Origin of the sequence: Micromonospora sp. NPDC005298, from assembly GCF_040607375.1 — a bacterium.
In the GTDB taxonomy this organism is placed as follows: domain Bacteria; phylum Actinomycetota; class Actinomycetes; order Mycobacteriales; family Micromonosporaceae; genus Micromonospora.
The window spans coordinates 115,848-342,445 of the sequence record NZ_JBEXGP010000003.1 but is presented as its reverse complement, the minus strand read 5'-3'; the positions used below and the strand labels follow the sequence as shown (position 1 = coordinate 342,445).

Sequence of the window (226,598 nt, the reverse complement as noted above, 5' to 3'; positions counted from 1 at the left end):
CCAGCAGGAGGGTCGACTTGCCCACGCCGGGCTCGCCGGCGAGCAGCACCACCGCCCCCGGGACCAGGCCACCGCCGAGCACCCGGTCCAGTTCGCTGACGCCGGTGGGCCGGGCGCGGGCCGGAGCGGCGCTGATGGTGGCGATCGGTCGGGCCGGCTCGGACGGCATCCGGGAACTGACCACCCGGCCGGAGACGGTCGGCCCGGTCACCGTCGACTCGACCACCGAGCCCCACTCGCCGCACTCCGGGCAGCGGCCCACCCACTTGGGCGGCTGGTGCCCGCAGGCGTCGCACTCGTACGCCGGCCGTGGCTCACGCGCGGCGGACCGAGCGCGGGGGGCACCGGCCGTGCCGCCGCGCGCAGGGGTCGATCGGGAGGTGGTCACATCAGGACGCTAGCCCTCGCGTACGACGAAAACACCCCGGCGTGGTGGTCACCACGCCGGGGCGTTCGTCGATGTCGTGTGCGGGTCAGTCGTGGGTCGTGCCGCCCTCGTCGCCCTCGTAGCCACCCTCGCGCTCGATGATCGGCGACGGGGGTGCGGCCGGGGTGAGCGGCACCGCGATCGGCGCCGGGCCGGTGACCGTGTTGCCGTTTCCGAAGTCGAAGGTCACGAAGACGTTCTGGCCGGAGCGCAGCGCCTCGTTCAGGCCGATCAGTCGGAGCTGCGTGGTCGCCTCGGAGTTGAGCTGGAGGTAGCTCAGCGGGGCCAGCTCGATGCGGGCCGGCTGACCCGGCGCGGCGGGACTGGCCGAACCCGACGCCCGCGCCGACTCCGGAGCGGACGGGGTGGCCGAGGACGAACCGGTCTCGGAGGGGGTCGCGGACGGGCTGGCCGATTCGGACGTCGACGTCGACGGGCTGGCCGAGCCGGACGGGGACGGGCTGGCGGAGGTCGACTCCGAGGCGGACGCCGACGGGCTCGCCGAACCGCCGCCGATCACCACCTCGCGGGCGCTGTCGGTGGTGACGGTGACCGTCACCGTCTCCTTCGAGTCGTTGTAGATCACGGCGTTGAGCAGGGCGTCCTGACCGGCCCGGTAGCCCTCGGGGCCCGGGTAGTCGACCAGCAGGCCGCGCACCGAGAACGAGCCGTTGCCGGTCGTGAGGCTGACGCCCTGGACCGAAGCCTCCTTCTCGGCGGTCTCGGCGATCTGACCGGTGCCGCAGCCGGACGCCAGCAGGCTGGCCGCCGCGACCCCGGACAGCAGCAGGGCCGCCCGCCGGGATCCCCTGATCGAGCGCGTCACGTCGGTCCTCCTCGTCACAATCCCCACCCGGCCTCCACGCCGGGCACGGTGGCCATACCCGCGCAGACCGCGCTCCAGGGTAGTTGGAGCTGATCGAGGCCCGCACACGGACCCGGCAATGCCACCTGCCCGGGTGCCGGTCAGACGACCCGACCGCTCGCCACCAGCAGGACCACGTCGACGAGGGCGATCAGCATGACTCCCCGGAAGGCGGCCACCGGCCGCCGGCCGGCCCGGAGCGCGGAGCGTCCGGCGTACCAGCTCAGGGGTGGTACCACGGCGGCCGCGCCGACCGCCGCGACGCCGACCGCCGACGGCGGCCCGGGCGGACCGACGACCAGGGCCGCGGTCGCCGCGAGCAGGAGCACGGCGGCGGCGATCCGGCTGCCGGCCGCACCGAGGCGGTGCGGCAGGCCACGTACGCCGGTGCGGGCGTCGTCGGCGAGGTCGGGGAGCACGTTGGCGAAGTGCGCGCCGGCGCCCAGGCACGCCGCCGCGACAAGCAGCCACGCCGGCGGGGTGGGCTCGCCGGGCAGTGCCAGCACGATGAAGGCGGGCAGAGCCCCGAAGGAGACCGCGTAGGGCAGCACCGAGAACGCGGTGGCCTTGAGCGGCCAGTCGTAGAGCAGCGCGGAGACCAGGGCGACGGTGAGCCAGAACGCCGCCGTCGGGTTGGTGGTCAGCGCCAGCAACGGGCAGGCCACCGCGGCCGCCGCGGCGGCCCAGGCCGTGGTGCGCCGGCCGACCGCGCCGGCGGCGACCGGCTTGTCGGTACGCCCCACCGTGGCGTCCCGCTCGGCGTCCAGCGCGTCGTTGGTCCAGCCGACCGCGAGTTGGCTGGCCAGCACGGCGAGCACCACCGAGGCGATTCCGGACGGTCGGTGTCCCACCCCCCACGACAGCAGGCCGGCCACCGCGGTCACCGCGGCGGCCGGTTCCGGATGGCTCGCCCTGACCAGCCCTAACACCCTCGACGACATAAGGGAAGTCTGGTCGTTACCGAGCAGTCGTGCCACGCTCGTGCCATGCGAGACGTGGCTGCGGCCCCGGCGTCCACCGGCACCCGGGTACTGCCGCGCAACGATCCACGCCAGTACGACGACCTGGCCGGTGAGTGGTGGCGGCCGGATGGCGCGTTCGCGATGCTGCACTGGCTGGCCGAGGCCCGGGCGGCGATGGTGCCCCCGGCGGCCCGTCCCGACGCGCTCCTGGTCGACCTTGGCTGCGGCGCCGGCCTGCTCGCGCCGCACCTGGCCGGTAAGGGTTACCGGCACGTCGGGGTCGACCTGACCCGTTCGGCGCTCGTCCAGGCCGCCGAGCACGGGATACGCGTCATCCAGGCCGACGTCACCGCCGTCCCGCTGCCGGACGGCTGCGCCGACGTGGTCTCCGCGGGTGAGCTGCTGGAGCATGTGCCGGACTGGCCGCGTGCCGTGGCCGAGGCGTGTCGGCTGCTGCGCCCCGGCGGTCTGCTGGTGCTGGACACCCTGAACGACACGGCGCTGGCGCGGCTGGTCGCGGTACGGATCGCCGAGCGTCTGCCGACGGTGCCGCGCGGCATCCACGATCCACGGTTGTTCGTGGACGCCCGCGAGCTGGTGGCCGAGTGCGCCCGGCACGGCGTCGACCTGCGGCTGCGGGGCATCCGACCGCAGGTCGGTGGTCTGCTGGCCTGGCTGCTGCGGCGGGTCCGCGCGTCCGGGTCCGCCGGTGCGACGTCCACCGGCCGGGCGCCGCGCATCGTGCCGACCCGATCCACGGCCGTGCTCTACCAGGGCCGGGGGGTCCGAAACGGATAGTGCGGCCGTGGCGGGGGTAAGGACGCCGAGGAGGGGGCGATATGACGGTGCATGCGCTTGAGGCGGCTCGCCGGTTGGCGCCGCGGTTCGCCGCGCGGGCGGCGGAGCACGACCGGGACGGCTCCTTCCCGGTGGAGGACTTTCGTGACCTGCGGGAGGCGGGGCTGTTCGGGCTGATGGTGCCCCGGGCGCTGGGCGGTCTGGGTGCGAGCTTCGCCGAGTACGCCGCAGTCGCCACCGAACTCGCCCGGGGCAACGGCGCGACGGCCCTGGTGTTCAACATGCACGCGTCGGTGACCGGCGCGCTGGGCGCGGTCACCGAGGAGTTGGCCGAGGCGCTCGGTGTGCCGGACGATGCGTTGGTCGCGCGGGACCGGCTGCTGACCGCTGCCGCGCAGGGCTCGTGGTACGCGGTGGCCATGAGCGAACGTGGCGCCGGTGCCCGGCTCTCGCAGTTGAGCACGGTCTACGAGGCGACCGACGGCGGTTGGCACCTCAAGGGCAGCAAGACCTTCTGCTCGGGGGCGGGGCACGCCGACGGCTATCTGGTGGCCGCCCGCAGTGCCGCCGACCAGTCGGTGGTGTCCCAGTTCCTGGTGCCAGCCGGGGACGGGTTGACAGTGGAGCCGACCTGGGACGCGCTCGGCATGCGGGCGACCTCCTCGCACGACCTGCACCTGGATGTGACGGTGCCGGCCGACCGGCTGCTCGGCGGGGTGGAGGGGCTGGCCCTGGTGGTCGCCCAGCTGATGCCGCACTGGCTGGTGGCGAGCTACGCGGCGGTGTACGTGGGGGTGGCCCAGGCGGCGATCGACGCGGCGGCCGAGCACCTCAACGCCCGCAACCTGGCCGGTCTGCCCGCGGTGCGGGCGCGGCTGGGACGGGCGGACGCGGCGACCGCGGCGGCCCGACTGGTGGTGGCCGAGGCGGCCCGCCGGGTGGACGAGGAGCCGGGTGAGGCGGAGACCAACCGGTGGGTGTGGCGGGCCAAGTTGCTGGCCGGCACCACGGCGGCCGAGGTGGCGGCCTCGGTGCTGGAGGCGGCGGGCACCTCGGCGACGCGGCGTGGCCATCCGTTGGAGCGGCTCTACCGGGATGCCCGTTGTGGGTCGTTGCACCCGGCGACCTCGGATGTCTCCGCCGACTGGCTCGGCATCGCCGCTCTGGGCGGCGACCCGGACCGCGACGGATCGGTTCCGCGTTGGTGAGCCGGCGCGGCTCGACTGAGGTGGGGGAACGGCCGGGCACGATGGTCGGCGGGACGGACCGGGGGAGGACAGCTTCGGACGAGAGGTGGGGATCGTGCCCGTACCAGTGATCGCGGGGCTCGGGGCGGCGCAGCCGCCGTCGGCCTCGCAGGACGAGTTGTGGGAGGGCTTCTTCTCCCGGCACTTCTCCGGCACCACCCGGTCGTTGGCCGAGCGGATCTTCACGCATTCGGGGGTGACCCGCCGTCAGGCTGCCGTCAATCCGCTGCTGGAGGACGTGTCGGAGTGGCCGACCGAACGCCGGATGCGCCGCTACCAGGTGGAGGCGCTGCCGCTGGGCAAGGAGGCGGTGGGGCGCGCGTTGACGGCGGCCGGGTTGGACGCGGGCGACGTGGGGTTGTTCATCGTCTGCTCCTGCACCGGGTACGCCACTCCAGGGCTGGACATCCTGCTCGCCCGGGACCTCGGCATGGCCCCGGACACGCAGCGGATGTTCGTCGGTCACATGGGCTGCTACGCGGCGCTGCCGGGGCTGGGTGCGGCGAGTGACTTCGTCACGGCCCGGGGTCGTCCGGCGCTGCTGCTCTGCGCCGAGCTGACCAGTCTGCACATCCAGCCGTCGAGTGCCCGGGTGGACACCCAGCAGATCGTCTCGCACGCGCTCTTCTCGGACGCGGCGGTCGCGGCGGTGGTGGTGCCGGACGGCCGGGGGTACGCGCTGAGCGAGGTCACCTCGGTCACGGACACCTCCACGGCGGACCACATGACCTGGGACGTGACCGACGCCGGCTTCCGGATGGGGTTGTCGCCGAAGGTGCCGCAGGTGCTGTCCCGGCACGTCCGCGCCCTGGTCGACGACCTGCTGGCCCGGCATGGCACGTCCCGTTCCGAGGTGGACGGTTGGGCGGTGCACCCGGGTGGGCCGCGGATCCTCAACGTGGTGGAGCGGGAGCTGGCGTTGCCGCCGGAGGCGCTGGCGGCGTCCCGGGCGACGCTCGACGAGCACGGCAACTGTTCCTCGCCGACGGTGTTGCTGATCGTGGACCGGCTGGCCCGAGCGGCTCCCCGCCGGATCGTGATGCTGGCGTTCGGGCCCGGTCTCACCCTGTACGCCGCGCTGCTCGATCGACAGGAGTGATCGCCGGCCACCCCGGCGGGTACGCTCGGCACCGTGGACACGGCGGAGGACCGGCTGCGGTCGGCGGTGCTGGTCGGGGCGACCCTGGCCGCCCTGGCGATGGGCGGCTGGTGGTGGCGGGCGGCCGCGCCGGCCCCGATGGCCGGGCCGGTCGGTCCGCCGTCGGCCGGGCCGAGTGTCAGCACCGAGTTGGAGCGTGTCCTGGCGTCCGCCGCCCCCGGTGAGCGGGTGACCGTGGCGGTCGACCCCCAGACGGGCGAGGCCGCGAGGGTGCGGAGCGGTTCCACAGTGATCATCGACTCGGCGACCGGCGCGGTCACCGACATCGAGGGCGACGCGGGGGTGTTCTCGCCGGGGAGTGACCTGCCGTCGTTCCGCGAGACGGTCTGGCGGGAGGACCGGGAGATCGCGCCCGGTGAGGGGGTGACCCGGCAGTCCGCCGACGACGGTGCCCGCTATCTGCTCCAGTACCGGTGCACCCGGCCGGGCACGATGGCGGTGACGAGCACCGGGGCCGAGATCGTCGGCCCGCCGCGTATCGACTGCGACGGCCTGGTCGCCTCGGCCGAGGTGCTGCCCGGCGGTGGGCCGATCCGGGTGTCGCTGTCGGCTGTCGGCGATCGACCCGTAGACGTCCAGGCACAGCTCGTCGCCCTGCCGCCCCGGTAGGCGGGCCGGTCAGGCGGCGAGGGCGCTGAGGTCGTCCCGGTACGCGTCGATCGGCCCCAGCTCGGGCAGCACCCGGGTGACCACGCCGGCGCGGTCGACGAGCAGCGCCGTCGCGGTGCCGGGGTGGGCCGGTTGGCCGAGGAACGAGCGCAGCCCGCCGGCGGGGTCGGCGAGCGCCTGGATGCCGTGCACCGGCGGTGGTGCGACCGTCCGCCCTCCGGTCACGGTGATCACGGTGACGCCGGCGGGCGCCGTCGCCGCGGCCTCGGTGACGACGGCCGGGCACGGGCAGCCGTCCACGAGGATGATCATGGCGGGCAGCAGGCCGCGCAGCGGCACCGGCGCCTGCCCGGAGTCGACCAGGTCCAGTGCGGGCAGCGCCCGACCGGTGAGGGCCACGGGCGGGCTGGAGGGCGTCGGGGCCGGCCGGTCGGCGCCGCGGGTGGCGCGTGGCCAGGTGACGGCGAGCAGGCCGGCCAGCGTGGTGAGCAGCGCGACCAGCAGGACCAGCATGGGCAGGGCCAGGGCGCGGTACGGGCTGCGCGCCCCGGCGGCCCGGCGCAGCTCACGGCGGACCTGGGCGGCCTCGCCGGCGAGCGCCGAGGCGTCGTCGGGGATCACCACCCGACCCCATTCGGGGGGCAGGTCGGGCAGACCGTCGGACGGCCCGTGGCCCTCTGCGTCCGGCTTGCCCATCGGACCCCCTGAAGCGTCTCGAGAGCGGACTGTCGTGCGACCCCAAGCGTCCCGCACAGGGGGCACCTCTCGCCACACCTGGGCGCGATCGCGCACGGCGGGATACCATCAGGTGAGCGCATAGCCCTTGATCTCGACGTTCTGTTCACCCGTACCGGGCAGTCATCCGTACGTTACGGAGCGTGTTCGAACCATTGGTTTGACCGCCTGTCAAGCTGAAGAAAGACCTCTCACAGGGCCCCTGAGCTGCGCCAACAGTCAGGACATCGGTGAGACATCGGTGCCTGGCCGTGTTACCCTAGACACAGCGAAAGGGGTTTCGAACCTATGGTTTTCAGTGTCGGCGAGACCGTTGTTTACCCCCACCACGGGGCCGCACTCATCGAGGCAATCGAGACTCGGGTCATCAAGGGCGAGCCCAAGCAATACCTCGTCCTGAGGGTCGCGCAGGGTGACCTGACGGTCCGGGTGCCCGCCGAGAACGCCGAGATCGTGGGCGTACGCGAGGTGGTCGGCGAAGAGGGCCTCGGCAAGGTCTTCGACGTTCTCCGGGCTCCGCACACCGAGGAGCCGACCAACTGGTCGCGGCGTTACAAGGCCAACCTGGAAAAGCTGGCTTCCGGCAACCCGCTGAAGGTCGCCGAGGTCGTGCGTGACCTGTGGCGCCGGGAGCGGGAGCGGGGCCTTTCGGCGGGTGAGAAGCGGATGCTCGCCAAGGCCCGCGACATCCTCGTCGGCGAGGTCGCGCTGGCGGAGAAGAGCACCAAGGACGAGGCGGAGACGCTGCTCGACAAGGTTCTCACCGAGGCCTAGTCCGCACAGCATCGTCGTACCCGATTAGTAGCGAACAAACCACCGAGGACCGCGACGTGACCGCGCAGCTCAACCCGCGCGGTGACGTCGCGGTCCTCGTGCCTGCGGCGGGTGCTGGCGTACGGCTCGGTCCCGGCCGACCCAAGGCGCTGCGCCTGCTCGCCGGCGAGCCGCTGTTGGTGCACGCCGTGCGCCGGTTGGCGGCGGCACCCTCGGTGCACACGATCGTGGTGGCCGCGCCGGCCGCCGAGGTGACGACCGTCCGCGAGCTGCTCGCCCCGGTGGCGCCGGTGACCGTGGTGCCTGGCGGCGCGGAACGGCAGGCCTCGGTCGCCGCCGCGTTGGCCGCGGTGCCCGACGGGCCGACGATCATCCTGGTGCACGACGCCGCCCGCGCGCTCACCCCGCCCGAGCTGGTGGAGTCCGTCGCGGCGGCGGTCCGCGACGGGTGCTCCGCGGTGATCCCGGTGCTGCCGGTCGTCGACACGATCAAGGAGGTCGACGCGGGCGAGGTCGTGCTCGGCACCGTCGACCGGTCCGCCCTGCGCGCGGTGCAGACCCCACAGGGGTTCCGCCGGGCGGTGCTCACCGCCGCGCACGCCGCGGCCGGTGACCCGCTCACCGACGACGCCGGGCTCGTCGAGAAGCAGGGCGTCCCGGTGAGCTGCGTGCCCGGCTCGGAGTACGCGCTGAAAATCACCCGACCGTTCGACCTGGCACTGGCGGAGCATCTGCTCGCCGCCGGCGGTTGACGCGTACCCTCTGATCATGATCGTTCCCCGGGTGGCCATCGGCACCGACGTGCACGCGTTCGAGCCGGGCCGGCCCTGCTGGGTGGCGGGCCTGCTCTGGCCCGACCAGGACGGCCTGGCCGGGCACTCGGACGCCGACGTGGCCGCGCACGCCGCCTGCAACGCGCTGCTCTCCGCCGCCGGTCTCGGTGATCTCGGGTCGGTCTTCGGGGTGGGTCAACCGGAGTGGGCCGGGGCGTCCGGGGTGGCCCTGCTGACCGAGACGGCCCGCCGGGTACGGGCCGCTGGCCTGGAGATCGGCAACGTCTCCGTGCAGGTCGTCGGCAACCGGCCCAAGATCAGCCGTCGTCGGGACGAGGCCCAGCAGGTGCTCTCCGCCGCCGTCGGCGCCCCGGTGACCCTCTCCGCCGCGACCACCGACGGTCTCGGTTTCACCGGCCGTGAGGAAGGGTTGGCCGGCATTGCGGTGGCGTTGGTGTACGACGCCCCGGCCGCCTAGGCTCGCCGCGATGTCCAGCGACCCCACCCCCGAGCAGTCCGCCGCCGACGGCTACGTGCAGCGCGCCCAGCTCCTCGCCGAGCTCGGCCGCCACGACGAGGCGGCGGGGGAGTTGACCTACGGGCTGGCCCTCCAACCGCACGACGTCGCCGCCCTCACCATGCTGGCCCGGGTGCACCTCGCCGCCGGCCGACCGGCGGACGCGCTCACCGCCGCCGACACGGCCCTCGCCACCGCACCGGACGCCCTTCCGTCGCTTGTCACGCGTGCCATGGCGCTGGCCGACCTGGAGCGGTACCCGGAGGCCGCCGCCACCGCCGACCGGCTCCTCACCCTCGGCCCCGCCGACGCGTACGCCCAGCGCAGCGCGGCGGCGATCCTCGCCGACTCGCGCAACGGCCAGCCGGCGCTGAACGCGGCCTGGCGGGGGGTCGAGCTGGCGCCTGACGAACCGCAGGCGCACCTCGTGCTCGGCCTGGTCGCCGCCCGGCTCGAGTTGTTCGACCTGGCCGAGCGGGCCTACGGGGAGGCGTTGCGGCTCGACCCGCGCCTCGCCGACGTCTCCCACGACGTGGGTGTCATCCGCCTGGAGCAGCGCCGCTGGTCGCAGGCGTTGGCGCAGGTCGCCGAGACGGTCACGATCGGCCCGAGTCGGATGGACTCCGGGCGGACCATCGCGTACGGCCTGCACCGGCTGGTGCTGTACGGCGCGGGCTGGTCGTTGATCGCGGCGGTGCTGGTGGCGTTCGCGGCGGCGGCCAACGGCGGGCTCTCCCGCGTCGTCGCGGTGCTGGCCGCGCTGACCGGTGGGGTCGTGGTCTGGCGTCTCGCCGCGCGCCTGCCGGGACTGACCCGGACCGTCCTGCCCGCCCTGCTGCACTCGGACCGGGCGATGGCCCTGGCGGTCTACGCGGCGGCCGCCGCGCCGGTGCTGCTCCTGGTGTACGCGGTGGTCGGTTCGCCGTGGCCGCTGGTGCTCGCCATCGCCGCGACAGCGGTGGCCGAGTTCGCCATCTTCACCAGAACCACCTTCCGCTGACCGTCAGGTCGCCGACCGCGCCCACGTCCAGGCGTACCCGTCGTCCTCGCAGGTGCGGGCCGCGTCGCAGAGGTCCAGCGGGCGGAACGTGTCGACCATGACGGCCAGCTCGTCGAAGTGCTCCGCGCCGATGGAGCGCTCGGCGGCACCGGGCTGCGGGCCGTGGGTGAAGCCGGACGGATGCAGGGAGATCGACCCCTGCTCGATGCCGGAGCCGCGCCGGGCCTCGTAGTTGCCGCCGGTGTAGAAGAGCATCTCGTCGGAGTCGACGTTGTGGTGGTTGTACGGCACCGGGATCGCGTCGGGGTGGTAGTCGACCTTGCGGGGCACGAAGGAGCAGATGACGAAGTTGGGGCCCTGGAAGGTCTGGTGCACCGGCGGGGGCTGGTGGATGCGGCCGGTGATCGGCTCGAAGTCGTGGATGGAGAACGCCCACGGGTAGAGGTGCCCGTCCCAGCCCACCACGTCGAACGGGTGGTTCGCGTAGACGTACCGCGTCCACCCGCGCCGGTGGCGGACCAGCACCTCGACCTCCTCGCCGTCGACGAGCAGCGGGGCGTCCGGACCGCGGACGTCGCGTTCGCAGTACGGGGAGTGCTCCAGGAACTGGCCGCGGACGGAGAGGTACCGCTTGGGTGGGCCGATGTGCCCGGCCGCCTCGACGGTGAGCAGTCGGACGGGCTGGTCGCCGGTGGGCACGAGCCGGTGGATGGTCGAGGTGGGGATGACGACGTAGTCGCCGGCGACCGCGTCCAGCGCGCCGAACGGCGACTCGACCCGCATCGTGCCGGCCTCGACGTAGAGGCAGTGGTCGCCCGTGGCGTCGCGGAACAGTGGCGACGGCCGGTCGGCGAGCACGTAGCTGATGCGCACGTCGTCGTTGGCGAGGAGGTACTGCCGGCCGAGGATCGGGTCGGCGCCGCCGGTGTCGAGCTTGTGGGTGCGCAGGTGGCGGGGTTTGAGCGGCAGGTTCGGTGCCCGGGTGAACGTGGGCGGGGTGAACTCGTCGGCGGCGAGGATCGCGGTGGGCGCGTACCGGTGGTAGAGCAGGGACGAGTCGGAGGAGAAGCCCTCCTGGCCCATCAGCTCCTCGGCGTAGAGGCTGCCGTCGGGTTGGCGGAACTGGGTGTGGCGCTTGCGGGGCACCTCGCCGACGCTGCGGTAGTACGGCATCTCGCCTCCCGATATGTCCCGTTCACCGGTCGAAGACGTCCGATAATCGGACGCTGTTGTCCGTTCCTTGTAGCGTCCCGTAGATTCTTGTTCCGTGTCAACGCAGGTGCCCGCACTCCTCGACGGCCTGGTGGACGACGCCGCCGTCTTCCCGCCGGGCAGCGCCGCGCTCCCCGACGCGCTGACCGCCCACCGTCGACACCGCGCCGCCTGGTACGCCGACCTGGTCGGCCCGCTGCTCGTCCCCGCCTCGACCGTGGTGGCCGGCAAGCTGAGCGGCCTCGTCGACCCGGCCGAACGCCTGGTGGTCGGGCTGATCGGGGACACCGGCATCGCCGGCCTGCCGGCCGCGCTCCCGCTCCTGGCACCCGACGGTGTCGCCGTCCGGCAGATCGAGGTCGCCGTCGCCAAGCGGGGCGAGGACCCGCTGCCCGGCATCACCCACCTGTTACGGACGACCGCCACGACGCCCGACGTCGAGGCCGTCTACGCCGAGCTGCCACTGACCTTCGGGCTGATCGGCGCGCTCGACGCGCTCGCCGCCGCCCGCGCCGACGGGGTGCCGATCGCGGCGAAGTTCCGCACCGGCGGTCTGGCCGCCGAGCTGTTCCCCACCCCGGCCGAACTGGCCGCCGTGATCTGCGCCTGCCGGGACCGGGACCTGCCGTTCAAGCTCACCGCCGGGCTGCACGAGGCGGTCCGGCACCTCGACCCGGAGACCGGCTTCACCCACCACGGGTACGCCAACGTGCTGGCCGCCACGCTCGCCGCCGCCGGCGGCGCCGGGGTACGCGCCGTCGCCGAGCTGCTGACCGTGGTCGATCCGCGCCCGCTGCTGGAACACCTGAACGGGCGGCTCGACGCGCCCCGCCCCCTGTGGGTGGGCTTCGGCTCGTGCAGCATCCTGGAACCACTTACCGATCTGATCCGGCTGGGGCTGGTGAACGGGGGCTACGACACATGACCTGGGTGACCGGCGCTGACGGTTCGCCGTACGGGGTGACGAACCTGCCGTACGGGGTGTTCCGGACCGACGGGGGGCAGCCCCGGATCGGCGTACGGATCGGGTCGTGGGTGCTCGACCTGGCCGGCGCGGAGACCGCGGATCTCGTCCTGGCGGCCGGGTCGTTGTGCCGCCCCACCCTGAACGAGTTCATGGCGCTGGGCCGTCCGCAGTGGACGTCGGTGCGGCAGCGGATCACCGAGTTGCTGACCGACCCGACGCACCGCCCCGCCGTGGAGCCGCTGCTGGTGCCGCTGGACGAGGTGGAGCTGCTGCTGCCGTTCGAGGTGGCCGACTACGTCGACTTCTACTCCTCCGAGCACCACGCGTCGAACGTCGGGCAGATCTTCCGCCCGGGTCAGCCGCCGCTGCTGCCGAACTGGAAGCACCTGCCGATCGGCTACCACGGGCGGGCCGGGACTGTCGTCGTCTCCGGTACGCCGGTGATCCGGCCGACCGGCCAGCGCGCCTCGGCCGAGGGCCCGGTCACCGGCCCGTCGGTACGCCTCGACATCGAGGCCGAGGTCGGTTTCGTGGTGGGCGTGCCGAGCGGGCTGGGCGACCGGGTGGGTGTCGACGACTTCGCCGACCACGTCTTCGGCGTGGTGCTGGTCAACGACTGGTCGGCCCGGGACATCCAGGCCTGGGAGTACCAGCCCCTCGGCCCCTTCCTGGGCAAGTCCTTCGCCACCTCGGTCTCGGCCTGGGTGACGCCGCTGGACGCGCTCGCCGACGCGTTCGTGCCCGCCCCCGACCAGGACCCGCCGGTGGTCGACTACCTGCGCGACGTGCCGCACCTCGGCCTCGACCTGCGCCTCGCGGTCGAGTGGAACGGCGAACGGGTCAGCGAGCCACCCTTCGCCACCATGTACTGGACGCCGGCCCAGCAGTTGGCGCACCTCACCGTCAACGGCGCGTCGCTGCGCACCGGCGACATGTACGCCTCGGGCACCGTCTCCGGCCCGGAGCGGTCGCAGGTCGGCTCGTTCCTGGAACTGACCTGGGGCGGGGCGGAGCCGGTGAAGCTCGGCGACGACGCCCGCACCTTCCTCGCCGACGGCGACACGGTGACCGTCACCGCGACCGCGCCCGGCCCGGACGGCACCACCATCGCCCTCGGCGAGGTCACCGGGACGGTTCGACCGGCGCGCTGAGCGTCGGGCCGGGCAGGGTCGGTCTTCTGTCTCGTCGGCGGGACTGATGATCGCACCGACTGTGCGATAACCAGGGCAGGTTGCCGCGTTGATCGTCGCGGATTCCGTCGCTCCACCGCGCGGTACGGGCCGGGCCCCCGCCCGGACGCCGGCGGTGGGGCAACCCATCGCACACGGAGGTAGACGACGATGCACGATCTCGCGCGCGCGGTCTGGCGTACCAGTAGCCGCTCCAACGACCAGGGGCTCTGCGTGGAGGTGGCCGACAACCTGGTCGACGTTCTCGGCGTGGTCGCGGTCCGCGACTCCAAGGACCAGACCGGTCCCACACTGGCCGTCAGCCCGCCGGGGTGGACAGCGTTCATCGGAGCGATCCAGGCCGGTCGCTTCGAACGCTGAGCGGCGGCGTCGCACCGGTCGACCGGTACGACGCGGCCGCCTGAACGGACAGCGGGGCCTCCGGGTGGTGGAAATTCCGTCCCGGGGGCCCCGTCCGGCGTTCACCCCGCGTACCGTCGACGACACGGGAGGTGGCATGTCGACGGTGGCGGTAACCGGGTTCATCGAGGCGCACGCCGTCGATGTCTGGCGTCTGCTGACCGACCTTCCCGGCCGGGCGGCCCGCATGACCGCCGCCGGCCCGACCGAGCTGCTCACCCCCGGTCCGTTCGGGCCGGGCACCGCCTGGCGGGAGGAGCGCGCCCAGCCCGGTGGCGGCACGCTGACCGAGGAGTTCCTGGTGGTGGAGGCGCTCGCCCCGCATCGGCTGGTGCTCTGTTCGTCGGGCGCCGACGTGGACTACCGGATCACCTGGACCCTGCGGCCGGTCCGCCGCCGTCGTCGAGGCTGCACGGCGGTGACCGTCACGCAGGAGGCGGTGCCGACCGCTCCGTACCCCCGGGTGGTGGCCCTGCTGCTCGGCGGGCTCGCCGCCCGCGCGGTCGAGGTGGCGTTGCGGCGTGATCTCGCCGACCTGACCGTCGCGGCATCGCCCTCCGGCGCTGTCGAAGCGGCCTGACCCGCCCCGCCGGGCGGCGCGACCTGACCGGGCTCCGGCGGGCTCCGCTGGGTAGGGTGCCGGGCGGAGGTGCGGCATGGGGTTCCCGAAGGGCCGGCGACGGCTGATGGTGGCGGTCGCGGCGTTGCTCGCCGTCGCGGTCGTCGCGGTCGTCGTCCACCGGGTGCTCGCGCCGGCCGAGGTGAGCACGGTGGCCCGGGGTGACTACCCGGCCGCACCCCGACCCGCCCCCGGCGTGATCGGCCGGCTGCCCGCCGCCCCGCTGATCGTGGAGGACCGGCTGCGGGTGTACGCGGCGCACCGTCAGGTCTACGCCGACCGGCCCGTCGACGGGCGGTACCGCACCTCGCCGTTCTGGTCGTTCCGGCGCTGGCCGGCGGAGCTGAGCGGGGTCGTGGCCAGCGGCCGTACCGTGGTGAGTCGTTGGTCCGACGGCCGGTTGGTGGCGCTCGACGCGTCGTCCGGTCGGGTGTTGTGGCGGTCCGGGGGGCCGCCGCCGGCCGAGGGCGGCGCGGTGGTGCGACGGACCGGCGCGGCCACCGTCTGGGATCCGCCCGGGCTCTACGTCACCGACCTCGCGGACGGCCGGACGGTGCTCGTGGTCACCAGCGCTACCGAGGCCCGGGGGGTGGAGGTGGCCGGCGGCCGGGAGTTGTGGCGGGCCGACCTGCCCGGCTCCTGCCGCCGTGACGTCGGCACCACCGGCGCCGGGGAGTTGATCGGCCTGGACACCTGTGCCGGATCCGCCGCTGTCGAGTTCCGGGACGCGGCAACCGGACTGGTACGCGAGCGCTGGCGGCCGCCGGGGGTGGCGGCGGACGGGCTGGTGGTGTCCCCGCTCGGCTGCCGTACCGGTCGATCGGGTTGTCCGGCGGTGCGGACGGCCGGGCCGGGCGACGCCGCCGGACGCGGCTGGCTGTTGACCGGTGGCGAGCCGGTGCCCGCGCCCGCACTGGACCTGGCCGGCGCCACCGTCGTCGGTGACCAGGCGGTCGCCGTGGTGGACGGGGTGGCGGTGGGTCGGGCGGCGCGTTCGGGCGCCGAGCTGTGGCGCTTCGGCGGTCTGGGCGCGGCGCGGGTGCTCGCTGTGCAGCCCGGTCGGGTGCACGTGCTGACCGAGGCGAACGAGTTGGTGACGCTCGACCCGGTGACCGGCGCCCAGCTATCGCGCTTCACCCTCAACGTCGGCTCGGACGGTACGGGTTGGGCGCCGGGGGCGGTGGCCGCGCAGGACGGGTACGTCGCGGTGGAACGGCTCCGTGAGCCGGTCGACCCGGACGGGGACGACCAGCGGTACTACCTCACCGCGGAGGCCGTGATCCTCGCCGCCACCTGATCGGGGCGTTGAGCTGCGAACCTTTCATCACATCTGACCGGAAACGGTACGTTTTTCACGGTTCAGGTTTCCGGTGAAAAGGGGTTGGCGCATGGGTGCAACGGCAGCCAGATGGCTCGTCGGCGGGATGCTCGCCGTCAGCGCGAGCCTCGCGGTGACGGTGCCGCCGGCACTCGCGTCGGACCCGGCGCGGGCGACCGCGTTCGCCGCCGCACGGGCCGAGCCGTCGGACGACACCAGGGTCACCTTCGAGGTGGTCCCCGCCTCGCCGACCGCCACCCCGACCACGCCGACCCCGCATCCGTCCACCCCGACGCCCAGTCACGGTGGTCAGCTGCCGGTCACCGGCCCGGGTGGACCGGTCCTGCCGCTCGCCGCGCTGGGCATGACCCTGCTGGCCCTCGGGTGGCTGGCCGTACGCCGCCGCCGGCCGAGCTGACGCGCGGTCGCCAACGGTCTCAGCCGTCGACCGGGACGCGCTCCCGGGGTGGGACGGCGGGGACGCGCCGGGACCGGCGCAGGAGCACCCCGAGAGTGGTGAGCAGCAGCAGCGCCGCCACGGCCGCACCCCCGGTCCAGCCGGTGAGCAGTCCGGAGACGACGCTGCCCCTCCTGCCAGCCTGACCGGGATCGGGGAAGGCGATCCGCACGGTCGCGCCGCGCTTCACCGTTCCGCTCTCCAGGGTCACCTCGGCCTTCCACGGTCCGTTCGGCAACTCGGTGGGGAGCCGGGCGACGACCTGCCCGGAGCCGCCCGGGGGCAGCGTGACGCCCTGCCCGACGGGGAACGGTCCGGCCCGGCTTCCGGCCGGTCCCTCGCTCAGCGCGATCGCGCCGGTCAGGTCCACGGCCCGGCCGCCGGTGTTGGTGACCTGGACGGTCACCGACGGCACGCCCTCGGGGCTGCGGGCCGGCCGCAGCTCGCCGATCGCGAAGTCGGAGGCCGGCTCGCCGCCGGGGCCGACGTCGAGATACATCCGGACGCCGACCCGGTGAATCTGGTTGATCTCGCCGCTGGGTCGGGCTGCCGATCGGGTGGCCGCCCAGACCACCCCGTACCGCTCGCCGCGCGGGGTGGTCGGCGGCACCGTGATGGTGGCCCGGACCCGGGTCTCGCCCCACGGCTCCAACTCCACCGAGCTGCGATCGAGGGTGGTCCACGAGGTCAGCTCGTTGGCCGCTCGGCCCTCGCCGAACCGGAACGCCGAGCCGTCCAGGGTCGCCGCCGCCGGGTACACGTCGACCCGGCGGGGCTCGGCCGTGCGGTTGACGATCAACAGTTGTCGCTTGATGGTGGTGCCCGGGGGCAGGTGGTCGACGATGTAGCGCAGAGCCCGGGGGTCGGCGCGGCGGTCGGTCGGAGCCTCCAGCAACCGGATCCCGATGCTGCCCTCGTCCGGCTCGGCCGCGCCGGCCCGGGTCGGCAGACCCGGACCGGCGAGGCAGAACAGGGCGAGCGCGACCGCGAGGGCCGACCGCCCGCGGCGGCTACGCCACCGAATGTGTCACCGTGCCGGTGTAGACGCCCGCGATGCTGTCCAGCGGCACGTTGACCACCAGGGTGGGGTTCCAGGCGGCGGTGTTGCCGCCGGTGCCGCCACCGTGGGTGAACGCGGTGAGCGGTGTGGTGCTGGACAGCGGCGCGGCATCGCCGGCGGTGAGCTGTCCCGGGGTGAAGGAGCCGGTGCCGGCGGTCGAAGTTGCCGGACCCGACCAGTAGTTGATCTCCTCGGGGAGGACCGTCTCGGGCGGGGAGCTGGTGCCGGTCTGGAAGACGGTCGCCGTCACCGAGGCGGTCCAGGACGCGTCGGAGCCGGCCCGGGAGTCGGTGACGGTCACCGCGCCGAGTTGGCCGGTGATGGTGCCACCGGGAGCGCCGGAGCCGAGGTCGGCGGTGGCCGGCGCGTCGATGTCGAGGGTGCCGGCCAGCACCTCGAACGTGGTGGTCGTGGTGTCGGTGGGCGCGGCGGCGGCCGGCGCGGCGAGAACGCCGACCATCGCGGCGGCGACCGCCCCGGCGAGACAGATCCTGGCAGTACGCACTGTTCGTTTACCCCGTCTTCTCGAAGTGAGCCGACGTGGGTCCTCGCCACGTCGGCTACTTCGGAAGATAGGGCAGATAGTGTGTCAAACAGGACAAACCGGTCTTATGTCACCGGATGGTCACAGTGTGCGCCCTCAGATCAGCGCAGCCTCCGCCGCGACCAGGAACGCGTCGTTCTCGGCCGGGGTGCCGATCGTGACCCGCACCCCGTCCCCGGCGAACGGCCGCACGATCACGCCGCGCGCCTCGCACGCCCTGCCGAACGCCACGGCCCGATCGCCAAGCGGCAGCCAGACGAAGTTCGCCTGACTGGTCGGCACGTCCGGCACGAACTTGCGCAGCGCCTCGGTGACCCGGTCCCGCTCGGCGACGACGAGCGCGCACCGGCGTTCCATCTCGGCGGCCTGGGTCAGCGCCGCGAGGGCGCCGGCCTGGGCAGCCGTGCTCGTCGAGAACGGCGTCACCACCTTGCGGATCGCCGCCGCCACCACAGGCTGCGCGACGAGCCAGCCGATCCGCAGCCCGGCCAGACCCCACGCCTTGGACAGGGTGCGCAGCACCGCCACGTTCGGCCGGTCCAGGTAGTCGAGGCCGTCCGGCACCTCCGGATCGGTGACGAACTCCCGGTACGCCTCGTCGATGACCACCAGCACGTCGTCGGGCACCGCGTCGAGGAAGCGGTCCAGCTCGGCGCGGCGTACCGCGGTGCCGGTCGGGTTGTTCGGGTTGCAGACCAGGATCATCCTGGTCCGGTCGGTCACCGCCGCGGCCATCGCCGCCAGGTCGTGCCCGTGCCCGGCGTCATTGGGCACCCGCACGCTCGTCGCGCCGCTGGTCGCCGCGATGATCGGGTACGCCTCGAAGGACCGCCACGAGTAGAGCAGCTCGTCACCGGGCAGGCAGGTGGCCCGTACCAGGTGCTCGGCGAGCGCCACCGACCCGCAGCCGGTGGCGATCCGGTCGGCGTCCACGCCGTACCGCTCGGCCAGCGCGTCGCGCAGTGCCACCACGCCCATGTCCGGGTAGCGGTGCGAGGCGCTGACCGCCTCGGTGACCGCCTCGACCACGCCGGGCAGGGGGCCGTACGGCACCTCGTTGCTGGCCAGCTTGATCGCCTCGGACAGGCCCAGCTCGCGGGCCAGGTCGGCGGGACTGCGCCCCGGCACGTAGCTGGGCAGCGCGTCCAGGTCGGCGCGGGTCAGCCGTAGCGCCGGCTGGTGACGTCCGGAGTCGGTCATGGGGTGTCTCCCGGGGGCTGCTCGTCGTTCGAGGGGGCGGAGGCGGTGCTGGCGGGGACCTCGACCACGACCGTCTGCACGCGCTTGTCGTGCAGCGCCTGGCGCAGCGGGTGGTCGAAGAGGGGGGAGAGGGCGTCGACCAGTTGCAGCACCAGGCCGAGGCCGGCGCAGTACCAGAGCAGGGTGGGCAGACCCATCGTGGTCCACCGGCCGAACGCCCGGGCGAAGCCCAGCGGCTGGTCGGCGGCGAGGGGCACGGCACGGATCCGCATCACCCGCTTGCCGAAGGTCTGCCCGTGGGACGCCATGGCGGGCACCTCGTACGCCAGCCAGAGCGCCGTGGCGATCAGCAGGATCACCACCTGGAGCAGCCCCGCCTGCTCACCGATCTGCGGCAGGTCGTCGGTGGAGGTGTCGCCGGCGAACGCCCGCCGGATCACCTCCCGCCAGTACGGCAGCATCTCCTCGATCAGCCGCCAGACGAACCAGCCGTTCACCAGGGCGTTCAGGGCGAAGACGATCGTGAAGTCGATCAGCCGGGCGGCGAAGCGGCGGCCGTAGCCGGCCAGCCTCAGCCCGTGCGGGCGGGGCTCCGGCGGACGGCCCGGCCAGCCGGGTGGCACGCCCTGCGGCGACCAGCCGGGAGGGGCGCCCTGCGGCGACCAGCCGGGAGGGGCGCCCTGCGGCGACCATCCGGGCGGACCGGCCTGCGGTGCCCAACCCGGCCCCTGCCCCGGCTGAGCACCGTACGGCGGGTGGGTGCCGTGGCCCGGCTGGCCGCCGTGGCTCGGCGCGCTGTGCGGCGGTCGGCCCGGGGCGGTCGCCGCCGGTTCGAGGGCCGGCGGGGCGACCGGTACGGGCGGCGGCTCGGGCGGTGGCGGCCCGTCCGGCGGGGTGGCGTCGACCGGAATGGGCGCGCCGAGCCAACCCTCGCCGTCCCAGTACCGTCGGGTCTCAGGGTCGGCGGGGTCGACGTACCAACCCGGTTGCACACTCACGAAGCCACCTTAACGACGACCGTCCCGGCGAACTTGTCGTGGAGGCACTGCTGCCAGGGCTTGTCCCAGAGCTGCCACAACCCGTCGGCGTAGCTCATGCCCGGAACCAGGGAGCACGCCAGGTACTGCACGAGCCACCGCCGGCCGGCCATCCGCCGGTCGAGCGTGCCGGCCGGGTCGAGCGGCACCACCCGCAGCTTCATGACCTTCTTGCCGAGCGTCTGGCCGCCGCGCTTGAGGTACTCCACGTGATACAGCCAGTAGAGGCCGAGCAGCACGACGAACAGGCCGGCCTGGAACAGCAGGATCGGCAGGAAGAACTCCGTCAGGAAGGTGCCCGGATCGGGCTCCACCAGGGTGCCGTCCGGGTTGGTCCGGGTCATCTCGGTGAGCATCCGCCACCACAGGACCAGGAAGACCGGCATGAACAGCACCAACGACACGACGCTCGCCACTGCCGTGTCGATCAGCCAGGCCAGCAGCCGGTCGCCGAAGCTGGCCAGCGGCTGCCCGGCCGGGCTCACCGTCGGCGGCACGGCGAACTGCGGCGGCACCGGGTAGTGCGGCGGCATCGGGTAGTGCGGCGGCGGAGCGTACCCGGGTGGGGCGTACTGCGGCGGCACGGCGTACCCCTGGGGGTGTGGTCCGGGCGGCGGCGCGAAGCCGCCGGCGGCGGGCTGAGGCCCACCGGCCGGCGGCGTCGGGTACGACGGAGGCTGCGTCACGCTCGCAAGTGTTACAGGTTGCCGCGCGCTTCCTGCTCCCGCTCGATCGCCTCGAACAGCGCCTTGAAGTTGCCCTTGCCGAAGCCCAGCGAGCCGTGTCGCTCGATCAGCTCGAAGAAGACGGTGGGGCGGTCCTGCACCGGCTTGGTGAAGATCTGGAGCAGGTAGCCGTCCTCGTCCCGGTCGACCAGGATCTTGCGGGCCTTCAGTTCCTCGATCGGCACCCGCACGTTGCCGATCCGGCCGCGCAGCTCCGGGTCGTCGTAGTACGAGTCGGGGGTGTCCAGGAACTCGACGCCGGCGGCCCGCATCGCGTCGACGCTGGCCACGATGTCGTTGGTGGCGACCGCGATGTGCTGGGCGCCCGGGCCCTGGTAGAACTCCAGGTACTCGTCGATCTGCGACTTCTTGCGGGCCACCGCCGGCTCGTTGAGCGGGAACTTCACCTTGCGGGTGCCGTTCGCCACGACCTTGCTCATCAGCGCCGAGTAGTCGGTGGCGATGTCGTCGCCGATGAACTCCGCCATGTTGGAGAAGCCCATCACCCGCTTGTAGAACTCGACCCACTCGTCCATCCGGCCCAGCTCCACGTTGCCGACCACGTGGTCGACGGCCTGGAAGAAGCGCTTCGGCTGGATGCCGGCGTCGATCATGGGCTGCCGGTCCACGATCGGGCCGCGGGCCACGAAGCCGGGCAGGAACGGGCCGGTGTAGCGGGACCGGTCGACCAGCGTGTGCCGGGTGTCGCCGTACGCGGCGATGGCGGCCATCCGGACCGTGCCGTTCTCGTCGCTCACCTCGTGCGGCTCGACGACGCTCCGGGCGCCCTGCGCGACGGCGTGCGCGTACGCGGCGTCGACGTCCGGAACCTCCAGCGCGATGTCGCTGACCCCGTCGCTGTGCCGGGCCACGTGCTCGGCGCCGTCGGCGTCCGGGCGCACCGCGCCGGTCAGGACGAACCGGGCCGAGCCGCTGGTCAGCACGTACTGGGCGTGGTCGCGGTAGCCCTGCTCGGGGCCGCGGTACGCCACGCAGGTCATGCCGAACGCGGTGGAGTAGTAGTGCGCGGCCTGCTTGGCGTTGCCGACCAGGAAGTGCACGTGGTCGAGGCCCCGGACCGGGAACGGGTCGTGGCTGATGTCGTGGTCGACAGCGCCGACGAGCCGGTCGACGTCGACGTCCTCGGTCGACTGGGGTCGGTCGATCGCCTGGGTCATGGTGGCCTCCCTCGCGTACCGGCCGGCCTCGTGGGCCGGTTGTTGACCGAAGGATCGCCGCGCCGGCATCAGGTGGGCAACTGTCGGCGTAAACGCTGGTCAGGTTGTGCATTCGGTATGGTCTGAACCCATGGAGGGTGAGCAGACTGTACAGCTCGACGCGCTCGACGTCCGCTTGATCGAACTACTCGCCGAGGAGCCGCGGATCGGGGTGCTGGAGTGCTCCCGGCGGCTCGGCGTGGCCCGGGGCACCGTGCAGGCCCGCCTCGACAAGCTGGTCGACAGGGGCGTCATCGGCGGCTTCGGCCCGGAGATCTCACCGGCCGCGATCGGGTTCGGGGTGACCAGCTTCGTCACCCTGGAGATCAGCCAGCGGCACGGCCACGACCCGGTCACCGCCCACCTCGCCGCGATCCCCGAGGTGCTGGAGGCGCACACCATCACCGGCTCCAGCGACCTGCTCTGCCGGATCGTGGCCCGCTCCAACACCGACCTGCAACGCGTCATCGACCAGATCGTCTCGTCCGCCGGCATCACCCGGGCGTCCACGATCATCGCGCTGGCCGAGCAGATCCCGTACCGCACATTGCCGTTGGTCCGCAGCGCCGTTCGCACCGAAGGAAGGGCACCTTCCTAACGCTTCCAGTAGAGGAAGGGCCCCCCGTTAACACCTTCGGGCCCAGAAAGCGTGGCGACACGGCGGCGCGGGCGTACGGAAGATCCCTGAACCTGGCTACGGTGTGCGGTGTGGCGAAGGGGAGCGTGCGCGGTGGGCTGCTGCTCGGTCTCGCCGTGGTCGTCGCCCTCGCCGCCACCGGCGTCTGGAACCCGTTCCCCGGCCTGTGGGACTGGGTCGACCGCAGCGATCCGATCTCCGAGCCGGACGTGGTCTGGCAACAGCGCATCGGCGGCACCCCGCGCAGCGTGACGATCGCCGGCGACACCGTCGTGGTGGAGCAGCGTACCCGGGTCGAGGCCCGCAGCCTGGCCACCGGCGCCCAGCTCTGGGAGCGCAAGGCGGACTGGTCGGCGGTCGCCGGCGGTGACCGGGACCCGGTCGTCGCCGTGGGCAAGCTGCTGGTCAAGGGGTACGAGCTGCTCGACCCGGCCACCGGGGCGACACGGCGGCGCGACAACGACGCGGTGGCCGTCTGGACGTACCGCAACCTGCTGCTGGACGCCAGCTGCACGGACGCCACCGACTGCACCCTGAGCGCCTGGGACCCGCGCGGCACCACGCCACTGTGGACGGCGTTCCTGCCCGGCGTGCACAGCGGCCTGCTCGCCGACAACCCGGGGCTGCGCGGCACCCGCCGGCTCACCGCCCCCCGCGTCGACGACGGTGTCGCCGGCCCCGAGTCGGTGCCGCCGCTGCTCGGCTTCCCCGTCGACGGTCGGGTGCACGTCGTCGACACCGCCACGGGCCGCGTCCTGCAGAACGTGGAGCCCGGCCAGGACGAGCGGCTCTCGGTGGTGGGCGGCCGGATGCTGCGGATCGCCGCCCGCTCGCAGGACGGGTCCTGCTACTTCGCGATCTCCGCCCGCGACCCGGCCACCGGGGAGGAGGCCTGGCAGCGGGCCGGCGTCAACCTGCGGACCGCCGACAACGCCGGCTGCGCGCAGCGCGAGGACCCGCAGGGCGCGCGGAACGTGCTGATCGGCGTCGGCGCGGACGGCCGCGAGGCGGTCCTCGACGGGTACGACGGGCGGCTGCTGTGGGTCGGCGAACCGGGCACCCGACTCGTCGCCGTCGACGACCGGTACGCGGTGTTCCGGGCCGCCGACAAGCGGTCGGTGGTGACCCGTGAACTCGGCACCGACCGGGTGCTGTGGACCCGCCCCGCCAGCGGCAAGGCCGGTGCTGCGCTCACGCCGTACGCGGCGCTGATCGCCGACGAGAAGCCGTCCCGGTTGACCGCGCTGGACCCGCGCACGGGTCGGGAGCTGGCCGTCGTGCGGACCTCGGCGAACGCCCTCGCCGTCGGGCCACGAGGCATGATCATCGGGGAGGGGCGGGAGATCGGCTACATCCGCTTCGGCGCCTCCGCGGGCACCCCCGGGCGTCCCGGCGACGGCGGTGTCCCGCGCCCCGGCGGCACCGGCCCCGGCGGACCGGACGGCGGCGACGACTGCGGACCCAAACGGGAACTCTGCCCCGACCCGGGCGGCGGCAAGGACGGCTGATGAGAGCGGCGTCCCAGACGCAGCCCGGCGGGTGGGAATGATCGGCCGGTCTGCCCTAGGCTTGCCGCTCATGAGCAGTGCCGCCGCATTCTCGTACGCCCCCCTCCTGCCGACCGGCCCCGACCAGACGGAATACCGCCTGGTCACCGACGAGGGCGTGGACGTCGTACACGGCCCCGGGGGCCGCCGGTTCCTCACCGTGGAGCCGGCCGCGCTCACCGCGCTGACCGCCGAGGCGATGCACGACATCGCGCACTTCCTGCGCCCGGCGCACCTGGCCCAGCTCCGGTCGATCATCGACGACCCGGCCGCCTCGCCGAACGACCGGTTCGTCGCACTGGACCTGCTGCGCAACGCCAACATCGCCGCCGGCGGGGTACTGCCCATGTGCCAGGACACCGGCACCGCGATCGTGATGGGCAAGCGTGGCCGGCACGTACTGACCGACGGGGCCGACGCCGAGGCCATCTCGCGGGGCGTCTACCAGGCATACACGCGACTGAACCTGCGCTACTCGCAGCTCGCCCCGCTGACCATGTGGGACGAGCGGAACACCGGCAGCAACCTGCCCGCCCAGGTGGACCTGTACGCCGAGGACCCGGACGGGCACCCCGACGCGTACAAGTTCCTGTTCATGGCCAAGGGCGGCGGTTCGGCCAACAAGTCGTACCTCTACCAGGAGACCAAGGCGCTGCTCAACCCGACGCGGATGATGCAGTTCCTGGAGGAGAAGCTCCGGCTGATCGGCACCGCCGCCTGCCCGCCGTACCACCTGGCCATCGTCATCGGCGGCACCTCCGCCGAGTACGCGCTGAAGACCGCGAAGTACGCGAGCGCGAAGTACCTCGACGCGCTGCCCACCGCCGGCTCGATGAGCGCGCACGGCTTCCGGGACCTGGAGCTGGAGGCGCAGGTGCTGGAGCTGACCCGCAACTTCGGCATCGGCGCCCAGTTCGGTGGCCGGTACTTCTGCCACGACGTACGGGTGGTCCGGCTGCCCCGGCACGGCGCTTCCTGCCCGGTGGCGATCGCCGTCTCCTGCTCCGCCGACCGGCAGGCCGTCGCCAAGATCACCCCGTCGGGTGTGTGGCTGGAACGCCTCGAAACCGACCCGGCGCGGTTCCTGCCCGACGTCACCGACGACTCCCTCGACGGTGAGATGGTCGTCCGGGTCGACCTGAACCGGCCGATGGACGAGATCCGCGCCGAACTGTCGAAGTACCCGGTCAAGACCCGGCTGTCCCTGTCCGGCCCGCTGGTCGTCGCCCGGGACATCGCCCACGCCAAGATCGCCGAGCGGTTGGACGCCGGCGAACCCATGCCGCAGTACCTCCGCGACCACGCCGTCTACTACGCCGGCCCCGCAAAGACCCCCGAGGGGTACGCGTCCGGCTCCTTCGGCCCCACCACCGCCGGCCGGATGGACGCCTACGTGGAGAAGTTCCAGGCCGCCGGCGGCTCGCAGGTGATGCTGGCCAAGGGCAACCGCTCCGGTCAGGTGACCCGCTCCTGCCAGCAGCACGGCGGCTTCTACCTCGGTTCCATCGGCGGCCCCGCTGCCCGCCTCGCCCAGGACTGCATCAAGCACGTCGAGGTGCTCGAATACGCCGAGCTGGGCATGGAGGCCGTCTGGAAGATCGAGGTGGAGGACTTCCCCGCCTTCATCGTGGTCGACGACAAGGGCAACGACTTCTTCGCCGAGGTCACCAAGCCGGTGCTCACCGTCGGCCGTCGCTGACGCGACCCGTACGGCGAAGGGGCACCGGGCGGTCGCCCGGTGCCCCTTCCTGTCATCTGTGCTGAACCGACATCGGTGCGCCCACCCCGCTGGGGTGGGGCGGGCGCACCGCCCCCGTCGGATGCCGTCACCGACAACCCGGAGCGAGTGTGCTGCGCACCGCTGTCGATCCGCTCTCAGATCACTCTCGCCTGACTGCGCTGATCTGTGATCGCCGGACTACTCTGCTGAAGTTGCACCACTGATGCGGGGGAGTTCATGCGGTTCGGGATCCTGGGGCCTCTGCGGGTCGGCGGTGGCGAGTCCACTGTCACCGCCGGCCGCGACCGGATCGTCCTCGCCATGCTGCTGCTGCGGGCCGGCCGGCTGGTACCCGTCGAGGAACTGATCGACGCGGTGTGGGAGGAGCACCCGCCGGCCACCGCCCGGGCCCAGTTGCAGACCTGCGTGTCGCGGTTGCGTCGCAGGTTCACCGAGCTGGGCCTCACCCCGGAAACCATCATCACCGACCCGGCCGGGTACGGCATCCGTACCGGCCCCGACGACCTGGACGCCGAGGTCTTCGCCCGCACGGTGGAGGCGGCCCGGGTCGCCGTCACGGCCGGCCGGCTGGCCGAGGCCGGTGAGCGGTTCCGCGCCGCCCTCGCGCTCTGGCGCGGGCCGGCCCTCAGCGGCATCCCGAGCGGCAGCATCCGCCGACGCGCCCAGGCGCTCGACGAGCAGCGCCTCACCGTCCTGGAGGAGTGCGTCGACGTCGAACTGCGCCTCGGGCGGGCCGCCGAGCTGATCGAGGATCTGGCCGAGAGCGTCGACCAGCACCCGCTGCGCGAGCGTCTGCGCGGCCAGTTGATGCTGGCGCTGTCCTCGGTCGGCCGGCAGGCGGACGCGCTGGCGGTCTACCGGGAGGGCCGGCGGTTCTACGCCGACGAGTTGGGCATCGAACCGGGCACCGGGTTGCAGGAGCTGCACCAGCGCGTACTCGCCGGCGATCTGGCGCTGGCCGGACAGGAAACCCGCTCGGTCGCGTCGGTCCGCTCACTGCCCCGGGCGATCGGCGACTTCACCGGTCGGCAGGAGACGCTGGCGCGCCTCATGAAGGAGGTGCAGGACGGCGCGCGGATCCAACTGGTCGACGGCATGGCCGGCAGCGGCAAGACCGCCCTCGCCGTGCACGTCGCCACAGCGCTCGCGGACGACTACCCCGACGCGCAGCTCTTCATCGACCTGCACGGGCACAGCGAGCGCACCCCGTTGACGCCGGCCGCGGCGGTCGCCACGCTGCTACGGCAACTCGGTGTACCCGCCGAGCAGGTGCCCACGAACCCGGAAGACCGGTTGGCGCTCTGGCGGACCGAACTGGCCGGCCGGCGAGCCCTCGTGGTCCTGGACAACGCGGCCACCGCCGACCAGGTGACACCGCTGCTGCCCAACGGTTCGCAGTGCCTGATCCTGATCACCAGCCGGCGACGGCTGGTCGGCGTGGACGAGGGACGCCCGTCGTCTTTGCCCGTGCTCGACACCGACGAGGCGGTCGAGCTGCTCGGACGGGTGGCCGGCGTGGACCGGGTGGCGGCGGAGCCGGAGGCGGCCACCGAGGTCGTCCGGCGCTGCGGCCACCTGCCTCTCGCGATCCGGCTGGCCGGTGCCCGGCTGGCGCACCGGCCCCGGTGGCGCATCGCCGACCTGGCGGAACGGCTGATCTCCCGACGTGATCCGTTGGCCGAGTTCGAGGCGGGCGAGCGGTCCGTCGGCCGCGCGTTCGCCCTGTCGTACGCCCAGGTGTCGCCGGCCGCGCAGCGCGCGTTCCGGCTCCTGGGCCTGCACCCGGGGGTACGGTTCGACAGCGCGGTCGCCGCGGCTCTCACCGAGCAGCCGCTCCCCGAGGCGCAGGACCTGCTTGATGAGCTGGTCGACGCGAACCTGGTGGAGGAGACGGCGCCGGACCGGTACCGGCTGCACGACCTGGTCCGGGAGTACGCGCGTTCGCTCGTGGCCGAGCCGGAGCGGGCGGTGGAGCGGCGGCTCGGCATCGAGCGTCTGCTCGACCATCACCTGCACGTCGCCGTGGTGATCGCCCGCCGGAGGGAACTCTCCTCCGGCGACACCCTGGCGCTGCTGCCCGAGCCCGCCCGTCCGGAGCTGGTCCTGCCCGTCGCCGAACAGGGCGGCGGGTGGTTCGACGAGAACCTGGCCGTGCTGACCGCCCTGGTACGCCTCGCGGACGAGGAGGGTTTTCTCCAGCGGTGCTGGCAGTTGGCGCGCGCCTGCTGGCACGCCCAGTTCGACAGCGGGCACCTGGACGAGCTGATCGAGACGCACACGGTCGCGCTGAGCGCCGCCGAGGCGCTGGGCGACGACACGGCGGTGGGTACGACCCTCAACTACCTCGCCTCGGCCCACTACCGGCTCGGTCGGTTCACCGAGTCGACCCGACTGATGGAGAGGTCGGTCGGCCTGTACCGCGAGCTCGGGTTGTGGAGGGAGGTGCGCAACAGCCTGGGGAACCTGGGTACGTCGTACGCGGCGAACGGCGACTACCGCAGAGGCATCGAGTGCTACGACGCCGGGGTGGCCCTCGCGCGGCAGATGCGGGAGCGGGTGCCACTCGCGAACGGGCTGAACAATCTGGCGATCGCCCTGTTTCTCTGCGGCCGGTACGACGAGGCGCTGCACACGTGTCGACGGCACCTGGCGCTGGCCCGGGAGATCGGCGATCCGCGACAGCTCGGCAACGCCATGGGTCACCTGGGGATGATCCGGCACCGGATGGGTGACGTGGGGCCGGCACGTCGACTGCTGCGGTCCGCTCTGCGCCTCAAGCGGCAGGTCGGTGCCCGGTTCGGTGAGGGTGAGGTGCTCAACGAGATCGGGGCGATGGACCGGGAGGCCGGGCATCCGGAACGGGCCGCCGACCTGCACCGCGCGGCGCTCGTCGCGATGACCCAGGTGGGTGACCGCATCGGCCAGTGCGCCTCGCGCAATCTGCTGGCGCGGGCGATCCTGGAGCAGGGCGATGTGACCAGCGCGCTCGACCTGTATCGCCGGGTGCTCGCCGACGCCTCGCAACTGGATGCCCGCTACGAGCAGGCCCGGGCGTTGGAGGGCATCGCCCGTTGTCTGCTGGGCAGCGACCCGGTCGCGGCGCGTGCGGACCTGAACCGGGCGCTGGGGTTGTACCGGCAGGTCGAGTCGCCGGATCGGTACGAGGTGGAACGGCTGCTCGCCGAGTTGGGCTGACGGATCATCTGCGAGTCGGCCACGGGCGCGGCAGGATGGTACGCGTGACGACTCCAGAGGCGACCGGATACCGGATCGAACGCGACTCGATGGGCGAGGTGGAGGTGCCCGCCGAGGCGTTGTGGCGGGCGCAGACCCAGCGTGCGGTGCAGAACTTCCCGATCTCCGGGCGGGGCATCGAGCCGGCCCAGATCAAGGCGCTCGCGCAGATCAAGGGCGCGGCGGCGGAGGTCAACGGCGAGCTGGGCGTGATCGACGCGAACATCGCCGCGGCCATCGCCGCAGCGGCGGCGCACGTGGCCGACGGCGGTTACGACGACCAGTTCCCGGTGGACGTGTTCCAGACCGGCTCGGGCACCTCGTCGAACATGAACACCAACGAGGTGATCGCCACCCTGGCGGGCCGTGAGCTGGGCTCGCCGGTGCACCCCAACGACCACGTCAACGCGTCCCAGTCGAGCAACGACGTGTTCCCGTCGTCGATCCATCTGGCCGCCACGCAGTTCATCGTGGAGGATCTGCTGCCGTCGCTGAACCACCTCGCCGCCGCGTTGGAGGAGAAGGCGGCGGAGTTCGAGACGGTGGTCAAGGCGGGGCGTACCCACCTGATGGACGCCACCCCGGTCACCCTCGGCCAGGAGTTCGGCGGGTACGCCGCGCAGGTCCGCTACGGCGTGGAGCGGCTGGAGGGTTCGCTGCCCAGGCTGGCGGAGCTGCCGCTGGGCGGGACCGCCGTGGGCACCGGGATCAACACCCCGCTGGGCTTCGCCGCGGCGGTGATCGAGAAGCTGCGCGCGTCCACGGGGTTGCCGCTGTCCGAGGCCCGCAACCACTTCGAGGCGCAGGGCGCCCGGGACGCACTCGTGGAGACGTCGGGGCAGTTGCGGACCGTGGCGGTCGGCCTCTACAAGGTCGCCAACGACATCCGCTGGATGGGCTCCGGCCCCCGCGCCGGCCTCCGTGAGCTGCGCATCCCCGACCTCCAGCCCGGTTCGTCGATCATGCCCGGCAAGGTCAACCCGGTGGTCGCCGAGGCGATGCGGCAGGTGTGCGCCCAGGTGATCGGCAACGACGCGACGGTCGCCTTCGCCGGCTCCCAGGGCGACTTCGAGCTGAACGTCATGCTCCCTGTGATGGGCCGCAACCTGCTGGAGTCGATCCGGCTGCTGGCCGCCGTGAGCCGCCTGTTCGCCGACCGCCTGGTGGCCGGCCTGGTCGCGGACGCCGAGGTCTGCCTGGCGTACGCCGAGGGCTCGCCGTCGATCGTCACCCCACTGAACCGCTACCTGGGGTACGACGAGGCCGCCTCGATCGCCAAGGAGGCGCTGGCCAAGCAGACCTCCATCCGCGAGGTGGTGATCTCCCGGGGTCACGTCGACTCCGGCAAGCTCACCGAGACCCAGCTCGACGAGACCCTGGACCTGCTCCGCATGACCCACCCCTGAGGCGGGGTCGCCGCGCCACGATCGTGCTCGATCCCGGAAACAGTGATTTCGGCCCGTCAGGAGGCCACTACTTCCACGATCGAGCACGATCTTGCACGGCGGTCGGGGTGCACTGTCGGTCGGCGGCGATGTCGTCGACGCGTACTCCTGGCGGCTCTTCGCGGTCGCGCCCGCGCTGCCGCGACCGCCTCGCCCGCGACGGCGGTCGCGGCGCCCTGGGTAAATGGTTCGACGGGTCGGCGGGCGGGCGGGATGATCCGGTCATGGGTGGAGTGCCTGAGGCGACCGAGCGGTTGCTGCTGCGGCGGTTGACGATGGCCGACGTGGACGTGCTCGTGGAGCTGGACAGCGACCCGGAGGTGATGCGGTTCCTCACCGGTGGCGTCGCCACGCCGCTGGTCACCGTCCGGGATGAGCAGTTGCCGAAGCTGCTCGCCCAGTACGACAGGTATCCCGGGCTGGGTCGCTGGGCGGCGCTCGACCGGGGGACCGGCGATTTCCTGGGCTGGTTCGCGCTCGACCCGTCGGAGGACGGCACGGAGGCCGAGCTGGGTTACCGGCTGCGCCGCTCGGCGTGGGGGCGTGGCCTGGCCACCGAGGGGTCCCGGGCGCTGGTCAGGTACGCCTTCGACCGGGTGGGCGTGCGTCGGGTCTGGGCCGAGACGATGGCGGTCAACGAGCGGTCCCGGCGGGTGCTGGCGAAGGCGGGTCTGCGGCACGTACGCACCTTCCACCTCCAGTGGGACGACCCGATCCCGGGCACGGAGCACGGCGAGGTGGAGTACGAGGCGTGGGCCGACGCCGATCAGGAACGGCCGGCGGCCCTGCGCGCCCGGTAGGCGGTCACCGCCGCGCGGTTGCCGCAGCCGGCCTCGCAGAAGCGCCGCGACCGGTTGCGGGACAGGTCGACGACCACGTTGTCGCAGTCCGGGAATTCGCAGATCCGCAGCCGACGCAGCTCACCGGCGCGGACCAGGTCGGCCACGGCCATCGCCGCCTCCACCGCGATGCGGGTCGCCAGCGGGGCGTCCCGGGGTACGGCGTGCAGATGGTACGGCTCGTCGTCGTGCTCGATGAGCTGCGGCAGCGCCCTGTGTTCCAGCAGCAGACCGTTGACCAGGGTGACGATCTCGGGTGGGTCGGCGTGCCAGATGCGGCGTAGCCGGGGCCGCAGCTCCCGAACGGCGTGCAACTCGGCTTCGGTGTGCTCGTGCCGTCCGGTGTAGGCGTGCCGGGCGAAGAACGCGTCCAGGGCGGCGACGTCGGGGAGCAGGTCACCGTCGCGGCCCGCCGTGTTCACGAGTGCGGCGGCGGCGATCAGAGAACATTCGGTGTCATGAGCGAACAGCAACTTGACTCCTGTCACAGGCTCCGCCTAGCGTCATCGGCACAAGGATAGTTTGCTCATGACACCCGTGCCGTTCCGAGGAGCGCGAGATGCACCGACGACCCGCCGCCGGCGCCGCCCTGGCGCTGCTCTCCGCGGTCACCTTCGCCACCTCGGGCACCTTCGCGCGCTCCCTCATCGACGCCGGCTGGTCCGCCGAGGCCGTCGTCATCGTCCGGGTCGGCATCGCCGCCCTGGTCCTGGCGATCCCCGCCCTGCTGTCGCTGCGTGGCAGATGGGACGTGCTGCGGCGGAACACCACGGCCATCGCCCTGTTCGGGCTGCTCGGGGTCGCGGTGGCCCAGGCCTGCTTCTTCAACGCCGTTCGCTACCTGCCGGTCGGCGTCGCCCTGCTGCTCGAATACCTCGGCATCATCCTCGTCGTCGGCTGGATGTGGCTCCGACACGGTCAGCGTCCCCGCCGACTCACCGTGATCGGCTCGGTGGCAGCCCTGGCCGGACTGGCGTTCGTGCTGGACCTCGCCGGCAACGCCGACTTCCACCCGGTGGGCGTGCTCTGGGGGCTGGGCGCCGCGTTCGGCCTGGCCGGCTACTTCGTACTCGCCGGCCGCGTCGACCCCCGGCTGCCCTCGGTCGCCATGGCCAGCGGCGGAATGGCCGTCGGCGCCGCCGTGCTGCTCCTGATCGGGCTGACCGGGCTGCTGCCGCTGCGCGCCACCTTCGGCGAGGTCACCTTCGCCGGGCAGCGCACCAGCTGGCTCCTGCCCATCGCCGGACTCTCCCTGGTCGCCGCCGTCGTCGCGTACCTGGCCGGGATCGCCGGCACCCGCATCCTCGGCCCCCGGCTGTCGTCGTTCGTGGGGCTGACCGAGGTGCTCTTCGCGGTGCTCATCGCCTGGCTGCTCCTGGACGAACTGCCCACCGCCTGGCAGCTGTTCGGAGGCGCCCTGATCGTCGCCGGAGTCGCCCTCGTACGCCTCGACGAACTGCGCACCCCGCCCACACCCGCCACGCCCGAGCCCGCGCTGACCGTCAACGCCTGAGACAGCGTCCGGCGTTTGATCCACTCGGGTTTTCCGGAGCCCGGGGTATCGGTCTTGACGGTCGGATCGGTTGCCTACCGACGCCAGCCCCGGGTGATCAGCGCGGCGCGTACCTCGCGGAACACCGCCGGGAAGTCGTCGTGCAGCCGTCGGCTGGTCACGTGCAGCACCAGCCAACCCGCACCGGCGAGCAGGTCGGGCCGACGGCGATCGCGGTGTGGTCGCTCGGGATCGGAGTGCCGCCGACCGTCGTACCCGACGGCCACCCGGAACTCGGGCCAGGCCAGGTCGGGGTGCAGTACGAGCCCGTCGGCCACGCGGATCGGGTGCCGGGTCACCGGCCGGGGAAGCCCGCCCAACACCAGACGTACCCGTAGCTGTGACTCGGGTGGTGACTGCGCGCCCGGATCGGCCAGGCCGAAGATCCATCTCGCCCGCCGGCCACCCGGCCGGTCCGCGTTGGCGGTGCCGAGGGCGGACAGGGCCGCCCGGGTGGTCAGGCCGCCTGCGAGGAGCGAGTCGACGATCGGGACCGCGCGCAGCGGATCCAACCAGGCAGCCGTCTCCCACGCGGCCGAGGTGGGATCGGTGCGGCGCGGTTCGACGGTGTCTCCGAGGGGGAACACAGGGGCGTCGGCGTCGAGCAGGTGCACGCGGAGCCGGCGTTGGGAGTCGACCCGGCGGGTCCTCGGCACCAGGACGTGTACGTCGTCGTCGAACCCCGCGGCGTGCTCGACGCCGTGCAGGTAGGCCGACGACGGGCCGGCGATCACCGCCTCGGGCGGCAGCCGCAGTGCCGCCGCCCGGCAGGCCAGCGCGTGGTCGCGGTCGAGGCGCGCGTCGGCGTACACGTCGTGCCGCAGGCGGATCCAGGACGAGCCACGGAGCTGGTGTCTGGTGGCCAGTCCCTGTCGGATCACGTCCGAGCCGCGGAAGACCTGCCAGGCGAGGGCCGGGGGTCGGTGGGGGCGAGGAGGCATGTGCCCAGACTCGGACCCCCGCCCCGGCACTCGACACCCCTGTGGACAGCGCCGGGGAGGCCGCCCGGGGGTGCCTGTGGATGACTGCCGAACACCTGGTTCGGAGTGCTATACGGCGAGATCAACACCAGATCGGCGTGGTGGCGGTATCGATTGGCGGGTCAGCGTCAGCGCAGGGCGGCGGCGACAGCCGTGGCGGCGGCCCGTACCTGCGGACCGACCAGCCCGACGTCGAGCGGGGCGAGGGCCACCACGCCCACGCTCGCCTCCAACCCGGGTACGTCGAGCACCGGCGCGGCCACCCCGTACGCCCCGGACTGCAACTCCCCGCTGCTGCTCACCGGCTCCGCCACACCGGCCCGGCCGGCCAGGATGGCCCGCCCCGCCGCCCCCCTGTCCAGTGGATGCCGCGCCCCCGTCCGGTACGCCACGTGAAACGACGTCCAGCTCGGCTCGACCACGACCAGCGCGACGCCCTCGCCGCCCTCGACCACGGTCAGGTGCGCGGTCGCGCCGGCCTGCTCCGCGAGCCGACGCAGGGCGGGCAGCGCCCCCTCGGCGAGCAGTGGTTGGGCCCGGCGGGCCAGGTGCAGCACCCCGGCGCCGAGGCGTAGCCGCCCGTCGGCGTCGCGGCGCAGCATCCCGTGCCCGGTCAGCGGGCTCACCAGCCGGTAGACGGCGGCCCGGCCGATCCCCAGCCGGGTCGCGGCCTCGGTGACGGTCAGCCCGCCCGGCGCGTCGGCGACCAGGTGCAGCAGTCGCAGCCCCCGGTCCAGCGTCTGCGCCGTCTCCCCACCCCGCCCGGCGACCGCGTCGGCCGAAGCCGCGGCAGCCTCGGAGCTGACGGGCGGCTCACCGGAGCGTGCGGTCGCATCCACGCCTGGCAGCGTACGACCCGGCACCGGCGGATCCGGACAGGCGTGGACGGCTACCCTTGTACGGTGACGCTACGCATGTATGACACCGCCACTCGAACGGTGCGGGACTTCGTCCCGCGGGAAGCCGGCAAGGTGGGGGTCTACCTGTGTGGTCTCACCCTCCAGGCGCCGCCGCACATCGGCCATCTTCGCTCCGGCGTCAACTACGACGTGTTGCGCCGCTGGCTGCTGGCCGCCGGTTACGAGGTCACCTTCATCCGCAACCTGACCGACATCGACGACAAGATCCTGGTGAAGGCGGGCGAGCAGGGTCGACCGTTCTGGTCGATCGCGTACGCCAACGAGTTGATCCTCGCCGAGTCGTACCGGGCGTTGAACGTACTGCCACCCACCTACGAGCCCCGCGCCACCGGGCACATCCCGGAGATGCACGAGCTGATCACCAAGCTGATCGGTGACGGGCACGCCTACCCGGCCACCGACGGCTCCGGCGACGTCTACTTCGACGTGGCGTCGTGGCCGGCGTACGGGTCGCTGTCGGGTCAGTCCCCGGACGCGATGCAGTCGGCCGGCGACGCCCCCGACCGGGGCAAGCGGGACCCGCGCGACTTCGCCCTCTGGAAGGGCGCGAAGCCGGACGAGCCGGCGGACGCCTACTGGGCGTCGCCGTGGGGGCTGGGCCGCCCGGGCTGGCACATCGAGTGCTCGGCGATGTGCTGGCGGTACCTCGGCCCGGAGTTCGACATCCACGGTGGTGGCCTGGACCTGACGTTCCCGCACCACGAGAACGAGATCGCCCAGTCCCAGGCGGCCGGGCTGCCGTTCGCCCGCTACTGGGTGCACCACGGGCTGCTCAGCATCGGCGGGGCCAAGATGGGCAAGTCGGCGGGCAACGCGCTGGGCCTGGCGTACGTGGACTCGCTGGGTGTGCGGCCGGTGGAGCTGCGCTACTACTACGCCGCCGCCCACTACCGCTCGGTGATCGACTACTCGGAGGATTCGCTGCGCGACGCGGCCACCGCGTACCGGCGGATCGAGGGGTTCGTGCAGCGTGCCGCCGAGCGGGTAGGCGCCGGGCAGCTCGGCGAGCTTCCGGCCGGTTTCGTCGCCGCCATGGACGACGACCTCAACACGTCCGCCGCCCTGGCGGTGCTGCAACAGCACATCAGGGACGGCAACACCGCGCTCAGCGTCGGTGACGATGTGACCGTCCGCACCACCCTGGCCGCGGCGCGGGCGATGCTGGATATCCTCGGCATCGACCCCCTCGACCCGGCGTGGACCGGTGGCGGCCGCTCGGATGATCTGCGTGCCGTGGTGGACTCCCTGATCGCGCTGGCCCTGGAGCAGCGCGCGCAGGCCCGGGGCCGCAAGGACTGGACCGCCGCGGACGCCGTACGCGACCAGCTCAAGCTGGCCGGTGTGGTGGTCGAGGACACCCCCCAGGGCCCCCGTTGGACTATTGGAGAGCAGGACTGATGGCCGGCAACTCGCAGCGCCGTGGCCGGCGACTGACGCCGAAGGCAGGTGCCCCCAAGGGCTCCGGCGGCAAGAACAAGGACTCCCTCACCGGTCGGGGGCGTACGCTGCCCGCCGACGAGCGACCGTGGCACAAGGGCTACTCGGGCACCGAGAAGCTGCCCCAGCGCACCGCCTGGAAGCAGGACAAGGAGCGCCGGGCGGCGGCCGAGGAGGGGCGTGCCCCGAAGATCGGTCAGCCGGGCAGCAAGGACACCACCTGGGGCAAGGGTGGCGGTCGGGGCGTACCGGGCGGTCGGGGTAGCGTGGGCGGCCGCGGTGGCGCCGCCGGACGGGGCGGTAAGCCCGTCGGCCGTGGTGGCCCGCGGGTCGCGCCGGGACGCAAGTCCAACCCCTCCAGGGACACCCCGGAGCTGCTGGTCGGGCGCAACCCGGTGCTGGAGGCGCTGCGCGCCCAGGTGCCGGCGACGGCGCTCTACACCGCGCAGGGCATCGACATGGACGACCGGATCAACGAGATCATCCGGACGGCCGCCGACCGGGGCATCGCCAACCTGGAGATCAGCCGTGCCGAACTGGACCGGATGACCGGTGGGGTGCTGCACCAGGGCGTCGGGTTGCAGGTGCCGCCCTTCGCGTACCAGCCGTTCGACGACATGGTCGCCGCCTCCCTGGAGCAGCAGGCGCCACTGCTTGTCGCACTGGACGGGGTCACCGACCCGCGCAACCTGGGTGCGGTTATCCGTTCGGCCGCCGCTTTCGGTGCGCAGGGTGTCTTCGTACCCGAGCGGCGTGCCGCCGGGATCACCGCGACCGCCTGGCGGACCAGCGCCGGCGCGGCCGCGCGGGTGCCGGTGGCGCAGGTGACGAACCTGACCCGGTCGCTGAAGGCGTGCCGGGACGCCGGCTTCATGGTGGTCGGCCTGGACGCCGACGGCGACACCGACCTGTACGACCTGGAGGCCGCTGTCGGTCCGCTGGTGGTCGTGGTCGGCTCGGAGGGGCGCGGGCTGTCCCGGCTGGTCGGCGAGACCTGCGACCTGACCGTCAGCATTCCGATGATCTCCGAGGTGGAGTCGCTCAACGCCAGCGTGGCCGCCGCCGTCACCCTGGCCGAGGTCGCCCGCCGCCGCTCAATCGAGCTGTAGTCACGTCGACGCGGCCCCTCCCCGACTCCGGGGAGGGGCCGCGTCGTGTGTCTAGATCTGGTGGGTCCAGGCGACGAAGAGCAGCGCACCGGCGAACGCGGTCAGCAGCGTGGTCGGGATCAGCCAGCGCGGGCGCGGCTCCCCGTCGAGGCCGGCGGTCAGCCGCTGGTGGACGGCGGCGATGCCGATCAGCGCGGCCAGCCCGGCGACGGACAGCGGCAGGCCGACCAGGAAGTGCGCCAGCCACGCGCCGGCCCGGGTCGGACCACCCCAGGAACTGTCGTACGGGCCGCGGTCGACCAGCCCGTACAGCACGCCGCGCAACACCATCAGCAGTTCGACGCCGAGCGGCAGCAGGGCGACCGCGCCGAGGAGCAGGCTGAGCACCGCGTGGCCGAGCACCGCGACCGGTCCGGGTCGTCGGCCGGTCACGGCCGCCGGTGGCATCCCGAGCAGTCGGGTACGCAGGGAGCGCCAGCGTGCGACGGCCCCGCCCGTCGGGGCGGTGACGAGCGTGAGCAGGGCGACCGGGATGAGCGTCGCGCAGTAGGCGAGGCTACGGCCGGCCAGCCGGGCGAGCCGGTACGGCCGGGAAGGCGTGATCGGGTGTGCGGTGGCGGACACGGCGTCTCCTCGGGTGCGGCGTTGCCGTGACGCTACGAACCCGACCCGCCCTGCCGAGTCACCCTGTGGAGCCATCCCCGTGCTGGCCCCACAGGGTGAGGTGAAGCCGCCCGGTACGACGGGAGGGGCGGCCCGCCGAAGCGGACCGCCCCTCCCGGTACGGCGTTACGTCAGATCCGGCTGCCCGTGGTGGCGTGGAAGACGTGGCTGCGGCCGGTGCGCGGCTTGACGAACACGGTGTCGCCCATGTTCGGCATGGTGCGCCGGTCGGTGCGGACGACGAAGCGCTCCGAGTTGCCACCAAGCGCGGCGTGACCGTAGACGTTCGCGTCCGAGCCGAGGTCCTCGACGAGCTCGACGACGACCGGCATGCCGCCCTCGGTCGGGCTGACCAGGTCGCAGTCCTCCGGACGGAAGCCGACGGTCACCTTGCCGTCGCCGCCCTCGGCGCGGGCCGCGGCGACCTGCTCGCGGGTCAGCGGGATGTGCAGCTCGGCGAACTCGGCGCCCTGCTCGTTGAGCGAGACGGTCTTGATGTTCATGGCGGGGGAGCCCATGAAGCCGGCGACGAAGACGTTGGCCGGAGTGTCGTAGAGCGCCCGCGGGGTGTCCACCTGCTGGAGGACACCGTCGAGCAGAACGGCCACCCGGTGGCCCATGGTCATGGCCTCGACCTGGTCGTGCGTGACGTACACGGTGGTGACGCCCAGCTTGGCCTGGAGCGACGCGATCTGCGTACGGGTCTGCACACGCAGCTTGGCGTCGAGGTTCGACAGCGGCTCGTCCATGAGGAAGACCTGCGGCTCGCGGACGATCGCCCGGCCCATCGCGACACGCTGACGCTGACCACCGGAGAGCGCCTTCGGCTTGCGGCTGAGGTACTCCTCCAGCTGGAGCAGCCCGGCCGCCTCCTTGACCCGCCGGTCGATCTCCGACTTGGAGGTCTTGCGCAGCTTCAGGGCGAACGCCATGTTCTCGTACACCGTCATGTGCGGGTAGAGGGCGTAGTTCTGGAAGACCATCGCGATGTCGCGGGCCTTCGGGGGCAGGTGGGTGACGTCACGCTGGTCGATGTAGATCGAACCGGCGTCGACGTCCTCCAGGCCGGCGAGCATCCGCAGGCTCGTGGACTTGCCACAACCGGAGGGGCCGACGAGGACGAGGAACTCGCCGTCGCCGATCTCGAGGTCCAGCTCGTTGACGGCGGGACGCTCGGTGCCCGGGTAGATCCGGGACGCCTTGGAATAGGTGACCGTAGCCATGGTGAAGCGCTTCCTTTCACCGGCAGGAACGTGCCGGACGATCCGAGTGAAGGAGCGACAGGCACGTGTCCGTGCCGGTCAGCGGACGGCGATCCGGTCGCCGGGGGCGGTCGGGCTGTCGTCCGTGTCACTGCACCGTAAACGGCTTTCCCCGCGCTGCCAAGGCGGGGAGGGCCGAAGGTGGCCCACCACCTACGCATTCCGGTCACTCGGGCACGGTCAGACATCAATCGACGTGTCGTCATACCGGTGCGCGTCGGGTTGTTGACGTTTCCCGTGCTCGGGAGCCCTCGCGAGCGGGATATCCGGACGTCAGTCGCTATGCTGACCACGACGCACGCGCCCCTGTAGCTCAGCTGGCCAGAGCACTCGCCTTGTAAGCGAGATGTCGCCGGTTCGATCCCGGCCGGGGGCTCCAATTCCATCAGGCATTTCGGACCGACACCGGCGCGGAGTGCGCCGGTTGACAACAACGCCGACGCCTCGCCGTTCCGATTGCGAAGGGCGGCGGATTGCCGGGTGTTGCCCGGGTTCAGTAGAGGGCGCTCACCGCCTCGCGCGGACGCGCCGCGCGGCGACGTAGCGGCGCATCTTCTCGGCAGTTCCGCAATCGTCCATGCTGCACCAGCGGCGACTGCGGTTCTTGCTCTCGTCGACGAAGAGGAAGCGGCAGCCTCCGCAACCCTTGACGCGGTCCAGCGCACCTGCGGTGAGCAGCTGGACCGCCGCGTGCACCACAGGCCGTAGCGGCCGGGCAAGCGTGCGGTCGGCTCGCCAGACCCACGCGTACGTGCTCCCGCCTTCGAGCTGTGCGTGGCCGAGCGCGTCGGCTTCGTCGTCCCGCAGCCGGGCCAGCGCGGACGTGCTCGGTGCGCCTCCGGCAGCCAGCGGTCGGAATATCTCGTCGAGGTGGTCGCGGGTACGCAGTGCTCGCGAGAGGGTGGCGTCAGCGCCGTCCGGATCGTCGCGCGACAGTCGGCGTAGCGCTGCCGCCTCCGACGTGGTGAGGACGCCGGCGTACGCGCCCCACGCGACCAACTCCGGATAGCCCGTGAGCACGTCGTCGTCCGAGGGGCCGACGGGCGGACCGGTGCGGGTGTTGACGAAGTCCAGGGCGAGGTTGCCGCCCACCAGGTGCATCCGCGTGACGTCCTCGACTGTTTCCATCAAAACAAACTTTACCAGTTGACCCTGGTCGGGAACGTCGCTAGCTTGTTTCTGGCGTAGCTGGTTTAACCGGTAACGGTTGGAGGTTGATGGATGGGCCACGGGCGAGCAGTGGGAGCGCTGATCGGCTTGTCCGGCGGAACGTTCCTCTACACCACCGCCGAGGCGCTGCCGATCGGCCTGCTGCTCCCGATGGCCGCGGACCTCGCCGTTCCGCCGTCGCAGGTGGGCATGCTCGTCACCGCGTACGGCGCGGTGGTCGTGGTCGCCTCGATTCCGTTGACGGCCCTGGCCAGGCGGATTCCGCGCCGGCGACTGCTGTCGGCGCTCCTCGCCGGCTTCGTCGTCAGCACCGCGACCACGGTGTTCGCGAGCACGTTCGCGCTGCTCCTGGTGGCCAGGATGGCAACCGCGGCGACGCACGCGCTGTTCTGGGCCGTCGTGGTGCCGGCCGCGGCCGAGTTGTTCCGACCCGAGCTACGCGGGCGGGTGGTGGCGACCGTGTTCGCCGGAGGCAGCGTCGCTCTGGTGCTGGGGGTGCCCGCGGGCACCTGGCTGGGCGAACGCGCGGGCTGGCGGGTGTCGTTCCTGGCGGTGGCCGGCCTCGGCGCGATCGTCCTCGTCGCGGTGGCCTCGCTCCTGCCCTCCACGCCGCCCGATCAGGGCCACGCCGCCCGGGGCGCGACACCCGACGTCCACCGCTTCTGGCTGCTGGTCGCGGTGGCCATCCTGACGACCGCGGGGGCTATCGCGGCGTACACCTATGTCGCTCTCTTCGTCACCGAGGTCAGCGGGCTTCCCGCCTCGTCGGTCGGGGTCATCCTGCTGGCGCGCGGTGTCGCCAGCGTGCTCGGGATCCTCGCTGTCGGAGCGGTCGTGGACCGCAACCCGTGGCTCGCCCTGGTCGCGACCGTCGCGTTGCAGTCGGTGGCACTGCTCGGGCTGTACGCGATGGGCCACCGGCCGGCGGCCGCCGTGGGGCTGCTCGCGCTGGCCGGACTGGCGTTCGCGGCGTTCACCGCAGTGCTGGGTGGCGTCGTGCTCCAGGTGGCGCCCGGGCGCTCCGACCTCGCCGCCGCCACCGTCTCTGCCGCTGTCAACGTCGGCATCACCGGTGGTGCCCTGGTCGCTGGCGTCGCGCTGCCGGACCACGGCGTGCAGAGCACGGTGCTGCTCGGCGCCCTGCTCGGCGTCGCCGCTCTGATGATCATCGCCGCTGGCTTCACCGGGGCGGATCGCCGCCGTAAACGCGCGGCAGCGCTGACCGCCGCAGCCACTGTGCACCGCATTTCAGCGGGCCGCCGCGCTGTCCGGGCCTGGCGGTAACCTGGGGCCGGCAACGTGCCGAGCGGGACGGGGGCCGCGATGAGCCGCGCGGTGGAGGAGTCGAACCGGGCGATGCTGCGTGCCCGGGACGCGATGGACCGGGCGTACGCCGAGGCGCTGGACATTCCGGCGTTGGCGCGGATCGCGCACGTCTCGCAGGCCCACTTCATCCGGACCTTCCGAGCCACGTTCGGCGAGACGCCGCACCGCTACCTGCAACGCCGACGGGTGGAGCGGGCGATGTCGTTGCTTGTGGAGACCGAGCAGGACGTGACCGACATCTGTTTCGCGGTCGGCTTCAGCAGCCTCGGCACCTTCAGCCGGACGTTCCGTCAGATCGTGGGGGAGTCACCGACGGGCTTCCGACGGCGGGCAACACCGACGAACGCGCCGTCCTGCTTCACCAAGGCTTGGACCAGACCGATCAGTTTTGGATAAGCAGCAGGTCAGGGGCGACGTCTAGCGTCTTGGGCATGACGATGAACGCGATCAGCCGCTCTCAGATCTACGTCCTGGACCAGGACGAGGCGCTCGACTTCTACGTGAACAAGCTGGGCATGGAGGTCAACACCGACCAGGACCTCGGGTTCATGCGGTGGTTGACAGTCAACCTGCCCGGCGACCCGGAGCGCGAGATCCTGCTGGAGAAGCCGGGTCCGCCGGCGCTCGATCCGGCCACCGCCGAGCAGGTCCGGGAGCTGCTCACCAAGGGCGCCCTGGGTGGCTACCTCTTCATGACCACCGACGACGCCCGCAAGACGCACGAGGATCTCGTGGCGAAGGGCGTCGACATCACCGATGAGCCGACCGAGCGCCCGTACGGGATCGACTTCGGCATCCGGGACCCGTTCGGTAACCGGATCCGCATCGGCCAGATGTTCCCGCGGGCGTAGTCGGGTACGTCCGGACCCTCAGCGGAACCTCGACGGCCAGCGTGTCCACGACCTGCTGGCCCAGAGGTCCGCTGCGGTGACGGCGGTCGCCACTCTGATCCCCCAGGTGGCCATCCTCCCGGCCCTCTTCGCTGAAGCTCTCCGGTCCGACGGCGTTGAAGGCGAAGGGTGTTCAAGGCTGCCCCTGGATCCTTCATGTTCCGCTGCGATGTCTGCTCGATCCCTTGTGGCCCCAGGGACGTTGGTCGAGAAATCCTGAACGCGAAGGCTCGGAGCGAAGTCTTTTCCTGTTTGGGTATTTCCAATAAGTGTTGTATGTCGCTTTTGCGTACCTAGGCTACGAGTGCGCAGAACAAGGAGTCTGCGGTGTCGATCATTCTTGGTGGGGGCCATGGGGCGACGGAAGCCGGTACGCGGGCTCAATCAGGTCAAGGCAGCTTCCAGCCTGAGTTCCATCATGTTGATGGCCGGCATGACGACCGGGGCCACTCCCGCGTCGGCGGTCGAGGTCGTCCACAAGACACACTCCGAGCGCGTCGAGGCAGGGACACCCGGGCCGGTCGGGAACGAGCATGCCTGGGTTTCCGTCGGCTCCTTCTTCAGGGACGGCGGAGCCGCCGACGACTTCGACGGTCCGGTCAACGGCCCGCAGGGCTGGCAGTGGCAGGAGCAGAGGCCGGGTTGGCACGGACCCGGCCCGGGTGGGATCCAAGGCCCGCAGGGCGCCCAAGGAGCCCAGGGGGTGCCGGGCCCTGCGGGTCCTTCCGGCCCTCAGGGCCCACAGGGCTCTCAAGGCGATACGGGTATCCCGGGTGCGCAGGGTTTCCAGGGCGTACAGGGTGAGGTCGGCGCTCAGGGCGCTACTGGCGCTCAGGGCGACGCCGGTGCGCAAGGCGTGCCGGGCGCTGAGGGTGCGCAAGGCGCGACCGGGTCTCAGGGCGCGCAGGGTTTCCAGGGCACGCAGGGCACGCAGGGCACGCAGGGTGCGACGGGTGCTCAGGGCGCGCAGGGTTTCCAGGGTGCGGAGGGTCCGCAGGGCGCGACGGGTGCTCAGGGTGATGCCGGCGCGCAAGGTGCCACTGGGTCTCAGGGGTCGCAGGGCTTCCAGGGCGCGACGGGTGCGCAGGGCGCGACCGGTGCTCAAGGCGCGCAGGGTTTTCAGGGTGCGGAGGGTCCGCAGGGCGCTGCCGGCGCTCAGGGTGATGCGGGCGCGCAGGGCGCGACCGGTGCTCAAGGCGCGCAGGGTTTTCAGGGTGCGGAGGGTCCGCAGGGCGCTACCGGCCCTCAGGGCGATGCGGGCGCGCAGGGCGCGACCGGGGCTCAGGGGTCGCAGGGCTTCCAGGGCGCGACCGGTGCGCAGGGCGCGACCGGTGCTCAAGGCGCGCAGGGTTTCCAGGGTGCGGAGGGTCCGCAGGGCGCTACCGGCCCTCAGGGCGATGCGGGCGCGCAGGGAGCGACCGGGGCTCAGGGGTCGCAGGGCTTCCAGGGCGCGACCGGTGCGCAGGGCGCGACCGGTGCTCAAGGCGCGCAGGGTTTCCAGGGTGCGGAGGGTCCGCAGGGCGCTGCCGGCGCTCAGGGCGATGCGGGCGCGCAGGGCGCGACCGGGGCTCAGGGGTCGCAGGGCTTCCAGGGCGCGACGGGTGCGCAGGGCGCGACCGGTGCTCAAGGCGCGCAGGGTTTCCAGGGTGCGGAGGGTCCGCAGGGCGCTACCGGCCCTCAGGGCGACGCGGGCGCGCAGGGCGCGACCGGGGCTCAGGGCGATGCGGGCGCGCAGGGCGCGACCGGCGCTCAGGGCGCGCAGGGTTTCCAGGGTGCGGAGGGTCCGCAGGGCGCTACCGGCCCTCAGGGCGACGCCGGCGCTCAGGGCGCGACCGGCGCTCAGGGCGCGCAGGGTTTCCAGGGTGCGGAGGGTCCGCAGGGCGATACCGGGGCTCAGGGTGATGCCGGCGCGCAGGGCGCGGCCGGCGCTCAGGGTCCGCAGGGTTTCCAAGGCGCGACGGGTGCGCAGGGTGCGACGGGTGCCCAGGGCGATGCCGGTGCTCAAGGTGCGCAGGGTTTTCAGGGTGAGCAGGGTCCGCAGGGTGTGACCGGCGCGCAGGGTCCACAGGGCGCCCAGGGTCCACAGGGGCCTCAGGGTCTCCTATCGGCCATTGATGTCGTTACCTCTGATCCGAATACCGGCCTCATAACCGTCCGCTGCCCCACCGGCGAAGTGGCGTTGAGCGGCGGCTACACCAGCAACGGGCTCGTGAACGTGGATAGACCGATCGTGGAAGGAGGGACTCCGGTCGGATGGCAAGTCAACATCCTGGGGGATGAGATCGGCGAGGCCTACGTCCTCTGCACGCCTGGCACGCCGTGATCTGCGAAGCACACCTTGAATGATCGACAGACGAGGAAAACAATGAGAATGCGACAGGTGCTCGGCGCACTTGCCTGCGGCTCCGTGCTACTGGCTGGGGCGGGTGCGTGCAGTGACGATAAGACACCCATGGCCAAGGAATCCGGCGGGACCGTCGCTCCAGGGGCCGGGCAGGGGGACCCGGGGGTCCTGCTCCAGCAGGGTATCGAGCAGGGGCAGGCAGGTAAGGCCGACGAGGCGAAGGCAACCTTCGAGAAGGTGGTCGCGCTTCAGGGGGACAACAAGTTCGCCTGGTTCAACCTGGGCTATCTCGCACAGTCCCGTGGTCTGGCGTCTGAGGCGGTCGCCAGCTACGACAAGGTCCTGGAGATCGACGGCTCGTACCGGCCGGCCATGTTCAACAAGGCCATTCTGCTTGAGGGGGAGAAGCCGGAGGAGGCGCTCGCGCTGTACCGGAAGATCGTCGACGCCGACAAGGCTGCCTCCACGGCTTACCTGCGGCTCGGTCTGATGCTCGACAAGCGGAATGACCAGCAAGGCGCGCGGACGGCATTCACATCCGCGGTCGCCGTCGACGGGAGCCTGGCCTCGTCAGTGCCCGCGAAATACCGGCCGCGGAAGCCGGCGAGGTGATCCGTTGGCGAAGACACCGCACGTAACTGTTTTCACGGGTAGCTACCGGACCCGTTTCCTGGACGAATGCCTGCGGTCGTTGCTGGCACAGACGTACACGGACTGGGAATGGGTGGTCCTTCTCAACCAGGGCAACCGGTGGCGCCCCGAGGTCGACGATCCGCGGATCCGCCTCGTGGTGCGGGACGGACTGACCGGCGTCGGTGCCGTGAAGCGGCATGCGTGCGCCGAGGCGTACGGGGACATCCTCGTCGAGTTCGACGACGACGATGTGCTCAGCAGCGACTGCCTTGCGGAGATCGTCGCGGCTTTCGAGGCGTACCCGGAAGTGGGTTTCGTCTACAGCGACACCGCCCAGATCGGTGAGGACGGTGGCCGGGACGACTCGCGCTTCGCCGCCGCGCACGGCTGGCGCTACCGGGACGAGCGGGTCGACGGCCGCGAGGTGCAGGTGTGCCATGCGCTGGCGCCGACTCCGCACAACGTCAGCTACATCTGGTACGCGCCGAACCACGTCCGTGCGTTCCGCCGGGACGTGTACGAGAAGGTCGGCGGGTACGACGAGTCACTCGACGTGGCCGACGATCTCGATCTGATGTGCCGGCTGTATCAGGTGGCTGATTTCCACCACATTCCGAGGTGTCTCTATCTGCAACGGATGCACTCTCGGAACACCCAGCGCGATCCGGAGGTCAACGCTCGCATTCAGCGCCGGTCGGTCGAGATCTACGACCGGAACATCCAGTTCAACGCGTTGGCCTGGGCCAAGCGGCGGGGGCTGCTGGCCCTGGACATGGGTGCGGCGCACAACAAGTCGGAGGGTTTCCTCGGGTTGGACCGTCGTGCCGGGGACGGCGTGGACATCGTTTGCGATGTCACCAACGGGATCGACCTGCCGGACAGTAGCGTCGGTGTGATCCGGGCGGTGGACTTCCTGGAGCATGTCCCGGACAAGATCGCTGTCTTCAACGAGTTGTACCGGGTCCTCGCCCCGAACGGAATGCTGCTTTCCCTGACGCCGAGCACCGACGGTCGGGGTGCGTTCCAGGACCCGACGCACGTCGCGTTCTACAACGAGAACTCCTTCTGGTACTTCACCGATCAGCAGTACGCGCGCTTCGTCCCGGAGATCGGGTGTCGCTTCCAGGTGTCCCGCCTCGGCACGTACTTCCCGACCGATTTCCACCGGTCGCACAACATCCCCTACGTGGTGGCGAACCTGATCGCGATCAAGGACGAGACCCGCAACGGGGGACTGTTGACGATCTGAGCCGAGGCGGAGGACGCAGAGGACCCGGGCGTCAGTCGGTGGCCCGCAGGATCAGCTCGACCAGGGCGCGGGTGGCCGGTGGAGGGGCGGCCTCGCTGGGGCAGTCGACGTACCCGGTCTCGATGGTGCCGACGGTCAACCGGTAGCTGAACGCGTCGGCGCATTCGCTCGGGGCGGCCGTCCGGCGTGCCTCGGCGGCGAGGCGGGGGTCGGCGGCGAGGCCACCCAGCCGACCGAGGGTGGCGGTGTCGAGGCGGCCGGTACGCCGGCTGCCGGCCCGGTCGACGGCCGTCCACCGGCCGTCCGGCTCGACGGTGACCGCGTCGCCGCGCCCGGCGAAGCCGCCGGAGCGTTGCAGCATGACGCGCTGGGCGACGCCGCTGGCCGTGGGGGCGCCGGTGGGGGTGATCGTCGGTGAGGGGCCGGTGGCGGCGACGGTCGGGGACGGTCCGGTGCTGGCGGGCGGCTGGTCCGGGGGGTTGCCGCCCTGGTCGGCGCTGGTGCAGCCGGCCAGGAGGGCGACCAGGAGCGCGACGGTGACGCCGGTCGTCGAGGCGGGTCTCATGTCCGTCGGACGCGCGGCCCCGATCGGCGGTTCCCTGTCACATCCCTCATCCGTTCGGCCATTGTCGATGTCTGGGACCGGTCCAGCCCTTCTCTTTTGCTCGTCACATAGCTATATCTACATGCGTGACTACCCCCGTCACACTCTTCTCCTTCCTGGAGGGCACGTGAAACGACCCCTCGCCGCCGTCAGTGCAGTGCTGCTCACCAGCGGCATGCTGACCGGTGTCGCCACCGCGGCGCACGCGGCTCCACCCACCGCTCCCGCGCCGGACGCCTCCGCCGCGGCCCGAGCGGCAACCGTCCTACGGACGAACCCCGGCGCCGTTCAGGGCTCGAGCGCCGAGTCCTATCAGGTGCGCAGCACCAAGCTGGACGCCACGGGTGCCGCGCACACCCGCTACACCCGGACCTACCAGGGCCTGCGGGTGTACGGCGGTGACTTCGTCATCCACACCGCGCCGAACGGCACGTACGCCGGCAGTTCGGTCGGGTTGGCCGCGCCGCTGACCCTCGCCACCTCGGCCCGGGTCCCGGCGGCCGCCGCGCAGAAGGCCGCCCGCGCCGGGTTCGTCGGCAAGGCGGAGGCCGTCGGCACCCCGGAGCTGTTCGTCGACGCCACCTCCGGCACGGGTCGACTGGCCTGGGAGACGGTGGTGAGCGGCTGGCAGCCCGACGGGCAGACCCCGTCCCGGCTGCATGTGATCAGCGATGCCGTCACCGGCGCGACCGTCGGGTCGTACGACGAGATCGAGTCGGTGGTCGGCAGCGGCCAGGGCATCTACACCGGCACGGTCAGCATCGACACGACGCTCTCCGGCAGCACGTACCAGATGATCGATCCGTCGCACGGCAACGGCCGTACCTGCGACATGAACAACGGCACGTCGACCTGCACCACCTTCACCGACGCGGACAACGCGTGGGGCACCGGGGCCAACTCCAACCGGCAGTCCGCCGGCGTGGACGCTCACTTCGGCGCGGCGAAGACGTTCGACTACTTCAAGAACACGCACGGCCGTAACGGCATCTTCGGCAACGGCACCGGCGTGCCGAGCCGGGTGCACTACGGCAGCAACTACGTCAACGCCTTCTGGGACGGCGCCCAGATGACCTACGGTGACGGCTCCGGCAACTCCCGCCCCCTCGTGTCGCTGGACGTGGCCGGGCACGAGATGAGCCACGGTGTCACCGAGGCGCTGGCCGGCCTGGTCTACTCCGGCGAGTCCGGCGGCCTCAACGAGGCCACCAGTGACATCTTCGGCAACATGGTGGAGTTCTACTCCGCCGCGCCGAGCGACCCGGGCGACTACCAGGTCGGTGAGAAGATCAACATCAACAACAACGGTACGCCGCTGCGCTACATGTACAACCCGTCGCTGGACGGCTCGTCCGACAGCTGCTGGTCCACCAGCACCAAGAGCAAGGACGTGCACTACTCCTCGGGCGTGGCCAACCACTTCTTCTTCAACCTCGCCGAGGGCACCGGCGCCACCTCGTACGGCACCTCCCCGGTCTGCGGTTCCGCCCCGGCGGTGACCGGCATCGGCCGCGCCAAGGCCGAGAAGATCTGGTACCGGGCGCTCGACGTCTACTTCACCTCCAACACGTCGTACGTCAACACCAGCAACCCGGCGAACACCGCGCGGGCGTACAGCCTGCGGGCGGCCACCGACCTGTACGGCAGCTGCTCCACCGAGTACAAGGCCGTGCAGGCCGCCTGGACCGCGGTGAACGTGGCCGGCAGCGACTCGAACTGCTCGACCGGTAACGACTTCTCCGTGTCGCTGTCGCCGACGGCCGGCTCGGTGAACCCGGGCAGCTCGGCCTCCACCACCGTGGCCACCGCCACCACCAGTGGCTCGGCGCAGACCGTGACGCTCTCCGCGTCCGGCCTGCCCAGCGGGGCGAGCGCCTCGTTCAGCCCCGCCTCGGTGACCTCGGGCGCCTCGTCCACCCTCACCATCAGCACCTCGGCGAGCACCCCGCCCGGCACGTACTCGGTGACCGTCAACGGCGCGGGTTCGGTCACCCGCAGCGCGACCTACACCCTGACCGTGAACGGCACCGGGGGCGGCTGCACCTCGGCGGGCCAGAAGCTGGCCAACCCGGGCTTCGAGTCCGGCGCGACCGGCTGGACGGCCAGCTCCGGCGTCATCACCAACTCCACCGGCCAGGCCGCCCGCACCGGGTCGTACAAGGCGTGGCTGAACGGGTACGGCAGCACCCGCACCGAGACGCTCGCCCAGTCGGTGAGCCTGCCGGCCGGCTGCTCGTCGTACGCGCTCAGCTTCTGGCTGCACATCGACTCCGCCGAGACCACCACAAGCGTCGCTTACGACAAGCTCAACGTGCAGGTGCTCAACTCGAGCGGAACCGTTCTGGCCACCCTGGCGACCTACTCGAACCTGAACAAGGCCACCGGCTACAGCCAGAAGTCCTTCTCCCTGGCGGCGTACGCCGGCCAGACCGTCAGCCTGAAGTTCACCGGCACCGAGGACTCCTCGCTCCAGACGTCCTTCGTGGTGGACGACACGGCGCTCAACGTCTCCTGACCTGACCGTCGTACGGGCCCGGCGACCACCCTCACCGGTGGTCGCCGGGTCCGCGCCGTTATGGTCACCGAACCGCCGCCCGTCGGCGGCTCGCAAGTGGTGTCGGACGGCTGACGCGGAGAGGGGCGCACGTGTCGGACGCGGAGTTGACCGTCGAGGTGACCGGACCGGTGGCGACCGTGGTGATCCACAACCCGGCTCGTCGCAACGCGATGACGGCTGTCATGTGGCGGCAGCTCCCCCACCTGCTGGACCGGTTGGAGCCCGACCCCGCCGTACGGGCGGTGGTGCTCACCGGCGCTGGTGACGCCTTCTGCGCGGGTGCCGACCTGGGCGACCTGGCCGAGCTGCTGGACGCCGGTGACGCCAGCATCGCGGTGGCCGCCGAGGAACGGCTGGCGGATTTCGCCAAGCCCACGGTGGCCATGATCCGGGGTGCCTGCGTCGGGGGTGGCGCCCAACTCGCGGTCGCCTGCGACCTGCGCGTCGCCGGCGACGACGCCCGCTTCGGCGTACCCCCGGCCCGGCTCGGGCTGGTCTACCCGGCGCCGACCACCCGCCGGCTGTCCCGGCTGGTCGGCCCGTCCGCGGCGAAACACCTGCTGTTCACCGCCGAGCTGATCGACGCGGAACGCGCCCTGCGGATCGGTCTGGTCGACGAGGTGCTGCCCGTCGACCGGCTCGCCGCGCGGGTGGACGACCTGACCGCCACGATCGCCCAGCGCTCGCCGCTGAGCGTCGCCGCCGCCAAGGAGATCATCGACGACCGGGCGGGACCGGCGCGGATCGCCTGGTGGCACCGGAAGGTGGCCACCACCGGAGAGGCCCGCGAAGGGGTGGCGGCGATGGCCGAGCGCCGACAGCCGCGCTTCGCCTGGCGCGCGCCGGCCGGCGACTGAGCACGTCCGCCCCACCGCCGTCGACTGGTGTCCGGAAGCGACGGGGGTCGGTCGTCGTCCCGGTTTCACCCATTGCGAAACCTCGATCCCGGGTGGTGCCGGGTCGGGTTGGTACGGCAGGCTGTCGGTCGTGCAGCGTGATGAGTTGCTTGCAGGCCGCTACCGTCTGCTGGAGCGTCTCGGCAGCGGCGGCATGTCCGCGGTGCACCGGGCGTACGACGAGGTGCTCGAACGGGACGTCGCCGTTAAGGTGCTCGTCGGCTCCGACGCCAACGCCCGGAAGCGCATCCGCGCCGAGGCCCTGGCGGCTGCCCGACTCTCGCATCCGCACGTCACAAGCGTCTACGACTACGGGGAGTCGCCTCTCGACGGTGCGCGGGTGCCGTTCGTGGTGTTGGAACTGCTCAGCGGGGCCACCCTCGAACAACGGCTGGCGGCCGGGCCGCTGCCACCCCGGGCCGGGCTGCGGGTCTGCGCCGAGGTCGCGTCGGCGCTCGCGGCCGCACACGCCCAGGGGCTGGTGCACCGCGACATCAAACCGGACAACGTCATGCTCACCCCCACCGGCGCCAAGGTGCTCGACTTCGGCATCGCGGCCGTCGCCGGCGATCCGGAGATCGACTTCGAGGGGCGGCTGCTCGGCACGCCCGCCTACCTCGCGCCGGAGCGGCTGGCGGCCGGCGAGGTGCTACCGGCCTGCGACGTGTACGCCCTCGGCCTGCTCCTGCACCGGGTACTCACCGGCCGGCTGCCCTCGGGCGCCGAGGGGCGGCGTGCCCACGTCCACGTCGAGCCGGACCCACTGCCCGAGATCGTCGGGGTGCCGGCCGAGGTCCACCGCCTCTACCGCTGGTGTCTCGCCCGCGACCCGGCCGACCGGCCACCGGCCGCCGAGGCGGCCCGAATCCTGCGCGCCGCCGCCGGCGAAGGCACCACCCTGGGCGGGGCAGTCGCGGCGGACATCGACAGCGGACCCACCCAGGAAGCACCGGACGAAACGCGGGCCCAGGTCGCACCGGACGAGATGCCGGCCCAGGCCGCACCGGGCGGGACGCCGGCTCAGGGCGCACCGCCCGCGCCGCCGGCCCAGGCCGCACCGGGCGGGACGCCGGCGGCCGTACCCGTAGTGGCGCCGGTCGAGCCGTCGAGCGGCCCGGCGGCGCAACCGCACGGATCGTTCCGGCGGTGGGCATGGCGTCGGCGTCGGGCGGTGCTGGCGGTCGGCGGCGCGGTGGTCGCCGCGTTGGGGGTGGCCGGGGCGCTCGGTGACTCCGACGCGCGGCACAACGCCCTCACCCCGCGAACCGCCATCGGGTCGGGTGGCACCACCACCGTCGGGCTGCCGCAGACCGTGGTGCCGCCCGACCCGGCCGACACCCGGCCACCTGCCACGCCGCCGCCCGGACGCGCCTCGGCCGCCACCCGGACCGGCCCCCCGACCGGTCCGGGTGGCGCACCCACCGTGCGCCCGTCCGACAATGTCCCGGGACCGGCCCCGTCCGAGGCCGCTCCCACGCCCACCGCGTCCGCGAGCGTGCCGGTGGACGCGCAGGGCGGCACCGTCACCGTCCGCTGCCTCGCCGGGTCGGTCCAGGTGCTCGCGGTGACGCCCGCCCCCGGTTACGCGGCCGAGGCGTACGACCCGGGCCCGGCGAAGCGGGTCCACGTCGAGCTGACCTCGGCCGGGCACGACAGCGAGATCCGGGTGCACTGCGCCAACGGCCGCCCGAGGCCGAAGGTCAAGGAGCGCTCCGACTGACCGGGGGGGCCGGCGGGTGCCGCGCCCGGGACGTACCCCGGACGCGGCCCCCCGTTCCCGCCGGCCCGGTTCCGTCACCGCCCGGCCAGCGCCGTCCAGCCCGGGTTCACCGGCACCCGGCGCAGCGGCATGCCCGCCTCCGCCGGTGTCCGGTCGCCCTTGCGCTGGTTGCAGCCGTAGCAGGCGGCGGTGGTGTTTCGCCAGGTGTTCCGGCCGCCGCGCGAGCGGGGCAGGATGTGGTCGATGGTCGACGCGGGGCCGCCGCAGTACGCGCAGCACCGCTCGTCGCGGCGCAGCACCCCGGCGCGGGACCAGGCCGGCCCGGCGCTGAACCGCCACCGGGTGACGACGTAGCGGACGAGCCGCACGACCCGGGGCATCGGGAAGACGCCGATCACCCGGTCCGGCTCCGCCTCGTGGATCTCGGCCACCCGACGGCAGAGCATCCGGACGGCGTGTTGGACGGTGACCCGGTGCAGCGGGCCGAGGTCGGCGTTGACGACGAGGACGGCGTCCACCGGGACTCCTTTCGACGCGTGGTGACGGACAGCGAAGAGCCGCCCGGTCCGGGTGGGGGACGGGCGGCTCGGCGCGTGCGGGTACGCGTCAGTCGGGCCGGCCCGCCCGGGGACCTTCCGCTCGGCAACCCTCGCCAGGGAGCATCGACGGCACGGCGTTGACGTGCGACATCGTCATGAGTTGCTCCCGCTGCGGTGGTTGACCTTGCGCGATCACGGTAGGTCCGGGCGGGACAGGGGGGCAACGTATTTCGATCGGACGTCCTCCTGCGGGGGGCGGCGCTGGTGCCGGGCGGTGGCTCCTGCCGTGGCCCGGACGGCGGTCAGTGGCCGGTCCAGCCGCAGGGCCATCCGTGCGATGAGTTCGCTGTCGAGCAGCGGCCGGTTGACCTCACCGGCGACGGACAGCGCCGGACCGGAGAGGGATCGCCAGATGGCGGCGAGCCCGGCGCCGAGGCCGAGCAGGGCGACGGTGGCGCGGGCGGTCGGTGAGCCGGCCGCGGCGGCGGCGCTCGCGGCGACCACGGCGAAGAGCACCACCAGCAGGGGTGCCAGTACCGGCCAGAAGATGCCCCGGGCGGCCTGCGCCACCAGCCTCCGGTCCCGGATGATCAGGTTCCGGGCGACCACCGCGTAGTCCTCCTCGTCGAGGAGGTCGCGCGGATGCAGGCCGCCGGTGAGCACGCCGCGCCACAGGTCACCCTGGTTGCGTAGCTCGCGGCTCAGCGCGGCGGGCTCGGGTTCGGTGGGGTCGCCCCGGCCGGAGCGTTCCACCGCGACGGCCCACTCGGCCAGCGAGCGGCGGACGACCGCTGCCGAGTACGGCGGCAGCACGGTGGCCAGCTCGTCCAGCCATCGGCTGAGCTGGACCTGCCGGCCGTTGAAGCGCCGGAGCAGTTCGGTGGCGTCGCCGGGCCGGACCGTGTCGGCCAGTGACCGCCCCAGCCGGTAGGCCAACCCGATGCGCAGGTTGGTGGCCATCGTCCACCTGAGCACGTCCACGTTCAGGTCGTCGAGGGCCAGCAGCAGCGGTTCGGTGTCGGCGGTGTCGGGCGGTCGCAGGTCGGGCAGCCGGTCCAGGTCGGGCAGCCGGGCACGGGCGGCGGCCGTGTCGGGCAGGGGGCCGTTGTGCCGGGTGAGCGCGGCGATCTGGGCCAGCGCCACGTCGACCCCGTCGAGGTACATCCGCATCCGGCGGGGTGGGGACATCTCGGTCAGGTTGGAGAGCTTGGCGGGTGGGCGGGGTGCGACGGCTCGAGCGGGCTGCGTGTCGCGCCCGTGGTGGTACGCGTCGGCCATCCACCAGCCCAGGCGCAGGGCGGTGACGACGCAGGCGCGCTCGTCACGGATCAGCGGGTACGCGTCGTCCCGGCCGGTCTCTCCGGCCAGCGGCCCGCTGTCCGCGCCGGCGCGGTGCAGTGGTGACATTCCCGCTGCCCTCCCGCCCGGCCGATCGACAGATGATCAACCGAGCGTACGGCAGCGTACAGTCGCTTATAGAGCGTTTTGTCGGTTTCGCTTGTCCCGCCCGGCGAGCAGCCCCCGCGGCCGGATCGAGCGCACCGGCTCGGCCGCGCCGCCCTCCGCGCGCAGGATGTGGTTCGCGGCCAGGATCCCGGTCGCCGCGGAACGCTCCATCAACGCGCTCGGGAAGTCCGTGCCGATGCCGTCCCCGGCGAGGTAGAGGCCGGGTGCGTCGGTGCGTACCCCCGGTCGCCAGGCGTGGCTGCCCGGCGTGAACGCCGGCGCCTGCGCCTCCACCCGGGCCCGCAGCTCGCGGACCCGCAGTCTGGCGACCTCCGGCCAGAGCGCGACCAGCTCGCGGCGCATCCGCTCGGCCAGTTCCTCGGCCGGCACGTCGGGCTCGCAGGCGTACGCGTGCAGCTCGATGATCGACCCGCCGGTCTGCCGCGCCCAGCGCCGCGACTCGTTCTCCAGCCGGTGGTAGAGCGTCACCGAGTCCAGGGTGGGCTGCCGGGACACCCCGTTGAACACCGCGCGCCCGGCGTCGACGTCCCCGTCGCACCAGTACCGCGCCACCGCGTACGGCGGGCCGGGCGTGCCGAACGCGGGCATCCGCGCCACCAGCTCCGGCGCGTGCGTGACCAGGTCGGGGGAGGCCGCGACGAGCGCGGCGAGCGCCGGCGGGTCGACCGCCAGCACGACGTGGCCGGCCGGGTGGTCACCACCGTCAGTGGTCGTCACCCGCCACCCGTCGGCGTCGCGGTGCACCCCGGTCGCGGCGGCGCCGGTGCACACCCGGCCGCCGTGCTTCTCCACGTGCCGGGTCAGCGGCTCCCAGATCGCGGTCGCGTAATCCTCGTCCGGGCAGTCGAAGGCCAGCCCCTCCGGATTGCCGAGCAGGTAGAAGTGGAACTGGGCGACCATCTCGGCGGCCGACATCTCCGCCTCGTGGTTGAAGAACGAGTGCGAGAAGACCTCGAACAGCATGGCCCGCGCCCGGTCCGGCAGTCGCAGCGACGACAGCAGCTCGTCAGCCGTCCGGTCGTCCAGTTCGGCGTAGGTGCGCACCGGATCGTAGGTGAGCAGCGGCAGCGCGGCGTCCCGGTCCATCTGCCGCAGGTCGGCCAGGCGCAGGCTGGGACTGCGCAGCAGCAGCGCGAGCAGGTTCGCCGGCGGCGCGGGCGGCAACTTGCCGAACTCCTCGGTCGGCCACTGCTCACTGAGGATCGGATAACCCGGGATCGGCTTGAGGAACCCCAGGTCGGGGTCGATCCTGCGGAGAATCGACCGCCAGTTGTAGTACTGCCGGAAGAACGCGTGGAAGCCGTGCTCGTTCTGCTGGCTGCCGTCGGCCAGCGCCTCCGGCCAGGCGCCCAACCGGCCGCCAAGGGTGGGCGCGGCCTCCAGCACCGTCACCGCCACACCCCGTTCGGCCAGCACCACCGCCGCCGACATGCCGGCGATGCCGCCACCCACCACCACCGCCGTGACCGGTCGCGGCACGCGGTCCGCGCCGCCGCCGCCCGGGTCCACCTCGTGCTGGCGTACGCCGATGACCCGACCCACCACCTGCGACACTGCCACGCGCACCTCCGTCGTCGGCCCCCAGTGTCCCCTACCCGAGGCAGCGCCGCGCGCGGTCGGAGCCGGGCCAGACGTACTCCAGGTCCTCCGGCACGTCGGCACCGAAGATCGGCCGGTAGTGCGCGGGATCCTTGCGGACCAGCGACGAGCGGTGGCTCAGGTGCAGATCCTCGCGGCCCAGCCAGGGCGGCAGCTCACCGGCCGAGGCCAGCTCCTCCTGGGTACGCACCACGCCGGCCCCACAGGCGGCGGCCAGGTCGACGGTCATCGTGGCGGCGCAGGTGTCGGCCCGCCCCGGCTCGGTCCAGACGGCACACATGTCCAGCCCGTACCGGGTCAGCGCCTCCTCGTACCCGGCCCACATCTTCACCGCCGGATGGTTGCGCCAGCCGTACCCGGGGCGGGTGAGCCCGCGCAGCACCTGGATGGCCTCCACCCGCTGCTTGCCCAGCCGCCGCTGGTCCAGCGCGCGGGCGCTGGCCAGGAAGTCCGGGTACGGCAGGAAGGTCTGCATGGCGCTGCTCTACCCGCCGACGGCCCCGACATGCGCGGCCGGGGAGGATCCGGACGGGGTCGCCCAGTGTGGTGGTGCTGACTACCATCCGGGCATGGCGGAGCCGTGGCGGGACCGGGCGCGACGGGCGGTCGAGTGGAACTGGCGGCTGCGGTCCGTCGGTGACCCCCGACCGCACTACGTGATCTGCGGGAGGGACGCGCTCGCCTACTACGTGGCCCGCGCGTTGCTCGAATCCGAGCTGCCGGCCGGCGGTGCCCGGGTGACGGTCGTGGTGCCGGAGCGCTACCGCAGCAACGGGCCGGACGTGGCGGGGTTGCGTGGGGTGCGGGTGGTCCGTTCGGAACGGCTGGACGTGGCCACGTTCGAGGCGGCCGGGCTGGCCGGGGCGGCCGGGCTGGCCCTGCTGCACCAGGACGACGTGGGCAACCTGCACGCCGCGCTCTGTGCCCAGGCCGTGGACCAACGGGTCCGCCAGGTGCTGCGGATGTTCAACGGCACCCTCGCCGACGGCGTACGCAAGCTGCTCAAGGCGCCGGTCGAAGTGCTCTCCGACGCCGAGATGGCGGCGCCGGCGTTCGTGGCGGCAGCGCTCGGTGAGGTCGACCCGAGTTCCTTCCAGCACCGGGACAAGACCTTCCGGGTCGCCCGCCGGGCCGATGTGCGTCCGCAGGACGTCGTCTGCGCGTTGGCGCACGGCGGTGACGAGCAGGGGGTAGACCTGCTGCCCGCCGAGCAGGCCGGCGCGGACCTGGTGCTGGCCGAGGCGACCGGCCAGCCACCGGGGACCGAGGTGGCGGCCCGTCGGCTGGTCCGGGCGCGGCGGCGGCGCCGCCCGGTCACGATGGTGCTGGGCGCGGTACGCGGGTTCGCCACCCGCAAGATCGGCATCGCGGTGATGCTGGTGCTCGCGGTGATCGCGGTGCTCGGTGCGCTGATCTCCCGGGCCGAGGGTGTCTCCCCGGCCGAGGCGCTCTATCTGACCCTGGTCACGACCCTCAGCGGCGCCGACCCGGACACCGGGAAGACCGCGAGCGCGCAGGTCATGCAGGTGGTGCTCAACCTGGCCGGGCTGGCGCTGATCCCGCTGATCACCGCCGTCGTGGTGGACGGCATCGTCAACGCGCGGCTGGCCCTGCACACCGGCCGGGTGCAGCCCGCGCGGGTGGGGCACGTCGTGGTGATCGGCCTGGGCAACGTCGGCACCCGGGTGATGGCGCAACTGCGCGAGTACGACGTCGAGGTGGTGGCGATCGACAAGAACCCGGAGCCGCGCGGCGGTGCGCTGGCCCGGCAGTTGGAAGTGCCGCTTATCGTCGGGGACGCCGCGCTGCCGGAGACCCTGGCCGCCGCCTCGGTGGCCGACTGTCAGGCGCTCGTGGTGGCGTCCACCGACGACGTGGCCAACCTGGAGGCGGCGCTCGCCGCCCGGGACCTCCGCGGCGACCTGCGGGTGGTGCTGCGGCTCTTCGACGGCGACTTCGCCGAGCGGGTCGAGGAGACCTTCGCCCTCGGCGTCTCCCGATCGGTCTCCTACCTGGCCGCGCCGGCCTTCATCGGCGCGCTCACCGAACGCGCGGTGATCACCACGATCCCGGTCGACCGGCACGCGCTGCCGGTCGCCGAGGTGCCGGTCGCCGCGGGCTCCGATCTCGACGGCCGGCCTCTGGACACGGTCAACCGGGACGGGCAGGTCCGGTTGATCGCCCGTACTCCGGCCGGCGGGGCGAAGACGATCTGGTGGAAGGATCTCGACCCCCGACAGGTGATCTTCGCCGGTGACCGGCTCACCGTGGTCGCCCGCCGCCGTGGCCTGGACTGGCTGACCAGGCACTGCGCACCGCCGCCCGCCGGTGCCGACCCGGTTCCCCGGCCTGCCGGTGAGCAGCCGACGGCCCGTTCGACGCCGGGCCGGGAGGCATGGCACGTCCCCCCGACGGGCGCGGCGCAGACCGTTCCGATGTCACCCCCGGTCGGCGCGGCACCGGCGGCGGACGGCGACTCGACCGGCGAGGTGGTCCACCAACCCGACGGGCCGGGTGCGGCGGGCTGACCAGCCCTCGCGCGAGGCCCGTCGGTGGGGTCACCGCCGTCGACGGCGGCCGAGTAGGGTGCGCCAGTGCTTGGTGGTGGGGTGGGCCGAGGAGCCCGGGACGCGCGACGACCGCAGCGCGGCGCGAAGGTCGTCCGATGGATGCTGACCCGGCCGCTGTGGTGGCCGGTGGCGGCTCTCGGCCTGGTCGTGGCGGTGGTCGTGGCCTGGGCGCTGTGGCCCGAGGACGAGCCGGAGCCGCGCCAGCGGGAGTACCGGGCGGAAACCGCGTGTCTGCTCACCGGCTCGGAGGGAGTGGCCGCCCCCGAGGCCCGTCCGGTGTGGACGGGCATGCAGGAGGCGTCCCTCGCGACCCGGGTCAAGGTGCAGTTCCTCGAGGTGGACGGCCCGCAGACGGGCGGGAACGCCGAGACGTTCCTCGCGAGCCTCGTGCAGAGCCGCTGTGGCGTGATCCTGGCCGTCGGCGAGGCGCCCGTGCAGGCGGTCCGTCCGACCGCGGCACGGTTTCCGTCGGTGAAATTTATCGCCTTCGGTGTCGCGACACCCGGCCCCAATGTGGTCGTCGAGCAGGCCACCGACCCGGAAACCGTGCAGCGTAAGGCCGTCGAGGTGGTCTCGGCGCTGGCGTCGGGTCGGGACTGACGCTCCAAGGTTCCTCTCAGGATCATCCGTTCGGCCAGCTTGTGCCCATGATCGACGGGCCCTCACACTCCGCGTTGATATTTTCACTTCACGGGGGAGGGGACCGGCCATGCGCCGATCCGTTACCAGTGGCACACGCCGTGCCGCGTTCATGGTGGCTGTCGTCTTCGGTCTGACCGTCGCCGTGCCGGCCGACGTGGTCCGGCCCGGCGGGGAGTTCCCGCTGACCTGGCTCACCTGGTTCGCGCAGCGTCCCGCCTGGTCGGCGACGGCGGCGTTCGTGGGGCTCCCCGTGCAGCAGAAGGGGAAGCCGGTCACGGTCGACCCGCACGTGCCGGCGTCGGCGACCGACGCCGGTCGGGGCGCCGGGCGGGCACCGGAACCCGCGCCGGGCACCCTCGAGGCGTACCAGCCGCACCAGATCCCCACCACCCCCGAGGTGACCGGGGTGGCCGAGACCGGCTTCGACGCCCGCACCAGTACGCGGGACGCCCGCAAGTCGAGCGCGCGCTCGGACATCTTCGCGAACGCGGACGGCTCCTTCACCAAGCGCACCTACAACCGCCCGGTCAACTACCGCGCGTCCGACGGCAGCTGGCAGAAGATCAACTCCAACCTCGCCCGCCGCTCCGACGGTCGGCTGCACGTCACCGCGAACCGGCTCGGCGTGTCGGTCGCCGGCGGTCCCTCGAACGCCCGCGCCACGAACGCGGCCGGGGCCGGCGCGCCCACTGCGGACGGTGACCTCGCGCAGCTCACCCTGCCCGGCGGTGAGAGCGTCGGTTACCGGCTCGACGGTGGCACCATCACCGCCCCCGAGGTGACCGGGCCGACCGCCCGCTACCGGGACGTGCTCCCGCACACCGACCTGGAGCTGACCACCTTCGACGCCGGCGTCAAGGAGACCCTGGTGCTGCGCTCGCCGGAGGCGGCGTCGACCTGGGTGTTCCCGCTCCGGCTCACCGGCCTGACCCCCCGGCTCACCGCCGCGGGTTCGGTGGAGCTGCTCAACGCGGACGGCAAGGCCGTGGCCTGGTTCCCGCACGGCTCGATGCAGGACTCGAAGGTCGACCGGCGCTCCGGCGCCCCGGCCGAGTCCGACGCCGTCACATTCGAGATCATCACCGTCGACGGCGCTCCCGCGCTGCGGGTCGTGGCCGACCCGACCTGGCTGCGCGACCCGGCCCGCCAGTACCCGGTGCGGGTTGACCCGACCGCCACCACCGGCACCACCGGCGACGTGTACGTCGACAACGACAGCGAGACGACGAACCACAACGGCGACAACCTGCCCGTCGGCACGTACAACAGCGGCGGGATCAAGGCGCGCTCGTTCATCCACTTCGACGAGTTCGCAAGCGACGGGCTCGCCGGCAAGCGGTTCAGCGCCGCGAAGCTGCGCCTCTTCCACACCTGGTCGTACGACTGCACCTCGCACAAGGCGTTCAACGTGAACCGGGTGACGCAGGCGTGGACGGTCGCCGGCCTGACCACCGGCGCGTACCCCGGCCCGGCCATCTCGTCGTCGATCGGCTCGCTGACCATTGCCGACAACTACCCGGCCTGCACCAACGACCCGCCCAACCGGAGCACCGGCAAGTGGGTGACCGTTCCGCTGGCCGTCGACACGTTCAACGACTGGTCGACCGGTGGCCTGAACGAGGGTCTGGCGCTGACCGCCTCGGAGACGGACTCGACGGCGTGGAAGCGGTTCACCGCCGCCAACTACTCCGACGGCAGCTACAAGCCGTACCTGGAGCTGACGTACACCAACAACGTCGCCCCGCAGGTCAACGTCCGCTACCCGACGAACAACGCGGTGGTGCAGACCCTCACGCCCGAGCTGCACTCGCGGGCCGTCGACCCGGACAACTGGCCGGCGAAGGGTTTCACCTACAACTACGTGGTCGCCGACGCCGGTACCGGCGCGGTGGTGGCCAACTCGGGTTGGGTGGGCACGGCGAGCTGGACCGTCCCGGCGGGCAAGCTCACCTGGAACAAGCGCTACCTCTACACCGTCCAGGTCAACGACAAGGCCGGCTCCAGCGCGGTCTACCCGGCGTACGCGTTCAGCACGTCGGTGCCGCAGCCGCTGCTGACCGGGAGCCTGACGCAGAACTCCGGCAAGGGGTACGACCCCGGCATCGGCAACTACACCACCTCGGCGACCGACGCGAGCGTCGCCACTGTCGGCCCGTCCCTGTCGATCACCCGGAGCTACAACAGCCTGGACACCCGGCGCGGCAACGCCTTCGGGGCCGGCTGGGCGAGCATGCTCGACACCCGGGCCACCCAGGTCCGCGACATCGCGGGTCAGGTCCAGTCGGTTCTCATCACCTATCCGACCGGCCAGGACGTGGCGCTGGGGCGCAACGCCGACGGCACGTTCACCCCGGCGTCCGGCCGGTTCTCCGTCCTGAAGGAGAACAAGGACGTCAGCGGTGCGGTGACCGGTTACACGCTCACCGACAAGGACGCCTCCCTCTACGTCTTCGCGCAACCCGCCGGCAGCGACGTCTTCAAGATCACGAGCATCACCGACGCCAACGGTCGGGCGATGACGTTCACGTACGACGGCAGCTCGAACGCCACGAAGGTCACCTCCGCCTCCGGCCGGTCCCTGTACGTCACCTGGTCCACCCCGACCGGCTCGGCGTACGCCCACCCGGCGACGGTGTCCACCGACCCGGCGGTCCCCGGTGACCCGAGCACCGCGACGACCTGGCAGTACAGCTACGGCACCAGCGACCAGCTCGCCAGGGTCTGCCCGCCGACGAGTTCCACGGCGTGCACCACCTACCAGCACGACAGCACCTCGCAGTACGCCAACGCGACACTGAACGCGGGGCCGTACTCGTACTGGCGGCTGACCGAGGCCTCCGGCGCCACGACGGCGGCGAGTTCGGTGCTCGGCAACGCGGGCGTGGACAACGCGAGCTTCAACAACGTCGCGCTGGGTCAGCCGGCGGCGCTGCCCGGGTCCACGGCGACGACGGCCGGGTTCAACGGCACCAGCTCGTTCGTGCAGCTGCCGGGCAACCTGGTCAGCGACGGCCAGTACCAGTCGGTCAGCATGTGGTTCAAGACGACCACCCCGAACGGTGTGCTGTTCAGCTACCAGGCCGACCCGATCACGAAGGGCACCACGGCTGCCAACTACACGCCGTCGATCTACATCGGCAACGACGGCAAGCTGCGCGGCTCGTTCTGGAACGGCAACCCGTCCCCGATCAACACGAACGTGACGGTCACCGACGGCGCCTGGCACCACGTGGTGCTCGCCGGTGCCGGCGACACCCAGAAGCTCTACCTCGACGGGGTCGACCGGGGCACCCTCGCCGGCACCGTCGCCCAGATTCCCGGCGGTTCGGCGAACGTGCTTGTCGGCGCGGGTTTCGTGGGTGGCGGCTGGCCCAGCCACGTCAACAGCGGTGTCACCCCGGCGAGGGCCACCTACTTCACCGGCTCGATCGGCGAGGTGTCGTTCTTCAACCAGGCGCTGACCGGCACCACGGTGTCGGCGCTGCACGGCGCTGGTCGGACGGCCCACCCGGTGCTCAGCACTGTCGTCCGCCCCTCGGGCGGGATCACCGCCCAGGTCGGCTACGACAAGAACACCGGTCGGGTGTCGACCGTCACCGACGAGAACGGCGGTGTCTGGACGATGGGCACCCCCACCGTCTCGGGCAGCAGCGATGTCTACGCCGCCTCCGTGCTGGGCGCCAAGCCGGCCGACTACTGGCGACTCGGTGACGTCGAGGCGACGGACGCCGCGAACGAGGTGCAGGGCGGTGTCGCCACCTACAGCTCCGCCACACTCGGGGTCGCCGGCCCGTTCAGCGACAGCAAGGCCGCATCGTTCAACGGAACGACCTCCTACCTGCAACTTCCGTCCGACGACGCCCCGGTCACCGGGCCGAACTCGGTCGAGATGTGGTTCAAGATGCCGGCGGGCAACACCGCGGGCGGTGTCCTCTACGGATACCAGGCCAGCCCGTTGTCGGACCCGACGGTGGTCGGCAACTGGACCCCGGCGCTGTACGTCGGGACGGACGGCAAGCTGCGGGGTGGTTTCTGGACCGCCGACGCCAACCGGATGATCACCAGCACGGCCCTGGTCAACGACAACAAGTGGCACCATGTCGTGCTCTCCGCCGCCAGCAACACGCAGTCGCTCTACCTGGACGGCGTCGCGGTCGGCAAGATCGACGCCGCGCTAGTCGCCGCCGCCAGGGACAACGTCTACGTCGGCGCGGGCAAGTGGGCCGGTGCCTGGGCGATGCACGGCACCCGCGACCTGGGCTACTTCAACGGGTCGATCGCCGAGGTCGCCTTCTACCGTTCGCAGCTCTCCGCCGACCAGGTCAGCGCGCACTTCCAGGCGTCGAAGCAGACCGCACCGGTCGCCGTCACCATGGTCAACGGTGCCGCCAGCGCGATCGCGATGCCGGTCTCCACGGTCACCGTGACCGGGCCGACCGGCGAGAAGATCAGCTACAGCTACGACCTGGTGAACGGCAGCCGGATGGTCGCCCAGACCGACGGCCTGGGCAACACCACCAAGTTCGGGTACGACGTGGGCGGCTACGGCAACCTGACGTACGACCCGAGGGGCGTGTGGACACAGGAACTCCAGGACGCCCGGGGCAACACGAAGCAGGTCATCACCTGTCAGGACCAGTCGGCCAACAAGTGCTCGTCGGTGTACTACACCTACTACGCCAACTCGGCCGACCCCCTGAACTGGGGGACCGCCTCGCTGCCGATGATGTTCGAGGACTTCAACGGCGACGGCGCACCTGACGTGGTCTACCGCGAGGCCGACAACACGATCCAGATGGTGCAGGGCAACGGCACGGGCGGCTGGCTCACCAGCCTGCCGGTGCAGATCGGCACCAGCATGGCCTCGGCCAACCTGGCGGTCGCCGCCAAGGACTTCACCGGCGACGGCAATCCGGACCTGATCTGGCGCAGCGCCTCCGACAGCAACCTCTACGTCCTGGCCGGCAACGGCAGGGGCGGCTGGTTGAGCAGCACCTCGACGAAGATCGGCCCGAGCGTCGGCGCCGCGGACCTGATGACCTTCTCGAAGGACTTCTCCGGTGACGGCAAGCCGGACGTCATCTTCCGCAGCTCGGTGGACAAGAACCTCTACCTGCTCAAGGGCAACGGCTCGGGCGGCTGGCTGAGCACCACCGCCACCCTGATCGGCCCGAACGTCAGCGCCGCCAACCTGCTCGTGTCGCCTGGTGACTTCGACGGCGACGGCAAGGCCGACGTGATCTACCGCAGCGGTGCGGACAACAACCTCTACCTGCTCAAGGGCAACGGGTCGGGCGGCTGGTTGAGCACCACCGCCACCAAGGTCGGCACCGGTTGGGGCAGCGCCAAGGCCCTGCTGTCCGCGGGTGACTTCGACGGCGACAAGAAGCCCGACATCGTCTACCTCAAGTCGACCGACAACGAGATGTACCTGGTGTCGGGCAACGGCACCGGTGGGTGGGCGACCGGCAGCTCCGTCAAGATCGGCGGTACGCCGGACCCGCGTAACGACGTCATCCTCACCATGCGCGACGGCCGGTCGTCGTCGGCCACCGACAACCGGTACCTGACCAGTTACGGCTACGACGGCAAGGGCAACCAGACCACCATCACCGACCCGCTGGGCCGCGTCACCCGTACCACCTTCACCGACGGCACGACCATGGCGGCGAAGGACGGCGGGTTCGCCCCGGCGGGCCTGCCGGCGGCCGTCACCACGGCCGGCGGGCAGACCCAGACGATCACCTACTACGCCAGTGGCGACGTCGCCGAGATGGTCGAGCCGAGCGGCAAGATCACCCGTTACACGTACGACGGACTGGGCCGGCTGCTCACCGAGACCGAGGTGACCGACAGTTTCCCGGCCGGGCTCACCACCAGCCGCACGTACGACCGGTTGAGTCGTGAGGCCACCGAGACCGAGCCGGGTGTCACGAACCGGGTCACCGGCGCGGTCCACACCGCCCGCACCTCCACCGTCTACGACGACGACGGCAACATCACCGAGGTGACGGTCAGCGACCTGACCGGCGGCGACGCGTCCCGCACCGAGCGGCACGCCTACAACTCGTACGGGCAGGAGTCGTCGACCACCAACGGCGTCAACCAGACCACCAGCTTCGAGTACGACAGGTACGGCCGCGTGGTCAAGGAGACCGAGGCCGACGGTGGGGTGACCACCAGCACCTACGACGTCGAGGGCAACCTGCTCACCTCGACGGTGAAGAACTTCACCGGCGACCCGAACAACCCCTCGGCGCCCCGCGACCTGGTGACGACCACCCGGGCGTACGACCCGGCGGGCCGGCTCGCGAGCGAGACCGACGCGATGGGCTGGACGACCAGCTGGACGTACACCGACAACGGTCTGGAAGCGAAGATCAGCCGGACCGACGGCACCCGGACGTTCGTGGTGGAGGAGAACGTCTACGACGCCGCCGGAAACGTGGTCAGCGAGATCAGCAACAACGGCCACACCACCACCGCCACCGAGTACGACGCGGCCGGCCGGACGACGGCCTCGGTCGTCGACCCGAACGGGTTGAAGCGCCGGACCGCGCTGACCTACGACGCCGACGACAATGTCATCTCCACGGTGTCCTCCGGGCCGGACGGGACCGTCACCAGCGTCTCCGACGCGCTCTACGACAGCGCCGGCCGGGCCGTCGCCGAGACCGAGTACCCGTCGGCGGCACTGACCCCGGTCGGTCGCTGGAAGCTCGACGAGACCACCGGCACGAAGGCCGCCGACTCCACAGGCAACAGCCCCGCCACCGCCGTCGGTAACGTCGCCTGGTCCACCGACCGGGGCGGTTCGGCCGTCTTCGACGACGCGGACGCCACCCGGATCGGCACCGGTCACCCGGTGCTGGACACCACCCGCTCGTACTCCGTCTCCGCCTGGGTCAACCTGAACAACGGAGGCTGGCACCAGGCCGCCGTGTCGCAGGACGGAGACGCTCGCAGCGCCTTCCTGCTCGGCTACGAGTCGGGGACGAACAAGTGGCGGATGCTCGTCTCCAAGTCCTCGACGACCTCGGTCACCGCGCTGTCCTCCGCCACCGCCTCGCTGAACACCTGGACCCACCTCACCGGCGTCTACGACGCCACGGCGAAGTCGGTGCGGCTGTACGTCAACGGCGTCCTGCAGGGCTCGACCCCGGTCGACCAGTCGATCCGCGCGGACGGTGAGCTGGTCATCGGCGGCGGCCGCTGGGATGGGCACGCCTCCGACTCGTGGCCGGGCGGCATCGACGACGTGCAGGTCTACCAGAAGGCGCTCACCGACGCGGAGGTTTCGCAGGTCAGGGCGGGGACCGCGCCGGCGGCCGACGGGTACGTCATCCGTACCTCGCAGGTCCTCGACTCCGACGACCTGCCCACCTCGGTCACCGACCCGAACGGCAACACGACCTTCTACGGGTACGACGAGGAGGGTCGGGCGGTGAAGACCACCGCCCCGGCGGCCACGGTCGAGCAGCCCGGTCAGATCCCCGCCCAGGCCAACGCGGTGAGCTGGGTCGGGTTCAACACCTTCGACGAGCCCACCGACACCCGGGACGCGAACGGCAACTGGTCGGTGGTGGAGTACGACGCGGTCGGCCGCGTCGTGTCGGAGAAGGCGCCCGCGTACACGCCGCCGGGGTCGTCGACGCCGATCGTGCCGGAGACGCGCTACAGCTTCGACACGGCCGGTCAGCTGAAGACGGTCACCGACCCGCTCGGCAAGATCACCCGCTACGAGTACGACCAGCTCGGTCGGACGTCGAAGGAGATCGCGCCGAACGACGGCGCCACCACCTACACCTACGACGACGCGGGCAACGTGCTCTCGTCGACCGACCCGACCGGCGCGGTGAGCACGGCGACCTACGACTACCTGGGTCGCACGGTCACCTCGACCGAGGTGGTGCGGCAGGAGGGCAAGAACCACACCACCAACTACACGTACAACGCGCAGGGGTGGCCGTCGCAGGTCACCTCGGCGGCGGGCGTGAACAACTCGATGACGTACAACGCGGTCGGTGACCCGCTGACGTCCACCGACGGCGCCAACAACGTGAGCCGCTTCGAGTACGACTCCGAGGGCCGGACCACGAAGACCATCCGCCCGGACGGTTCGTACGCCTCGGTCACCTACGACATGGCGGACCGGCCCACCCGCACCGCCGAGTACAGCCCGACCGGGACGCTGCTGTCCGAGCAGTCGGCCCGCTACGACCGGGCCGGCAACATGGTCGCCAGCACCGACGCCCGTAAGACGACCGTCACCTACGAGTACGACGCGACGGGCGTGGTCACCAAGGAGACCCAGCCGATCTCGGCGTCGGACTCCATCGTCACCACGTTCGGCTACGACCTGGAGGGCAACCGCACCCGGTTCACCGACGGTCGCGGCAACGCCTTCCTCACCAGGTACAACTCGTGGGGTCTGCCGGAGGCGATGATCGAGCCGGCGACCGCGGCCCACCCGAACGCGGCGGACCGCACCTTCACCGTGGAGTACGACAGGTCCGGCCGGCCGTCGAAGCAGTCCATGCCCGGTGGGGTGACCGTCACCAACGAGTACGACGACCTGGGTCAGATCGTGCGCCAGGCGGGCGCGGGCGCCGAGGTCGCCACCGAGGACCGGACCTTCGGCTACGACGTGGCCGGCCGGATGACCTCACTGTCCGGCTCGGGCGGCACGAACACCATCGCGTACGACGACCGGGGTCTGCCCCGGTCGGTGACCGGCCCGTCGGGCAACTCGACGTTCGGCTACGACCCGGACGGCCGGCTCGCCTCCCGGCAGGACGCGGCAGGCACGACTTCCTACGGGTACGACGGCGCGGGTCGCCTGTCGTCGCTGGCGAACCCGTCGGCCGGCGTGCAGATGGCCTACACCTACAACACGCTGTCCCAGGTCTCGAAGATCACGTACGGGTCGAACGGCAACACCCGCAACTTCACGTTCGACCCGCTGCGGCGGCTCACCGGCGACGAGTTGAAGTCGTCCGCCGGGGCGTCCCTCGCGAAGATCACGTACGGCTGGGATGCGAACAGCAACATCACCTCGAAGTCGACCACCGGATTCGCCGGTTCGGCGTCGAACACCTACACCTACGACCTGGCCGACCGGCTGACGTCGTGGAACAACGGCGCCGCCACCACGGTGTACGCGTACGACAAGGCCGGTAACCGGGTGCAGAACGGCTCCAAGCTGTTCAGCTACGACCAGCGGAACCGCCTGCTCACCGCCGACGGCGCGAACTACACGTACACGGCCCGGGGCACCCTTGCCGACGCCGGCGGCAACATCACCCGCACCGACGCCTTCGGGCAGGTGGTGTCGCAGCAGTCGGCCGGCGGCACGCAGACCTACACGTACGACGGACTGGGTCGGGCGATCCGGCCCGGCCACTCGTACACCGGTCTGGGCAACGACTTGGCGGCGGACTCCAGCGCGACCTACGTGCGGGGGCCGTCCGGCGAGGTGGTCGGCACCACCGGCGGCGGCAACCAGCGGATGGTCTGGACGGACCTGCACACCGACGTGGTCGGGCAGTTCACCCCGACCGGGGCGGCGCTGACCGGCTCGGTGACCTACGACCCGCTGGGCAAGGCGCTCACCACGAGCGGCCTGCTCGGTCAGCTCGGCTACCAGTCCGAGTGGACCGACGCGTTGACCAGCCGGGTCAACATGCACGCCCGCTGGTACAACACGGACACCGGGCAGTTCGACACCCGGGACACGGCGAGCAACAGCCCGCTGCCGGACTCGATCAACGCCAACCGCTACCAGTACGGCGACGCGAACCCGATGACCGTCACCGACCCGAGCGGGCACTTCGGCCTGGGCAGCCTGAAGAAGTCCTTCAACCGCGCGGTCAGCTCGGTCAGCTCCAGCTTCCGCTCGTACGCGTCGTCCGCCTACTCGTACGCCTCGTCGTACGCGTCGTCGGCCTACTCGTACGCCTCGTCGACCTACAGCGCCGCGAAGTCGACCGTGAAGAAGGCCGCCTCGCGGGCCAAGACGGCGGTGAAGAAGAAGTACCACCAGGTCAAGAGGAAGTACAACCAGGTCAAACAGAAGGTCAAGAAGAAGTACAACCAGGTCAAACAGAAGGTCAAGAAGAAGTACAACCAGGTCAAGAAGCGCGTCGCCAAGAAGGTGGCGGCGGTCAAGAAACGCGCCAAGCAGGCGGCGGCGAAACTCAAGCAGGCCGGTAAGAAGGTCGCCGCCAAGGCACAGCGGGTCGTCAAGAAGGCCACCACCGCCGTACGCGACGCCGCGAGCGCCACGACCAAGTGGGTCAAGGAACACAAGGACGTCCTGCTGGAGGTCGCCGCGATCGGCGGCGCGATCCTCGCCGGCATCGCCTGCACGGCGGTGACCGCAGGCGCGGGCGCCATCGCCTGCATGGTCGGTGCCGGGGCACTGATCAACCTGGCGAAGGACGCCGCGCAGGGCGACATCCACAGCATCGGTGACGCACTGGGCTCCCTGGGCACGGGCGCGGTCACCGGGCTGATCGGCGGTGCCGGCGGTGCCATCGCCGCGCGCGTCGGTGCCGCGGTGGCGAAGAAGGTCGGCACCGGCCTGGTGGGCCGCCTGGCCACCGAGGCCGCCGAGAACGGCGTCGAGGACGCGGTAAGCCAGCTGGCCACGTCCGGCACCTACAACCCGCGGTCGGCCGCGGAGAACATGGTGCCGGGGCTTGGGGCACTGAGCCGCAAGGGCGGCGGAGGCGCACGCTCCGGCGGTGGGGGTGGGTTCAACCCGCTCGGCCTCGCGGTCGGTGGCGGTGGTGGTGGCTGTAAGACCGGTCGCCGGCACAGCTTCGACCCGAAGACCCGGGTCCTGATGGCGGACGGCACGAGCCGGCCGATCGAGGACGTCAACGTCGGCGACAAGGTCATGACCACCGACCCGGTGGCCGGCAAGTCGGAGCCGAAGCAGGTCACCCAACTGCACCGGAACACCGACAAGGACTTGACCGACCTCACCGTCCGCGACCAGGACGGCAAGGTGACGAAGGTCGAGACAACCTGGCACCACCCGTTCTGGAACGCCTCGAAGGGCAAGTGGGACGACGCCAAGGACCTGAAGCCGGGCACCAAGCTGCTGGTCAAGGGCAAGGGTGCGGTCACCGTCGTCGCGGTGCTCAACAAGCTCGGCGCCGAGGAAATGCGCGACCTCACCGTCGCAGACATCCACACGTACTACGTGCTCGCTGACGATGAGCCGCTGCTCGTACACAACTGTGGAGGATCGGTCGACGGTCACCACGAGTCGTGTCGCTGTGCCGACAACGAGCAGCCTCGGATGGCCAACGGTCAGCGGGGATCAAACCGTGTGCGCGACCCGGATGCGGACGAGCCGGAGTGGGGGACGACGGAGCGGCGCGCCGAATGGAAGAAGCACTACAACGATCCCAATGCCCCGCTCACCCCGGCGGAGAAGGCGCAGATCAAGGCGAGGGGCTATGCTGGCCCGCAGCGAAATAATCCGTGGACCGGTGAGCAGGAGACCATGGAACTGTCTCATGAGCCAATTCCATTCCGGGAGGGCGGTGATGTGACGGTGCCCCGCTGGCCTGACGACCATGCGAGTATCGACCCGTACCGCAAGCTCAAGGGCAACCGCATTCCGTTCACCAACAAATATCCGGGCGATGACGACTAGGCGAGGGCTGGCCAATGACTGGTGAGTACCGGGTTCGCACGGAGTGGGACGACGATCTTTTTGATGGCGACCCGGACACTCTCTATCACACCTTGGACAGCCTCTCTGCTTCGGATGGAACCGGCGTCGCGATCCGGCCTGTCGGGGATGACGGCTCTTTCGCCGAAGCAGTGGTAAGCGAGGATGGGTCATTTCTCGTCCGCTTCAAAGACCGGGACGCTGGGCCGGTCGAGGAAGTCATGGGCGTGGACATCCTTGCTGCCCATCAGGCCCTGATGTCGTACGCGCGGAGCGACGGTGGCTGGACTGCGACGTTCAGGAACCTCGAAGGCAGCTTCGGGTCAGTAGGTGTCACGTCCGAAGTCGACTATCGCACCACTGGTCTATCGATCGCTACCGCGCTGATCGACTCCACCAATCGTCGACGAAGGCTTGGCATGCGCCAGGCCGTTCCACCCACAATTTCGTGGGGGCCGCACACGGTCATGGCTGGTGACCTGTGGACCGGCCTTCCGGTTACTGGACGCGTGACGATTCGCATTACTTCCTACAACGGCGTGAGAGAGGGTGGTGTAGCGGTCAACGCGCCCGGTGGATCGCTACGGGCGGTCGGCGAGACGGCTGCCTCCGAGGTGATCGTATGGCCGAGTCCGGAATCTCGTGAATTCGTAGTGGAATTTGATTCCCCGAGCGGCGTGCTTGGGGTCTGCAATGTCTATGTATCAGCCGGGCATAACTGGTCTCGCATCGATCGCTGGTCGGAGAACGCGGGCATGACTCGCGAGGTGCATTCTGACTACGAGCGTTCCTATGACTGCAACCATGCGCTCTCGGATCCTCCTACGTTCAGAGATCTGTCCTTCATCATGTCAGTGGAACCTGCGTGACCCGGGCTGAGGGCGGCATGCATCCGTCAGCGCCCCGCCCCACGGTTGAGCCGCTGACTCCGGCCGTCTGCCAGGGTCAGCGGCGAGCCCGCAGGGTATGGAAGGCGGCGCCGAGCGCGAGCACGCCGAAGCCGGCGAGGACGCTGCCCAGCGGCAGGTTGACCGCGAGCAGCAGGCACCCGGTCAGCCCGAGAACGGCGAGGACCCGGACCGGCAACCTCCGGTCCGGGTCGCGGCCCAGGGTGAGCGCGGCCGCGTTGGTGATCGCGTAGTAGACGAGCACCGTGCAGCTGGAGAAGCCGATCGCGCCGCGGACGTCGCCGAGCAGCACCACCACGATCACCACGGCGGCCACGGCCAGTTCGGCGCGGTGCGGCACCTGGTGGACCTGGTGCACGGCGGCCAGCGCACCCGGCAGGTCGCGGCGGCGGGCCATGGCGAGGGTGGTCCGGCCGACCCCGGCGACCAGGGAGAGCAGCACGCCGATGACGGCGATTGTGGCTCCGGCGCGGACCACCCAGGCCAGGCCGGGCAGCCCGGCGGCGGTCACCACGTCGACAAGGGGCGCGGCGGACCCGGCCAGCCGGTCGGCGCCGAGCACGCCGAGCGTGACCACTGCCAGCACCAGATAGATCGCGAGGACCGCGCCGAGCGCCAGCGGCACGGCGCGGGGGATGGTGCGCTGCGGGTCGCGCACCTCCTCGCCGAGTGTGGCGATCCGCGCGTACCCGGCGAACGCGAAGAACAGCAGCCCGGCGGCGGTGAGCACGCCCCGCGCCGAGCCGCCGGGGTCGGTCAGTCGATCCAGGTGCACCGGCCCGCCCGCCACGCCGACGACCGCGACCAGGGCCAACACCGCGAGCACCAACGCGACCAGAACCTTCGTGGCGGTGGCCGTCTTGCCGATGCCGCGCAGGTTCACGGCTGTCACCGCGAGCACCGCGACGACGGCGACGAGTCGGGCCTGCCCCGGCCACAGGTACGCCCCGATGGTCAACGCCATGGCCGCGCAGCTCGCCGTCTTGCCGACCACGAACCCCCAACCGGCCACGAAGCCGGCGAACGGCCCGAGGCGTTCTCGGCCGTAGACGTAGGTCCCGCCGGACTCCGGATAGCGGGCCGCCAGCCGCGCCGAGCTTGTCGCGTTGCAGAAGGCGATGAACCCGGCCAGCACCAACGCCGGCAGCAGGCCGGCGCCGCCGGCCGCCGCCGCGGCCGGCCCGAAGACCACGAAGACGCCCGCACCGAGCATCGAGCCCAACCCGATGACAACCGCATCGGGTACGCCGAGCCGCCGCGCCAGTCGATCCACGGACCGAAACCCTAGGGGTACGAGGTGAACGGCCGGTCCCATTCGCGTAACCGACCGGGGAGCGGCAGATCGTCCCACGGCACCCGGTGCAGCACCCGGTCCAGCAGCAGCCCGAGCAGCAGCCCGGCCACCGAGTCGGTCAGCCAGTGCCAGCCGAGGTACGTGGTGGTGGTGAGGACGACGAGCGGCGGCACCACGCGGATCACGGTGACCAACCGGGCCGGAAGCTGCCGGCCGAAGCTGCGTGCGAGCGGGGCGAGCAGCAGCGCGATGACGCCGTACCAGACGATGGCGTTGGCGACGTGGCCTGACGGGTAGGACTGGGCGAACCGGACCGGCAGGTCGTCGTGGAACAGCGGCAGCGTCTGCTCGGGCGGCAGGAACGGCTCCTTGACACTGGCGCTCGGCGCTGCCCGCGCGGTCCACACCTTCAGCGGACCGATCGTCAGGTAGGTCAGCACGAACCCGACCACCGGCGGCAGGATGGGCCGCACCGACCGCAGCCGGACGGCCAGCAGCACACCCAGCCCAGCCGCGATCAGGGTCAGTGGGGTGCCCTGGCCGAGCAGGTTGAACACCCGCGCCACCCAGTACGCCACGGTCGGCCGGTGCCCGTCGGCCCAGTCGGCGACTGCCCGGTCCAGCCCGAAGAGCTGGTCGGCGGCGAGCGCGACGGTCAGCCCGACCAGTCCGGCCAGCAGCAGCGCGTCGAACCACCAGCCGGCCGGGCAGACGGGACGCAACCGCAGCTCACGACGTACCCCAGTGGTTTTGAGCACGCGACCACGCTACCGGCCCCCGGCGAGGCCGGGGTGTCCGGCGCTGTGGGCCGAGCCACGATGTGAGGCGGAGGCGGGGTGCGAGGCGTCATGCTTGTGCCCGTGCGGATCACGTCTGCCCTCGTGGACCCGGCGCTGCTCGACCTGCCCTGGTCGACACCGCTGGAGGAGTGGCCTGCCCAGCACCTGGTCGCGCTGCCGCAGGGCATCTCCCGACACATCGTCCGGTTCGTCCGGTTGGGCGAGTACGTGTACGCCTTCAAGGAGACCCGCGAGCGGATCGCCGAGCGGGAGTACGACCTGCTGCGGGCGCTGGAGCGGATCGACTTCCCGTCGGTGGAGGCGGTGGCGGTCGTCGCCGACCGGCAGACCGAGGACGGGGAGCCCCTCGAATCGGTGCTGATCACCCGGCACCTCCAGTTCTCGCTGCCGTACCGGGCGCTCTTCTCGCACACGCTGCGCCCCGAGACGATGAGCCGGCTGCTCGACGCGCTCGCCGCCCTCATCGTGCGGATGCACCTGACCGGTTTCTTCTGGGGCGACTGCTCGCTGTCGAACACGCTGTTCCGCCGGGACGCGGGCGCCTTCGCCGCCTACCTGGTGGACGCGGAGACGGGTGCCCTGCACAACTCGCTCTCCAACGGGCAGCGCGGTGAGGACCTGGAGATCGCCCGGGTGAACATCTTCGGTGAGGCGTTGGACCTCCAGGCCGCCGGCCTGCTGCACGAGTCCATCGACCCGGAGGTGGTCTGCGAGGAGGTCGTGCAGCGCTACGAGCGGCTGTGGCACGAGATCACCTACGAGCAGGCGGTCGAGCGGGAGGCACGGCACGACATCGAGGGCCGGATCCGCCGCCTCAACGAGCTGGGCTTCGACGTGGCCGAGGTCGCCATGTCGACGATCGAGGACGGGCGCTACCTGGTCCGGCCGAAGGTCGTCGACGCCGGCTACCACACCAGGCGGCTGCTGCGGCTGACCGGCCTGGATGCCGAGGAGAACCAGGCCCGCAAGCTGCTCAACGACCTGGACGCCTACCGGGCGGAGAGCGACCTGACCGACGAGCAGCAGGCCGCGCACCGCTGGCTCACCGAGGTCTTCGAGCCGGTGGTCCGGGCCGTCCCCGCCCATCTGCGCCGCAAGCTGGAGCCGCAGGAGCTGTTCGCGCAGATCATCGAGCACAAGTGGTTGCTCTCCGAGAGTGCCGGCCGGGACGTGGGCATGCGCCACGCGGTCCAGTCGTACCTGTCCGACGTTCTCGTGCACCGTCCCGACGAGCAGGCCATCCTCGGCGTCGAGGTCCCCAGCCTGAGCTGAGCCCCAGCCTGGTTGTCCAGGCCCGGTTGTTTGCCTCGTCGTTGTTTGCCTCGTCGGGCTCGGCGACCGGACCAGCTCCAAAGGCACTCTGGGCGCACTGTTGAGCTGCCCCAGAGGTGGGGCAGGGATGCGCGGCCATGCACCCACACGGAGCGTGTGACGTTGCGCCCGCCCCGCCCACCTGTCGGCTGCCCGTTCCTGTCCGCCGGCATGTGCCGCCGCCCGCCTGGTCCACTCTCGCCCGCCGGCGGCTCGCCCGTCTGTCTGCCCCGCCCGCTGTCTGCCCCGCCCGCTGTCTGCCCCGCTCGCTGTCTGCCCCGCTCGCTGTCTGCCCCGCTCGCTGTCTGCCCCGCTCGCTGTCTGCCCCGCTCGCTGTCTGCCCCGCCCGCTGGCTGCCCCGCTCGCCGGCTGCTCGCTCGCCGGCTGCTCGCCCGTGTGTCTGCCCCGAATCTGGGGCAGCTCGACAGGCCGGACAACAGGCACGGTGATGTTGACGGCACCCGGCAGGTCGGCCACCTCACCGCCCGGGCACTCGTCGAAAGCTCTGGCGTCACTCCACCCAGGAGCCTCCGCGCAGCACGCGCACCACGTTCAGGTCGTCGTTCAGCACCACCAGGTCGGCGCGCAGGCCCACCTGGAGGGCGCCGACCCGGTCACCGAGGCCGATGGCCCGGGCCGGGGTGGTGGCCACCATCCGGGCGGCGTCGGCGATCGGGATCCCGGCGTCCACGGCGTGCCGCAGAGCGGCGTCCATGGTGAGGGTGCTGCCGGCGATCGCGCCGTCGCGGGCCAGGCGCGCCACCCCGTCGGTCACGGTGACGCCCTGGCCACCCAGTTCGTACTCGCCGTCGGCCATTCCGGCGGCGGCCATCGCGTCGGTGATCAGCGCGGCCCGGTCCGGGCCGGCGGTCGCGGTCACGAACGTCAACATCCCGTCGTGCAGGTGCACCCCGTCGGCGACGAGTTCGCAGATCACCGTGGGCGCGTCGAGCAGCGCCACCACCGGCCCCGGCTCGCGGTGGTGCACCGGCCGCATCCCGTTGAACAGATGGGTGGCGACGCTGGCGCCGGCGGCGACGGCGGCCCGGGTCTGCTCGTACGTCGCGTCGGTGTGCCCCACCGCGGCCACCACCCGCTGGGCGGTGAGCAGCTTGATGGCCTCCAGCGCACCGTCACGCTCGGGCGCGAGGGTGACCATCCGGACCGCGCCCCGGCCCAGCTCGATCAGCTCGGACAGCTCGTCGGTGGACGGGTCACGCAGGTACTCCGGGTTCTGTGCCCCGCAGCGGGCCGCCGACAGGTACGGCCCCTCGAAGTGGACTCCCGCCAGCACACCCTCGTCGACAAGCGGGGCGAACGCCTCGGTGGCCGCGCGCATCAGCGAGAAGGGCGCGCTCACCAGGCTGGCCAGCAGCGTGGTGGTGCCGTGCGCCAGGTGGAAGTCGGCAGCCGCCCGGGCCTCGCCGGCGTCCCCGGTGGTGAACGTGTGCCCGCCGCCTCCGTGTGTGTGCATGTCGACGAAGCCGGGCACGATCCAGTGCCCGTCCCGCACCGACGGGTACTCGGCGACAGCGGTGATCCGGTCGCCGTCCCACTCGACGCAGCCCTGCCGGATGACACCCGTCGGGGTCACCACTCGGCCGTTCACCCGTACGGTCATCGTCTCTCCTGAGGGTCACGGACACCCACGGCGTCCAGGGCGAGCAGGGCGGCACCGAGGCAACCGGCCTCGTCGCCGAGGGCCGCCGCGACCAGGCGCGGCTCCCGGTGGAAGGTCATCCGTTCACGCAGCGCCACGCGCAGGGGGTCGAGCAGTCGGTCCCCGGCCTGGGCCAGGCCGCCGCCGAGCACGATCGTCGCCACGTCGAACAACGCCTGCCCGGTGGCCAGGCCGTCGGCGAGGGCCTCGACGACCTCCTGCCAGACCCGGGCGGCGAGCGGTTCGCCGGCCGCGGCACGATCGGCCACCTGGGCCGCGGTCACCGCGCCGTCGGTCGACCCGCCGGCCAGTTCGGCGTAGCGGCGGCCCACGGCGGAGGCCGAGGCCACCGCCTCCAGACAGCCCGGCCGCCCGCAGCCGCAACGCGGACCGTCCGGCCGGACCATGATGTGGCCGATCTCCCCGGCCGCGCCGTGCGCACCGATGGCGGCGACACCGTCGACCACGTGCGCGGCGGCGATGCCGGTGCCGATCGCCACGAACAGCACATGTCCGGCGCCGCGCCCGGCGCCGAGCCGTGCTTCGGCGAGACCACCGACGCGCACGTCGTGGCCGAGCGCAGTGGGCAGGCCGAGCCGCGCCGTCGCCAGGTCCCGCAGGGGTACGTCCCGGAAGCCCACGTTCGCCGACCAGACCGCCACCCCGCGCGCCTCGTCCACCACCCCGGGCACGGCGATGCCCACCGCGACCGGGGTCGATCCGTCGGTGCGGGCCTTGTCGGCCAGACCTTCGGCGACGTCCAGGATGGTGCCGATCACGGCGGCCGGGCCGCGCGCCGCGTCGGTGGGATGCCGTTCGGTGTGTATCGCCACGCCGTCCGCGCGGACCAGGGCGCACTTCATGCCGGTGCCGCCGACGTCCAGCGCGACGACCACCCGGTCGGTGCCCGTGGTGTCGCCGTCGTTCACGGCGCGGTCTCGGTTCGCGACAGCGGGGTTCGCGAACCCGGCTCGCTCCGCACGCTCACGCCAGCACGACCGAGCGGGACAGGTGCCGGGGCGCGTCCGGGTCGAGGCCCCGGCTCGTCGCGAGCGCGACAGCGAAGCGCTGCGCGAGGATCAGGTCGGCCATCGGGTCGACCGGGGTACGGCCGGCCGACCAACTGCCCAGCACCGTGCGCCAGCCGTGCGTACGGCTGTGCACGAAGGCCGCGCCGGTGGCGGCGACGTCCTCGGGCAGCCCCTCGGGCAGTTCGCCGAACGCCCAGACGAGCCGGCCGGGTGCGCCGATCGAGATGGGGCCGTGCCGGTAGTCCATCGCCGGGTACGCCTCGGCCCAGAACGTCGCCGCCTCGCGGCACTTCAGTGCGGCCTCCTGGGCCAGGCCGATCGTCCACCCCCGACCGAGGAAGGTGGCCTGCCCGATGGTGGCCGGGTCGATCGGCAGCGGTGAACGCACCGCCACCTCGGCGTCGGCGGCGAGCGCGGTCACCGGGTCGCCGAGGTGTGCCCGCAGCAGCGCCAGCGCGGTGGTGGCGAAGCGGGTCTGCACCACCGACCGCTCGTCGGCGAAGGGCATGGTCACCGCGGCGGCGGCCAGGTCGACGGCCGGGGACGCCGGGTCGCCGACGATGACGGTGGTGGGCGTACGCCCGCGCAGCGCGGCCAGCAGCTCCAGTACCTCGGTGGTGGTGCCGGAGCGGGTGATGGCGATCAGCCGGTCGTAGTGGCGGCCGGCCGGGAACTCGGACGCCTGGAACGCGTCGGTCTCACCGTGGCCGGCCTGTTCGCGGCGGGCCGCGTACGCCATCGCCATGAACCACGACGTGCCGCAACCGACGACGGCGACCCGCTCGCCGGGGCGCGGCAGGTCACCGCGCACCACGCCGGCCAGTTCGGCGGCCTCCCGCCAGCAGTCGGGTTGGCTCGCGATCTCCGCGTCCACGTACGCCATGGAAAACTCCTCGCAGGGCCGATCGATGCGCAATACGGCTCGTAACACCCGCATTTCGCGCGTTATTCTGCGCGAAGTCGGGTGGTCGTGGCAACCGACCGGCCGATCGCGCAGACCGGTCTTTTGCGCCAGCCCAGTTTCGCGCACTAGTGTGCACGCAATCAATCACCGTCCGTGCAGTCTCTGGAGGGCCCCCGCGGTGGACCGGTACGCCAGATGGAACGCCCTGCTCGAGATGCTGACCGACAACGGCCGGGTCAGCGTCGAGGCGGCCGCCGAGCGGCTGGACGTCTCCCAGGCCACCATCCGGCGCGACTTCGACCAGCTCGCCCAGCAGCAGATGATCACGAGGACCCGCGGCGGCGCGGTCGCGAACGGCGTGTCGTACGACCTGCCGCTGCGCTACAAGACGGCCAAGCACTCGGCGGAGAAGCAGCGCATCGGTGCCGCCGCCGCCTCACTCGTCACCCCGGGGACCGTGGTCGGCCTGAACGGCGGCACCACCAGCACGGAGGTGGCCCGCGCGCTCGCCGTCCGGCCGGATCTCAACACCAGCGCCGAAGGCGCGCAGCTCACCGTGGTGACCAACGCGCTGAACATCGCGAACGAGCTGCTGGTCCGCTCCCGGATGAAGGTGGTGGTGGCCGGCGGGGTGGTGCGCCCGAAGTCGTTCGAGCTGGTCGGCCCGCTGGGTGGGGCGCTGCTGCGCGAGGTCACCCTGGACGTCGCGCTGCTCGGCGTCGACGCGATCGACCCGCAGCTCGGCGCGGCCGCCCACCACGAGGGGGAGGCGGCGATGAACAACCTGATGGTGGCCCGCGCCAAGCGGGTCGTGATAATCGCGGACTCGTCCAAGCTGGGCGGTCACGCCTTCGCCCGGATCTGCCCGGTCGACCGGGTCGAGACGCTGGTGACCGACAACGGTGCCGCGCCCGAGGTGGTGGAGGCGTTCCGGGCCGCCGGCGTACAGGTCATCTGCGCCTGAGCGGTCACGCTCCGTCTATCTGACAGCCCGTACGGCGCGTCGATGCATACCCGGTATTGCGCGCGCCTGCATACCGCGTATGGTGTCGGCTGTCACGCCCACCATCGGGGGAGGTGCAGCTTGCCAGCTGTCCTGGAGATCGAAGGTCTACGTAAGACGTACAAGAGTCGTCGACGCGGCACCCGCAACGCGCTCGACGGCTTCGACATGCGGGTCGACGCGGGGCAGGTGCACGGCTTCCTGGGCCCCAACGGATCCGGGAAGACCACCACGCTGCGTACGCTGCTCGGCCTGATCCGGCCCGACGGCGGTCGGATGACCCTGCTCGGGCACGAGGTGCCCGACGCGCTGCCCACCGTCGCCGGCCAGGTCGGCGCGATCGTGGAGAGCCCGCAGTTCTTCCCGCACTTCTCGGCACGGGACACGCTGTCCCTGCTAGCCGGTGCCGGTGAGGTCCCGATCAGCAGGGTCGACGAGGTGCTGGAACTCGTCGGGCTGCGGGACCGGGCCGGCGAGCGGGTCAAGACGTACTCGCTGGGCATGAAGCAGCGGCTCGCCGTCGCCTCCGCCCTGCTGAAGAACCCGAAGCTGCTCATCCTCGACGAGCCGGCGAACGGCCTCGACCCGGGCGGCATCCGGGAGATGCGCACGCTGATGCGGACCCTCGCCGAATCGGGGATGACAGTGGTGCTGTCCAGCCACATCCTCGGCGAGATCCAGCTGATCTGCGACTCGGTCACCATCATCTCGTTGGGCCGGCGGGTCGCCTTCGGCCCCGTCGACGAGGTGCTCGCCCAGCACTCCTCAGGCGCGGTCCGGGTCCGCCTGGAGGCCGTCAGCGACCTGCCCGCCGCCACCGAGGCGCTCACCCGGGCGGGGATCCGGGTCACCGGGCACCCCGACCACCTGATGCTGGCCGGCGTCGACAAGCCGGCCTCGGTGACGCGACTGCTCGCCGAGCAGCACCTCTACGTCAGCGAACTCGCTCCGATCGCCGTCGACCTGGAGAGCGTCTTCCTCGAACTGACCGCAACCGCACCCGTACCCGGCCAGCATCGGCAGGTCGACGAGTCGATGAAGATCGGTGGGACGGGTCAGCCCGGCGCCACCGCGGGAGGGTGGGGCGCGTGAGCCTCTTTCGTACCGAGCTGCGCCGGCTCACCAAGCGGCGTTTCACCCGATACATGACGCTGCTGGGCCTGCTCGTGCTGGCCGCGGTGGTGGTCGGGGTCTTCTTCACCAACCAGAAGATCGGCGCCGACCAGCTCGCCAAGGCCGAACGGCAGGCCGAGCAGCAGTACCAGGAGCAGGTGCGGTGGAGTGAGCAGGAGCGCTCGGCGTGCGAGCAGGCCAAGAAGGCCGGCACGGCGAGCGACGGCCGCTACCCCGACGACTGCTCGATGATCTCGGCCCCGTCCCGGGAGCAGATCGAGGCCGAGTGGTTCCTGCCGTCCACGTTCAACTTCCGGGAGACGTTCGACGAGACGCTGGTCCCGTTCGCGGCGATCCTCGCGCTCGTCGGCTTCGTGGTCGGCGCGTCCTTCGTGGGCGCCGAGTGGAGCACCGGCGGCATGATGAACCTGCTGCTCTGGCGGCCCAAGCGGCTCACCGTACTGCTCACCAAGCTGGCCGCGCTGCTCACCGGCATCCTGGCGGTGACGCTGCCCGCCGCGGTGCTGTGGTTCGCCGGGTTCTGGGCGGTCGCCAACTTCCGGGGCAGCACCGAGAAGATGACCTCGGGGGCCTGGCAGTCGTTCGCCCTGACCGGGTTGCGGGGCGTGGCACTCGTGCTCGTGCTCACCACCATCGGGTTCGCGCTGGCCTCCCTCGGTCGGCACACCGCGATGGCCCTGGGCGGCGTCGTGGCCCTGATGGTGGTCGGCCAGTTCGGCCTGGGCATCCTGCTGTCGATGGCGAGCGTGAAGTTCGCCGAGGCGTGGTTGCTGCCCACGTACGCGCTGGCCTGGATGACGAAGACGGTCACCCTCCAGAACTGGGACTCCTGCAACGCCACCTACTACGGCGAGTGCAAACCGGAGACGATGGACATCACCTGGCAGCAGTCGTCCGCCCTGTTCTCGATCGGTGTGGTGGTGATCCTCGGCGCGGCCCTGTGGGCCATGCGGCGACGCGACATCTCCTGACCGATCGGCTACGAAGGCCCCCGGCTCCCCCCGGGGGCCTTCGCGCATCACAGGGCGCCGCGCCGGCTGCTGCGACCCGGGTCCTCCCTGGCTAGGCTGAGCGAATGTCCGCCGACGCCAACCCGACCACTCCCGAGCCGTCCACCGACGCTCGTCCGGGTGACGTCGCCAGTGGCGTCGGGCCGACCGTCCCGACTCCGCGACCGGTACCGCCGATCGAGACCGCCGACGAACCGGCGCGGCCGGACGGGCCCGCCGACGAACCGGCGCCGGGCGACCCCGCCGACACGGCCCCCGGGCTGACCGAGCGCGAACGGGCCATCCTCGCGTTCGAGCAGCAGTGGTGGCGGCACGCCGGCGCGAAGGAGCAGGCCGTGCGGGACACCTTCGGCGTCTCCTCGACCCGGTACTACCAACTGCTCAACGGGCTGCTCGACAACCCCGCCGCGCTCGCCGCCGACCCGGTGCTCATCGGCCGGCTCCGCCGTCTCCGCTCGTCGCGCGCCCGCAACCGTCGCCGCTGACGCCCTGTTCCGCCGTTCGTCCCGTTGCGGCTCCGGTGCCGGTCTTCGCAGCCGGGGCCCACCGCATGGCGACCCGCCAGGCGGGTAGGCGGTAGGCGTTCCGGGGTCGCCAAGCGACCGAGCACCCAGGAGGGGAGCGGAGCATGACGACAACGAATCAGAGCGGACGCGGCCAGCAGGCCCGACAGGAGGCCTCCCGCGTCAGCCACCAGGCCACGCAGGCCGGCGGTCAGGTCGCCCAGACCGCCGCCGCGCAGGGCGGGCAGGTTGCCGCCGAGGCGCGACGACAGGCGCAGCAACTCACCGGTCAGGCCACCGGACAGCTGCGGGAACAGGCACAGACACAGCAGAAGCGGGCCGCCGAGGGCCTGCGGGACCTCGGCCGTGAACTGGGGTCGATGGCGGAACGGGACGGCGACTCCGGGCTTGCCGGTCACGCCGTACGCCGGGTGGGCGACGCCGCCCAGCAGGCCGCCGGCTGGCTCGACGAACGCGAACCCGGCGAGGTTCTCGACGAGGTACGCACGTACGCGCGCCGCCATCCGGGCACGTTCCTGGTGGGTGCGGCCGTCGCCGGACTGCTGGTCGGGCGGCTCACGCGTGGTCTGACCGGGTCGGCCTCCGGCAACGGTGGAATCGGGAGCGCGGGCGGCGGCGTTCAGCCCTCGCCGCAGGGCGCCCCGGTGGACACCGGTCAGCAGCCGTACGTCGGGACGGCGCGGGCGCAGAACGTGTCGCCCGCCGGCCGGCCCCAGTCGGATCTGCCCGGTGGGGTGGCGCCGTGAGCGCCCCGGAGAAGGAACGGACCCAGGCATCGGTCGGCGACCTGCTGGGCGACGTGACCCGGGACATGTCCACTCTGGTGCGCAAGGAGGTCGAGCTGGCCAAGGCCGAACTCCGCGAGGAGGTCAGCCAGGCGGGCAAGGCCGGCGGCATGTTCGGCGGTGCGGGGCTGGCCGGGTTCCTGGCCGTGCTCTTCGTGTCGTACGCCGTCTGGTGGGGGCTGTCCAACACGATGGACCAGGGATGGGCGGCGCTGATCGTCGCGATCATCTGGGCGGCCGTCGCCGGTGGCCTCTTCCTGAACGCCCGTACCCAGATGAAGCGGGCACGTGCCGTTCTGCCCCGGACGAAACAGACCGCCCGGGAGATGCCGGACGCCCTGCGGGGCCGCTGAACGAGTCGGAAGGGAACAGGTCATGTCCAGTGATCCGGATCGGATCCGGCGGGAGATCGAGACCACCCGCAACGAGTTGAGCAGTGACGTCGACGCCCTGGCCGACAAGGTCAACCCGCGTCGGATCGCCGGTGACAGCGTCGGGCAGGCTCGCGGCGCGCTCACCCGAGCGAAGGAGAAGATGATGGGCAGCTCCAACCACCTGGGGCAGGAAGCGGGCCAGCGGATGTCGCACGCCGCCGGTTCGGTCCGGGGCGAGACCCGGTCGCTCGGGCAGCAGTCGCTCGAGCAGGCCCAGGGCAACCCGCTGGCCGCGGGGATCGTCGCCTTCGGCGTCGGCCTGCTGGCCGCCTCGCTGATCCCGGCGAGCGGGCGGGAGCGGCAGCTCGCCGGCCGGGCCCGCACCATGGTCAGTGAGCATTCCGACGAGCTTCGCCAGCAGGCGAGCCAGGTCGGCCACCAGGTCCAGGACAACCTGCGGGAGCCGGCGCAGCAGGCGGCCCAGTCGGTGCGGTCCACCGCCCAGCAGGGGATGTCCGCGGTGCGCGACCAGGGCCGTTCGGCCGCCGGCCAGGTGCAGGGGGAGGCGCATGTGGCCGCCGACAACCTCCGGCAGCGCTGACCCGATCGGCGCGGCGGGGTCGGCGCCGGTGATGCGGGTACGCTCCGCGTCCGCGCCGGCCCCGGGCCGTGCCGTCAACGAGGACCTGGTCTTCCGGTTCGGTCCGCTGGTCGGTGTCCTGGACGGCGCGACGGTGCCGGAGGGCTTCGACACCGGATGCGTGCACGGGCCGGAGTGGTACGTCCGGCACCTGGCCGCCCGGCTGGGTGTGGCCGAGGCGGTCCGGCCGGCGGCCCGGCTGACCAGCAACCTGGCCGCGGCCATCCTCGCCGTGCGGGCGGACCACGGCGGGCAGTGCGACCTCGATCATCCGGGCACGCCGTCGAGCACCGTGTGCCTGCTGCGGGACTGCGGCGACCAGGTCGACTACCTGGTGCTCTGCGACAGTCCGCTGGTGCTTGACGCCGGTGGGCGGGTCAGCGTGGTGACCGACGACCGGCTGGAGACGGCGATGGCGGAGCTGCGCCGCACGGTCGCCACCGTGCCGGCGGGACCGGCCGACCCGGTCACCCGGTTCCGGCACGCGGTGGGTGTCCAGCGGGAACGGATGAACCGTACGCACGGCTACTGGGTCGCGGCGGCCGACCCGGACGCCGCGTTCCACGCGGTGACCGGCACGGTGCCCCGGCACGGGCCGGGGGCGGTACGCCGGGCGGCCCTGCTCAGCGACGGGGCGTCCAGCGTGGTGGAGCAGTTCGGCCTGACCGACTGGACCGGTCTGCTCGACCTGCTGAGCGCCGACGGGCCGGGAGCGTTGCTCGACCGGGTCCGTGACGCCGAGCGCGATCACCCGGACCGGCTGCGGCGACACAAGGCCACCGACGACGCCTCGGTGGTCTTCTGCGAGTTCTGAACCCCAGGTTCACCCCGACGGGTGACAACGGAGCGTGAGGAGGAACACCCAAGCCGCCCGACCGGCTGGGACCGTTGACCGGACCGCCACTGGATGTCCAATGGGGTGGACTTCGGCCGATGAGGGCGGCAGACTGCGGCACGTGGCGGGTGCGGTCCGGCTGGAGCCGGTGGACGAGCAGAACCTGGAGCCGTTGCTCTCCGTAGCGGCTGCCGAGGCCGAGCCGGATGACGTGATGCCTCCGGTGGAGGCTCCGGCAGGTTGGTCGCTCGCCCGCCGGGAGGCGTTCCGGGAGTTCCACAGGGCAAGCTTCGGTGGACTGGACGGCCCGACCGGTTCCCAGATGTACGCGATCCTCGTCGGCGGCGAGGTCGTCGGAATGATCCGGATGACCCGCTGTGACGAGCCGGGCACGGCGGAGACCGGGATGTGGCTGGGACGGTCGGCGCGGGGGCAGGGGATCGGTCCCGTCGCACTGCGCGAGTTGCTGAACGCCGCCGCGCGGGCCGGCATGCGGGCCGTGGTCGCCGAGACGACCCCGGACAACGTCGGCGCGGTGTCCGTACTCGAGAAGTGCGGTGCGAAACTGCGCGAGGACGGCGGCAAGGTGCACGCCGAGATCTGCCTGGACTCGACCCCTCCCGCCCTCTGAGCGCGGATCACCCGACGCCGTAGGCAACCCCCTGGGCGCGTCGGGAGGTCAGCCCCGCTCGGCGGCGTACGCGGCCAGCCAGGCGACCTGCGCCGGATCCAGCGATGGACGTACCCGTCGTAGGGCCGTCGCCACGTGTGCGGCGGTGACAGTCGCGGCGGTCAACGACTCGCGCATCGCGGCGAGCGCCGCCTCCCGGACCAGCGCCGCGCAGTCCGCAGCCGAGAACCCGACCAGGTCGTCGCCGAGGGCGGCCAGGTCGACGTCGGGTGCCAGCGGTACGTGCCGGGAGGTGGCCCGCAGGATGTCCGCCCGCGCGCCCGCATCCGGTGGCGGCACGTAGACCAGCCGCTCCATGCGCCCCGGCCGCAGCAGCGCCGGGTCGACCAGGTCCGGCCGGTTCGTCGCGCCGACCACCACCACGTTGCGCAGGGTCTCCACCCCGTCCAGCTCGGTGAGCAGCGCGGCGACGACCCGGTCGGTGGTGCCCCCGTCGGTGGCCTGGCCGCGTACCGGCGCGAGCGCGTCCACCTCGTCCAGGAAGATCAGCGTCGGGGCCGCCTCCCGGGCCCGACGGAACAGCTCGCGTACGGCGCGTTCGCTCTCGCCCACCCACTTGGAGAGCAGTTCCGCGCCCTTCACGGACAGCACGTTCGCCCGCCCCGACCCGGCCAGCGCGGTCACCAGGTACGTCTTGCCGCAGCCGGGCGGCCCGTAGAGCAGCACGCCGCGCGGCGGTTGCACGCCGAGCCGGGCGAACGTGTCCGGGTAGGTGAGCGGCCACAGCACCGACTCGGTCAACGTCTGCTTGACCTCGCCCAGGCCACCCACGTCGTCGAGGGTCACCGAGGCCACCTCCAGGGTGGACGCGGCCATCGTGGTCGGCCGGACCACCTCCAGGGCGGCGGTGAAGTCAGCCATCGCCACCGTCGGCGTCTCGGCCACCTTCTGCCGCAGCGCCGCGCGTACCCCGGCCTCACGGACCAGCGCGGCCAGGTCCGCCGCGACGAAACCGGGGGTACGCGACGCCACCTCGTCCAGCCGTACGTCGTCGGCCAGCGGCACCTGGCGGGTCAGCACGGTCAGCTGTTCGCGGCGCAGCGCCGGATCGGGCAGCGGGATGCTGATCCGCAGCGACAGCAGGTCCGGCGCGCGCAGGGCCGGGTCGACCGCCTCCGGTCGGCCGGTGGTGCACACCACTGCGGCGCCGGCCCGGATGGTCTCCGCGAGCACCTGCCGGAACACGGTCGCCACCGGGCCGGGCTCGTCCGCCGGGGCGAGCGCCTCCACGTCGGTGACCAGCAGCACCGCCGGCCCGTCGGCGCGTACCGCCGTCGCCGCGGCCCGCAGCCGGTCCGCGGCGGCCTGGTTCGTGAGCGCGGCCACCTCGGGCGCCCACAGCGGGTGCACGCGGGCGCCAACGCGGGCCGCGACCGCCCGGACCAGCGCCGACTTGCCGGATCCGGCCGGCCCGCCGAGCAGGACGCCCAGCGAGATCGTGGTGCCGAGCCGGCCCAGCACCTCGCGATGGTGGAAGCCGAGGTCGAGCAGTTCGGTCAGCTCCTCGGCCTGGGCGCGCAACCCGGGCAGCTCGTCCACGTCCGGCGTGTCGTCGTCCGGTGCGACCGTCGGGGCCCTGTCGGTCGCCCGGACCGGAGCGGCGGCGGACGGCACGGGCGTGTCGTGGGTGACCGGGCCGTGCTCCCAGCCAACAAGCGTGTCCATGGTGACTAGCGCACCCGCCGTCGGCTCCACGGCGACCACGGTGAGCAGGGTGCTCGTCCAGGCGAGGCCGACGGTGTTGGCGAGACTGCGCCGGGCCGCCTCGACCAGGCTTCGTACCGAGGCGTCCGGCAGCACGTCCTGCGGCAGCAGCGACACGTCGTCGCCCACGGTGACCACCTTGCCGAGCAGGGCGAGCCGCAGCATCTCCGGGCTGACCGCCGCCACCACACCGACCGGGCCGCGCAGGACGACCCGGCCCGCCGCCGCCAGCGGTGCCGGGCTCACCCGTACCTGCCCGCCGTCGCGCAGACCGAGGTTGCCCAGCGTCAGGTCGTCGGCGTACAGCAGGGCGGCGCTCGCGCCCGGGTCGGCGGCGGCGACGATCCCGGCCGTCTCCCGGCGACCGCTCAGCCGGACCGGATCACCGGGGCGCAGCCCCAGCGCGGTCAGCGCCTCCGGGTGCAGCCGCACGATGCCACGTCGAGCGTCCAGGGCGGCCGGTCGAAGGCTCGCCAGCAGGGTCAGGTCGGGTTGCGCCACCGCCCGACCGTAGCCGCCCGTGGCGAGTCCCGCGCCGGGTCAGCGCCGTGGGTCCAACTCGTCGAGCAGCGACGGGTCCCGCCGGATCAACTCGGCCAGGCGGGCCGCCGGGTCGGGGGACAGGCCGTCCGGGCCCGGTGCCCACGCCGGCACCGTCCGCCCCGACATCGGCCAGGCCGGCGGAGATTCCAGCGGCGCCGCCGCTGGCTCCGGGCCGACCGTGACGTGCGGGCCGTCCCAGGACACCCGCAGCGGGTACGTCCGCCCGGCGTGCTCCACCCGGACGGTCACCGCCAGCCCCGGGTGAGCGCCGACGATCTGGCGGACCGCCTCGGCGACCTCCTCGACCGGACCCCATCCGGCCGGCTCGTCGGGGACGTCCCGCCCCGCGTGCCGCCCCGGCCCGGTGTCGCGGGGTTCGGTGTGGCCGCTCGGGTGGTGGGTCGGGTCGCCGGCCGGTTCCGGCGGTGGTGTGCTGTCGACGCGGTCGTTGGCCCGCCGGCGCAGCGCCTCCTCGCGCCGAGCCAGTCGGGCCAGCGTCTCGTCCAGGTCGCCCCTCACCAGATCACCCCTTCCCGCCGCGGCCGGAGCCGGTCGGCTCAGGCCCTCCTGTCCCGGGTGGCCCGGTCCAGCGCGCGGTCCAGGACGACCAGCAGGGCGTCCCGCACCGAGAGCCGGTCCCGGGCGTCGAACTGCACCAGGGGTACATGCTCGCCGATGGCGAGCGCCCACCGGATCTCGTCGAGTTGCAGGGCCAGCCGGCCGTCGAAGGCGTTGACCCCGACCACGAACGGCAGCCCGGCCTGTTCGAAGAAGTCGACCGCCGGGAAGCAGTCGTCCAACCGGGCGCTGTCCACGACCACCAGCGCGCCGAGCGCGCCGCGGGCCAGGTCGTCCCACATGAAGCCGAACCTGGTCTGCCCGGGCGTGCCGAACAGGTACAGCTTCAGGCTGCGGTCGATCGTCACGCAACCGAAGTCCATCGCCACCGTGGTGGTGGTCTTGGTCGACCGGGTACCCGGGTCGTCCACGCCGATCCCGGCGGTGGTCATCTCCGCCTCGGTGGTCAGCGGCGCGATCTCGGAGATCGCCCCCACCGTGGTGGTCTTGCCCACCCCGAAACCACCCGCGACGAGGATCTTGACCGGCACCGGTGGAGCGGCCCGTCGCCCGCCCGGCGGCGGCGTCGTCCCGTCACCGCCGGCCGGCGGTCGGTACGGCGGCGGTGCGGCCGCCGGCTGGCCGGCGCGTCCGAGCAGGGGGCCGGTGGCCGGCGGCATGCCGTACCGGGCGGTGGCGCTGTTGCCGGCGGGACCCCCCAGCGGGGCGACCGGCCATTCAGGAGATCGCACGGAGTCCATCAATCACTCGCAGGATGAGGTCGGGGTCGTACGCTTCGTCGGAGTCGGTGACGTGTACGTCCAGGTGCCCGGCGGCCCGCAGGTCACCGACCAGGACCCGGGTCACACCGAAGTGCAGCCGGGTCCGGGCCGACAACTCCGCCACCGAGATCGGCTCGGCGCAGAGCGCGATGATCGCGTGGTGTTCCGGTGCCAACAGCGCATCCTGCGTGCCGGTCCACCAACCGCTCTCGGCGCGTACGGTCACCTGCGTCTCCAGGCCGATCGCCGGATCGGCGCCGGTGACCCGTCCGGAGGTGAGCACGAACGGCCGGGGGGCGGCCGGCCGGCCACCGGTGGGCTCGGGCTGCGTCGTCGCCGCCGGCGCGGCGTCCCCGGGCGGGGGCGTACGCAGGTAGGGGCGGATCCGTGCCCCGGGTTCCGGGTCCGGTTCCTCGCCAGCGACGTCGGGGGTCACTGCTGGACGGCGTTCTTCAGTTCGACGATCAGCCGCGGGGTGAGGGCGTTTCCGGCCCGCCCGGCGAAGAGGGTCATCTCGTACGCCACGGTGCCCAGGTTCGCCGACCGGTCGGCGACCACGCCGAGCACGGAACCGCTGCTGATCGCGCTGATCAACAGGTAGCCGTCGGCCATGTCGACGATCACCCGGTTCAGGCCGCCCAGCGCGTACCAGCTGGCCGCGCCGCCGGCGAGGCTGGTCATGCCGGAGACCACGGCGGCGAGTCGCTCCGCGTTGGACCGGTCCTTGATCGCCGACATGGCCATCAGCAGCCCGTCCGAGGAGACCGCGATCGCCTCGAGCACCCCGGCGGTGCTGGAGGTGAAGGAGTCCAGCAGCCAGTTGAAGGTGCGTGCCTCCGGGCTGAGATCACCGGCCGTGCCGGTGGGGTTCTGGTGGTCGACGTTGTCGTGCACAAAGGGGCTGGTCACCGTGATGATCCTTCTTCGTTCCGGTGGTCGGGGCTGACGTCGCGGAGAGCACGGGCGACGCCCTCCTCGAACTCGGTGATGAGCTGGCGCACCTCGGCCGGGTCGCCGAGGTGTGTGCTGGCCGGCGGACCGGGCGGGGTGACGGTCAGGTTCGCGCCGGGGACCCGTCGACTGAGCAGGGGCCGGTCGGGAGCGGTCGGACCGCCGCGTTCGGCCCGGCGTACGCCGGACTGGAAGGCCTCGACGAGCGCGCGGGCCGCCGCCGGGTCGGCGGTGGTGGCGTCCACCGGCTTCGTGGGGTTGGTGGTGGCGGTCAGGCTTGCCCCGGGGACCCGCTGTCGGATCCGGGGGTTGGCCGGCGCACCCGAGGGCTCGGGGCGCGGCGGCGTCGGCTCGGCGGGCTCCGCCTGGTCGGTGCTGGTGCCGAACGCGTCCCAGGACGGGCCGGACTCCAGGCTGCGGGTCGCCCGGCTGAGCAGGTCCGAGTCGAGATGGACGGCGGCGGTGGCCGCCACCGCGAGGGCCGGCGTGCCGCGCTCGGGGGGCGGCGTCGTACGCCGGTCGGGCACCGCGACCCGGGCCACGACGGCGCCGACCGGGTCCGCGCGTCGCAGCACCAGCGACACCGACGGGATGTCCACCTGGGCGCTCACCCCGCCGCCCGGCGTGGCGGTCAGGCTGACCTCCCAGCCGTGCCGGCGGGCCAACCGGCCCACCACGAACAGGCCGAGCACCTCGGTCGGCGCGAGGTCGAGGCGTTCGCGGCGGGTGAGCCGGGCGTTCTCCTCGGCCAGCCGCTGCTCGGACATGCCGATGCCGTGGTCCACGACGGTGATCCGGGCGCCCAGCCCGGACGTCTCACCGGTCACCAGCACCCGGGTGTGCGGCGGGGAGAAGACCGTGGCGTTCTCCATCAGCTCGGCAAGCGCCAGGACGAGGTCGCCGACCACCGCCGGCGCGGCCGACACCCCGGCCGGCACCCGCACCTCCACCCGGGTGTAGTCCTCAATCTCACCCAGCGCCAGCCGGACGACGTCGGCCAACGGCACCGGTGCGGTGTGCGCGTCCGCGCCGGCCGACCCGGAGAGCACCACGAGGCTTCCGGCGTTGCGCCGCAGCCGGCTGGAGATGTGGTCGAGCCGGTACAGGTGTTCCAGCCGACCTGGGTCGGCCTCCTGCTGCTCCAGCCGGTCGATCAGCGCGATCTGCCGGCCCACCAGGTTCTGGGTACGCCGCCCGACGTGGCCGAACATCTGCGCCACGTTGCGCCGGCCGACGACCTGCCGTTCGACGAGCTGGGCGGCGGTGCTCTGCACCCGGTCGAAGGCCCGGGCCAGGTCGCCGATCTCGTCGTTGGCCCGGATGTCCACCGGCTCCAACCGGACCTGCTGGGCGCTCTCGGTCTCGTCGTCGGTGACCCGTACCAGTTCCGCCTCGGCGACCCGGGCGACCCGGTCGGCGGAGCGGGTGAGCTGGGTCAACGGGCGGGCCACCGTACGCGCGACCGCCGCGCTGAGCAGCACCACCAACGCCAGGATCAGCGCCGCCGCCGCGCCGACCAGGTACGCGGCGGTCAGTGCCCGTCGCTGCTCGGCGGTGACCTCGGCGAGTACGTCGGCGACGAGCTTCTTCTCGACGAACTGGCCGAGCCGGATCATCGTGCGTACGGCGGGGAAGAGCGCGTCCATGGGTACGTCCCGGACCGCGCGGGCCGGGTCCCGGGCGCTGGTGACCAGGAAGTCGGGGCTGGTACGCGCGGCCACGGCGGCGTCGTTGAGCTGGGACACCTTGAGCTGTTCGGGGGTGATGAGGCTGCGGAAGCGCTGGTTGTCGACCTGGAGCGCGGCGATGCACGCCACGTAGCCGGCTGTGGTGTCCGGGGTGCCGACCGCCTTGACCAGCAGGCTGAGGGTGGCGCAGGCGGCCAGGCCCTCGTCGGCGCGCAGCAGGCCGTCCAGGGCGAGCACCTGACGGCCGGGCAACGTGTCGGTGTCCACGCCGACCATCAGCCGCAGCGACGCGATGATCCCCATGTTGACCGGGCCGTACGCGCTCACCACCTGGCCGGGGTTGGCGGCCCGGCCGAGCACGGCGGTGCGGATGTCGTCGAGGCTGGACACCGTGTTCAGGGCGCGGTCGACCTGGTCGGTCAGCGCCGCGCCACCGGCGGCCCGCAGGTCGGCCACCCGGTCGTCCACGTCGGCGGACTTGCGGATCACCTCGGCGCGTTCGACCCGGCCGAGCAGGAAGCCGACGGAGAGGATGCGTTCCTGCTGGAGGTCCTGGACGAGGCTGCCGACCCGGCTGGCGAGGCGTACCCGGTCGGTGATGTCGCCGGCGCGCTGCGCCGCGGTCACCCGTTCGAGCACCACGGGCACGGCGAGGCCGACCATGCTGAGCAGTGGGATCACCACGAGCAGCGCGAGCTTGCCGCGGATCCGGAGCCTAGCGAGCAGCATCGAACGGCCCCCACGGAGTGGCTTCCGGTTCGCGGGCGGCGCTGACCGGTTGCAGCGCCCGCTGGTCGCTGGGTCGTCCCACGCCGGTCGGTGGCTGCCAGCTGTCCGCCGCCGCTGGTTCGTCGGGGCCGGGGGCGCCGGCGGTGGGCGTGGCGGCGCGGCGGCGGGCCCGACGGTCTGCGGCGATCAGCAGCGCGGCCAGCCAGCCGGCCAGCAGCACGAAGACCACCACGGCGCCGACGATCAGCCAGCGGTCCCGGTCCAGGTCGTCGATCCGGTCGGCCAGCAGGGCGTCCAGCTCGGCGAGGATGACCGGCTGGAGCTGCCGGGCGGCGGTGTGCGCGTTGAGCCCGGCGGCACCGAGCCGACCCGCGTCCAGTGGCGCGGACTCGCCGGAGGGCAGGGAGTACGCGGCAAGCGCCTCCACCGAGCGCTGGTAGTTGTCGAGCGGGGTCAGCACGTTGGCGCCCAGGTCGGTGCTCTCCGAGCCGTCCACGGCGGACCTGAGGTTGTCGACGACGTCGGAGGCGGGGGCCAGGGCGGACACCCGTAGCGCGGTCAGTTCGAGCAGGCCGCGGGGCTGCTGGGCGGCCGGCCGGCGGGCCACGAGGGTGCCCAGGTCGGTGAGCCGGCCGGCGCCGACCACCGCCTCGGGCAGTTCCTGGCCGGCGCTGTCCTGAAGGAAGAACGAGTCCGCGACGGGGTCGCGCACCAGCCCGGAACTCTCCCGGACCTTGCGGTGCAGGGCCAGCAGCAGGTCGGTCGCCTCGCTGTACGCGGTGAAGGCGGCCTCCGGGTCGGCGGGACCGCGGACCCGCAGCGCCTCCAGTTTGGCCCGCAGCCCGGCCCAGCGTTCCTGGCTGCGGAGTTCGACGCCGATCCGGGCGTCCACCGCCGCGGCCTCGTCGACCGCCCGGGTGAGCGCGTCACGGGAGGCGGGGCGGCCACTGACCGCGCCGGACTGGGCGTCCACCAGCGCGTCGGTGACCGGGGCGAGGGCGCGCAGGTACTGCACGCCGAGTCGTTCCCGGGCGGCCAGGTCCCGGTCGTCGCCGGTGTGCTGCCAGGTCTGGGTGAGGAGCAGACCCACAGGTGCCAGCAGCGCCGCGACGAGAAGCAGCGGTAGCAGTCGGCCCAGTGTGGAGTGCCGTCGACGGGCCCGCGGTGCGGGGACTGCCATGGTGTGTCTCCTCCGGCGTCGGGCTGGGGGCGGCACGGTGGGTTTCGCCGATGGGTCCCGTGCACCGGACCGGAAAACTAATCGAACCTCGGTGGTCCGGACCGGTGTCGGCGAGTCGGCTTTGCGTCAGTAAGGGCGACGTGACGGTTCGTCCTGGTTGACAACACGCTGCGTTCTGTCGATGGGTGTGACATGAAGGGATCGAGGGGGATATCTGAGGAAGATCGGAATTCACAGGATCCGAACTCAACTCACTGGGCCGCGTCCGACGATGCGCGGTCGCACCGTTGCGGATCACCGATCGGAGCAACCGGACAGACGTACGGCGGATCTCAGCCAACGCTCAGGCTGCGCGCCGTACCGTGTGCCGCATGAGATCGCCGTCGCCGGCCGCGTGGATCCGGCGTGCCCTGCCCACCCGCCGCCGTGCGATCGCCGCGACAGTCGTCGTCGTGCTGCTCGCGGCCGCCGTGACCTGGGCGGTGTGGCCGCAGGGTTCGGGTGTACGCACCGAGAGCGCGATGCTCACCGTCCGGTCCGGGCCGGCCGGCGACCAGCCGGTGGACCTGGACACCACCTTCTACCTGCCGGACGACGCGTCGCCGGGGCGGAAGGTGCCGGCCGTGCTGTTGGCGCACGGGTTCGGTGGCACCAAGGAGTCGGTGCGCTCGGACGCGGAGGAGTTCGCCGGGCGCGGCTACGCGGTGCTGACCTGGACCGCGCGGGGCTTCGGCCGCAGCGGCGGCGAGATCCACCTGGACAACCCGGATTACGAGGTGCGCGACGCCGAGCGGCTGCTGGACTGGCTTGCCGCCCGGCCGGAGGTGCGCACCGATGCGGCCGGCGATCCGAAGGTCGGCGTGGTCGGTGGCTCGTACGGCGGCGGGCTCGCGTTGCTGCTGGCCGCCCAGGACCCGCGGGTCGACGCGATCGTCCCCATGATCACCTGGAACGACCTGTCCCGGGCGTTCCTGCCGGAGAGCACCGGTGGCGCGCCGACCGAGGGCGTGTTCAAGAAGGGCTGGGCCGGCCTCTTCTTCGGCGGGGGCGGCAACGTGGGCACCGGCCCGGCCGGACTGTCAGGTGTGACCGCCGCCCAGCCGGAGGGTGCGCCGGCGTCGGCCGGGCCGCCCAGCCCCGGCCCGGGTGCCGGCCCTGGCACCGGCCCCGGCGGCGCTCCCACGGGTGCCGCCGACCCGTCCTGCGGGCGGTTCGCCGCCGACGTGTGCGCCGCGTACCTGCGGATCGCCACCACCGGCCAGGCCGACCAGGCCGCCGTGGACCTGCTGCGCCGCTCCAGCCCGGCGGGCGTACTGAACAAGATCAAGGCTCCGACCCTGCTGGTGCAGGGCGAGGCGGACACCCTCTTCCCCCTCGGCGAGGCGGACACCAACGCGAAGGGCATCGCCGCCGCCGGCACCCCGGTACGGGTCGCCTGGTTCACCGGCGGGCACGACGGCGGCGCCGGCCCCCGCTCGGACTCGGACCGGGTGAAGTTCCTGACCGTCCAGTGGCTCGACCACTACGTCAAGGGCGAGGGCGACGCGCCCGGCGACGACTTCACCTGGTCGCGGATCGCCGGCTTCGACGCGCTCGACCGGGGGCTTGTCGCCACCGGCTTCCGGCGCGCCGACTATCCGGGTCTGGCCGGCACCAGCCGCCGGGAGGTGGCGGTCGCCGGTCCCGCGCAGTCGATCGCGAACCCACCGAACGGCAACCCGGCCGCCATCTCGTCCATCCCGTTCGCGGGCGGGCTCACCTCGCTGCTCGGCGGGGTGGCCGGGGACGTGCCCGGTCAGCACGCCCGCTTCGAGTCGACGCCGCTGACCGAGGCGGTGGACGTCGCCGGTGCGCCCACCGTTAGCCTGCGGGCCGCGTCGCCGACCGGCGAGGCGGTGCTCTTCGTCAAGCTCTACGACGTCGACAAGGACGGCGCTGCCACTCTGCCGAACGGCCTGGTCGCCCCGATCCGGCTCACCGGCCTGCCGCAGCGGGTGCAGGACGCCCGCCCGGTCACCGTGACGCTGCCCGGGATCGTCCGCCGGGTGGAGGCCGGGCACCGGCTGCGGCTGGTGGTGGCCACCTCGGACCAGGCGTACACCACGCCGGCCGCGCCCACCGTCTACACGGTGGCGGCGGACGGCGCGGTCAGTCTGCCCACGGTCGCCGGCGAGCCCATTCCCACCACGGCGACGGTCTGGCGCTGGGTGCTCGCCGGCCTGCTCGCCGCCATCGCGATCGGGCTCGTCGTGGTCGTCGCCGTGGTCCGCCGCCGGCACCGCCGCCAGGACCGCTCGGTGCATCCGGAGTACGCGGACACGCCGCTGGCCGTGCGCGCACTGCGCAAGGAGTACGCGGACGGCTTCGTCGCGGTGTCGAACGTGGACTTCGAGGTGCACCCCGGTCAGGTGGTGGGTCTGCTCGGGCCGAACGGCGCCGGCAAGACCACCACCCTGCGGGTGCTGATGGGGCTGACCCAGCCGACCGCCGGCGAGATCTACGTCTTCGGTCGGCGGCTGGTGCCCGGCTCGCCGGTGCTGTCCCGGATCGGTGCGCTGGTGGAGGGGCCGGGTTTCCTGCCGCACCTGTCGGGTCTGGACAACCTGAAGGCGTACTGGCGGGCCACCGGGCGGCCGTGGGAGGACGCGCACTTCGACGCGGCGCTGGAGATCGCCGGGCTGGGCGACTCGGTGCACCGGAAAATCAAGAACTACAGCCACGGCATGCGCCAACGCCTCGCCATCGCCCAGGCCATGCTCGGCCTTCCCGAGCTGCTGGTACTCGACGAGCCGACCGACGGGCTCGACCCGCCGCAGATCGCCGAGATGCGCCGGGTGCTCCAGCGCTACGCCACGGACGGCCGGGCGGTGCTGGTCTCCAGCCACCTGCTGGCCGAGGTGGAGCAGACCTGTACGCACGCGGTGGTGGTCAACAAGGGCCGGATCGTGGCGTCCGGGCCGGTGGAGGAGATCGTGGGCGAGTCGCCGAGCGTGCTGTTCGACGTCTCCGACCCGGTCGCCGCGCGGGCGGTGCTGGACCGGCTGCACGGCGTCCGGGTCCTGCCGGAGAGCGACGGCCAGCTGGTGGTCGACACCAACGGCACGGCCCGCAGCGAGGTGGTGGCCGAGCTGGTGCGCGCCGGCATCGGGGTGGACCGGGTGGTGCCCCGGCGGCGCCTGGAGGACGCGTTCCTCGCCCTGGTGGGCGAGAACTCTCGGGGAAGCGGTGACCGGTGATGGTTGTTACTGACGCGGGTGAGGCCCGTGGCTACCGGCCGTCGGCCACCATGCCGTTCAGCGCGGAGTTCCGCCGGCAGGCGTCCCGGCGGCGGACCCAGCTGGCGCTCGGTTTCATGGTGCTGCTGCCGCTGATCATCCTGATCGCGTTCCAGTTCAACTCCGGCGGCGACGACGACAACGGCAACAACGAGTTCTCCAGCCTGGTCGACCTGGCCACCTCCGGCGGCCTCAACTTCACCCTCTTCTCGATCTTCGTGTCGGCGTCGTTCCTGCTGGTGGTGGTCGTCGCGCTGTTCTGCGGCGACACGGTGGCGAGCGAGGCGAGCTGGGGGAGCCTGCGTTACCTGCTGGCCGTCCCGGTGCCCCGGGCCCGGCTGTTGACGGTGAAGCTGGTTGTCGCGCTCGCGTACTCGGGTCTGGCCCTGCTGCTGCTGGCCGGTACGGCACTTGTCGCCGGCACGCTGCGCTACGGCTGGTCGCCGCTGCGCAGCACTGTCGCCGCCGAACTGGAGCCGACCGAGGGGCTGCTCCGGTTGCTGGCGGTGCTGGGCTACCTGGCTGTCGTACTCCTGGTGGTGGCCGGGCTGGCCTTCCTGCTGTCGGTGACGACGGACGCCGCGCTCGGCGCGGTCGGCGGTGCCGTGCTCCTGTGGATCCTGTCGAGCATCCTCGACCAGATCACCGCCCTGGGCGCGCTGCGGGACTTCCTGCCCACCCACTTCAGCACCGCCTGGCTGGGGCTGCTCTCCACCCCGGTGCAGACCGACGACGTGGTACGCGGCTGCATCTCCGCGATCAGCTACGCCACGCTGTTCTGGGGGTTGGCGTTCTGGCGGTTCACCCGCAAGGACATCACGTCGTAGCCTTCCGCCAGGCGCTCACGCCGATCCGCCCGGTGTTGCCCACGTCGATCGGGCCGTCCGGGTCGACGTCCTGGGCCGGCTGGCCGGCGGCGGGCGCCACTGTCAGGTACGCCCCGTCGGTCGCCACCACCGTCGGATCGGTGACCAGGTTCCGCCACAGCACCACGGCGGTGGCCCGCTCACCGGCTTTCAACGTGACCTGCTGCGGTGGCTGGTCGAAGCCCGACGTGATCTCCTTCGCGCCGTTGAAGACCCGCAGAATGATCGGTTTGCGCTGCTCGTTCAGGACCCACACCACCGGGTACCCGTTGAGCTGGTAGAGGCGGTCACCGCAGTTGACCAGTTCCAGGCCGAGGGCGCGCAACCCCATCGCCGCATCCCCTCCGGTGGACCGGATCCGAACGCCGGACTCCGGGCATTCGGCCACCGGCTCGACGCTGGCCGACGGGGTGGGGCTCGGCGGTGTCGGCGGAGGGCCCGTGGGGTCCCCGCCCGCGTCCCGATGTTCGTCGACGGTGCAGGCGGCGAGCAGGAGAGCCGCCGCGACCGCTGCGCTGGCCCGTCGCAGTGCTCGCGTGATCATTTGCCGATCCTCGCCTACGGAGGCGTTCCACCGCTGCCCGGCCCCTCGCAGCTCGCCCGGGTGCCGACCTGCCGTCCGCTGCTCGGGACCTGTAGAGCTGCCCCAGATCCGGGGCGGCGCTGCCCCCGGCCGGCTGGCGGGACAACCTGGTGCGCCGGTGGAGCTGAATCGTTTGCGACATCGCTCGTGATCTGCGGCCGCAGCATCTCTTCGCGGCTCGACCAACTGCCCCACCTCCGGGGCAGCTCGACAGGCTGTACGGGCCGCGTGACAGGCTGTACCGTCATCCCGGGAGCGCTCCCACGGTGGCGGCCCGGGTGGCGCACCGCTGAGGCCGCTCGTCGCCCAGGGTCTGACCCTGACATGTTTCGACCGGGGATTTTCCCACCAGCAAAGAAGTTGTGACCGCTGCCGGTTCCATGCCCCATCATAGGTAGGCATCGATGTCCATCTATGGAGGTCTCCATGAACGTCTCTCGGCTCGGCGGGCCGATCCTGTCCCTGTTCCGCATCGTGATCGGACTGCTGTTCACACTGCACGGCCTGTCCTCGGTCTTCGGGTTGTTCGGCGGCAACCCGATGACCGGCAAGGCGGTACCGCTCGGCACCTGGCCGGGCTGGTGGGCCGCCCTCATCCAGCTCGTCTGCGGCGCGCTGGTGCTGGTCGGGCTCTTCACCCGACCCTCAGCGCTCCTCGCCTCCGGCTCGATGGCGTACGCCTACTTCGTCGTGCACCAGCCCGACGGCCTGCTCCCGCTGCGCAACGGCGGTGAGCAGGCAGCGCTCTTCTGCTGGTCGTTCCTGCTGGTCGCCGCACTCGGTTCGGGCCCGTGGGCGCTCGACGCGCTGCTCTTCCGCAGCCGCGGCGAGGCGTCCTCGCCGTCGGTGGCCGAGCCCAGCCCGGTGTCCGTCTGACCGCACCCCTGTCCGCGCGGCGTCGGAGCCTCGACGAGGCGGCTCCGGCGCCGCGCCCGGGCGGGAGCGACGCCCTCGTGGGGTCGTCGACGGCTCAGCCCCAGAGCCGAGGGTGCGACGTCAGGCCGGCGGGCGTGGGGTGAGGACCGCGTCCAGCAGGCCCGGGTAGAGCCTGTCCAGCTCGTCGCGGCGGAGCCGCACGTAGCGGCTGGTGCCGGCGGCCCGGGTGCGGGTCAGGCCCGCCTCGCGCAGCACCCTCAGGTGGTGGCTGCGGGTCGCCTTGGAGACGCCGAAGTCGAGGGTGCCGCAGGCGGCCTCGCCGCTCTCCGCGAGCGCCCGGACCATCTGCAACCGCACGTCGTCCGCGAGTGCGGCCAGCACGGCGGTGACCGGTACGGCTGTCAGGTCGGGTTCGTGCGGCTCCATGTGACCAGTGTAACCGTTGTTCGACAATTGTCGAACAAGCTCCTAGGGTCGGTTTCGTTGGTTCGACGATACTCGAACATTGGAGCTGACGATGCGATCCCGTGCCACCGCGTACCCGCTTCTCGCCGTGGTCGGCTGGGGAGTGATGTTCCCCGTCCTGGCCAGCGCGCTGACCCGGGTCGACCCCCTCAACCTCACCACCGCCCGCTACCTGCTGGCCGCCCTCGTCCTGGTCGGCGTGCTGCTGCTCCGCGAGGGTGCCGGCGCGCTGCGCCACGGCGGCCGAGCGGTCGAGGTGGTGGTGCTCGGCGTCGTCGGGTTCGCCGGGTTCAACCTGCTCACCAGCCTGGCCCTCGAACACGCCGCCCCGCAGCAGATCGCCCTGTTCGTGGCGACCACCCCGGTGATCACGCAACTGGTCCGCTGGGTCCGCGACGGCGTACGCCCCAAGCCCCTCCTGCTGGCACTCTCCCTGGTGGCGCTCCTCGGCGTCGGCCTGGTGATCACCCGCGGCAGCCTGGCCGGGCTCGGCCAGTTCGGCCTCGGCGGCCTGATGATGATCGGCGCGGTGCTCGGCTGGGGCATCTACACCCACGGGGCCAGCAGGTTCGGTGAGTGGTCGCCGCTGCGCTTCACGACGCTCACCGCGATCTCCGGCACCGCCGCCATGCTCGCCGCGAGCATCGGCGCCGACGCCGTCGGCTGGCAGCACGCGCCGGCCGCCGCCGACCTGGTGGCGGTCGCCCCGCAGTTGGCGTACGCCGTCGTCGTGGGCGCCGTGATCGCCGTCCTGGCCTGGAACACCGGTGTGCAGCGGCTCGGCGCCGCCAACGCCGCGCTGTTCATGAACCTGGTACCGGTGACCACGTTCGCCGTGCAGATCGCACGTGGCTACCGGCCCGATCCGGTCGAGCTGGTCGGTGCGGCGATCACCATCGCCGCGCTGATCGCCGCGAACCTCTCCACCAGGGCGCGGACCCGCCCGTCGACCCTGCCGCAACCGACCGCCGTCACCGACCCGATCGCGGTGGTCGACTCCATGGCGGTGAGCGCCCGCTGACCCACTCCCTGGGACGCCTGGTGGAGGCCACCGGCAACGTTGCCTAGACTCGACGGCACAACTGCATACCTCATCCAGAGGGGCTGAGGGATACGGCCCGACGACGCCCCGGCAACCACCCCGCGCGCTCACCGCTGAGCGACATGCGGGGCAGGTGCCAATTCCGTCCCCGCCGCACCGTGCGATGCGGGGAAAGATGAGAGGACCCTCGACATGACGTCGACGCTCGCCGCCCCCGGTATCGACACCTCCGCCAGCCCCGCCCGCGCCCTGGTCTGCCGCGCCTGTTCGGCCCGCTACCCGCTCGCCGCCCAGCACGCCTGCTACGAGTGTTTCGGCCCGCTGGAGGTCGACTACGACACCGCCGCCCTCGCCACGGTCACCCGGGAGCAGATCGAAGCCGGTCCGAACAACATCTGGCGTTACGCGGCACTGCTGCCCGCCGGCCAGGACCCGGCCACCCGGGTCACCCTCGACCCGGGGCTGACCCCGCTGGTGGCGGCCCCGCACCTCGCCGCCGACCTGGGCATCACCGCGCCGCTCTGGGTCAAGGACGACAGCGCCAACCCCACCCACTCGTTCAAGGACCGGGTCGTCTCGGTGGCGTTGACCGCCGCGAAGGCGCTCGGCTTCACCCGGTTCGCCTGCGCGTCGACCGGAAACCTGGCCAACTCGGTGGCCGCGCACGCCGCCCGCGCCGGGGTGCCGTCGGTGGTCTTCATCCCCAGTGACCTGGAGCAGGGCAAGGTCATCACCACCGCCGTCTACGGCGGCGAGCTGGTCGCCATCGACGGCTCGTACGACGACGTCAACCGGCTCTGCGGCGAGCTGGTGGAGACCGACGAGTTCGAGGACACCGCGTTCGTCAACGTCAACGTCCGTCCGTACTACGCGGAGGGTTCCAAGACCCTCGGCTACGAGGTGGCCGAGCAGCTCGGCTGGCGGATCCCCGCCCAGGTGGTCATCCCGATGGCCAGCGGCGAACTGCTCACCAAGATCGACAAGGCGTTCTCCGAGCTGGTCGAGATCGGCCTGGTCGAGGCGCCGGCCGGCGGCTGGAAGGTCTTCGGTGCGCAGTCGGCCGGCTGCAACCCGATCGCCACCGCCCTGCACGCCGACACCGACACGATCACCCCGGTCAAGCCCACAGGCATCGCCAAGTCGCTGAACATCGGGGACCCGGCGGCGGGCCTCTACGCCCTGGAGGCGGTCCGCCGCACCGGCGGCTGGATGGAGTACGTCGACGACGACGAGATCCGCGCCGGCATCCGCGACCTGGCCCGCACCACGGGTGTCTTCGCCGAGACCGCGGGCGGGGTCACCGTGGCGGTCCTCCGCAAGCTGGTCGAGTCCGGTCGGCTCGACCCGACGGCGGAGACCGTGGTGTTCAACACCGGCGAGGGCCTCAAGACCATCGACGCGGTGGCCGGCCAGGTCGGGCCGACCCACCACATCAAGCCCTCGCTGCGCGCCGCCCGGGACGCCGGCCTCCTCGGCTGACCGGTCCCGCCTGGGCGATCCGCCGGGTAACTGGGATTTCGCTGTGAGTGTGGAAAACCCACCGCTACGGACTTGACGACAGGAACCGGACGGCGCAAGATGCTCCGTGCGGGAGGGCATTTCGCCGAAGACTTTTGAAGTTCTTGCGACCCAACGCCGGAGGCGTTGTGCGAGTGTCCCTCCCGACCACGTCCGATCGGGCCAGCGATTAATTCGCTGGCCCGATCGCTTTTGCGAGGTGCACGCTCAGCGGCATGAGCATCACGATCGCGTCGTTCGACGGCGCCGACCGGGCAGCGGTCGACGAGGCGTACCGGATCGGCGCGGCGGCAGGCGCCGCCGACCTGCCGGACCTCCCGCCGTTCTGCCGGCGCCGCTTCGATGCGCTGTTCCACACCCCGATGCCCGGCACCGAGTCGCTCTGGGCGCTGGCCCGACTCGACGGCGTACCGGCCGGCTACCTCGAGCTGGGCCTGCCCTCCCTCGACAACACCGAGAACGCCACCGCCGATCTGGTTGTGCATCCGGAGCTGCGGCGCCGGGGCGTCGGCCGGGCCCTGCACGAGTACGGGGTACGCCTGCTCCGCGAGCACGGACGCAAGAGGGTGGTGGCGATGGCCGTCTCCGCGCTGCCCGACGGGCCGGCCCGAAGCATCGCGGGCGACGCGTTCGCGGCCGCGAACGGAGCCAAGCCCGCACTTGCCGAGGTGCGTCGGCGTCTCGCGGTCGCCGACATCGACCGGCTGGCGCTGCGGGCGGCGCTCGCCGAGGCCACCCCGCGCGCCGAGGGCTACCGGTCGGTCTGCTGGCAGGGCTCCACCCCGCAGGAGTACGTCGCGGACATCGCCTACCTCGACGGCCGGCTGCTGATGGACGCGCCGATGGGCGACGTGCAGTGGGAGCCGGAGCACGTGGACGCCGAACGCATCCGGGGCAACGAACGGGCGCTTGACGCCCGTGGCCGGCGGCGCTACCACCTCGGGATGCGGCACGAGGAGTCCGGGCGGCTGGTCGCCTGGACCCTGCTCGACGTCGGTGCCACCGCCGACTGGCACGCCTACCAGCAGATCACCATCGTCGACCCGGCCCACCGGGGGCACCGGCTCGGTCTCGTCGCCAAGGCGGAGAACCTGCACCACCTACTCACCCACGAGCCGGCGGTACGCGTCATCGACACCTTCAACGCGGCCAGCAACAGTTACATGGTGGCGATCAACGAGCAGCTCGGCTTCCGCCCGGTGGACGCCTGGACCGACTGGCAGCTCACCCTCTGACGAGGATCGGCGCTACTGCTCACGGACCTGACTCAGGCATGATGGCGGGCATGACGGAGACCCCGCATCCCCTGTACGACAGGCACGCCGACACCCTCAACCGTGCGCTGACCGCGATCACGGAGCGGGGCTACTGGTCCGCGTATCCCGAATCCCCCAGCCCCCGGGTGTACGGCGAGACCGCCGCCGCCGACGGTAAGGCCGCCTTCGAGGCGTACCTCGGTGGCGACTTCCCCCTCGACCAGCCGGGCGCCGGCGCACGGGTCGCCACCGAGGCGAGCCCGTTCGGGGTGGAGCTGGCGGTGCGCTACCCGCACGCCGGCACCGACGAGCTGATCCGCGCCGCCTCCGCCGCGCTGCCGGCCTGGCGTGACGCCGGCCCGCAGGCCCGGGTGGGTGTCTGCCTGGAGATCCTCGACCGGCTGCACAAGCACATCTTCGAGCTGGCCAACGCGGTGCAGTTCACCAGTGGGCAGGCGTTCGTGATGGCCTTCCAGGCCGGCGGCGCGCACGCACTGGACCGGGCGTTGGAGGCGCTGGCGTACGCGTACGCCGAGATGACCCGGCACCCGGGGACGGCCGGCTGGGAGAAGGCCGCCGGCAAGGGTGACCCGCTGCGGATGACCAAGACGTTCCACGTGGTGCCGCGTGGGGTGGCGCTGGTGATCGGCTGCAACACCTTCCCGACCTGGAACTCGTACCCGGGGCTGTTCGCCTCGCTGGTCACCGGCAACCCGGTGATCGTCAAGCCGCACCCGCGCGCGGTGCTGCCCCTGGCCGTCACCGTGAAGTACGCCCGGGAGGTGCTCGCCGAGGCCGGCTTCGACCCGAACCTGATCCTGCTTGCGGCCGAGGCGCCAGGTGAGAAGCTCGCAAGCGACCTGGCCCTGCACCGCTCCGTCAAGATCGTCGACTTCACGGGCTCCACCGAGTACGGCGACTGGCTGGAGACGCACGCCCGGCAGGCGTCGGTCTACACCGAGAAGGCCGGTCTGAACACGGTGGTGATCGACTCCACCGACGACTTCGCCGGCATGTGCCGCAACCTCGGCTTCACGCTGACCCTCTACAGCGGGCAGATGTGCACCACCTCGCAGAACATCCTCATCCCGGCCGGTGGCATCGAGACCGACCAGGGGCACAAGAGCTTCGACGAGGTGGCCGGGGGGATCGCCGCGGCGGTCGGCAAGCTCACCGCCGACCCGGCCCGGGGTGTGGAGTTGACCGGCGCCATCGTCAACGACGGGGTGCTGGAGCGGCTGGCCGAGGTGACCAAGGTCGGCGAGCCGGTCCTCGAGTCGCGGACCGTCGCGCACCCGTCGTACGCCGACGCGGTGGTGCGTACCCCGACGATCGTGAAGCTGGCGGCGGACGACGCGGAGACGTACGGCCGGGAGTGGTTCGGGCCGATCTCCTTCGCCATCGCCACCGACTCCACCGCGCACAGCCTGGAGTTGCTGCGCCGGACGGTCGGCGAGAAGGGCGCGCTCACCGCCGGGGTCTACTCCACGGACGAGGCGGTGCTGGACGCCACCGAGGCGGTCGCGGTCGAGGTCGGGGTGCACCTGTCCTGCAACCTCACCGGCGGGGTGTTCGTGAACCAGTCGGCGGCGTTCTCCGACTTCCACGGCAGCGGCGCGAACGCGGCGGCCAACTCGGCGTTGACCGATGGCGCCTACGTGGCCAACCGCTTCCGGATCGTCCAGTCTCGGCGGCACGTGTAGGTGCGGTTGGGGTTTCCGGGGCAGCCCGACCCGCTCCGGGCGGTCAGGCTTGATCCCCGCGCGGGTCGGGCTGCCCCGGAAACCCTTCGTGGGCACGGTGGCGCGCCGGCTCTTGTGGGCATCACCAGGGTTCTGCCGTGGGACGGGGTCCTAGGCGGGGCGGCGCATCTGGAGCTCGGTCAGGGCTGGGACCGTGGGGTGGGGGACCCGTACACCGGTGTCCTCGAAGCCCAGCCGCTGGTAGGCGCGGTAGGCGCGGTCGTTGCCGACCACCACCTCCAGCAGCAGTTCCGGCCGGCCGCACGCCCTCGACCAGGCGGCCACCTCGTCGACCAGTTCGCCGAGCAGGCCGCTGCCCCGCCACGCTGGCGTGACGTAGACCGCGTAGATGACTGTCAGTCCCGCCTCGCGGGGTGCCACCGTGCCACCGGCGTGTCCGACGAACCGGCCACCCGGATCGGCCACGAACTGCGCCGTCTCCGTGCCACGCGAGGTGTACGCCACCCGGGCCGCGTACTCGGCGTGGGAGCGGGCGGCCGCGTCGGCGATCGTCTCCAGGAAGGCCAGCGGCGCGTCGGCGAGCATCTCCAGGCGCAGCGCCCGCATCCGGGCGGCGTCCTCCGGCCGGACCCGGCGGATCTGCGCCTGCCGCAGGGCCGGTGAGCCCGTGTCGGTGGTCATGCCGCATGCCTATCACAGGGCTGGAAACGGTTTTTGGTCGCAATCACGGACGTGGATCCTCTGATCGGCAACCCGGGCTCGCCGCCCGCACCGACACCCCCTGGAATATGCCCGATTTGTGGTCGTGCGCGGCCGTCACTCCTCGTGTAGCGTGCGATTTCGGTCACCCGTTTCAGCGGCCGTCATCGATCGCCGGACGGTGGTCCGCGCGCTCGGCCATGCCGCGCGCCGGGGCAGGAACGCCGCGCAGAGTGAGGAAGTGCACCGTGGCACAGGGCACCGTGAAGTGGTTCAACGCCGAGAAGGGCTACGGCTTCATCGCCGTCGACGGCGGTCAGGACGTGTTCGTCCACTTCTCCGCGATCGAGATGGACGGCTACAAGGCGTTGGACGACGGCCAGCGGGTGGAGTTCGAGGTCGCCCAGGGTCAGAAGGGCCCCCAGGCCGAGCACGTACGCGTCATCTGATTTTCCGCGCGTCGGGGGCTGCGCTACGAGCACGCAGCCGGGAAGATCGTGAACCGTTCCAGCCGATGCTGAGGAGGGTTCATGACCGACCAGCCGCCCCCGCCCACCCCGCCTCCCGGGCCGGGGGAGCCGGGCCCGTCCGACCCGGGCGCAACCGGCGGCCCGGCCGGTCCGCCGCCGGGCTGGGATCCCGCCCAGGGCGGCTGGGGTACGCCCGCGGCGCCCGCGCAGTGGGTGTTCCCGCCCACCGGCGGCTACCCGCCGGGCGCCGACCCCTACCCGGGCCAGTCGTGGTATCCGGGGCCCCCGGTCGGCTGGTACCCGCCGGGTCACGGCTACGACCCGAACGACCCCCTGGTCACACCGCCAGGCGCCGGTCTCGGTGGCTGGTCCGCCAGGTGTGGGGCGGCGCTGCGCAGGGGTTGGCGGCTGCTGGTGCCAATCATGCTGCTCACCCAGGTGGCGCCGGCAGCCGTGCTCTCGGTGATCTCCCTCGGTGTGGACCCGTCGGCCCGCTGGGAGGTGCAGTCTGAATCCCCGTCCAGCCTGCCGGACACGTTCGTCACCGACCTGGTGGCTCTGCTCTCCGTCCTGGTCGGCGGCAGCCTGCTGATCGGGCTGGTGCAGGCCGTCGGCTGGGCCGCCGGCAGTTGGGTGATCACCCGCCAGGCGGCGGGGGAGGCCGTCGAGCTGGGACCGGCGCTGCGGTACGGCGTACGGCGGGCGCTCGGGCTGTGGGGCTGGTCGCTGCTGATCAGTCTGCTGATCGGGGTAGGCGTCTGCTTCTGCGTGCTGCCGGGCATCTACCTGACCCTGGCGTTGAGCATGGCCGGCCCGGTCTACCTGTTCGAGCGGCAGAACCCGATCGGGCGGTCGTTCCGGATGTTCCACGACCGGCTCGGTCTGCTGCTCGGTCGGGTGGCGCTTGTCGTCGCGGTGGTGATCGTCGCCACTGTGATCCCGTCGGTGCTGGAGTCGATCCTCTCCGTCCCGCTGGGTACGGACCCGCTCTCGTCGCCGGACACGGCGATCGGCATCGTCGCGGTGATCGCCCTCTCGGCCGTGCTGGCACTGCCGGCGCACCTCGCCCAGTTGATCGGTCTGCTGGTCACGTACGCCGAGCAGCGGTCGCATGAGGCGCCGGTGAACAGCACCGGACTGGCTGCGGAACTCGGCTGAGCCGCACCATCGTGCTTGCACTCGGCAGGGGAGAGTGCTAAACAAGTCATTGGCACTCGCATACCGTGAGTGCCAATGGTCGGGACGGTGGGGCCAGGTTGCACCGGCGTGGAGACGCCGGGGCGGCACATGGCCGGTCGTCGCGGGCTATCCGGCCCGGCCGAAGGACGTCGTCGTCGCCAGGTGGCGACGTCCCAAGGTGCGTACACCAGGCGGCCCATCCGGGGCACACATCTCGGGTGGCCCGTGAGTGTCCAGGAGGACAACGCCGTATGGCCAAGATGATCGCGTTCGACGAAGAGGCGCGCCGCGGCCTCGAGCGGGGCATGAACCAGCTCGCCGACGCCGTAAAGGTGACCCTCGGCCCCAAGGGCCGCAACGTCGTGCTCGAGAAGAAGTGGGGTGCCCCCACCATCACCAACGATGGTGTGAGCATCGCCAAGGAGATCGAGCTCGAGGACCCGTACGAGAAGATCGGCGCCGAGCTGGTCAAGGAGGTCGCCAAGAAGACCGACGACGTCGCCGGTGACGGCACGACGACGGCGACCGTCCTGGCCCAGGCCCTGGTTCGCGAGGGCCTGCGCAACGTGGCTGCCGGCGCCAACCCGATGGCCCTGAAGCGGGGCATCGAGGCCGCGGTCGCGAGCGTCTCGGAGGAGCTGTCCAAGCTCGCCAAGGACGTCGAGACCAAGGAGCAGATCGCCTCCACCGCCTCCATCTCCGCTGGCGACAGCACCGTCGGCGAGATCATCGCCGAGGCGATGGACAAGGTCGGCAAGGAAGGCGTCATCACCGTCGAGGAGAGCAACACCTTCGGGCTCGAGCTGGAGCTCACCGAGGGTATGCGCTTCGACAAGGGCTACATCTCGGCCTACTTCATGACCGACCCGGAGCGCATGGAGGCCGTCTTCGACGACCCCTACCTCCTGATCGTCAACAGCAAGATCTCGTCGGTCAAGGACCTGCTCCCGATCCTGGAGAAGGTCATGCAGTCGGGCAAGTCCCTGCTGATCATCGCCGAGGACATCGAGGGCGAGGCCCTGGCCACCCTGGTCGTCAACAAGGTCCGGGGCACCTTCAAGTCGGTCGCCGTCAAGGCGCCTGGCTTCGGTGACCGCCGCAAGGCCATGCTCGCCGACATCGCCATCCTCACCGGTGGTCAGGTCATCAGCGAGGAGGTCGGCCTCAAGCTTGACGCCGTCGGCCTCGACATGCTGGGCCGCGCCCGCAAGGTCGTGGTGACCAAGGACGAGACCACCATCGTCGACGGTGCCGGCGACGCCGACCAGATCCAGGGTCGGGTCAACCAGATCCGGGCCGAGATCGACAAGAGCGACTCCGACTACGACCGCGAGAAGCTGCAGGAGCGGCTGGCCAAGCTGGCCGGCGGCGTTGCGGTCATCAAGGTCGGCGCGGCCACCGAGGTCGAGCTCAAGGAGCGCAAGCACCGCATCGAGGACGCCGTTCGCAACGCGAAGGCCGCCGTCGAGGAGGGCATCGTCCCGGGTGGTGGCGTCGCGCTGGTGCAGGCCGGCAAGACCGCCTTCGACAAGCTGGACCTGGTCGGCGACGAGGCCACCGGTGCCAACATCGTCAAGGTCGCGCTCGACGCCCCGCTGCGGCAGATCGCCGTCAACGCCGGCCTCGAGGGCGGCGTCGTGGTGGAGAAGGTCCGTAACCTCGAAGCGGGTCACGGCCTCAACGCCGCCAACGGCGAGTACGTCGACCTGCTGGCCGCGGGCATCATCGACCCGGCCAAGGTGACCCGGTCGGCGCTGCAGAACGCCGCTTCCATCGCGGCGCTCTTCCTCACCACCGAGGCCGTCGTCGCGGACAAGCCGGAGAAGACCCCGGCTGCCCCGGCTGGCCCGGGTGGCGGGGACATGGACTTCTGAGTCCAGTTCCGACACACCGAACGGGGCGGACCGCTGACGCAGTCCGCCCCGTTCGTCGTCAGGTGGGCAGTGGGCGCTGGTTACGCCTCTTCTGCGCCCGGTCGTACGGCGGAAGCAGTTGGATCGGGGCGTCCACCATCTCCTGCGGCTCCTCGACCACCGGCTCGCCGTCGGTGGTCATCTCGGCCAGTTGCTCGGCGTCGCCGTAGTCGAGCCGGTCGAACGGCAGTTGGCCGGGCAGGTCGCTGACCGGTTTCCAGGTGATCGGCGGGCCGTCCTCGGTCTGGTCGTCATCCGTGGTCATGGCTGCCTCCTCTACCGAAACGGTAGGGGGCGGTCGATGGGCGATGCGGGCGAATGAATCAATGCCCCATTTGCCCACTTATGCCGCTGGTAGGGTCCGCCGGTACAGAAAGAAGACCCGCTCGATCCGCGCGCCCGCGCTGCCCGAGTAGAACGGCACCGGCCCCACCCAGCCGATCTGCGCCCGATCCAGCCCCGCCGCCCGCTGGTCGCGCAGACAGCGACGCAGCAGCACCCCGCCGATCCCGGAGCCCTCCGCCGCCGGAGCGGTGCCCATCGGCCCGAACCAGCTCGGCCGCGACGACCCGTACGCGGCGAACCCGAGCAGCTCCCCGTCCCGCTCCGCCAGGTGACAGCCGGCGCCCGTACGGCCCACCGAACCGGCCACCTCCCCGTCCCACGTCCCGCCGAAGGTGGCCCGGGCGAAAGCGGTCAACGCCGGCAGGTCCGCCGGCTCCGCCCGCCGTACCGTGATGCCCCGCTCGGCCAGCCGCCGCTCGGCCGCCTCGGTGGACCGCAACGCCAACGAAGCGTCGTACGACAGGTCGGCCGTCATGTTCCAGGCCGTCCGGTCCTGCCGGTAGCCCAGCGCCAGGGCGGCGCAGACCGCGGGCGTGTACCGCACGTCGATGCCCGGCCACGCGTAGTACGGCGGGTTCCCGGCGAGCAGTACCTCGGACACCCCGCGCTCGGCGAGCACCGCCTCGGCCCGCGCGAGCAGCGCCCGCCCCACTCCCCGGCGCCGCTCGTCCGGCAGTACCGCGACCAGGTCCACGTGCCCGACTCCCGGGTCGGTCGGCGACACCGAGCAGAGCAGCACCCCGACCAGATCGGCTCCCCGCCGGGCACCCAGCCCGACCACCTGTCGGTCGGCGGCGGCGCGGGGCCAGAGCACGTCGACGATGGCGGCCGCCTCGGCGGCGTCCTCAGCCAGGTCGAGTGCGCGCTCGCAGAGCCCCACCACGGCGGGGACCAGGTCGGGAGTCAGCTCGGTGATGGTGATCTCGGCGTCCATGGTCGCGACCCTAGATCACCCCTGGGCGGCGCGGACGGCGGCGAGGGCGTCCACCTGCCCGGCCCCCGTCACGTTCGCCGGGTTGCCGCAGGCGTCCGCCCGATTGCGGGAACGGTAGGTCGGCACGGCAGGCGTCGCGGTGTCCCGCAGGATCTGCCGCGTCCGCGCCAGGTCGCCGACCAGCGCCGGATTCGCCGACCACATCAACGCCACCACCCCGGCCACCTGGGGCGACGCCATCGACGTGCCGTCCAGGACGCCGTACCCGCCGCCCGGCATCGCCGACACCACACCCACGCCCGGCGCCAACACGTCCGGCTTGACCACACCACCGGCCACCGGCCCGCGCGAGGAGAACTCGGCCACCCGCCGCTGCGCGTCCACCGCGCCGACGGTCAGCACGTCCGGGTACGGCGCGGGCGGGTCCTCGATCGACCCGCACCACGGGCCGGTGTTGCCGGCGGCGGCGACCACGAAGATCCCGGCGGCGTCCAGCGCGGCGGTGGCCGGTCGCAGGACCCTCTGGTCACAGCCCTCGATCGGCGGGCAGCCCCACGAGTTCGTCAACACCTGCGGGGCGCGGTCCGGCCGGCCGTCGGTGAAGGGGTCCCCGCCGGCCGGGAAGGGGGCCAGCATGAACTGGAGGCAGTCCAGATAGTGCCCGGGGCTGCCCAGGTTGCGGTCCAGGTTGACGCAGCCCACCCACTGGGCGTCCGGCGCCACACCGATCCCGTCCCGGCCGACCGCGCTGCCCACCGTGTGGGTGCCGTGCCCGCCCTTGTCGGTGGGGGACCGGGTGCCGTTCCACGGGTCGTACCAGGAGTCGTCGCCACCGCGGAACCCCGCCCGCAGCGCCGGGTGGACGCCGTCCACCCCGGAGTCCGAGCTGCCCACGACGATGCCCGTGCCGGTCACCCCGAGCTGCGACCACACCCGGTCGGCGCCGAGCTGGCGGATGTTCCACTCCGGACCGGTGGGCGCGGGCGCGGTGCCCCGGGTCTGCCCGGCCGGCGCGGGCAGGGGTCGCAGGCGTTGGCTGACCAGCACCCGGGCAACCTCCGACCGGCGCGCGAGCCATGCCCGCAGCCCCGGGCCGCCGTCCACCTCGACCGCGTTGACCAGGTAGTACGACACCGGGTCGAGCCCCAGCCGGCGCAGGTCGCGGCGCAGGTCCCCCTGGCTGCGTTCGGCGGTGTCCACCAGCCGCCGGTAGACCTCCGTCGCCCGGGCGTCCCGGCCGGCCCGGCCCGGTGCGCCGGCCGGCAGACCGGTCAGGTCGGCCTGCTCACGCAGCACCACCAGCAGCCGCTCGCCGTACAGACCGGGCTGCCCTGGGCCGACGTCCACCAGGCCGAACGTCACGAGCAGCACCACCGCGGCGATCGCGGCCACCCGACGGCTCGGGGTGCGCGCCGACTGCCGCGCCAGCAGGACCGCGTACCCGATGGCGACGGCGACCGCCACGGCGAGCCCGGCGCCGGCGGCGGCCGCCACCCAGAACGGCACGTCGCGGGTGCCGACCAGCAGCAGGCTGATCTCCTCCGGGTCGGTGAACGCCAGCGGGCCGAGTACGCCCAGTCCCACCAGCCAGCCGGTCGCCGTCCGGCCGGCGCGCGCCGCGCCCTCCGGGTCGGCGGTGGACCGCCAGGTGGCGGCCCAGAGAGCGGCGAGTGTGAAGCCCGCCGGCGGCAGGGTCAGCAGCGCGGGTAGCTGGGCGCCGGACTGGCCGGTGCCCGCCGCGAGCAGCACCAGCGCCACCCCGGCCACCAGGCCGCCCACCAGCACCAGGCGGGCCGGCCGGGGTGGCCGGCCGACCGCGAAGGTGGACCAGAGGGGCGCGTCGAGCAGCGCGGCGGCCAGCCTGCCGATCGCGGAGGCGGCCAGCAGCGCGAGCACGGTCTCCAACAGACCGCCGAGCGCGCCCAGCCAGGCCCAGGGCAGCAGCAGGGCCAGCCCGGCGGCGACGGCGAGCAGTGGCACCGCACCGGGTCGCCGGGACCGTCGCCCGGCCGGCTCGGGACCGCCGCCGGCTTGCGGTGCGTCGGCGTCCGCCGTGCCGGCCTGCGCCGCGCCAGCCTGCGCCGCGCCAGCCTGCGCCGCGTCGGCGTGCGGCGTGGGGCCGTGGGGCGTGGGGCCGTGGGGCGTGGGGCCGTGGGGCGTGGGGCCGTGGGGCGTGGGGCCGTGGGGCGTGGGGCCGTCGGGCGTGGGGCCGTCGGGCGTGGCGGGGTCGCGGGTGCCGGCGGGGCGGCGCGCCCACCGGGTCGCGGCGAGCGTGGCGAGTGCCGCCACGGCGGCCAGCGCGGCGAGGTACGCCTCGTGGTGCACCTGCGGCACGATCCGCAGCAGGGTGAGCACCCCGAGAGTGAGAGCGGCGGCGAGCCACACCCGTCCGGTGGCCCGCACCGGCGCCGATCGGGGCAGCACGGCCAGCAGCAGCGCGGGCGTGCCCACCAGGACGACCGTGGTGACGCCCAGCACCGGCCAGAGCCAGCCGACCCGGTCCCGTCCGAAGCTCAGCAGCACCTGGTCGGTGAGCCAGCCACCGGTCTGGGTGGCCACGGTGACCGCGACGATCCAGGCGCCGACCAGCACGGCCGCGACCACCGGCCATGGGCTGGCCGGGCGCGGTGGCGGCTGGTGAGGCAGCGGTTGACCAGCGGGTGACGGGGAGCCGACCTGCATGACTCGCACAGTACGGGGCGGGCGGCGCATGTCGACACGCTCCCCACGGCGGATACGGTGGACGGGTGCGAGATCCCAACATCTCCCGATCCGTCGCCGGGCAGCTCTCGCCGGTGCGTCGTGCCGCCGACCTGCGCCGACTGCGCGCCGAGCGCTTCGACGTGCTGGTCATCGGGGGTGGAGTGACCGGTGCCGGTGCCGCCCTGGACGCGGCGTCCCGAGGGCTGAAGGTGGCCCTGGTCGAGGCGCGTGACCTGGCGGCCGGCACCTCCAGCCGGTCCAGCAAGCTCATCCACGGCGGTCTGCGCTACCTGGAGCAGCTGGAGTTCCACCTGGTCCACGAGGCGCTCACCGAACGCGGCCTGCTGGCCACCCGGCTCGCGCCGCACCTGGTCCGCCCGGTGCCGTTCCTGGTGCCGCTGCCGGCCGGTCGAGGGCTGCGGGACCTGCCCGCGCGACTCTTGCGCCGCTCGTACTACGGGGCCGGCGTGGCCGCCTACGACGCCTTCGCCGGGCTCTTCGGTGGCGGTCGGGGCATGCCGCTGCACCGGCACCTCACCCGCGAGGGTGCCCGGCGCATCTTCCCGAGCCTGCGGGCCGACGCGCTGGCCGGCGCGATCCGCTACTACGACGGTCAGGTCGACGACGCCCGTCTGGTGGTGACCCTGGCCCGTACGGCGGCCAGCCTCGGCGCCACGGTGGTGAGCAGCGCCCGTGCGGTGGGGCTGATCCGGCAGGCGCGGGAGGTCACCGGTGTCCGGGTCCGTGACCTGGAGGCGCCGGCCGGCTCACCGGATGCCGAGTTCGAGGTGCAGGCCCGGACGGTCATCGCCGCCACGGGCGTGTGGAGCGACGACATGTCGCGGATGCTCAACGACGTGGGCCTGCGGCCCGGCGTCCGGGTCCGCGCGTCGAAGGGCGTGCACCTGGTGGTGCCCCGCTCGGCGATCACCGGCGAGACCGGGCTCATCCTGCGTACGGCCAGTTCGGTGCTCTTCGTCATCCCGTGGGGCGGGCACTGGATCATCGGTACGACGGACACCGACTGGCGGCTGGACCGGTCCCACCCGTCCGCGTCGGCCCGCGACATCGACTACCTGTTGCAGCAGGTCAACACGGTGCTGGAGCGGCCGTTGACCACCGCCGACATCGAGGGCGTGTACGCCGGCCTGCGGCCACTGCTGGCCGGCGAGGCCGACTCCACCTCGAAGCTGTCCCGCGAGCACGCCGTCTTCGAGCCGATGCTCGGGTTGCTGCTGGTCGCCGGTGGCAAGTACACGACGTACCGGGTGATGGCCTCGGACGTGGTCGACCGGGCCGCCCGCCGGCTGGGTGGCGCCCGCCCGTCGCGTACCGCCGATCTGCCGTTGTTGGGCGCGGACGGGTACCCGGCCATGTGGCGGGACCGGGCGGACCTGGCCCGGCGGCACGGCGTGCCGGTGGGCGTGTTGGAGCATCTGCTGGAGCGGTACGGCACCCTCACGCTGGACCTGCTGGCGCTGATCGACGCCGATCCACTGCTCGCCTCCCCGCTGGCCGGTGCTCCGGAGTACCTGGCGGCGGAGGTCGCGTACGCGGCGCGGGCCGAGGGCGCGTTGCATCTGGAGGACGTGCTGACCCGGCGGACCCGGATCTCCTTCGAGACGACGCACCGGGGCCTGGAGTCGGCGGAGCACGCCGCCGAGTTGATGGGTGCGGTGCTGGGTTGGGACGCGGACACGCGGCTGCGCGAGGTGGAGCACTACCGCGCCCGGGTGCTGGCCGAGCGGCAGTCCCAGTTGATGCCGGACGACGCGACCGCGGACCAGGCCCGTCTCGGCGCCCCGGACGTCCGGGGGTACGCGGCCGACCGTGGTGAGGACGATCAGGCGACGCTGCGACCCACCACCCGATGACCGAAAAGTGACGTTACCAATGGGTAACCATCGATACCAGCCCGGATGGTGGTTTCGGACGCTACCTACGGTGGGGTAGGTTCCGCGCGTGCTGTACCGCGCGCGCCCCCGTCTGCTCGGCTCCCTCCTCGTTGCGGCGCTCGCCGTCACCCTGACCGGCTGCTCGCTGTTCGAACGGGACGCCGGTGTGACACCGCAGGCACCGCCACCGGTGGGCTCGGCGGCCGGCGGGCCGCTTCCCGAGGTCCCCACCACCGTCGCGGCGGGTCAGGTCAGCCTGCTCCAGCGGCTCGGCACCGACGGCCCGCTGCGCACCCTGAGCGTGGAGCGCACGGGTGCCTGGCAGTGCCTGGACTGCGCCGGCGACGGGGTCACCTCCCGTGGCACGCTCGCCCCCGAGCAGACCGAACGGCTCCAGGTGCTGCTGGCCGACCCGAGGCTGGCCGAGGAGACCGATCAGGTCCGGCGGTACCGGGCGACCTGCATCGACGCGCTGACCTCGAGCCTGCTCACGTCCACCGGGCTGATCACCTCACAGGACTGCCCGGGTGAGGAACGACCGGTCGTCGCCGGGGAGATCCTGCTGCTGCTCACCCAGGCGACCCCGGCCGAGGTCATCGGCTGACCCCGAGCCGGTTCAGAGCACCTTGCCCGGATTGAGCAGACCGTCCGGGTCCAGCGCCGACTTGATCGCCTGGTGCACGCGGACGCCGACCGGCCCGATCTCCCGGGCCAGCCAGTCCCGCTTGAGCAGCCCCACCCCGTGCTCACCGGTGCAGGTGCCGCCCAGGTCCAGGCCGAGCCGCATGATCTCGTCGAACGCCCGCCGGCCCCGCTCCACGCTCGCCGGGTCGGCCCGGTCGACCACGATGTTCGGGTGCATGTTGCCGTCCCCGGCATGCCCCACCACGCCGATCGGCACCTCGCACTCCACCGCGATCCGGGACACCCCGTCCAGCAGGGCGGCGAGCGAACCACGCGGCACCGCCACGTCGTCGATCACCAGACCGCCGTTGCCGCCCGGGTACGCGTCGGCGGCGAACTTCTCCATTGCCGGGTGCGCCAGCCGCCGGGCCTGCAACAACGCGGCCGCCTCCACCGCGTCGGTGGCCGCGTACACCTCGTCGGCGCCGGCCGCCTCGCACACCTCCGCCAGGCCGGCCAGGTCGTCCGCCGCCCGGGTGCCGGTGTCCGCGGCGGCGAGCAGCAGGGCGTGCGCGTCGGTCCGCAACCCCATCGGCTGGTACGCCTCGATCGCCCGCAGGTGGGTCTGGTCCAGCAGTTCCAGCAGGCTGGGTGTCAGCCCTCGGGCGGCGATCTCGGCCACCGCCGCGCCGGCCGCCGCCGTGGACGGGAACACCGCCACCATGGTCAGCGACTCGGCCGGGGCGGGCCGCAGCGCCACGGTCACCTCGGTGATCACGCCGAGGGTGCCCTCCGAGCCGACGAAGAGCCGGGTCAGGTCGTAGCCGGCAACCCCCTTGGCGGTACGCCGGCCGGTGCGCAGCACCTCACCCGAGGCGAGCACGACCTCCAGGCCGAGCACGTACTCGGTGGTCACGCCGTACTTGACGCAGCACATGCCGCCGGCGTTGGTGGACACGTTGCCGCCGATCGTGGACGACTCCCACGAGCCGGGGTCCGGCGGATACCACAGCCCCTGCTTGGCCACCGCCCCCGCAAGCGTCGCGTTGACCACCCCGGGCTGGACCACCGCGATCCGGCTCACCGGGTCGATCTCGCGGATCTCGTCCATCGCGACGGTGCTGAGCACCACCGCGCCGTCCACCGCGTTGGCCGCGCCGGCCAGCCCGGTCCGAGCGCCCTGCGGCACCAGGGGTACGCCGTGTCGGGCCGCCGCCCGGACCACCGCGACGACCTGCTCGGTGGTGCGGGGGCGGGTCACCACCAGCGGGGTGCCGGCGGCGCAGAGGTCCGCCTCGTCCCGCTGGTGCATGCGCAGCAGGTCCGGGTCGGTGAGCACGGCGTTCTCGCCGAGCGCGGCGCGCAGGTCGTCGAGGAGTCCGGTGGGGGCCATGCAGCCGAGGCTAGGTCGCCGGCCGCCGATCATCAACATGATCGACTGCGCGGGATAGCTTGGGCGTCATGCTCTACCTGGACCGGCCTGCCTGGCCGTGGCGTGGACGTCTCTGGTCACACCTGATCAGCGACGTCTCGTACGCCGAGCTGCACGCCTTCGCCGAGGCACTGGGCGCGCCCCGGCGCGGCTTCGACCGGGACCACTACGACATTCCCGCCGACCGGTTCGCGGCGGCGGTGTGGCTCGGCGCGCGGGTGGTGCCGAGCCGGGAGCTGGTCCGGTTGCTCCGCGACGCCGGCCTGCGCCGCCCGAAGCACCTGGTCAGTCGGCCCGCGCCGGTGGGTCGGTGAGCGCGGCCAGCTCGCGGCGCAGGTTGTCCCGGGCGGGACGCTCCCATCGGCCGGCCAGTGGCGGTAGCCGGAACAGCGCGGGCAGGGCCAGCAGACCCGTCAACACCGCCGCCCGCCCGGCCCGGAAGGCCGGCTCCGGCACGTGCGCGTACTCCCGTCGGACGGCCGCCGCGTAGCGGTCGTACACCTCGGGTGGCGTGGCCAGCACGGCGAGGTCCGCGTCGCAGAGCAGCGCGCCGTCGCGGTCCCCCGGTGTCACCGCGTGCCCGGCGGTGAGCAGCACCAGGCGGTGCACCTCGGCCACCGCGGACGCCGGCACCCCGAGCCCGGTGAGCACGCCTGTGGCGAGCGCGGCGCTGTCCCGTTCGTTGGCGTCGCCGGCGGCCCGCGGGTCGTAGACGGCGTCGTGGCACCAGGCGGCGAGCCGCACCAGGTCGACCCGGCCGGCCAGGTCGGCGTGCCGGTCCACCACGTCCAGGACGGCCCCCAGGTGGGTGACCGTGTGGTAGTGCCGCTGCGGCTCCCGCCACCTGGCGAGCAGCTGCTCCCCGGCCCGCGTCACCGCCGGCCCGGGCCGCGCGCCGGCAGCGTGGGCCGCCGCCCGCCACCGGTCCAGCAGATCAACCACCGCCCGATTCTGTCGCATCCGCCCGCGACGCGCCGGACGGGAGGATTCAGCGGCCCCGCCACGGGTAGTCGCGCCCATGGCCGTGGCCCGGGACAAGCGACCACCGATGGTGCGGCGTACCGCGCTGCGCGACGGGCTGGTGGACATCGACGGCGCCCGGATCGCCGAGGCCACCGAGGAGCTGCGCCATCGCGGTCGGGCCACCCTGCACGACCGCCTGCACCGGGTACGCATGGCCGGCGGACTGGCCGTGCAGGCCGGGCTCGCGGCAGGGCTGGCGTACTTCGTCTCGCACCGGCTGCTCGGCAACCCGCAGCCGGTCTTCGCGCCGATCTCCGCGGTCGGCACCCTGGCCGCGTCGGTGGGCCAGCGGTTCCGCCGGACCATGGAACTGATCATCGGGGTGGCCGTCGGGGTGGCCGTCGGCGACTTCCTGATCTATCTGCTGGGCACCGGGGCGTGGCAGCTCGGCCTGGTGGTCACCGTCGCCATCCTGCTCACCATCTTCGCCGGGGCCAGCGTCGCCATCGTCATCCAGGCGGCGGCCACGGCGGTCCTGATCGTGACGCTGAGCCCCTCCACCCAGGATCTGGAGATTCCGCGCTTCGTCGACGCGTTCCTCGGCGGTGGGATCGCGCTGCTGGTGACCGCTGTCCTGCTGCCGCTCAACCCGCTACGGGTGATCAACCGGGCGGCCCGTCCGGCGTTGGACCTGCTCGCCGCGCAACTCGACACCACAGCGGACGGGCTGCGCACCCGGGACCGCGCGACCGTCCAGCGGGCGCTGGAGCGGCTACGCGACAACAAGGAGGAACTGGCCACGCTCGCCGAGGCGATCGAGGGGGCGAAGGAGACCGCCACGCTGTCCCCGGCCCGCTGGCACCGCCGCGACGAACTGACCCACTACGCGGAGGCGGCCGACCCCATCGACCGGGCGATGCGCAACAGCGGCACGCTGATCCGCAGGTCCGTCACCCTGATCGAGGACGACGAGCCGATGCCCGAACCGATGGCGGACGCGATCGGGCACCTCGCCGAGGCGGTCCGGCTGCTCAAGCACGAGTTCGCCGCCGGCGAGACACCCGAGAAGGCCCGGGAGCGGTCCCTGCGCGCGGTCAGCGAGGCCGGCCGGGCGTACGGCGCGGGGGTCGGCTTCTCCGGCAGCGTGGTCATCGCCCAGATCCGCACCACGGCCAGCGACCTGCTGGTCGCCTCCGGAATCGAGCAGGAGGAGGCGAACCGGTGGATCCGCACCGCGTTCGGCGAGCAGGAGCGGCCCATCGGTGAGTCGGCCGAGCCGGGCGAGGCGGCGAAACCGCCGACCGCCCCGCCCGTCGGCTGAACTCAGGCCAGCTCGGCGAGCGCGGCGAGCAGCCGGTCCACCTCGTCGACGGTGCTGCCCAGGCCGATACTTGCCCGCAGCGCGGTGGACGGCAGGTCCCGTCGGCCGCTGCGCCCGGCCGCCTCGGCGAGCAGCCGCCGGGCCAGCGGGTGGGCACAGAACAACCCGTCGCGTACGCCGATCCGGTGTCGCGCCGCCAACCGGGCGGCCACCTCGGCGGAGTCCCACCCGGCGACCACGAACGAGACGATCCCGACCCGGGGCGCGTCCGGACCGAAGGTGCGCAGCTCCACCACGTGCGGCAGAGCGGCGACGCCGGTACGCAGTCGAGCCAGCAACGCCTGCTCACGAGCCGACAGCGCGGACCGGTCCGCCCCGGCCAGCGCCGCACAGACCGCCGCCAGCGCCACCGCGCCGAACAGGTTCGGGGTGCCGCCCTCGTGCCGCGCCGGTCCGGTCGCCCAGGTGACGTCGTGGGTGGCCGAGCCGACCCGGCTGGTGGCTCCACCACCGGCCAGGTACGGCGGGGCCGCGTCCAGCCAGTCCGCACGGCCGATCAGCACACCCGCGCCGAACGGGGCGTACAGCTTGTGGCCCGACACGGCCAGGTAGTCCACGTCGAGCGCGAGCAGGTCGACCGGTTCGTGCGGGGCGAGTTGCGCGGCGTCCACCGCGATCCGGGCACCGTGCCGGTGGGCCACCCGGGCCAGCTCCGCGACCGGCCAACGCTCACCCGTCACATTGCTGGCCCCGGTGACCGACACCAGCACCGGCAGCGCCGGGTTGCTGTCGCGGCGCAGCTCGGCCAGCGCGGCGGCGAGGGCGCGTACCGCCCCGGCGGGGTCGGCGGGCACCGGCAGCCGTACCGAGCCGCGCGGCCAGGGCAGCAGGTTCGCGTGGTGCTCGCCGGCGAACGTGACCACCGTGGTGCCGACGGGCACCGACCGGCCCAGCAGGTTGAGCGCGTCCGTGGTGTTCCGGGTGAAAATCACGTGGTCGTCGGCGCGGGCGCCGAAGAAGTCACCGATCGTCTGCCGGGCCTGCTCGTAGGCCAGCGTGCAGCGCCGCGACAGCGCTCCCGCGCCCCGGTGCACGCTCGCGTACCAGGGCAGCAGCTCGGTCACCGCGTCGGCCGCGGCGCGCGCGCACGGCGCGCTGGCCGCGTAGTCCAGATTGATCTCGCCGGGCACGCCGAGCACGTCGAGTGGCGCGGGCGCCGCCGTGGGCAGGGCGGGCAGCGAGGGTACGAGAGTGACGGACACGCCGGAACCTCCGGGGTCAGGGACCCCGGGTGCGGCATCGGGACGGGGTCCGCGCTTGCCCAGCACGCCGATCGGGCTGGGCCCGGTCATCACCCGGGGCACCCCACCGCGAACTCGACGAGGGTTGCCGGCCAGCAAGCCGGGGCTTGACGCTGGCGCTCGTGACCTGCCCGGCAGCATAGCGGCTGCCGATGCGACCGGACCAGCCGGCGACTGATGGCTACGCTGACCGCATGGCCGACACCCCGCCCGGTTCACCCCTGCCGTCGTCGCCGTCCGCGCCCGCGGCTCCGCCCGCCGGCGAGGCACCACGGATGCCGCTGCGCCGGCTCGGCTGGCGGCGGTTCCTGGTGCTGGCCGGGGTGGTGCTCTTCATCGCCGCGTGCGCGGTGTTCATGGTCTTCACCCTCGGCCAGTCGCTCGGCGTACGGGCGCTGCTCATCGGGGTGGTGGCCGCCATCCTGCCGGTGCCGGTGCTCGTCGCCTGCTTCCTCTGGCTGGACCGGTACGAACCGGAACCCCTGAAATACCTGATCTTCTGTTTCGCCTGGGGGGCGTTCGTCTCCACGGCCGCCTCGCTCACCGTGAACGAGTTCGCCGCCGGCCGCTTCGCCGACTGGGGGTTGCCGGCCGCGCTCACCGGCGTGCTCGTGGCGCCGTTCATCGAGGAGCTGACCAAGGCGCTCGGCCCGATCCTGCTGCTGGTGTTCCGCCGCCGGGAGTGGTCCGGGATCACCGACGGGCTGGTCTACTGCGGGCTCTCCGCGGTCGGCTTCGCCATGGTGGAGAACATCCTCTACCTGGGCGGGTACGGCTACGCGGCGGGCGCCGACCGGTACGGCCCGGCGACCGGCACCCAGCAGGTCATCGCCATCTTCATCGTGCGGATCCTGCTGTTCGGGTTCGCCCATCCGCTGTTCACCTCGATGACCGGTGTGGGGCTCGGTGTCGCGGCGCGCACGGCGGACCGCCGGGTCCGGGTGCTGGCGCCGGTCGCCGGTCTGCTGCTGGCGATGATGCTGCACGGCACCTGGAACCTGCTGCCCACACTGACGCAGGCAACCGGCGAGGCGATCATCATGTTGTACGGCTTCCTCGGCCTCATGGTGCCGGTCTTCTTCGGCATGGTGGGGCTCGCGGTGTGGCTGCGCGCCTGGGAGGGGCGGCTCACCGAACGGACGCTGCCGGACTACGTACGCGCCGGCTGGTTGACCCCGCCCGAGGTGGCCGCGCTGAGCAGTCTCGGGCGTCGGCACGCGGCCCGCAGTTGGGCCCGCCGGGTCGGCGGGGACGCCGGCCTGCGAGCGATGCGCAGCTACCAGTTCGCGGCGACCCGGCTGGCGCTGCTGCGCGACGGGACGCTGCGCGGCCTGGACCGCAAGCCCGCCGACCAGGAACGGTCGGCCCGGGAGGAGCGGGAGTTGCTGGAGGCGATCGGGGCGTACCGGTCGTTCTTCGTGGGTCGGGACCCGCAGGCTCCGGTGGGGGTCTGGGACGGCAGCCGCTACCACCTGCGCTTCCCGGACGGCACGCGGCGGCCGGTGGACGCCCCGGACGAGCCGGTCGTGCCGATCCCGGTGGTCCTGGCTCCCGCGCCGCCCGCGCCTCCGGTGGGGTACGCGCCGCACGGCTGGCCCGGTCCACGGCCGCCGTGGACGCCCGGCCAGCACTGACCGGCGGTCGGCTCAGGTCATCAGGGTGGTCAGGAAGTCACCGAGGCCCTGGGCCATCGCGACGAGCGCCGCCCCGATCGCCTTGAACATCTGCGCGGCGCCGTCGGGCCGGAATGCCATGAAGTAGATCAGGAACGCGACGCCGCCCCAGGTCAGCAGCTTCTTCACGAATACCGGCATCGTCCCTCCCCAGGGCCACGGTCGCCGGATGGCTTCCCGTCGTGCGGCGCGGCAAACGGCGCGTGGTGGGGAGGAGGGGCGCTACAGGTACAGGCCGGTGGAGTCGTTCTCGATCCGCTCGGCGGCCACCGCGTGCACGTCCCGTTCGCGCAGCAGCACGTAGCCGCGGCCGTGCAACTCGACCTCGGAGCGGTCGTCCGGGTCGAAGAGCACCCGGTCGCCGGAGACGATGGCGCGGACGTTCGGCCCCACCCCGACGGCGGTGGCCCAGGCGAGGCGTTTGCCCACCGCGGCGGTCGCCGGGATGACGATGCCCGCGGTGGATCGGCGCTCGCCCTCGCCGCCCTCCATCCGTACCAGCACGCGGTCGTGCAGGAGGCGGATCGGCAGGCCGGCGTCGAGATCCTGGTCGGCGGTCACGACGCAGACGCTACCGTGTCGCCCACGGCCGGCCGCCGGTGGTTACGCCTGAGGTCGTGGGGGCAATGTGTGGCGGAACTGCCCTACGGTGTCGGGAACGGACGTATGCTGTCCGACCTGTCGACGTGGGCGGACCCATTCTTTCTGCCAGGAGGTGCGCTTGAGCCGCTTCGAGCGGATACGCGGGCGGCTCCGCCGCGCCTACCAGTCGAGCCGGGAGACGGTTCGCGCCGACCAGGACCCTCCGAAGGAGGTTCCGGAGCCGGCGCGGGTGGCCTCACCCTCGGTGCCGGGGCCGAGCGCGCCACCGAGCGCCATGGTGATCGGCGCGGAGCCTCCGGTGGACCTGCACACCTCCACCTCCAGCCGCGACGACGCCGACGTGCCGCACGGACTACGCATCGCCGCCGCCTGGTGCTGGCGGTTGATCGTGATCGGCGTGGTGGCCTGGGCCCTGCTGCGGATCGTCGGCACCATCAAGATCGTGATCATTCCGCTGGCCATCGCGCTGCTGCTCTCGGCGCTGCTCGCACCGGCTGTGGGCTGGCTGTTGCGCGCTCGACTGCCCCGGTCGATGGCCACCGCGGTCGTGCTGGTTGGCGGCCTGGCGGCGGTGATCGGCACGCTCACCCTGGTGGTCAACGAGTTCATCCGGGGCGTACCGGAGCTGAGCGAGAAGTCCTCGGAGGGCGTCCGGCAGATCCAGGACTGGCTCAAGACCGGCCCGCTGCACCTCTCCGACACCCAGCTCAACCGCTACATCGACGAGGCGCAGGCCTGGATCAACGACAACACCTCGAAGTTCACAAGTGGAGCGCTGAGTACGGCCGCGACGCTGGCCGAGGTGTTGACCGGCACCATCCTGGTGCTCTTCGCGACGTTCTTCTTCCTGCGCGACGGCAACCGCATCTGGCGCTTCCTGGTCCGGCTGCTGCCGGTGGCCGCCCGGTGGAAGGTCGACGACGCGGGCCGCGCCTCCTGGCAGACGCTCGGCGCGTACGTCCGGGCGACCGTGCTGGTCGCCTTCATCGACGCGGTCGGCATCGGCATCTTCCTCGTCATCTTCGACGTGCCGTTCGCCTTCCCGCTTGCCGCGCTGGTCTTCCTCGGCGCGTTCATCCCGATCGTCGGCGCGGCGCTCTCCGGCGGCGTGGCCGTGCTGGTGGCGCTCGTCGACAGCGGCCCGGTCACCGCGCTGATCATCCTGGGTGCCGTGATCGGTGTGCAGCAGGTCGAGGGGCACGTGCTCCAGCCACTGATCATGGGACGGGCGGTCGCCCTGCACCCGCTCGCGGTGATCATCGGTATCGCCGCCGGTGTGGTGCTCGCCGGCATCACCGGCGCCCTGGTCTCGGTCCCCCTGATCGCCGTGCTGAACACGGCGGTACGGCGGCTTGGCGCGCGTACCGTCCCGGACACCCCGCCGGACGCCGTGGTGGTCGCCGCCCAGGCACCCTGACCCAGGCCCCCTGACCCCGGCGCGCGTCCTGCCGGGGCGGGTCCTGCCGCCGCAAGATCGTGCTCGATCCTGGAAGTAGTGGCCTCATCCCGTGGAGGAGGCCACTACTTCCTTGTTTCTGCGCGGGGCGCGGGGCGCAGGTGGCGGGGCGCAGGCCGCAGGGTTGGGTCAGGACTTGGCCAGGCGTTCCAGGGCGCCGCGGGCCACCTCGGGGCGGGTCGTGTACCAGAACGGTGGCAGCGAACGACGCAGGAAGGGCCCGTATCCGCGGGCGGTCTCCAGCCGCGAGTCCAGTACGGCGACGACCCCCCGGTCGCCGGTCGCCCGGATCAGCCGCCCCACCCCCTGGGCCAGCCGCACCGCCGCGATCGGCACGCTGACCGCCGCGAAACCCGAACCGCCGCCCGCGTCCACGGCTGCCGCGCGGGCCGCGGCCAGGGGCTCGTCGGGTCGGGGGAAGGGCAGCCGGTCGATGACCACGAGCTGGCAGGCGTCGCCCGGCACGTCCACCCCCTGCCAGAGCGACATCACCCCGAACAGGCAGCTGGACCGCTCTTCCCGGAACCGGCGGACCAGCAGTGGCAGCGCTTCCTCGCCCTGCAGCAGCACCGGCAGGTCGGTCCGTGCGCGCAGCAGCTCCGCCGCCTGCTGCGCGGCCCGCCGGGAGGAGAAGAGCCCGAGGGTACGACCACCGAGCGCCTCGACCAGCCCGATCAGCTCCTCCCCGGCGGCCTCGGGCAGGCCGGAGACGCTGGGTCGGGGCAGGTGCGCGGCGACGTACAGGATGCCCTGCCGGGCGTAGTCGAACGGCGAGCCCACGTCGAGCGACCGCCAGCCCGGGCCCTCGGTCGCCGGGATGGCGGCGGCGTCGGCCAGCCGGCGGCCCGGTGTCTCGGCGGCCGGGCGGCCGGCGCCGGTGCGGGCGGCCTGCGCGGCGGCGGCCGGCGACGCCGGGACCGGCGGCGCGTCCAGGCCGAGGGCGCGGGCCACCGTGTCGAAGCGTCCACCGAGCGCCAGGGTCGCCGAGGTGGCGACGACGGTGCGTTCGTCGTACAGGTGGGTGGCGAGGGTGCCAGCCACCGACAGGGGCGCGACCACCAGGGCCCGCCGGTTGCCGCTGTCGTTCTTCTCCACCCAGGCCACGTCGTGCTCGGCCTCCTCCAGCAACCGCTGTGCCGTGCTGGAGAGGTCGTCCAGGGCGGCCTTGGCCTGCTGCTTGCGGACCGGGTCCGGATCGTCGGACTTGACGTCGCCGATCGCGTCCAGCGCGCTGCGGGTGGCCGCGTCGAGCAGCGTGCACGCCTCCCGCAGCGGCGCCGGCAGCCCGGCGGTGAGCCGCCCGGCCGGTGCCTCGGCCAGTCCGACCGCGAGGGCGTCGCCGGCGGCGGTGAGCGCCTCGGCGGTCTCCGGCCGCAGCAGCGTACGAGCCCGCCGGGTGGTCCGGTCGATCAGCTCCGGCACGAGTTCCGCCTGCGCCGCCGAGGAGACCCGGTCGGCGAGCTCGTGCGCCTCGTCCACGATGAGCAGCTTGTGCGGCGGCACGATGTGCCGGTCGGCGAGCATGTCGACCGCGAGCAGGCTGTGGTTGGTCACCACGATGTCGGCCTCGCGGGCCCGAGCCCGGGACGCCTCGGCGAAACACTCCTGCCCGAACGGGCAGCGGGTCGCGCCGACGCACTCCCGGGCCGGCATCGACACCAGCCGCCAGGCCTGGTCGTCGACGCCCGGGTCCAGCTCGTCGCGGTCGCCGGTGGCTGTCTTGTCGGCCCAGTCGCGTACCCGTTCGATCTGTTTGCCCAGCCGGCCCGCCTCGCCGAGCCACTTGGTGCCGCCGCCGGGGCGGGTGGCCGGGGCGTCGAAGAGGGTGTCCTCCGGCTCCTCCTCGGTGGAGTTGTCCAGGCGGGCCAGGCAGAGGTAGTGGTGTCGGCCCTTGAGCACCGCGAAGGTGGGCCGGCGGCCCAGCAGCGGCTCGACCGCGTCGGCCAGCCGGGGCAGGTCGTGGTCGACGAGCTGGGACTGCAACGCCAGGGTGGCGGTGGACACGACCACCGGGCCGTCCACGGTGAGCGCGGGCGCGAGGTACGCGAGCGACTTGCCGGTGCCGGTGCCGGCCTGGACGAGCAGGTGCTCGCCACTGGTCACGCACTCTTCGATCGCGGTGGTCATCTGCTGCTGCCCGGGGCGTGCCGCGCCGCCGGGAACCGCGCCGACGGCCGCCGCGAGCAGGTCCGTGCCGCTGGGCCGGGCACCCCGCCGCCGGCTCCCGGCACGGGCCGACGGGGAGGCGGAACCGGTGGCGGTGCGGGGCGGAGTCACCGTGCGACGGTACCCGCCGCCGCCGACACGGGCCGCGCCCATCCGCCGCGTGGCGCGGACCCACCCCGTACGCCCCGGTGGCCGGTGCCGTCCCGTTACGGCCGCGCTACGACGCGTGGGCAGTATCGGTTAGGGTGCGAATCATGCCGAGCGACGTGGTCCGAGTGATCTACCGCAAGTACGACGGCAGCGCCCACCGTGACTACCCGGCCCGCCGGCTCGCCGAGGACGATCTCGGCGTCTGGCTGGGTGTCCCGTTCGGCACCGAGTCGGTCTACCACGGCCGGCCCTCGGTGGAGAAGATCCCGTTTGTCCTGCTGGTGCCGCACCACGCGTGGTGGACGTGCATGTTCAACCCGCCGCCGCGCACCAGCGAGGTCTACTGCGACATCGCCACCCCGGCCCGCTGGGAGTCCGACGACACGGTCCACCTCATCGACCTGGACCTGGACGTCGTGCGCCGCCGGGCCACCGGCCTGGTCGAGCTGCTCGACGAGGACGAGTTCGCCGAGCACCGGGAACGCTTCGGCTACCCGCAGGACGTGGTGGTCGAGGCCGAGGCGGCGGCCCGGTGGCTGTACGGGGCGCTCGGCGACGGCAGCGAACCGTTCGCCACCTCGTACCGCAAATGGCTGGCGCTGGTGGTCTGAGCCGGCGCCCGGGTCACCAGCGCGGCGGCCAGGTGTCGTCGTCGCCCAGCGGGGGCAGGTCGGTCAGTTTCTCCGGGTTGAGCTGGTTGAAGATGCCCGTGACCCGTCCCTGGTCCACGGCGAACGCGGTGACCAGGCGGATGGGCCGCCCGTCGCTGTGCACCGTCTCCATCTGCAGGCCCAGCACGCCGTCGACCAGCACCGGCCGGGACAGCACCCGCTGGGAGTACCGGCCGGCACGGCCGAAAAGCCCCAGCGTGAAGCGGCCCACCGCGTCCGCGCCGACCACCGGTCGACGGGCCGCCGGGAAGTGCCCGCCCGAGTCGCCGAGCAGGACCACGTCCGGCGCGAGCACCCGCAGCAGCGCGTCCAGCTCGCCGGACTCGGTGGCCGCGATGAACGCCTCGAGCACGCGCCGCTGCTCGGCCGGGCCGGCGCTGTGCCGGGGCGCGTCCGGAGCGGTCAGCGCCCGCCGCGCCCGGGAGGCGAGCTGCCGGGCCGCGGCCTCGGTCGTGCCGAGCACGTCGGCGACGCCGGCGAACGGCACCGCGAACACGTCGTGCAGGACGAGGGCGACCCGCTGCTCCGGCGCGAGCCGCTCCAGCACCACCAGCAGCGCCGTGCCGACCTGGTCGGCGCGCACCGCCCGCTCCGCCGGGTCGGGGGCGTACCCGTCCGGTGCCGGCCGACTGTCGGTCGGGCGTACCTCCGGCTCCGGAAGCCACTGCCCGGGGTACGCCTCGCGCCGGACGCGCGCCGAGCGGAGCACGTCGAGGCAGATCCGGGCGCACGCGGTGGTCAGCCACGCGGACAGGTCGCGGATCTCGGCGCGGGCCGCCGGGTCGGCGAGTGCCCCCGCGTAGCGCAGCCAGGTCTCCTGCACCGCGTCCTCGGCCTCGCTGCGGTTGCCGAGCATCCGGCGGGCCACCGCGAGCAGGCGGCCCCGCTCGGCCTCGAACTCCGTCGCCAGGTCCCGCACGAACCCACCACCTCCCGGCCGGTGCCCCTGAGCGTCCATCCTCCCGCCATGTCGAGGCGGGGGCTGCCCCGTACTGCCCGGCCGTGCGGCTCTCGGCGGGCGGATGGCCCGGAGGTGGGCGATGATCCGTGAATGAGCACATCCCAGGAACCGCGGATCGTGGCGCCGGACGGCGGTGGAGTACGGGAACTGCTGCGGGTCACCGCTCCGGTGGATCTCGACGCGATCGATCCCCGGTCCACGCCCGGCCTGCCGGTGGCGGAGATGGACGGCGGCCGCCGCAAGACCTGGGCGCGGGAGCAGGTGGAGCTGGTCGGTGAGGAGCTGGCCCGGCAGCAGGAGATGCTCTTCGCGATGGCCCAGGCCGGCTCGGAGCGGCCGGCGCACCGGGTGCTGCTGGTGCTCCAAGCGATGGACTGCGGTGGCAAGGACGGCACGATCAAGCGGGTGGCGGGCGCGATGAACCCGCTGGGCCTGCACATCCGCTCGTTCGGCCCGCCGACCCCGCAGGAGCTGCGACACGACTTCCTGTGGCGGATCCGCCGCGCGCTGCCGCCGGCCGGGTACGTCGGGATGTTCAACCGGTCGCACTACGAGGACGTGCTGATCGCCCGGGTCGGGTCGCTGGTGCCGGAGGCCACCTGGCGAGCCCGCTACGACGAGATCAACTCCTTCGAGCGGGAGCTGACCGAGGACGGCGTGACGCTGGTGAAGGTGATGCTGCACATCTCGTACGCCGAGCAGGGCGAACGCCTGCTGGGACGGCTCACCGACCCGCGCAAGCACTGGAAGTACAACCCGTCGGACGTCGACGCCCGAGCCCGCTGGGACGACTACCAGGCCGCGTACGCCGAGGCCCTGAGCCGGTGCGCCACGGACGCCGCGCCCTGGTTCGTGGTGCCGGCGGACCGCAAGTGGTATCGGGACTGGGCGGTGGCCCACCTGCTGCGAGAGACGTTCGACACGCTTGATCTGGGGTATCCGGCTGCCGATTTCGATGTGGCCCACGAGCGGGAGCGGCTGCGTGCTGGGGGAGCGGGGGCGGATGGGACGCCCGAGATGAACGGCAGGTGAACGACCGGTGAATGTGGCTTGGCCAGGGGTGGGCCGACGAATTCGTGGTTCGGCCGTTTCCTAGCATTCACCGGGCGGGTGCCCAACGGGTGCCGCCACCCTTCCACCGACGCGACGAGGTCTGTGCTGTGAAGTTTTCCTTCCGCCCCACCGAGGGCGCCTTCTACGAGCTCTTCACCAGGGCCGCGCAGAACCTGGTCCGGGGCACCGCGCTGCTGAACGAGCTGGCCCTGCCCGGCGTCGACGTGCAGTCGGTCAGCGAGCGGCTGACCGAGGTCGAGCACGACAGCGACCAGATCACCCACGACCTGTACAAGAAGATCAACTCGACGTTCATCACGCCGTTCGACCGGGAGGACATCTACCGGCTCGGCTCGCTGCTGGACGACGTGATGGACCACCTCGAGGCGGTCGGCGACCTGCTCTACCTGTACGGGCTGACCGAGCTGCCCGCGCTGCCCCGCGAGCTGCACGAGATGGTCAACGTGCTCGACCAGCAGGCCAAGCTGACCGCCGAGGCGATGCCGCGACTGAAGTCGATGAAGGACCTCGAGGACTACTGGATCGAGTGCAACCGGCTGGAGAACGAGGGCGACCGAATCAACCGGCAGCTGCTCGTCCGCCTCTTCTCCGGTGAGTACGACGCGTTGACGGTGCTGAAGATGAAGGAGGTCGCCGACGAGCTGGAGGCCGCCTGCGACGCCTTCGAGCACGTCGCCAACACCGTCGAGACCATCGCCGTCAAGGAGTCCTGAGCCGGTGTCCCCTGAACTCATCGCCGTACTGGCGGTGATCGCGGTGGCCCTGGCGTTCGACTACACCAACGGCTTCCACGACGCCGCCAACGCGATCGCCACAAGCGTCTCCACCCGGGCGCTGACCCCCCGGATCGCCCTCGGGCTCGCGGCGGTCGGCAACTTCGTCGGCGCCCACTTCGGCGCCGGTGTCGCCAAGACCGTCGGCGACGGCCTGGTGACCCTCCCGACGGGGGTGAGCAGCCTCGGCGTGGTCTTCGCCGGGGTGCTCGGCGCGATCGCCTGGAACCTGATCACCTGGTACTTCGGTCTGCCCTCGTCGTCCTCGCACGCGCTCTTCGGTGGCCTGGTCGGCGCGACCCTGCTGTCCACCGGCGGACTCGTGCAGTGGGGCAACATCGGCGAGAAGGTGCTGCTGCCGATGGTGCTCTCGCCCATCGTCGGTCTCACCCTCGGCTACCTGCTGATGCTCGCCATCCTCTGGCTGTTCCGCAAGGGGCAGCCGGGCAAGCTCAACCGGGGTTTCCGGTGGGCGCAGACCGCCTCGGCGGCCGCCATGTCCGTCGGCCACGGCATGCAGGACGCCGCCAAGACCATGGGCATCGTGGTGCTGGCGCTGTACACCGGCGGTTTCCAGGAGAGCAAGACGCACATCCCGGGCTGGGTGTTCTGGACGTCGGCGACGATGCTGGCCCTCGGCACGTACGCCGGTGGGTGGCGGATCATCCGTACCCTCGGTCGCAAGATCATCGACCTCGGGCCGCCGGAGGGCTTCGCCGCCGAGACGGTGGCCAGCGCGGTGCTCTACTTCAACGCCCTGGTACTCAAGGCGCCGATCTCCACGACCCACACGATCACCTCGGCGATCATGGGTGTGGGCGCGACCAAACGACTCTCCGCGGTCCGCTGGAACGTCGCCGGCAACATCGTGATCGCCTGGATCATCACGTTCCCGGCCGCGGCGCTGATCGCCTGCGTGACCTACCTGCTGGTCCGGCCGCTCTTCGGCTGACCGACCCCGCCAAGACGTAGGCCCCCGGTCTCGACCGGGGGCCTTCGACGTCACTCGTAGCGCACACCGATCTGCTCGCGGATCGTGTCCAGCAGGCCCATCACCTCGAGGGTCGTGGTGTGCGGCACCAGCGGGCTCTCGGTCAGCCCGGCGGCCAGGCAACGCTGCACCTCGATCGCCTCGTACTGGTAGCCGTTGCCGGCCCCCTCCGCGACGATCGTCTCCGGCTCGGCGCCGGCCCGGTGCAGGGTCAGCGACCCTGGCCGGAAGAACGGCTCCGGCAGCTCGATCCGGCCCGTACTGCCGGTGATCGAGGCCGACAGCTTGGTCGCCCCCACCATGCCGCAGCTCAGCGCCGCCAACGCACCGGTGTCGTAGCCGAACAGGATCCCGGTGTTCTCGTCGGTGCCCTCCGGGCCGAGCCGCGCCCAGGACCGGACGTGCTGCGGCATCCCGAGCAGCAGGTGGGCCAGGCTGATCGGATAGATCCCCAGGTCGAGCAGGGCACCCCCACCCAGCGCCGGGTTGCGCATCCGGTGCTCCGGCGGGAACGGGCCGGCCACCCCGAAATCGGCCTGCACCCCGATCACCGTGCCGATCGCCCCGTCCGCGATGAGCTGGACCGCCCGCTGGATGAGCGGGTTGGTCCGCATCCACATGGCCTCCATGAGGAAGACCCCGGCGGCGCGGGCCGTGTCGACCAGCTCGGCGCTGGTCGCCAGGTCCAGGGTGAACGGCTTCTCCAACAGCACCGCACGCCCGGCGGTCAGGCAGGTCATCGCCGCCTCGTGATGTGCGGCGTGCGGCGTCGCCACGTAGATGACGTCGACCTCCGGGTCGGCCGCCAGCTCCACCCAGGAGCCGTACGCCCGCTCCGCGCCGTACGTGTCGGCGAACCGCCGCGCGCTGTCGGCGGTCCGTGACCCGACCGCGACGAGCTCCGCGTCCGGCACCAGCCGGAGGTCTTCGGCGAAACGGCTGGCGATGTGGCCGGTGGCCAGGATGCCCCAACGAGTCATGACCGGCACGCTAGCCGAGCCGGGTGAACTGCCCGCCGCCCGGTCGACGCCCAGCTCACCCGTCGGGACCTGGCGTACCCGTGCCGCCCCGCGCAGCGGCCGACCGTCGAGCGGCACCCCGGCGGGCCGACGTCGGCGGGGCGGGGAACTACGCTCGCGGCATGACGATCGACAGTGACGGCTTCGCCGCCCCGGCCGCCCTGGTCGAGCACGCCCGCCGGTTCCAGGCCGAGGGCGGCACACCGGCGGTGCCCCGCGTCGCGGCCACCGTGCTCCTGCTGCGTCCGACCGACACCGACTTCGAGGTGTACGTCATCCGCCGGGTCGCCGCCATGACCTTCGGCGGGATGTACGCCTTCCCCGGCGGAGGGGTCGACCGCTCCGACTCGGAGGCACACCTGGACTGGGCCGGCCCGACACCTACCGAATGGGCGGAACAGCTCGGGGTCGCCCCGGACGCCGCCCAGGCGGTCGTCTGCGCCGCCGCCCGGGAGGTCTTCGAGGAGGCCGGTGTGCTGCTCGCCGGCCCCGACGAGGCGACAGTGGTCGGCGACGTCAGCGGCGACGACTGGGAGACCGCCCGGCAGGACCTGGAGGGGCGCCGGCTCGGCTTCGCGGCGCTACTCGCCGACCGTCACCTCACCCTGCGGTCGGACCTGCTGCTGCCGTGGAGCCGCTGGATCACCCCCGAGTTCGAGCCGCGCCGCTTCGACACGTACTTCTTCGTAGCCCTCCTGCCCGCCGGACAACGGACCCGCGACGTCTCCGGCGAGGCCGACCACACCCTGTGGATCCGGCCGTCCGACGCGCTGGCCCGGGCGCGGGCCGGCGAACTGACCATGCTGCCGCCGACCCTGGTCACGCTCGCCCAGGTGGCGGCGGCCGGCGACCTCGCCGGGGTGGCCCGTGCGGCAGCCGAGCGGGACGCCGCCACCCCGGTCACCCCACGCCTCGACCTGCCCCCGGACGGCGAACCCCGCTTTGTCCTGGGCTGAGCCCGCGCGCTCTGCCGCAGTCCCGCCCCGCCCGGCGGTCGCTGTTTGCCCGCCCTCGATGCCCGCCACACCGCCACACCGCCACCGCCACCGCCACCGCCACCGCCACCGCCAGATCGTGCTCGATCCAGGAAGTAGTGGTGTGGTCGCTCGGAGGAAGCCACTACTTCCATGTTCAAGTGCGATCTTGGTGTGTCCGCCGCGGGATGGCCCGGCCACACGACGCGGTGGGGCGACGCGGCCGCACGACGCGGCGCGGTGTCGGCGGCGGATATGGCACCGGCGCCCACGCCGGGGAGGCGGGGCGCCGGGTGACCGGACGTGGTCGGCTCAGCCGAAGCGGCCGGTGATGTAGTCCTCGGTCTTCTTCACGCTCGGGTTGCTGAAGATCTTCTGAGTGTTGTCGTACTCGATCAGGCGGCCCGGGTCGCCGGTCTTCTCGATGGAGAAGAAGGCGGTCCGGTCCGAGACCCGGGCGGCCTGCTGCATGTTGTGGGTCACGATGATGATCGTGAATTTGTCCTTGAGCTGGAACATCAGGTCCTCGATCGCCAGGGTGGAGATCGGGTCCAGGGCTGAGCACGGCTCGTCCATCAGGACGACCTGGGGCTCGACCGCGATGGTCCGGGCGATGCAGAGCCGCTGCTGCTGGCCGCCGGAGAGGCCCGCGCCGGGCTTGCCGAGCCGGTCCTTGACCTCGTCCCACAGGTTCGCCGAGCGCAGGGCCTTCTCGGCGGCCTCGTCCAGGATCGACTTCTTGCGGACGCCGTTGAGCTTCAGCCCGGCCACCACGTTCTCGAAGATGCTCATGGTGGGGAACGGGTTCGGCCGCTGGAAGACCATGCCGATCATGCGTCGGACGGCGGTGACGTCCACGTCCCGGTCGTAGACGTCCTGGTCGTCGATGGTCAGGCTGCCCTCGACGCGGGCACCCGGCAGCACCTCGTGCATCCGGTTGATCGAGCGCAGGAACGTGGACTTGCCGCAACCGGACGGCCCGATCAGGGCGGTGACGGTCTTCGGCTCGACGGTCAGGTTGATGTTCTCGATCGCCTTGAAGCCGCCGTAGTAGGCGGTGACGTTCGAGGCGGAGACTCGCTTGGCCATGGTGGTGGTACCTCCGGGGTTCATCGGCTGAGCCGGTTGCGACGGGCCAGCAGCTTCGCCGCGATCGTCAGGATGAGCACGAGGGCGACCAGGGTGAGAGCCGCCGTCCACGCCCGTGCCGGCGCGTACCTCGACGCGTCACCGGCCTGCTGGTAGACGAAGAGGGACAGCGACGACTGGTTGTTCTCGAAGGGGTTGGTGTTGATCGCGGCGCCGCCGCCGGCGACCAGCAGCACCGGCGCGGTCTCGCCGGCCGCGCGGGCGATGGCGAGCATGACGCCGGTGACGATGCCGGGCAGTGCCGTCGGCAGGACCACCCGCAGGATGGTCTTCCATTTGGGTACGCCGAGCGCGTACGCGCCTTCGCGCAGTGGGGCCGGGACGAGGCGGAGCATCTCCTCGGTGGACCGGACGATGGTGGGCAGCATGAGCACGCTCAGCGCGAGCGCGGCGGCGAAGCCGGAGAAGCTGGGCCGGCCGTCGTTGAACCACGGCGACACGATCAGCACCCAGAACGCCAGCACGAAGAGGCCGGAGACGATCGACGGGATGCCTGTCATCACGTCCACGAAGAACCGGATCGAGAAGGCGAACTTGCCGCGCCCGTACTCGACGATGTAGATCGCGCAGAGGACGCCGAGCGGCACCGTGATCAGGGTGGCGATGCCGACCTGTTCCAGCGTGCCGACGATGGCGTGGTACGCGCCGCCGTTGGCGTCCCGCGCCCCGATGTTGTTCATCGAGGTCTGGAAGAAGTTGAGGTCGAGCCGCTGGGCGCCCTTGCTGACCAGCGTCCAGACCACCGAGACGAGCGGCAGCACCGCCAGCACGAACGCGGAGTGGATCAGTGCGCTCCAGGTGCGGTTGCGGGCCGACCGGCGCCCCTCGACCGCGTTGGCCGCGGCGAAGAGCCCGACCAGGTAGAGCACCGCACCGAGGACGGCCACGAGGACCGGGCCGCCGATGTCGGTGCCGTAGACGACCACCGCGGAGAGCGCCAGGGCCGCGACGGCGATGGCCGGTGCGGCGTACCAGGGCAGCCGCCGGCCCCGCAGCGAAGCGGGCTGGGCCGGTGGGCGGGTGCGGTGGGAGGTGACGGTTGTGGTCATGCGGCCGACTCCGTGAACTCCCGGCGGCGGTAGATGATCGCCCGCGCCGTGATGTTGACGATCAGCGTGATGGTGAACAGCACCAGGCCGGAGGCGATCAGCGCGCCACGGCCGGTCTCGTTCGCCTCGCCGAACGCGTTGGCGATGTTGGCGGCGATGGTGTTGCCGCCGTTCTGGATGAGGTTGAACGAGATGCCGAAGGTGATGCCGAGGGTCATGGCCAGGGCGATGGTCTCGCCGAGCGCGCGGCCGAGGCCGAGCATCACCGCGGCGATGATGCCGGGGCGGCCGTAGGGGAGTACCGCGGTGCGCAGCATCTCCCAGCGGGTGGCGCCCAGGGCGAGGGCGGCCTCCTCGTTCGCGGTCGGTGTCTGGAGGAACACCTCACGGGAGAGCGAGGTGATGATCGGCAACACCATGATCGCGAGCACCAGGGCACCGAGCATGATCGACTTACCGAACGGTCCGTCGCCGCCGAAGATCGGGATCCAGCCGAAGTACTCGTTCAGCCAGGCCGAGAAGTCCCGGACCGGGTTGACGAAGATGTCCCGCCCCCAGAGTCCGAAGACCACGCTCGGCACGGCGGCGAGCAGGTCGACCAGGAAGCCGAGCGCGGTGCCCAGCCGGCGGGGCGCGTAGTGCGAGAGGTAGAGCGCGATGCCGAGAGCCACCGGCACCGCGAGGAGCAGCGCCAACGCCGAGCTGAGCACGGTGCCGAAGGCGAGCGTGCCGATGCCGAACTTGGGCGCTGTCTCGTTGGGGGACCAGCCCTCGTAGGACCAGAAGTTCTCGGTGTTGGCGCGCAGTGCCGGCGCCGCCTTGGCGATCAGGAAGATCGCGATGGCGGCGATGATGACCAGGACGGCGGTTCCGGCGGCCAGGGTGAGACCGTGGAAGGCCCGCTCGGCGCCGAACTTTCGGCTGCGGGGCAGCGCGCCGCCGCCGCCCAGCCCGGCGCCGCCCGGGGAACGGGTGCTGACTGGTGCCTCGGCCACACGCGCCGAGGCACCGGCGGGCCACTCGTGACTCTGGGTCACGCGCGTCCCGCCGGTGCCGGCGTCGGCCGAGCGGTGAGGGGTTTCACCCATCTGCTCGCTCGATTCGGTTGCGGAGGTGGTGGGGTCGGGTCAGGAGAGGTTCTTGACCGCGGTCTCGACCTTGGTGCGGACCGTCTCCGGCAGCGGGGCGTAGCCCAGGTCGGTAAGCGAGTTCTGGCCCTCGGCGCTGGCGGCGTAGCCCAGCAGACCCTTGACCAGCTTCAACTTGTCGGCCGCGAGGCCCTTGCTGCAGACGATCTCGTACGTCGCCAGGACGATCGGGTAGGCCCCGGCCTCCTTGGTGTTGTAGTCGATCTTCAGCTTGAGGTCGTCGCCCTGGCCCTCGATCGCCGCACCGGCGATGGTCTTGCCGGCCGCCTCGGCGGTCAGCGCGGCGAACTCGCCGTTGCCGTTACCGATCTTGGCCATCTTCAGGCCGGCGTTCTCGGCGAACGACCACTCCATGTAGCCGATGGAGCCGTCCGCGCCCTTGACCGAGCTGGCCACGCCGTCCGAGCCCTTGGCGCCGGTGCCGCCCGGGGCCTTCCACGCCTTGGCCTTGCCCAGCGTCCAGTCCGCCTCGGCGGTCTTGGAGAGGTAGTTGGTGAAGTTGTCGGTGGTGCCCGACTCGTCCGAGCGGTGGACGGTCTGGATGGTGGTCGCCGGGAGCTTGGCGTCCGGGTTGTCGGCCTTGATCGCCGCGTCGTCCCACTTGGTCACCTTGCCGGCGAAGATCTTCGCCAGGGTGGCCGGCTTGAGCTGGAGGTTGTCCACGCCGCTGACGTTGTAGGCGACGGCCACCGGGCCGACCACCATCGGCAGGTGGATGGCCTTGCCGCCGGCGCACTTGGCGTCGGCCTGCGGCTGCTCCTCCGGCTTGAGCGCGGAGTCGGAGCCGGCGAAGTCGGCGGTCCCGGCGATGAAGGCCTGGATGCCGGCGCCCGAGCCGGTCGGCTCGTAGTTGATCGTGGTGCCGGTGCACTTCTGCTGGTACGCCTTGATCCACTCGGCCATGGCGTTCTTCTGCGCCGACGAGCCCTGGGCGTTCAGCGTGCCGGTTGCGCAGTCGACCGCGGCGGTCGAGCCCGAAGCAGTTGCGCCGGAGGCGGGCTCGTTGTTGTCCGAGCCGCATGCACTGAGGCCGAGCGTCGCGGCGAGAGCGAGGCAGGCAATAGTGCCGTACCGCTGGAGCTTCACCTGAGGGGTTTCCCTTCGCGTCTGACTTGGCGCCCCGATACCGGGGCCCGAGGACCGGCACTGACCGGCTGACACGAAAGTTAGAAGTGCCAGGTAGCCGGTTCGCCGGTCACGAGTGAACGCGAGGTGAACACGTACGGCCGCTGAGGTGACCGCTCGCTGAGGGTGAGTTGTCCGTCAAGTGAACCGGGGCACTTCAGTGCCCGTTGCCGCTCAGCCGAGGTGGTAGTTGATGTGCGCGGACCAGCGGGCGAAGCCCAGCCGCTCGTACAGCGCGACGGCCCCGGTGTTCGATTCGTCCACGTAGAGCATCACCCGGTCCAGGCCCCGCTTGTCCCGCAGGTACGCCAGGCCGGCGGTGGTCAGCGCCCGACCGAGCCCGCCGCCGTGCGCGGTCGGCTCCACGCCCACCACGTACACCTCGCCGATGCGGGCCGATCCCGGTCGCTCGTGCACCTTGGTCCAGTGGAATCCGAGCAGCCGGCCTGTGGCGGTCTCCTCGGCGAGCAGGAAGCCCGCCGGGTCGAACCACGGCTCGGCCAGGCGGACCCGCAGGTCGTCCGAGGTCCACCGCCCCTGCTCGGGGTGTTCTGCGAAGGCCCGCGAGTTGAGGGCCAGCCAGGCCGCGTCGTCCGCCCCGGGCCGGTACGCGCGCAGCGTCACCCCGTCCGGCAGGCGTGGCTCGCCCAGCGGGGTGGCCAGTGGTCGGCGCAACTGCCAGAGCACCCGGGCGCGGGTGAACCCGAGGTCGACGGCGAGTGCGGCGGCCGAGGGGTGGTCGCCGTGCGCCCACGCCCGTAGTGGCCCGGTGGCCGAGGCAAGGACGCCCCGGGCGAGCCCCCGCCCGGTGCCGTGCCGCCGGTACGCGGGGTGCACCACGAGTTCCACCCCGATCCCGTCCACCGGGTCGGTGGTGTCCAGGTGCGCGTACCCGGTGAGGGTGCCGTCGTCGGCGCGGGCGACCAGGTGCACGGCGGGGGCGTCGGGGTCGCGCAGTCGGAGCAGCACGTGCTCGTCGAGCGGGTCGGCGCCGTCGGTGTCGCCCGCGGCGCTCGCCAGGGCCAGCACGTCGGCGATCTCCGCCGGGGCCAGTCGGTCGCTCCGGGTCACCTGGTCGCTGGTCGGCTCCGCGCTGCTCATCCCGTCACCGTATCCGTTGTGTCCGGGGCCCCTCGGAGGGTCGCCGAGGAAAGAGGTGGGCCTCTGCGGTCCGTTGGGGGCTCACGTCGGGTCGGTGGGCAGGGCCTCCAGCTCGAACCGCGCGGTCAGGTCGGGCAGGATCCGCCGCAGCGCGTCCATGGTGCCCTGCCGGTCTCCACCGGCGTCGTGCAGCAGCACCACCGATCCCGGTTCGGCCTGGCTGGTCACCGTCGCGGCGATCTTGCTCGCGCCGGGGAGGTCCCAGTCCTGCGGGTCCACCGACCAGTGCAGCGGGGTCATGCCGAGCTGCTGAGCCACCGACACCACGGGATAGGTCCAGGCGCCGCCGGGCTGGCGGTACCAGACGATCGGCGCGTCCGGCACCGCCGCGCGGATCGCCTCGTTGGTACGCAGCAGGTCGGCGCGGATCATGTCGGCCGAACGGTTGCCGAGGGTGACGTCGTGGTGCCAGGAGTGGTTGCACAGGGTGTGCCCGCCGTCCACGATCGCCTGGATCAGGTCGGGGTGGTCCTGGGCGTTCTCACCCACCACGCAGAAGGTCGCCTTGACGTCGAACTCGCGCAGCATGGCGAGCACCTGCGGGGTGTAGCGCGGGTCCGGCCCGTCGTCGAAGGTCAACGCCAGGCGGGGCGTACCGGTGCTGGTGTGCGCGCCGAACAGTTGGCCGCCCCCGGCGTCCCGTCCCGATCCGTCCTGCCCGGCCTCGGTGGGTCCGGCGCTCCGGCCGGCGGTCGGTGCGGCGCTCGGCGCTGCGCTCGGCGCTGCGCTCGGCGCTGCGCTCGGCGTGGCCTCGGTGGGCTGGTCGGCGTAGTACGGTCCGTCGGCGTTGGTGGTGACCCCGGTCGTCTTGCGCTGCTGTGGCTGGTCGGGGATGAGGCTGCGGCCCAGCACGTACGCCGAGCCGAGCAGGGCCGTCACCACCAGTGCCACGATTCCGGCCGCCCGGACGGTCGGGTTGACCCGCGTCACGACCTGCACCCCGCCGACCGGTCACGCCGGCCCATCGCCCCCGTGGTCTCTGCGCGCACCGTCGGCCCCCCTTTGCTGACAAACCCGGCAGTCAGAATAGAACCGACGAGATGCGCAAATGGGGCATACGGGGAATCCTCCCAGCTGGGAGGTTGAGCGACAGGTCAGACGGGCAGCGGTGCGTGCTCCGTCTCCGGCAGCGACCGCGACGGCGGGACGACGAACTTGTAGCCCACCTGGCGGACCGTGCCGATCATCGACTCGTACTCCGAGCCGAGCTTGGCGCGCAGTCGCCGCACGTGCACGTCCACCGTGCGGGTGCCGCCGAAGTAGTCGTAGCCCCAGACCTCACGCAGCAGCTGGTCCCGGGTGAACACCCGGCCCGGGTGCTGCGCCAGGAACTTCAACAGCTCGAACTCCTTGTAGGTGAGGTCGAGCGGGCGTCCCTTGAGCTTGGCGGCGTACGTGTCCGGGTCGATGCTCAACTCGCCCGCGCGGATCGAACCGCCGGCACCGGCCGTCGCGTTGCTCAGCCGGCCCACCGCCAGCCGCAGCCGTGCCTCCACCTCGGCCGGCCCGGCCGAGGCGAGGATGACGTCGTCGACGCCCCAGTCGGCGTTGAGCGCGATCAGGCCGGCCTCGGTCACCACCGCCACGAGCGGCACCCCGAGCCCGGTGGCGTGCAGCATCCGGCAGGTCGCCCGTGCCTCGCTCAGCTCCGACCGCGCGTCCACCAGCACCGCGTCGGGGCTGGGCCCGGCGACCAGGGTGCGAACGTCGCGTGGTGCGGTGCGGACCGAGTGCGGCAGCAGGTCGAGTGCCGGCAGCACAGCGGATGGTTCCCCTGCGCGTGCGGTCACCAGCAGCAGGATCTCCACGATCACCTCCGTCCCGGCGGCGCATGGCCGCACGCGACCAGTCACACTCACGAAGGAGTGCGCTGAGAAATTGCGTGGTCCCGGCGTCGCTGACGGGCGGGTAACGCGTCGAGCGTAACCGATCGCCTCGGCTGTGCCTTCAGGCCATTTCCCGTTTGTCTAGCTTGCCCCTGATCGTGGCCCAGGTTTTAACGTTGCGGAAACCCTTGACCGCCGCATCGGCGGCCCGGTCTGGCACGATCGGGGCGTGTTTCCCTCCACCTCGCCGGACGCCGGCCGCGAAACGTGGCCCGACGGGCCTCGTCCGGGCCCGACCGCACCGACCCGTGGCCAACCGCCCGCGCCGCGCACCGGTCCGGCCGTCGCCGACGGTGAACGCCGTGAACGGGGTGGTCCCCGCCGTGCCCGTCGTTCCGGCGAGCCCGCCCGTCGCTCCGAGGACGACATCGACGAGCCGGAGGAGGAGGTCGTACCCCCGGTCGAGGTGCGCCGCCCGCTGGCGCTGACCATCGCCGGCTTCGCGGCGCTGCTCGGTGTCGGCCTGGTGCTCGGCGCGCAGACGTCCGGCCCCGGCCACCGGCTGCCGTTCGCCTTCATCGTCTTCGGCGTCCAGTTGTTGTTCGTGCTCGCCTGGGCGATGGCCATGCGCCCACCTGCCCTGCTGCTGGTCGCTGGCATCAGCGCGGTGGTCGCCGCTCTCGCCGACGTGGCCGCGGTGCGGACCGACGTCGCCGGGCTGGCCCCGCTGGGCTACCTGGCGGCCGGTGGTTTCCTGGCCGCCGTGCTCGGTCAGCTGGTTCGCAGGGTCGACCGGGTCCGGGTCACCGACTCGCTCGGCGCCACGCTGCTCATCGTCGTCGGGGTGGTGGCCTTCGGCACCCTGATCGTGCTCAGCCGGATCCCGGCCGGCACCCAGGCGATCACTGTCTGCCTGACCGCGAGCGGGGTCGCGCTCACCGTCGCCCGGCTCACCGACGCCGTGCTGCCCTGGCCCCGGCTGGCCCCGCAGGTGCCCCGGGGCGCCGCCGGCGTCGTCGCGGGGGCAATGGTCGGTACGTTGATCAGCGCGCTGCTCGGTGGCTATCTGGTGGCGCCCTTCACGCCCACCCGGGCCGCGGTGATCGGCCTGGTCGCGGCGGTCACCGCCGTGCTCACCGACCTCGCCGTCGGGTACGCGGAGGCGGGTCGGCTGATGGCCGGCGAACCGCCCACCATGTGGGTCGCCCGGCACATGCAGGGCCCGCTCGGTGGCTTCGCGCTGGCCGCACCGGCCGCGTACGCCATGTGCATGCTCTTCCTCTGAGCCACGGTTGAGCCCGGAGCCGGTCGGGTACCTACGGGTGCGCCGCCCTGCGGCACCGGTACGGACGCCCCGTCGCAGCGCGGCGGGCGGAGACAGGAGGCGGCGTGGCCGAGGACTATCCGGCGGACGAGGTCCGGCCCCGACGGCGCGGTCGCAAGCTGCTCATCGGCCTGGTCGTCCTGCTCCTCGTGGTGGCAGGGCTGCTGGTGGTGGCGGACCGGGTGGCGGTCGGTGTGGCCGAGAGGGAGATCGCCAAGCGGGTCAGCCAGGAGGTCACCAAGCAGGGCGCGCAGTCCGCCGAACCCGAGGTGCAGGTCGGTGGGACGCCGTTCCTGACGCAGGTGCTCGACGGCCGTTACGAGCGGATCACCATCAAGCTGCGGGACGTGCAGGCGTCGGTCGAGGGCGATGCCGTACGGCTGCCGGTGCTGGATGTCGACGCGCGTAACGTGCGGGCCTCCCTGGACACGCTTCGCACCGGCCAGGGCGACGTCGTCGCGGACACCGTGAACGGCACCGGCACGATCAGCTACGACAGTCTCGTCGCGTTGTTGAACCGGCCCGGACTGACCCTGGGGGAGCAGGGCGGCAAGCTCGCCGTCACCGCCCCGGTCGACGTCCTCGGTCAGAAGTTCACGGTGAGCGGCACCGCCGACGTGACGGTGGGCAAGAACGGCGCGGTCGCTCTGCGGTTCAACAACCTGGACGCCGCTGGTCTGCCGAACCTGCCGTTGGCCCGCACCGTGTTGAACAACTTCGCCAAGGACATCTCGATCGACGTGCCGCTGCCCGACCTGCCGTTCCAACTGGTGGTGCGGGAGGTCCGGCCGCTGCCCGAGGGCCTGGCGGTCACCGCCGACGCGAAGAACGTGCCGATCAACTCCGTCACCTGACCGGTGGGACAGGGAATCGCCGGTGACCCTGGCGATTCCCGGATGGTGGTCGGCTCAGTGGCAGCCTGGTCACTGGCTGGTAGGCTCCGTGACCATGGGGACTCACCTCACCAAACGGCGCGCGGTCGACCTGTGCCGCGTGGCCACCTGCCTGTGTCGCCCCGTCATCTGACGGCGGGGCTGTCTTCGGCCGCCTGATCGGCGGCCACCGGCACGCAGGGTTCTCGTACCCTCCGGTGATCCCATCGAACGCCCGGCAGCGGCGCCGTCGCACGAACCCGTGATCCCGTCCTTCCGCTGGGTCCCGCGCGTGGTGCGACAGTTACACCCATCGATACTCACGCGCTGGCTCACCATCCATCCTCACCAGGGAGTGATTCGATGAGTCGCGACACCGCACTCGTCTCGGCCGAGTGGGCCGAGAAGAACCTCGACGCCCCGGGCGTCGTCTTCGTCGAGGTCGACGAGGACACCTCGGCCTACGAGACCGGCCACATCGCCGGCGCCATCAAGATCGACTGGAAGACCGACCTCCAGGACCAGGTCCGTCGGGACTTCGTCAACAAGTCCCAGTTCGAGGCGCTGCTCTCCGAGCGGGGCATCAGCAACGACGACACCGTCATCCTGTACGGCGGCAACAACAACTGGTTCGCCGCGTACGCGTACTGGTACTTCAAGCTCTACGGCCACCGCGACGTCAAGCTGCTCGACGGCGGCCGCAAGAAGTGGGAGCTGGACGCCCGCCCGCTGGTGACCGACGCGGTGGCCCGCCCGGCGACCCAGTACGTGGCGCAGGAGCCCGACACGTCCATCCGGGCCTTCCGCGACGAGGTCGTCGCCGCGATCGGCACCAAGAACCTGGTCGACGTGCGCAGCCCCGACGAGTTCGCCGGTCGACTGCTCGCCCCCGCGCACCTGCCGCAGGAGCAGGCGCAGCGGGCCGGTCACATCCCCACCGCGATCAGCGTCCCGTGGTCCAAGGCGGCGAACGAGGACGGCACCTTCCGGTCCGACGACGAGCTGCGCAAGATCTACGGCGACGCGGGGCTCGACGACGGTAAGGAGACCATCGCGTACTGCCGGATCGGTGAGCGCTCCTCGCACACCTGGTTCGTGCTCCAGGAGCTGCTCGGTCACCGCAACGTCAAGAACTACGACGGTTCCTGGACCGAGTACGGCTCGCTCGTCGGCGTGCCGGTCGCGCTCGGCGACGAACCCGGGGAGGCCTGATCGCCATGACCGCACCCACCGCTGCGGGCTGCGCCGCACCCGACCAGGCCGCCCCACTGCCGGCCAGCCTGGACCTGGAGAAGGAAACAGTCATCACCGGCATCGTCCGCTCGGCGGCGGACGAGGTCGTGGCCGGCGCGTACGTCCGGCTGCTCGACTCGACAGGTGAGTTCACGGCCGAGGTGGTCACGTCGGCCGCCGGCCAGTTCCGGTTCTTCGCCGCACCGGGTTCCTGGACCCTGCGGGCGTTGTCCCGGCACGGCAACGGCGACACCGCCGTCACCGCCGGCCGGGGCATCAACGAGGTCACCGTCACCGTCGCCTGACCCACTGCTCTGATCGACCGGGCCGGTCACCCCACGCGGGGTGACCGGCCCGGTCGTGTCCGAGGAGGTTCAGAGGCCGGTGGCGCGGCAGGACGAGGCCGGGTCGAGGGTGAAGTCGACGGTGTCCACCATGCCCGCCTCGATCCGGGTACGCCGCACCTGCGGCACCCAGCTGTCCTTGCCCACGATCACCTCGTAGCGGCCCTTCGGCAGCCACCAGGCGTACCTGCCCTGGGCGTCCGCCGTCAGCGTGTGGCCGGTGCTCGTGCCCGCCCGGTTGACGCGTACCGTCGCGGGAACCCCGGTGCGCGCTCCGCCGCAGGTCACCCCGGTGACGGTGCCCTGGAGGCGGCCCCAGCTGGCAGGCGGTGACACGTTCATCGTCACCGCGACGGCGGGAACCCGGTAGGGGGTGTCCGCCGCGATGCCCAGCGTGCCCGAGTAGGTGCCCGGCTGGACGACGCCCGCCGCCTCGGTGGCGCTCAGCGTGATGGTCACCGTCCGGGCCGTGCCCGGTGCCAGGGTGAAGGCGTTCGGTGCGGTGGCCAGCCACTGAAGGTCGGCCTCCCCGGCGCAGAGGCCCAGGTCGTCCAGCCGCTCGCTGTCCGCCGAACCCACGAAGGGCGAGGGCGAACCGCCGATCTTGTACGCGCCGCAGGCGGCGGCGCCCCGGTACCGGCCGAACCCGACGTTCGGCAGGTCCCGCCAGGCGCCGGCGACCGGGTCGTACGCGATGGTCCGGTTGGTCACCGTCGTGGACGCGGCGGTGACTCCGCCGGCCAGCACCAGCATGCCGCCGGCGGCCGTGTACTGCGAGCCCCACAGTTCCAGCGGCAGGTTCGGCAGCGGGCTCCAGGCGTCCGCCGCCGGGTCGTACCGGTACGCGTCGGTGTGTTCGGTGCTGCCCGTGCCGCCGGCGCAGTACAGGGCACTGCCGATCCCGCCGCAGGAGAGCCAGGACACCGGGTGCGGGTAGGCGGCGCCGGTGCGGAAGGTGCCGGTCGCCGGGTCGAACACGACCAGCCGGTCGGAGTCGGTGCAGTCACTGTCGAGGCATCCGCCGACCAGGTAGATCCTGCCTCCGACGACGGCCTGTCCGGCCGCCGCCGCCGGGAACGGGTTGGTCGCACCGGCCACCGTGGACCAGGTGCCCGCGCCCGGGTCGTACACGTCCACCGAGGCGACGGTGGCGTCGTCGGCGCCCCAGCCGCCGAGCACGTACAGCCTGCCGCCCACGGCCGCCGCGACCGGCCTGGACCGGGCGGTCGGCAGGTCGGGCAGCGCGGACCACACGCCGACGACGGGGTCGTACCGCCAGGCCCTGCGTTCCAGGCCGGAGCCGCCACCGCCGCCCACCGAATAGATGCTGCCGTCCAGGTTGGCCGCCGCGTTGTCGAAGACAGCCGCTGGCAGGTCGGGGATCTCGGCCCAGGCTTCCGCCGCCCGTGGGGCGCCGTCGGTGCCCGCCGGACCGTACGTGGCGCCGGTGCGGGTCCTGCTGATCCCCTTCATCGTCTGTTCCCGCAGTGGCGCGCCGGCGCGGGACAGCAGGTCGAACCGGCCGTCGCGCTCCACCAGGTTCACGGTGGCCGGGGCGGTGCCGGCGTTGCGTACCGTCACCTTCGTGGTGCGGGTGCTGCCGTACGGCTGGTACGCCCTGACGTCGGAGGTCGTGACGGTGAGGCGACCGGCGGACAGCGCGAGGTCCGTGCGGCGGGCGTCGTCCGGTGCGACAGTCGCCATCGCCGTCGCCGCCCGGTACGGGGTTCTGGTGGCGGTGAACCGGTGCGCCCCGGTCGACGCGGAGAAGAGCCAGTAGAAGCCGTCCGGCAGGTTCGGGTCGTCGGGTGTCGCCGCCGACACTCCCCGGTCCTGCGTCCGGTCGGTGCTGGTGACGGTGACCCCGTTGAGCGGTGTGCCGGTGTTGCGGTCGGTGGTCACCCCGAGCAGCAGCCCGCCGGGTGTGGGCGCGCAGTCGCGGTTGACCACCTGGACGTCGTCGACCTGCCACCACCAGGCGAACGTGCCCTGGAAGCGGAACCGGACCCGAACGTCGCGGGCGCCGGCCGCCGGGTCCAGCGGCACCTCCTCGATCCGTGGCCCGCGTCTGCTGCCGGTCTGGTGCCAGACGGTGGTCCAGGTGCCACCGCCGTCGGTGGAGACGTCCACGTCGGCCGTGTCGGTGACGCCGACGGCCCGCCAGTCGCTGCGGAAACGCAGCACCGGTGCCGGTGCCCCGCTCAGGTCGACAGTCGGGGTGACCAGGTCGGTGTCCTGGGTCCGGTCGGAGCCCAGCCGGTCGCTGTCGACGATCGCGAAGGCGCCGCTGCCGCCGGTGAGGTTGCCCCGTCGCCCGGGGTCGGTGAAGCTCCAGCCGCCGTCCCCGGTGCGGTCGCGCACAGTCCAGCCGGGCGGCGAGTCGGTCTCGTCGAAGCCCTCGTCCAGGCGGGGCGAGGCGAAGCTGCCGGTGTAGCCGGCCGCCGTGCAGTCCGACTCGACGGGCACCGCGATGTCGGCAGTCGCCGCCCCGGCGCCGGTCACCACGTCACGGGTGACGGTCCGGTAGCCCGGGTAGCGGGCGGTCACGGTGAGCCGGTAGGTGGCGTTGCCCGCCACGGTGAACGAGTACCGACCGGTGGCCGGGTCGGTGTGGACCGGCGGGCCGGGTCGACCGGCGACCTCGATGCGGGCGTAGAGCGGCCAACCGTGCCCCGAACCGTCGCTGACCCGGCCGCTGACGGTGACCGACGGGCTCGCCGCCAGGGCGAAGTCGCGGGTGACCGCCCCGCCCTCGGCGACGGTGACGGTGGCCGACTGCCCGGCGTAGCCGTACCTGCTGACGCTGAGGGTGGTCTCGCCGGCCGGAACGGTGAGCGCGTACCTGCCGTCCGCGCCCGTGGTGACGCTGCGGGTGCCGTCGCCGACGGTCGCGCCACCGATCGGGTCGCCGGCCGCCGTCACCGTGCCGACGACCCGTCCGACCGGCCCGCGCGGCGCGGCGCGTACCGCCGCGTACGCGTCGAGCCGCCCCTCGCCGAAGACGTTGTTGTCGGCGGCGGTGCCCCCGCAGGCGGTGGCGTCGACGTCGCGGGCGGTGCGGTCCAGCAACTCCTCGGTGGCGGCGACGTCGCCCTTCAGACCGGGTGCCGCCGACCAGACGAGCGCGACCGTGCCGGAGACGTGCGGTGCGGCCATCGAGGTGCCGTCGAAGGCGGCGTAGCCGTTGCCGGGGACGCTTGACCGTACGTCGCTGCCCGGGGCGGAGATGTCGGGCTTGTGGGCCCGGGGGTCGGTGGCGTCGCCCCGGCCGGAGAAGTCGGAGATGGCGTTCTGCGCGTCGTACGAGCCGACGGCGTACGCGTTGGCGTTGTCGCCGGGGGAGCCGGCGCTGCCGCAGGCCGGGCCGTCGTTGCCAGCGGAGAAGACGGGGAACATGCCGGCCGCCCGCCAGGCCGCGATGGTCTGCTGGAACCACGGGTCGCCGCCGGCCCCGCCCCAGGAGTTGTTCACGATGTCGGGGCGCAGGTCCGGGCGGGGGTCGCGCCCGTGCATGTCGGTCGGTGCCAGCACCCACTGGCCGGCGGCGAGCAGGGAGGCGTCCGTGCAGGAGGCGGCCTCGCAGCCCTTCGCGGCGATCCATCTCGCGCCGGGTGCGACGCCGATCTGGTTGCCGGCGCCGTCGTCGCCGACGATCGTGCCCATCGTGTGGGTGCCGTGGTCGTTGTTGTCGCAGGGCGCGCCGCTCGGGCAGATGCCGGCCGGGTCGTACCAGTTGTGGTCGTGGTCGAAGGTGCCGCCGCCCAGGTTCCCCCGGTACGTGCCGACCAGCGCGGGGTGGTCGTACTGGACGCCGCTGTCGATGGTGGCGACGACCACGCCCTCGCCGCGGTCGCCGAACTCGTTCCACACCTGCGGCGCGTTGATGTTGGTGAGCCCCCATTCGGCGCCGCTGGTGCGGGCGCGGCTGGCGGTGGCGGGTCTCGGCCGCAGCAGCGGGTAGCTGCGGGTGGCCTCGATCCGGGCGACCTCGGGTCGTCTGGCGATCTCGTCGGCCAACGCCCGGTCGCCGGTCACCCGTACGGCGTTGGCGATCCAGTAGGCGGTGTGCGGTGCGCGGCGGGCCGTCAACAGGTCACGCAGGCCCTTCTGGGTGCGCGTGGCGGTGGTGGTGAGCAGTCGGTGCACCTCCCGGGCCCGGTCGTCGGGGTCGCGTAGCCGGGCGGTCCGGGCGACCGGCGCGGTGTCGCGCAGGTAGACCAGGAAGGTGCCGCTGCCCGTCGTACCCAACTGTCTGAGCAGGCGGTGGTCCACGCTGGCGCGGGCCGGCGTGGGCCGGGGTTGCGCGGCGACCGCCGGTTGGGCGCTGAGGCCCAGCCCGACGGCGGTGCACGCCAGGGCGACCCGCCAGAGGGCGGACCGTGTGGCTGATGGTCGGAACACTCTTTTCCTCCCCACGTCATGGCTCCCGATCGGTTCGGGGCCCGTACGCGCACCGCGCGTCCACCCGGTGCCGAATGGTTAACGTCGGTCGGTACCTGGTCAGTGACGACACGTGATCCCGCAGCGGGGTCGGACCCCGAAATCCATCGGCATGCGTCACTATCATTTGGTGGAATTCACGGGTGGAGGCGGCGCGGAGGTCCCGATCGTCGTGTGCGTCAGCGCGGACGTCTCGGTGCGGGAGCGGGTGGTCCGCCAACTCGACGGCGTCGGTCCGGTGGTGAGCTGCGCCGACCTCACCGAGCTGCGCACGATGCTGTTCCCCGAGCCAGCCGGTGCCGTCGCGGCAAGCGGGTCGCCGACGGTGCCGCCGGGGCCGGTCAGCTGGGGCGAGCTGGTCGTCGACCGGCCCGGTCAGCAGGTCACCTGGCGTGGCGACCCGCTCCCGCTGGCCCGCACCGAGCGGGAGCTGCTCGCCCGACTGATCGGCCCGCCGCTCGTGGTGTGGAGCCACGAACAGCTCTTCGCCTCCGTCTGGAGCGACGCCTACCCGGGTGACAGCGCCATCCTGCACTCCGCGATCAGGCGATTGCGGCACAGGCTGCGGAGCCTGCCGGGCGGGCCCCGGGTGCACACCGTGCGGGGCGTCGGCTACCGGCTCGACCCGCCGGCGGGCCGCGCCTGACCGCCGGCCCCACCGCCCCCTCCCGACCGCCGCCGGAGGGCGGGACCGCCCGTGACACCATGGCCCGGTGAGCGGTGCTGTCCAGACGGGAAGCGTTTCGTCGACCGGTCCCGCCGCGCCGGCACCCGCCCGGCGGTGGCGGCGGTGGCTGCTGGCCGCGACCGTCCTGTGGGCCGTGCTGCTGGCCGCGCTCACCTGGACGTCGGTCCGCGACGACCCACCCACCGTCCGGGAGCAGCGCACCCTGGACCAGGCCGGGCCGGTGGTGGACCGGGCGGTCGGCGAGCTGGCCCGTGCGGTGGGCGCCTCCGCGCTGCTGGAACTCGGCCCGGCACGCATCGCCGCGGGCTGCCGGGTCACCCCGTTCGCCGACGGCGCCCGGCTGCGGCGTGAGGTCGGCGTCCTCGCGCCCGACGGCACCGAACGGTCCGTGCTGACCGGGATCGCCGAGCGACTGCCGGCGAGCTGGCGCGCCGACGTCGCCTCCGGTCCCGACGGCCCCGAGCTGTACGCCGACGCCGGTGAGTTCGTCGCCGTGGCGGGCCGACCGACCGGGGACGACCGGGTCCGGTTGACCGTCGACACCGGGTGCCGGCCGGTCGGCTCGGGTTACACCGCGCCGCCGGCCACCGGCGACGGCGGCGAGGTCGCCGCCCTGGCCGCCGCGCTGCGAGCGCTCGGCCAGCCGGCCGGGGCCGCGCCGGAGATCGTCACCGCACCCTGCCCCGGTGGCGCGACGGCCCGTACCGCGCGCTCCGCCGCCGGCCCCACCACCTCGGCGGCTGCGCTCGCGCCGCTGGCCGGCGGCGCCGCGCTGCTCGACAACCAGCAGGTGTACGCGTACCGCGCCGGGACGGTCACCGTGCTGGCCGACCTCACCCCGGACGCCTCCCGGCTGAGCGCCACCGTCGGCTGCCCGGGCTGAGCGGGACGGTCCTCCGGTCAGCCGCCCTGCTCGTCCTGCGGCTCACGGCTGCGTCCCAGCGCGTCGACCCGCCCCCAGCGGCCGGGGATGTCCAGCAGCTCCACCCGGCCCATGCCCGGCGGTACCGCCGGATCGATGATCAGGTGCTCGCCCTGCGGCTCCAACCCGAGCATCACCCGCAGCAGCAGCAGCGGAGTGCCGGTCGACCAGGCCTGCGGGCTGCACGCCGTCGGATACTCCACCGGGTATTCGGTGAGGTCGCGCGGGTACCCGGCGAACGCCTCCGGCAGCCGCCCGTCGAAGTAGCGGGACGCATCGAGCATCGTCTCGCAGATCAGTCCCGCCTCGTTCCGGAAGCCGTACCGCCACAACCCCCACGCGATGATCGAGTTGTCGAACGGCCACACGGTGCCCACGTGGTAGCCGATCGGGTTGTACCGTCCCGCGTCCTCGGCGAGGGTCCGCACCCCCCACCCGGAGAACAACCGCGGCCCGAGCAGGTGCTCGACCACCTTCCCGGCCCGCGACTCGTCGACGATGCCGCTCCACAGCAGGTGCCCGATGTTCGACGTCAGGGCGTCGACCTGCCGGCCGTCGGCGTCAAGGGCGAGCGCGTAGTACTCCCGGTCGGCGATCCAGAAGTCGTGGTTGAACCGCCGCTTCAGCTCGGCGGCCTCCCGTTCCAGCCGGGCGGCGAACTCCGGGTCGTTCCAGAAGGTGCGGGCCAGCCGGGCAGCGCGGACCTTCGCGTCGTACGCGTAGCCCTGTAGCTCGCAGGTGGCCCGGGGGAAGCCGGGCATCCGGCCGTCGGCGTACGAGATGCCGTCCCAGGAATCCTTCCAGCACTGGTTCTGCAGGCCGGACTCCGGGTTTCGGGTCTGGTACCAGAGGTAGCCGGTGCCGAGCAGGTCCCCGTACGTGTCGATCCACTCCAGCGCCGACCGCACCTGCGGCTCCAGCCTCTTGACCAGCGTGGCGTCGCCGGTCCACCGCTCGTACTCGTCGATCAGGATGATGAACAGCGGGGTCGAGTCGGCCGAACCGTAGTACGGCGAGTGGGGTTGCTCCTCGAAACCGGCGGTCTCCCCGTACCGCAGCTCGTGCAGGATCTTGCCGGGCTCCTCGTCCCGGAAGTCGTCCACCCGGTGCCCCTGGAGGCCGGCGAGCATCAGGATGGTCGGCGGGATCAGTTCCGGCAGGAACGGCACCACCTGCAACGAGGTGATGATGCTGTCCCGGCCGAACAGGGTCATGAACCAGGGCAGCCCGGCGGCGATCAGTCGTACGCCCAGGGCGATCGACTCGTAGCGCAGCGCTGCCAGGTCGTTGAGGCTGCGCCGGTACGCCCCGGCCAGCGGCTGGCAGTCGCACCCGAGCTTGGGCGCCCGGTCGATCAGCTCCTGCTGTTCGGCGCGGATGGCGTCGGCGCTGCGGCTGCCGGCGTACGGCAGGGTGGCGCGGATGTCCTCACCGCGCGCCCCGTAGACGATGGTGGACGCGTGCAGCCTGGTGGTCCACTCGCTGTTGCGGCCGATCCGGATCCGGAAGGTCATCCCGGCGGCGTCGACCTGCGCCGGCGCCGTGGACCGGATCACCGTCTCCCGGTGGAACGCCTCCCGCCGGTAGACCAGCCGCAGCTCGTTGTCGCTGACCGTGACCGTCGTGCGGCCCCGCTTCTGTCGCGCGTGCTTGATCTCGAACAGGTCGGCGAAGTCGGCGGCCATCTCGATCCGGACGGTGTACTCCACCTCCTCGCCGGAGTGGTTGAGGACGGTCAGCTCCTCCTCGAAGCTGCCCACGATCGCCCGGTTGCGGATCACCGACGCCTTGGCGTCCAGGTAGTGGGTGGGCTCGCCGGGCGCCAGGAAGAACCTGGTCCGGTACGACTCGCCGGCGTCGATGGAGAGCGAGTGCAGCCGTTCGCCGTCGAGGGTGAGCACCCATCTGGACAGGAAGCGGGTGTCGAAGGAGAACAACCCGGTGGGCAGGTCGTAGGACGGCTCGATGTCCCCCCGCCGGTCGCTCACCATGAAGGTGTTGCCGTCCAGGATGCTGACGAGTTCCTTCACCCCAGCCGCCCGGCTGTCCTACGGGCCACCTCGCGGGGGTCGCGGGTGCCCGGCGGGTCCGGGAAGAACCGCCGGAAGGCCAGGAAGAGCACCACGTTTCCGCTGAACGTGCTCTCGTTGCGCAGCACCGCAGCGATCCCCTGGGCCTTGCCGGCGATCAGTCGGTCGAACAACTCGGCGCTGCTGTACCAGATGGCGTCGGCCGGTCCCCGGTTCCGGCTGACGTCCACCGCGCCCGGTCGCATCCGGACCAGCCAGTGCTCGGTCTGGTTGCCGGTGCCGAGGTCGATCTGGAGGGTTCCGTCGGCCAGTCCGCGCAGAACGGCGGGGGCGCGGGCCGGCAGTGATTCGAAGAATCTCTCCGTCGCCTCGGTCACATCCGAATCGTAGGCAGCTGTCGGAGTTGTCGGGTCGGTATCCGCACTCCGCCCGTCCGTTGGGCCGGGCGGCCCCGGAGGTCAGTAGACGAGGGCCTGCGCACCCTCGGCCAGCGCCTCCTCGACGAAGGCCGCGGCGCCCGCGATCCGTACGCCCGGCAGGACGTCGTCCGGGCCGATCTCCCGTCGGGCCGCGCACTGGGTGCAGGCGGTCACCCGACCACTGGTCAGGACGACGTGCAGCAGCTCGGCCAGCGGCGCGGAGTGCGGCAACTCGAACTCCTGCGCGCGACCGGGCAGCGCGAACCAGGTCGACTCCCCGGTCAACCAGAGCGACACGTCGGCACCGGCCGCGACCGCCGTCGCGGCGACCGTGAACGCCTGCGCGCACCGCTCCGGGGCGTCCGCCCCCGCAGTGGCCTTGACGACGAGAGTGCGGGCCATGGGAGCCAGCATAAGATGGCCGGGATGGTTACCGAGATCGGGTTCGTCAGCCTGCTGGTCGCCGGCCTGGGCGGGCTCGCCGGTGGCCTGGTCTACCTGGCCGTACGCATATCGAGAGGACGCTGGTGAGCGACGAGAACCCGTTGCAGCCGCCGTGGTTGAACGCGCCGCCGGTCGAGGAGTACCCGTACGAGGAGAGCCACGACCTGCGGGTCGGGCCGAAGCTGCACCCGGCGCTTGACGGTCTGCTGCCGTACATCGGTCTCTGGCGGGGCCGGGGCAAGGGCGGTTTCCCCACCATCGAGGATTTCGACTACGCGCAGGAGATCCGGATCAGCCACGACGGCCGGCCGTTCCTGCACTACGAGTCCCGTGCCTGGCTCCTCGACGAGCAGAGCCGGCCGGTTCGTCCCGCCGGGCGTGAGGTCGGCTGGTGGCGGCCGGTCATGGTGGACGGCCGGGCCACCGACGAGCTGGAGGCCCTGATCACGACCCCCACCGGTGTGATGGAGCTGCACCTGGGCAAGCGCACCGGCACCCAGGTCGAGTTCGCCACCGACGCGGTGGTGCGGTCGCCGACCGCCAAGGAGGTCACCGGGGGGCACCGGCTCTTCGGCATCGTCGAGGGTGCGTTGCTGTACGCGCAGGAGATGGCGGCGATGGGTCACCCGCTCAGCCCGCACCTGTCCGCCCGGCTCGTCCGGGTCGGTGGCTGAGGCTCAGTCGACGGGAAAGCCCAGTAGGGCGTGCAGGGCGGGGGTGCGCGGGCAGGGGTCCCGACGCACCCCGTCCAGCATCCGGACCTCGCTGAGCCCGCGGACCGACGAGCTGAACCAGACCCCGTCGGCGGCGTGCAGCTCCGCGGGCGTGACCATCCGTTCGGCTGCGTCCAAACCCAGTTCGCCGGCGTGGGCGAGCAGCCAGGCGACGGTCGTGCCGGGCAGGATGCCGGTGGTGGTGGCCGGCACCGTGCAGAGCGTGTCCCCGGTGAGCCACACCACGTTGGCGATGGGTCCCTCCAGGGCGTACCCGTCGGAGGAGACCCAGAGCACGTCGTCGACACCGGCCCGGCGCGCCCAGCGGCGGGCGGCGCTGTTGACGGCGTACGAGGTGGACTTGATGCCCGCCGGCAGCCAGTCCAGGCCGGTACGCGCGTCGGCGGGCACCCCCAGCGGAAGGACGGCCACGGTGATCCCGGTCCGCCGGGCCGCCCGGGACGACGCCGGCACCTCGGTCAGCGTGGCGTAGACGGTCGGTGGGCCGCCGGCCTCCGCACCCCGCGTGCAGACCAGCCGCAGCGCGCCCTCCACGTGTGCCGGCCAGCCCTCACGCACCGTGTCGAGCAGGTCGATGAGCACGTCGGTGGGGGGTAGGTCCAGGTCGACGGCGGCGGCGGCCATGGTCAGCCGGGCCAGGTGCTCGTCGCGTAGCCACGGCCGGCCCTGGCGCAGGTGCATCGACTCGAAGAGCCCGTCGCCGCGCAGGACGCCCAGGTCGTCGCCGCGCAGGACTGGTGTGTCGGCCGGGATGAGACCCCGCCCGAGGACGGCGATCCGGGCGCTCGCGGTGGTCGGGTCGGCCCCGACGGGTGGCGTCACCATGACGGTCGAGCGTACTGGCGGTCGGTCGCGCGCAGGAGGGGACGCGATCGTCGAACTATGATCGGACGGTGTCCGAATCCTCCCTCGCGGAAATGCTCCGAGCTCGTGGGCTGCGGCTGACAGCGCAGCGGCAGCTCGTCCTCCAGGCGGTGCTCGATCTGGGGCACGCCACACCGGAGCAGGTGCACACCGCGGTCCGGGAGGTCGCCGCCGGCGTCAACATCACCACCATCTACCGCACGCTGGAGCTGCTGGAACGGCTCGGCCTGGTGACCCACACACACCTCTCGCACGGCTCGCCGACGTACCACGCGGCCGGTGAACACCAGCACGTCCACCTGGTCTGCCGGGAGTGCGGCGCGATCGACGAGGTCGATCCGGAGCTGTTCCGTCCGCTCAGCGACGAGCTGGCCGCGCAGCGGGGTTTCCAGGTGGACATCGGGCACGTGTCACTCTTCGGCGTCTGCGCACGCTGCGAGAACGGGGATCGGAAATGATCGACATCGCGGGCGCGGTGGCCGTCGAGAGCATCGACGAGGCCAGCCGTGACCAGCCGGACCCGGCGCACGTCGCGGCCGGGGTGCGGGGGGTCGCCGCGCACTACGGCGACCCGCTGCGCGAGCAGCGCGTCCTGGACACCGAGGTCGGCCTCGTCGACCGTTCGCACCGGGGCGTCATCGCGGTGCCGGGGGAGGAACGCGCCGGCTGGCTGCACACGATCACCTCGCAGCACCTGACGGCGCTCGCCGCCGGTGACGGCACCGAGTTGCTGGTGCTCTCCCCGCACGGGCACGTCGAGCAGCACGCGCTGGTGGCCGAGGACGGGGAGACCACCTGGCTGGACACCGAGCCCGGCGCGACCGAGGGTCTGCTGGCCTACCTGGAGAAGATGCGGTTCTTCAGCAGGGTCGAACCGCGCGACGCCACCGCCGAGCGGGCGTTGCTGTCGCTGGTCGGGCCGGCCGCGCCGGAGGCGCTCGGCACGCTCGGCGTGACCGGGCTGGCCGAACCGGACCTGGTCGCGGTGCCCGGTCCGAAGTTCGCCGCCGGCGCCGTGCCGCCACGGGCGAGTGTTCGGTACGACGTACGGCCGCTGCCGATCGGTGGATGGGCTCGACGCGGCCCGCTCGGCGTGGACCTGCTGGTGCCCCGCTCGGCGATGGACCAGGTGGTGGCGGAGTTGCGCGGCGCGGGCGTGCCGGTGGCGGGCCTGTGGGCGTACGAGGCGATCCGCGTCGCCGCCCGCCGGCCCCGGCTCGGGGTGGACACCGACCACCGGACCATCCCGGCCGAGGTGGACCTGATCGGCCCCGCGGTGCACCTGGACAAGGGCTGCTACCGGGGGCAGGAGACGGTGGCCCGGGTGCACAACATGGGCCGCCCGCCTCGGCGCCTGGTGCTGCTGCACCTGGACGGCGTGACCACCGACCAGCCGCCGACGGCCGGTACGCCGGTGACCCTGGACGGCCGGACGGTGGGCTTCGTCGGCACGGCCGTGCTGCACCACGAGCTGGGTCAGATCGCCCTCGCCGTGCTGAAGCGGAACGTTCCGGACGACGCCACCCTGCTGATCGGCGCGACGGCGGCGGCCATCGACCCGTCCTGAGCGGGCCGTCTAGGATCGCCGGCATGACGACAGGGACGTTGATCACGGTAGCCCCGACCGGCGCGGAGTCGGCCAAGGCGGAGGTGCCGGCGCTGCCGGTGACCCTCGACGAGCTGCTGCTCACCGCCAAGGAGTGCGAGGCGCTCGGCGCCGCCGTGATCCACGTCCACATCCGCGACGAGGCGGCACGGCCCACCCTCGACCCGGCCCGGCTGGCCGAGACGGTCGCGGCGCTGCGGGACGGCACCGACCTGATCGTGCAGCTCTCCTCGGGCGGGGCGGTGACCGACCCGGAGGCGTCCCGACTGGCGGTGCTCGACGCCCGCCCCGACATGGCTTCCTGCACGATGGGCACCGTCAACTTCGGCGACGACGTCTTCCTCAACCGCTGGGAGTTCATCGTCGACCTGCACACCCGAATGCAGGAGCGCGGGATCGTGCCGGAGTACGAGATCTTCGACCTCGGCCACCTGTCCGCGTTGCAGCGGTTGCTCGGCAAGTACGGCCTGCCGGCCGGCGGGCACGTGCACGTCGACTTCGTGATGGGTGTGCCGGGTGGCATGCCGGGCACCACCGAGACGCTGGTGGCGGCCCACCGGATGCTGCGGGACCTGCCCGAGGGCACCACCTTCGCGGCAACCGGCATCGGCCGCAGCACGATCCCGGTCATGTTGGCCGCACTGTCCACCGGTGGGCACCTGCGCGTCGGCATGGAGGACACGGTGACGTACGCCAAGGGCCGCCCGGTGGAGTCCAACATGCAGCTGGTCGCCCGCGCGGTCGGTTTCGCCCAGCTCGCCCAACGCCCACCGCTGACCACCACCGAGGCCCGCGAGCTGCTCGGGCTGTAAGGCCGCAGCCGTCCGGCGCCCCTGTCACCCGGGCGGTGGACGACCTGGTCACCCCGCCGCCGGTGCCCCCGGGCGCGTCGGTACCGTCCAGCACGTGGGAAAGACGTACGAGGGCGGCGCGCCGCTCGCCGAGGTGGTCCGGTCCGGGTTCGTCGAGGGTGTGCACCGCGGCTCGGTGGTGGTGCTGGACGCCGCCGGTGCGCCGGTGGCCTCCGCCGGGGACGTGACCTCGCCGGTCTTTCCCCGTTCGGCGAGCAAGCCGATGCAGACGATCGGGATGCTCCGCGCGGGCCTGCCGGTGACCGACCCGGCCGATGTGGCGCTGGTGTCGGCCAGCCACGCGGGCGAGGACTTCCACCTGGCCGGGGTCGACGCGCTGCTGGCCCGGGCCGGGCTCGACGCCTCGGCCCTGCACTGCCCGCCCGACCTGCCGGCGGGTGCGGCGGCCCGGGAGGCGGTACTGCGCGCCGGGGGCGGCCCGACGCGGGTGCAGATGAACTGCTCCGGCAAGCACAGCGGCATGTTGCTGACCTGCGAGGCGGCCGGGTGGCCGCTGGACGGCTACTGGCGGCCGGAGCACCCGTTGCAGCAGGGGCTGCGGGCCACCGTGGAGGAGTTCACCGGCGAGCCGGCGGCGGCGGTGGGTGTGGACGGCTGCGGCGCCCCGGTGCTCGCGGTGTCGCTGACCGGCCTGGCCGGGGCGTACCTCCGGCTTGTCGACGCCGAGCCCGGCTCGGCGCCGCGCGTGGTCGCCGACGCGATGCGCACCCACCCGGAGATCGTCGGTGGCACCCGGGCCGACGACACCCGGCTCATGCGCGGCGTTCCGGGGCTGCTGGCGAAGGTCGGTGCCGAGGGCGTGTTCGCGGTGGGGCTGCCGGGCGTCGGCGCCGTCGCGCTCAAGATCGATGATGGCGCCGACCGGGCCCGGATGCCGGTGCTGGTGTCCGCGCTGCGCCGGCTCGGAGTGGACGCCCCGGTGCTGACCGAGTACGCCGAGGTGCCGCTCTTCGGTGGCGGCGTTCCGGTCGGGGCGGTCCGCCCGATCTGGTGACACCTGCCGGTCGGTGGTGCGCGGGCCGGTCATCCGACCCGGAGGGTATATCGCTCGTTTGGGGCATGGCCCCCGCCGCGGCGCGGCGCGTTCGTGGTGCTGGCTGTGCGCATTCGGGCAGGCCGGGGCGCGGGTCCCGCCGCCTCGCGCGGGTCGCGTCTCGGGGCGGCGCCGGCGCGGCGGTCAGCTCAGGAAGTCGAGCAGGGCCGCGTTGACCGGCTCCGGGCGTTCCAGCGGCAGCAGGTGCGCCGCGTCCGGCACGTCGGGCAGTCGTACCGCGCCGGGGACCTCGGCGGCGATCCGGTCGGCGAGCCGGCTGATGTCCGGTACGTCCGCGGCGCCGGCGGTGACCAGGACGGGCATCCGCAGCTCGCCGAGGCGGCCGATCGCGGGCGGGGACAGTTCGCCGACCTCGACCGCGCCGAGGGCCAGCTCGGCGGCGAGCGCGCGCTGGTCCATCTCCTGCGCGAACGCGACCAGCCCGGGGTCGACCTCGGCCGGCTGGCGGCTCGGACCGATCACCCAGAAGCGCACCTCGCCGGCCGCCCCCGCGGCGAAGTCGTCCGGGTCGACCTCGCCGACCAGGGTGTCCCAGAGGTCGTTCGCCTCTTCGGACCACTCGTTGCCGGAGACGGCCGTGTCGAACAGCGCGAGCGCGCTCACCCGGTCGGGGTGGGCCAGGGCGGTGTCGATGGCCACCGACCCGCCGAAGGAGCAGCCGACCAGGGCCGCCCGGGGCAGGTCGAGCGCGTCCAGCAGGCCGGCCACGTCGTCGTGGTGCGCGAAGGGGGTCGGGGGGAGTTCGGAGTCGCCGTACCCGCGCAGGTCCGGAACGATCACGCGGTGCCGGGCGGCGAGGGCCGGGACCTGTCCGCGCCACATCCGCCGGTCGGCGATGCCGGCGTGCAGCAGCACGACGGGTGAGCCGGTGCCGGCCTCGTCGTACGCGAGAACCGCTCCGTTGACTGTGATCTTGTGCACGGGGCGACGGTACGGACCGGACGAGCCGGGGCGCAAACGAGATGCTGAGACCTTGCTAACTCGGGCTAGCGTTTTGCTTGCAGGAGCTAGCGCGCCCGGTTAGCGTCGGTGCCATGGCCACACCGAAGGACCTTCCCGACGTCGGCGGGTTCATCCGCGATCTGCGGCGCAACGCCAAGATCTCGCTGCGGCAGCTCGCCGAGCAGGCGGGGGTCAGCAACCCGTACCTCAGCCAGATCGAACGTGGTCTGCGCAAGCCCAGCGCCGAGGTCCTCCAACAACTTGCCAGTGCGCTGCGGGTCTCCACCCCGGCGATGTACCTGCGGGCCGGGCTGCTCGACGACAAGGAAGGTCACGGTGTGCTCGCCGCCATCGCGGTGGACACCGACCTGACGATGGCCCAGAAGCAGTCCCTCACCCAGATCTACGAGACGTTCCGCCGGGAGAACGCGCGGCTGGCCGAGGCGCAGGCCGCCGCCGACACTGCCGGCGCGAGCGCCACCGGCGACCCGGCCGGGACGACCACCCCGACCGATGTCACCGACCAGCCGGCCGACATGGCCAACCTCGCGGCCACCGGCCCCACCACCGCGGGCGGCACTCCGACCGAGGCCGTCCTCGAGTCGGTCGCCGTCACCGAGGCGGGCACCGCTCCCGCCCCGAGCAGCACCAACACCCCCGAGAAGAAGGCCGCCGGTCCGGCGGTCCGGAAGGCCGCCGAGGCGGCCGAGGAGGAGACGTCATGACCGAGCCCAAGACCAACCGCATCCCCGCCCCGATCTACGCCGCCGCCGGCGCCGGGGAGTTGGCCCTGGAGCAGCTGCGCAAGCTGCCGAGCGTGGTCGGCGTCCTCGGCACCCGGGTCGTCGCCGACCTGGGTGGCCGGGCGGTGCTGACCGGCTTCGAGCTGCGCCAGAAGGCCACCGAGACGCTGCGTACCGCCAACGAGACCGCCGAGACCCTGCGCGGCCGGGCGCAGGCCGAGCTGGACCTGGCCAAGCTCCGTGAGTCGGCCGACCTGGCCAAGCTGCGCGAGGTCACCGACCTGGACAAGCTGCGCGCCGCCGCGACCCGCAACGCCGCAGTGGTGGTCGCGAGCGCCCAGGCCGCACAGGAGCGGGCGTTCGCCGCGTACGGCGCGCTTGTCGCCCGCGGTGAGCGGGTCGTCGGCGCCGGCGTGCTGGAGGCCGCCGAGACGGTGAACGCCGACATCGAGGCCACCCAGGCCGTGACGCCGGACACCACCCCGGCCGTCGCCAGCACCGCCACCACCCCGGACGCCCAGGCCGCCGCGCCGACCGAGGTGCCGACCCCGGCCGAGATCGCCGAGATCGCCGAGGCCAAGCCGGCCGCCGTCAAGAAGGCCGCCCGCGCGGCGAAGGCCGCCAAGCCCGCCGCGACCCCGTCGGCGAAGCTCCCCCGGGCCACCAAGCGGACCCGCCCGGCGGCCGAGTAGTTCGCCGCGTCGACGACCCCGGCGGCGTCCTTGTCGGACGAAGCCGGGGTCGTCGACATAAGCTTGCCGGCATGGCCAACGCCGCGCCGATCTTCGCCTTCGAAGTCCGCTACGTGATCGAGCTGATCCTGCTCGTCTTCGCGCTGATCATCCAGGGTGTCGCGCTGGTGCACGCCGTCACGCAGCGCTCCGACGCCTTCCCCGCCATCGGGACGCTGCCCAAGGGTGGCTGGATCGCCATCCTGGCGGTCTGCCTCGTGCTCACCCTGCTCGGCTTCGGTCCGATCAGTCTCTTCGGGCTGATCGGCATCGCCGCCGCGCTCATCTACCTGCTCGACGTCCGGGTCGGTCTGCGCGACCTGAGTGACGGCAAAGGGTTCTGGTGAGAGGTTTCCGCTGGCCACCCCCACCGGACAGCGGGCCCCGCAGTTGGGGTCCCGGCCCCGGTGGGCCACGCACCGGCCGGCCCGCGATACCCGAGCCGGAGACCGAGCTGGTCACCACCCCGCACGGCGTGCGCCTGGAGCGGCTGGTCACCGGCACCGGTGATCCGGTCACCGTGTTCGCACACGGGCTGGGCAACGGCATCGCCACCACCCGCCCGTTCGGCAGTGGCGTGACCGGTCGCAAGGTGTTCTTCCAGTTCCGCGGGCACGGCCGTTCCGACGCCCCGGACGGGCCGTGGACGTACCTGGACCTGGCGCGTGACCTGCGTGCGGTCGCGGATCTCGGCAGTGCGGACCGCGCGTTCGGGGCGAGTCTCGGCGCGGGCGCCCTGTGCCGGCTGCTGGCCGAGAGCCCGGAACGCTTCGAGAAGCTGGTCTTCTTCCTGCCCGCCGTCCTCGACGAGCCGCGCGGGCCGGCGGCCCGGGAACGCGTCACCGACCTGATCGAGGCGGTGGAGAGCGGGGACGCCTCGGCGGTGGCCGACGTCGTGTCGCTGGAGCTGCCGGCTGCGGTGCGCAACACCCCGGCCGGCTGGGCGTACCTGCGGCAGCGGCTCGACCAGCTGCTCCGCGACGGTCTCGCCGACGGCCTGGCCACCCTGCCGGATCAGGCGCCGCTGCGCGACGCCACCGCCCTGGCGGCGGTCACCGCACCGGCCCTGGTGATCGGGTGCGCGGGCGACGACCTGCACCCGGTCGAGGTCGCCGAACGGCTCGCCACCGTGCTTCCCCAGACAACCCTGCACGTGTACGACCGGCCGGGCGTGCTCTGGTCGGAACGCGCCGACCTGCGCGAGCGCATCTCCGGCTTCCTCAACGAGTAGCCTGCCCTGTCATGGGCGTCACACAGCATGGCCGGACGCACCGGCTGGACCTCGCCGACCCGACACTGCGCGAGTGGACCTGCACGGTCCTGCACGCCGACGCGGAACAGGGCATCGTGTTGGACCGCTCGGCGTTCTACCCGGGCGGCGGTGGCCAGCCGCCTGACCACGGCGTACTGCTGTGGCAGGGCGTGCAGACCCGGATCGTCGGCACCCGCAAGGGCGACGACCCGTACCTGATCCCCGCCGAGGGTGACCCGCTGCCGCCGGTCGGCACCGAGGTCGTCGGCGCGGTGGAGGACGAGCGCCGCACCCGGCTGATGCGTACGCACTCCGGCCTGCACGTGCTCTGCGGTGTCGTGTTCCGCGACTTCGGCGCTCTGGTGACCGGAAACTCGATGGAACCGGGCGAGGCTCGAATGGACTTCAACCTCCCCGAGGTCCCGCCCGACTTCAAGAGTCGGATCGAGGAGCTGGTCAACGCCGAGGTGGCTGCCGACCGCTCGGTCGCCACCCGGGTGCTGCCGCGCACCGAGGCGCTGGCACTGCCGGACATCATCCGCACCCAGTCCAACCTCATCCCGCCGGACGAGCAGGAGGTCCGGATCGTCGACATCGTCGGACTCGACGTGCAGGCCGACGGCGGCACCCACGTGGCGTCCACCGCGCAGATCGGCAAGGTGCAGGTCGTCAAGGTGGAGAGCAAGGGTCGGGCCAACCGACGGGTCCGCGTGCGCCTGGTGGACTGACGCGAGGCCTCCGCAGGCACGGGGGAGCTGGCCGACACCGAAATCGGTGCGGACCGGCATGCCCCGTCGACGGCGGAGGCCGCCGCGCGGCGGATACCTGTAGTGGTGCCTGTCGAGCTGCCTCGAATATGGGGCGCGGTGCGGGAAGGCGACTGCTGCCCCGTCTGTGGGGCAGCTCTACATGGAGCGCCGAGCCCTTCCGCGGTTCGCCAGAGCGGTCCGCGAATTCGGACGGCGGTTGTCAGGTATCGCTGACAGCCTCGCAGGTATGACACAACCGCTCGCAGGAAAGATCGCGCTCGTCGCCGGCGCCACCCGGGGTGCCGGTCGACAGATCGCGGTCCAGCTCGGCGCCGCCGGTGCCACCGTGTACGCCACCGGTCGCAGCAGCCGCGCCGGCCGCTCGGAGATGGACCGGCCGGAGACCATCGAGGAGACCGCCCAGCTGGTCACCGCGGCCGGTGGCACCGGCATCGCCGTCCAGGTCGACCACCTGGTGCCCGAGCAGGTCCGCGAGCTGGTCGCCCGGATCGACGCCGAGCAGGGCCGACTCGACGTGCTGGTCAACGACATCTGGGGCGGCGACCCGCTGGTCACCTGGAACAAGCCGGTCTGGGAGCAGCCGCTGGACGCGGGCTTCCGTACCCTGCGGCTGGCCGTCGACACGCACATCATCACCAGCCACTTCGCCCTGCCGCTGCTGATCCGCAGGCCCGGCGGGCTGGTCGTGGAGATGGGCGACGGCACCAAGGCGTACAACGACGCCAACTACCGGCTGTCGGTCTTCTACGACCTGGCCAAGGTCTCGGTCAACCGGCTCGCGTTCACCCAGGCCCACGAGCTGAAGCCGCACGGCTGCACGGCCGTGGCGCTCACCCCCGGCTGGATCCGCTCGGAGGCGATGCTGGAGCACTTCGGCGTGACCGAGGAGAACTGGCGCGACGGCGCCGCCACCGACCCGAACTTCCTCATCTCGGAGACGCCCGCCTTCGTGGGCCGCGCGGTGGCCGCGCTCGCCGCCGACGAGGAGAAGGCCCGCTGGAACGGCCAGTCCGTCGACGCGGGCACGCTGTCCAAGGTGTACGGGTTCACCGACGTGGACGGCAGCCAGCCGGAGGGTTTCCGGTACATCGTCGAGGTGGTCGACGCGGGCAGGCCGGCGGACGTCACCGGCTACCGCTGACCCTGCGCAGGCGTCACGGGCGGGCCGGGTCGACATAGCGCGCGGCGGCCCGCCGCGCCGCGTCCGCCATCCGTTCCCGTAGCTCCGGCGGGTCGAGCGCCTCCACCTCAGGCCCCAGCGCCAGCAGTTGGGCGTAGGCGACCTCGACCGACTCGACGGGCAGCCGGGTGACCGTCCAGCCCTGCTCGTCGGGGTCGCCGGCGGCGGCGAGCACCTCGTCGTACACGAAGGGGGCCTCGACCAGGTGTCGGAGCTGGCGCAGGCCGGCGGGGCTGAGCCGGACGGTGACCTCGGCCCGCAGCATGGTCCGCAGGAACGACCCGGCCTGCTCGCGCCAGTACCCGGCCAGGTCGAAGTCCTCGTCCCGGTCGAAGCTGTCCTCGCCGACCTCGACCCCGGTCACCCGGTCCACCCGGTAGGTGCGGGTGTCCCCGCCGACCCTCCCGACCAGATACCAGACCCCACTCTTGAGCACCAGCCCGTACGGCTCGACCCGCCGGGTGACCTCCCGCTCGCCGCGCCGGTACCGCACCTGTACCACCCGGTCCCGCCAGACCGCGCGGGCCAGCTCGCCGAGCCCCGACGGTGGGGCCGCCTCCCGGAACCAGCCCGGCGCGTCCAGGTGGAAGCGTTGCCCGACGTGCGCGGGGGCGTCCCGCAGCGCGGGCGGCAGCGCGGCGAGCACCTTCAACTCGGCCCCCGCGACCGCGTCGGCGAGCCCCATCTCACCGGCCGGACCGGGCAGGCCGGAGAGGAAGAGCGCCTCCGCCTCGTCCCGGGTCAACCCGGTCAACCTGGTGCGGTAGCCGCCGAGCAGTCGGTAGCCGCCGGCCCGCCCCCGGTCGGCGTACACCGGCACCCCGGCCGCGGAGAGCGCCAACACGTCCCGGTAGACGGTGCGCTCGGATACCTCCAGCTCCCGGGCCAACTCGCCAGCCGTCATCGACCCGCGCGCCTGCAACAGCAGCAGCAGGGAGATCAGTCGGGACGCGCGCACCCGCCCATCCTGCCCGGCCCCCACTCACCGACCGCCGGGGGTCAGCAACCCCCTGTCGTACGCGGTGGCCACCGCGGCGGCCCGGTCGTTGACCCCGAGCTTGGCGTACACGTGCAGCAGGTGCGTCTTGACGGTGGCCTCGCTGATGAACAGCCGAGCCGCCGCCTCCCGGTTGGAGGCACCGCGGGCCACCAGGGTGAGCACCTCCAGCTCGCGCTGGCTGAGCGGCTCCTCGACCGGCGCGCGCAGCCGGCCCATCAGCCTGCCGGCGACACTCGGCGCGAGCACCGACTCGCCCCGGGCGGCGGCCCGTACCGCGCGGACCAGCTCCTCGCGTGGCGTGTCCTTCAGCAGGTAGCCGGTGGCACCGGCCTCGATCGCCGGCAGCACGTCCGCGTCCGTGTCGTACGTGGTGAGCACCAGCACCCGGGCGGTGTTGCCGGAGCGGGCCAACCTGCCGATGGCCGTCACCCCGTCCATCCCGGGCATCCGCAGGTCCATCAGCACCACGTCCGGCCGCAGCGTCGCGACCAGGGCCAACGCCTCCGAGCCGTCAGCGGCCTCGCCGACCACCTCGAACCCCGGGTCGCCGGTGAACATCCCCCGCAACCCGTCCCGCACCACCGGATGGTCGTCGACGATCAGCAGCCGGATCGGGGCGGTCAACCGGCACCGCCCGGCAGCGCGGGGACGGACGCCGAAACGGCGGTGCCCCCTCCCGGCTCGGATTCGACAGCCAACTCGCCACCGACCCGGGTCACCCGCTGCCGCATGGCGGTCAGCCCGTACCCGCCGCCCGGCTCGCGGGGCGTCGGCTGAACGGTGACGTCGAACCCCGCCCCGTCGTCACGGACGTCGAGCGTGACCACGTCAGTCATGTACGACAGGGTCAGCCCCACCCGTGACGCGGCGGCGTGCCGGGCCACGTTGGCCAGCGCCTCCTGGGCGGCCCGCAGCAGTGTCACCTCGATCTCCGGGTGCAGGGGTCGGGGCGTACCGGTGGTGGCGACCTCGGCCCGTACCCCGTTCAGAGCCGACCAGCGCCCGCCCAGCTCGACGAGCGCGTCCGGCAGCCGGGCCGTCTCCAACGTCTCCGGGCGGACGGCCCGCACCGACCGGCGGGCCTCGGTGAGGCTCTCCCGGGCCAGTGCGAGCGCGTTGTCGACGTGCCGCCGCCAGTCGGCGGAGCGGTCGCGGGTCTGCTCGGCCGCCTCCAGTTGGGTGATGATCCCGGTCAGTCCCTGGGCCAGGGTGTCGTGGATCTCCCGCGCCATCCGTTGGCGCTCGTCCAGCACGCCGGCCTCCCGTGCCTGGGTGAGCAGTTGGGCGTGCAGCCCGGCGTTCTCGCGGACCGTCTCGGTGAGTTGCCGGTTGGCCTCGCCGAGTTCCGCCATCAGTCGTTGGCGTTTGGCGTCCTCCTGTTCGGCGATCATCGCGAACCAGCTCACCGAGCCGGCCACCACCAGGTTGAAGAGCACCAGCAGCAGCCAGAGCGGCCAGTGCGCGATCGCTATCGCCAGGCCACCGCCCTGGGAGGTGGCGATGAGGGCGGCCGTGGCTGTCACCCCTGCGATCCGCCAGCGCCTGGGCAGGACCGGAAAGGCGTGGATGTAACCGATCCAGGCGAAGAGGCCGTACCACGGGCTGGCCGCCACCAGTGCGGCGCTGAACGTGGTCAACCCGGCGTAGTAGACCGCCATCGGCTTGCGCCGGCTCTGCCATTCCGGGTGCAGGGTGACGAACCAGGCGACCCAGCATCCGGCCGCGACAGCGACGGCGAGGGTGGGCAACACTCCGAGGCCGTGGGGTGCCGGTGCGAGGAGGGCCAGCAGGGTGCCCAACGCCAGCCCGCCGTAGGGAACCACGCGGTAGAGGAGCGCCTCGTGCTGCCGCCACCTGGTCAGACGGTCTTGGGCACCGCTGCTGGTCATCGCATCTCCGCTCACTCCCAGCGGAACAGTTTCGCCGCGCTGGCGCCGGCCGCCACGGCGATCACCGCCATTATCGCCAGGTGCAGCGGCTGCGGCGACGGGCCGGTCCAGGCGTCGAGGAGCGCCTGCACTCCGGGCGGCGTGTAGTCGCCGATCCGCGCCACGGCGTCCGGTAGCAGGAACCGGGGCAGGTAGACCCCGCCGAAGAACATGGTGAGCAGGAACAGTGGCACGGCCAGGGCCTGAGCGGCCTTCGTCGTCCGGGCCACGGCGGCGACCAGCAGCCCGAGTGCCAGCAGCGCCGCAGTGCCGAGGACGAACGCCAGGGCGAAGCCGAGCGGGTGCCGGGGGAACGGCACCCCGAACGCCAACCGGCCGACGACGATGAGCAGCAGCGCGCTTGCCAGGATCGCGGCCAGGGCCACCACCAGCTGGGCGGCGAGCAGCGCCGCCGGATGCGCCGGAGTGGTCGCCAGCCGACGCAGCACGCCGCGTTCCCGGTAGGTGGCCATCGCCATCGGCATCGTGTTCACCCCCACCATGGCCAGGGTGACCACCAGCAGTGACGGTGCGAAGTAGTTGACGAAGGTCTGCCCGTCGAAGTTCGGATCCGGCTCGCGGAGCGAGGGGACGAACCCGAGCACCACCAGGATCAGGGTGGGCAGCCCCACGATGGTGAGCAGGGTCGGTAGGTCCCGCAGGTAGAGCCGCGCCTCGATCCTCAGGATCTGCCGGAAGGCGTGCATGCTGTGCCCCTCTTCAGTCGGCGGGCCGGTGCCCGGTCAGCTCGACGAAGGCGTCGTCGAGGGTGGACTGCTCCAGCCGCAGGTCGGCGGCGACGATCTGGTGGCGGGCGAGCACCGAGGTGACGGCGTGCAGCAGGTCACCGGTGCCGGTCACCACCACCTGGCCGCCGGTGTGCTGCACGGCGGAGACCTCGGGCAGGTCGGTGAGGAGCTGGTCGTCGACCGGCGCCGACGGCCGGAACCGGATCCGCTGCTCCGGAGCCACCGCCGACACCAGGCCCGCCGGGCTGTCCAGGGCGACGACCCGGCCACTGTCGATGACCGCGACCCGGTCGCAGAGCCGCTCGGCCTCCTCCATGAAGTGGGTGACCAGCACGATCGTCACCCCGCTGTCCCGGACCTGCTCGATGAGACCCCAGGTGTCCCGGCGGGCCTGCGGGTCCAACCCGGTGGTCAGCTCGTCGAGGATCGCGATCTCCGGGTTGCCGACCAGGGCCAGCGCGATGGAGAGCCGTTGCTTCTGACCGCCGGAGAGCTTCTTGTACGCGGTGTTCCGCTTCTCGCCCAGGCCCAGCTTGTCGATCAGCGCCGCCGGGTCGGCCGGGTTGCGGTAGAACGAGGCGTACAGCTCCAGCGCCTCCGCCACCCGCAGCCGGTCCGGCAGTTGGCTCTCCTGGAGTTGCACCCCGACCCGCTGCCGGAGCTGCGCCGCGTCCCGGCGGGGGTCGAGCCCGAGGACCGACACCCCGCCCCCGTCGGGGACACGCAGCCCGGCGACACACTCCACGGTGGTGGTCTTCCCGGCGCCGTTCGGGCCCAGGACGCCGAAGATCTCGCCGGGCTCCACAGTGAACGACACGTCCTCCACGGCGACCAGATCGCCGTACCGCTTCCTCAGGTGGGTCACCTCGATGACCGACATCGTGCCGCCCTTCGCCGCTGTCCTCGTACCCCTCAAGGGTTGTCGGGGTGACCCGGCGGCGAATCGACTGGTCGGCGATGATCCCCGGCGTTCCCGGTGGATCATCCACGTCCGCCAACCGGTTGATGTGGACGCGAGGAGTCGCTGCTAGGGCTCCACCCGGCGGACCGGTTCACCGGTCGATAGGCTGCTCGATCGTGGATGTCAGCAGAGTCGCCAGCCCGGTCACCGGAGTCGTCGGACGCTTCTTCGCCGGTGCGGGGCTGCTCCTGCGCGGGCTCGGCCTGTACGTCCGCAGCCCGGGGCTGATGCTGCTCGGCATCGTGCCGGCGCTGATCTCCGGTGTCCTCTTCCTGGCCGCGCTGGCCACCCTCGTGTACTTCGTGGACGACCTCGCCGCCCTGGTCACCCCGTTCGCCGACGACTGGTCGAAGACGGGCCGCAGCCTGGTCCGGGTGATCGCCGGACTGGCCTTCCTGGGGCTCGGTGGCCTGCTCGGCGTGCTCACCTTCACCGCCGTCACCCTGGTCATCGGCGACCCCTTCTACGAGAAGATCTCCGAGCGGGTGGAGGAGCGGCTCGGCGGCACCCCCGAGGCGGTGGACGTGCCCTTCTGGTCGTCGCTGCGCCGCAGCCTCGCCGACTCGGTACGCCTGGTGGCGCTCACCGCGCTCGTCGGTATCCCGCTCTTCCTCGCCGGTTTCATCCCGGTGGTCGGCCAGACGGTCGTCCCGGTGATCGGGGCGGCGGTCGGTGGCTGGTTCCTCGCCGTGGAGCTGGTCGGAGCGCCGTTCTACAGGCGCGGGATGCGGCTGCCGCAGCGGCGGACGATCCTGAAGGCGGACCGCCCGGCGGCGCTGGGCTTCGGGGTGGCGGTCTTCCTCTGCTTCCTCATCCCGCTGGGTGCGGTGCTGATCATGCCGGCGGCGGTCGCCGGCGCGACCCTGCTGGCCCGCCGGTCGTTGGGCCAGTCGACCGAGGAGCACTGACATGCGGGTCACCCTTGTCGAGGGGGACATCACCACCGAGCGGGTGGACGCCATCGTGACCGGCCGGCGAGGACCGGTCGGCGGCCACGGCCCGCCGGGTCTTCGACGAGGGGTGATCAGGTCAGCTCGGTCAGGCAGGACCACTGCGCGGCGACCGGCCGGTAGCCGAGCCGGGCGTTGATCGCGAGCATCGGCGCGTTCGCCTCGTCGTTCGAGGTGTACGCGATCCGTACGCCGGCAGCGGCGGCCCTGTGCAACGCCGCGGTCTTCGCCAGGCGGGCCAGCCCACGCCCCCGGTACGCCGGCACGCTGCCGGTGTAGTCCGACCACATCCGGTCCCCGTCCCGCTTCACGAGACTGAACGCGGCCACCTCGCCACCGGACACGGCGGCGGTGCTTGCCGCCTTGTCCAGGCCGAGGTTGTCCCAGACGTCGTACTGCCAGCTCTCGTAGCTCTTCGCGTCGACAGGTACGTCGCCGGGCTCGTCGACCGCCGACGCCACGTCCGCCGCGTACAGCAGGTGCGGGTCGAGGTCGGCGATCGGTAGGAGGCGTACGCCCGGGGGCGGCACCGGCAGTGCGGGTGCCGGGTTCAGGTCCAGCGCCGAGTAGCGGACCTCGCGGCTGACCGTGAAGCCGTGCCGCCTGGCGAACCCCAGCGAGTCGGTCTGCGCCATGGTGCGTACCCGACGGACCCCGAGCGGGCCGAGGTGGTCGGTCGCGGCCTTCAGCAGCGCCGTTCCGATGCCGCGCCGCCGCCAGTCCGGGTGTACGTGCAGCAGGTTGATGTCACCGAAGTCCGCGGCCGCCGTCGTGCCTGTCGGTTCGGCGGACGTCCACCCGACCACCCGACCGGCGTCCTCGGCCACGAAGGCGGTCCAGCCACCGTGCGGCGGCGGGTCGGTCAGCATCTTGCGGGTCGACTCGACCCCGCGCACCAGGTACGGGTGGACGACCGCCCGCAGGGCCACCACGGCGGGGGCGTCGTCCGGCTGTGCCAGTCGGATGCGCATGTCAGGCCTGCGCCCGTACGGCGGCGGTGCGGCCCTCGGCGTCGAGCGGGCACGCACCTGCGGTGAAGACCAGTCGGGCGGGTGGCTCGACGGTGGCCGCGTACGCGTACTCGGCGAGGGCGGGGACGTGTAGCAGCGCGACGGGATCCGGCATGCCGGCGAGGCTAGCCATGATCCCCTGGCGGGGCGACGCATTAAGCGCCGGCTCTCCGCTGTCGCCCGGTGGGGCAGGCAACAACTTCAGGGAAACAGTGGGATCCCGGCGCTCCGAGGCCACAATTTCCCTGAAGTTGTGCGGATCTTGCAGCGCGAGCCCGAGCGCGTGCGGTAGGGCGGGTCAGGCGGACTCGCGCAGGATCAGCTCGGTGGGGAGCATGACCGCCGGCTCGATGGTCTCCCCGGCGGCCAGCCGGAGCAGTTGGCGGGTCATCCGGCGACCGATCTCCACGATCGGCTGCCGGACGGTGGTCAGCGGCGGTTCGGTGTAGGCGGCGGTCTCGATGTCGTCGAAGCCGACCACCGCCACGTCCTCCGGCACGCGGCGGCCGGCCTCCCGGAGTGTCCGCATGGCGGCGTGCGCCATCAGGTCGGAGGCGGCGAAGACGGCGTCCAGGTCGGGGTGGTCGGCGAGCAGCCGTTGCATCGCCGCGCCCCCGGACTCCCGGGTGAAGTCACCGACGGCGACCAGCTCGGGCAGCCCGGCGGCGGCCATCGCGTCGCGGTAGCCGGTGAGCCGTTCGATGCCGGCGACCATGTCCTGCGGGCCGGCGATGGTGGCGATCCGTCGGCGACCGCTGTCGATCAGGTGTCGGACGGCAGCGGTGACCCCGGCGACGTGGTCGACGTCGACGTACGGCACGGGCACGTCGCCGAGCGGTCGGCCGCTGCACACCACCGGGATGCCGAGCCGGGCCAGGGTGCCGGGCAGCGGGTCGGCGCCGTGCAGCGACGCGAACAGCACCCCGTCGACGTGGCGGCCGGTGGTGTACCGCTCGACGCGCTGATGCCCGGCCGGGGAGCCGGCGAGCATCAGCACCAGCTGCTTGTCGGCCGCCTCCAGCTCCTGGCTGACGCCACGGATGATGCCGGGGAAGACCTGGTCGTCGGAGAAGACCCGGGTGGCCGCCTCCGGCATGACCAGGGCGATCGAGTCGGTCCGCTGGGTGACCAGGCTGCGGGCGGCCAGGTTGGGGACGTACCCCAGCTCGGCGACGGCCCGGTTGACGGCCTCGCGGATCGGCTCGGCGACGGTGGTGGAGCCGTTGACCACGCGGGAGACGGTGGCCCGGGAAACCCCGGCCCGCGCCGCCACCGCCTCAAGCGTCGGTCGGTGTGCGGTCGTCATCGCGACTCCTCCCCTCGCTCGTCACAGCCCGTTCCGGGAGATCACCTCCTGGTACCACCGGGCACTGGCCTTCGGTGTGCGCCGCTGGGTCAGGTAGTCGACGTGCACGATCCCGAACCGCTTGCGGTAACCCTCCGCCCACTCGAAGTTGTCCAGGAATGACCATACGAGATAACCGCGCAGGTCCACGCCCCGGGAGATCGCTTCGTGCGCGGCGCGCAGGTGCCCGTCGAGGTAGGCGATCCGATCGGCGTCGATCACCTGTGCCGGCCCGTCGGGCGAGTCGGCGCCCGGCTTGTCGGGGAACGCGGCCCCGTTCTCGGTGATCAGCAGCGGCACGCCCGGATAGTCGGTGGCGATCCGCTCCAGCAGCCGGGTCAGCCCGGCCGGTTCGATCATCCAGCCCATGTCGGTCAGTGGCCCGGTCGGCGGCACGAAGTGCACAGCGCCCTCGGTGCCCGGGTAGGCGGCGTTGCCGGCACCGTCGGGCCGGCCCGCCACGTAACCGGGCGCGTAGTAGTTGATCCCCAACAGGTCGATGGGTGCGGCGATCAGCTTCTCGTCACCGTCGCGGATGAATGTCGGCTCGACGATCCGCGCCACGTGCTCGCGGACGTCGTCGGGGTAGCCGCCCGCCAGCAGCGGGTCGAGGAAGATCCGGTTGTGCAGGCCGTCCACCAGGCGGACCGCGGCGGCGTCCGCCGCGCTCTCCGGGTCGGCCGGTCGCACGTCGGCCGGGTTGACGGTGATGCCGACGCTGCGCGCGCCGGCCGCCCGCAACGCCCGCGCCGCCAGGCCGTGCCCCAACAGCAGGTGGTGTACGGCGGTGAAGGCCGCCGCCGGGTCCTGCTCGCCCGGTGCGTGCACCCCGTTGCCGTACCCCAGGTACGCCGAGCACCACGGCTCGTTGAGCGTGGTCCACACGTCCACCCGGTCGCCGAGGCGGGCGTAGACGGCGGTGGCGTACGTGGCGAAGTGCTCGGCGGTGTCCCGGTTGGTCCAGCCGCCCCGGTCGCCGAGGGACTGCGGCAAATCCCAGTGGTAGAGGGTGACGATCGGGTCGATGCCCCGGGCGAGCAGCGTGTCGGTGAGCCGGTCGTAGAAGTCCAGACCGCGCGGGTTGGCCGGGCCGGTGCCGTCCGGCTGGATCCGCGGCCAGGCGACCGAGAAGCGGTACGCCCGCAGCCCCAGTTCGGCCATCAGCGCCACGTCGTCGGCGTACCGGTGGTAGTGGTCGCAGGCGACGTCGCCGGTGTGGCCCTGGTACACCTTTCCGGGCGTACGGCTGAAGGTGTCCCAGATGGACGGGCCTCGGCCGTCGTCGTGGGCGGCGCCCTCGATCTGGTACGCGGCGGTGGCCGCCCCCCAGAGGAAATGCTCGGGAAAACGGATGTCGTTCACGCCTTGACCGCACCTTCCATGATCCCGCCGATGATCTGACGGCCGAACAGCACGAAGACCAGCAGCAGAGGCAGCGTCGCGATGGCTGTCCCGGTGAACACCTGCGACATGTCCTGGTAGTAGCCGTCCGACAGCGCCCGCAGGGAGAGCTGCACTGTCGGGTTTGCCGGGTCGTTCAGCACAGCGTACGGCCACAGGAAGTCGTTCCAGGTGGTCATGAAGGTGAGTAGACCGAGTACGGCGGCGGCCGGGCGTAGCGCGGGAACCACCACGTGCCACCAGATCCGGGCGGTGCCGCAGCCGTCCATCCGGGCCGCCTCGATCAGTTCGTCGCTGATGGCCTGGCCGGCGTACTGCCGCATCATGAACACCCCGAACCCGGTGACCAGCACCGGGACGATGACCGCGGGCAGCCGGTCGTTCCAGTGCAGCTTGGTCATGAGCAGGTAGAGCGGGATCACGCCGAGTTGGGTCGGCACCATCATGGTCGCGATGATCACCAGCAGCAGGGCGTTGCGGCCCCGGAACCTGAGCTTGGCGAAGGCGAACCCGGCCAGGCTGGAGAAGAACACCACGGAGACCGTCACCGTGGTCGCGACGATCGCCGAGTTGATCAGACCGGTCAGGAAGTACGCGTCGGTGTTGTCGAACAGTCGGGCGATGTTCGCGCCCAGGTTGCCGCCGGGGGTGACCGGGGGTGGCAGTTGGCCCATCGCGTCGTTGCTGCGGCTGGCGACGACGAACATCCACCAGATCGGGAAGATCGACAGGACGGCGGCGAACACCAGGGCCAGGTAGGTGAGCGGGGTGGCCCGCCAGAGCCGGCTCATCGGGTGGTTCCCTTCCGGGCGCTGGGGCGCGCTCCACCGCCGAGTCGGCGCAGGATCAGCACGTTGACCGCCGCCACGATCGCGATGAGCGCGAAGAGCAGCCAGGCCACGGCCGAGCCGTACCCGAAGTTGTAGTGCGGGGCGAAGGCGTTCTCGAACATGTACATGGTCAGGGTCTGCGACTCGCGCAGCGGTCCGCCGCGGATCGGGTTGGTGCCGGAGTTGAACATCCGGGGCTCGGTGAAGAGTTGCAGGCCACCGATGGTGGCGATGATGGCGCAGAAGATGATCGTCGGTTTGAGCAGCGGCACGGTGACCGACCAGAACTGCCGGGCGCGGCTGGCGCCGTCGATCGCCGCCGCCTCGTACAGGTCGCGGGGGATGGCCTGCATCGCGGCGAGCAGGATCAGCGCGTTGTAGCCGGTCCACCGCCAGTCGACCATGGCGGAGATCGCCACCCAGGAGGCCACCCGGTTGGACTTCCAGCCGATCGGGTCCATCCCGACCATGTCGAGCAACCAGTTGATCATCCCGAACTCGCGGCCGAAGAGCACCCCGAAGACGATCGCCACGGCGGCCGTGGAGGTGACGTTCGGGACCAGCACCGCCATCCGCCAGCCGGTACGTGCCCGCAGCCCCCGGTTCAGGAGGTTGGCCAGCCAGAGCGCGGCGAGCAGCTGCGGCACCGTGGAGATCACGAAGATGCCCATCGTGTTGACCAGTGCGTGCCAGAAGTCGGGGTCGGCGAGCAGCCGGGTGTAGTTCTCCGCGCCGACGAACGGGTGGTCGGTGCCGAGCAGGTCCCAGTCGTGCAGCGACACCCAGAAGGTGTACGCCAGCGGGTACGCCCCGAAGACGCCGAAGATCAGGAAGAACGGGGCGATGTAGAGGTACGGCGAGAAGCGGGTGTCGAGGCGGCTGAACCGACCTCGGGGAGGCTGGGGTGGTGCCGGTACGACCGGCGGACGGGCGTCGAGCTGGACGGTCATGCCCGAGAACTCCTTTCCGTCGCGCGGGCGGGACCTCGGCTGCCGAGGCCCGCCCGCACGCTCGCTCGGGCTACTTGGCGGCGGCCTTCTTGGCGTTGTTCACCGCGTCCGTCCAGCCCTGGCCCGGGTTACGCTGGCCCAGCTCCACGGTCCGTACGGCGTTCTCCACCTCGGTGCGGACGGCCTGGTTCTTCGGGCCCATGTAGACCGGCTTGAGGCTCTTCGCGCCGCTGCCGAAGATGGTGCCGACCGGTGCGTCGGAGAAGTACGCGTTCTTCGCGCCGGTGATCGCCGGGTCGTCGAGCGCCTGCGGCGAGGAGGGCAGCGGGCCCTTGGCCTTGAACGCGCCGATCTGACCCTTGGCGCTGGTCAGGAACTTGGCCAGCTCGATCGCCTCGGCCTGGTGCTTGCTCTGCTTCGGCACGGCGAGGTGCGAGCCGCCCCAGTTGCCGCCGTTGCCGGGCACCCGGGCGATGTCCCACTTGCCCTGGGCGGTCGGGCCGGCGTTCGCCTCGATGACGCCGGTCATCCAGGCCGGGCAGGCGATGGTGGCGAACTTCGACTGCTTGAAGGCCGACACCCACTCCTCGGACCAGGAGCCGTACTTGCCGGAGAGGCCCGAGTCGATGATGTCCATCGTGGTGTCCCAGGCCTGCCGCACCGCCGGGTTGCTGTCGACGACCAGTTTCTCGCTGGTGTCGTAGTAGCTGTAGCCGGAGGAGTTGCCGGCGGTCTGGAGCAGGATGGTGTTGAAGGTGTTGGTGGCCGCGTCGAGGAAGGACGCCCCGGTCTTGGCCGCGGTGAACTTCTCGCCGGTGGCGATGTAGTCCTGCCAGGTGGGCCAGAGCTTGGACACCTCGTCCCGCTCGGTGGGCAGGCCGGCCTTGGAGAAGAGGTCCTTGCGGTAGCACATGGCGATGCCGCCGACGTCGGTGCCGAGGCCGATGAGCTGCTTGCCGTCGGCGGTCAGGCCGGCGTTCCACTTCCACTCGAGGAAGTTGCCCTTGAGGTCGGCGGCGCCGTGGTCCAGCAGGTTGACGAAGTTGCCGGGGTTGGCCTTGTACTCGACCAGTAGGCCCTCCTCGATGGCGACGACGTCGCCGGCGCCCCGGCCGGCGGCGAGCCACTGGGTGAGCTTCGGCGAGTACTCGTCGAGGTTGGTGCCGGTGCCGCGCTCGACGATCTTCACGTCGGGGTGCGCGGCCATGTACTCCTGGTAGAGCTGCTCGTAGCCGAACTGGCCGAAGACGTCGACGGTCAGCGTGACCGGTCCGTCCCCGCCCTGCTCGTCGCCGCTGCCGCAGCCGGCGGTGACGAGCAGGGCGGTGGTGGCGGCGAGGGCCACCGCTGCGAGGCGGCGGCGCGGGAAGACTGCCATGGGGATTCGGACCCCTCTCAAGGTGGTCGATGGCGGTATAGGTGAGAGAGCGCTCTCACACGAGGGTGGTGGCTAGGCCCGGCGCTGTCAAGAGAGCGCTCTCTCGAAGTTTCGGGAGAGCCCCGGGAACACGAACGCGGGCGTCACCCCGTGAGGTGACGCCCGCGCCGTGGCGGTCCGGTCAGCCGGTACGCAGACCGTCGAGCAGCGTGCGGTCCCCGGTGACGTCCAACGTCTCGAAGCTCACCCGACCCCAGAGCGCCAGCAGCAGATCGCTCGCGGTGCCGGTGACGTGCGCGCGGGCGTGGTGATCGTCGTGGTCGAGGATGGTCGCCGTGTCCAGCAGCGCCACCCCCTCACCGCGCAGCCGCAGATACCACTCCTGATCCGCGTCGGTCGCCGCGAGCTGCACCACGCCGTGCCAGTCGCCCGGCACCTGCCGCCGGCCCGCCGGCAGCCAGGTGTCCAGCACTTCGCTCACCCCGTCCGCCGCGAGCTTCGCCTCCACCGGCTCACCGGCGGCGATGGCGAGCTGCGCGTCCCAGCGGTGCACAGCCGTCTCGTGCGCCATCCGGCGCGGCCAGAAGCCCGCCCGCTTCGGCTGCGGGGCCCAGTTCCACGCCGGCGCCTCCGGGTCGAGGCCGTCGAAGAGGGTCATCACCTTGTCGTAGCCCTGCTGCCAGAACTGCAACGGGCTCACACCGGGCGCCAACTCGACAGGCTCCCGGCGGGGCGGAGTGCTCGTCACACCGGAACCGGCGAACGAAGAAACCCAATGGTAGATACCGGCGAGGTGCAAAGTGAGATCGTTGACCGTCCAGCCCGGACAGGACAGCACCGGTGTCTCCGGCGGGGCCTCGGCCACCGCCGCGGCGAAGGCGGGCCCCTCCGCTCGGAGCGCACCGATCCAGAAATCCTTGCTGCCCTGCAGTCTGCTCATCGCCATCCTCCCGGGGGTGCCGGGCGACCAGTGGGTGCCACGGCTACTCCTCAGCCTAAGGTGAAAGACGTGTCAGACGCCTACGCCCAGCCGACAACCGAAGCCGATCGTGCCATCCCTGGTCCACTGGCCAGCTACACCACGCTGCGGATGGGCGGGCCGGCCGGGCGGATCGTGGCCGCGACCAGCGCCGACGAGATCGTCCGGGCCGTCCGGGCCGCCGACGACCCGATCCTCGTCCTGGCCGGCGGCAGCAACGTGGTGATCAGCGACACAGGCTTCGCCGGCACCGTCGTGCTGGTGCGCTCCCGGGGCCTGCGGGTCGTCGCCGAGGACGCCACCTCGGTCACCGTACGTGTCGAGGCCGGCGAACCATGGGACGACCTGGTCGCCGCCACCGTCGCCAACGGCTGGGCCGGCCTGGAATGCCTCTCCGGCGTCCCCGGGTCGACCGGCGCGACCCCGATCCAGAACGTCGGCGCGTACGGCCAGGAGGTCGCCGAGACGATCACCGGAGTCGAGGTGTACGACCGGGCCGAGGGCACCCGCTCCCTCATCCCCGCCGCCGACTGCGGATTCGCCTACCGGGGCAGCATCTTCAAGTACCGGGACCGCTGGGTGGTGCTGTCCGTCGACTTCCGGCTCACCCGGTCCCCGCTCTCCGGCCCGGTCCGGTACGCGGAACTGGCCCGGGCGCTCGGCGTCGAGGTCGGCGATCGGGTGGCACTCGCCGACGCCCGCGCGGCGGTGCTGCGCCTGCGCGCCGGCAAGGGCATGGTGCTCGACGCCACCGACCCGGACACCCGCTCGGTCGGGTCCTTCTTCACCAACCCGGTGCTCGACCTGGCGACGTACGAGTCGCTCCGGGAACGCGCCGCCGACCTGGGCGACCCGCCGAGCTGGCCCGGCGCCGACGGCATGGTCAAGGTGAGCGCGGCCTGGCTGATCGACAAGGCCGGCTTCGCGAAGGGGCACCCCGGCCCGGACGGCGTGGCCATCTCCGGCAAGCACACCCTGGCCCTCACCAACCACAGCGGCACGGCCAGCACGGCTGACCTGCTGACCCTGGCCGCCACCATCCGCGACAAGGTGCACGCCCGCTTCGGCGTAACCCTGCACCCAGAGCCGGTCCTGATCAACTGCACCCTCTAGCGTCAGGGGAGGGGCCAGGGGAGGGTCAGTTCGCCCTGGCGCCAGCGTTTCGGGGTGTGCAGGACGGGCCAGCCGGTGTTCTTCAGGTGGGTCACCGCCCGCACCCAGCGTTGGCGGGGGCCGAAGGTGGCGTACGGGGCGGCGGTCTGCCAGGCGTCGTCCAGGGCCCGGATCAGGTGGTGCACCGGTTCACCGGGGACGTTGCGGTGGATCAGCGCCTTGGGTAGCCGCTCGGCCAGCTCGGCCGGGCTGCCCAGCGTGGTGAGCTTCGCGGCCAGGGTCAACGTGCGGGGGCCGTCCGCGTCGATCAGCAGCCAGCTGGCGAGTCGTCCCAGCTCGTCGCAGGTGCCCTCGACGAGCGCCCCGCCGGGGGCGAGCGCGGCGGTCATCGTCCGCCAGGCGACGGTCACCTCGGCCTCGTCGTACTGGCGCAGGACGTTGAACGCGCGGACCAGCACCGGCCGGAGCCCGGCCAGCTCGAACCCGCCGCGGGCGAAGGTCAGCCCGGGTGGGTCGGCGGCCGGGGCCGCGGCGGCCACCCGGGCCGCGTCGATCTCCAGCCCGACCAGGCGTACGTCGGGACGTACCGCCGCGGCCAGCCGGGCCCGCAACTCCACAGCCGTCACCGGGGTCGCGCCGTAGCCGAGGTCCACCACCAGCGGGTCGGACGCCGCCGCCAGCCGGTCGGCGCAGGTGGCGACGATCCAGTTGTCCACCCGGCGGAGCCGGTTCGGGTTGGTGGTGCCCCGGGTGACCACGCCGAGCGGCCGGTGCCGCGCTGCCCCGCTCATGCCGGCCTCACTGACCGGTTCGGTGCACCTTGTGCTGGGCTGCCTGGGCGCGGGGCCGGACCACCAGCCGGTCCACGTTGACGTGCTGGGGGCGGGTGGCGCACCAGGCGATGCAGTCCGCCACGTCGTCGGCGACGAGCGGGTCGGACACTCCGGCGTAGACGGCGGCGGCCCGGTCGGCGTCGCCGTCGAAGCGGACCAGCCCGAACTCGTCGGTCCTGACCATGCCCGGGTCGATCTCGACGACCCGCAGCGGCCGGCCGCACAGCTCCAGCCGGAGCGTGCCGGCGACGGCGGTCTGCGCGTGCTTCGCGGCCGTGTACCCGCCGCCGCCCTCGTAGACGGTCAGGCCGGCGGTGGACGAGACCACCACGATGGTGCCGCCGCCGGACGCCTCCAGCGCCGGCAGCAGCGCCTGGGTGACCCGGAGGGTGCCGAGCACGTTCACGTCGTACATCCACTGCCAGTCGTCGATCGAGCCGGACTCCACCGGGTCCAGTCCTCGTGCCCCGCCGGCGTTGTTGACCAGCAGGGTGACCGGGCCGGGTGCCTGCGCGGCGGCGTCGGCCAGCCCGGCGACCGACTCGTCGGAGGTGACGTCACAGGTCACCGCGGTGGCCTGGCCGCCGGCGGAGGTGATCTCCGTGACGAGGTCGGCGAGCCGGTCGGCGCGGCGGGCGGCGGCGAGTACGTGGAAACCCTCGGCGGCGAGTCGACGGGCGGTGGCCGCGCCGATCCCGCTGGACGCTCCGGTGACGATGGCGACAGAGGTCATCGGGTCATTGTCACCCTGACCGCGCGGACACCTCCGACCGGGCGTGGGGGGGATCGGCGGGTGTCCGGTGATGAGGTCCGTCACCCCGGGCGGCCGTGCTGGCGCATTTCCGTAGCCCGATGGGGAAGATGACATCCGGCGCACAGGTTGACCGAGAAGCGCCGGTCGTGCGAGACGGCATCAACCGTGGCGAAGGAGCGGACGTGGCGGACATGCACACCGGCGTCGGTCGTCAGCGAGGTGCCCGACCGTGGCCCCGGCCCCGTCGGATCGCCACCCTGTCGGTGCACACGTCACCGCTGCACCAGCCCGGCACGGGTGATGCCGGTGGGATGAACGTCTACATCCTGGAGGTCGCCCGGCGGTTGGCCGAGGCCAACGTCGAGGTGGAGATCTTCACCCGGGCCACCTCCGGCGACCTGCCCCCGGTGGTGGAGATGGCCCCCGGCGTGCAGGTCCGGCACATCACCTCCGGGCCGCTGGAGGGGCTGACCAAGGAGGAGCTGCCCGGTCAGCTCTGCGCCTTCACCGCCGGTGTGCTGCGGGCCGAGGCGTCCCGCCCGCCCGGCCACTACGACCTGATCCACTCGCACTACTGGCTCTCCGGCCAGGTCGGCTGGCTGGCCAAGGAGCGCTGGGGCGTGCCGCTTGTGCACACCGCGCACACCCTCGCGAAGGTCAAGAACGCCCAGCTCGCGGCCGACGACAGGCCGGAGCCCAAGGCCCGGGTGATCGGCGAGGAGCAGGTGGTCGCCGAGGCGGACCGGCTGGTCGCCAACACCCGGGTGGAGGCCGCCGACCTCGTCGAGCGGTACGACGCCGACCCGGCCCGCGTGAGCGTGGTGCAGCCGGGCGTCGACCTGGACCGGTTCCGCCCCGCGCCGGGCGAGCGGTCCGTGGCCGCCCGCGCGGCCCGCCGCCGGCTGGGCCTTCCGGTCGAGGGGTACGTGGTTGCCTTCGTCGGTCGCATCCAGCCGCTCAAGGCTCCCGACGTGCTGATCCGGGCGGTTGCCGCGCTGCGCCGACGTGATCCGGCGTTGGCCGCCCAGGTGACAGTGGTGATCTGCGGTGGGCCCAGTGGCAGCGGCCTGGACCGGCCGACCGCGTTGATCGAGCTGGCCGCCACGCTCGGGGTGACCGACCGGGTGCGGTTCCTGCCGCCGCGTACCGGGGACGATCTTCCGGCGCTGTACCGGGCCGCCGACGTGGTCGCGGTGCCGTCGCACAACGAGTCCTTCGGGCTGGTGGCGCTGGAGGCGCAGGCCTGCGGTACGCCGGTGCTGGCGGCCGCCGTGGGCGGGCTGGTCACCGCCGTACGCGACCAGGTCAGCGGGGTGCTGATCGACGGGCACGACCCGGTGGACTGGGCCCTCGCGTTGGGCCGTCTACTGCCCGACGCGGCCCGGCGCGCAGCCCTGGCCCGGGGCGCCGAGCAGCACGCCCGGCACTTCTCCTGGGAGCGGACTGTCGCCGGTCTGCTCGACGTGTACGGCGAGGCGATCGCCGTGCACCGCACCCGTCTCGCCGCCGACCTGGTTGCCGATCCGGCGCTCTCCTGCTCCTGGTGACCGGTGCCGGCGGCCGTCACCGGGTGCGCTGGCCGGGTCGGTCGTAGAGTGGGTCCGGTGAGCCCGAAGAGCGATCTTGCGAGCCTTATCGAGTCGGTCTGCGCCGAGCGGGACCTGGCCTGGGAGTCGACCGGTCCCGGCTCATACGCGGTGACCCTGCCGGGCACCCACAAGCTCAAGACGATCTGCAACCTGATCGTCGGTGAGCACGCGCTGCGGGTGGAGGCGTTCGTGATGCGCCAGCCGGACGAGCGGCGCGAGGAGCTGTGGGCGTGGCTGTTGCAGCGCAACGCCCGCATGTACGGCGTCTCGTTCTCCACCGACGCGGTCGGCGACGTGTACCTGACCGGGCGGGTCAACCCCGCCGGCGTGGACGCCGACGAGCTGGACCGGCTGCTGGGGTCGGTGCTCACGTACGCCGACGAGTCCTTCGACACCATGCTGGAGATCGGCTTCGGCAGCTCCATCCGGCGTGAGTACGAGTGGCGGGTCAAGCGCGGCGAGTCGACCGCGAACCTGGCCGCGTTCGCCCATCTCTTCGAGCCCTCCGGGTCGGGCCCCGACCCGACCTGACGCATCCGGTCCGCCACCTGTGGTTCGGAGTGCTCCTGACGGGTATGCCGCCCCGCGCGGTGCGGCAGGGACCCCCGCGCGCCGAGGACGGAGTGTCGAGGAGCGGAGCGTCCCATGGCTCAGCGGAACAGCTCGGGTCGCGGCGGAACTGCGACCAGGACCAAACGGCAGGCCGGTAACCAGACGCCGGGTACCCCTGGAGTCTCCGAGTCGGAGATCTCCCGGATGCGGGTGGACGACATCCGGGGGCAGTTGCGCAAGCGCGGCGTCTCCGGGATCTCCGCCCTGCGTAAGCCGGAACTGGTGAAACAGCTGGTGCGTTCGATGCGGGCCGGCTCGGGCCGGGGCAGCACCGGTCCGGCGGGTCGGGCCGGCGGCACCAGGGCGTCAGCGGGTCGCGCCGGCGCGACGAAGAAGGCGGCGGCCCGGCCGGCGTCGAGCCGCGCGAAGGCCGCGCCGGCGAACAAGAGCGCGCCGGCGAAGCGCGCCGCGGCGAAGAAGACCACCGCGGCGAAGCGGACCCCTGCGGCGAAGAAGACCACCGCGGCGAAGCGGACCACGGCGGCGAAGCGAACTCCCGCGGCGACGCGGACCACGGCGGCGAAGCGGACCACGGCGGCGAAGCGGACCACCGCGGCGACGCGAACTCCCGCGGCGAAGAAGACCACGGCGGCGCGCACGTCGACGGCCGCGAAGCGGACCACGGCGACGGCCCGTACCGCGTCCGCGCGCAAGGCGCCGGCGAAGAAGGCCCCGGCCCGCCCGGCGGCGGGGCGGGCGGCGCCCGCGAAGCGCGCGGCGACCCGGTCGACAGCCGGTACGACGGCGGGTGGGATCCGGACCGGGCGGGGCACCGGCCGGTCGGTCCGCAGCTCGCAGGTGATCTCGTCGATCGCGGATCGGCCGGAGCGGCCGGGACGGAGCCTGATCACGGCCAACCACGAGGTGATCCAGCGGTGGGCCCGGGAGCGTGGTGCGAAGCCGGCCACCATCGCCGGTACCGAGCGGGATGGCCGGGCCGGGGTGCTGACGTTCAACATTCCCGGGTACCGGGAGAGCAGCCGGATCCGGGAAATCACCTGGGATGAGTGGTTTCACACGTTCGACCTGCGACGGCTGAACCTGATCTATCAGGAGCAGATGCGGGACGGCCGGCAGAGCAATTTCTTCCGGACCGAGTCACCCGATCGGGAAGACGGCTGACGTGTTTGTGGGAATGCCGCGGGGGTATGCGGCTGTTGCCAGAGAGCGACGCCCGAACTGGGGATACTCGCCAGTTGTGATGGGCGAGACAGCCGGTCTGGGTTGAATCCAGAATCCGGGCGAACTAACTTTATTGCACCGCACCACGCTTGGAAACGTTCGGGGGAGCGGCGGATCGATCAGATCCGCGCACCAGGCGAGGTGCGAGGGGACGGGTGGACAAACCGTTGGGGGACGGTGGCCACCTGTTTGGACCGGCGGCGTGAGCGGGCGATGCTTACGGGGGTGAGTGTTGCCCGCCGCCGCCGGCCCCACCGGCGGGCGCCCACCATGACCTTCGGGACGTGGTGGGCGCTTTGCGTCGCGCGTACCCCATTGGTGTGAGCGGCCGGCTCACCTGGCCGGCACACGGTCGGCGGGTGCCGCCGGCTCCCGGCCGGCGGCCCGGCGCAGCGCGGCGACGTGCCGCTCCCGGGGCGGCCCGGCGAGCAGGTGACCGAGCGCCGCCAGCAGCCCCAGCCCGCCCACGATGAGCCAGTGCCGGTCACCGAGGTACTGCAGGCTCACCCCGCCGAGCGTGGGGGCGACGAACGCGGCGGCCGGAAACGTCAGGTAGAAGACCGACTGGTAGCGAGCCCGCAGGTGCGCGGGCGCGAGGTCGGCGTTGATCTGCGCGTTGGGTGGGGCGGCGAGCATCGAACCGACGGTCCAGATCACGGCGGCGCCGAGGTAGACCGCGAGCTCGTCGGCGAAGGCGAGCGCGCCGAAACCGAGCGCGAGCAGGGCTGTGGAGACCGCAAGCACCACGTCCTTGCGGTGCCTGTCGATCAGCCGGGGCACGAACAGTTGCCCGATGACGATCAGCGCGCCGCCCAGGGCGACCACCACCCCGTACGCCGACGGGCCCAGGCCGTCCGAGCGCATCGCCAGCGGCATGATCGTCGAGGTCTGCAGGGTGAGGACCGCCAGCACGAAGGTGAGCCCGACGAAGATCAGGAACGTCCGGTCGGTGAGCGCGGTGCGCAGACCGGGACGCCGGGACCGGCCGGACCCGGTCGGCGGTCCGAGGTCGACTGTCGGCGCTGCCCGCCGCAGGGTCTCCGGCACCTTCCAGCCGATCACGACGGCAGCGGTCAGGGTGGCGCCCGCGTCGACGAGGAACAGCGCGGTGAAACTGGCCTCGGCCAGCACCCCGGCGAGCAGCGAGGCGACCGCCATGCCCAGGTTGAACGCCCAGAACTGGAGGTTGAACGCGCGGGAGCGGCGGTGCGCGGGCACCACGTCGACGATCGCCGCGACGAAGGCCGGGCTGGGCATCGAGTGCACGACGCCGACCAGCGCGGACAGCACCGCGATCAGTACCAGTGGGCGGCTGAACGCCAGCGCCGCCATCAGGCCCGCGGTGACCAGGTGCGCGGCGAGCAGGGTGGACCGGCGACCCCACCGGTCGGCCAGCACCCCGCCGAGCAGCACGCCCACGGCCCCACCGGCGCCGTACGCGCCGACGACCGTGCCGGCCAACGCCTCGCTGGCTCCGCGCGCGTCGGTGAGGTAGAGCGACAGGAAGAGCATCGCGAACGCGCCGGCCCGGTTGATGAGCAGGCCGGCCCAGAGGTACCAGAAGGTAACGGGGAGCCCACCGGCGGTGTCGTCCCACCAACGGCGCAACGCCCGCACCTCGACCTCCCGACAGTTCAGCTTCCTAGCAGTAGCGGGAGCGTCGGTCAGGCGACCGCCTCGGTGGGCTGTGCCGCCCGGTTGGTGCCGACCGGTGCCAGCGCCTCGCCGGAGCGCCGCAGGTCAGCGGCCCGCCGCTCCCGGGCCGGCCCGGACACCAGGTGGGCCACTGCGGTCAGCGCGCCGATCACCGCGCAGGCGTACCAGAGCGTGTCGTTGCCGGCGTGCTCGCGCACCAGGCCACCGAGGATCGGCGCGCTGGCACCCGCGATCTGCCAGGAGAGGGAGAAGACGCCCTGGTAGCGGCCGCGCAGCTCGGCCGGCGACAGCTCGGCGATCAGGGTGGAGTTCGACGGTGAGTTCAGCATCTCGCCGACCGTCCAGATCAGCACGGTGAGGCCGTAGAACCAGGGGGTGCCGGCGAACGCCGTCAGCCCGAAACCGACGCCCATCACCACGGCGGCCAGCGCCAGCACGTGGGAGCGGCTGCGGCCCCTGATCAGCCGGGGCACGAAGAGCTGCCCGACCACGATCAGGACGCCGTTGAGCGCGATCACCGAGCCGTAGGTGGCCGGGCTGAGACCGTCGTCGCCCATGGCGATCGGCAGCATGGAGATGTGCTGGAGGAAGACCAGCGCGGCGAACAGGTTCAGCGCCACGAACCCGAGGTAGACGCGGTCGCTGAGGATCGTCCGCAGGGCGCCGCGCGGGGCCCGCGCCGTGACACCGGCGGCGGGTCCGGCCTCCCGGGTCTCCGGCACCCTGACGAAGATGATCAGCGCGGTGATCAGCATGGTGCCGGCGTCGACCACGAACAGCAGCAGGTAGTCCGCCTGCGCGGCCAGGCCGGCGAGGATCGCCGCGCAGGCGAAGCCGAGGTTGACCGCCCAGTAGTTGAGCGAGAACGCCCGCAGCCGGTCCTTCGCCGGCACCACGTCGATCATCATGGCGCCGAACGCGGGTCGGGCCGCCTCGGCGAACAGGCCGAGCAGCAGGGCGCCCAGCGCCACCGCCCACAGGTCCCGGGCCAGGCCGAGCGCGAGCATCATGGCCGCCGCGCCGACATGGGCGGTGAGGAGCGTGGGCCGGCGTCCCCACCGGTCGGCGAGCGTCCCGCCGGCGGTGGTCCCGACCGCGCCGCCGACGCCCCACAGGCCGAGCACCAGGCCGGCCTGGGAGGCGGAGAACCCGCGTTCCTGGGTGAGGTAGATGGCGAGGAAGACGAGGACGAACGAGCCGAGCCGGTTGATCAGGGTGCCGGTCCACAGGTACCAGAAGGTGGTCGGCAGGCCGCCGGTGGTGTCCCGGAACCAGCTCCGCATCGTCCGCATATGGTGCCCCCGCTTGCAAGTAATGACCGCTGTGACTCCAGCGCCTTACAACCCTAGTGCTGGCCGGATTCGCCGGTCACCAGCTTTTTCACGTGGTGGTCGTCACGACGGGTGCCCGCGTGTCCCGCCCCCGGTTGGTGCAGGATGATCCGCATGACTGCGAGCGAGGGGCCCACCATCGGGACGCTGGTCCTGCTGCGGCACGGTGAGAGCGACTGGAACGCCAAGAACCTCTTCACCGGCTGGGTGGACGTTGACCTGACCGAAAAGGGCGAGGGCGAGGCGCGGCGCGGCGGCGAACTGCTGCGCGAGCACGGCCTGCTGCCGGACGTCGTACACACCAGCGTGATGCGCCGGGCGATCCGCACCGCCGAGTTGGCGCTGAACGCCGCCGACCGGCACTGGATCGCGGTACGCCGGTCCTGGCGGCTCAACGAGCGGCACTACGGCGCCCTCCAGGGCAAGAACAAGAAGCAGACCCTCGACGAGTACGGCGAGGAGCAGTTCATGCTCTGGCGCCGCTCGTACGACACCCCGCCGCCGCCGATCGCCGACGACGACGAGTGGTCGCAGGTCGGCGACCCGCGGTACGCGCTGCTGCCGACCGAGCTGATGCCGCGTACCGAGTGCCTCAAGGACGTCGTCGAGCGGATGCTGCCCTACTGGTACGACTCGATCGTGCCGGACATCCTGGCCGGCCGGACGGTGCTGGTGGCCGCGCACGGCAACTCGCTGCGTGCCCTGGTCAAGCACCTCGACCAGATCTCCGACGAGGCAATCGCCAAGCTGAACATCCCGACCGGCATCCCGCTGCGCTACGACCTCGACCCGCAGCTGCGTCCGCTCAGCCTGGGTGGCACGTACCTCGACCCGACGGCGGCGAAGGAAGCCGCCGCCGCGGTCGCCAACCAGGGCCGCTGAGCTGAAAGGAAGGGCCCCTTGTTATCGCTTCAGCGATAACAAGGGGCCCTTCCTTTCACGTCAGTTGCTGGTGGGCGCGCTCTGTCCGGTGATCAGGTAGATCACGTGCTCGCCGGCGTTGACCGCGTGGTCGGCGAAGCGCTCGTAGAAGCGCCCCAACAGGGTGGCGTCGATCGCGGTCTCCACCCCGTACGGCCAGTCGTCGCCGAGCAGCACCGAGAACAGGCTCTTGTGCAGCTCGTCCATCGCGTCGTCGTCGCGGTCCAGTTCGCCGGCGAGGTCGGCGTCGGGCTTCGCCAGCACCGAACCGATCTTCGCCGCCATCCGGTCGGCGATCTCGGACATCTCGGTGAAGACGGTGCGCAGCTCCGCCGGCACGGCGGGCGATGGGTGCCGGCGCAGCGCCGTCTTCGCCACGTGGTCGGCGAGGTCACCCATCCGCTCCAGGTCGGCGGCCACGTGCAACGCGGTGATCATCGCCCGCAGGTCGGAGGCCACCGGCGCCTGCCGAGCGAGCAGGTCGCAGACCCGCTCCTCGACGTGCCGGTAGAGGTCGTCGATCTCGGCGTCCCGCTCGATGACCGTCTCGGCGGCCTGCCGGTCGGCGGTGAGCAGGGCCCGGGTGGCCTGGCGCATGGCGGCGCGGACGCCCTCCGCCATGTCCACCAGCAGTTGGCTGACGATCTGGAGGTCGGCCCGGAACTCGTCGCGCATCATCACGTCCTGTGGTCGGTCGCCGCCGACGGGGTGCCGGCGCTGTGTTGAGCAGGTGCGACGCCCACGGTAGGTGGCGCGGACGGACCCCGGATGAACCACGGTGAACGACGCCAGACGCGGGGGTGAACATTCCTCGAAGTGCGGGTGGTTCGTCCCGTTCTGTGTGGTAGCCAGGTTAACAATGACCCTACGATCGCCGGGTGGAGTGGGCGGTGGCGGTCGTGGTGGCCGTGGCGTTGGTGGCCGGATTGGCCGCCGGTCTCGTGCTGTCCCGGTTCTGGGCGAACCGAAACCGCTCCACGTCGACGGGGAGCGAGAGCTCTCGCTGGAGCAGGGGGAGGCCCGCGATAGCCGACGAGCAGCAGGCCGGGCTCGGCCGCCGGACGATCGACTCGCTCCGGGCCGGTGTCGTGGTGCTGGACAACGACGACGTACCCGTGCTCATCAACCCGGCCGCCCGCGCGATGGGGCTGCTGCGCACCGGCAGCGCCCCGGGCACGATCGCCGCGCACCCGTTGATCCGTACGCTCGCCGGACAGGTGCGGCGCACCGGCGTCCGGCGCGAGATCGAGCTGGACCTGCCCCGGGGCCGCGACAGCGCGGGGGAGAACCCGCTGGGCGTGCACCTGCGGGCGATGGGCATCGGCAACGGCTTCATCGCGGTGGAGGCGGTCGACGTGACCGAGTCGCACCGACTGGCCCGGGTACGACGTGACTTCGTGGCCAACGTGAGCCACGAGCTGAAGACTCCGATCGGCGCGCTCCAACTGCTCGCCGAGGCGTTGCTGGACGCCACCGAACCGGCCGAGGCGGCGGCACCCGATCTCTCCGAGGATCTGGTGGCGGCCCGGCGGTTCGCCGAACGCATCCAGCACGAGTCGACCCGGTTGGGTCGGCTGGTGCAGGAGTTGCTGGAGCTGACCCGCTTGCAGGGCGCCGAGCCGCAGCCGCCGGCGGAGCCGGTCGCGCTGGACTGGGTGGTCGCGGAGGTGGTCGACCGGACCCGCACCACGGCCTCCGCCCGGGGCGTCGAGGTGACGGTGGACGGCGAGCGTGGCCTCACCGTGTACGGCAGTGACACCCAGCTCGCGACGGCGGTGGCGAACCTGGTGGAGAACGCCATCAACTACTCGGGCGAGGACACCTCGGTGCGGGTCACCCTGCGCGGGGGCGACGAGCACGTCGAGATCGCGGTCGCCGACCAGGGCATCGGCATCGCCCCGACCGACGTGGACCGCATCTTCGAACGGTTCTACCGGGCAGACCAGGCCCGCTCACGTTCCACCGGTGGCACCGGGCTCGGCCTGGCCATCGTCAAACACATCGCGAGCAACCATGGCGGACGGGTCGAGGTGTCGAGCACTCTTGGTGGCGGATCGACGTTCACCCTCCGGTTGCCCGCAAGTCCACCGGACGACCTGCTGGCGACACTGCCGCCGGTTGGGATCGAGGCCGATCCCGCCGAGCTTCGGCAGGTCTGACAGCACATGGAAAGGAAATCCCCGTTGAGCCGCGTTCTCGTGGTCGAGGACGAGGAGTCGTTCTCCGACGCCTTGTCGTACATGCTCCGTAAGGAGGGCTTCGAGGTTTCGGTCGCTGCGACCGGCACCGATGCCCTCACCGAGTTCGACCGGACCGGCGCCGACATCGTGCTGCTCGACCTGATGTTGCCCGAGATGTCGGGGACCGAGGTCTGCCGGCAGCTCCGGCAGCGGTCGGCCGTGCCGATCATCATGGTCACCGCCCGGGACAGCGAGATCGACAAGGTGGTCGGGCTGGAGATCGGCGCCGACGACTACGTCACCAAGCCGTACTCGCCCCGGGAGCTTGTCGCCCGGATCCGCGCGGTACTGCGCCGGCAGAGCCCGGAGGTCGCCGACGCGGGCGCGCCGACGCTCTCCGCCGGGCCGGTCCGGATGGACATCGAGCGGCACGTGGTGACTGTCGAGGGCGGCGCGGTGCAGTTGCCGCTGAAGGAGTTCGAGCTGCTGGAGCTGCTGCTGCGCAACGCCGGCCGGGTGCTGACCCGTGGTCAGCTCATCGACCGGGTCTGGGGCGCCGACTACGTGGGCGACACCAAGACGCTTGACGTGCACGTCAAGCGGCTGCGTTCCAAGATCGAACCAGAGCCGTCGGCGCCGCGTTTCATCGTCACCGTGCGGGGTCTGGGCTACAAGTTCGAGCCGTGATCGGTCGACCCGGAAAGGGTCCACGCCCGGCGTGGACCCCCTTCTGGTGTCGGCGTCCGCTCAGCGGACGACCTTGAGGTTGAAGATGGCGGTGTCGAGCCGGGCGTAGAGCCGCAGCCAGAGGGGCATCAGCATCTCGGTGCCCCGGGCGGTGGAGAGGTCACCGAGGTCGATCACGTCGGTGTGCCCGAAGCTGACGAGCAGGTCAGTGACGATCCGCTTCGCCTCCGCGTCGTCGCCGGAGACGAAGACGCTGTGGTCGCCGTCGGCGAGCTGGCGCGGGCGCACCATCAGCTCCGCGGTGAGTGTGTTGAGTGACTTGACGACCTTGGCCTTAGGGAACTCCCGCTGGATCCGCTCGGCCAAAGAGTCGGTGTCGTCCACCGTCAGGCTGGGCGGGAAGCCCGCGCCGAAGTCGAGCGGGTTGGCGATGTCGAGCAGGACCTTGCCGGCCAGGTTCGCGGCGCCGGCCGCGGTGAGCGCCGGCAGGGAGCCGGTGCCGCTGGTGGCGTTGACGACCAGCTCGGCGTCGTCCGCCGCCACGGCCATGGTCGCCAGATCGACCTCGGGATGCTCGGCGGCCCAGGCGGCGTACGCGCCGCCGCGGGTGGCCGCGACGTCCCGGGTGCCGATTATGACCTGGTGGCCCAGCTCCGCCGTGCGGGCCGCGATGGCCTGCCCCACCGAACCGGTGCCGAGAACTGCGATGCGCATGTCGATGGATCCTCCACTCGGGCGCGGTGGCCTCGCGCCGATTGCCCGCAGACTAACAGACAGGTCTGTCTGCTACTGCCCCGTCGGGGGCGGCTGGGCACCTACCTCTCATCGCGTGTCGAGCTGCCCCGTGGATGGGGCGGCCAGATCGGCGCGGACCGGGGCGGTGCGGTGCGGTGCGGCAGGTCGCGGTGCGGCGCGGATTGGGGCGGTGCGGGTGCGTGCGGTGCGGTGCGGCAGGTCGCGGTGCGGCGCGGATTGGGGCGGTGCGGGTGCGTGCGGTGCGGTGCGGCAGGTCGCGGTGCGGCGCGGGTCGGTGCGGTGCGGCGGGGTGCGGTGCGGATCGCGCGTGCGGCGGGGTGTGGTGCGGATCGCGTGGTGCGGTGCGGTGTGACCTAGTGCCGTGCGATGCGGATCGCGCGGAGTGGTGCGGGTCGGTTGCGGTGCGGGTCCGGGTCGCGCGGTGCGACGCGGATCACGCGGTTGCAGTGCGGCACGGCGCGGTGCGGGTCGCGCGGTGGCAGTGCGGCGCGGCGCGGCGCGGATCGCGCGGTGCTGCGTGGTGCGTATCGGTGGCCTCAGCCCGCGATGCCTCAGCCCCGTATCTGGGGCAGCTCGACAGGAGGCGAGGACATAGTGGTCCCCCGACGGAGACGACGAGCGGTAGCAGGCCGTGCTGTCCGTAGACCGAGCTGCCGTGTAGACCCAGCTGTCTGTAGACAGGGCTGTCTGTAGACAGGGCTGTCTGTAAGATCAGGCCTCCACCAGCCACAGCGAGGGGAGGTGCCGATGCCCGAGGTCCGTACGCCGGCCGGCTCGGCCCGGGACCGGATCCTGGACACCGCGTTCCGGCTGTTCTACGCGCACGGGCCACGCGGCGTGGGGGTGGACACGATCATCGCCGAGTCGGGCGTGGCCAAGGCGACGCTCTACAAGCACTTTCCGCGCAAGGACGACCTCGTCCTGGCGTACCTCGACCGGGTCGACCAGGCGTGGTTCGGCGCGCTACGGGCGGCGGCCAGGGACGCCGGCAACGACCCGCGTGACCAGTTGGTCGGGATGTTCGACGCCCTGACCGGGGCCTGTCGCCGGGAGGGCTACCACGGCTGCGCGTTCATCAACACGGCCGCCGAGTCACCGGCCGGCGGCCCGGTGCACGCCCGGACGGTCGAGCACAAGACCGTCGTCCGGGCCTGGGTGACCGAGCTGGCCCGCAGGGCCGGAGCGGCCAACCCGGAACTGCTCGCCCGGCAGCTCACCCTGCTGCTCGACGGCGGGCTCGCCAGCGGGGTGCTGGACGGCGATCCGGTGATCGCCGAGGCCGCCCGGGAGAGCGCCCGCACGCTCGTCGACGCCGCCCTCGGTACCGCGGGGGTCGGCTAGAGGTCGTCGGCGGGGTGCGGGGCGACCATGCCCTGCCGCACCCGGGCCGCGCACAGCTCGGCCAGCCGCTCGTAGGCGGCCGCGCCGATCAACGCGGTCAACTCCGGACCGTACGACAGGTACATCGGCTCGGTGCCGACGTGCGCGTCCGTCGAGGAGGTGCACCACCAGTCCAGGTCGTGCCCACCGGCACCCCAGCCGCGCCTGTCGAACTCCGACAGGGTCGAGACCAGCACCTTGGTGTCGTCCGGACGCTTGACCCAGTCCTGGTCCCGTCGGATCGGCAACTGCCAGCAGACGTCCGGCTTGTACTCCAACGGGTGCACCCCGTCGCGCAGCGCCTGGGCGTGCAGCGCGCAGCCACCCCCGCCGGCGAAATCGGCGTCGTTGAGGAACACGCACGGACCCTCGGCCCCCTGGGTGGCGGTGCGGCGGGCCGGGGTCTTGCCGTCGATGGTGTCCTCGTCGGTCCAGTTCTTGAAGCCACGCCGGAAGTGCTGCCAGGTCGACGGGGTGAGCCGCCGGACGGCGCCGCGGACCCGCTTCTCGTCGTCCGAGTCGGTGAAGAACGCCCCGTGCGAACAGCACCCGTCGGCGGAGCGGCCGGCGATGATGCCGTGGCAGCCCCGGCCGAAGATGCACGTCCAGCGGGAGAGCAGCCAGGTCAGGTCGGCCCGGATCAGGTGGGTCTCGTCCGCCGGGTCGGCGAACTCGATCCACTCTCGGGGAAAGTCCAGTGGCACCTCGCGGCTGCGCGGGTCACCCGGATCGTCCACCAGCACGCGGAGCTCCATCGTCACCCGGACCAGCGTACGCGCGGTGCGGTCGGTGGGCTGGCGAGCCGCGCGAACGTGTTGCACCTAGGGTCTTCACCATGCGACTGGGTGTCCTCGACGTCGGATCCAACACGGTGCACCTCCTGGTGGTGGACGCGCACCACGGCGCGCACCCGTGGCCCGCGCACTCCGAGAAGGTGGTGCTCCGGCTGGCCGAACAGATCGGCCCCGACGGCGCGTTGACCGAGGCGGGCGCGGACGGCCTGGTCAAGGCCGTGGGCATGGCCAGGACCGCGTCCACCGGGCTGGACGCCGACGACCTGATCGCGTTCGCCACCTCGGCGGTGCGCGACGCCACCAACGCGGCCGACGTGCTCGCCCGGGTCCGGGACGAGACCGGCGTACGACTCGCGGTGCTCTCCGGCGCGGACGAGGCGCGGATGACCTTCCTGGCCGTGCGGCGCTGGTTCGGCTGGTCGGCGGGACGTCTACTGGTGCTGGACATCGGCGGCGGCTCCCTGGAGATCGCCGCCGGCATCGACGAGGACCCGGACGTCGCGGTCTCGCTGCCGCTCGGCGCCGGGCGGTTGACCCGCGATCGGCTGCGGGTCGCACCGGACAGCGCGGCGCCGCCGTCGGCCGAGGCGGTCGAGAAGCTGCGGGAGTACGTGGACGGCCGGCTGGACAAGGTCGTCGACCAGATGACCGAGGTGGGCTGGGATCGGGCGGTGGCGACCTCGAAGACGTTCCGCACCCTGGCCCGCCTGGCCGGGGCGGCGCCGTCCGGGGCCGGGCTCTGGGTGCGGCGCAGCCTGACCCGAGCCGGCTTGCGGCAGGTCATCGGCTTCATCCGGCACATCCCGCCGGCCCAGTTGATGGAGTTGGAGGGGGTCAGCGCGGGCCGCGCACACCAGCTGCTGGCCGGCGCCGTGGTCGCCGAGGCGGTGATGCGTCGACTGGATATCGACTCGCTGGACATCTGCCCGTGGGCGCTGCGCGAGGGCGTCATCCTCCGCCGGTTGGATCAACTCGAACCGATCTGATCGCCGCACCGGGCTACCCTGGCTGATGTGACTTCCCGCGTTCCGGTGCTCCTGTCCAGCTCGTCGGTCTTCCCCGAGCCGACCGCGGCGGCGTTCCAACTGGCCGCGGCGCTCGGCTACGACGGCGTCGAGGTGATGGTCTGGACCGACGTGGTCAGCCAGGACGCGGGCGCGCTGCGCGGCCTGTCGGCGCACTACGACGTGCCGGTGCTCTCGGTGCACGCGCCCTGCCTGTTGGTCACCCAGCGGGTGTGGAGCCCGGACCCGTGGGAGCGGCTGCGGATGGCCGCCGAGCTGGCCGAGACGCTGGAGGCGCCCACCGTCGTGGTGCACCCACCGTTCACCTGGCAGCGCGACTACGCGCGTCACTTCACCGAGGGGCTGGCCACGGTCGCGGACCGGTTCCCCGGGCTGCGCTTCGCCGTGGAGAACATGTACCCGGTGCGGATGGCGGGCCGGCAGTTCGTCCCGTACGTCCCCGGATGGGATCCCACGGACACCGGCTACCCGTCGTACACCCTCGACCTGTCGCACTGCGCGGCCTCGCACAGCGACCCCCTCGACATGGCCGACCGGATGGGCGCCGGGTTGGCGCACGTGCACCTCGGCGACGGCACCGGCGAGGGCCGCGACGAGCACCTGGTGCCCGGGCGCGGCACCCAGCCCTGCGGCGAGCTGCTCTCCTCGCTGGCCGGGCGAGGGTTCACCGGATCGGTGGCGGTGGAGGTCGCCACCCGGGGCGCGAAGAGCCGCGCGGTGCGCGAAGCGGACCTGCGCGCCGCGCTGGAATTCGCCCGCCAGCACCTGACGGCGCCGTCCCCGGTCGACGCCTGACCCGCCCGTGACCGCCCGGACGGTGGCGTCAGCTGACCGGGGTCAGTGAGTCGGCGCCGCCGGTGGGCTGGGCGGCCACCGTCACCTGCTCGCCCACGGCGGCCCGCTTGCGGGCCCGGTGCGCCGCCACGTGCGACCGGGTCGCGCAGCGCTCGGAGCAGAACCGCCGGCAGCAGTTCGACGAGGTGTCCAGGTAGACGTTGCCGCACCGCTCGTCGGCGCACACCCCGAACCGGGCACTGCCGTACTCGCAGAGCCAGACCGACAGCCCCCACACCGCGCCGGCCAGGTACTCGGCGCTGACCGAGGCACCCCGGCTGGTCACGTGCATGTGCCAGTCGCTGGAGTCGTGTCCGGAGATGCGCGGCTGGACGGGAAACGCCTCGAGCAGCGCGTTCAGCTCGGTCACCGCCTGGGCGTCACGCCCCGAGGTGCCGTACTCGAAGACGTCACGCAGCCGCTTCTGGGCTCGCCGGAAGATCACCATGTCCCGGTCCGCGACCTCGTCGCGCATCCAGTCGTGTTCGTCCGGGAAGAGGGCCCGCAGATCGTCGAGGTCGTCCAGGCGGGCGTTGATCAGGTCAACACCGGTCCGGGCGTACGCGTCGAAGTTCACGCCCCCAACGGTAGACGACTCACGAGGTGCGTGCTGCGTCGATGTAGTGCGGCAGGAACCGCGCGTAGCCGTCAGTGATCAGGCTGGCGCTCTCGCGCACCCCCACCCCGGCCGACTCGCCGTCCACGATCCAACTGCCCAGCACCACCCGATTGCCGGCGAACTGCGGCAACGCCCGGAACTCCTGGTAGCACCAGCCCTCGTCGCCGTAGATGCCCGGGTTGGTGATCTCCTCGTCGGCGGTGACGATGCGTACCGAACCGCCCTCCCGGCCGAGCAGCGGCTTGGCCACGTACTCGGTCATGCCGCGCGGCGAGTCGAGGTACGCCGGGAGCAGGTACTCGTGGCCGGGGTACAGCTCCCACAGAACCGCGAGCAGCGCCTTGTTGGACAGCAGCAGCTTCCAGGCCGGCTCGATCCAGGTGGTCGGGGTGCCCGGGGCCAGGGCCGCCGGCCCGTACGGCTCGGCCAGCATCCACTCCCACGGGTAGAGCTTGAAGCAGGTGGTCACCGGGCGGTCGTCGGCGTCGACGAAGCGGCGGCCGTCCCAGCCGATCTCCTGGATGGGTTGCAGCTCCACGCTCAGGCCGGCCTGCCGGGCGGCCTCGGCGAGGTAGCCGGCGGTCATGTGGTCCTCGCCCGACTCCTCCTCGTTCGACCAGAGCACGTGCACCAGGGGGTCGTGCAGCCCGGCCGCGATCTTGGCCCAGGCGCCGACCAGCCGCTCGTGCAGGCTGTTCCACTGGTCCAGTTCGGGGCGGGTCTGCTCCAGCCAGTACCACTGGATGATGCTCGCCTCGACAAGCGCGGTGGGGGTGTCCGCGTTGTACTCGAGCATCTTCGGCGGCCACGTGCCGTCGTACGCCAGGTCGAAGCGCCCGTAGAGGGTGGGTGGGGCCTCGCGCAGCGACCGGGCGACGGCCTCGGCCGCCCACTCCGGGATGCCGAACTCGGCGTACCGGTGCTGCGCCACCACGTGCTCGGCGGCGGCCACCGACATCCGGTGCAGCTCCTCGGTGGCCTCCTCCAGCCGCAGCACCTCGTCCAGGTCGAAGGCGTACGCGGCGGTCTCGTCCCAGTACGACATGATGCCGCCGTCGGGCAGCTCGGTGTCGACGTACACGAGCCCCTGGGACCGGATGGTGGCGTCCCAGTCGGTGCGTGGCGTGACGGTCTCCCGGCGCACCTCAGCCCCCGCAGGAGGCGAGGTGGGTGCCGAACCCGCCGCGGTCGGGAAGGGCCGCGGTGGTCGGCTCCGGGGCGACGCGACCGGCGGCCGGGGCGGGCACCCGCATCGCCAGCGCGACGGTTTCGCCGCCGCCGACCGGGCCGAGGGCGCAGTCGTCGTCATCGTCGTCGTCCGAGGTCATGTTGCAGCCGGATAGGGCGAGCGCGAGAGCGGTGAGCGCGCCGAGCTGCACGGAGGCCGACCGGAGCCGGCGGCGGGGGCGTTGGTCCACGGCATCGTTGTAGCCGATCGGCGCCACCACCGCCGCCCCGCCCCGGCGTCGAGCGTCCCGGCCGCCCGTCGGCGGGGCTCCTGGCAGGGGCGATACGCTCGGCTCATGCTCCGTTCCGTCATCCTCGCCGCCTCCCGGTCATCCCAGGTCGAGCGGCTCGTCGCGACCGCCCCGTACACCCGGGACGTCGTCCGCCGGTTCGTCGCCGGCGCCGCCACCGACGACGCGTTGCGCGCGACCCGCGGGCTCGTCGACGACGGCCTCGCGGTCACCCTCGACCACCTCGGCGAGGACACCGTCACCCCCGAGCAGGCCACCGCCACCCGCGACGAGTACCTGCGGCTGCTCAAGATGCTCGCCGGCGCGGGCCTCACCCCGGCGGCCGAGGTGAGCGTGAAGCTGTCCGCCCTCGGCCAGATGTTCGACGAGCAGTTGGCGTACGACAACGCGCGGGCGATCTGCGCCGCCGCCGACGCCGCGGGCACCACAGTCACCCTGGACATGGAGGACCACACCACCACCGACTCGACGCTCGAGGTCCTGAGCCGGTTGCGCAAGGACTTCCCGTCGACCGGCGCGGTGCTCCAGGCGTACCTGCGGCGGACCGAGTCGGACTGCCGGGAGCTGGCGTACGCCGGGTCGCGGGTGCGGCTGTGCAAGGGCGCCTACAAGGAGCCGGAGTCGGTGGCGTACCAGTCGACCCGCGATGTGGACAAGTCGTACGTCCGGTGCATGAACATCCTGATGTCCGGCGACGGGTACCCGATGCTGGCGACCCACGACCCGCGGATGATCGCCATCGGGGAGGACCGGGCCCGCTGGTTCGACCGGGGGCCGGAGCGCTTCGAGTTCCAGATGCTCTACGGCATCCGCCCGCAGGAGCAGGCCCGCCTGGCCGGCGAGGGTTACACCGTGCGCACCTACGTCCCGTACGGCGACGAGTGGTACGGCTACCTGATGCGCCGCCTGGCCGAGCGTCCGACCAACCTGGTGTTCTTCGGCCGCGCCCTGATCTCCAAGAAGTAGCCCGGGGCCGTGACGACCGGCCGGGTGCGGCGCGACGGCGGGCACATCGCGTACGAGGTGCACGGCGACGGGCCGCTGGTCGTCCTCGCACACGGCATGGGTGAGAACCGGGCGAGCTTCCGGCACCTCGTGCCGCCGCTGGTGGCCGCCGGTCACCGGGTCGCCTCGGTGGACGTGCGGGGGCACGGGGAGTCAAGCGTCGGCTGGCCCACGTACGCGCCCACGGAGGTCGGTGCCGACCTGCTGGCCGTGGTCCGGGACATCGACGCCGGGCCGGCGGTGCTTGTCGGCAGCTCGTCGAGCGCGGCGGCGGTGGTCTTCGCCGCCACCGACGCGCCCGAGCTGGTCTGCGGCCTCGTGCAGATCGGCGCGTTCGTCGGTCGGCCGAAGCTGAACCCGCTGCTGCGCGTGACGCGGCGGGCCGTGCTGCGCAGTCCACGACTGTTCGGGATGTTCCACCGGACGTTGTTCGGAGTGCACCGGCCCGCCGACGACGCCGCGTACCGGCGGTCGATGGTGGCCAACCTGCGCGAACCCGGCCGGATGGCTGCGGTGCGTGGGGTGATCGCACCCGCCGAGCCGCACTGGACCGCCCGCGCTCCGCGGGTACGCCAACCGGTGCTGGTGCTGATGGGCACCCGTGATCCGGACTTTCCCGACCCGGGCGCCGAGGCGCGGGCGGCCCGCCGGCTCTACCGGGTCGCCGAGGCCCGGATGGTCGAGGAGGCCGGGCACTACCCGCACGCCGACCGGCCACAACGGACCGCCGAGGAGCTGATCCGCTTCCTGGCGGTGTGCCCCGGAGCCTAGGATCCGAAGGGGCCGGCCTCGCCCGATCGGCCGAATGGTCGTACCCTTCGGCGGGTGATTGACGGGGAGCAGCGCCCGGCGCCGCGGCGGCTCTGGCCGCTGTGGACGGCGTTTCTGGTGATCGTCCTGGTTCTGGGCTGCGGTCTGCCGGCACTGCTGATCGTCGGGGTGGTCCGCGAGTCCGCTGGCCGACCCACGATCAGTCGGATCGGCGCCTCGGCGCCGGACGACCCGGCCACCGCGGTGGCCCGTGCACTGTCCGACCGGATGACCGCCCAGCTTCAGCGGCAGTCCACTGCCCTGCTCGGCGGCGACCGCGCCGGTTACCTCGCCGTCGCCGACCCGGTCGCGCACGCCGACCTGCGCCGACGCTTCGCCGCGCTGCGCGCGCTCCAGGTGACCGTGTGGCGGCCCGAACCGAGCGGTCTGCCCGCGCCGGTCGTCGGCAGGCCGGGCGAGTGGCGGCAGTTGGTGCGCTTCCAGTACTGCTTCGTGGCGCCGGGCTGCCAGCCCAGCCCGGTGCTGATCGGCACCCGCTGGCGCGAGAACGGCGACCGGCCGCTGCTGGTCGCCATGGAGGAGTCCAAGTCGGCCGAGACCGGCACCCGACCGTGGGAGATCAGCGACCTGGCCGTGGCGGTCGGCGCGCGGACCATCGTCGCCACCACGCCGGCGCTGCGCGGCAAACTGCCGGGCCTGCTGGCCCAGGCCGAGGCGGCGGCCAAGGTCGCCGACGGGTACGTGGTCACCGGCGCGCCGCCGGACCGCTACCGGATCTTCTACGCCGGCCGCACCGAGTGGCAGCGCTGGTACGGCGGCGGACGCCCACAGTGGACGGGCGGCTACGCGGTCACCGTGGGCGGCGGCCACCACGAGGTGGTCCTCAACGCCGACGGGCTCAGCAGCAGCGGCACCGACGACCTGCTCCGGCACGAGTTGACCCACGCGGCGTCCCTGCCGGCGCGCGGCTACCCGGGCAGGTTGACCTGGTGGCTGGTGGAGGGGCTGGCCGAGTACGCGGGCGCGGGCGGCCAGCCGGTCGACCGGTACGAGGGCCTCGCCGAGGTGCGCAAACTCGTCAAGGGTGGCTGGGACGGGAAGCTGGACGGCGTCACCCCCGCCGACGACGCCTCCGCCGAGCGGGTCGGCGCGAGCTACGGAGTCGGCTACCTCGCCGTCCGGCACCTCCTCGACAGGTACGGGCCGCAGCGGCTGCTCGCCTTCTTCAAGGCCGTGGTGCACGACCGCAGGACCCTCGACGCCGCGGCCGAGGACGCGTTCGGTGAGCAGTGGTCGACGTTGCACGACGAGTGTGTGGCGTCCATCCGCGCCACCGTCGCCTGACGGCTCGGGGTCGCTGTGACGGCGAGCCGTACGATCGATGGGTGCGCAGCCCTCGCCTGCTCGTCGCCCTGACCGCCGTCGTCGTTCTCACCGCCACCACCGCCGCCTCCTGCGGCGAGGACGACCCCGACCTCGCGCTGGCGTCGGCCGCCCGCAACCCGGTGAGCGAGGTGATCGACGCCCCGGCGACGGTGACGGCCCGGGCCGCCGCCACCCTCACGGCTCCCGCCGACGGCACCGTGGCGAGCCTGCGCGTCCAACCCGGGCAGCGGGTGACGCGGGGGCAGGTGCTCGCCGTGGTCGACTCGCCGTCCGCCCGGCAGCGCCTGCGTCAGGCGAAGGAGGCGCTGACCTCCGCTAAGCGCGCCGGTCGGGGCGTCTCCACCGGTGACCTGACCAGCAGCCGGCGTGGCACCGACAAGGCCGCCGACGAGGCGTTCGACGCGGCCCGTGCGGCCGCCGAGAAGATCGCCGACCCGCAGTTGCGCGACGCGTTGCTGACCCAGGTGACGTCCGCGCAGCGGCAGTACGCGGCGGCCGCGCGCAGCGCCGACCAGGCGGTCCGCGCGGTGCAGCGGGGGATCGACGGGCTGAGTTCCGCCGTCGGCGCGCTCTCCGCGGCGCAGCGGCTCCAGGCCCAGCAGGCGTACGACCTGGCGAAGGCGACGGTTGACGCGTTGACGCTGCGCGCCCCGATCGCCGGTGTGGTGCAGCCGGGTGGCACCCGTGCCGCCGGTGGCGCGACCGGTGGCCTGGCCGGGCTGTTGGAGCAGGCCGGCGGGGCCGGCATCGACCCGTCCGTGCTGGCTCCCGCCCAGGGTGGGCCGCCGGCCGGGGTCGACGACGCGGTCGCGGTCGGCGGTCAGGTCACCGCCGGCACGCCGGTCCTGACGGTGGTGGACACCGGGCAGTTGGGGCTGCTCGCCGAGGTGGACGAGACCGACGTGCTGCTGGTCCGGGCCGGCGTGACCGCCACCGTCGAGTTGGACGCCGTCACCGGCGCCAGCTACGACGCCACAGTCCGGTCGGTCGACGTGCTGCCCACCAGCTCCGCGCAGGGCGGGGTCACCTATCGGGTACGCCTCACGCTCGGCACGGGGAAGCTGGCCGAGGACGAACCGGCCCCGGCACCCCGCCCGGGTATGAACGCGATCGTGCACCTGCGGGTACGCGAGGCGGCCGACGCGGTGACCGTCCCCGCCTCGGCGGTGTTCTCCGCCGACGGGCGGGACGCGGTCTGGGTGGTCCGCGACGGTAGGGCGGGACGGGCGTCGGTGACCGTCGGCGTCCAGGGGGCCGACCTGGTGCAGATCCTCAACGGTGTGCAGCCCGGGGACCGGATCGTGGTGCGCGGCACCGACCAGGTCCGCGACGGCCAGGAGGTCCGGTGACCGGATCCCCACCGGCCATCGAGGCGGTGGACGTCTCCCGGACGTACCAGCTCGACGGGGTGTCGGTGGAGGCGCTCCGCGGGGTGTCGTTGACGGTGGGGTCGGGCGACTACGTGGCGCTGGTCGGGCCGTCCGGCTCGGGCAAGTCCACCCTCATGCACCTGCTGGGCGGACTGGATCGACCCACCGGCGGCCGGCTGGTGATCGGCGGGCGGGACGTCAACGCGCTGTCCCCGCCGGAGATGGCCACCCTGCGCAACGAGACCATCGGTTTCGTCTTCCAGGCGTTCCATCTGCTGCCGCGTACCTCGGCGGTGGAGAACGTGGCGTTGCCGCTGGTCTACCGGGGTGTGTCGGCCCGGCAGCGGCGGGAGCGGGCGGCGGCGATGCTGGGCCGGGTCGGCCTGGGCCACCGGCTCGACCACCGGCCCAACCAGATGTCCGGTGGCGAGCAGCAGCGGGTGGCCATCGCCCGCGCGCTGGTCACCGAGCCGACGGTGCTGCTGGCCGACGAGCCCACCGGCAACCTGGACAGCGTCACCGGTGCCGCCGTGCTGGAACTGCTGGAGGCGTTGAACGCCGAGTCGGGGGTGGCGCTGGTGATGGTCACCCACGATCAGGAGGTGGCGGCCCGCGCCCGGCGGCGGATCACCATGCGCGACGGGGTGGTCGTCGCGGACAGCGCCGCCCATGATCGACCGCCGTCCGTTGATCACGGTCGACCTGAGACACTGGTGCCCGCTCCCAGCGCGGAGCCCCGGTCCGTTTCCGGAAGCGGCCCGGGGCACCCGTCCGGTGGCTCCGGTGGCGCCGCCGGAGCCACCGGGCGCCTTCCGCGCGAGCCCGGCCCTGGTCACGCCGGCGCCGACACGCGTGAGCGCGGCCCTGGTCACGCCGGCGCCGACACGCGTGCGGCCGGTCGGGGCGAGCGCGGGGGCGGTGCGGCGTGAGGGTCGCCGAGGCGTGGCGGGTGGCCCTGGACGCGCTGCGCGCCAACCGGCTGCGCAGCGCCCTCACCATGCTCGGTGTGATCATCGGGGTGGCCTCGGTGGTGCTGCTGGTGGCCATCGGCACCGGCACCAAACAGAAGGTGGAGCAGCAGGTCGAGGGGCTCGGCTCCAACCTGCTGCTCGTCGTCCCTGGCAAGATCGAGGTGGGCACCGCGCCGGTGGTCTCGCCGTTGACCCTCAAGGACGTGGACGCGGTGACCCGCGTTGTCGGCGATCCCGAGCGGGTGGCGGTCACCGTCGCCTCCGGGGCGACCGCCCGCGCCGGCGCCCGCTCCGACTTCACCACCGTGCAGGGCGTCCTGGAGACGACCCCCGCGGTGTTCACCCGCTCGCTGGCCCGGGGGCGCTACCTCACCGGCACCGACGTGGACACCAGCCGGCGGGTGGCGGTGCTCGGCGACTCGGTGGCCCGCGCCCTGTTCCCGGACCGGGATCCGCTGGGCCAGCAGGTGACGCTCGCCGGTGTGCGGTTCCGGGTCATCGGCGTCTTCGCGCCGCTGGGGCAGAGCCTCGGCGTCGACCGGGACGACGAGGTGCACGTGCCGGTGACCGCCGCGCAGCGACTCTGGGGCACCCAACGGGTCGACGGCATCGCCGTGAAGGCACCGGACCGGGAGCGGATCGACGAGCTGGGCGACCGGATCGTCGCCGAGCTGAACCGTCGCCACCCGGACACCGAGTTCAGCGCGGTCACCCAGCAGCAGATCCTCGGCGTGCTCGGCGACATCCTCGGCGTCCTCACCGGGGTGCTGGCGGCCATCGCCGGCATCTCACTGCTCGTCGGCGGCGTCGGCGTCTCGAACATCATGCTTGTCAGCGTCCGGGAACGGACCCGGGAGATCGGCCTGCGCAAGGCCGTCGGCGCCCGACCCCGGGACATCGGCGTGCAGTTCCTGCTGGAAGCGGTGCTGCTGACCACGATCGGCGGGCTGACCGGGATGGCGTTGGGCGTGGGCACCGCGCTGCTGGTGGACGCGCTGTCGCCGATCCCGGCGGCGATCACCTGGTGGTCGCTGGCGCTCGCCTTCGGCGTGTCGGCGGTGGTGGGCATCGTCTTCGGGGTGGTCCCCGCGCAGCGCGCCGGCCGACTCGACCCGGTCGTCGCGCTGCGCGCCGAGTGACGGCAACCGGACGACGCACGCAGGCCGGGAGATACCGGGAGCACGGATCGGGTGAACCGGCGGCCAAAACATGATCAGTTGTACGAAGGGATCGCGCGGGTCACAGCGGCCCCGCTACCGTACTGGTAACACGCGCGTCGCCGCCCGGCCCGGAGCATCCGTCGGGTTGGCACGCGCCGGGCATGGGATGGGTCGGTGAGCCATGGCCGGGTCGCAGTCCGACGGACGGCTGTCGGAGGTCAAGTTCCTGACCGTCGCCGAGGTGGCAACGGTCATGCGGGTGTCGAAGATGACGGTCTATCGCCTCGTGCACAGCGGTGAGCTCACCGCCGTCCGGGTGGGCCGGTCCTTCCGGGTGCCCGAGCACGCGGTGCACGAATATCTGCGGGGTGCGTTTCAGGAGACCGCCTGAGCCACCGGCACGCCGGTCGGGTGCGATCTGAGCGGCATCGACGGGGGCGCGTTGGTCCTGCTGACGCTCTCCGGTTACCCTGGAGCCCGACCGAGACCCTACCGGTGTTCCCTGCCGCCCAGACTGGTCCGGTCCGTTGTCCGCAAGCGGTCGCCGTCGCCACCTGCGTGGTGTCATCCGGTCCGCCCCGCACGTTGTATCGAAAGGCTGTCGTATGGGCTCGGTGGTCAAGAAGCGCCGTAAGCGCATGGCTAAGAAGAAGCACCGCAAGCTGCTGCGCAAGACCCGCGTCCAGCGTCGCCGTCTCGGCAAGTGATCGCCGCCGGGCTCGACGGACAGGCCGGCGGCGCATGCTGCGCCGAACCACCCCCGGCCCATCCGGCGGCCCGGCGTCCGGCGTCACTTGGCAAACTGTCGACCTCCGGAGGCTCAGGTGATCAGGCCGTGGTCGTCCCGGCTCGATCTCTCCTGCCGGCGTAGGTGCGTCAGATGACCCCCGGTAGCACCTCAGGTGCTCCGGGGGTCGTCGTCGTCACCGGGGTCAGCCGCTACCTGGGTGCCAACGTGGCGGCCCGCCTGGCCGCCGATCCCCGCATCGAACGCGTCATCGGGGTGGACAGCCCGGATGCCGGCGCCGAGTTCACCGACCTGCTGGACCGGGTCGAACGGATCCGCGTCGACGCCGGCTCACTCGGCGGACTCCTCGCCGACCTGGACGTCGACGCGGTGGTGCACCTCGCGCTGGTCAGCGCCCCCGACCCGCAGCACGGCGGGCGGTCGGGCATGAAGGACCAGAACGTCATCGGCACGATGCAACTGCTCGCCGCCTGTCAACGGGCGCCCCGGCTGCGCAAGCTCGTCGTCCGCTCCTCCACCGCCGCGTACGGGGTGTCGTTCCGGGACCCGGCCGTGTTCACCGAGGAGACCGAGCCGCGTGAGGTGCCGCGCGGCGGCTTCGGCCGGGACATCCTCGACGTCGAGGGGTACGTTCGCGGCTTCCGCCGCCGCCGGCCCGACGTCACCGCGACTGTGCTGCGGTTCGCCCCGTTCATCGGCTCGACCGCCGACACCACGTTGACCCGCTACTTCGCGCAGCCGTTCGTGCCGACCGTCTTCGGCCGTGATCCCCGCCTGCAGTTCCTGCACTTCGACGACGCGTTGGAGGTGCTGCACCGGTCGATCGTGGAGGACCACCCCGGCACGTACAACGTCGCCGGCCCGGGCGTGCTGTCGCTGTCCCAGGCGATCCGGCGGGCCGGTCGGGTGGCCGTACCGGTGCTGGAGCCGGGGCTCTCCGGCGCCGCCGCGCTGGCTCGCAGCATGGGCTTCGGCAGGTACGGCCTGGACCAGGTGGACCTCTTCGTGCACGGCCGGGTCGTCGACACCACACGGTTGGAGCAGGAGTACGGCTTCACGCCCCGCTCCACCGCCGCTGCCTTCGACGACTTCATCCGCGCCCACCACGGCGGGGTGGTGGTCACCCGGAGCCAGTTGGCGGTCGCCGAGCGACTCGTCCTGGACAGCATCCGGCAGGTCCGCGACGCGGTACGGGAGCGGTCCTCATGACCGGGCCGGGGGAGGATCCGCAGGGTATCGGCCGGTTCGACGTACCGCAGCCGTCGCCCGCGCCGGACGCGGAGGCGGCCCGGCGCAACGGACACCGACCGGCGGCCCAGGTCGCGCCGACCCCGACCCCGACCGACGAGGTCGACACGGCGGCCACGGACGAGCCGGCCGACGCGGTCGGCACCGCGGCCACGGACGAGCCGGCCGACGAGGTCGACACGGCGGCCACGGACGAGCCGACCGGCGGCCGGGTGACCGGTGGGCAGCCCGGCGGCACCGCGCCGGCCGTGTCGGACCGGCCGGGTGACCAGTGGGACCGCCGGGTCGCCGGTGGCCTGGCGTTCCTGCGTCGGCGGCTCTCCGGCGACTACGAGGTCGACGAGTTCGGCTTCGACCCCGATCTGACCGACGCGGTCTTCCACCCGTTGCTGCGGCTGCTCTACCGGGACTGGTTCCGCACCGAGGTCACCGGCGTGGAGCACGTACCCGTCGACGGGCCCGCCCTGGTGGTCGGCAACCACTCGGGCACCGTGGCGCTTGACGCGTTGGTCCTCTCGGCGGCACTGCACGACAAGCACCCCGCCCACCGCTACCTGCGCCTCCTCGGCGCCGACCTGGTGTTCCGGATGCCTGTGGTGTCGGAGATCGCCCGCAAGACCGGTGGCACGGTGGCCTGCAACCCGGACGCGGAACGACTGCTCGGCGGGGGTGACCTGGTCGGCGTGTTCCCCGAGGGCTTCAAGGGCATCGGGAAGCTCTACGCCGACCGGTACAAGCTGCAACGGTTCGGCCGGGGCGGTTTCGTCTCGGCGGCGCTGCGCACGGGCACCCCGATCGTTCCGGTCGCCATCGTGGGCGGCGAGGAGATCTATCCGATGCTCGCCGACCTCAAGCCCCTCGCGCGGCTGCTCAAACTCCCGTACTTCCCGGTCACGCCGACCTTCCCGTGGCTCGGGCCGCTGGGCATGGTGCCGCTGCCCAGCAAATGGTTGATCGAGTTCTGCCCGCCGATCCCCACCGCCCACCTGACCGACTCGGCGGACGACCCGCTTGTGGTGTTCAACCTCGCCGACCAGGTGCGCGAGACGATCCAGCAGACCCTGCACACGCTGCTGGAGCGGCGTCCCGACCCGTTCGGCCCCTGAGCGGGGCCGTCAGCCGGCGCGGCGGCGGCGCTGCAACGCCAGACCGGCCGTGACCGCGCCGGCGACCAGTCCGGCCGCCGCCGTCGACGGTACGGCGATCTTGACGGCCCGCCGGCCGGTGCGGAAGTCGCGTACCTCCCAGCCGTGCTGCCGTGCCTGCCGCAGCAGCGTGCCGTCCGGGTTCACGGCCACCGCCCGGCCCACGGCGGACAGCAGCGGCAGGTCGTTGGCCGAGTCGCTGTAGGCCGCGCAGCGGGTCAGGTCCAGCCCTTCCACGGCCGCGAGCTGCGTCACCGCCTCGGCCTTCGCCGGCCCGTGCATCAGATCACCCACCAACCGCCCGGTGTACGCCCCGTCGACCACCTCGGCCACCGTGCCGATCGCGCCGGTGAGGCCGAGCCGGGTGGCGATGACCCGGCCGATCTCCACCGGGGCGGCGCTCACCAGCCAGACCCGCTGACCGGCGTCCAGGTGCCCCTGGGCGAGCCGGCGGGTGCCCGCCCAGATCCGGGGGGCCATCAGCTCGTCGAAGATCTCCTCCGACAGGCGTTCCACGTCGTCCACCCGCCAGCCCCGCACGAAGGCCAGGGCGGTTTCCTTGGCCAGCGACATGTCACCGGCGTGCTCCCGGGCCAGCACCCGGAACCGGAGCTGCTGCCAGGCGAAGCGGGCCAGGTCGGCGGAGGTGAAGTAGTTGCGGGCGGCCAGCCCTCTGGCGAACCAGTAGATCGAGGCGCCCTGCATCATCGTGTTGTCCACGTCGAAGAAGGCCGCGGCGCCCGGGTCCGGTACGGGTGGGGTCACCGACGCCAGGTCGGTCTCCGCCCAACCGGCGGTGTGACCGTGGGCGTCGGTGCTGACCGTCACCTTGCGGCTGCGCGCCACGCGACTCCCTTCCTCACCGGTACGGCGGATGCCTCCAGCGAGGGTATCCGGCCCACCTGACCGACCGGCCGGGCACGCGCTGAACTGCGGCGGGGCCGGCCGGACCTGCGGTATAGGGGGTCAGCGGGTGCCGGGGCAGGCGGTGGGCGCGGGGCCGAGGGCGTCGCTGCCCGCCGGTGCCGGCAGCCCGCAGGCGATCGACGCCCGCAGCGCGTCCGAGCGTTCCCGGATGCTGTCGAGCAGCGCCAGCGACTGGCGCGTCCGCTCCCGGTCGACCCGGTTGGCGCCGTCGAGCAGGTTGCTCACCGCCCGGCGCTGGCCGGTGACGAAGGTGTTGACGGTGTCCAGACTGCCCGGCTCGGCCCGCTGCACCGCCGCCGAGGTCAGCAGACGGACACCCTGCCGGGTGTCGGCGTCCATGTCGTCGAGGACCGTGCTGTAGCCGATCCGGTCACCGCGGAGCTTGGCGGCCTCACCGAGCCGCGTCCGGGCGAAGTCCAGGAAGAGCTGGCCGCGGCTGATGTCCGAGCTGGCCAGGGCGAGCTGGGCCCGTTCGGTCGAGCGCTTCATGCCGTACAGCGCGTCGCCGGGGACCGCGTCCTCGCTGGCGGCGGAGATGCCGGAGACTGCGATGGCCCCGGCGGCGACGCCGACCAGGATCGCGGCGCGGGCCCTGGCCCGCCGGGCGGTGGCGGCCGGGAGCAGCGGCCCACGGGCGGCGCTGGCGGGACGCGCGGTGGCGGTCTCGCCGGCCGTCGGGGCGTTGCCCAACCCGTCCCGCTCAGCCGTGGCGAGCAGCATCGCCCGCAGGCCGGTGCGGAACTCGGGATCCACCTCGACCGCCGGGGGGTCGACGCTGAGCCGTTGGCCCACCGCGACGAGCGGCGCGAGCTGACCGTCCACACGGGACCGGACGTGGTGTCGCCGGGCGCCGTTGGCCTCGTCGAGAAGCTGCGCGAAGCGCTCGGCGCGCCGGCGGGAGAAGAGGGTGTTGTCCACCGCAGGCACCTCCTCTCGCTGGTCACGGCCGGTCGGCCGCCGTCGTTGCCAGCGACCGGGCGGCAGTGTGACACCACGGAGGTGAGGTGCCGCCCGGGTACCGGTCGGGACCTCGGTGACCCGGGCCTGCCGGGCAACCACCGGTCGCACCCGGAGAAACGCGGCGGACCGGGCACGGGTTACGGGCCTGGCGGGGCGAAAATCACAGAAAGTGATTGTCGTCACCCGGCGGGACCGACCCCGAGCTGCGCAGACGTCGATCGACGCCCATCGGTCCCGCCGAAGCAGATTACGGCTGGAAGCCGTCGGGGAGGAGCCGGGCCAGCGCCCGGACCGCCCGGTACTGGAGGGCCTTGATGGCGCCCTCGTTCTTGCCCATGGCCCGGGCCGTCTCGGCCACCGAGAAGCCCTGGAGGAAGCGGAGCACGATGCACTCCTGCTGCTCCGGGTTCAGCTGCTTCACGGCCGTGAGCAGTGCGACGTTGGTGATGTGCTCCACCACCGCCGCCTCCGGGCTGCCCTCCGGGCCCCGGTCCTCCCGGTCGGCGTCCAGGACGTCGCCGGTGGTGACCTCCAGCCGGTACCGGCCGGACTTGAAGTGGTCCGCGACCAGGTTGCGGGCGATTGTCACCAGCCAGGCGCCCAGGTCGCGGCCCTGCCACGTGAAACTGCCGATCCGCTTGAGCGCGCGCAGGAACGTGTCTGACGTCAGGTCCTCGGCGAGCTGCCGGTTGCCGACCCGGAAGTAGACGAACCGGAAAACGGTGTCCACGTACCTGTCGTAGATCAGGCCGAACGCCTCGGACTCGCCGGCCTGGGCCCGCTCGATGAGCGTCCAGACCTCGGTGGCCGGGTCGGACGGGTCCGGTCGGCTCGGGAACCCGGTCGGGGTGGTGGCGGTGTCAGCCGGAACCGCCGGAATCACCGCTGTCTCACCCGCCGCCGGGTCGGTGGTCGCCGTCGGCGTGTCGCCGACCCGGCGGCCCTGCGTCGGCATTGTCGGCCGCGACGGTACGGCGACCCGGCCGCCGGCCGGCTTCGTGTTACCGCCCGGCGTCGCCGGCCGTGGCGGCGGTTCGTTGTGATGTGGTCGGCTGCGGGTCCGTTGCGCCGCGCCGTCGCCGCGCACGGAGTTGCCGTGCGCGTCGTCCACGGGAGCGCGGGCCGCCGGCCGCTCGTTGACCGGGGAGCGGGTCGGCTGGCCGGTCAGGCCGACCGGGCGTTCCGCGTAACCGAAGGTGGTCACCGTGTCGCCCCCGTCCCGGTGGTCGCCGGACGGGCCGGTCTGCGGGTCGTCGGGGTCGACCGACCGGGCTTGCGGTCGGGCAGGACGGTTCCGGGGTGTGCCGACGGGCGGCAGTACCCCTTGAGGTGCTGGTCCAATGCGCTCACAGGCACGGGGGCCTCCTCGGGCTGAGGGGTGTCGACTCACGGCAAATGGGGTGAGCCGACCCGAGTGATGATAGGGCCAACGTCACCCGCGCGTGGCAAGTCCGTTACACAGGGCGGAAGTATTTCCCGCTCCGTCGCACCGACGGCGGACCGGTTGTCCGTCGTGTGCGATTGACTTTCCCGCGGCACGGTGATCCAGGATGGATCGCCTGGTCGGGAGTGGATTGACCGTTCGGTCAGCCGTGCTGCCGGGTGGTCGGCGGACGCCGGCCGAACCGCCGTACGTCGAGATCGGCCGTCCCATCGGCAGGACCCGACCGGATCGCCGGTGGCACAGTGGGCAGTCCCCCCGACGGGACTTGCGCGGTCCGTTGTCCCGTCCGTCGGGCGTGGCCTGTCGCCGTCCGCTGTGCCAGACTCGATCACCGTGCCGGCCGCGGCGGTGAACCCCGCGCCGAACCTCGCCGACCGGTTCCACCGGGCGGCTCACGAGCACGGCGCCCGGCGCGCTGGCCGAGTCTGCGGTACCGGGTGTGCCGCACCCGCGGACCGGCCAGACTGTTCGGGCGTACGTGGTGCCGGCGCGGTACGCAGGACCCCGCTCCGGTCGGCGACGCCGGCCCACCCACCCGCATCCGCCGACACCCGCACGGAGGTAACCGATGGCCACTGACGCCCGGCTCGCCCTGATCACCCGGCCCGGTTGCCACCTGTGCGACGACGCCAAGGCGGCCCTCGACCGCGTCGTGGCGGTCACCGGCGACAAGTGGGTCGAGTGGGACGTGTCCGCCGACGTGGAGTTGGAGCGGGAGTACGGGGACCGGCTGCCCGTGGTGATGCTCGACGGCAAGGAGCACGGCTACTGGCGGGTCGAGGAGGACCGGCTGCTGCGGGACCTGACCACACCGCAGCTCTGAGCGCTGCCTAAGGTGCTGTGATGACCCCCGCGCGCCCCCACCTGGTGTGGGACTGGAACGGCACACTGCTCAACGACCTCAGCCTGGTCGTGGCCTCCACCAACGTCGCGTTCGCCAGTGTCGGTGGCCCGGCGGTCACCCCCGACGAGCACCGGGTGCGGTTCCGTCGGCCGATCGCCGACTACTACGCGGAGGTGCTCGGCCAGGCCGTGGACGACGAGGCGTTCGCCCGGCTGGACCGGATCTTCCACGACGCGTACCGCAACGGTTTGACCACCTGCGAGCTGGCCGCCGACGCGCGGACCGCGATGGCGGCCTGGTCAGGCAGCCAGAGCCTGCTCTCCATGTGGTTCCACGAGGAACTCGTGCCCACCGTGCACACCTTCGGGTTGACCGGCCACTTCACCCGCGTCGACGGGCTGCGGGCGACTGTCGGCGGTGACCGCAAGGCCGAGTCACTCCAGGCGCACCTGGCCGAACTGGGCGTGGACGGCGCAGACGTGGTGCTGATCGGCGACTCCATCGACGACGCCGACGCGGCGCTCGCCGTGGGCGGCCGGGCGGTGCTCTACACCGGCGGCTTCACCGACCCGGCCCGGCTGCACACCTCCGGCCACCCGGTGGCCGACACCCTCACCGAGGCGGTGGCACTGGCCGGCCGGGTGGGTCAACTCCGCAGATAGGTGAGGACGGCGAGCACCCGTCGGTGCTGTTCGGTGTCCGGTGGGAGCGTGAGCTTGGTGAAGATGTTGCGGACGTGCTTCTCCACCGCGCCGTCGCTGACCACCAGGGCGCGGGCGATGGCCGTGTTCGAACGCCCCTCGGCCATCAGGGCGAGCACCTCCAGCTCGCGCGGGGTCAGCTCGCGCAGCGGCTCGTCGCGGCGGCGTCGCGCGAAGAGCTGACCGACCACCTCCGGGTCGAGCACCGTGCCGCCGGCGGCCACCCGCCGCAGCGCGTCGAGGAATTCGTCGATCGCCGCCACCCGGTCCTTCAGCAGGTAGCCGATGCCGCCGCCGGCGCCGCCGGTGGTGGCCAGCAGGTCATCGGCGTACGACACCTCGACGTACTGGGAGAGCACCAGGATCGGGGTACGCGGCACCAGCCGGCGCGCCTCGACCGCAGCCCGCAGACCCTCGTCGGTGTGTGTCGGGGGCATCCGCACGTCGACGATCGACACGTCCGGCTGGTGCTCCACCACCGCCTCGACGAGGGCGTCGCCGTCCCCGACGGCGGCCACCACCTGGTGTCCGCTCTCGGTGAGCAGCCGCACCAGCCCCTCCCGGAGCAGGACGGCGTCGTCGGCGATCACGATGCGCATGGCTGTGTTGTCTACCACGTCGGGTGCGGTCCTCGTCGGTTCACAGGGGTAGTTCGGCGCGGATCTCGGTCGGGCCGCCGGTGGGGCTGACCACTGCCAGTTCGCCGCCGGCCGCCCGGACCCGGTCGGCGATGCCGACCAGGCCGTGCCCCTTGGCCAGGTGCGCGCCGCCCTGCCCGTCGTCACCCACCCGCACCTGAAGGTGGGTGCCCTGCCGGGACACGGCGACCAGGGCCTCGGTGGCCCGGCTGTGCTTGGCGATGTTGGTGAGCGCCTCGGCCACCACGAAGTAGGCGGTGTTCTCCACCGCCGGGTCGAGCCGTCCGCCCGGTGTGCCAAGCTGCGGATCCACCTCGAGTTCGATGGGGATCAACCCGCGACCGGCGAGGGCGGCCAGGGCGCTGGGCAGGCCCCGGTCGACAAGGATGGGCGGGGCGATCCCCCGGGACAGCGCCCGCAGCTCGGCCAGTGTGTCCCTGGTCTGGGTGACCGCCTCGTCGATGGTCCGGCCGGCCGCCTCCGGGTCGGTGGCGAGCTGCATCCGGGCCCTGCTCAGGTCCATCGCCAGGCGGACCAGGCGCTGCTGGGGGCCGTCGTGGATGTCGCGTTCCAACCGGCGCAGCGCGGACGCCTCGGCGGAGACGGCGGCCCGCTTCTGCTCCTCCAGCACGGTGATCCGGTCCCGCATCTCGGCCACCCCGGTGAGCATGGCCTTGGCGAAGCTGGCCTGCAGCAGCGCGCAACCCCGGATCACGATCGGCAACGTGATCAGGAAGAACACACCGATCGCGGTGTTCAGCCCGATCCGGGCGGTGGTCGAGCTGCCCAGGCCGAGCAGTTGCGGCAGATCCTGGTCACCCTCGCCGTCGGCGCGGGGCAGCGCCCAGTCGTACGCCCAGTAGAACGAGCCGGTGACCGCGGCGGCCCACCAGGACAGGGTCACCACGAACGTGATAGCCGCCACGATCAGCCGCAGTACGCCGTGTGCCAGGTCGAGCCACGACTGGGCGTCGCGCATCGGTACGAAGATCCGCCGCCAGGTGTTCGCCCCCGCCTCGGCCAGCCGGTAGTGCGGTCGGATCCGTGGCTGTCGCAGCACCGCCGGCAGCCGCAGACGCTCGATGTCGGCCAGCCCGCGGGCGGCGTACAGGGTGCCGCTGAGGATCGGCAGTCCGATCACCGTCACCACCAGCCCGACGCCCACCACCAGTCCCACGACGAGGACGACGAAGCTGGCCACCGCAAGTGGCAGGCCGAGCAGCACGTACCCGGAGTCGACGAAGAGCTGGCGGGGGATGCTCGGTGCCAGCGTCGGTTGGTCGCTGGCGGCAACGGCGGTCATGCCCAAAGGCTAGGCATCCGTGCCCGGTGTCCCCATCCCGAAGTCCCGCCTCTCTCCCGTAGGGCTGTCCCTACCCCGTGGGGACACACTGCCGGGCGCAACGCGGGATTGGTCAGAGAAGTCGGGATTGAGCAATAATCGCCCGGGCGACGCGGGCTCGCGGAGCGCTAAATCGATCTTGTGGAATGGAGGTGCTGGTGGAGTCGCGGCGCGCAGCGGCAAGATCGCGATTTGTGCACGTCTTCACAAGCGCCTACGCTGTGATTCCGACGCGCCCTGCTAGCACAGCCGGCAATCTCGGTCGCCAGCGGGAGTCCACAAGCGGCCGACCAGCGGAGTTGGCCGAGGATCGCACCGCACGGAGTCTCATGAGTCAGCACCGTCACCCAGGCGCGCCCGGCCGTGCCGGTGCCGTACCCGCACTCCCGGACCTGCCCGAGGCGACCGTCGCGCGGCTTCCCGAATACCTGCGTGCGCTGCACAACCTCGCCGACGGTGGGCACGAGACCGTCTCCAGCGAGGGCCTGTCCGCCGCCGCCGGCGTCAACTCCGCGAAGCTCCGCAAGGACCTCTCCCACCTCGGCTCGTACGGCACCCGGGGCGTCGGCTACGACGTCGCCCTGCTGATCGAGCAGATCGAGTACGTGCTCGGCCTCACCCAGCGCCGGGCCGTCGCCCTGGTCGGCGTGGGTAACCTCGGTCACGCCCTGGCCGGCTACGACGGCTTCGCCAGCCGGGGCTTCCGGATCGCCGCACTGCTCGACGCCGACCCCTCCCGGGTCGGTGAGGAGATCAACGGCCTGATCGTCCGGCACGTCGACGAGCTGCCGGCGATCGCCGTGCAGGAGTCGATCGCGATCGGCGTGATCGCCACCCCGGCCGCCGCCGCCCAGAGCGTCGCCGACCAACTGGTCGCGGTCGGCGTGACGAGCATCCTCAACTTCGCGCCGTGCGTACTCTCGGTGCCGGAGGGGGTCGACGTGCGCAAGGTCGACCTCGCCATCGAGCTGCAGATCCTGTCCTTCCACGAGCACCGCAAGGCGTCGCTCACCGCCCTGCCCGGCGGGCTCGCGGCCACCGAGACCCAGGAGGCGATCGGCACGTGAAACTGCTCGTCGTCGGCGCGTCCTACCGGACCGCCCCGGTCGCCACGCTGGAGCAGCTGGCCGTGCCCCCCGCCGACCTCACTCGCACACTTGACCGCCTGGTCGCTCAGCCGTACGTGAGCGAGGCGGTGCTCGTCTCCACCTGCAACCGGGTGGAGGTCTACGCCGCCGTGTCCGGTTTCCACGGCGGCCTCGGTGACGTCTGCGCCGTCCTGGCCGAGCAGGCCGGCTGCCCGACGGCTGCGCTCGCCAGCCACCTGTACGTGCACTACGACACCGCTGCCGTGGACCACGTCTTCCGCGTCGCCACCGGCCTGGACTCGATGGTCGTGGGCGAGGCGCAGATCCTCGGCCAGTTGCGTGACGCGTACCACTGGGCCACCGGCGCCGACTCGGCCGGCCGCCTGCTGCACGAGCTGATGCAGCAGTCGCTGCGGGTGGGCAAGCGCGCCCACGCCGAGACCGGCATCGACCGGGCCGGCCAGAGCGTCGTCACCGCCGCGCTGGAGCTGGCCGCCGAGCACCTCGACGGCGACCTCGCGGGCCGACCGGCCCTGGTGGTCGGTGCCGGCGCGATGGGCTCGCTCGGGGTGGCCACGCTCTCCCGGCTGGGCGCGGGGCCGCTAACCGTCACCAACCGGGGCGCCGACCGGGCCCTGCGGCTCGCCGAGTCGTACGGTGCGGGCGCCGCGCCGATGAGCGAACTGGCCGACACCCTCTCCACAGTGGACATCGTAGTGGCCGCCACCGCGTCCACCGAACCGGTCCTCACCCGCACCGTGGTCGGTTCGGCACTCGCCGAACGTGACCCGGCCCGGGGCCCGCTGGTCCTGCTCGACCTGGCCGTCCCGCGGGACGTCGAGGAGGGTGTCGCCGACCTGCCCGGTGTCGAGGTGATCGACATCGACCGGATGGCGGCGCTCCTCGCCGACGGTCCCGCCGCCGCGGACGCCGCCGCCGTCGAGCGGATCGTGCTCGGCGAGGTGGAGAGCTTCCTCACCTGGCTGCGCGGCGCCGACGTGGCGCCCACCGTGGCCGCGCTGCGCGGTCGGGCCGACGACGTGGTCACCGCCGAACTGCGCCGGCTCGCCCAGCGCCGCCCCGACCTCGACGACGACCTGCGCGCCGAGGTCGCCCGTACGGTGCACCGGGTCGTGCAGCGGCTCCTGCACCAGCCCACCGTGAAGGTCCGCCAGTTGGCCGCCGAACCGGGCGGGGACCAGTACGCGGCCCTGCTGCGCGAGCTGTTCGACCTCCAGGTGCCGCAGACCTCACCGGTGGACACCGTCCCCGAGGTGCTGACCCCCGACCTGGGCGCCGTGTTCGCCAGCACCGACCCGATGCCCGGCACGGACCCCGCCGACCAGATCCCGCCAAACGGAGGAGCGCGATGACCGCCCCCCTGCGCCTCGGCACCCGGGGCAGTGCCCTGGCGATGGCCCAGTCCGGCCAGGTCGCCGAGGCGTTGACCGCCGCCACCGGCCGACCCGTCGAGCTGGTCGAGGTGGTCACCGCCGGTGACCGTTCCAACGCGCCGGTGCACCGGCTCGGCGTCGGGGTGTTCGTCTCCGCGCTGCGCGACGCGCTGACCGCGCGCACGATCGACTTCGCCGTGCACTCCTACAAGGATCTGCCCACGGCCGGCGCCGCCGGGCTGCACATCGCGGCCGTCCCGGCCCGACAGGACCCGCGCGACGCGCTGATCGCCCAGGGCGGGCGGACGCTCGCCGAGCTGCCGCCGGGGGCCACCGTGGGCACCGGCGCGCTGCGCCGCATCGCCCAGCTGCACGCCCTCGGGCTGCAACTGGAGGTCACCCCGATCCGCGGCAACATCGACACCCGCCTGGCGCGGGTGCTCGGCCCTGAGGCCGACCTCGACGCGGTCGTGCTGGCCCGGGCCGGCCTGGCCCGGATCGGTCGGACCGACGCGATCACCGAGACGCTCGACCCGATGCTCATGCTGCCCGCGCCCGCCCAGGGCGCGCTGGCAGTGGAGTGCCGGGTTGACGACCAGGATCTGGTCGAGCTGCTCGGGATACTCGACCACGCACCGTCGCGCGCCGCGGTCACCGCGGAGCGCGCGTTGCTGGCAACCCTGGAGGCCGGGTGCAGCGCACCCGTCGCCGCCTATGCGGAACTCGCCGAAGGTGACGCCGGCGATGAGATCTACCTGCGCGGGGCGGTGATCAGTCCGGACGGCACTCGTGACCTTCGGCTGTCCCGCACCGGAACGCCCGCCGACGCGGCGGAGATCGGTAAGGCACTCGCCGCCGAACTCCTCGACCTCGGCGCCGACTCGATCCTCGGCCACGAAGGACACACCGGCCCGGGGACCCAGCAATTTGGGAGCACAGAATGACCCGCACCCGTAAGCCTGTCGGCCGTATCGCGTTCGTCGGGGCTGGCCCCGGTGACCCGGGCCTGCTGACCCGTCGGGCGCACGACGCCCTGGTCGACGCCGACCAGGTGATCTACGACCGGGGAGTCCCCGAGTCGTTGCTCGCCGTCGTTCGCGCCGAGGCCAGAGACGACGCCGAGTTCACCCCGGCCGAGGGCGCGCCGGGGGACGTGGCGAAGGTGCTGATCTCCGCGGCCCGCTCCGGGCTGAACGCGGTGCACCTGGTCGCCGGCGACCCGTTCGGCCACGACTCGGTGGTCAAGGAGGTGCAGGCGGTGGCCCGCACCGCCGCCCACTTCGAGGTGGTGCCGGGTGTCGGCCAAGCCGAGGGGGTAGCCACCTACGCGGGTGTTCCCCTGCCGGGTGTGCGTACGGCCGCTGACGTCGAGGACGTCAGCGCACTGGACTTCGAGGCGCTCGCCGCGGCCGTCGGCCGGGGTTCGCTCGCGCTGGCCGTGGACGCCGGTGATCTCGCCGCCGTCCGGGACGGACTGCTGGCCGCCGGGGTCGACGGCACGACCGGGGTCGGTGTGACCGGCGACGGCACCGGTGAGACCCAGTACACGACCACGTCGACCGTGGACAGCTTCGTGGCCGCCGCGCTCGGCTTCACCGGCCGCGTGGTGCTCACCGTCGGCGCGGGCGTGGGCCAGCGCGACAAGCTGAGCTGGTGGGAGAACCGCCCGCTGTACGGCTGGAAGGTGCTCGTACCGCGTACCAAGGAGCAGGCCGGCGCGATGAGTGCCCGGCTGCGGGCGTACGGGGCGATCCCGTGTGAGGTGCCGACCATCGCGGTCGAGCCGCCGCGTACCCCGGCGCAGATGGAGCGCGCGGTCAAGGGCCTGGTCGACGGCCGGTACGCCTGGGTGATCTTCACCTCGGTGAACGCGGTCCGCGCGGTGTGGGAGAAGTTCGCCGAGCACGGCCTGGACGCCCGGCACTTCGGCGGCGTCAAGATCGCCTGCATCGGTGAGGCGACGGCGGACGCGGTCCGCGCCTTCGGCATCCAGCCGGAGCTGATCCCCGCCGGGGAGCAGTCCTCCGAGGGGCTGCTGGCCGAGTTCTCGCCGCACGACGAGATCCTCGACCCGGTGGGCCGGGTGCTGCTGCCGCGCGCCGACATCGCCACCGAGACGCTCGCCGCCGGGCTCACCGAGCGCGGCTGGGAGGTCGACGACGTGACCGCGTACCGGACGGTGCGGGCCGCGCCGCCGCCCGCCGAGATCCGCGACGCGATCAAGTCGGGCGGGTTCGACGCGGTGCTCTTCACGTCCAGCTCGACGGTGCGCAACCTGGTCGGTATCGCGGGGAAGCCCCACGCCCGTACCGTTGTTGCCGTTATCGGGCCCAAGACGGCGGAGACCGCGACGGAGTTCGGCCTGCGGGTCGACGTCCAGCCGCCGCACGCCTCGGTGCCCGACCTGGTGGAGGCGCTCGCCGCCTACGCCGTCGAGCTGCGCGAGAAGCTGGCAGCCATGCCGGCCAAGCAGCGCCGCGGCTCGAAGGTGCAGGGCCCGACCGCTCTGCGCTTCCGGTAGTCGTTCGAGGAGGCTCTGCCATGTCGTTCCCCGAGATCCGGCCCCGCCGGCTGCGCCGTAACCAGGCGACCCGCCGGCTGGTGTCCGAGACCCGGGTCGACCCGGCCGAACTGGTCGTGCCGATGTTCGTCAAGGAAGGGCTGACCGAGCCGCGCGCCATCGGCTCGCTCCCGGGGGTGTTCCAGCACTCCCGGGAGTCGCTGCGCAAGGCGGCCGCCGAGGCGGTCCAGGCCGGCGTCGGCGGGATCATGCTCTTCGGCGTGCCGGAACGGCGGGACCCGACCGGCTCGGGCGGCATCGACCCGAACGGCATCCTGAACGTCGCCATCCGCGACGTGGTGGCCGAGGTGGGCGACGCCACGGTGGTGATGAGCGACCTGTGCCTGGACGAGTTCACCTCGCACGGGCACTGCGGGCTGCTCACCCCCGACGGCGAGGTGGACAACGACTCCACCCTGGCCGCGTACGCCGAGATGGCGGTGGCCCAGGCCGCCGCCGGCGTCGGCATGGTCGGGCCGTCCGGAATGATGGACGGCCAGGTCGGCGTGGTGCGCCGGGCGCTCGACGCGGCCGGACACCAGGACGTCGCCGTGCTGGCGTACGCCGTGAAGTACGCCTCTGCCTTCTACGGCCCGTTCCGGGAGGCGGTGGAGTCGGCGCTGGAGGGCGACCGGCGCTCCTACCAGCAGGACCCGGCCAACCTCCGCGAGTCGCTGCGCGAGGTGGCGCTCGACGTCGCCGAGGGGGCCGACCTGGTGATGGTCAAGCCGGCGCTGCCGTACCTCGACGTGGTGTCGGCGGTGCGGGCCGCGGTGGACGTCCCGGTCGCGGCCTACCAGGTCTCCGGTGAGTACGCGATGGTCGAGGCGGCTGCCGCGAACGGCTGGATCGACCGGGATCGGGTGATGTTGGAGACGCTCACCTCGATCAAGCGGGCGGGTGCCCAGATCATCCTCACCTACTGGGCGGTCGAGGCCGCCCAGCTCCTGCGCGAACGTCACTGACCCGAGCCGCCGGACCGCCGGACCACCGGACCGCCAGCTCGTCGGTCTGTTCGGTGCTGCGGGATCGATCGCAGAGCGTGACAACCCCAATGGCCCCACATCCACCCCACAGCCCCTTTGCTCTGCACCCACGGAGGCGACGGTAACCCTCCGCTTCCGGTGCATATTGAGCTGCAGAGCAAAGGGGGAGTGGTTGGGGTGGTGGGTCGGCCGGCCGGGCTCGGCGTTTCTCCTGTTCGGGCTCGAAGCTGCTCCTTCTCTTGATCCTCCGACCCTCCAGGGCGGCGGGAAACCCGTCACCCGCTGTGATAGCGGCGCGTGGGATGCCGCGAGCACGGAAAGTGACCCGCCGGCGATGGGGCGGTTATCCACAGGTCGGCGCGTTGTCCACAGGTGCGGTGAGCGGGATTGCGGTCAGCTCCGCCGGGCGGGACGGTGGCCGCATGAGCGATTCGTCAGCCTCGTCCGAGCCGGTGCTGCTCACCGAGCCTTCCGAGACGCCCTGGCCGGCCGCCGGTATCGTCCGTGCCGTCCGGCGTCGGGCCGACCTGAGCCAGCGCGAGCTGGCCCGGTGGGCCGGTGTGCACCACGCCACCATCGGCCGGATCGAGGCCGGACGCATGGTGCCGAGCATCGGCCTGCTCCGGCGGATCATCGGCGTCGCCGGCTACCGGCTGGCCGTTGTGAACGAGTTCGGCCGGGTGCTCAAACCGATGCTCGACTGGCAGGACACGCTCGACGGCGCGGAGCGTCGCTACCCCTCGCACCTGGACACCATCCTCGACCCCGAGCCGGGCGAGTGGTGGGCGGACATCTACGGGCTGGCCCGCCCACCCGAGACATTCCACCGCAACAGGGCGGCACGAGACGCGATGCGGCGGCGCAGCCAGTGGGAGGTGCGGGTGGCCCAACACCGGCACCTGCCCCCACCACCCTGGCCCAGGCGCGGCGTGGTCTGACCGTGGCACGGACGAGGCCCGCCGATCCGGAAGCGGATCAACGGGCCTCGCTCGTGAACGCGCGACGTCAGTCGTCGTTGGTGATGGTGCCCGTCGCCAACGGATCGGCCAGCCGCAGGCCGGGCACGCCGGCCACCAGCAGCGTCAACTTCTCGTTCGGCTCCCGCTTCCGGTCACCCCGTACGGTCACCGGGAAGGCGACCGACGTCTGCCCGGCGGCCAGCACCTTGCAGCCGACGTACGCGTCGAAGTCCGAACCCGCCTGCGCCGTTCCACCGACGGTGGTGGCGCAGAGCAGCACCGGCTGCGACAGCGGACGCGACACGCTCGCGGTGAAGGTGAGCTGCCGCGTGCCCTGGTCACCCTCGACCACCGTAGCGTCGGCGACCGTCAACGACGACCGGGAGCGGAACCTCGCCACCTGCGGGTCGTGGTCACTGGACCCCCGCGACCCGTCGCCGGTGAACTCCGCAGGCCAGTCCGCGTTGATGTGCGCCGCCCGGACCTGCACCAGGTCGCCGTAGAACGCGTCGTTGACGAACAGGTGGTCGAGCGTCTGCGCCTGCCCCTCGAAGCTGTACGAGTACGCCGAGGCCGGCACCTCCGCCACCAGGTTGTCCCACAGGTTGTGCAGGCCCGCCTCGTACAGCGGCGCCAACTGGTCCGACACGGTGGGCTGGCTGCCCGTCGCGATCGGGTCGTCGGGTCGGGGGAACACGTTCAGGTCCCCGCCGTAGACCACCCGGGCGTTCCGGTCGGCCGCCTCGATCGCGGTCACGATCGCCGCCCCGTAACGGGCCTGCTCCCGACGCTGCCCGATCCGGCCGTCCGGGCCGGAGGAGTAGTGGTTGCTGAGCGCGTACAGCGTGAACCGCTCGGACGAGCCGGGCGCCGCCGCCACGCTGAACCTGCCCAACTGCGGAGCCCTGGTGAACACGTTGGTGCCGTCCCGACCGGTCGACGTGTCCACGTCGGACGGCAGCACCGCGTTGAGCGCCTTGGGGTTCTGCACGTCGGCGTTCGCCGGCAGACCAGGCGCGCGGTACTGGACGGTCGGCGCCGAACCCAGCAGCGGGTCGTCCGCCGTCGCGGCCGGCAACGACAGCCGGTCCGTGCGGTACAGGAACGCGGCCGTGATCCCGCGGGCGTCCGCCCCGGTCCGGTCATAGGCCGCGGCGTACGCGGGCCCGCCCGCCTGCGCCACGGCGAGCGCCAACTCCTGGATGCTGTCCGGAGCACCATCGGCGTTGTCGGTGTCACCGCAGGCCAGCGCCGCCCCGGACACCGTGCAGATGTCCTGGTCCTCGGCCTCCTGCACGAGGATCAGATCCGGCGCGTGCAGGTCCTTGACGATCTGGTCGGCGAGCGCCGTCAGGTGATCCTGGTAGTCCGCCTCGCTGCTCGGCACATAGTCGAACGGCGGGCTGACCCCGGTGCAGCCGGAGTTGCCGGCGAAGTCGCAGCCGTCGAACGGGTCGTCACGGTAGTCGTACAGGTTCTCCACGTTGTACGTGGCGACCGCCACCTCCTGCGACCGGTCGGCCGCCTTCGGCGGGTTGTTCCTCGACGGGTCCGCCCCGGCGTCGAACTCGGCCCGCTCGACCTGGACGCCGTACTTCTCGAACGAGTAGTAGACGCCACCCACGGCGTCCGTGCGCAGCGTGTCGAACGTGTGCGCCGGCGGGAGCAGCGCGGCGCTGTCCCCGGCGGTGGCCTTCACGCCCATGCTGCCCAGCAGCACCCGCTGGCCGTTGCCGTCGTCGAAGCGGCGGGTCGGATCGTTGTCCAACGGGTGCGAGTCCCGGAAGACCCGCCGGGCGTACGGGTCGGCGCGGTCCAGCAGCGGGTCGTCCCGGTCGACCACCCACAACTCGGCGTCGGCCGTGGACGAGAAGACATCGCGGCCGCTCACCGCGCCGCTGCCCGCGCGTACCCGCAGACGGGAACCCTCGTGCCGCTCCCAGAAGCGCTGCGCGTCGGTCAGCTCGACGGGCGGCGCCGCGACGGCCACCGCCACGTCGGTGTCCACGTCCAGGCCGGTGGCGATCCGGCGGACCAGTGAAGCTCCGGAGAGCTGGGTGAAGTTGTAGTACTCCGACACACGGGCCCGGAGCACCACCTCGTCACCGACCGTCGGCACATACCCGCCGACCAGCGACGTGAACGCGCCCATGAACACGAAGACGCCGTCGGAACTGGTCGGGTCGCCGTCGGTGTCGCCGGTGCGGCTCTGCAGGAAGAACCCGTGCTGCTCGGCCCCGGCCGAGGTGCGGGCCAGCGTCAACTGGGTGATCACGCCGCGTACGTCGTACATCGTGCTGCTGGTGCCGTTGCCGCTCGCCGGTGCGAGCGGCGAGCGGTCCGACGGGCCGGACTCGGCGTCGGTGGTGGGGCCCTGCACCTCCCCGACTGTCAGTTCCCGGGTCACCTGCACGGCCAGGGCGCAGCTGGCGGTGCCACCGTCCGCGTCGGTCGCGGTCACCGTCACGGTGTACGCGCCGGCGGCCAGGTCGGCGCTCGCGCCGACCGTGGCGCGGGCGGTGCCGCCCACGCCGTCGGCCGGGGTGAACGCGGTACGGGAGATCGAGCCGGCGGTCGGCGTCGGGCTGACCGCCGTCACCGCCAGGTCGACGATCGTGTCGTCGGAGTCGGTGGCGGTGACCTCCCGGCTCGCCGCCGTGCCCGCCGCGGTGACCAGCGGCCCGCCGCAGGTCAGCGTGGCCGGTGCGTCCACCGGGCCGCCGCCGTCCACCGTGTGCGCGCCGAGCCCGTCGAAGGTGTCGGTCGGGAAACCGGCCCACTGGGTCGCCGGGTCGAACGCGTCCGACGGGTCGGTGTCGCCGGCGGCCACCGTCGCCAGCCGGCGCAGGGTGTTGTCAGCCGTGCTGGTGGCCCCGGCACCCCATTCGGCGCCCGGGTCGACACCCACCTGGCCGATCGAGTCGAGCACCGTGGTGCCCCGGCGCAGCACGATCGCGTCGTCGCCGTTGAACAGGCTCGCCCCGGTGGTCTGGTCGGCCTGGGCGAGGACGGCGGCCGAAGCCGACGCGCTGGCGAAGACGAACACGTCACCGGCGGCCACGCTCCCGGTCAACGCGATGGTGGTGGCCGTGGTGGAGCCGTTGAAGTACAGCTGCAACTGGTAGCCGCCGGCGGTCAGGTCGACCGGCGCGCCGGTGCCGTTGAACAGCTCGATCGCCTTGTTGTTCGACGATCCCTCGACGTACTCCGAGATGAACAGGTCGGTGGGCGCGGCGCTGGCCGCGGTGGGTGCGACGCCGAGCGCCGTGAGGGTCACGGCGACGGTGGCGGTCGCAAGCGCGGCTGTTGAGCGGCGCGGGCGCATAAGGCCTCCACGATGGGTGGACGGGGTCAACGCACGTTAAGGTGCCCGACTGTCCATCGTCCATCCCCCATCGGACAGTTTCGTGAATTCCCTCAGCGCGGCGGGTCGAGGCGGTGCACCAGCTCGGCGACGTCGACGCTGTATTCGCACCAGTCCCGGTCGGGCCGGTAACCCAACTCCGCGTTGACCTTGAGCATCGCCTCGTTGGCCTGCGCGTTCCAGGTCTGCACCTCGACCAGCTCCGGCTCGGCGGACCGCAGCTCCAACAGCATCCGAGCCTTGATCGCCCGGTCGATGCCGTAACCCCGGTGGTCCTGCGCGACGATCGTGTCGTACTGGTCGGCGCGGGTCGGGTGCTGCGCCGGCACCACCACCTCGGTCAGACCGGCCACCTCACCGCTCTGCTCGTGCCGGGCCAGCACGATGTACGGCTTCATGCCCCGCCGGTGCAGGGTGTCGAGGCTGTCCCGCAGCCGCTGCGGATCGTACGAGCTGGGACGCAACTCGCCGTCGTCGACGTCGCGCACCTCGGCCTTGGCCCGCGCGTACGCCTCGATCAGGTCGTCCGGTGGGCCGCCGGGGAAGAACTCCAGGTGGTAACCCGCCGCGACGCCGGTGGCCATCTCGGCCAGCTCCGGCCAGTCGACCCCGGACAGGTCGAGGACGCTGCGCGTCTCCACGTACTCCCGGGTGAAGCCGAGCGACTCGTAGAAGCCCACCGCTGGCGTGTCGCCGACGACCTCCACGCCGATCGACCGGAAGCCCTCCTGGTAGACCCGGCGGGCGGCCCGCAGCACCAGGTCACGGCCGAGTCCGGAGCGTCGTACCGAAGGGTGCACCAGCACCTCGAGCACGCCGATGTCACCGAGGAGCAGCACGTGGACCTGGCCGAGGATCGCACCCGGGTCGGCGGTGTCGGTCGGGTCGGCCTGGGCGATCCAGGAGATCCGCCGTTCGCCGGGCATCACCTCTGCGAGATATTCCCGCAGGGAGGTCTCCCGCCAGGGCGGGTCCTGCGGCAGATCGGCCGCAAGAACCGCGTTCAGCGTGTCCAGCAGCGACGCGATCTCGGCGGACGACGCGGTCCTGGGGTCCCACTCGCGCACCATCACCCGTCTAGCTTGCCGCCAACAGCAGCCCGGGGGAAGTGTCCAGTTCTCCAATGTATGTGAACGATCACTTCACGTGCGGCTGGCCCGTCCGTACCGGTTTGCGGTGTCGAAGACGTCCTGGGCGTACCGGCGCACGTCGTTGTACGACAGGATCGCGTTCCACCAGTCGCCCGGGATGCTCAGGTTCCGGCCGCCCTTGCAGAGGTAGTTCGCGGCCGCCAGGGCGGCGTCGTCGAGGTCGTGCGGGTCCTTGCGCCCGTCGTTGTCCGCGTCCGCGCCGATCTCCTGCCAGGTGGTCGGAATGAACTGCATCGGCCCGATCGCGTGGTCGAAGGTGGCGTCCTTGTCGAGCGCGCCGCGGTCGGTGTCGATGATCCGCATCCGG

The 226,598-nt window shown here is 72.4% G+C and carries 205 protein-coding genes, 1 tRNA gene, 2 pseudogenes and 2 riboswitches (2 of these 210 cut by a window edge); of the genes and pseudogenes, 115 read left to right on the top strand and 93 right to left on the bottom strand.

All coding sequences use genetic code 11. The annotated features are described in order from the left end of the window. From radA to ABZS77_RS10530, 3 genes are all read right to left on the bottom strand, one after another. Nucleotides 1-388, bottom strand: partial view of a DNA repair protein RadA gene (gene radA / locus ABZS77_RS10540; protein ID WP_354820399.1) — the 5' portion only. The gene continues 1,070 nt to the left of window position 1, outside the view; the window shows 388 of its 1,458 coding nt (coding positions 1-388); its start codon is at nt 386-388; its stop codon lies off the left edge, out of view. 85 nt (nt 389-473) lie between these two features. Beyond that, nucleotides 474-1,253 (bottom strand): hypothetical protein, encoded by a 780-nt coding sequence (locus tag ABZS77_RS10535; protein WP_354820396.1) that lies wholly within the window; start codon nt 1,251-1,253, stop codon nt 474-476. A 140-nt stretch (nt 1,254-1,393) separates the two neighbouring features. Then, nucleotides 1,394-2,233 carry a UbiA family prenyltransferase gene (locus ABZS77_RS10530; RefSeq protein ID WP_354820393.1) on the bottom strand — a complete coding sequence of 280 codons (840 nt, stop codon included), beginning with the start codon at nt 2,231-2,233 and terminating at the stop codon, nt 1,394-1,396. Nucleotides 2,234-2,278: 45 nt separating this feature from the next. Here ABZS77_RS10530 and ABZS77_RS10525 point away from each other — a divergent pair, with 45 nt between their 5' ends. The 4 genes from ABZS77_RS10525 to ABZS77_RS10510 all read left to right on the top strand — a co-directional run bounded on the left by ABZS77_RS10525 (nt 2,279) and on the right by ABZS77_RS10510 (nt 6,067). Next, nucleotides 2,279-3,052, top strand: a complete 774-nt coding sequence (locus ABZS77_RS10525; protein WP_354820391.1) for a methyltransferase domain-containing protein — start codon at nt 2,279-2,281, stop codon at nt 3,050-3,052. A 41-nt stretch (nt 3,053-3,093) separates the two neighbouring features. Beyond that, entirely contained in the window at nt 3,094-4,260 is a 1,167-nt protein-coding gene (locus ABZS77_RS10520; RefSeq protein ID WP_354820388.1) for an acyl-CoA dehydrogenase family protein, read from the top strand. A gap of 94 nt (nt 4,261-4,354) precedes the next feature. Beyond that, on the top strand, nt 4,355-5,398 hold the full coding sequence (locus ABZS77_RS10515) for a type III polyketide synthase (RefSeq protein WP_354820385.1): 1,044 nt from the start codon (nt 4,355-4,357) through the stop codon (nt 5,396-5,398). Nucleotides 5,399-5,431: 33 nt separating this feature from the next. Beyond that, nucleotides 5,432-6,067, top strand: a complete 636-nt coding sequence (locus tag ABZS77_RS10510; protein ID WP_354820382.1) for a hypothetical protein — start codon at nt 5,432-5,434, stop codon at nt 6,065-6,067. A gap of 9 nt (nt 6,068-6,076) precedes the next feature. Here the strand turns inward: ABZS77_RS10510 and ABZS77_RS10505 are convergent, their stop codons facing one another. Further along, entirely contained in the window at nt 6,077-6,763 is a 687-nt protein-coding gene (locus ABZS77_RS10505) for a hypothetical protein (protein WP_354820379.1), read from the bottom strand. A gap of 327 nt (nt 6,764-7,090) precedes the next feature. On the opposite strand from ABZS77_RS10505, the gene ABZS77_RS10500 reads away from it, so the two are divergent. From ABZS77_RS10500 to ABZS77_RS10485, 4 genes are read left to right on the top strand one after another with little or no spacing between them, the layout of a single operon-like run. Continuing rightward, nucleotides 7,091-7,576 carry a CarD family transcriptional regulator gene (locus tag ABZS77_RS10500; RefSeq protein WP_007073334.1) on the top strand — a complete coding sequence of 162 codons (486 nt, stop codon included), beginning with the start codon at nt 7,091-7,093 and terminating at the stop codon, nt 7,574-7,576. A gap of 56 nt (nt 7,577-7,632) precedes the next feature. Beyond that, a complete protein-coding gene (ispD, locus tag ABZS77_RS10495) occupies nt 7,633-8,328 on the top strand; it encodes a 2-C-methyl-D-erythritol 4-phosphate cytidylyltransferase (protein ID WP_354820376.1) in 696 nt (231 codons plus the stop codon). 13 nt (nt 8,329-8,341) lie between these two features. Then, entirely contained in the window at nt 8,342-8,827 is a 486-nt protein-coding gene (gene ispF / locus ABZS77_RS10490) for a 2-C-methyl-D-erythritol 2,4-cyclodiphosphate synthase (RefSeq protein ID WP_354820502.1), read from the top strand. A 10-nt stretch (nt 8,828-8,837) separates the two neighbouring features. Next, nucleotides 8,838-9,866 (top strand): tetratricopeptide repeat protein, encoded by a 1,029-nt coding sequence (locus ABZS77_RS10485; protein ID WP_354820373.1) that lies wholly within the window; start codon nt 8,838-8,840, stop codon nt 9,864-9,866. Nucleotides 9,867-9,869: 3 nt separating this feature from the next. On the opposite strand, the gene ABZS77_RS10480 is transcribed toward ABZS77_RS10485, so the two are convergent. Continuing rightward, the gene (locus ABZS77_RS10480; protein WP_354820370.1) at nt 9,870-11,039 is read right to left on the bottom strand and encodes a homogentisate 1,2-dioxygenase domain-containing protein; all 1,170 of its coding nucleotides are present in this window, start codon (nt 11,037-11,039) and stop codon (nt 9,870-9,872) included. Between the two features lie 94 nt (nt 11,040-11,133). Here ABZS77_RS10480 and ABZS77_RS10475 point away from each other — a divergent pair, with 94 nt between their 5' ends. From ABZS77_RS10475 to ABZS77_RS10450, 6 genes are all read left to right on the top strand, one after another. Next, nucleotides 11,134-12,003, top strand: coding sequence for a hypothetical protein (locus ABZS77_RS10475; RefSeq protein WP_354820367.1), 870 nt, complete (start codon nt 11,134-11,136; stop codon nt 12,001-12,003). Then, nucleotides 12,000-13,196: a fumarylacetoacetase gene (gene fahA / locus ABZS77_RS10470; RefSeq protein WP_354820364.1), complete on the top strand. Its 1,197-nt coding sequence runs from the start codon at nt 12,000-12,002 to the stop codon at nt 13,194-13,196. The genes ABZS77_RS10475 and fahA overlap by 4 nt, the downstream gene beginning before the upstream one ends. A 189-nt stretch (nt 13,197-13,385) precedes the next feature. Further along, a complete protein-coding gene (locus ABZS77_RS10465) occupies nt 13,386-13,595 on the top strand; it encodes a DUF397 domain-containing protein (RefSeq protein WP_354820361.1) in 210 nt (69 codons plus the stop codon). A gap of 136 nt (nt 13,596-13,731) precedes the next feature. Beyond that, complete coding sequence (locus ABZS77_RS10460; RefSeq protein WP_354820358.1) at nt 13,732-14,214, top strand: SRPBCC family protein; 483 nt, start codon at nt 13,732-13,734, stop codon at nt 14,212-14,214. A gap of 76 nt (nt 14,215-14,290) precedes the next feature. After that, on the top strand, nt 14,291-15,550 hold the full coding sequence (locus tag ABZS77_RS10455) for a PQQ-binding-like beta-propeller repeat protein (RefSeq protein WP_354820355.1): 1,260 nt from the start codon (nt 14,291-14,293) through the stop codon (nt 15,548-15,550). Nucleotides 15,551-15,641: 91 nt separating this feature from the next. After that, nucleotides 15,642-15,989, top strand: a complete 348-nt coding sequence (locus ABZS77_RS10450; RefSeq protein WP_354820352.1) for an LPXTG cell wall anchor domain-containing protein — start codon at nt 15,642-15,644, stop codon at nt 15,987-15,989. A 19-nt stretch (nt 15,990-16,008) separates the two neighbouring features. Here the strand turns inward: ABZS77_RS10450 and ABZS77_RS10445 are convergent, their stop codons facing one another. The 6 genes from ABZS77_RS10445 to hppD form a co-directional block, all read right to left on the bottom strand. Continuing rightward, nucleotides 16,009-16,923, bottom strand: a complete 915-nt coding sequence (locus ABZS77_RS10445) for a hypothetical protein (protein WP_354820349.1) — start codon at nt 16,921-16,923, stop codon at nt 16,009-16,011. Nucleotides 16,924-17,038: 115 nt separating this feature from the next. Further along, nucleotides 17,039-17,593: a hypothetical protein gene (locus ABZS77_RS10440; protein ID WP_354820346.1), complete on the bottom strand. Its 555-nt coding sequence runs from the start codon at nt 17,591-17,593 to the stop codon at nt 17,039-17,041. A gap of 135 nt (nt 17,594-17,728) precedes the next feature. Continuing rightward, nucleotides 17,729-18,832: a histidinol-phosphate transaminase gene (hisC, locus tag ABZS77_RS10435; protein WP_354820343.1), complete on the bottom strand. Its 1,104-nt coding sequence runs from the start codon at nt 18,830-18,832 to the stop codon at nt 17,729-17,731. Further along, nucleotides 18,829-19,830, bottom strand: coding sequence for an RDD family protein (locus ABZS77_RS10430; RefSeq protein ID WP_354820340.1), 1,002 nt, complete (start codon nt 19,828-19,830; stop codon nt 18,829-18,831). The genes hisC and ABZS77_RS10430 overlap by 4 nt, the downstream gene beginning before the upstream one ends. Further along, nucleotides 19,827-20,555 carry an RDD family protein gene (locus tag ABZS77_RS10425; protein ID WP_354820337.1) on the bottom strand — a complete coding sequence of 243 codons (729 nt, stop codon included), beginning with the start codon at nt 20,553-20,555 and terminating at the stop codon, nt 19,827-19,829. Before ABZS77_RS10425 ends, ABZS77_RS10430 begins: the two co-directional genes overlap by 4 nt. An 11-nt stretch (nt 20,556-20,566) precedes the next feature. Continuing rightward, nucleotides 20,567-21,772 (bottom strand): 4-hydroxyphenylpyruvate dioxygenase, encoded by a 1,206-nt coding sequence (hppD, locus tag ABZS77_RS10420; protein WP_354820334.1) that lies wholly within the window; start codon nt 21,770-21,772, stop codon nt 20,567-20,569. A gap of 130 nt (nt 21,773-21,902) precedes the next feature. On the opposite strand from hppD, the gene ABZS77_RS10415 reads away from it, so the two are divergent. From ABZS77_RS10415 to ABZS77_RS10390, 6 genes are all read left to right on the top strand, one after another. After that, nucleotides 21,903-22,409, top strand: a complete 507-nt coding sequence (locus ABZS77_RS10415) for an Lrp/AsnC family transcriptional regulator (protein ID WP_354820331.1) — start codon at nt 21,903-21,905, stop codon at nt 22,407-22,409. A gap of 137 nt (nt 22,410-22,546) precedes the next feature. Continuing rightward, nucleotides 22,547-23,956 carry a PQQ-binding-like beta-propeller repeat protein gene (locus ABZS77_RS10410; RefSeq protein WP_354820499.1) on the top strand — a complete coding sequence of 470 codons (1,410 nt, stop codon included), beginning with the start codon at nt 22,547-22,549 and terminating at the stop codon, nt 23,954-23,956. A gap of 70 nt (nt 23,957-24,026) precedes the next feature. Beyond that, on the top strand, nt 24,027-25,694 hold the full coding sequence (locus tag ABZS77_RS10405; RefSeq protein WP_354820328.1) for a fumarate hydratase: 1,668 nt from the start codon (nt 24,027-24,029) through the stop codon (nt 25,692-25,694). A gap of 258 nt (nt 25,695-25,952) precedes the next feature. Further along, nucleotides 25,953-28,931 carry a BTAD domain-containing putative transcriptional regulator gene (locus ABZS77_RS10400; RefSeq protein ID WP_354820325.1) on the top strand — a complete coding sequence of 993 codons (2,979 nt, stop codon included), beginning with the start codon at nt 25,953-25,955 and terminating at the stop codon, nt 28,929-28,931. A 35-nt stretch (nt 28,932-28,966) separates the two neighbouring features. Next, nucleotides 28,967-30,376, top strand: a complete 1,410-nt coding sequence (locus ABZS77_RS10395; protein ID WP_354820322.1) for a class II fumarate hydratase — start codon at nt 28,967-28,969, stop codon at nt 30,374-30,376. A 263-nt stretch (nt 30,377-30,639) separates the two neighbouring features. Then, a complete protein-coding gene (locus tag ABZS77_RS10390) occupies nt 30,640-31,215 on the top strand; it encodes a GNAT family N-acetyltransferase (RefSeq protein WP_354820319.1) in 576 nt (191 codons plus the stop codon). Here the strand turns inward: ABZS77_RS10390 and ABZS77_RS10385 are convergent. Next, the gene (locus tag ABZS77_RS10385; RefSeq protein ID WP_354820316.1) at nt 31,182-31,727 is read right to left on the bottom strand and encodes a CGNR zinc finger domain-containing protein; all 546 of its coding nucleotides are present in this window, start codon (nt 31,725-31,727) and stop codon (nt 31,182-31,184) included. The two genes, ABZS77_RS10390 and ABZS77_RS10385, sit on opposite strands and share 34 nt — an antisense overlap. 86 nt (nt 31,728-31,813) lie before the next feature. Here ABZS77_RS10385 and ABZS77_RS10380 point away from each other — a divergent pair, with 86 nt between their 5' ends. Next, complete coding sequence (locus ABZS77_RS10380; protein WP_354820313.1) at nt 31,814-32,767, top strand: DMT family transporter; 954 nt, start codon at nt 31,814-31,816, stop codon at nt 32,765-32,767. A gap of 74 nt (nt 32,768-32,841) precedes the next feature. On the opposite strand, the gene ABZS77_RS10375 is transcribed toward ABZS77_RS10380, so the two are convergent. Further along, the gene (locus ABZS77_RS10375; RefSeq protein ID WP_354820310.1) at nt 32,842-33,747 is read right to left on the bottom strand and encodes a hypothetical protein; all 906 of its coding nucleotides are present in this window, start codon (nt 33,745-33,747) and stop codon (nt 32,842-32,844) included. 167 nt (nt 33,748-33,914) lie between these two features. Further along, complete coding sequence (locus ABZS77_RS10370) at nt 33,915-34,523, bottom strand: helix-turn-helix domain-containing protein (protein ID WP_354820496.1); 609 nt, start codon at nt 34,521-34,523, stop codon at nt 33,915-33,917. Between the two features lie 165 nt (nt 34,524-34,688). On the opposite strand from ABZS77_RS10370, the gene cysS reads away from it, so the two are divergent. Beyond that, nucleotides 34,689-36,104: a cysteine--tRNA ligase gene (cysS, locus tag ABZS77_RS10365; protein WP_354820307.1), complete on the top strand. Its 1,416-nt coding sequence runs from the start codon at nt 34,689-34,691 to the stop codon at nt 36,102-36,104. Then, nucleotides 36,104-37,252, top strand: coding sequence for a 23S rRNA (guanosine(2251)-2'-O)-methyltransferase RlmB (rlmB, locus tag ABZS77_RS10360; protein ID WP_354820304.1), 1,149 nt, complete (start codon nt 36,104-36,106; stop codon nt 37,250-37,252). Before cysS ends, rlmB begins: the two co-directional genes overlap by 1 nt. A gap of 51 nt (nt 37,253-37,303) precedes the next feature. On the opposite strand, the gene ABZS77_RS10355 is transcribed toward rlmB, so the two are convergent. Together ABZS77_RS10355 and ugpC are read right to left on the bottom strand one after the other, a co-directional pair. Beyond that, nucleotides 37,304-37,876 (bottom strand): hypothetical protein, encoded by a 573-nt coding sequence (locus ABZS77_RS10355; RefSeq protein ID WP_354820301.1) that lies wholly within the window; start codon nt 37,874-37,876, stop codon nt 37,304-37,306. A 170-nt stretch (nt 37,877-38,046) separates the two neighbouring features. Continuing rightward, nucleotides 38,047-39,138, bottom strand: coding sequence for a sn-glycerol-3-phosphate ABC transporter ATP-binding protein UgpC (gene ugpC / locus ABZS77_RS10350; RefSeq protein WP_354820298.1), 1,092 nt, complete (start codon nt 39,136-39,138; stop codon nt 38,047-38,049). A gap of 341 nt (nt 39,139-39,479) precedes the next feature. On the opposite strand from ugpC, the gene ABZS77_RS10345 reads away from it, so the two are divergent. Then, nucleotides 39,480-39,556, top strand: a tRNA-Thr gene (locus tag ABZS77_RS10345). A 128-nt stretch (nt 39,557-39,684) separates the two neighbouring features. Here the strand turns inward: ABZS77_RS10345 and ABZS77_RS10340 are convergent. After that, nucleotides 39,685-40,305 (bottom strand): ABATE domain-containing protein, encoded by a 621-nt coding sequence (locus tag ABZS77_RS10340; protein WP_354820295.1) that lies wholly within the window; start codon nt 40,303-40,305, stop codon nt 39,685-39,687. 93 nt (nt 40,306-40,398) lie between these two features. On the opposite strand from ABZS77_RS10340, the gene ABZS77_RS10335 reads away from it, so the two are divergent. Genes ABZS77_RS10335 through ABZS77_RS10325 form a run of 3 tightly spaced genes read left to right on the top strand, consistent with a single transcriptional unit; the run spans nt 40,399 to nt 42,524 of the window. After that, nucleotides 40,399-41,631, top strand: a complete 1,233-nt coding sequence (locus ABZS77_RS10335; RefSeq protein WP_354820292.1) for an MFS transporter — start codon at nt 40,399-40,401, stop codon at nt 41,629-41,631. A gap of 39 nt (nt 41,632-41,670) precedes the next feature. Next, nucleotides 41,671-42,069, top strand: a complete 399-nt coding sequence (locus tag ABZS77_RS10330; protein WP_354820289.1) for an AraC family transcriptional regulator — start codon at nt 41,671-41,673, stop codon at nt 42,067-42,069. A 35-nt stretch (nt 42,070-42,104) separates the two neighbouring features. Next, on the top strand, nt 42,105-42,524 hold the full coding sequence (locus ABZS77_RS10325; protein ID WP_354820286.1) for a VOC family protein: 420 nt from the start codon (nt 42,105-42,107) through the stop codon (nt 42,522-42,524). 373 nt (nt 42,525-42,897) lie between these two features. Here ABZS77_RS10325 and ABZS77_RS10320 read toward each other — a convergent pair whose 3' ends face one another. Then, nucleotides 42,898-44,568 carry a hypothetical protein gene (locus tag ABZS77_RS10320; protein ID WP_354820283.1) on the bottom strand — a complete coding sequence of 557 codons (1,671 nt, stop codon included), beginning with the start codon at nt 44,566-44,568 and terminating at the stop codon, nt 42,898-42,900. Between the two features lie 447 nt (nt 44,569-45,015). Here ABZS77_RS10320 and ABZS77_RS10315 point away from each other — a divergent pair, with 447 nt between their 5' ends. Together ABZS77_RS10315 and ABZS77_RS10310 are read left to right on the top strand one after the other, a co-directional pair. Further along, a complete protein-coding gene (locus tag ABZS77_RS10315) occupies nt 45,016-45,519 on the top strand; it encodes a tetratricopeptide repeat protein (RefSeq protein WP_354820280.1) in 504 nt (167 codons plus the stop codon). Nucleotides 45,520-45,523: 4 nt separating this feature from the next. Then, nucleotides 45,524-46,789, top strand: a complete 1,266-nt coding sequence (locus tag ABZS77_RS10310) for a glycosyltransferase (RefSeq protein WP_354820277.1) — start codon at nt 45,524-45,526, stop codon at nt 46,787-46,789. 31 nt (nt 46,790-46,820) lie between these two features. Here ABZS77_RS10310 and ABZS77_RS10305 read toward each other — a convergent pair whose 3' ends face one another. Continuing rightward, nucleotides 46,821-47,354 carry a hypothetical protein gene (locus tag ABZS77_RS10305; RefSeq protein ID WP_354820275.1) on the bottom strand — a complete coding sequence of 178 codons (534 nt, stop codon included), beginning with the start codon at nt 47,352-47,354 and terminating at the stop codon, nt 46,821-46,823. A 166-nt stretch (nt 47,355-47,520) separates the two neighbouring features. On the opposite strand from ABZS77_RS10305, the gene ABZS77_RS10300 reads away from it, so the two are divergent. The 3 genes from ABZS77_RS10300 (at nt 47,521) to ABZS77_RS10290 (ending at nt 52,566) form a co-directional block, all read left to right on the top strand. Continuing rightward, nucleotides 47,521-49,908 (top strand): M4 family metallopeptidase, encoded by a 2,388-nt coding sequence (locus tag ABZS77_RS10300; protein WP_354820272.1) that lies wholly within the window; start codon nt 47,521-47,523, stop codon nt 49,906-49,908. Nucleotides 49,909-50,039: 131 nt separating this feature from the next. After that, complete coding sequence (locus ABZS77_RS10295; protein WP_354820269.1) at nt 50,040-50,807, top strand: enoyl-CoA hydratase-related protein; 768 nt, start codon at nt 50,040-50,042, stop codon at nt 50,805-50,807. A 130-nt stretch (nt 50,808-50,937) separates the two neighbouring features. After that, nucleotides 50,938-52,566: a serine/threonine-protein kinase gene (locus ABZS77_RS10290; RefSeq protein WP_354820266.1), complete on the top strand. Its 1,629-nt coding sequence runs from the start codon at nt 50,938-50,940 to the stop codon at nt 52,564-52,566. A 74-nt stretch (nt 52,567-52,640) separates the two neighbouring features. On the opposite strand, the gene ABZS77_RS10285 is transcribed toward ABZS77_RS10290, so the two are convergent. The 4 genes from ABZS77_RS10285 to ABZS77_RS10270 all read right to left on the bottom strand — a co-directional run bounded on the left by ABZS77_RS10285 (nt 52,641) and on the right by ABZS77_RS10270 (nt 56,646). Continuing rightward, nucleotides 52,641-53,084 carry an HNH endonuclease gene (locus ABZS77_RS10285; protein ID WP_354820263.1) on the bottom strand — a complete coding sequence of 148 codons (444 nt, stop codon included), beginning with the start codon at nt 53,082-53,084 and terminating at the stop codon, nt 52,641-52,643. Between the two features lie 213 nt (nt 53,085-53,297). Continuing rightward, on the bottom strand, nt 53,298-54,512 hold the full coding sequence (locus tag ABZS77_RS10280) for a hypothetical protein (RefSeq protein ID WP_354820260.1): 1,215 nt from the start codon (nt 54,510-54,512) through the stop codon (nt 53,298-53,300). Nucleotides 54,513-54,578: 66 nt separating this feature from the next. Continuing rightward, entirely contained in the window at nt 54,579-56,132 is a 1,554-nt protein-coding gene (locus ABZS77_RS10275; protein ID WP_354820258.1) for an FAD-dependent oxidoreductase, read from the bottom strand. A gap of 31 nt (nt 56,133-56,163) precedes the next feature. Then, complete coding sequence (locus ABZS77_RS10270) at nt 56,164-56,646, bottom strand: MSMEG_6728 family protein (RefSeq protein ID WP_354820255.1); 483 nt, start codon at nt 56,644-56,646, stop codon at nt 56,164-56,166. A 94-nt stretch (nt 56,647-56,740) separates the two neighbouring features. Here ABZS77_RS10270 and ABZS77_RS10265 point away from each other — a divergent pair, with 94 nt between their 5' ends. The 4 genes from ABZS77_RS10265 (at nt 56,741) to ABZS77_RS10250 (ending at nt 71,938) form a co-directional block, all read left to right on the top strand. Beyond that, nucleotides 56,741-58,699, top strand: a complete 1,959-nt coding sequence (locus ABZS77_RS10265; RefSeq protein ID WP_354820252.1) for an NAD-binding protein — start codon at nt 56,741-56,743, stop codon at nt 58,697-58,699. Between the two features lie 141 nt (nt 58,700-58,840). Beyond that, on the top strand, nt 58,841-59,341 hold the full coding sequence (locus ABZS77_RS10260; RefSeq protein WP_354820249.1) for a hypothetical protein: 501 nt from the start codon (nt 58,841-58,843) through the stop codon (nt 59,339-59,341). Between the two features lie 109 nt (nt 59,342-59,450). Continuing rightward, the gene (locus ABZS77_RS10255) at nt 59,451-71,051 is read left to right on the top strand and encodes a LamG-like jellyroll fold domain-containing protein (protein WP_354820246.1); all 11,601 of its coding nucleotides are present in this window, start codon (nt 59,451-59,453) and stop codon (nt 71,049-71,051) included. Between the two features lie 14 nt (nt 71,052-71,065). Further along, a complete protein-coding gene (locus ABZS77_RS10250; protein WP_354820243.1) occupies nt 71,066-71,938 on the top strand; it encodes a hypothetical protein in 873 nt (290 codons plus the stop codon). Nucleotides 71,939-72,014: 76 nt separating this feature from the next. On the opposite strand, the gene ABZS77_RS10245 is transcribed toward ABZS77_RS10250, so the two are convergent. Further along, nucleotides 72,015-73,250, bottom strand: coding sequence for an APC family permease (locus ABZS77_RS10245; RefSeq protein WP_354820240.1), 1,236 nt, complete (start codon nt 73,248-73,250; stop codon nt 72,015-72,017). Nucleotides 73,251-73,261: 11 nt separating this feature from the next. Next, the gene (locus tag ABZS77_RS10240; RefSeq protein WP_354820493.1) at nt 73,262-73,999 is read right to left on the bottom strand and encodes a phosphatase PAP2 family protein; all 738 of its coding nucleotides are present in this window, start codon (nt 73,997-73,999) and stop codon (nt 73,262-73,264) included. Between the two features lie 120 nt (nt 74,000-74,119). Between ABZS77_RS10240 and ABZS77_RS10235 the strand changes: the two genes are divergently transcribed. Then, nucleotides 74,120-75,343: a DUF4032 domain-containing protein gene (locus ABZS77_RS10235; RefSeq protein WP_354820237.1), complete on the top strand. Its 1,224-nt coding sequence runs from the start codon at nt 74,120-74,122 to the stop codon at nt 75,341-75,343. Between the two features lie 550 nt (nt 75,344-75,893). On the opposite strand, the gene nagA is transcribed toward ABZS77_RS10235, so the two are convergent. Genes nagA through ABZS77_RS10220 form a run of 3 tightly spaced genes read right to left on the bottom strand, consistent with a single transcriptional unit; the run spans nt 75,894 to nt 78,956 of the window. Beyond that, the gene (gene nagA / locus ABZS77_RS10230) at nt 75,894-77,003 is read right to left on the bottom strand and encodes an N-acetylglucosamine-6-phosphate deacetylase (RefSeq protein ID WP_354820234.1); all 1,110 of its coding nucleotides are present in this window, start codon (nt 77,001-77,003) and stop codon (nt 75,894-75,896) included. After that, nucleotides 77,000-77,971: an ROK family protein gene (locus tag ABZS77_RS10225; protein ID WP_354820231.1), complete on the bottom strand. Its 972-nt coding sequence runs from the start codon at nt 77,969-77,971 to the stop codon at nt 77,000-77,002. The genes nagA and ABZS77_RS10225 overlap by 4 nt, the downstream gene beginning before the upstream one ends. 55 nt (nt 77,972-78,026) lie before the next feature. Continuing rightward, nucleotides 78,027-78,956 carry a sugar isomerase gene (locus tag ABZS77_RS10220; protein ID WP_354820228.1) on the bottom strand — a complete coding sequence of 310 codons (930 nt, stop codon included), beginning with the start codon at nt 78,954-78,956 and terminating at the stop codon, nt 78,027-78,029. Between the two features lie 199 nt (nt 78,957-79,155). Between ABZS77_RS10220 and ABZS77_RS10215 the strand changes: the two genes are divergently transcribed. The 9 genes from ABZS77_RS10215 (at nt 79,156) to ABZS77_RS10175 (ending at nt 85,913) form a co-directional block, all read left to right on the top strand. Beyond that, on the top strand, nt 79,156-79,941 hold the full coding sequence (locus ABZS77_RS10215) for a DeoR/GlpR family DNA-binding transcription regulator (RefSeq protein WP_354820225.1): 786 nt from the start codon (nt 79,156-79,158) through the stop codon (nt 79,939-79,941). Nucleotides 79,942-80,061: 120 nt separating this feature from the next. Further along, nucleotides 80,062-81,072, top strand: coding sequence for an ATP-binding cassette domain-containing protein (locus ABZS77_RS10210; RefSeq protein ID WP_354820222.1), 1,011 nt, complete (start codon nt 80,062-80,064; stop codon nt 81,070-81,072). After that, nucleotides 81,069-82,085 (top strand): ABC transporter permease subunit, encoded by a 1,017-nt coding sequence (locus ABZS77_RS10205; RefSeq protein ID WP_354820219.1) that lies wholly within the window; start codon nt 81,069-81,071, stop codon nt 82,083-82,085. The genes ABZS77_RS10210 and ABZS77_RS10205 overlap by 4 nt, the downstream gene beginning before the upstream one ends. Before the next feature lie 104 nt (nt 82,086-82,189). Beyond that, the gene (locus ABZS77_RS10200; protein ID WP_354820216.1) at nt 82,190-82,609 is read left to right on the top strand and encodes a DUF3263 domain-containing protein; all 420 of its coding nucleotides are present in this window, start codon (nt 82,190-82,192) and stop codon (nt 82,607-82,609) included. A gap of 143 nt (nt 82,610-82,752) precedes the next feature. Then, nucleotides 82,753-83,394, top strand: a complete 642-nt coding sequence (locus ABZS77_RS10195) for a hypothetical protein (protein ID WP_354820213.1) — start codon at nt 82,753-82,755, stop codon at nt 83,392-83,394. Then, nucleotides 83,391-83,786 (top strand): phage holin family protein, encoded by a 396-nt coding sequence (locus ABZS77_RS10190; RefSeq protein ID WP_354820210.1) that lies wholly within the window; start codon nt 83,391-83,393, stop codon nt 83,784-83,786. Before ABZS77_RS10195 ends, ABZS77_RS10190 begins: the two co-directional genes overlap by 4 nt. Nucleotides 83,787-83,808: 22 nt before the next feature. Continuing rightward, nucleotides 83,809-84,408, top strand: a complete 600-nt coding sequence (locus ABZS77_RS10185) for a DUF3618 domain-containing protein (RefSeq protein ID WP_354820207.1) — start codon at nt 83,809-83,811, stop codon at nt 84,406-84,408. Next, complete coding sequence (locus tag ABZS77_RS10180; protein WP_354820204.1) at nt 84,377-85,261, top strand: hypothetical protein; 885 nt, start codon at nt 84,377-84,379, stop codon at nt 85,259-85,261. The genes ABZS77_RS10185 and ABZS77_RS10180 overlap by 32 nt, the downstream gene beginning before the upstream one ends. A 142-nt stretch (nt 85,262-85,403) precedes the next feature. Continuing rightward, the gene (locus tag ABZS77_RS10175) at nt 85,404-85,913 is read left to right on the top strand and encodes a GNAT family N-acetyltransferase (protein WP_354820201.1); all 510 of its coding nucleotides are present in this window, start codon (nt 85,404-85,406) and stop codon (nt 85,911-85,913) included. A 48-nt stretch (nt 85,914-85,961) separates the two neighbouring features. Here the strand turns inward: ABZS77_RS10175 and ABZS77_RS10170 are convergent, their stop codons facing one another. The 7 genes from ABZS77_RS10170 to ABZS77_RS10140 are packed head-to-tail and all read right to left on the bottom strand — an operon-like array spanning nt 85,962 to nt 94,108. Next, nucleotides 85,962-88,178 carry an AAA family ATPase gene (locus ABZS77_RS10170; protein WP_354820198.1) on the bottom strand — a complete coding sequence of 739 codons (2,217 nt, stop codon included), beginning with the start codon at nt 88,176-88,178 and terminating at the stop codon, nt 85,962-85,964. A gap of 39 nt (nt 88,179-88,217) precedes the next feature. Next, entirely contained in the window at nt 88,218-88,739 is a 522-nt protein-coding gene (locus ABZS77_RS10165; protein WP_354820195.1) for a hypothetical protein, read from the bottom strand. A gap of 38 nt (nt 88,740-88,777) precedes the next feature. Continuing rightward, nucleotides 88,778-89,539 (bottom strand): ATP/GTP-binding protein, encoded by a 762-nt coding sequence (locus ABZS77_RS10160; RefSeq protein ID WP_354820192.1) that lies wholly within the window; start codon nt 89,537-89,539, stop codon nt 88,778-88,780. Then, nucleotides 89,517-89,996: a DUF742 domain-containing protein gene (locus tag ABZS77_RS10155; RefSeq protein ID WP_354820190.1), complete on the bottom strand. Its 480-nt coding sequence runs from the start codon at nt 89,994-89,996 to the stop codon at nt 89,517-89,519. Before ABZS77_RS10155 ends, ABZS77_RS10160 begins: the two co-directional genes overlap by 23 nt. Further along, nucleotides 89,993-90,469, bottom strand: coding sequence for a roadblock/LC7 domain-containing protein (locus tag ABZS77_RS10150; protein WP_208761057.1), 477 nt, complete (start codon nt 90,467-90,469; stop codon nt 89,993-89,995). The genes ABZS77_RS10155 and ABZS77_RS10150 overlap by 4 nt, the downstream gene beginning before the upstream one ends. After that, nucleotides 90,466-92,928 carry a sensor histidine kinase gene (locus tag ABZS77_RS10145; RefSeq protein ID WP_354820187.1) on the bottom strand — a complete coding sequence of 821 codons (2,463 nt, stop codon included), beginning with the start codon at nt 92,926-92,928 and terminating at the stop codon, nt 90,466-90,468. The genes ABZS77_RS10150 and ABZS77_RS10145 overlap by 4 nt, the downstream gene beginning before the upstream one ends. Beyond that, nucleotides 92,915-94,108, bottom strand: coding sequence for a hypothetical protein (locus ABZS77_RS10140; protein ID WP_354820184.1), 1,194 nt, complete (start codon nt 94,106-94,108; stop codon nt 92,915-92,917). Before ABZS77_RS10140 ends, ABZS77_RS10145 begins: the two co-directional genes overlap by 14 nt. 371 nt (nt 94,109-94,479) lie before the next feature. Between ABZS77_RS10140 and ABZS77_RS10135 the strand changes: the two genes are divergently transcribed. Both ABZS77_RS10135 and ABZS77_RS10130 read left to right on the top strand, forming a co-directional pair. Further along, nucleotides 94,480-97,344 (top strand): alpha/beta fold hydrolase, encoded by a 2,865-nt coding sequence (locus ABZS77_RS10135; protein ID WP_354820181.1) that lies wholly within the window; start codon nt 94,480-94,482, stop codon nt 97,342-97,344. After that, nucleotides 97,344-98,210, top strand: coding sequence for an ABC transporter permease subunit (locus ABZS77_RS10130; RefSeq protein WP_354820178.1), 867 nt, complete (start codon nt 97,344-97,346; stop codon nt 98,208-98,210). The genes ABZS77_RS10135 and ABZS77_RS10130 overlap by 1 nt, the downstream gene beginning before the upstream one ends. Here ABZS77_RS10130 and ABZS77_RS10125 read toward each other — a convergent pair. After that, on the bottom strand, nt 98,200-98,793 hold the full coding sequence (locus tag ABZS77_RS10125) for a DUF4232 domain-containing protein (RefSeq protein WP_354820175.1): 594 nt from the start codon (nt 98,791-98,793) through the stop codon (nt 98,200-98,202). The two genes, ABZS77_RS10130 and ABZS77_RS10125, sit on opposite strands and share 11 nt — an antisense overlap. A gap of 465 nt (nt 98,794-99,258) precedes the next feature. On the opposite strand from ABZS77_RS10125, the gene ABZS77_RS10120 reads away from it, so the two are divergent. Then, nucleotides 99,259-99,708: a DoxX family protein gene (locus ABZS77_RS10120; RefSeq protein ID WP_354820172.1), complete on the top strand. Its 450-nt coding sequence runs from the start codon at nt 99,259-99,261 to the stop codon at nt 99,706-99,708. A 120-nt stretch (nt 99,709-99,828) separates the two neighbouring features. Here ABZS77_RS10120 and ABZS77_RS10115 read toward each other — a convergent pair whose 3' ends face one another. Next, nucleotides 99,829-100,134: a metalloregulator ArsR/SmtB family transcription factor gene (locus ABZS77_RS10115; RefSeq protein ID WP_354820169.1), complete on the bottom strand. Its 306-nt coding sequence runs from the start codon at nt 100,132-100,134 to the stop codon at nt 99,829-99,831. 91 nt (nt 100,135-100,225) lie between these two features. On the opposite strand from ABZS77_RS10115, the gene ABZS77_RS10110 reads away from it, so the two are divergent. From ABZS77_RS10110 to paaN, 4 genes are all read left to right on the top strand, one after another. Beyond that, on the top strand, nt 100,226-101,194 hold the full coding sequence (locus tag ABZS77_RS10110) for a DMT family transporter (protein WP_354820166.1): 969 nt from the start codon (nt 100,226-100,228) through the stop codon (nt 101,192-101,194). A gap of 67 nt (nt 101,195-101,261) precedes the next feature. Further along, nucleotides 101,262-101,397: riboswitch (SAM riboswitch) on the top strand. Nucleotides 101,398-101,407: 10 nt separating this feature from the next. Next, a complete protein-coding gene (gene thrC / locus ABZS77_RS10105; RefSeq protein ID WP_354820163.1) occupies nt 101,408-102,694 on the top strand; it encodes a threonine synthase in 1,287 nt (428 codons plus the stop codon). 254 nt (nt 102,695-102,948) lie between these two features. Beyond that, nucleotides 102,949-103,968: a GNAT family N-acetyltransferase gene (locus tag ABZS77_RS10100; RefSeq protein WP_354820160.1), complete on the top strand. Its 1,020-nt coding sequence runs from the start codon at nt 102,949-102,951 to the stop codon at nt 103,966-103,968. 50 nt (nt 103,969-104,018) lie between these two features. Next, nucleotides 104,019-105,692: a phenylacetic acid degradation protein PaaN gene (paaN, locus tag ABZS77_RS10095; RefSeq protein WP_354820157.1), complete on the top strand. Its 1,674-nt coding sequence runs from the start codon at nt 104,019-104,021 to the stop codon at nt 105,690-105,692. Nucleotides 105,693-105,842: 150 nt separating this feature from the next. On the opposite strand, the gene ABZS77_RS10090 is transcribed toward paaN, so the two are convergent. Beyond that, nucleotides 105,843-106,373: a GNAT family N-acetyltransferase gene (locus tag ABZS77_RS10090; protein WP_354820154.1), complete on the bottom strand. Its 531-nt coding sequence runs from the start codon at nt 106,371-106,373 to the stop codon at nt 105,843-105,845. 266 nt (nt 106,374-106,639) lie between these two features. Here ABZS77_RS10090 and ABZS77_RS10085 point away from each other — a divergent pair, with 266 nt between their 5' ends. The 3 genes from ABZS77_RS10085 (at nt 106,640) to groL (ending at nt 109,914) form a co-directional block, all read left to right on the top strand. Beyond that, nucleotides 106,640-106,840: a cold-shock protein gene (locus ABZS77_RS10085; protein WP_354820151.1), complete on the top strand. Its 201-nt coding sequence runs from the start codon at nt 106,640-106,642 to the stop codon at nt 106,838-106,840. An 81-nt stretch (nt 106,841-106,921) separates the two neighbouring features. Further along, nucleotides 106,922-108,019 (top strand): hypothetical protein, encoded by a 1,098-nt coding sequence (locus tag ABZS77_RS10080; RefSeq protein WP_354820148.1) that lies wholly within the window; start codon nt 106,922-106,924, stop codon nt 108,017-108,019. Nucleotides 108,020-108,291: 272 nt separating this feature from the next. Next, nucleotides 108,292-109,914 carry a chaperonin GroEL gene (gene groL, locus ABZS77_RS10075; RefSeq protein ID WP_354820145.1) on the top strand — a complete coding sequence of 541 codons (1,623 nt, stop codon included), beginning with the start codon at nt 108,292-108,294 and terminating at the stop codon, nt 109,912-109,914. 58 nt (nt 109,915-109,972) lie between these two features. On the opposite strand, the gene ABZS77_RS10070 is transcribed toward groL, so the two are convergent. The 3 genes from ABZS77_RS10070 to ABZS77_RS10060 all read right to left on the bottom strand — a co-directional run bounded on the left by ABZS77_RS10070 (nt 109,973) and on the right by ABZS77_RS10060 (nt 113,914). After that, nucleotides 109,973-110,218, bottom strand: coding sequence for a hypothetical protein (locus tag ABZS77_RS10070; protein ID WP_354820142.1), 246 nt, complete (start codon nt 110,216-110,218; stop codon nt 109,973-109,975). A gap of 78 nt (nt 110,219-110,296) precedes the next feature. Next, nucleotides 110,297-111,232, bottom strand: a complete 936-nt coding sequence (locus ABZS77_RS10065; RefSeq protein ID WP_354820139.1) for a GNAT family N-acetyltransferase — start codon at nt 111,230-111,232, stop codon at nt 110,297-110,299. Between the two features lie 15 nt (nt 111,233-111,247). Then, nucleotides 111,248-113,914 (bottom strand): S8 family serine peptidase, encoded by a 2,667-nt coding sequence (locus tag ABZS77_RS10060; RefSeq protein ID WP_354820136.1) that lies wholly within the window; start codon nt 113,912-113,914, stop codon nt 111,248-111,250. Nucleotides 113,915-113,994: 80 nt separating this feature from the next. Here ABZS77_RS10060 and ABZS77_RS10055 point away from each other — a divergent pair, with 80 nt between their 5' ends. Further along, on the top strand, nt 113,995-115,809 hold the full coding sequence (locus tag ABZS77_RS10055) for a glycerol-3-phosphate dehydrogenase/oxidase (protein WP_354820491.1): 1,815 nt from the start codon (nt 113,995-113,997) through the stop codon (nt 115,807-115,809). An 88-nt stretch (nt 115,810-115,897) separates the two neighbouring features. Next, on the top strand, nt 115,898-116,434 hold the full coding sequence (locus tag ABZS77_RS10050) for a hypothetical protein (RefSeq protein ID WP_354820133.1): 537 nt from the start codon (nt 115,898-115,900) through the stop codon (nt 116,432-116,434). Between the two features lie 12 nt (nt 116,435-116,446). On the opposite strand, the gene ABZS77_RS10045 is transcribed toward ABZS77_RS10050, so the two are convergent. Next, the gene (locus tag ABZS77_RS10045) at nt 116,447-117,847 is read right to left on the bottom strand and encodes an FAD-linked oxidase C-terminal domain-containing protein (RefSeq protein WP_354820130.1); all 1,401 of its coding nucleotides are present in this window, start codon (nt 117,845-117,847) and stop codon (nt 116,447-116,449) included. Nucleotides 117,848-117,915: 68 nt separating this feature from the next. On the opposite strand from ABZS77_RS10045, the gene ABZS77_RS10040 reads away from it, so the two are divergent. After that, on the top strand, nt 117,916-118,200 hold the full coding sequence (locus ABZS77_RS10040) for a DUF4031 domain-containing protein (protein WP_354820127.1): 285 nt from the start codon (nt 117,916-117,918) through the stop codon (nt 118,198-118,200). On the opposite strand, the gene ABZS77_RS10035 is transcribed toward ABZS77_RS10040, so the two are convergent. Then, nucleotides 118,172-118,828, bottom strand: a complete 657-nt coding sequence (locus ABZS77_RS10035) for a metal-dependent phosphohydrolase (RefSeq protein WP_354820124.1) — start codon at nt 118,826-118,828, stop codon at nt 118,172-118,174. The genes ABZS77_RS10040 and ABZS77_RS10035 overlap by 29 nt on opposite strands. A gap of 106 nt (nt 118,829-118,934) precedes the next feature. Between ABZS77_RS10035 and ABZS77_RS10030 the strand changes: the two genes are divergently transcribed. Beyond that, nucleotides 118,935-120,170: an FUSC family protein gene (locus ABZS77_RS10030; RefSeq protein WP_354820488.1), complete on the top strand. Its 1,236-nt coding sequence runs from the start codon at nt 118,935-118,937 to the stop codon at nt 120,168-120,170. A 2-nt stretch (nt 120,171-120,172) separates the two neighbouring features. Here ABZS77_RS10030 and ABZS77_RS10025 read toward each other — a convergent pair whose 3' ends face one another. Next, complete coding sequence (locus ABZS77_RS10025) at nt 120,173-121,432, bottom strand: aminotransferase class V-fold PLP-dependent enzyme (protein WP_354820121.1); 1,260 nt, start codon at nt 121,430-121,432, stop codon at nt 120,173-120,175. A gap of 46 nt (nt 121,433-121,478) precedes the next feature. Further along, a riboswitch (SAM riboswitch) is annotated at nt 121,479-121,599 on the bottom strand. Between the two features lie 24 nt (nt 121,600-121,623). Between ABZS77_RS10025 and ABZS77_RS10020 the strand changes: the two genes are divergently transcribed. Beyond that, on the top strand, nt 121,624-123,105 hold the full coding sequence (locus ABZS77_RS10020) for a PrsW family intramembrane metalloprotease (RefSeq protein WP_354820118.1): 1,482 nt from the start codon (nt 121,624-121,626) through the stop codon (nt 123,103-123,105). 12 nt (nt 123,106-123,117) lie between these two features. Here ABZS77_RS10020 and ABZS77_RS10015 read toward each other — a convergent pair whose 3' ends face one another. After that, the gene (locus tag ABZS77_RS10015; RefSeq protein WP_354820115.1) at nt 123,118-123,285 is read right to left on the bottom strand and encodes a hypothetical protein; all 168 of its coding nucleotides are present in this window, start codon (nt 123,283-123,285) and stop codon (nt 123,118-123,120) included. Between the two features lie 81 nt (nt 123,286-123,366). Continuing rightward, the gene (locus ABZS77_RS10010) at nt 123,367-123,705 is read right to left on the bottom strand and encodes a co-chaperone GroES (RefSeq protein ID WP_354820112.1); all 339 of its coding nucleotides are present in this window, start codon (nt 123,703-123,705) and stop codon (nt 123,367-123,369) included. A 160-nt stretch (nt 123,706-123,865) separates the two neighbouring features. Between ABZS77_RS10010 and ABZS77_RS10005 the strand changes: the two genes are divergently transcribed. After that, a complete protein-coding gene (locus tag ABZS77_RS10005) occupies nt 123,866-125,164 on the top strand; it encodes an AI-2E family transporter (protein WP_354820109.1) in 1,299 nt (432 codons plus the stop codon). A 168-nt stretch (nt 125,165-125,332) separates the two neighbouring features. On the opposite strand, the gene ABZS77_RS10000 is transcribed toward ABZS77_RS10005, so the two are convergent. Continuing rightward, on the bottom strand, nt 125,333-127,522 hold the full coding sequence (locus ABZS77_RS10000) for an ATP-dependent DNA helicase (RefSeq protein WP_354820106.1): 2,190 nt from the start codon (nt 127,520-127,522) through the stop codon (nt 125,333-125,335). A 101-nt stretch (nt 127,523-127,623) separates the two neighbouring features. On the opposite strand from ABZS77_RS10000, the gene ABZS77_RS09995 reads away from it, so the two are divergent. Further along, entirely contained in the window at nt 127,624-128,130 is a 507-nt protein-coding gene (locus ABZS77_RS09995; protein WP_354820103.1) for a DUF402 domain-containing protein, read from the top strand. A gap of 13 nt (nt 128,131-128,143) precedes the next feature. On the opposite strand, the gene sigJ is transcribed toward ABZS77_RS09995, so the two are convergent. Further along, on the bottom strand, nt 128,144-129,109 hold the full coding sequence (gene sigJ / locus ABZS77_RS09990; protein ID WP_354820100.1) for an RNA polymerase sigma factor SigJ: 966 nt from the start codon (nt 129,107-129,109) through the stop codon (nt 128,144-128,146). Nucleotides 129,110-129,241: 132 nt separating this feature from the next. Here sigJ and ABZS77_RS09985 point away from each other — a divergent pair, with 132 nt between their 5' ends. The 3 genes from ABZS77_RS09985 to ABZS77_RS09975 all read left to right on the top strand — a co-directional run bounded on the left by ABZS77_RS09985 (nt 129,242) and on the right by ABZS77_RS09975 (nt 131,950). Continuing rightward, a complete protein-coding gene (locus ABZS77_RS09985; protein WP_354820097.1) occupies nt 129,242-130,183 on the top strand; it encodes a PPK2 family polyphosphate kinase in 942 nt (313 codons plus the stop codon). Nucleotides 130,184-130,311: 128 nt separating this feature from the next. After that, complete coding sequence (locus ABZS77_RS09980; RefSeq protein WP_145778717.1) at nt 130,312-130,938, top strand: DUF47 family protein; 627 nt, start codon at nt 130,312-130,314, stop codon at nt 130,936-130,938. A gap of 4 nt (nt 130,939-130,942) precedes the next feature. Beyond that, nucleotides 130,943-131,950, top strand: a complete 1,008-nt coding sequence (locus ABZS77_RS09975) for an inorganic phosphate transporter (RefSeq protein ID WP_139587550.1) — start codon at nt 130,943-130,945, stop codon at nt 131,948-131,950. A gap of 50 nt (nt 131,951-132,000) precedes the next feature. Here the strand turns inward: ABZS77_RS09975 and ABZS77_RS09970 are convergent, their stop codons facing one another. After that, nucleotides 132,001-132,969 (bottom strand): Gfo/Idh/MocA family oxidoreductase, encoded by a 969-nt coding sequence (locus ABZS77_RS09970; protein WP_354820094.1) that lies wholly within the window; start codon nt 132,967-132,969, stop codon nt 132,001-132,003. A 161-nt stretch (nt 132,970-133,130) separates the two neighbouring features. Here ABZS77_RS09970 and ABZS77_RS09965 point away from each other — a divergent pair, with 161 nt between their 5' ends. Beyond that, the gene (locus ABZS77_RS09965) at nt 133,131-133,964 is read left to right on the top strand and encodes an NUDIX hydrolase (RefSeq protein WP_354820091.1); all 834 of its coding nucleotides are present in this window, start codon (nt 133,131-133,133) and stop codon (nt 133,962-133,964) included. A 330-nt stretch (nt 133,965-134,294) separates the two neighbouring features. Here the strand turns inward: ABZS77_RS09965 and pstB are convergent, their stop codons facing one another. From pstB to ABZS77_RS09930, 7 genes are all read right to left on the bottom strand, one after another. Beyond that, on the bottom strand, nt 134,295-135,071 hold the full coding sequence (gene pstB / locus ABZS77_RS09960) for a phosphate ABC transporter ATP-binding protein PstB (RefSeq protein WP_354820088.1): 777 nt from the start codon (nt 135,069-135,071) through the stop codon (nt 134,295-134,297). A 20-nt stretch (nt 135,072-135,091) separates the two neighbouring features. After that, on the bottom strand, nt 135,092-136,180 hold the full coding sequence (gene pstA, locus ABZS77_RS09955) for a phosphate ABC transporter permease PstA (protein ID WP_354820085.1): 1,089 nt from the start codon (nt 136,178-136,180) through the stop codon (nt 135,092-135,094). After that, nucleotides 136,177-137,268, bottom strand: coding sequence for a phosphate ABC transporter permease subunit PstC (gene pstC / locus ABZS77_RS09950; protein ID WP_354820083.1), 1,092 nt, complete (start codon nt 137,266-137,268; stop codon nt 136,177-136,179). Before pstC ends, pstA begins: the two co-directional genes overlap by 4 nt. Nucleotides 137,269-137,307: 39 nt before the next feature. Further along, entirely contained in the window at nt 137,308-138,414 is a 1,107-nt protein-coding gene (gene pstS / locus ABZS77_RS09945) for a phosphate ABC transporter substrate-binding protein PstS (RefSeq protein WP_354820080.1), read from the bottom strand. Between the two features lie 213 nt (nt 138,415-138,627). After that, entirely contained in the window at nt 138,628-139,554 is a 927-nt protein-coding gene (gene mshD, locus ABZS77_RS09940; RefSeq protein WP_354820077.1) for a mycothiol synthase, read from the bottom strand. Nucleotides 139,555-139,635: 81 nt separating this feature from the next. Then, nucleotides 139,636-140,553: a polysaccharide deacetylase family protein gene (locus tag ABZS77_RS09935; protein WP_354820074.1), complete on the bottom strand. Its 918-nt coding sequence runs from the start codon at nt 140,551-140,553 to the stop codon at nt 139,636-139,638. A gap of 155 nt (nt 140,554-140,708) precedes the next feature. After that, on the bottom strand, nt 140,709-141,428 hold the full coding sequence (locus tag ABZS77_RS09930; RefSeq protein WP_354820071.1) for a response regulator transcription factor: 720 nt from the start codon (nt 141,426-141,428) through the stop codon (nt 140,709-140,711). Between the two features lie 241 nt (nt 141,429-141,669). On the opposite strand from ABZS77_RS09930, the gene ABZS77_RS09925 reads away from it, so the two are divergent. The 5 genes from ABZS77_RS09925 (at nt 141,670) to ABZS77_RS09905 (ending at nt 145,174) form a co-directional block, all read left to right on the top strand. Then, a complete protein-coding gene (locus ABZS77_RS09925; protein ID WP_354820068.1) occupies nt 141,670-142,725 on the top strand; it encodes a hypothetical protein in 1,056 nt (351 codons plus the stop codon). A gap of 104 nt (nt 142,726-142,829) precedes the next feature. Further along, nucleotides 142,830-143,618, top strand: coding sequence for a DUF2993 domain-containing protein (locus ABZS77_RS09920; protein WP_354820065.1), 789 nt, complete (start codon nt 142,830-142,832; stop codon nt 143,616-143,618). Between the two features lie 94 nt (nt 143,619-143,712). Further along, a complete protein-coding gene (locus tag ABZS77_RS09915) occupies nt 143,713-143,790 on the top strand; it encodes an Ms5788A family Cys-rich leader peptide (protein WP_310503780.1) in 78 nt (25 codons plus the stop codon). Between the two features lie 209 nt (nt 143,791-143,999). Beyond that, a complete protein-coding gene (locus ABZS77_RS09910; RefSeq protein WP_354820062.1) occupies nt 144,000-144,848 on the top strand; it encodes a sulfurtransferase in 849 nt (282 codons plus the stop codon). Further along, nucleotides 144,845-145,174, top strand: coding sequence for a DUF1416 domain-containing protein (locus tag ABZS77_RS09905; RefSeq protein WP_354820485.1), 330 nt, complete (start codon nt 144,845-144,847; stop codon nt 145,172-145,174). Before ABZS77_RS09910 ends, ABZS77_RS09905 begins: the two co-directional genes overlap by 4 nt. Nucleotides 145,175-145,243: 69 nt before the next feature. On the opposite strand, the gene ABZS77_RS09900 is transcribed toward ABZS77_RS09905, so the two are convergent. Next, complete coding sequence (locus ABZS77_RS09900) at nt 145,244-149,614, bottom strand: S8 family serine peptidase (protein ID WP_354820059.1); 4,371 nt, start codon at nt 149,612-149,614, stop codon at nt 145,244-145,246. A 151-nt stretch (nt 149,615-149,765) separates the two neighbouring features. Here ABZS77_RS09900 and ABZS77_RS09895 point away from each other — a divergent pair, with 151 nt between their 5' ends. Beyond that, nucleotides 149,766-150,299 (top strand): winged helix-turn-helix domain-containing protein, encoded by a 534-nt coding sequence (locus ABZS77_RS09895; RefSeq protein ID WP_354820056.1) that lies wholly within the window; start codon nt 149,766-149,768, stop codon nt 150,297-150,299. A gap of 67 nt (nt 150,300-150,366) precedes the next feature. Next, the gene (locus tag ABZS77_RS09890; RefSeq protein ID WP_354820053.1) at nt 150,367-151,224 is read left to right on the top strand and encodes a hypothetical protein; all 858 of its coding nucleotides are present in this window, start codon (nt 150,367-150,369) and stop codon (nt 151,222-151,224) included. Nucleotides 151,225-151,241: 17 nt separating this feature from the next. Here ABZS77_RS09890 and ABZS77_RS09885 read toward each other — a convergent pair whose 3' ends face one another. The 3 genes from ABZS77_RS09885 to ABZS77_RS09875 all read right to left on the bottom strand — a co-directional run bounded on the left by ABZS77_RS09885 (nt 151,242) and on the right by ABZS77_RS09875 (nt 154,126). Next, nucleotides 151,242-153,293: a glycogen debranching N-terminal domain-containing protein gene (locus tag ABZS77_RS09885; protein WP_354820050.1), complete on the bottom strand. Its 2,052-nt coding sequence runs from the start codon at nt 153,291-153,293 to the stop codon at nt 151,242-151,244. Then, complete coding sequence (locus ABZS77_RS09880) at nt 153,290-153,670, bottom strand: SCP2 sterol-binding domain-containing protein (protein ID WP_354820047.1); 381 nt, start codon at nt 153,668-153,670, stop codon at nt 153,290-153,292. Before ABZS77_RS09880 ends, ABZS77_RS09885 begins: the two co-directional genes overlap by 4 nt. A gap of 81 nt (nt 153,671-153,751) precedes the next feature. After that, nucleotides 153,752-154,126, bottom strand: coding sequence for a DsrE family protein (locus ABZS77_RS09875; RefSeq protein ID WP_354820044.1), 375 nt, complete (start codon nt 154,124-154,126; stop codon nt 153,752-153,754). A gap of 12 nt (nt 154,127-154,138) precedes the next feature. On the opposite strand from ABZS77_RS09875, the gene mtfM reads away from it, so the two are divergent. Together mtfM and ABZS77_RS09865 are read left to right on the top strand one after the other, a co-directional pair. Beyond that, complete coding sequence (gene mtfM, locus ABZS77_RS09870; RefSeq protein WP_030327764.1) at nt 154,139-154,243, top strand: small membrane protein MtfM; 105 nt, start codon at nt 154,139-154,141, stop codon at nt 154,241-154,243. Then, entirely contained in the window at nt 154,240-154,830 is a 591-nt protein-coding gene (locus ABZS77_RS09865) for an FABP family protein (protein WP_354820041.1), read from the top strand. Before mtfM ends, ABZS77_RS09865 begins: the two co-directional genes overlap by 4 nt. A gap of 3 nt (nt 154,831-154,833) precedes the next feature. On the opposite strand, the gene ABZS77_RS09860 is transcribed toward ABZS77_RS09865, so the two are convergent. Continuing rightward, entirely contained in the window at nt 154,834-155,715 is an 882-nt protein-coding gene (locus ABZS77_RS09860; protein WP_354820038.1) for an aminotransferase class IV, read from the bottom strand. A 92-nt stretch (nt 155,716-155,807) separates the two neighbouring features. Between ABZS77_RS09860 and ABZS77_RS09855 the strand changes: the two genes are divergently transcribed. The 4 genes from ABZS77_RS09855 (at nt 155,808) to ABZS77_RS09840 (ending at nt 159,226) form a co-directional block, all read left to right on the top strand. Beyond that, nucleotides 155,808-156,212 carry a Fur family transcriptional regulator gene (locus ABZS77_RS09855; RefSeq protein ID WP_354820482.1) on the top strand — a complete coding sequence of 135 codons (405 nt, stop codon included), beginning with the start codon at nt 155,808-155,810 and terminating at the stop codon, nt 156,210-156,212. After that, entirely contained in the window at nt 156,209-157,321 is a 1,113-nt protein-coding gene (locus tag ABZS77_RS09850; protein ID WP_354820035.1) for a folate-binding protein, read from the top strand. The genes ABZS77_RS09855 and ABZS77_RS09850 overlap by 4 nt, the downstream gene beginning before the upstream one ends. Nucleotides 157,322-157,344: 23 nt before the next feature. Next, complete coding sequence (locus ABZS77_RS09845) at nt 157,345-158,172, top strand: 3-keto-5-aminohexanoate cleavage protein (protein WP_354820032.1); 828 nt, start codon at nt 157,345-157,347, stop codon at nt 158,170-158,172. Nucleotides 158,173-158,266: 94 nt separating this feature from the next. After that, nucleotides 158,267-159,226, top strand: coding sequence for an asparaginase (locus ABZS77_RS09840; RefSeq protein WP_354820029.1), 960 nt, complete (start codon nt 158,267-158,269; stop codon nt 159,224-159,226). Between the two features lie 183 nt (nt 159,227-159,409). Here the strand turns inward: ABZS77_RS09840 and ABZS77_RS09835 are convergent, their stop codons facing one another. After that, a complete protein-coding gene (locus ABZS77_RS09835; protein WP_354820026.1) occupies nt 159,410-160,207 on the bottom strand; it encodes an alpha/beta hydrolase in 798 nt (265 codons plus the stop codon). Nucleotides 160,208-160,320: 113 nt separating this feature from the next. Between ABZS77_RS09835 and ABZS77_RS09830 the strand changes: the two genes are divergently transcribed. The 6 genes from ABZS77_RS09830 to ABZS77_RS09805 all read left to right on the top strand — a co-directional run bounded on the left by ABZS77_RS09830 (nt 160,321) and on the right by ABZS77_RS09805 (nt 164,865). Continuing rightward, on the top strand, nt 160,321-160,953 hold the full coding sequence (locus ABZS77_RS09830; RefSeq protein WP_354820023.1) for a helix-turn-helix transcriptional regulator: 633 nt from the start codon (nt 160,321-160,323) through the stop codon (nt 160,951-160,953). After that, nucleotides 160,950-161,663 (top strand): hypothetical protein, encoded by a 714-nt coding sequence (locus ABZS77_RS09825; RefSeq protein WP_354820020.1) that lies wholly within the window; start codon nt 160,950-160,952, stop codon nt 161,661-161,663. The genes ABZS77_RS09830 and ABZS77_RS09825 overlap by 4 nt, the downstream gene beginning before the upstream one ends. Nucleotides 161,664-161,734: 71 nt before the next feature. Beyond that, nucleotides 161,735-162,049 (top strand): DUF2516 family protein, encoded by a 315-nt coding sequence (locus tag ABZS77_RS09820; RefSeq protein WP_030327754.1) that lies wholly within the window; start codon nt 161,735-161,737, stop codon nt 162,047-162,049. Continuing rightward, nucleotides 162,046-162,933 carry an alpha/beta hydrolase gene (locus ABZS77_RS09815; RefSeq protein ID WP_354820017.1) on the top strand — a complete coding sequence of 296 codons (888 nt, stop codon included), beginning with the start codon at nt 162,046-162,048 and terminating at the stop codon, nt 162,931-162,933. The genes ABZS77_RS09820 and ABZS77_RS09815 overlap by 4 nt, the downstream gene beginning before the upstream one ends. 11 nt (nt 162,934-162,944) lie before the next feature. Continuing rightward, nucleotides 162,945-163,682 (top strand): alanyl-tRNA editing protein, encoded by a 738-nt coding sequence (locus ABZS77_RS09810; RefSeq protein ID WP_238660113.1) that lies wholly within the window; start codon nt 162,945-162,947, stop codon nt 163,680-163,682. Between the two features lie 268 nt (nt 163,683-163,950). Next, entirely contained in the window at nt 163,951-164,865 is a 915-nt protein-coding gene (locus tag ABZS77_RS09805) for an SDR family oxidoreductase (protein ID WP_354820014.1), read from the top strand. Nucleotides 164,866-164,878: 13 nt separating this feature from the next. Here the strand turns inward: ABZS77_RS09805 and ABZS77_RS09800 are convergent, their stop codons facing one another. Genes ABZS77_RS09800 through ABZS77_RS09780 form a run of 5 tightly spaced genes read right to left on the bottom strand, consistent with a single transcriptional unit; the run spans nt 164,879 to nt 169,461 of the window. Then, entirely contained in the window at nt 164,879-165,862 is a 984-nt protein-coding gene (locus ABZS77_RS09800) for a WYL domain-containing protein (protein ID WP_354820011.1), read from the bottom strand. Nucleotides 165,863-165,886: 24 nt separating this feature from the next. Further along, complete coding sequence (locus tag ABZS77_RS09795; protein WP_354820008.1) at nt 165,887-166,528, bottom strand: response regulator transcription factor; 642 nt, start codon at nt 166,526-166,528, stop codon at nt 165,887-165,889. After that, nucleotides 166,525-167,793: a sensor histidine kinase gene (locus tag ABZS77_RS09790; protein WP_354820005.1), complete on the bottom strand. Its 1,269-nt coding sequence runs from the start codon at nt 167,791-167,793 to the stop codon at nt 166,525-166,527. Before ABZS77_RS09790 ends, ABZS77_RS09795 begins: the two co-directional genes overlap by 4 nt. 11 nt (nt 167,794-167,804) lie before the next feature. Then, complete coding sequence (locus ABZS77_RS09785) at nt 167,805-168,539, bottom strand: ABC transporter permease (protein WP_354820002.1); 735 nt, start codon at nt 168,537-168,539, stop codon at nt 167,805-167,807. 13 nt (nt 168,540-168,552) lie between these two features. Then, nucleotides 168,553-169,461, bottom strand: coding sequence for an ABC transporter ATP-binding protein (locus ABZS77_RS09780; RefSeq protein WP_354819999.1), 909 nt, complete (start codon nt 169,459-169,461; stop codon nt 168,553-168,555). 197 nt (nt 169,462-169,658) lie between these two features. Here ABZS77_RS09780 and ABZS77_RS09775 point away from each other — a divergent pair, with 197 nt between their 5' ends. Then, entirely contained in the window at nt 169,659-170,450 is a 792-nt protein-coding gene (locus tag ABZS77_RS09775; RefSeq protein WP_354819997.1) for an EI24 domain-containing protein, read from the top strand. A 116-nt stretch (nt 170,451-170,566) separates the two neighbouring features. Here ABZS77_RS09775 and ABZS77_RS09770 read toward each other — a convergent pair whose 3' ends face one another. The 8 genes and pseudogenes from ABZS77_RS09770 to ABZS77_RS09735 all read right to left on the bottom strand — a co-directional run bounded on the left by ABZS77_RS09770 (nt 170,567) and on the right by ABZS77_RS09735 (nt 178,346). After that, nucleotides 170,567-171,463: a GNAT family N-acetyltransferase gene (locus tag ABZS77_RS09770; RefSeq protein ID WP_354819994.1), complete on the bottom strand. Its 897-nt coding sequence runs from the start codon at nt 171,461-171,463 to the stop codon at nt 170,567-170,569. 19 nt (nt 171,464-171,482) lie between these two features. Beyond that, nucleotides 171,483-171,617, bottom strand: a pseudogene (locus tag ABZS77_RS09765) (RidA family protein); the annotation flags it as partial. A 183-nt stretch (nt 171,618-171,800) separates the two neighbouring features. Further along, on the bottom strand, nt 171,801-172,808 hold the full coding sequence (locus tag ABZS77_RS09760) for a LacI family DNA-binding transcriptional regulator (protein WP_354819992.1): 1,008 nt from the start codon (nt 172,806-172,808) through the stop codon (nt 171,801-171,803). Nucleotides 172,809-172,829: 21 nt separating this feature from the next. Beyond that, nucleotides 172,830-174,209 (bottom strand): GH1 family beta-glucosidase, encoded by a 1,380-nt coding sequence (locus ABZS77_RS09755; RefSeq protein WP_354819989.1) that lies wholly within the window; start codon nt 174,207-174,209, stop codon nt 172,830-172,832. Further along, nucleotides 174,206-175,039, bottom strand: coding sequence for a carbohydrate ABC transporter permease (locus ABZS77_RS09750; protein WP_354819986.1), 834 nt, complete (start codon nt 175,037-175,039; stop codon nt 174,206-174,208). The genes ABZS77_RS09755 and ABZS77_RS09750 overlap by 4 nt, the downstream gene beginning before the upstream one ends. Then, nucleotides 175,036-176,028, bottom strand: coding sequence for a sugar ABC transporter permease (locus tag ABZS77_RS09745; RefSeq protein WP_354819983.1), 993 nt, complete (start codon nt 176,026-176,028; stop codon nt 175,036-175,038). Before ABZS77_RS09745 ends, ABZS77_RS09750 begins: the two co-directional genes overlap by 4 nt. 70 nt (nt 176,029-176,098) lie before the next feature. Then, a complete protein-coding gene (locus ABZS77_RS09740; protein WP_354819980.1) occupies nt 176,099-177,406 on the bottom strand; it encodes an extracellular solute-binding protein in 1,308 nt (435 codons plus the stop codon). A gap of 181 nt (nt 177,407-177,587) precedes the next feature. After that, nucleotides 177,588-178,346: a maleylpyruvate isomerase family mycothiol-dependent enzyme gene (locus ABZS77_RS09735; RefSeq protein ID WP_354819977.1), complete on the bottom strand. Its 759-nt coding sequence runs from the start codon at nt 178,344-178,346 to the stop codon at nt 177,588-177,590. Between the two features lie 69 nt (nt 178,347-178,415). Between ABZS77_RS09735 and ABZS77_RS09730 the strand changes: the two genes are divergently transcribed. Beyond that, nucleotides 178,416-179,498: a UDP-N-acetylmuramate dehydrogenase gene (locus ABZS77_RS09730; RefSeq protein WP_354819974.1), complete on the top strand. Its 1,083-nt coding sequence runs from the start codon at nt 178,416-178,418 to the stop codon at nt 179,496-179,498. Nucleotides 179,499-179,500: 2 nt separating this feature from the next. Here ABZS77_RS09730 and ABZS77_RS09725 read toward each other — a convergent pair whose 3' ends face one another. Both ABZS77_RS09725 and ABZS77_RS09720 read right to left on the bottom strand, forming a co-directional pair. Further along, complete coding sequence (locus ABZS77_RS09725) at nt 179,501-180,289, bottom strand: class I SAM-dependent methyltransferase (RefSeq protein ID WP_354819971.1); 789 nt, start codon at nt 180,287-180,289, stop codon at nt 179,501-179,503. A 7-nt stretch (nt 180,290-180,296) separates the two neighbouring features. After that, nucleotides 180,297-181,064: an SDR family oxidoreductase gene (locus ABZS77_RS09720; RefSeq protein WP_354819968.1), complete on the bottom strand. Its 768-nt coding sequence runs from the start codon at nt 181,062-181,064 to the stop codon at nt 180,297-180,299. Between the two features lie 98 nt (nt 181,065-181,162). On the opposite strand from ABZS77_RS09720, the gene mshA reads away from it, so the two are divergent. The 3 genes from mshA (at nt 181,163) to ABZS77_RS09705 (ending at nt 184,408) form a co-directional block, all read left to right on the top strand. Beyond that, a complete protein-coding gene (mshA, locus tag ABZS77_RS09715; protein ID WP_354820479.1) occupies nt 181,163-182,632 on the top strand; it encodes a D-inositol-3-phosphate glycosyltransferase in 1,470 nt (489 codons plus the stop codon). 57 nt (nt 182,633-182,689) lie between these two features. Beyond that, on the top strand, nt 182,690-183,205 hold the full coding sequence (locus ABZS77_RS09710; RefSeq protein WP_354819965.1) for a YbjN domain-containing protein: 516 nt from the start codon (nt 182,690-182,692) through the stop codon (nt 183,203-183,205). Nucleotides 183,206-183,529: 324 nt separating this feature from the next. Further along, a complete protein-coding gene (locus tag ABZS77_RS09705) occupies nt 183,530-184,408 on the top strand; it encodes a hypothetical protein (protein WP_354820476.1) in 879 nt (292 codons plus the stop codon). A gap of 393 nt (nt 184,409-184,801) precedes the next feature. On the opposite strand, the gene ABZS77_RS09700 is transcribed toward ABZS77_RS09705, so the two are convergent. Next, nucleotides 184,802-186,085, bottom strand: a complete 1,284-nt coding sequence (locus tag ABZS77_RS09700) for an MFS transporter (protein ID WP_354819962.1) — start codon at nt 186,083-186,085, stop codon at nt 184,802-184,804. A 47-nt stretch (nt 186,086-186,132) separates the two neighbouring features. After that, complete coding sequence (locus tag ABZS77_RS09695) at nt 186,133-187,416, bottom strand: MFS transporter (protein ID WP_354819959.1); 1,284 nt, start codon at nt 187,414-187,416, stop codon at nt 186,133-186,135. 153 nt (nt 187,417-187,569) lie between these two features. Here ABZS77_RS09695 and ABZS77_RS09690 point away from each other — a divergent pair, with 153 nt between their 5' ends. Further along, nucleotides 187,570-188,337 carry a phosphoglyceromutase gene (locus tag ABZS77_RS09690; RefSeq protein WP_354819956.1) on the top strand — a complete coding sequence of 256 codons (768 nt, stop codon included), beginning with the start codon at nt 187,570-187,572 and terminating at the stop codon, nt 188,335-188,337. 60 nt (nt 188,338-188,397) lie between these two features. Here ABZS77_RS09690 and phoU read toward each other — a convergent pair whose 3' ends face one another. Further along, complete coding sequence (phoU, locus tag ABZS77_RS09685; RefSeq protein ID WP_354819953.1) at nt 188,398-189,051, bottom strand: phosphate signaling complex protein PhoU; 654 nt, start codon at nt 189,049-189,051, stop codon at nt 188,398-188,400. Between the two features lie 203 nt (nt 189,052-189,254). Between phoU and ABZS77_RS09680 the strand changes: the two genes are divergently transcribed. After that, entirely contained in the window at nt 189,255-190,535 is a 1,281-nt protein-coding gene (locus ABZS77_RS09680; protein ID WP_354819950.1) for an ATP-binding protein, read from the top strand. Nucleotides 190,536-190,559: 24 nt separating this feature from the next. Continuing rightward, on the top strand, nt 190,560-191,243 hold the full coding sequence (locus tag ABZS77_RS09675; RefSeq protein WP_354819947.1) for a response regulator transcription factor: 684 nt from the start codon (nt 190,560-190,562) through the stop codon (nt 191,241-191,243). Nucleotides 191,244-191,303: 60 nt separating this feature from the next. On the opposite strand, the gene ABZS77_RS09670 is transcribed toward ABZS77_RS09675, so the two are convergent. Then, complete coding sequence (locus ABZS77_RS09670) at nt 191,304-191,957, bottom strand: NAD(P)-binding domain-containing protein (protein WP_354819944.1); 654 nt, start codon at nt 191,955-191,957, stop codon at nt 191,304-191,306. Between the two features lie 789 nt (nt 191,958-192,746). On the opposite strand from ABZS77_RS09670, the gene ABZS77_RS09665 reads away from it, so the two are divergent. Next, nucleotides 192,747-193,340, top strand: a complete 594-nt coding sequence (locus ABZS77_RS09665) for a TetR/AcrR family transcriptional regulator (RefSeq protein WP_354819941.1) — start codon at nt 192,747-192,749, stop codon at nt 193,338-193,340. Here ABZS77_RS09665 and ABZS77_RS09660 read toward each other — a convergent pair. After that, nucleotides 193,337-194,134, bottom strand: coding sequence for a hypothetical protein (locus ABZS77_RS09660; RefSeq protein WP_354820473.1), 798 nt, complete (start codon nt 194,132-194,134; stop codon nt 193,337-193,339). The genes ABZS77_RS09665 and ABZS77_RS09660 overlap by 4 nt on opposite strands. An 80-nt stretch (nt 194,135-194,214) precedes the next feature. Here ABZS77_RS09660 and ABZS77_RS09655 point away from each other — a divergent pair, with 80 nt between their 5' ends. Next, complete coding sequence (locus tag ABZS77_RS09655) at nt 194,215-195,159, top strand: Ppx/GppA phosphatase family protein (protein WP_354819938.1); 945 nt, start codon at nt 194,215-194,217, stop codon at nt 195,157-195,159. Between the two features lie 27 nt (nt 195,160-195,186). Further along, entirely contained in the window at nt 195,187-195,993 is an 807-nt protein-coding gene (locus ABZS77_RS09650) for a sugar phosphate isomerase/epimerase (protein WP_354819935.1), read from the top strand. Nucleotides 195,994-196,021: 28 nt separating this feature from the next. Here ABZS77_RS09650 and ABZS77_RS09645 read toward each other — a convergent pair whose 3' ends face one another. From ABZS77_RS09645 to ABZS77_RS09635, 3 genes are read right to left on the bottom strand one after another with little or no spacing between them, the layout of a single operon-like run. Then, on the bottom strand, nt 196,022-196,609 hold the full coding sequence (locus tag ABZS77_RS09645) for a CGNR zinc finger domain-containing protein (protein ID WP_354819932.1): 588 nt from the start codon (nt 196,607-196,609) through the stop codon (nt 196,022-196,024). 19 nt (nt 196,610-196,628) lie between these two features. Next, nucleotides 196,629-197,795, bottom strand: a complete 1,167-nt coding sequence (locus ABZS77_RS09640; RefSeq protein ID WP_354819929.1) for a glutathionylspermidine synthase family protein — start codon at nt 197,793-197,795, stop codon at nt 196,629-196,631. Between the two features lies 1 nt (nt 197,796). Further along, nucleotides 197,797-198,069, bottom strand: a complete 273-nt coding sequence (locus ABZS77_RS09635) for a hypothetical protein (RefSeq protein ID WP_354819927.1) — start codon at nt 198,067-198,069, stop codon at nt 197,797-197,799. A 105-nt stretch (nt 198,070-198,174) separates the two neighbouring features. On the opposite strand from ABZS77_RS09635, the gene ABZS77_RS09630 reads away from it, so the two are divergent. The 10 genes and pseudogenes from ABZS77_RS09630 (at nt 198,175) to ABZS77_RS09585 (ending at nt 207,894) form a co-directional block, all read left to right on the top strand. Further along, nucleotides 198,175-199,095 (top strand): proline dehydrogenase family protein, encoded by a 921-nt coding sequence (locus ABZS77_RS09630; protein WP_354819924.1) that lies wholly within the window; start codon nt 198,175-198,177, stop codon nt 199,093-199,095. Nucleotides 199,096-199,104: 9 nt separating this feature from the next. After that, nucleotides 199,105-199,905: an alpha/beta hydrolase gene (locus ABZS77_RS09625; RefSeq protein ID WP_354819921.1), complete on the top strand. Its 801-nt coding sequence runs from the start codon at nt 199,105-199,107 to the stop codon at nt 199,903-199,905. 54 nt (nt 199,906-199,959) lie between these two features. Continuing rightward, nucleotides 199,960-201,249 (top strand): hypothetical protein, encoded by a 1,290-nt coding sequence (locus ABZS77_RS09620; protein ID WP_354819919.1) that lies wholly within the window; start codon nt 199,960-199,962, stop codon nt 201,247-201,249. Nucleotides 201,250-201,290: 41 nt separating this feature from the next. Beyond that, nucleotides 201,291-202,640: an efflux RND transporter periplasmic adaptor subunit gene (locus ABZS77_RS09615; RefSeq protein WP_354819916.1), complete on the top strand. Its 1,350-nt coding sequence runs from the start codon at nt 201,291-201,293 to the stop codon at nt 202,638-202,640. Continuing rightward, nucleotides 202,637-203,470: pseudogene (locus ABZS77_RS09610) on the top strand (ABC transporter ATP-binding protein); the annotation flags it as partial. The gene ABZS77_RS09615 and the pseudogene ABZS77_RS09610, both read left to right, overlap by 4 nt. A gap of 116 nt (nt 203,471-203,586) precedes the next feature. Continuing rightward, entirely contained in the window at nt 203,587-204,771 is a 1,185-nt protein-coding gene (locus tag ABZS77_RS09605; protein WP_354819913.1) for an ABC transporter permease, read from the top strand. A gap of 202 nt (nt 204,772-204,973) precedes the next feature. After that, nucleotides 204,974-205,183 (top strand): helix-turn-helix domain-containing protein, encoded by a 210-nt coding sequence (locus ABZS77_RS09600; protein ID WP_007465625.1) that lies wholly within the window; start codon nt 204,974-204,976, stop codon nt 205,181-205,183. A gap of 214 nt (nt 205,184-205,397) precedes the next feature. Beyond that, complete coding sequence (locus ABZS77_RS09595) at nt 205,398-205,499, top strand: AURKAIP1/COX24 domain-containing protein (RefSeq protein WP_007465623.1); 102 nt, start codon at nt 205,398-205,400, stop codon at nt 205,497-205,499. A 173-nt stretch (nt 205,500-205,672) separates the two neighbouring features. Then, the gene (locus tag ABZS77_RS09590) at nt 205,673-206,749 is read left to right on the top strand and encodes an NAD-dependent epimerase/dehydratase family protein (protein ID WP_354819910.1); all 1,077 of its coding nucleotides are present in this window, start codon (nt 205,673-205,675) and stop codon (nt 206,747-206,749) included. A 251-nt stretch (nt 206,750-207,000) separates the two neighbouring features. Beyond that, on the top strand, nt 207,001-207,894 hold the full coding sequence (locus ABZS77_RS09585; RefSeq protein ID WP_354820470.1) for a lysophospholipid acyltransferase family protein: 894 nt from the start codon (nt 207,001-207,003) through the stop codon (nt 207,892-207,894). Between the two features lie 9 nt (nt 207,895-207,903). Here the strand turns inward: ABZS77_RS09585 and ABZS77_RS09580 are convergent, their stop codons facing one another. The 3 genes from ABZS77_RS09580 to ABZS77_RS09570 form a co-directional block, all read right to left on the bottom strand. Beyond that, a complete protein-coding gene (locus tag ABZS77_RS09580) occupies nt 207,904-208,779 on the bottom strand; it encodes an HAD-IB family hydrolase (RefSeq protein ID WP_354819907.1) in 876 nt (291 codons plus the stop codon). A gap of 120 nt (nt 208,780-208,899) precedes the next feature. Then, nucleotides 208,900-209,778 carry a DUF5667 domain-containing protein gene (locus tag ABZS77_RS09575; protein WP_354819904.1) on the bottom strand — a complete coding sequence of 293 codons (879 nt, stop codon included), beginning with the start codon at nt 209,776-209,778 and terminating at the stop codon, nt 208,900-208,902. 289 nt (nt 209,779-210,067) lie between these two features. Beyond that, the gene (locus tag ABZS77_RS09570; RefSeq protein ID WP_354819901.1) at nt 210,068-211,024 is read right to left on the bottom strand and encodes an ECF subfamily RNA polymerase sigma factor, BldN family; all 957 of its coding nucleotides are present in this window, start codon (nt 211,022-211,024) and stop codon (nt 210,068-210,070) included. Nucleotides 211,025-211,832: 808 nt separating this feature from the next. On the opposite strand from ABZS77_RS09570, the gene ABZS77_RS09565 reads away from it, so the two are divergent. Both ABZS77_RS09565 and ABZS77_RS09560 read left to right on the top strand, forming a co-directional pair. Further along, nucleotides 211,833-212,087 carry a glutaredoxin family protein gene (locus ABZS77_RS09565; protein WP_354819898.1) on the top strand — a complete coding sequence of 85 codons (255 nt, stop codon included), beginning with the start codon at nt 211,833-211,835 and terminating at the stop codon, nt 212,085-212,087. A gap of 20 nt (nt 212,088-212,107) precedes the next feature. After that, a complete protein-coding gene (locus ABZS77_RS09560) occupies nt 212,108-212,770 on the top strand; it encodes an HAD hydrolase-like protein (RefSeq protein WP_354819895.1) in 663 nt (220 codons plus the stop codon). On the opposite strand, the gene ABZS77_RS09555 is transcribed toward ABZS77_RS09560, so the two are convergent. Both ABZS77_RS09555 and ABZS77_RS09550 read right to left on the bottom strand, forming a co-directional pair. Continuing rightward, nucleotides 212,755-213,408, bottom strand: a complete 654-nt coding sequence (locus tag ABZS77_RS09555) for a response regulator transcription factor (RefSeq protein WP_354819892.1) — start codon at nt 213,406-213,408, stop codon at nt 212,755-212,757. The genes ABZS77_RS09560 and ABZS77_RS09555 overlap by 16 nt on opposite strands. A 40-nt stretch (nt 213,409-213,448) precedes the next feature. Further along, nucleotides 213,449-214,750 carry a sensor histidine kinase gene (locus tag ABZS77_RS09550; RefSeq protein ID WP_354819889.1) on the bottom strand — a complete coding sequence of 434 codons (1,302 nt, stop codon included), beginning with the start codon at nt 214,748-214,750 and terminating at the stop codon, nt 213,449-213,451. Nucleotides 214,751-215,118: 368 nt separating this feature from the next. Here ABZS77_RS09550 and ABZS77_RS09545 point away from each other — a divergent pair, with 368 nt between their 5' ends. The 6 genes from ABZS77_RS09545 to ABZS77_RS09520 all read left to right on the top strand — a co-directional run bounded on the left by ABZS77_RS09545 (nt 215,119) and on the right by ABZS77_RS09520 (nt 221,755). After that, a complete protein-coding gene (locus tag ABZS77_RS09545) occupies nt 215,119-215,856 on the top strand; it encodes a redox-sensing transcriptional repressor Rex (RefSeq protein ID WP_354819886.1) in 738 nt (245 codons plus the stop codon). Further along, nucleotides 215,853-217,250, top strand: coding sequence for a glutamyl-tRNA reductase (locus ABZS77_RS09540; protein WP_354819883.1), 1,398 nt, complete (start codon nt 215,853-215,855; stop codon nt 217,248-217,250). The genes ABZS77_RS09545 and ABZS77_RS09540 overlap by 4 nt, the downstream gene beginning before the upstream one ends. Beyond that, nucleotides 217,247-218,215, top strand: coding sequence for a hydroxymethylbilane synthase (gene hemC / locus ABZS77_RS09535; protein WP_354819880.1), 969 nt, complete (start codon nt 217,247-217,249; stop codon nt 218,213-218,215). The genes ABZS77_RS09540 and hemC overlap by 4 nt, the downstream gene beginning before the upstream one ends. Further along, nucleotides 218,212-219,792 carry a uroporphyrinogen-III synthase gene (locus ABZS77_RS09530; RefSeq protein ID WP_139586874.1) on the top strand — a complete coding sequence of 527 codons (1,581 nt, stop codon included), beginning with the start codon at nt 218,212-218,214 and terminating at the stop codon, nt 219,790-219,792. The genes hemC and ABZS77_RS09530 overlap by 4 nt, the downstream gene beginning before the upstream one ends. 20 nt (nt 219,793-219,812) lie before the next feature. Next, nucleotides 219,813-220,796 carry a porphobilinogen synthase gene (gene hemB / locus ABZS77_RS09525; RefSeq protein ID WP_354819877.1) on the top strand — a complete coding sequence of 328 codons (984 nt, stop codon included), beginning with the start codon at nt 219,813-219,815 and terminating at the stop codon, nt 220,794-220,796. A gap of 443 nt (nt 220,797-221,239) precedes the next feature. Next, on the top strand, nt 221,240-221,755 hold the full coding sequence (locus ABZS77_RS09520) for a helix-turn-helix transcriptional regulator (protein WP_354819874.1): 516 nt from the start codon (nt 221,240-221,242) through the stop codon (nt 221,753-221,755). Between the two features lie 67 nt (nt 221,756-221,822). On the opposite strand, the gene ABZS77_RS09515 is transcribed toward ABZS77_RS09520, so the two are convergent. From ABZS77_RS09515 to ABZS77_RS09505, 3 genes are all read right to left on the bottom strand, one after another. Next, nucleotides 221,823-225,101: a lamin tail domain-containing protein gene (locus ABZS77_RS09515; protein WP_354819871.1), complete on the bottom strand. Its 3,279-nt coding sequence runs from the start codon at nt 225,099-225,101 to the stop codon at nt 221,823-221,825. A gap of 92 nt (nt 225,102-225,193) precedes the next feature. Further along, nucleotides 225,194-226,210, bottom strand: a complete 1,017-nt coding sequence (locus ABZS77_RS09510; RefSeq protein WP_354820467.1) for a GNAT family N-acetyltransferase — start codon at nt 226,208-226,210, stop codon at nt 225,194-225,196. A gap of 72 nt (nt 226,211-226,282) precedes the next feature. Continuing rightward, a protein-coding gene (locus tag ABZS77_RS09505) for a lytic murein transglycosylase (RefSeq protein WP_354819868.1) crosses the window boundary here: on the bottom strand, nt 226,283-226,598 show its final stretch. The gene runs 1,004 nt beyond the window's last position; the window shows 316 of its 1,320 coding nt (coding positions 1,005-1,320); its start codon lies beyond the right edge, outside the window — the gene reads right to left on this strand; its stop codon occupies nt 226,283-226,285.

What these genes read in the sequence shown, in the direction of transcription:
- pstA (WP_354820085.1), bottom strand. Translation starts at nt 136,180, where the DNA reads ATGACCACAACCGTCACCTCCCACCGCACCCGCCCACCGGCCCAGCCC.
- ABZS77_RS10070 (WP_354820142.1), bottom strand. Translation starts at nt 110,218, where the DNA reads ATGACCACGGATGACGACCAGACCGAGGACGGCCCGCCGATCACCTGG.
- ABZS77_RS10270 (WP_354820255.1), bottom strand. Translation starts at nt 56,646, where the DNA reads ATGCAGACCTTCCTGCCGTACCCGGACTTCCTGGCCAGCGCCCGCGCG.
- ABZS77_RS10180 (WP_354820204.1), top strand. Translation starts at nt 84,377, where the DNA reads ATGTGGCCGCCGACAACCTCCGGCAGCGCTGACCCGATCGGCGCGGCG.
- ABZS77_RS09850 (WP_354820035.1), top strand. Translation starts at nt 156,209, where the DNA reads ATGATCGACATCGCGGGCGCGGTGGCCGTCGAGAGCATCGACGAGGCC.
- ABZS77_RS10100 (WP_354820160.1), top strand. Translation starts at nt 102,949, where the DNA reads ATGAGCATCACGATCGCGTCGTTCGACGGCGCCGACCGGGCAGCGGTC.
- groL (WP_354820145.1), top strand. Translation starts at nt 108,292, where the DNA reads ATGGCCAAGATGATCGCGTTCGACGAAGAGGCGCGCCGCGGCCTCGAG.
- ABZS77_RS09510 (WP_354820467.1), bottom strand. Translation starts at nt 226,210, where the DNA reads ATGGTGCGCGAGTGGGACCCCAGGACCGCGTCGTCCGCCGAGATCGCG.
- ABZS77_RS09690 (WP_354819956.1), top strand. Translation starts at nt 187,570, where the DNA reads ATGACTGCGAGCGAGGGGCCCACCATCGGGACGCTGGTCCTGCTGCGG.
- ABZS77_RS09550 (WP_354819889.1), bottom strand. Translation starts at nt 214,750, where the DNA reads ATGACCGCCGTTGCCGCCAGCGACCAACCGACGCTGGCACCGAGCATC.
- ABZS77_RS09995 (WP_354820103.1), top strand. Translation starts at nt 127,624, where the DNA reads ATGCCGAGCGACGTGGTCCGAGTGATCTACCGCAAGTACGACGGCAGC.
- ABZS77_RS10145 (WP_354820187.1), bottom strand. Translation starts at nt 92,928, where the DNA reads ATGCTGCTCGCTAGGCTCCGGATCCGCGGCAAGCTCGCGCTGCTCGTG.
- ABZS77_RS10200 (WP_354820216.1), top strand. Translation starts at nt 82,190, where the DNA reads ATGTCCGCCGACGCCAACCCGACCACTCCCGAGCCGTCCACCGACGCT.
- ABZS77_RS10315 (WP_354820280.1), top strand. Translation starts at nt 45,016, where the DNA reads ATGGCCAAGGAATCCGGCGGGACCGTCGCTCCAGGGGCCGGGCAGGGG.
- ABZS77_RS09560 (WP_354819895.1), top strand. Translation starts at nt 212,108, where the DNA reads ATGACCCCCGCGCGCCCCCACCTGGTGTGGGACTGGAACGGCACACTG.
- ABZS77_RS09670 (WP_354819944.1), bottom strand. Translation starts at nt 191,957, where the DNA reads ATGCGCATCGCAGTTCTCGGCACCGGTTCGGTGGGGCAGGCCATCGCG.
- ABZS77_RS09740 (WP_354819980.1), bottom strand. Translation starts at nt 177,406, where the DNA reads ATGGCAGTCTTCCCGCGCCGCCGCCTCGCAGCGGTGGCCCTCGCCGCC.
- ABZS77_RS09985 (WP_354820097.1), top strand. Translation starts at nt 129,242, where the DNA reads ATGAGCACATCCCAGGAACCGCGGATCGTGGCGCCGGACGGCGGTGGA.
- mtfM (WP_030327764.1), top strand. Translation starts at nt 154,139, where the DNA reads ATGGTTACCGAGATCGGGTTCGTCAGCCTGCTGGTCGCCGGCCTGGGC.
- ABZS77_RS10080 (WP_354820148.1), top strand. Translation starts at nt 106,922, where the DNA reads ATGACCGACCAGCCGCCCCCGCCCACCCCGCCTCCCGGGCCGGGGGAG.
- ABZS77_RS09770 (WP_354819994.1), bottom strand. Translation starts at nt 171,463, where the DNA reads ATGCGCATCCGACTGGCACAGCCGGACGACGCCCCCGCCGTGGTGGCC.
- ABZS77_RS10030 (WP_354820488.1), top strand. Translation starts at nt 118,935, where the DNA reads ATGGTGCGGCGTACCGCGCTGCGCGACGGGCTGGTGGACATCGACGGC.
- ABZS77_RS10485 (WP_354820373.1), top strand. Translation starts at nt 8,838, where the DNA reads ATGTCCAGCGACCCCACCCCCGAGCAGTCCGCCGCCGACGGCTACGTG.
- ABZS77_RS10380 (WP_354820313.1), top strand. Translation starts at nt 31,814, where the DNA reads ATGCACCGACGACCCGCCGCCGGCGCCGCCCTGGCGCTGCTCTCCGCG.
- ABZS77_RS09725 (WP_354819971.1), bottom strand. Translation starts at nt 180,289, where the DNA reads ATGAGCGGGGCAGCGCGGCACCGGCCGCTCGGCGTGGTCACCCGGGGC.
- thrC (WP_354820163.1), top strand. Translation starts at nt 101,408, where the DNA reads ATGACGTCGACGCTCGCCGCCCCCGGTATCGACACCTCCGCCAGCCCC.
- ABZS77_RS10140 (WP_354820184.1), bottom strand. Translation starts at nt 94,108, where the DNA reads ATGGCAGTCCCCGCACCGCGGGCCCGTCGACGGCACTCCACACTGGGC.
- ABZS77_RS10405 (WP_354820328.1), top strand. Translation starts at nt 24,027, where the DNA reads ATGAGCAGTGCCGCCGCATTCTCGTACGCCCCCCTCCTGCCGACCGGC.
- ABZS77_RS10250 (WP_354820243.1), top strand. Translation starts at nt 71,066, where the DNA reads ATGACTGGTGAGTACCGGGTTCGCACGGAGTGGGACGACGATCTTTTT.
- pstB (WP_354820088.1), bottom strand. Translation starts at nt 135,071, where the DNA reads ATGGCCAAGCGAGTCTCCGCCTCGAACGTCACCGCCTACTACGGCGGC.
- ABZS77_RS10110 (WP_354820166.1), top strand. Translation starts at nt 100,226, where the DNA reads ATGCGATCCCGTGCCACCGCGTACCCGCTTCTCGCCGTGGTCGGCTGG.
- ABZS77_RS09735 (WP_354819977.1), bottom strand. Translation starts at nt 178,346, where the DNA reads ATGAGCAGACTGCAGGGCAGCAAGGATTTCTGGATCGGTGCGCTCCGA.
- ABZS77_RS10335 (WP_354820292.1), top strand. Translation starts at nt 40,399, where the DNA reads ATGGGCCACGGGCGAGCAGTGGGAGCGCTGATCGGCTTGTCCGGCGGA.
- ABZS77_RS10525 (WP_354820391.1), top strand. Translation starts at nt 2,279, where the DNA reads ATGCGAGACGTGGCTGCGGCCCCGGCGTCCACCGGCACCCGGGTACTG.
- ABZS77_RS10395 (WP_354820322.1), top strand. Translation starts at nt 28,967, where the DNA reads ATGGTACGCGTGACGACTCCAGAGGCGACCGGATACCGGATCGAACGC.
- ABZS77_RS10520 (WP_354820388.1), top strand. Translation starts at nt 3,094, where the DNA reads ATGACGGTGCATGCGCTTGAGGCGGCTCGCCGGTTGGCGCCGCGGTTC.
- ABZS77_RS10480 (WP_354820370.1), bottom strand. Translation starts at nt 11,039, where the DNA reads ATGCCGTACTACCGCAGCGTCGGCGAGGTGCCCCGCAAGCGCCACACC.
- ABZS77_RS09600 (WP_007465625.1), top strand. Translation starts at nt 204,974, where the DNA reads ATGGCCGGGTCGCAGTCCGACGGACGGCTGTCGGAGGTCAAGTTCCTG.
- ABZS77_RS09695 (WP_354819959.1), bottom strand. Translation starts at nt 187,416, where the DNA reads ATGCGGACGATGCGGAGCTGGTTCCGGGACACCACCGGCGGCCTGCCG.
- nagA (WP_354820234.1), bottom strand. Translation starts at nt 77,003, where the DNA reads ATGACCGTACGGGTGAACGGCCGAGTGGTGACCCCGACGGGTGTCATC.
- ABZS77_RS09855 (WP_354820482.1), top strand. Translation starts at nt 155,808, where the DNA reads ATGCTCCGAGCTCGTGGGCTGCGGCTGACAGCGCAGCGGCAGCTCGTC.
- ABZS77_RS10390 (WP_354820319.1), top strand. Translation starts at nt 30,640, where the DNA reads ATGGGTGGAGTGCCTGAGGCGACCGAGCGGTTGCTGCTGCGGCGGTTG.
- ABZS77_RS10120 (WP_354820172.1), top strand. Translation starts at nt 99,259, where the DNA reads ATGAACGTCTCTCGGCTCGGCGGGCCGATCCTGTCCCTGTTCCGCATC.
- ABZS77_RS09825 (WP_354820020.1), top strand. Translation starts at nt 160,950, where the DNA reads ATGACCGAGCCCAAGACCAACCGCATCCCCGCCCCGATCTACGCCGCC.
- ABZS77_RS09790 (WP_354820005.1), bottom strand. Translation starts at nt 167,793, where the DNA reads ATGACCAGCAGCGGTGCCCAAGACCGTCTGACCAGGTGGCGGCAGCAC.
- ABZS77_RS10280 (WP_354820260.1), bottom strand. Translation starts at nt 54,512, where the DNA reads ATGTCACCACTGCACCGCGCCGGCGCGGACAGCGGGCCGCTGGCCGGA.
- ABZS77_RS09810 (WP_238660113.1), top strand. Translation starts at nt 162,945, where the DNA reads ATGGGCGTCACACAGCATGGCCGGACGCACCGGCTGGACCTCGCCGAC.
- ABZS77_RS10455 (WP_354820355.1), top strand. Translation starts at nt 14,291, where the DNA reads ATGGGGTTCCCGAAGGGCCGGCGACGGCTGATGGTGGCGGTCGCGGCG.
- ABZS77_RS10235 (WP_354820237.1), top strand. Translation starts at nt 74,120, where the DNA reads ATGCTTGTGCCCGTGCGGATCACGTCTGCCCTCGTGGACCCGGCGCTG.
- ABZS77_RS10040 (WP_354820127.1), top strand. Translation starts at nt 117,916, where the DNA reads ATGCTCTACCTGGACCGGCCTGCCTGGCCGTGGCGTGGACGTCTCTGG.
- hppD (WP_354820334.1), bottom strand. Translation starts at nt 21,772, where the DNA reads ATGACCCAGGCGATCGACCGACCCCAGTCGACCGAGGACGTCGACGTC.
- ABZS77_RS09665 (WP_354819941.1), top strand. Translation starts at nt 192,747, where the DNA reads ATGCCCGAGGTCCGTACGCCGGCCGGCTCGGCCCGGGACCGGATCCTG.
- paaN (WP_354820157.1), top strand. Translation starts at nt 104,019, where the DNA reads ATGACGGAGACCCCGCATCCCCTGTACGACAGGCACGCCGACACCCTC.
- rlmB (WP_354820304.1), top strand. Translation starts at nt 36,104, where the DNA reads ATGGCCGGCAACTCGCAGCGCCGTGGCCGGCGACTGACGCCGAAGGCA.
- ABZS77_RS09555 (WP_354819892.1), bottom strand. Translation starts at nt 213,408, where the DNA reads ATGCGCATCGTGATCGCCGACGACGCCGTCCTGCTCCGGGAGGGGCTG.
- ABZS77_RS10460 (WP_354820358.1), top strand. Translation starts at nt 13,732, where the DNA reads ATGTCGACGGTGGCGGTAACCGGGTTCATCGAGGCGCACGCCGTCGAT.
- ABZS77_RS10125 (WP_354820175.1), bottom strand. Translation starts at nt 98,793, where the DNA reads ATGATCACGCGAGCACTGCGACGGGCCAGCGCAGCGGTCGCGGCGGCT.
- ABZS77_RS10400 (WP_354820325.1), top strand. Translation starts at nt 25,953, where the DNA reads ATGCGGTTCGGGATCCTGGGGCCTCTGCGGGTCGGCGGTGGCGAGTCC.
- hemC (WP_354819880.1), top strand. Translation starts at nt 217,247, where the DNA reads ATGACCGCCCCCCTGCGCCTCGGCACCCGGGGCAGTGCCCTGGCGATG.
- mshD (WP_354820077.1), bottom strand. Translation starts at nt 139,554, where the DNA reads ATGAGCAGCGCGGAGCCGACCAGCGACCAGGTGACCCGGAGCGACCGA.
- ABZS77_RS10500 (WP_007073334.1), top strand. Translation starts at nt 7,091, where the DNA reads ATGGTTTTCAGTGTCGGCGAGACCGTTGTTTACCCCCACCACGGGGCC.
- ABZS77_RS09705 (WP_354820476.1), top strand. Translation starts at nt 183,530, where the DNA reads ATGCGGGCCGGCTCGGGCCGGGGCAGCACCGGTCCGGCGGGTCGGGCC.
- ABZS77_RS10115 (WP_354820169.1), bottom strand. Translation starts at nt 100,134, where the DNA reads ATGGAGCCGCACGAACCCGACCTGACAGCCGTACCGGTCACCGCCGTG.
- ABZS77_RS10015 (WP_354820115.1), bottom strand. Translation starts at nt 123,285, where the DNA reads ATGCCGGTATTCGTGAAGAAGCTGCTGACCTGGGGCGGCGTCGCGTTC.
- ABZS77_RS10450 (WP_354820352.1), top strand. Translation starts at nt 15,642, where the DNA reads ATGGGTGCAACGGCAGCCAGATGGCTCGTCGGCGGGATGCTCGCCGTC.
- ABZS77_RS10530 (WP_354820393.1), bottom strand. Translation starts at nt 2,233, where the DNA reads ATGTCGTCGAGGGTGTTAGGGCTGGTCAGGGCGAGCCATCCGGAACCG.
- ABZS77_RS10090 (WP_354820154.1), bottom strand. Translation starts at nt 106,373, where the DNA reads ATGACCACCGACACGGGCTCACCGGCCCTGCGGCAGGCGCAGATCCGC.
- ABZS77_RS09655 (WP_354819938.1), top strand. Translation starts at nt 194,215, where the DNA reads ATGCGACTGGGTGTCCTCGACGTCGGATCCAACACGGTGCACCTCCTG.
- ABZS77_RS09745 (WP_354819983.1), bottom strand. Translation starts at nt 176,028, where the DNA reads ATGACCGTCCAGCTCGACGCCCGTCCGCCGGTCGTACCGGCACCACCC.
- ABZS77_RS09895 (WP_354820056.1), top strand. Translation starts at nt 149,766, where the DNA reads ATGCGTCACTATCATTTGGTGGAATTCACGGGTGGAGGCGGCGCGGAG.
- ABZS77_RS09785 (WP_354820002.1), bottom strand. Translation starts at nt 168,539, where the DNA reads ATGCACGCCTTCCGGCAGATCCTGAGGATCGAGGCGCGGCTCTACCTG.
- ABZS77_RS09750 (WP_354819986.1), bottom strand. Translation starts at nt 175,039, where the DNA reads ATGAGCCGGCTCTGGCGGGCCACCCCGCTCACCTACCTGGCCCTGGTG.
- ABZS77_RS09970 (WP_354820094.1), bottom strand. Translation starts at nt 132,969, where the DNA reads ATGACTCGTTGGGGCATCCTGGCCACCGGCCACATCGCCAGCCGTTTC.
- ABZS77_RS10255 (WP_354820246.1), top strand. Translation starts at nt 59,451, where the DNA reads ATGCGCCGATCCGTTACCAGTGGCACACGCCGTGCCGCGTTCATGGTG.
- ABZS77_RS10220 (WP_354820228.1), bottom strand. Translation starts at nt 78,956, where the DNA reads ATGGCGTACGTGGACGCGGAGATCGCGAGCCAACCCGACTGCTGGCGG.
- ABZS77_RS09720 (WP_354819968.1), bottom strand. Translation starts at nt 181,064, where the DNA reads ATGACCTCTGTCGCCATCGTCACCGGAGCGTCCAGCGGGATCGGCGCG.
- ABZS77_RS09545 (WP_354819886.1), top strand. Translation starts at nt 215,119, where the DNA reads ATGAGTCAGCACCGTCACCCAGGCGCGCCCGGCCGTGCCGGTGCCGTA.
- ABZS77_RS09660 (WP_354820473.1), bottom strand. Translation starts at nt 194,134, where the DNA reads ATGGAGCTCCGCGTGCTGGTGGACGATCCGGGTGACCCGCGCAGCCGC.
- ABZS77_RS10265 (WP_354820252.1), top strand. Translation starts at nt 56,741, where the DNA reads ATGGCGGAGCCGTGGCGGGACCGGGCGCGACGGGCGGTCGAGTGGAAC.
- ABZS77_RS09820 (WP_030327754.1), top strand. Translation starts at nt 161,735, where the DNA reads ATGGCCAACGCCGCGCCGATCTTCGCCTTCGAAGTCCGCTACGTGATC.
- ABZS77_RS09630 (WP_354819924.1), top strand. Translation starts at nt 198,175, where the DNA reads ATGCTCCGTTCCGTCATCCTCGCCGCCTCCCGGTCATCCCAGGTCGAG.
- ABZS77_RS09760 (WP_354819992.1), bottom strand. Translation starts at nt 172,808, where the DNA reads ATGACGACCGCACACCGACCGACGCTTGAGGCGGTGGCGGCGCGGGCC.
- ABZS77_RS09915 (WP_310503780.1), top strand. Translation starts at nt 143,713, where the DNA reads ATGGGGACTCACCTCACCAAACGGCGCGCGGTCGACCTGTGCCGCGTG.
- ABZS77_RS10375 (WP_354820310.1), bottom strand. Translation starts at nt 33,747, where the DNA reads ATGCCTCCTCGCCCCCACCGACCCCCGGCCCTCGCCTGGCAGGTCTTC.
- ABZS77_RS10330 (WP_354820289.1), top strand. Translation starts at nt 41,671, where the DNA reads ATGAGCCGCGCGGTGGAGGAGTCGAACCGGGCGATGCTGCGTGCCCGG.
- ABZS77_RS09780 (WP_354819999.1), bottom strand. Translation starts at nt 169,461, where the DNA reads ATGTCGGTCATCGAGGTGACCCACCTGAGGAAGCGGTACGGCGATCTG.
- ABZS77_RS10160 (WP_354820192.1), bottom strand. Translation starts at nt 89,539, where the DNA reads ATGGACTCCGTGCGATCTCCTGAATGGCCGGTCGCCCCGCTGGGGGGT.
- ABZS77_RS09520 (WP_354819874.1), top strand. Translation starts at nt 221,240, where the DNA reads ATGAGCGATTCGTCAGCCTCGTCCGAGCCGGTGCTGCTCACCGAGCCT.
- ABZS77_RS10135 (WP_354820181.1), top strand. Translation starts at nt 94,480, where the DNA reads ATGAGATCGCCGTCGCCGGCCGCGTGGATCCGGCGTGCCCTGCCCACC.
- ABZS77_RS09515 (WP_354819871.1), bottom strand. Translation starts at nt 225,101, where the DNA reads ATGCGCCCGCGCCGCTCAACAGCCGCGCTTGCGACCGCCACCGTCGCC.
- ABZS77_RS10130 (WP_354820178.1), top strand. Translation starts at nt 97,344, where the DNA reads ATGGTTGTTACTGACGCGGGTGAGGCCCGTGGCTACCGGCCGTCGGCC.
- ABZS77_RS09910 (WP_354820062.1), top strand. Translation starts at nt 144,000, where the DNA reads ATGAGTCGCGACACCGCACTCGTCTCGGCCGAGTGGGCCGAGAAGAAC.
- ABZS77_RS10185 (WP_354820207.1), top strand. Translation starts at nt 83,809, where the DNA reads ATGTCCAGTGATCCGGATCGGATCCGGCGGGAGATCGAGACCACCCGC.
- hisC (WP_354820343.1), bottom strand. Translation starts at nt 18,832, where the DNA reads ATGACCGACTCCGGACGTCACCAGCCGGCGCTACGGCTGACCCGCGCC.
- ABZS77_RS09875 (WP_354820044.1), bottom strand. Translation starts at nt 154,126, where the DNA reads ATGCTGGCTCCCATGGCCCGCACTCTCGTCGTCAAGGCCACTGCGGGG.
- ABZS77_RS10305 (WP_354820275.1), bottom strand. Translation starts at nt 47,354, where the DNA reads ATGAGACCCGCCTCGACGACCGGCGTCACCGTCGCGCTCCTGGTCGCC.
- ABZS77_RS10260 (WP_354820249.1), top strand. Translation starts at nt 58,841, where the DNA reads ATGCTGACCCGGCCGCTGTGGTGGCCGGTGGCGGCTCTCGGCCTGGTC.
- ABZS77_RS10505 (WP_354820379.1), bottom strand. Translation starts at nt 6,763, where the DNA reads ATGGGCAAGCCGGACGCAGAGGGCCACGGGCCGTCCGACGGTCTGCCC.
- phoU (WP_354819953.1), bottom strand. Translation starts at nt 189,051, where the DNA reads ATGCGCGACGAGTTCCGGGCCGACCTCCAGATCGTCAGCCAACTGCTG.
- ABZS77_RS09860 (WP_354820038.1), bottom strand. Translation starts at nt 155,715, where the DNA reads ATGGTGACGCCACCCGTCGGGGCCGACCCGACCACCGCGAGCGCCCGG.
- ABZS77_RS09845 (WP_354820032.1), top strand. Translation starts at nt 157,345, where the DNA reads ATGACGACAGGGACGTTGATCACGGTAGCCCCGACCGGCGCGGAGTCG.
- ABZS77_RS10340 (WP_354820295.1), bottom strand. Translation starts at nt 40,305, where the DNA reads ATGGAAACAGTCGAGGACGTCACGCGGATGCACCTGGTGGGCGGCAAC.
- ABZS77_RS10195 (WP_354820213.1), top strand. Translation starts at nt 82,753, where the DNA reads ATGACGACAACGAATCAGAGCGGACGCGGCCAGCAGGCCCGACAGGAG.
- hemB (WP_354819877.1), top strand. Translation starts at nt 219,813, where the DNA reads ATGTCGTTCCCCGAGATCCGGCCCCGCCGGCTGCGCCGTAACCAGGCG.
- ABZS77_RS10060 (WP_354820136.1), bottom strand. Translation starts at nt 113,914, where the DNA reads ATGCAGGTCGGCTCCCCGTCACCCGCTGGTCAACCGCTGCCTCACCAG.
- ugpC (WP_354820298.1), bottom strand. Translation starts at nt 39,138, where the DNA reads ATGGCTACGGTCACCTATTCCAAGGCGTCCCGGATCTACCCGGGCACC.
- ABZS77_RS10020 (WP_354820118.1), top strand. Translation starts at nt 121,624, where the DNA reads ATGCGACCGGACCAGCCGGCGACTGATGGCTACGCTGACCGCATGGCC.
- ABZS77_RS09595 (WP_007465623.1), top strand. Translation starts at nt 205,398, where the DNA reads ATGGGCTCGGTGGTCAAGAAGCGCCGTAAGCGCATGGCTAAGAAGAAG.
- ABZS77_RS09830 (WP_354820023.1), top strand. Translation starts at nt 160,321, where the DNA reads ATGGCCACACCGAAGGACCTTCCCGACGTCGGCGGGTTCATCCGCGAT.
- ABZS77_RS10465 (WP_354820361.1), top strand. Translation starts at nt 13,386, where the DNA reads ATGCACGATCTCGCGCGCGCGGTCTGGCGTACCAGTAGCCGCTCCAAC.
- ABZS77_RS10415 (WP_354820331.1), top strand. Translation starts at nt 21,903, where the DNA reads ATGGAGGGTGAGCAGACTGTACAGCTCGACGCGCTCGACGTCCGCTTG.
- ABZS77_RS09590 (WP_354819910.1), top strand. Translation starts at nt 205,673, where the DNA reads ATGACCCCCGGTAGCACCTCAGGTGCTCCGGGGGTCGTCGTCGTCACC.
- ABZS77_RS10325 (WP_354820286.1), top strand. Translation starts at nt 42,105, where the DNA reads ATGACGATGAACGCGATCAGCCGCTCTCAGATCTACGTCCTGGACCAG.
- ABZS77_RS10065 (WP_354820139.1), bottom strand. Translation starts at nt 111,232, where the DNA reads ATGGACGCCGAGATCACCATCACCGAGCTGACTCCCGACCTGGTCCCC.
- ABZS77_RS09530 (WP_139586874.1), top strand. Translation starts at nt 218,212, where the DNA reads ATGACCCGCACCCGTAAGCCTGTCGGCCGTATCGCGTTCGTCGGGGCT.
- ABZS77_RS09965 (WP_354820091.1), top strand. Translation starts at nt 133,131, where the DNA reads ATGACGATCGACAGTGACGGCTTCGCCGCCCCGGCCGCCCTGGTCGAG.
- pstC (WP_354820083.1), bottom strand. Translation starts at nt 137,268, where the DNA reads ATGGGTGAAACCCCTCACCGCTCGGCCGACGCCGGCACCGGCGGGACG.
- ABZS77_RS10045 (WP_354820130.1), bottom strand. Translation starts at nt 117,847, where the DNA reads ATGGCCCCCACCGGACTCCTCGACGACCTGCGCGCCGCGCTCGGCGAG.
- fahA (WP_354820364.1), top strand. Translation starts at nt 12,000, where the DNA reads ATGACCTGGGTGACCGGCGCTGACGGTTCGCCGTACGGGGTGACGAAC.
- ABZS77_RS09805 (WP_354820014.1), top strand. Translation starts at nt 163,951, where the DNA reads ATGACACAACCGCTCGCAGGAAAGATCGCGCTCGTCGCCGGCGCCACC.
- ABZS77_RS10000 (WP_354820106.1), bottom strand. Translation starts at nt 127,522, where the DNA reads ATGGGCGCGGCCCGTGTCGGCGGCGGCGGGTACCGTCGCACGGTGACT.
- ABZS77_RS09565 (WP_354819898.1), top strand. Translation starts at nt 211,833, where the DNA reads ATGGCCACTGACGCCCGGCTCGCCCTGATCACCCGGCCCGGTTGCCAC.